Origin of the sequence: Bacillus sp. FJAT-22090, from assembly GCF_007676755.1 — a bacterium.
Taxonomy (GTDB): Bacteria; Bacillota; Bacilli; order Bacillales_A; family Planococcaceae; genus Psychrobacillus.
In genome coordinates this window covers 115,343-346,028 of sequence record NZ_VEBK01000003.1, presented here as the reverse complement: position 1 = coordinate 346,028, position 230,686 = coordinate 115,343, and the positions used below count along the sequence as shown (strand labels likewise).

At 37.0% G+C, this 230,686-nt stretch carries 218 protein-coding genes, 5 tRNA genes, 1 other RNA gene, 3 pseudogenes and 3 riboswitches (1 of these 230 only partly in view); of the genes and pseudogenes, 128 read left to right on the top strand and 99 right to left on the bottom strand.

The annotated features are described in order from the left end of the window. Nucleotides 1–1,027: 1,027 nt before the first annotated feature. The gene (locus FS486_RS06575) at nt 1,028–2,044 is read right to left on the bottom strand and encodes an alpha/beta fold hydrolase (protein ID WP_144510518.1); all 1,017 of its coding nucleotides are present in this window, start codon (nt 2,042–2,044) and stop codon (nt 1,028–1,030) included. A 134-nt stretch (nt 2,045–2,178) separates the two neighbouring features. Here FS486_RS06575 and FS486_RS06570 point away from each other — a divergent pair, with 134 nt between their 5' ends. The 3 genes and pseudogenes from FS486_RS06570 to FS486_RS06560 form a co-directional block, all read left to right on the top strand. Further along, complete coding sequence (locus FS486_RS06570; protein WP_144510517.1) at nt 2,179–3,075, top strand: LysR family transcriptional regulator; 897 nt, start codon at nt 2,179–2,181, stop codon at nt 3,073–3,075. Nucleotides 3,076–3,631: 556 nt separating this feature from the next. Beyond that, entirely contained in the window at nt 3,632–4,072 is a 441-nt protein-coding gene (locus FS486_RS06565) for a dihydrofolate reductase family protein (protein ID WP_395940836.1), read from the top strand. 179 nt (nt 4,073–4,251) lie between these two features. Then, nucleotides 4,252–4,486, top strand: a pseudogene (locus tag FS486_RS06560) (alpha/beta hydrolase family protein); the annotation flags it as partial. A 208-nt stretch (nt 4,487–4,694) separates the two neighbouring features. Here FS486_RS06560 and FS486_RS06555 read toward each other — a convergent pair. After that, complete coding sequence (locus tag FS486_RS06555) at nt 4,695–5,126, bottom strand: Lrp/AsnC family transcriptional regulator (protein WP_144510516.1); 432 nt, start codon at nt 5,124–5,126, stop codon at nt 4,695–4,697. A gap of 165 nt (nt 5,127–5,291) precedes the next feature. Between FS486_RS06555 and FS486_RS06550 the strand changes: the two genes are divergently transcribed. The 4 genes from FS486_RS06550 (at nt 5,292) to FS486_RS06535 (ending at nt 8,941) form a co-directional block, all read left to right on the top strand. Beyond that, complete coding sequence (locus tag FS486_RS06550) at nt 5,292–5,873, top strand: beta-class carbonic anhydrase (protein WP_144510515.1); 582 nt, start codon at nt 5,292–5,294, stop codon at nt 5,871–5,873. A gap of 27 nt (nt 5,874–5,900) precedes the next feature. Continuing rightward, a complete protein-coding gene (gene cynS, locus FS486_RS06545; protein WP_144510514.1) occupies nt 5,901–6,350 on the top strand; it encodes a cyanase in 450 nt (149 codons plus the stop codon). A gap of 111 nt (nt 6,351–6,461) precedes the next feature. Then, a complete protein-coding gene (locus FS486_RS06540) occupies nt 6,462–7,742 on the top strand; it encodes a purine/pyrimidine permease (RefSeq protein WP_144510513.1) in 1,281 nt (426 codons plus the stop codon). Between the two features lie 335 nt (nt 7,743–8,077). Continuing rightward, on the top strand, nt 8,078–8,941 hold the full coding sequence (locus FS486_RS06535; RefSeq protein WP_144510512.1) for a DMT family transporter: 864 nt from the start codon (nt 8,078–8,080) through the stop codon (nt 8,939–8,941). Nucleotides 8,942–9,077: 136 nt separating this feature from the next. On the opposite strand, the gene FS486_RS06530 is transcribed toward FS486_RS06535, so the two are convergent. Next, on the bottom strand, nt 9,078–9,764 hold the full coding sequence (locus tag FS486_RS06530) for an ArsR/SmtB family transcription factor (RefSeq protein WP_144510511.1): 687 nt from the start codon (nt 9,762–9,764) through the stop codon (nt 9,078–9,080). Between the two features lie 448 nt (nt 9,765–10,212). Here FS486_RS06530 and FS486_RS06525 point away from each other — a divergent pair, with 448 nt between their 5' ends. The 3 genes from FS486_RS06525 (at nt 10,213) to FS486_RS06515 (ending at nt 11,862) form a co-directional block, all read left to right on the top strand. Next, nucleotides 10,213–10,713: a hypothetical protein gene (locus FS486_RS06525; RefSeq protein WP_144510510.1), complete on the top strand. Its 501-nt coding sequence runs from the start codon at nt 10,213–10,215 to the stop codon at nt 10,711–10,713. A 64-nt stretch (nt 10,714–10,777) separates the two neighbouring features. Further along, entirely contained in the window at nt 10,778–11,344 is a 567-nt protein-coding gene (lepB, locus tag FS486_RS06520; RefSeq protein ID WP_144510509.1) for a signal peptidase I, read from the top strand. Between the two features lie 179 nt (nt 11,345–11,523). Beyond that, nucleotides 11,524–11,862 carry a DUF6054 family protein gene (locus FS486_RS06515; protein WP_144510508.1) on the top strand — a complete coding sequence of 113 codons (339 nt, stop codon included), beginning with the start codon at nt 11,524–11,526 and terminating at the stop codon, nt 11,860–11,862. A gap of 48 nt (nt 11,863–11,910) precedes the next feature. On the opposite strand, the gene FS486_RS06510 is transcribed toward FS486_RS06515, so the two are convergent. The 6 genes from FS486_RS06510 to FS486_RS06485 form a co-directional block, all read right to left on the bottom strand. Beyond that, the gene (locus FS486_RS06510) at nt 11,911–12,864 is read right to left on the bottom strand and encodes a DMT family transporter (protein WP_144510507.1); all 954 of its coding nucleotides are present in this window, start codon (nt 12,862–12,864) and stop codon (nt 11,911–11,913) included. A gap of 12 nt (nt 12,865–12,876) precedes the next feature. Further along, the gene (pepT, locus tag FS486_RS06505) at nt 12,877–14,103 is read right to left on the bottom strand and encodes a peptidase T (protein ID WP_144510506.1); all 1,227 of its coding nucleotides are present in this window, start codon (nt 14,101–14,103) and stop codon (nt 12,877–12,879) included. 36 nt (nt 14,104–14,139) lie between these two features. Beyond that, the gene (locus FS486_RS06500; protein ID WP_144510505.1) at nt 14,140–14,793 is read right to left on the bottom strand and encodes a lysoplasmalogenase; all 654 of its coding nucleotides are present in this window, start codon (nt 14,791–14,793) and stop codon (nt 14,140–14,142) included. Nucleotides 14,794–15,208: 415 nt separating this feature from the next. Next, nucleotides 15,209–15,418: a DUF6440 family protein gene (locus FS486_RS06495; protein ID WP_144510504.1), complete on the bottom strand. Its 210-nt coding sequence runs from the start codon at nt 15,416–15,418 to the stop codon at nt 15,209–15,211. Between the two features lie 249 nt (nt 15,419–15,667). Next, nucleotides 15,668–16,078, bottom strand: coding sequence for an RDD family protein (locus tag FS486_RS06490; RefSeq protein WP_144510503.1), 411 nt, complete (start codon nt 16,076–16,078; stop codon nt 15,668–15,670). 22 nt (nt 16,079–16,100) lie between these two features. Further along, nucleotides 16,101–17,798 (bottom strand): M3 family oligoendopeptidase, encoded by a 1,698-nt coding sequence (locus tag FS486_RS06485; protein ID WP_144510502.1) that lies wholly within the window; start codon nt 17,796–17,798, stop codon nt 16,101–16,103. Between the two features lie 164 nt (nt 17,799–17,962). Between FS486_RS06485 and FS486_RS06480 the strand changes: the two genes are divergently transcribed. The 4 genes from FS486_RS06480 to FS486_RS06465 all read left to right on the top strand — a co-directional run bounded on the left by FS486_RS06480 (nt 17,963) and on the right by FS486_RS06465 (nt 21,062). Further along, a complete protein-coding gene (locus tag FS486_RS06480; protein WP_144510501.1) occupies nt 17,963–18,718 on the top strand; it encodes a DUF2087 domain-containing protein in 756 nt (251 codons plus the stop codon). Nucleotides 18,719–18,736: 18 nt separating this feature from the next. Then, nucleotides 18,737–19,090: a GIY-YIG nuclease family protein gene (locus FS486_RS06475; protein ID WP_144510500.1), complete on the top strand. Its 354-nt coding sequence runs from the start codon at nt 18,737–18,739 to the stop codon at nt 19,088–19,090. Between the two features lie 188 nt (nt 19,091–19,278). Beyond that, the gene (locus FS486_RS06470; RefSeq protein WP_144510499.1) at nt 19,279–20,472 is read left to right on the top strand and encodes a YhgE/Pip domain-containing protein; all 1,194 of its coding nucleotides are present in this window, start codon (nt 19,279–19,281) and stop codon (nt 20,470–20,472) included. A 50-nt stretch (nt 20,473–20,522) separates the two neighbouring features. Continuing rightward, the gene (locus FS486_RS06465; protein ID WP_144510498.1) at nt 20,523–21,062 is read left to right on the top strand and encodes a PadR family transcriptional regulator; all 540 of its coding nucleotides are present in this window, start codon (nt 20,523–20,525) and stop codon (nt 21,060–21,062) included. A 74-nt stretch (nt 21,063–21,136) separates the two neighbouring features. Here FS486_RS06465 and FS486_RS06460 read toward each other — a convergent pair whose 3' ends face one another. Together FS486_RS06460 and FS486_RS06455 are read right to left on the bottom strand one after the other, a co-directional pair. Then, on the bottom strand, nt 21,137–21,724 hold the full coding sequence (locus FS486_RS06460) for a YdcF family protein (RefSeq protein ID WP_395940835.1): 588 nt from the start codon (nt 21,722–21,724) through the stop codon (nt 21,137–21,139). A 9-nt stretch (nt 21,725–21,733) separates the two neighbouring features. After that, entirely contained in the window at nt 21,734–22,375 is a 642-nt protein-coding gene (locus tag FS486_RS06455) for a glycerol-3-phosphate acyltransferase (RefSeq protein WP_144510497.1), read from the bottom strand. Nucleotides 22,376–22,506: 131 nt separating this feature from the next. Then, nucleotides 22,507–22,621, top strand: a riboswitch (SAM riboswitch). Between the two features lie 117 nt (nt 22,622–22,738). Here FS486_RS06455 and FS486_RS06450 point away from each other — a divergent pair. Next, entirely contained in the window at nt 22,739–24,031 is a 1,293-nt protein-coding gene (locus tag FS486_RS06450) for an O-acetylhomoserine aminocarboxypropyltransferase/cysteine synthase family protein (protein WP_144510496.1), read from the top strand. 102 nt (nt 24,032–24,133) lie between these two features. After that, nucleotides 24,134–25,120, top strand: a complete 987-nt coding sequence (locus FS486_RS06445) for a homoserine dehydrogenase (RefSeq protein ID WP_144510495.1) — start codon at nt 24,134–24,136, stop codon at nt 25,118–25,120. Nucleotides 25,121–25,175: 55 nt separating this feature from the next. Here FS486_RS06445 and FS486_RS06440 read toward each other — a convergent pair whose 3' ends face one another. Next, nucleotides 25,176–25,406 (bottom strand): excisionase family DNA-binding protein, encoded by a 231-nt coding sequence (locus FS486_RS06440; protein WP_144510494.1) that lies wholly within the window; start codon nt 25,404–25,406, stop codon nt 25,176–25,178. 100 nt (nt 25,407–25,506) lie between these two features. Here FS486_RS06440 and FS486_RS06435 point away from each other — a divergent pair, with 100 nt between their 5' ends. After that, nucleotides 25,507–26,385 (top strand): DMT family transporter, encoded by an 879-nt coding sequence (locus tag FS486_RS06435; RefSeq protein ID WP_144510493.1) that lies wholly within the window; start codon nt 25,507–25,509, stop codon nt 26,383–26,385. A 158-nt stretch (nt 26,386–26,543) separates the two neighbouring features. Here FS486_RS06435 and FS486_RS06430 read toward each other — a convergent pair whose 3' ends face one another. Next, entirely contained in the window at nt 26,544–27,200 is a 657-nt protein-coding gene (locus FS486_RS06430) for a LytR/AlgR family response regulator transcription factor (protein WP_144510492.1), read from the bottom strand. Nucleotides 27,201–27,406: 206 nt separating this feature from the next. Between FS486_RS06430 and aceA the strand changes: the two genes are divergently transcribed. From aceA to FS486_RS20285, 3 genes are read left to right on the top strand one after another with little or no spacing between them, the layout of a single operon-like run. After that, on the top strand, nt 27,407–28,690 hold the full coding sequence (gene aceA, locus FS486_RS06425) for an isocitrate lyase (protein WP_144510491.1): 1,284 nt from the start codon (nt 27,407–27,409) through the stop codon (nt 28,688–28,690). Between the two features lie 17 nt (nt 28,691–28,707). After that, the gene (aceB, locus tag FS486_RS06420) at nt 28,708–30,300 is read left to right on the top strand and encodes a malate synthase A (protein ID WP_144510490.1); all 1,593 of its coding nucleotides are present in this window, start codon (nt 28,708–28,710) and stop codon (nt 30,298–30,300) included. Nucleotides 30,301–30,312: 12 nt separating this feature from the next. Then, entirely contained in the window at nt 30,313–30,435 is a 123-nt protein-coding gene (locus FS486_RS20285; protein ID WP_222122579.1) for a YhfH family protein, read from the top strand. 60 nt (nt 30,436–30,495) lie between these two features. Here the strand turns inward: FS486_RS20285 and FS486_RS06415 are convergent, their stop codons facing one another. Continuing rightward, nucleotides 30,496–31,164, bottom strand: coding sequence for a BsuPI-related putative proteinase inhibitor (locus FS486_RS06415; protein WP_186321379.1), 669 nt, complete (start codon nt 31,162–31,164; stop codon nt 30,496–30,498). Between the two features lie 158 nt (nt 31,165–31,322). Here FS486_RS06415 and FS486_RS06410 point away from each other — a divergent pair, with 158 nt between their 5' ends. Further along, the gene (locus tag FS486_RS06410) at nt 31,323–32,015 is read left to right on the top strand and encodes a response regulator transcription factor (protein WP_144510488.1); all 693 of its coding nucleotides are present in this window, start codon (nt 31,323–31,325) and stop codon (nt 32,013–32,015) included. Between the two features lie 141 nt (nt 32,016–32,156). Then, nucleotides 32,157–34,346, top strand: a complete 2,190-nt coding sequence (locus tag FS486_RS06405; protein WP_144510487.1) for a histidine kinase dimerization/phospho-acceptor domain-containing protein — start codon at nt 32,157–32,159, stop codon at nt 34,344–34,346. Between the two features lie 578 nt (nt 34,347–34,924). On the opposite strand, the gene FS486_RS06400 is transcribed toward FS486_RS06405, so the two are convergent. After that, a complete protein-coding gene (locus tag FS486_RS06400) occupies nt 34,925–35,944 on the bottom strand; it encodes a nuclease-related domain-containing protein (RefSeq protein WP_144510486.1) in 1,020 nt (339 codons plus the stop codon). Between the two features lie 55 nt (nt 35,945–35,999). On the opposite strand from FS486_RS06400, the gene FS486_RS06395 reads away from it, so the two are divergent. Continuing rightward, a complete protein-coding gene (locus FS486_RS06395) occupies nt 36,000–36,518 on the top strand; it encodes an AAA family ATPase (protein ID WP_144510485.1) in 519 nt (172 codons plus the stop codon). A 4-nt stretch (nt 36,519–36,522) separates the two neighbouring features. Here FS486_RS06395 and FS486_RS06390 read toward each other — a convergent pair whose 3' ends face one another. From FS486_RS06390 to FS486_RS06365, 6 genes are all read right to left on the bottom strand, one after another. Further along, on the bottom strand, nt 36,523–36,774 hold the full coding sequence (locus FS486_RS06390) for a hypothetical protein (protein WP_144510484.1): 252 nt from the start codon (nt 36,772–36,774) through the stop codon (nt 36,523–36,525). Nucleotides 36,775–36,834: 60 nt separating this feature from the next. Beyond that, nucleotides 36,835–37,476: a response regulator transcription factor gene (locus FS486_RS06385; protein ID WP_144510483.1), complete on the bottom strand. Its 642-nt coding sequence runs from the start codon at nt 37,474–37,476 to the stop codon at nt 36,835–36,837. After that, on the bottom strand, nt 37,451–38,539 hold the full coding sequence (locus FS486_RS06380; RefSeq protein ID WP_144510482.1) for a sensor histidine kinase: 1,089 nt from the start codon (nt 38,537–38,539) through the stop codon (nt 37,451–37,453). Before FS486_RS06380 ends, FS486_RS06385 begins: the two co-directional genes overlap by 26 nt. Then, nucleotides 38,536–39,237: a cell wall-active antibiotics response protein LiaF gene (gene liaF / locus FS486_RS06375; RefSeq protein WP_144510481.1), complete on the bottom strand. Its 702-nt coding sequence runs from the start codon at nt 39,235–39,237 to the stop codon at nt 38,536–38,538. Before liaF ends, FS486_RS06380 begins: the two co-directional genes overlap by 4 nt. Nucleotides 39,238–39,311: 74 nt before the next feature. After that, the gene (locus FS486_RS06370; RefSeq protein ID WP_144510480.1) at nt 39,312–39,950 is read right to left on the bottom strand and encodes a PspA/IM30 family protein; all 639 of its coding nucleotides are present in this window, start codon (nt 39,948–39,950) and stop codon (nt 39,312–39,314) included. Between the two features lie 13 nt (nt 39,951–39,963). After that, nucleotides 39,964–40,317, bottom strand: coding sequence for a lmo0954 family membrane protein (locus FS486_RS06365; RefSeq protein ID WP_144510479.1), 354 nt, complete (start codon nt 40,315–40,317; stop codon nt 39,964–39,966). A 156-nt stretch (nt 40,318–40,473) separates the two neighbouring features. Between FS486_RS06365 and FS486_RS06360 the strand changes: the two genes are divergently transcribed. The 6 genes from FS486_RS06360 to FS486_RS06335 all read left to right on the top strand — a co-directional run bounded on the left by FS486_RS06360 (nt 40,474) and on the right by FS486_RS06335 (nt 47,149). Continuing rightward, a complete protein-coding gene (locus FS486_RS06360) occupies nt 40,474–41,562 on the top strand; it encodes a metallophosphoesterase (RefSeq protein ID WP_144510478.1) in 1,089 nt (362 codons plus the stop codon). Then, a complete protein-coding gene (locus tag FS486_RS06355) occupies nt 41,562–42,164 on the top strand; it encodes a DedA family protein (RefSeq protein WP_144510477.1) in 603 nt (200 codons plus the stop codon). The genes FS486_RS06360 and FS486_RS06355 overlap by 1 nt, the downstream gene beginning before the upstream one ends. A gap of 9 nt (nt 42,165–42,173) precedes the next feature. Further along, nucleotides 42,174–43,001: an undecaprenyl-diphosphate phosphatase gene (locus tag FS486_RS06350; RefSeq protein ID WP_144510476.1), complete on the top strand. Its 828-nt coding sequence runs from the start codon at nt 42,174–42,176 to the stop codon at nt 42,999–43,001. Nucleotides 43,002–43,136: 135 nt separating this feature from the next. After that, nucleotides 43,137–43,315, top strand: a riboswitch (cobalamin riboswitch). 162 nt (nt 43,316–43,477) lie between these two features. After that, entirely contained in the window at nt 43,478–45,703 is a 2,226-nt protein-coding gene (locus FS486_RS06345; RefSeq protein ID WP_144510475.1) for a ribonucleoside-diphosphate reductase subunit alpha, read from the top strand. Beyond that, the gene (locus FS486_RS06340) at nt 45,691–46,155 is read left to right on the top strand and encodes a flavodoxin (RefSeq protein ID WP_313956977.1); all 465 of its coding nucleotides are present in this window, start codon (nt 45,691–45,693) and stop codon (nt 46,153–46,155) included. The genes FS486_RS06345 and FS486_RS06340 overlap by 13 nt, the downstream gene beginning before the upstream one ends. Beyond that, nucleotides 46,118–47,149, top strand: coding sequence for a ribonucleotide-diphosphate reductase subunit beta (locus FS486_RS06335; protein ID WP_144510474.1), 1,032 nt, complete (start codon nt 46,118–46,120; stop codon nt 47,147–47,149). The genes FS486_RS06340 and FS486_RS06335 overlap by 38 nt, the downstream gene beginning before the upstream one ends. Before the next feature lie 113 nt (nt 47,150–47,262). On the opposite strand, the gene FS486_RS06330 is transcribed toward FS486_RS06335, so the two are convergent. Continuing rightward, nucleotides 47,263–47,997 (bottom strand): YqcI/YcgG family protein, encoded by a 735-nt coding sequence (locus FS486_RS06330; protein ID WP_144510473.1) that lies wholly within the window; start codon nt 47,995–47,997, stop codon nt 47,263–47,265. A gap of 171 nt (nt 47,998–48,168) precedes the next feature. On the opposite strand from FS486_RS06330, the gene FS486_RS06325 reads away from it, so the two are divergent. After that, nucleotides 48,169–49,011: a dimethylarginine dimethylaminohydrolase family protein gene (locus FS486_RS06325; RefSeq protein WP_186321386.1), complete on the top strand. Its 843-nt coding sequence runs from the start codon at nt 48,169–48,171 to the stop codon at nt 49,009–49,011. 54 nt (nt 49,012–49,065) lie between these two features. Here the strand turns inward: FS486_RS06325 and FS486_RS06320 are convergent, their stop codons facing one another. From FS486_RS06320 to FS486_RS06295, 6 genes are all read right to left on the bottom strand, one after another. Further along, entirely contained in the window at nt 49,066–49,437 is a 372-nt protein-coding gene (locus FS486_RS06320; protein WP_144510471.1) for a VOC family protein, read from the bottom strand. A 193-nt stretch (nt 49,438–49,630) separates the two neighbouring features. Continuing rightward, a complete protein-coding gene (locus tag FS486_RS06315; protein WP_186321378.1) occupies nt 49,631–50,137 on the bottom strand; it encodes a DUF1697 domain-containing protein in 507 nt (168 codons plus the stop codon). A 62-nt stretch (nt 50,138–50,199) separates the two neighbouring features. Further along, on the bottom strand, nt 50,200–50,955 hold the full coding sequence (locus FS486_RS06310; RefSeq protein WP_144510469.1) for an energy-coupling factor transporter transmembrane component T family protein: 756 nt from the start codon (nt 50,953–50,955) through the stop codon (nt 50,200–50,202). Continuing rightward, nucleotides 50,936–52,306: an ABC transporter ATP-binding protein gene (locus FS486_RS06305; protein WP_260858035.1), complete on the bottom strand. Its 1,371-nt coding sequence runs from the start codon at nt 52,304–52,306 to the stop codon at nt 50,936–50,938. Before FS486_RS06305 ends, FS486_RS06310 begins: the two co-directional genes overlap by 20 nt. After that, the gene (locus tag FS486_RS06300) at nt 52,299–52,877 is read right to left on the bottom strand and encodes an ECF transporter S component (RefSeq protein ID WP_260858051.1); all 579 of its coding nucleotides are present in this window, start codon (nt 52,875–52,877) and stop codon (nt 52,299–52,301) included. Before FS486_RS06300 ends, FS486_RS06305 begins: the two co-directional genes overlap by 8 nt. Nucleotides 52,878–52,881: 4 nt before the next feature. Beyond that, on the bottom strand, nt 52,882–53,463 hold the full coding sequence (locus FS486_RS06295; RefSeq protein ID WP_144510466.1) for a YkoF family thiamine/hydroxymethylpyrimidine-binding protein: 582 nt from the start codon (nt 53,461–53,463) through the stop codon (nt 52,882–52,884). Between the two features lie 79 nt (nt 53,464–53,542). Continuing rightward, nucleotides 53,543–53,650, bottom strand: a riboswitch (TPP riboswitch). Between the two features lie 87 nt (nt 53,651–53,737). Here FS486_RS06295 and FS486_RS06290 point away from each other — a divergent pair. The 4 genes from FS486_RS06290 (at nt 53,738) to FS486_RS06275 (ending at nt 58,051) form a co-directional block, all read left to right on the top strand. Continuing rightward, nucleotides 53,738–54,733 (top strand): 2-hydroxyacid dehydrogenase, encoded by a 996-nt coding sequence (locus FS486_RS06290; protein ID WP_144510612.1) that lies wholly within the window; start codon nt 53,738–53,740, stop codon nt 54,731–54,733. Between the two features lie 199 nt (nt 54,734–54,932). Then, nucleotides 54,933–55,928, top strand: coding sequence for an ABC transporter substrate-binding protein (locus FS486_RS06285; RefSeq protein WP_144510465.1), 996 nt, complete (start codon nt 54,933–54,935; stop codon nt 55,926–55,928). A gap of 75 nt (nt 55,929–56,003) precedes the next feature. After that, nucleotides 56,004–56,864, top strand: coding sequence for an ABC transporter permease (locus FS486_RS06280; protein WP_144510464.1), 861 nt, complete (start codon nt 56,004–56,006; stop codon nt 56,862–56,864). Then, entirely contained in the window at nt 56,861–58,051 is a 1,191-nt protein-coding gene (locus FS486_RS06275) for a quaternary amine ABC transporter ATP-binding protein (RefSeq protein WP_144510463.1), read from the top strand. The genes FS486_RS06280 and FS486_RS06275 overlap by 4 nt, the downstream gene beginning before the upstream one ends. 50 nt (nt 58,052–58,101) lie before the next feature. On the opposite strand, the gene FS486_RS06270 is transcribed toward FS486_RS06275, so the two are convergent. Beyond that, nucleotides 58,102–58,701: a TetR/AcrR family transcriptional regulator gene (locus FS486_RS06270; protein WP_144510462.1), complete on the bottom strand. Its 600-nt coding sequence runs from the start codon at nt 58,699–58,701 to the stop codon at nt 58,102–58,104. Between the two features lie 159 nt (nt 58,702–58,860). Here FS486_RS06270 and FS486_RS06265 point away from each other — a divergent pair, with 159 nt between their 5' ends. Beyond that, the gene (locus tag FS486_RS06265) at nt 58,861–59,619 is read left to right on the top strand and encodes an SDR family oxidoreductase (protein WP_144510461.1); all 759 of its coding nucleotides are present in this window, start codon (nt 58,861–58,863) and stop codon (nt 59,617–59,619) included. Nucleotides 59,620–59,741: 122 nt separating this feature from the next. Here the strand turns inward: FS486_RS06265 and FS486_RS20085 are convergent, their stop codons facing one another. After that, nucleotides 59,742–59,915 (bottom strand): hypothetical protein, encoded by a 174-nt coding sequence (locus tag FS486_RS20085; protein ID WP_186321377.1) that lies wholly within the window; start codon nt 59,913–59,915, stop codon nt 59,742–59,744. A gap of 188 nt (nt 59,916–60,103) precedes the next feature. Here FS486_RS20085 and FS486_RS06260 point away from each other — a divergent pair, with 188 nt between their 5' ends. Next, complete coding sequence (locus FS486_RS06260; RefSeq protein WP_144510611.1) at nt 60,104–60,988, top strand: SDR family oxidoreductase; 885 nt, start codon at nt 60,104–60,106, stop codon at nt 60,986–60,988. 149 nt (nt 60,989–61,137) lie between these two features. Next, nucleotides 61,138–63,198 (top strand): bifunctional diguanylate cyclase/phosphodiesterase, encoded by a 2,061-nt coding sequence (locus FS486_RS06255; protein ID WP_144510460.1) that lies wholly within the window; start codon nt 61,138–61,140, stop codon nt 63,196–63,198. 453 nt (nt 63,199–63,651) lie between these two features. Here FS486_RS06255 and FS486_RS06250 read toward each other — a convergent pair whose 3' ends face one another. Genes FS486_RS06250 through FS486_RS06240 form a run of 3 tightly spaced genes read right to left on the bottom strand, consistent with a single transcriptional unit; the run spans nt 63,652 to nt 65,482 of the window. Beyond that, nucleotides 63,652–64,128 carry a methylated-DNA--[protein]-cysteine S-methyltransferase gene (locus tag FS486_RS06250; RefSeq protein ID WP_144510459.1) on the bottom strand — a complete coding sequence of 159 codons (477 nt, stop codon included), beginning with the start codon at nt 64,126–64,128 and terminating at the stop codon, nt 63,652–63,654. Beyond that, nucleotides 64,125–64,685 (bottom strand): bifunctional transcriptional activator/DNA repair enzyme AdaA, encoded by a 561-nt coding sequence (locus tag FS486_RS06245; RefSeq protein ID WP_260858034.1) that lies wholly within the window; start codon nt 64,683–64,685, stop codon nt 64,125–64,127. The genes FS486_RS06250 and FS486_RS06245 overlap by 4 nt, the downstream gene beginning before the upstream one ends. Before the next feature lie 29 nt (nt 64,686–64,714). Next, nucleotides 64,715–65,482, bottom strand: a complete 768-nt coding sequence (locus tag FS486_RS06240) for an isocitrate lyase/PEP mutase family protein (protein WP_144510458.1) — start codon at nt 65,480–65,482, stop codon at nt 64,715–64,717. Between the two features lie 152 nt (nt 65,483–65,634). Between FS486_RS06240 and FS486_RS06235 the strand changes: the two genes are divergently transcribed. The 4 genes from FS486_RS06235 (at nt 65,635) to FS486_RS06220 (ending at nt 68,983) form a co-directional block, all read left to right on the top strand. Continuing rightward, nucleotides 65,635–66,324, top strand: a complete 690-nt coding sequence (locus FS486_RS06235; protein ID WP_144510457.1) for a response regulator transcription factor — start codon at nt 65,635–65,637, stop codon at nt 66,322–66,324. A gap of 80 nt (nt 66,325–66,404) precedes the next feature. Continuing rightward, the gene (locus FS486_RS06230) at nt 66,405–67,328 is read left to right on the top strand and encodes an ABC transporter ATP-binding protein (RefSeq protein WP_144510456.1); all 924 of its coding nucleotides are present in this window, start codon (nt 66,405–66,407) and stop codon (nt 67,326–67,328) included. Then, entirely contained in the window at nt 67,321–68,076 is a 756-nt protein-coding gene (locus tag FS486_RS06225; protein WP_144510455.1) for an ABC transporter permease, read from the top strand. The genes FS486_RS06230 and FS486_RS06225 overlap by 8 nt, the downstream gene beginning before the upstream one ends. Before the next feature lie 22 nt (nt 68,077–68,098). Then, the gene (locus FS486_RS06220) at nt 68,099–68,983 is read left to right on the top strand and encodes a sensor histidine kinase (RefSeq protein ID WP_144510454.1); all 885 of its coding nucleotides are present in this window, start codon (nt 68,099–68,101) and stop codon (nt 68,981–68,983) included. Nucleotides 68,984–69,068: 85 nt separating this feature from the next. Here FS486_RS06220 and FS486_RS06215 read toward each other — a convergent pair whose 3' ends face one another. Next, entirely contained in the window at nt 69,069–69,728 is a 660-nt protein-coding gene (locus FS486_RS06215) for a Dph6-related ATP pyrophosphatase (protein ID WP_144510453.1), read from the bottom strand. Between the two features lie 171 nt (nt 69,729–69,899). Between FS486_RS06215 and hpaB the strand changes: the two genes are divergently transcribed. Beyond that, nucleotides 69,900–71,333, top strand: coding sequence for a 4-hydroxyphenylacetate 3-monooxygenase, oxygenase component (gene hpaB / locus FS486_RS06210; RefSeq protein WP_144510452.1), 1,434 nt, complete (start codon nt 69,900–69,902; stop codon nt 71,331–71,333). Between the two features lie 354 nt (nt 71,334–71,687). Here hpaB and FS486_RS06205 read toward each other — a convergent pair whose 3' ends face one another. Continuing rightward, nucleotides 71,688–72,575 (bottom strand): DUF2382 domain-containing protein, encoded by an 888-nt coding sequence (locus FS486_RS06205; protein ID WP_144510451.1) that lies wholly within the window; start codon nt 72,573–72,575, stop codon nt 71,688–71,690. A gap of 563 nt (nt 72,576–73,138) precedes the next feature. Continuing rightward, nucleotides 73,139–74,371, bottom strand: a complete 1,233-nt coding sequence (locus FS486_RS06200) for a mechanosensitive ion channel family protein (RefSeq protein ID WP_144510450.1) — start codon at nt 74,369–74,371, stop codon at nt 73,139–73,141. A gap of 214 nt (nt 74,372–74,585) precedes the next feature. Here FS486_RS06200 and FS486_RS06195 point away from each other — a divergent pair, with 214 nt between their 5' ends. The 3 genes from FS486_RS06195 to FS486_RS06185 all read left to right on the top strand — a co-directional run bounded on the left by FS486_RS06195 (nt 74,586) and on the right by FS486_RS06185 (nt 79,314). Further along, nucleotides 74,586–77,735 (top strand): DEAD/DEAH box helicase, encoded by a 3,150-nt coding sequence (locus FS486_RS06195; RefSeq protein WP_483861228.1) that lies wholly within the window; start codon nt 74,586–74,588, stop codon nt 77,733–77,735. Nucleotides 77,736–78,238: 503 nt separating this feature from the next. Continuing rightward, nucleotides 78,239–78,706, top strand: a complete 468-nt coding sequence (locus FS486_RS06190) for an Imm30 family immunity protein (RefSeq protein ID WP_144510448.1) — start codon at nt 78,239–78,241, stop codon at nt 78,704–78,706. A 215-nt stretch (nt 78,707–78,921) separates the two neighbouring features. Continuing rightward, a complete protein-coding gene (locus FS486_RS06185; RefSeq protein ID WP_144510609.1) occupies nt 78,922–79,314 on the top strand; it encodes a (deoxy)nucleoside triphosphate pyrophosphohydrolase in 393 nt (130 codons plus the stop codon). Here FS486_RS06185 and FS486_RS06180 read toward each other — a convergent pair. Further along, complete coding sequence (locus tag FS486_RS06180; protein WP_144510447.1) at nt 79,303–82,458, bottom strand: DUF3427 domain-containing protein; 3,156 nt, start codon at nt 82,456–82,458, stop codon at nt 79,303–79,305. The two genes, FS486_RS06185 and FS486_RS06180, sit on opposite strands and share 12 nt — an antisense overlap. Nucleotides 82,459–83,175: 717 nt before the next feature. On the opposite strand from FS486_RS06180, the gene FS486_RS06175 reads away from it, so the two are divergent. The 5 genes from FS486_RS06175 (at nt 83,176) to FS486_RS06155 (ending at nt 87,690) form a co-directional block, all read left to right on the top strand. Next, a complete protein-coding gene (locus FS486_RS06175) occupies nt 83,176–83,886 on the top strand; it encodes an alpha/beta fold hydrolase (protein WP_144510446.1) in 711 nt (236 codons plus the stop codon). Between the two features lie 74 nt (nt 83,887–83,960). Next, complete coding sequence (locus tag FS486_RS06170) at nt 83,961–84,986, top strand: hypothetical protein (RefSeq protein ID WP_144510445.1); 1,026 nt, start codon at nt 83,961–83,963, stop codon at nt 84,984–84,986. After that, nucleotides 84,973–85,254 carry a hypothetical protein gene (locus tag FS486_RS06165; protein WP_144510444.1) on the top strand — a complete coding sequence of 94 codons (282 nt, stop codon included), beginning with the start codon at nt 84,973–84,975 and terminating at the stop codon, nt 85,252–85,254. Before FS486_RS06170 ends, FS486_RS06165 begins: the two co-directional genes overlap by 14 nt. Nucleotides 85,255–85,477: 223 nt before the next feature. Further along, nucleotides 85,478–86,800, top strand: a complete 1,323-nt coding sequence (locus tag FS486_RS06160; protein ID WP_144510443.1) for a trypsin-like peptidase domain-containing protein — start codon at nt 85,478–85,480, stop codon at nt 86,798–86,800. A gap of 26 nt (nt 86,801–86,826) precedes the next feature. After that, nucleotides 86,827–87,690: an HD domain-containing protein gene (locus FS486_RS06155; protein WP_144510442.1), complete on the top strand. Its 864-nt coding sequence runs from the start codon at nt 86,827–86,829 to the stop codon at nt 87,688–87,690. 60 nt (nt 87,691–87,750) lie between these two features. On the opposite strand, the gene FS486_RS06150 is transcribed toward FS486_RS06155, so the two are convergent. Next, entirely contained in the window at nt 87,751–88,569 is an 819-nt protein-coding gene (locus FS486_RS06150; RefSeq protein ID WP_144510441.1) for a purine-nucleoside phosphorylase, read from the bottom strand. A gap of 184 nt (nt 88,570–88,753) precedes the next feature. Here FS486_RS06150 and FS486_RS06145 point away from each other — a divergent pair, with 184 nt between their 5' ends. From FS486_RS06145 to FS486_RS06100, 10 genes are all read left to right on the top strand, one after another. Then, nucleotides 88,754–89,014, top strand: coding sequence for a metal-sensitive transcriptional regulator (locus tag FS486_RS06145; protein WP_144510440.1), 261 nt, complete (start codon nt 88,754–88,756; stop codon nt 89,012–89,014). An 80-nt stretch (nt 89,015–89,094) separates the two neighbouring features. Next, nucleotides 89,095–89,322, top strand: coding sequence for a sulfurtransferase TusA family protein (locus tag FS486_RS06140; RefSeq protein WP_144510439.1), 228 nt, complete (start codon nt 89,095–89,097; stop codon nt 89,320–89,322). A gap of 4 nt (nt 89,323–89,326) precedes the next feature. Next, nucleotides 89,327–89,686 (top strand): rhodanese-like domain-containing protein, encoded by a 360-nt coding sequence (locus FS486_RS06135; RefSeq protein ID WP_144510438.1) that lies wholly within the window; start codon nt 89,327–89,329, stop codon nt 89,684–89,686. Between the two features lie 22 nt (nt 89,687–89,708). Continuing rightward, nucleotides 89,709–90,005: a rhodanese-like domain-containing protein gene (locus tag FS486_RS06130; RefSeq protein WP_144510608.1), complete on the top strand. Its 297-nt coding sequence runs from the start codon at nt 89,709–89,711 to the stop codon at nt 90,003–90,005. A 45-nt stretch (nt 90,006–90,050) separates the two neighbouring features. Beyond that, the gene (locus FS486_RS06125; protein ID WP_144510437.1) at nt 90,051–90,629 is read left to right on the top strand and encodes a sulfurtransferase TusA family protein; all 579 of its coding nucleotides are present in this window, start codon (nt 90,051–90,053) and stop codon (nt 90,627–90,629) included. A gap of 24 nt (nt 90,630–90,653) precedes the next feature. After that, complete coding sequence (locus FS486_RS06120) at nt 90,654–91,049, top strand: DsrE/DsrF/DrsH-like family protein (protein WP_144510436.1); 396 nt, start codon at nt 90,654–90,656, stop codon at nt 91,047–91,049. Nucleotides 91,050–91,077: 28 nt separating this feature from the next. Beyond that, nucleotides 91,078–92,205 (top strand): MBL fold metallo-hydrolase, encoded by a 1,128-nt coding sequence (locus FS486_RS06115; RefSeq protein ID WP_144510435.1) that lies wholly within the window; start codon nt 91,078–91,080, stop codon nt 92,203–92,205. Nucleotides 92,206–92,235: 30 nt separating this feature from the next. After that, nucleotides 92,236–93,012, top strand: a complete 777-nt coding sequence (locus FS486_RS06110; protein WP_144510434.1) for a sulfite exporter TauE/SafE family protein — start codon at nt 92,236–92,238, stop codon at nt 93,010–93,012. Between the two features lie 219 nt (nt 93,013–93,231). Then, nucleotides 93,232–94,275 (top strand): threonine aldolase family protein, encoded by a 1,044-nt coding sequence (locus FS486_RS06105; RefSeq protein ID WP_144510433.1) that lies wholly within the window; start codon nt 93,232–93,234, stop codon nt 94,273–94,275. A gap of 241 nt (nt 94,276–94,516) precedes the next feature. Next, complete coding sequence (locus tag FS486_RS06100) at nt 94,517–96,964, top strand: sensor domain-containing protein (RefSeq protein ID WP_186321376.1); 2,448 nt, start codon at nt 94,517–94,519, stop codon at nt 96,962–96,964. 141 nt (nt 96,965–97,105) lie between these two features. Here FS486_RS06100 and FS486_RS06095 read toward each other — a convergent pair whose 3' ends face one another. The 9 genes from FS486_RS06095 to FS486_RS06055 all read right to left on the bottom strand — a co-directional run bounded on the left by FS486_RS06095 (nt 97,106) and on the right by FS486_RS06055 (nt 102,457). Beyond that, on the bottom strand, nt 97,106–97,981 hold the full coding sequence (locus tag FS486_RS06095) for a radical SAM/SPASM domain-containing protein (RefSeq protein WP_144510431.1): 876 nt from the start codon (nt 97,979–97,981) through the stop codon (nt 97,106–97,108). 158 nt (nt 97,982–98,139) lie between these two features. Beyond that, a complete protein-coding gene (locus FS486_RS06090; RefSeq protein ID WP_144510430.1) occupies nt 98,140–98,952 on the bottom strand; it encodes an aldo/keto reductase in 813 nt (270 codons plus the stop codon). A 74-nt stretch (nt 98,953–99,026) separates the two neighbouring features. Continuing rightward, nucleotides 99,027–100,448: an aldehyde dehydrogenase family protein gene (locus FS486_RS06085; RefSeq protein ID WP_144510429.1), complete on the bottom strand. Its 1,422-nt coding sequence runs from the start codon at nt 100,446–100,448 to the stop codon at nt 99,027–99,029. A gap of 156 nt (nt 100,449–100,604) precedes the next feature. Beyond that, complete coding sequence (locus tag FS486_RS06080) at nt 100,605–101,564, bottom strand: TDT family transporter (RefSeq protein ID WP_144510428.1); 960 nt, start codon at nt 101,562–101,564, stop codon at nt 100,605–100,607. 219 nt (nt 101,565–101,783) lie between these two features. After that, nucleotides 101,784–101,857, bottom strand: a tRNA-Gly gene (locus tag FS486_RS06075). A gap of 7 nt (nt 101,858–101,864) precedes the next feature. Continuing rightward, nucleotides 101,865–101,940, bottom strand: a tRNA-Phe gene (locus FS486_RS06070). 191 nt (nt 101,941–102,131) lie between these two features. Beyond that, nucleotides 102,132–102,207, bottom strand: a tRNA-Asp gene (locus FS486_RS06065). Nucleotides 102,208–102,210: 3 nt separating this feature from the next. Then, nucleotides 102,211–102,287 (bottom strand) — tRNA-Met (locus FS486_RS06060). Between the two features lie 77 nt (nt 102,288–102,364). Next, a tRNA-Ser gene (locus FS486_RS06055) sits at nt 102,365–102,457 on the bottom strand. A 341-nt stretch (nt 102,458–102,798) separates the two neighbouring features. Here FS486_RS06055 and FS486_RS06050 point away from each other — a divergent pair. The 17 genes from FS486_RS06050 (at nt 102,799) to FS486_RS05970 (ending at nt 121,149) form a co-directional block, all read left to right on the top strand. Next, nucleotides 102,799–104,331, top strand: coding sequence for a DEAD/DEAH box helicase (locus FS486_RS06050; protein ID WP_144510427.1), 1,533 nt, complete (start codon nt 102,799–102,801; stop codon nt 104,329–104,331). Between the two features lie 31 nt (nt 104,332–104,362). Next, the gene (locus FS486_RS06045) at nt 104,363–105,145 is read left to right on the top strand and encodes a YqhG family protein (protein WP_144510426.1); all 783 of its coding nucleotides are present in this window, start codon (nt 104,363–104,365) and stop codon (nt 105,143–105,145) included. Nucleotides 105,146–105,625: 480 nt separating this feature from the next. Next, a complete protein-coding gene (locus tag FS486_RS06040; RefSeq protein ID WP_144510425.1) occupies nt 105,626–107,008 on the top strand; it encodes an amino acid permease in 1,383 nt (460 codons plus the stop codon). A 375-nt stretch (nt 107,009–107,383) separates the two neighbouring features. Then, nucleotides 107,384–108,544 carry an N-acetylglucosamine-6-phosphate deacetylase gene (nagA, locus tag FS486_RS06035; protein WP_144510424.1) on the top strand — a complete coding sequence of 387 codons (1,161 nt, stop codon included), beginning with the start codon at nt 107,384–107,386 and terminating at the stop codon, nt 108,542–108,544. A 53-nt stretch (nt 108,545–108,597) separates the two neighbouring features. Further along, a complete protein-coding gene (locus FS486_RS06030; RefSeq protein ID WP_144510423.1) occupies nt 108,598–109,320 on the top strand; it encodes a GntR family transcriptional regulator in 723 nt (240 codons plus the stop codon). A gap of 4 nt (nt 109,321–109,324) precedes the next feature. Then, a complete protein-coding gene (locus FS486_RS06025; RefSeq protein WP_144510422.1) occupies nt 109,325–110,044 on the top strand; it encodes a sugar isomerase domain-containing protein in 720 nt (239 codons plus the stop codon). A 17-nt stretch (nt 110,045–110,061) separates the two neighbouring features. After that, on the top strand, nt 110,062–110,334 hold the full coding sequence (locus FS486_RS06020) for a phosphocarrier protein HPr (protein ID WP_313956976.1): 273 nt from the start codon (nt 110,062–110,064) through the stop codon (nt 110,332–110,334). Continuing rightward, nucleotides 110,328–112,040, top strand: a complete 1,713-nt coding sequence (ptsP, locus tag FS486_RS06015) for a phosphoenolpyruvate--protein phosphotransferase (RefSeq protein ID WP_144510420.1) — start codon at nt 110,328–110,330, stop codon at nt 112,038–112,040. The genes FS486_RS06020 and ptsP overlap by 7 nt, the downstream gene beginning before the upstream one ends. A gap of 31 nt (nt 112,041–112,071) precedes the next feature. Beyond that, entirely contained in the window at nt 112,072–113,247 is a 1,176-nt protein-coding gene (locus FS486_RS06010) for a GNAT family N-acetyltransferase (protein WP_144510419.1), read from the top strand. Between the two features lie 211 nt (nt 113,248–113,458). Continuing rightward, complete coding sequence (locus FS486_RS06005; protein WP_144510418.1) at nt 113,459–113,770, top strand: PTS sugar transporter subunit IIB; 312 nt, start codon at nt 113,459–113,461, stop codon at nt 113,768–113,770. 12 nt (nt 113,771–113,782) lie between these two features. Then, entirely contained in the window at nt 113,783–114,100 is a 318-nt protein-coding gene (locus tag FS486_RS06000) for a PTS sugar transporter subunit IIA (protein WP_144510417.1), read from the top strand. 46 nt (nt 114,101–114,146) lie between these two features. Continuing rightward, the gene (locus FS486_RS05995; RefSeq protein WP_144510416.1) at nt 114,147–115,424 is read left to right on the top strand and encodes a PTS sugar transporter subunit IIC; all 1,278 of its coding nucleotides are present in this window, start codon (nt 114,147–114,149) and stop codon (nt 115,422–115,424) included. Nucleotides 115,425–115,458: 34 nt separating this feature from the next. Next, nucleotides 115,459–116,550, top strand: a complete 1,092-nt coding sequence (locus FS486_RS05990; protein WP_144510415.1) for a DUF871 domain-containing protein — start codon at nt 115,459–115,461, stop codon at nt 116,548–116,550. A gap of 643 nt (nt 116,551–117,193) precedes the next feature. After that, complete coding sequence (locus tag FS486_RS05985) at nt 117,194–118,174, top strand: N-acetylglucosamine kinase (RefSeq protein ID WP_260858033.1); 981 nt, start codon at nt 117,194–117,196, stop codon at nt 118,172–118,174. 1 nt (nt 118,175) lies between these two features. After that, nucleotides 118,176–118,871, top strand: a complete 696-nt coding sequence (locus FS486_RS05980) for a glucosamine-6-phosphate deaminase (protein WP_144510414.1) — start codon at nt 118,176–118,178, stop codon at nt 118,869–118,871. Nucleotides 118,872–119,027: 156 nt separating this feature from the next. Then, complete coding sequence (locus FS486_RS05975; RefSeq protein ID WP_144510413.1) at nt 119,028–119,765, top strand: LysM peptidoglycan-binding and 3D domain-containing protein; 738 nt, start codon at nt 119,028–119,030, stop codon at nt 119,763–119,765. Between the two features lie 178 nt (nt 119,766–119,943). Next, nucleotides 119,944–121,149 (top strand): EAL domain-containing protein, encoded by a 1,206-nt coding sequence (locus FS486_RS05970; RefSeq protein WP_144510412.1) that lies wholly within the window; start codon nt 119,944–119,946, stop codon nt 121,147–121,149. A gap of 56 nt (nt 121,150–121,205) precedes the next feature. Here the strand turns inward: FS486_RS05970 and FS486_RS05965 are convergent, their stop codons facing one another. Continuing rightward, nucleotides 121,206–121,766 carry a GbsR/MarR family transcriptional regulator gene (locus FS486_RS05965; protein WP_144510411.1) on the bottom strand — a complete coding sequence of 187 codons (561 nt, stop codon included), beginning with the start codon at nt 121,764–121,766 and terminating at the stop codon, nt 121,206–121,208. Nucleotides 121,767–122,002: 236 nt separating this feature from the next. Here FS486_RS05965 and FS486_RS05960 point away from each other — a divergent pair, with 236 nt between their 5' ends. From FS486_RS05960 to FS486_RS05950, 3 genes are read left to right on the top strand one after another with little or no spacing between them, the layout of a single operon-like run. Further along, nucleotides 122,003–123,256 (top strand): quaternary amine ABC transporter ATP-binding protein, encoded by a 1,254-nt coding sequence (locus tag FS486_RS05960; RefSeq protein ID WP_144510410.1) that lies wholly within the window; start codon nt 122,003–122,005, stop codon nt 123,254–123,256. A gap of 1 nt (nt 123,257) precedes the next feature. Further along, entirely contained in the window at nt 123,258–124,115 is an 858-nt protein-coding gene (locus tag FS486_RS05955; protein ID WP_144510409.1) for an ABC transporter permease, read from the top strand. After that, on the top strand, nt 124,112–125,011 hold the full coding sequence (locus FS486_RS05950; protein ID WP_144510408.1) for a glycine betaine ABC transporter substrate-binding protein: 900 nt from the start codon (nt 124,112–124,114) through the stop codon (nt 125,009–125,011). The genes FS486_RS05955 and FS486_RS05950 overlap by 4 nt, the downstream gene beginning before the upstream one ends. Nucleotides 125,012–125,077: 66 nt before the next feature. Here FS486_RS05950 and FS486_RS05945 read toward each other — a convergent pair whose 3' ends face one another. From FS486_RS05945 to FS486_RS05935, 3 genes are all read right to left on the bottom strand, one after another. Beyond that, the gene (locus FS486_RS05945) at nt 125,078–126,442 is read right to left on the bottom strand and encodes a uracil-xanthine permease family protein (RefSeq protein ID WP_144510407.1); all 1,365 of its coding nucleotides are present in this window, start codon (nt 126,440–126,442) and stop codon (nt 125,078–125,080) included. Between the two features lie 33 nt (nt 126,443–126,475). Continuing rightward, complete coding sequence (gene guaD / locus FS486_RS05940; protein WP_144510406.1) at nt 126,476–127,843, bottom strand: guanine deaminase; 1,368 nt, start codon at nt 127,841–127,843, stop codon at nt 126,476–126,478. A 239-nt stretch (nt 127,844–128,082) separates the two neighbouring features. Beyond that, entirely contained in the window at nt 128,083–128,451 is a 369-nt protein-coding gene (locus tag FS486_RS05935) for a DUF2188 domain-containing protein (protein WP_144510405.1), read from the bottom strand. A 129-nt stretch (nt 128,452–128,580) separates the two neighbouring features. Here FS486_RS05935 and FS486_RS05930 point away from each other — a divergent pair, with 129 nt between their 5' ends. The 4 genes from FS486_RS05930 (at nt 128,581) to FS486_RS05915 (ending at nt 131,666) form a co-directional block, all read left to right on the top strand. Next, the gene (locus tag FS486_RS05930) at nt 128,581–129,006 is read left to right on the top strand and encodes a DMT family transporter (RefSeq protein WP_144510404.1); all 426 of its coding nucleotides are present in this window, start codon (nt 128,581–128,583) and stop codon (nt 129,004–129,006) included. A gap of 28 nt (nt 129,007–129,034) precedes the next feature. Beyond that, entirely contained in the window at nt 129,035–129,733 is a 699-nt protein-coding gene (locus tag FS486_RS05925) for a Crp/Fnr family transcriptional regulator (RefSeq protein ID WP_144510403.1), read from the top strand. A 35-nt stretch (nt 129,734–129,768) separates the two neighbouring features. After that, nucleotides 129,769–130,248: a DMT family transporter gene (locus FS486_RS05920; RefSeq protein ID WP_144510402.1), complete on the top strand. Its 480-nt coding sequence runs from the start codon at nt 129,769–129,771 to the stop codon at nt 130,246–130,248. Nucleotides 130,249–131,021: 773 nt separating this feature from the next. Then, complete coding sequence (locus FS486_RS05915) at nt 131,022–131,666, top strand: SIMPL domain-containing protein (protein WP_144510401.1); 645 nt, start codon at nt 131,022–131,024, stop codon at nt 131,664–131,666. A 104-nt stretch (nt 131,667–131,770) separates the two neighbouring features. Here the strand turns inward: FS486_RS05915 and FS486_RS05910 are convergent, their stop codons facing one another. After that, nucleotides 131,771–133,084 (bottom strand): helix-turn-helix domain-containing protein, encoded by a 1,314-nt coding sequence (locus FS486_RS05910; RefSeq protein WP_144510400.1) that lies wholly within the window; start codon nt 133,082–133,084, stop codon nt 131,771–131,773. 118 nt (nt 133,085–133,202) lie between these two features. Here FS486_RS05910 and FS486_RS05905 point away from each other — a divergent pair, with 118 nt between their 5' ends. The 7 genes from FS486_RS05905 to FS486_RS05875 all read left to right on the top strand — a co-directional run bounded on the left by FS486_RS05905 (nt 133,203) and on the right by FS486_RS05875 (nt 141,239). Next, nucleotides 133,203–134,735 (top strand): AbgT family transporter, encoded by a 1,533-nt coding sequence (locus FS486_RS05905; RefSeq protein WP_144510399.1) that lies wholly within the window; start codon nt 133,203–133,205, stop codon nt 134,733–134,735. A 56-nt stretch (nt 134,736–134,791) separates the two neighbouring features. Beyond that, on the top strand, nt 134,792–136,099 hold the full coding sequence (locus tag FS486_RS05900; RefSeq protein WP_313956975.1) for an amidohydrolase: 1,308 nt from the start codon (nt 134,792–134,794) through the stop codon (nt 136,097–136,099). Between the two features lie 6 nt (nt 136,100–136,105). Further along, nucleotides 136,106–137,539, top strand: coding sequence for a M20 family metallopeptidase (locus FS486_RS05895; protein ID WP_144510398.1), 1,434 nt, complete (start codon nt 136,106–136,108; stop codon nt 137,537–137,539). Nucleotides 137,540–138,104: 565 nt separating this feature from the next. Continuing rightward, nucleotides 138,105–138,764, top strand: coding sequence for a YIP1 family protein (locus FS486_RS05890; RefSeq protein WP_144510397.1), 660 nt, complete (start codon nt 138,105–138,107; stop codon nt 138,762–138,764). A 209-nt stretch (nt 138,765–138,973) separates the two neighbouring features. After that, on the top strand, nt 138,974–139,663 hold the full coding sequence (locus FS486_RS05885; protein WP_144510396.1) for a Type 1 glutamine amidotransferase-like domain-containing protein: 690 nt from the start codon (nt 138,974–138,976) through the stop codon (nt 139,661–139,663). A gap of 16 nt (nt 139,664–139,679) precedes the next feature. Next, a complete protein-coding gene (locus tag FS486_RS05880; protein WP_144510395.1) occupies nt 139,680–140,873 on the top strand; it encodes an MFS transporter in 1,194 nt (397 codons plus the stop codon). 171 nt (nt 140,874–141,044) lie between these two features. Then, nucleotides 141,045–141,239 (top strand): hypothetical protein, encoded by a 195-nt coding sequence (locus tag FS486_RS05875; RefSeq protein WP_144510394.1) that lies wholly within the window; start codon nt 141,045–141,047, stop codon nt 141,237–141,239. Nucleotides 141,240–141,380: 141 nt separating this feature from the next. Here the strand turns inward: FS486_RS05875 and FS486_RS05870 are convergent, their stop codons facing one another. The 10 genes from FS486_RS05870 to FS486_RS05825 all read right to left on the bottom strand — a co-directional run bounded on the left by FS486_RS05870 (nt 141,381) and on the right by FS486_RS05825 (nt 151,195). Continuing rightward, nucleotides 141,381–142,136 (bottom strand): TerC family protein, encoded by a 756-nt coding sequence (locus FS486_RS05870; protein ID WP_144510393.1) that lies wholly within the window; start codon nt 142,134–142,136, stop codon nt 141,381–141,383. Between the two features lie 32 nt (nt 142,137–142,168). Continuing rightward, nucleotides 142,169–142,747, bottom strand: coding sequence for a TerD family protein (locus FS486_RS05865; RefSeq protein WP_144510392.1), 579 nt, complete (start codon nt 142,745–142,747; stop codon nt 142,169–142,171). Between the two features lie 32 nt (nt 142,748–142,779). Continuing rightward, nucleotides 142,780–143,856: a toxic anion resistance protein gene (locus FS486_RS05860; protein ID WP_144510391.1), complete on the bottom strand. Its 1,077-nt coding sequence runs from the start codon at nt 143,854–143,856 to the stop codon at nt 142,780–142,782. A 17-nt stretch (nt 143,857–143,873) separates the two neighbouring features. After that, nucleotides 143,874–145,487, bottom strand: a complete 1,614-nt coding sequence (locus FS486_RS05855) for a YceG family protein (RefSeq protein ID WP_144510390.1) — start codon at nt 145,485–145,487, stop codon at nt 143,874–143,876. Between the two features lie 24 nt (nt 145,488–145,511). After that, nucleotides 145,512–146,318, bottom strand: a complete 807-nt coding sequence (locus FS486_RS05850; RefSeq protein WP_186321374.1) for an HAD family hydrolase — start codon at nt 146,316–146,318, stop codon at nt 145,512–145,514. Then, the gene (locus FS486_RS05845) at nt 146,315–147,430 is read right to left on the bottom strand and encodes a cysteine protease StiP family protein (RefSeq protein WP_260858032.1); all 1,116 of its coding nucleotides are present in this window, start codon (nt 147,428–147,430) and stop codon (nt 146,315–146,317) included. The genes FS486_RS05850 and FS486_RS05845 overlap by 4 nt, the downstream gene beginning before the upstream one ends. Continuing rightward, nucleotides 147,420–148,727: a phosphoribosyltransferase domain-containing protein gene (locus FS486_RS05840; RefSeq protein WP_260858031.1), complete on the bottom strand. Its 1,308-nt coding sequence runs from the start codon at nt 148,725–148,727 to the stop codon at nt 147,420–147,422. Before FS486_RS05840 ends, FS486_RS05845 begins: the two co-directional genes overlap by 11 nt. 13 nt (nt 148,728–148,740) lie before the next feature. Next, nucleotides 148,741–149,871, bottom strand: coding sequence for an HpcH/HpaI aldolase/citrate lyase family protein (locus FS486_RS05835; protein WP_144510386.1), 1,131 nt, complete (start codon nt 149,869–149,871; stop codon nt 148,741–148,743). 119 nt (nt 149,872–149,990) lie between these two features. After that, the gene (locus FS486_RS05830; RefSeq protein ID WP_144510385.1) at nt 149,991–150,566 is read right to left on the bottom strand and encodes a TerD family protein; all 576 of its coding nucleotides are present in this window, start codon (nt 150,564–150,566) and stop codon (nt 149,991–149,993) included. A gap of 14 nt (nt 150,567–150,580) precedes the next feature. Further along, the gene (locus tag FS486_RS05825) at nt 150,581–151,195 is read right to left on the bottom strand and encodes a TerD family protein (protein WP_144510384.1); all 615 of its coding nucleotides are present in this window, start codon (nt 151,193–151,195) and stop codon (nt 150,581–150,583) included. A gap of 263 nt (nt 151,196–151,458) precedes the next feature. On the opposite strand from FS486_RS05825, the gene FS486_RS05820 reads away from it, so the two are divergent. After that, the gene (locus FS486_RS05820) at nt 151,459–151,836 is read left to right on the top strand and encodes a PH domain-containing protein (protein WP_144510383.1); all 378 of its coding nucleotides are present in this window, start codon (nt 151,459–151,461) and stop codon (nt 151,834–151,836) included. Between the two features lie 185 nt (nt 151,837–152,021). On the opposite strand, the gene FS486_RS05815 is transcribed toward FS486_RS05820, so the two are convergent. Then, nucleotides 152,022–152,651, bottom strand: coding sequence for an alpha/beta hydrolase (locus FS486_RS05815; RefSeq protein ID WP_144510382.1), 630 nt, complete (start codon nt 152,649–152,651; stop codon nt 152,022–152,024). Between the two features lie 138 nt (nt 152,652–152,789). Between FS486_RS05815 and cypC the strand changes: the two genes are divergently transcribed. Further along, nucleotides 152,790–154,043 carry a CYP152 family fatty-acid peroxygenase CypC gene (gene cypC / locus FS486_RS05810; protein ID WP_144510381.1) on the top strand — a complete coding sequence of 418 codons (1,254 nt, stop codon included), beginning with the start codon at nt 152,790–152,792 and terminating at the stop codon, nt 154,041–154,043. An 18-nt stretch (nt 154,044–154,061) separates the two neighbouring features. Continuing rightward, a complete protein-coding gene (locus FS486_RS05805) occupies nt 154,062–154,304 on the top strand; it encodes a hypothetical protein (RefSeq protein ID WP_144510380.1) in 243 nt (80 codons plus the stop codon). Between the two features lie 48 nt (nt 154,305–154,352). Here the strand turns inward: FS486_RS05805 and FS486_RS05800 are convergent, their stop codons facing one another. Then, complete coding sequence (locus tag FS486_RS05800; protein ID WP_144510379.1) at nt 154,353–155,243, bottom strand: LysR family transcriptional regulator; 891 nt, start codon at nt 155,241–155,243, stop codon at nt 154,353–154,355. Nucleotides 155,244–155,362: 119 nt separating this feature from the next. On the opposite strand from FS486_RS05800, the gene hutG reads away from it, so the two are divergent. The 6 genes from hutG to ssrS all read left to right on the top strand — a co-directional run bounded on the left by hutG (nt 155,363) and on the right by ssrS (nt 160,899). Then, a complete protein-coding gene (hutG, locus tag FS486_RS05795; RefSeq protein ID WP_144510378.1) occupies nt 155,363–156,346 on the top strand; it encodes a formimidoylglutamase in 984 nt (327 codons plus the stop codon). After that, nucleotides 156,330–157,520 carry a sodium/glutamate symporter gene (gene gltS, locus FS486_RS05790; RefSeq protein ID WP_144510377.1) on the top strand — a complete coding sequence of 397 codons (1,191 nt, stop codon included), beginning with the start codon at nt 156,330–156,332 and terminating at the stop codon, nt 157,518–157,520. The genes hutG and gltS overlap by 17 nt, the downstream gene beginning before the upstream one ends. Nucleotides 157,521–158,132: 612 nt before the next feature. Next, nucleotides 158,133–159,095, top strand: a complete 963-nt coding sequence (locus FS486_RS05785; RefSeq protein WP_395940840.1) for a VCBS repeat-containing protein — start codon at nt 158,133–158,135, stop codon at nt 159,093–159,095. A gap of 233 nt (nt 159,096–159,328) precedes the next feature. Beyond that, entirely contained in the window at nt 159,329–160,021 is a 693-nt protein-coding gene (locus tag FS486_RS05780; protein WP_144510376.1) for a YqjF family protein, read from the top strand. A 66-nt stretch (nt 160,022–160,087) separates the two neighbouring features. Next, nucleotides 160,088–160,639, top strand: coding sequence for a YhcN/YlaJ family sporulation lipoprotein (locus FS486_RS05775; RefSeq protein ID WP_144510375.1), 552 nt, complete (start codon nt 160,088–160,090; stop codon nt 160,637–160,639). A gap of 66 nt (nt 160,640–160,705) precedes the next feature. Continuing rightward, nucleotides 160,706–160,899: non-coding RNA, 6S RNA (gene ssrS / locus FS486_RS05770), on the top strand. A 136-nt stretch (nt 160,900–161,035) separates the two neighbouring features. On the opposite strand, the gene FS486_RS05765 is transcribed toward ssrS, so the two are convergent. Next, nucleotides 161,036–161,329: a tyrosine-type recombinase/integrase gene (locus FS486_RS05765; protein ID WP_222122578.1), complete on the bottom strand. Its 294-nt coding sequence runs from the start codon at nt 161,327–161,329 to the stop codon at nt 161,036–161,038. 49 nt (nt 161,330–161,378) lie between these two features. On the opposite strand from FS486_RS05765, the pseudogene FS486_RS05760 reads away from it, so the two are divergent. Both FS486_RS05760 and FS486_RS20080 read left to right on the top strand, forming a co-directional pair. Beyond that, nucleotides 161,379–161,585, top strand: a pseudogene (locus FS486_RS05760) (DNA adenine methylase); the annotation flags it as partial. A gap of 549 nt (nt 161,586–162,134) precedes the next feature. Then, nucleotides 162,135–162,326: a hypothetical protein gene (locus FS486_RS20080; RefSeq protein ID WP_186321373.1), complete on the top strand. Its 192-nt coding sequence runs from the start codon at nt 162,135–162,137 to the stop codon at nt 162,324–162,326. 88 nt (nt 162,327–162,414) lie between these two features. On the opposite strand, the gene FS486_RS05755 is transcribed toward FS486_RS20080, so the two are convergent. Further along, nucleotides 162,415–163,032, bottom strand: a complete 618-nt coding sequence (locus tag FS486_RS05755; protein WP_144510373.1) for a hypothetical protein — start codon at nt 163,030–163,032, stop codon at nt 162,415–162,417. 129 nt (nt 163,033–163,161) lie between these two features. Beyond that, nucleotides 163,162–163,710 carry a hypothetical protein gene (locus FS486_RS05750; protein WP_144510372.1) on the bottom strand — a complete coding sequence of 183 codons (549 nt, stop codon included), beginning with the start codon at nt 163,708–163,710 and terminating at the stop codon, nt 163,162–163,164. A gap of 356 nt (nt 163,711–164,066) precedes the next feature. Between FS486_RS05750 and FS486_RS05745 the strand changes: the two genes are divergently transcribed. Both FS486_RS05745 and FS486_RS05740 read left to right on the top strand, forming a co-directional pair. Next, nucleotides 164,067–164,264, top strand: a complete 198-nt coding sequence (locus FS486_RS05745; RefSeq protein WP_144510371.1) for a hypothetical protein — start codon at nt 164,067–164,069, stop codon at nt 164,262–164,264. A 302-nt stretch (nt 164,265–164,566) separates the two neighbouring features. Beyond that, nucleotides 164,567–165,031 carry a DUF4279 domain-containing protein gene (locus FS486_RS05740; RefSeq protein ID WP_144510370.1) on the top strand — a complete coding sequence of 155 codons (465 nt, stop codon included), beginning with the start codon at nt 164,567–164,569 and terminating at the stop codon, nt 165,029–165,031. Between the two features lie 398 nt (nt 165,032–165,429). Here the strand turns inward: FS486_RS05740 and FS486_RS05735 are convergent, their stop codons facing one another. Both FS486_RS05735 and FS486_RS05730 read right to left on the bottom strand, forming a co-directional pair. Further along, on the bottom strand, nt 165,430–166,953 hold the full coding sequence (locus FS486_RS05735) for a solute symporter family protein (RefSeq protein ID WP_144510369.1): 1,524 nt from the start codon (nt 166,951–166,953) through the stop codon (nt 165,430–165,432). Further along, nucleotides 166,950–167,357, bottom strand: coding sequence for a DUF485 domain-containing protein (locus FS486_RS05730; protein WP_144510368.1), 408 nt, complete (start codon nt 167,355–167,357; stop codon nt 166,950–166,952). Before FS486_RS05730 ends, FS486_RS05735 begins: the two co-directional genes overlap by 4 nt. Nucleotides 167,358–167,667: 310 nt before the next feature. Between FS486_RS05730 and FS486_RS05725 the strand changes: the two genes are divergently transcribed. After that, nucleotides 167,668–171,486, top strand: a complete 3,819-nt coding sequence (locus FS486_RS05725; RefSeq protein WP_186321372.1) for an AAA domain-containing protein — start codon at nt 167,668–167,670, stop codon at nt 171,484–171,486. Nucleotides 171,487–171,490: 4 nt separating this feature from the next. Then, complete coding sequence (locus tag FS486_RS05720) at nt 171,491–172,252, top strand: hypothetical protein (RefSeq protein ID WP_144510366.1); 762 nt, start codon at nt 171,491–171,493, stop codon at nt 172,250–172,252. Nucleotides 172,253–172,319: 67 nt separating this feature from the next. On the opposite strand, the gene FS486_RS05715 is transcribed toward FS486_RS05720, so the two are convergent. Then, nucleotides 172,320–173,138 (bottom strand): S1C family serine protease, encoded by an 819-nt coding sequence (locus FS486_RS05715; protein ID WP_144510365.1) that lies wholly within the window; start codon nt 173,136–173,138, stop codon nt 172,320–172,322. 736 nt (nt 173,139–173,874) lie between these two features. Between FS486_RS05715 and FS486_RS05710 the strand changes: the two genes are divergently transcribed. The 3 genes from FS486_RS05710 to FS486_RS05700 all read left to right on the top strand — a co-directional run bounded on the left by FS486_RS05710 (nt 173,875) and on the right by FS486_RS05700 (nt 181,246). Continuing rightward, nucleotides 173,875–178,311 (top strand): S8 family peptidase, encoded by a 4,437-nt coding sequence (locus tag FS486_RS05710; protein ID WP_144510364.1) that lies wholly within the window; start codon nt 173,875–173,877, stop codon nt 178,309–178,311. A gap of 222 nt (nt 178,312–178,533) precedes the next feature. Then, nucleotides 178,534–180,003 carry a hypothetical protein gene (locus FS486_RS05705; RefSeq protein WP_144510363.1) on the top strand — a complete coding sequence of 490 codons (1,470 nt, stop codon included), beginning with the start codon at nt 178,534–178,536 and terminating at the stop codon, nt 180,001–180,003. Nucleotides 180,004–181,012: 1,009 nt separating this feature from the next. Beyond that, on the top strand, nt 181,013–181,246 hold the full coding sequence (locus tag FS486_RS05700; RefSeq protein ID WP_144510362.1) for a hypothetical protein: 234 nt from the start codon (nt 181,013–181,015) through the stop codon (nt 181,244–181,246). Between the two features lie 20 nt (nt 181,247–181,266). Here the strand turns inward: FS486_RS05700 and qoxD are convergent, their stop codons facing one another. From qoxD to FS486_RS05665, 7 genes are all read right to left on the bottom strand, one after another. Next, entirely contained in the window at nt 181,267–181,548 is a 282-nt protein-coding gene (qoxD, locus tag FS486_RS05695) for a cytochrome aa3 quinol oxidase subunit IV (RefSeq protein ID WP_144510361.1), read from the bottom strand. 1 nt (nt 181,549) lies between these two features. After that, nucleotides 181,550–182,146 carry a cytochrome aa3 quinol oxidase subunit III gene (gene qoxC / locus FS486_RS05690; RefSeq protein ID WP_144510360.1) on the bottom strand — a complete coding sequence of 199 codons (597 nt, stop codon included), beginning with the start codon at nt 182,144–182,146 and terminating at the stop codon, nt 181,550–181,552. Then, nucleotides 182,143–184,092 (bottom strand): cytochrome aa3 quinol oxidase subunit I, encoded by a 1,950-nt coding sequence (gene qoxB, locus FS486_RS05685; protein WP_144510359.1) that lies wholly within the window; start codon nt 184,090–184,092, stop codon nt 182,143–182,145. The genes qoxC and qoxB overlap by 4 nt, the downstream gene beginning before the upstream one ends. 77 nt (nt 184,093–184,169) lie before the next feature. Beyond that, nucleotides 184,170–185,093 (bottom strand): cytochrome aa3 quinol oxidase subunit II, encoded by a 924-nt coding sequence (gene qoxA, locus FS486_RS05680; protein ID WP_144510358.1) that lies wholly within the window; start codon nt 185,091–185,093, stop codon nt 184,170–184,172. 341 nt (nt 185,094–185,434) lie between these two features. Further along, nucleotides 185,435–186,085: a hypothetical protein gene (locus FS486_RS05675; protein ID WP_144510357.1), complete on the bottom strand. Its 651-nt coding sequence runs from the start codon at nt 186,083–186,085 to the stop codon at nt 185,435–185,437. A 62-nt stretch (nt 186,086–186,147) separates the two neighbouring features. Continuing rightward, nucleotides 186,148–188,340 (bottom strand): YhgE/Pip domain-containing protein, encoded by a 2,193-nt coding sequence (locus tag FS486_RS05670; RefSeq protein ID WP_144510356.1) that lies wholly within the window; start codon nt 188,338–188,340, stop codon nt 186,148–186,150. A gap of 126 nt (nt 188,341–188,466) precedes the next feature. Beyond that, the gene (locus FS486_RS05665; RefSeq protein ID WP_144510355.1) at nt 188,467–188,670 is read right to left on the bottom strand and encodes a small, acid-soluble spore protein tlp; all 204 of its coding nucleotides are present in this window, start codon (nt 188,668–188,670) and stop codon (nt 188,467–188,469) included. Nucleotides 188,671–188,809: 139 nt separating this feature from the next. On the opposite strand from FS486_RS05665, the gene FS486_RS05660 reads away from it, so the two are divergent. Further along, nucleotides 188,810–189,070, top strand: coding sequence for a hypothetical protein (locus FS486_RS05660; RefSeq protein ID WP_144510354.1), 261 nt, complete (start codon nt 188,810–188,812; stop codon nt 189,068–189,070). Nucleotides 189,071–189,156: 86 nt separating this feature from the next. Here FS486_RS05660 and FS486_RS05655 read toward each other — a convergent pair whose 3' ends face one another. The 5 genes from FS486_RS05655 to FS486_RS05635 form a co-directional block, all read right to left on the bottom strand. After that, nucleotides 189,157–189,525 carry a hypothetical protein gene (locus tag FS486_RS05655; RefSeq protein WP_144510353.1) on the bottom strand — a complete coding sequence of 123 codons (369 nt, stop codon included), beginning with the start codon at nt 189,523–189,525 and terminating at the stop codon, nt 189,157–189,159. Between the two features lie 116 nt (nt 189,526–189,641). After that, nucleotides 189,642–191,504, bottom strand: coding sequence for an ABC transporter ATP-binding protein (locus FS486_RS05650; RefSeq protein ID WP_144510352.1), 1,863 nt, complete (start codon nt 191,502–191,504; stop codon nt 189,642–189,644). Next, nucleotides 191,501–193,225 (bottom strand): ABC transporter ATP-binding protein, encoded by a 1,725-nt coding sequence (locus FS486_RS05645; RefSeq protein WP_144510351.1) that lies wholly within the window; start codon nt 193,223–193,225, stop codon nt 191,501–191,503. Before FS486_RS05645 ends, FS486_RS05650 begins: the two co-directional genes overlap by 4 nt. Next, on the bottom strand, nt 193,218–193,700 hold the full coding sequence (locus FS486_RS05640) for a MarR family winged helix-turn-helix transcriptional regulator (RefSeq protein ID WP_144510350.1): 483 nt from the start codon (nt 193,698–193,700) through the stop codon (nt 193,218–193,220). Before FS486_RS05640 ends, FS486_RS05645 begins: the two co-directional genes overlap by 8 nt. Nucleotides 193,701–193,866: 166 nt before the next feature. Continuing rightward, nucleotides 193,867–194,169 (bottom strand): YunC family protein, encoded by a 303-nt coding sequence (locus FS486_RS05635; RefSeq protein WP_144510349.1) that lies wholly within the window; start codon nt 194,167–194,169, stop codon nt 193,867–193,869. 152 nt (nt 194,170–194,321) lie between these two features. On the opposite strand from FS486_RS05635, the gene cax reads away from it, so the two are divergent. The 7 genes from cax to FS486_RS05600 all read left to right on the top strand — a co-directional run bounded on the left by cax (nt 194,322) and on the right by FS486_RS05600 (nt 202,515). Continuing rightward, nucleotides 194,322–195,374, top strand: coding sequence for a calcium/proton exchanger (cax, locus tag FS486_RS05630; RefSeq protein ID WP_144510348.1), 1,053 nt, complete (start codon nt 194,322–194,324; stop codon nt 195,372–195,374). A 105-nt stretch (nt 195,375–195,479) separates the two neighbouring features. After that, nucleotides 195,480–196,418: an MBL fold metallo-hydrolase gene (locus FS486_RS05625; protein ID WP_144510347.1), complete on the top strand. Its 939-nt coding sequence runs from the start codon at nt 195,480–195,482 to the stop codon at nt 196,416–196,418. Nucleotides 196,419–196,668: 250 nt separating this feature from the next. Further along, nucleotides 196,669–198,708 carry a Na+/H+ antiporter gene (locus tag FS486_RS05620; protein WP_144510346.1) on the top strand — a complete coding sequence of 680 codons (2,040 nt, stop codon included), beginning with the start codon at nt 196,669–196,671 and terminating at the stop codon, nt 198,706–198,708. A 199-nt stretch (nt 198,709–198,907) separates the two neighbouring features. Further along, complete coding sequence (locus FS486_RS05615) at nt 198,908–200,005, top strand: hypothetical protein (protein WP_260858030.1); 1,098 nt, start codon at nt 198,908–198,910, stop codon at nt 200,003–200,005. Nucleotides 200,006–200,008: 3 nt separating this feature from the next. Next, entirely contained in the window at nt 200,009–201,226 is a 1,218-nt protein-coding gene (locus tag FS486_RS05610; protein ID WP_144510345.1) for an amidohydrolase family protein, read from the top strand. A gap of 151 nt (nt 201,227–201,377) precedes the next feature. Next, nucleotides 201,378–202,172, top strand: a complete 795-nt coding sequence (locus FS486_RS05605; RefSeq protein WP_144510344.1) for a VLRF1 family aeRF1-type release factor — start codon at nt 201,378–201,380, stop codon at nt 202,170–202,172. Nucleotides 202,173–202,305: 133 nt separating this feature from the next. Continuing rightward, entirely contained in the window at nt 202,306–202,515 is a 210-nt protein-coding gene (locus FS486_RS05600) for an alpha/beta-type small acid-soluble spore protein (RefSeq protein WP_144510343.1), read from the top strand. A 49-nt stretch (nt 202,516–202,564) separates the two neighbouring features. On the opposite strand, the gene FS486_RS05595 is transcribed toward FS486_RS05600, so the two are convergent. The 8 genes from FS486_RS05595 to hutU all read right to left on the bottom strand — a co-directional run bounded on the left by FS486_RS05595 (nt 202,565) and on the right by hutU (nt 209,431). Continuing rightward, a complete protein-coding gene (locus tag FS486_RS05595) occupies nt 202,565–202,855 on the bottom strand; it encodes a YxcD family protein (protein ID WP_144510342.1) in 291 nt (96 codons plus the stop codon). After that, nucleotides 202,843–203,283, bottom strand: a complete 441-nt coding sequence (locus FS486_RS05590) for a hypothetical protein (RefSeq protein WP_144510341.1) — start codon at nt 203,281–203,283, stop codon at nt 202,843–202,845. Before FS486_RS05590 ends, FS486_RS05595 begins: the two co-directional genes overlap by 13 nt. 418 nt (nt 203,284–203,701) lie before the next feature. After that, nucleotides 203,702–203,830, bottom strand: coding sequence for a sporulation histidine kinase inhibitor Sda (gene sda, locus FS486_RS05585; protein ID WP_144510340.1), 129 nt, complete (start codon nt 203,828–203,830; stop codon nt 203,702–203,704). Nucleotides 203,831–204,264: 434 nt separating this feature from the next. Continuing rightward, nucleotides 204,265–204,432, bottom strand: coding sequence for a hypothetical protein (locus tag FS486_RS20075; RefSeq protein WP_186321371.1), 168 nt, complete (start codon nt 204,430–204,432; stop codon nt 204,265–204,267). A 227-nt stretch (nt 204,433–204,659) separates the two neighbouring features. Next, complete coding sequence (locus FS486_RS20070) at nt 204,660–204,833, bottom strand: hypothetical protein (protein WP_186321370.1); 174 nt, start codon at nt 204,831–204,833, stop codon at nt 204,660–204,662. Between the two features lie 143 nt (nt 204,834–204,976). Next, a complete protein-coding gene (gene hutH / locus FS486_RS05580; RefSeq protein ID WP_144510339.1) occupies nt 204,977–206,470 on the bottom strand; it encodes a histidine ammonia-lyase in 1,494 nt (497 codons plus the stop codon). Nucleotides 206,471–206,497: 27 nt separating this feature from the next. After that, nucleotides 206,498–207,757 carry an imidazolonepropionase gene (hutI, locus tag FS486_RS05575; RefSeq protein WP_144510338.1) on the bottom strand — a complete coding sequence of 420 codons (1,260 nt, stop codon included), beginning with the start codon at nt 207,755–207,757 and terminating at the stop codon, nt 206,498–206,500. A gap of 6 nt (nt 207,758–207,763) precedes the next feature. After that, nucleotides 207,764–209,431, bottom strand: a complete 1,668-nt coding sequence (gene hutU, locus FS486_RS05570; protein ID WP_144510337.1) for a urocanate hydratase — start codon at nt 209,429–209,431, stop codon at nt 207,764–207,766. Between the two features lie 205 nt (nt 209,432–209,636). Between hutU and FS486_RS05565 the strand changes: the two genes are divergently transcribed. After that, nucleotides 209,637–210,518 (top strand): DUF4349 domain-containing protein, encoded by an 882-nt coding sequence (locus tag FS486_RS05565; RefSeq protein ID WP_144510336.1) that lies wholly within the window; start codon nt 209,637–209,639, stop codon nt 210,516–210,518. A gap of 67 nt (nt 210,519–210,585) precedes the next feature. Here the strand turns inward: FS486_RS05565 and FS486_RS05560 are convergent, their stop codons facing one another. From FS486_RS05560 to FS486_RS05540, 5 genes are all read right to left on the bottom strand, one after another. Continuing rightward, nucleotides 210,586–210,909, bottom strand: a complete 324-nt coding sequence (locus FS486_RS05560) for a hypothetical protein (protein ID WP_144510335.1) — start codon at nt 210,907–210,909, stop codon at nt 210,586–210,588. Nucleotides 210,910–211,333: 424 nt separating this feature from the next. Then, on the bottom strand, nt 211,334–212,572 hold the full coding sequence (locus FS486_RS05555; RefSeq protein WP_260858029.1) for a right-handed parallel beta-helix repeat-containing protein: 1,239 nt from the start codon (nt 212,570–212,572) through the stop codon (nt 211,334–211,336). Nucleotides 212,573–212,771: 199 nt separating this feature from the next. Further along, nucleotides 212,772–213,107: a L,D-transpeptidase gene (locus FS486_RS05550; RefSeq protein WP_144510334.1), complete on the bottom strand. Its 336-nt coding sequence runs from the start codon at nt 213,105–213,107 to the stop codon at nt 212,772–212,774. Nucleotides 213,108–213,372: 265 nt separating this feature from the next. Then, nucleotides 213,373–214,431 (bottom strand): sensor histidine kinase, encoded by a 1,059-nt coding sequence (locus FS486_RS05545; protein WP_144510333.1) that lies wholly within the window; start codon nt 214,429–214,431, stop codon nt 213,373–213,375. Further along, entirely contained in the window at nt 214,428–215,099 is a 672-nt protein-coding gene (locus tag FS486_RS05540) for a response regulator transcription factor (protein ID WP_144510332.1), read from the bottom strand. Before FS486_RS05540 ends, FS486_RS05545 begins: the two co-directional genes overlap by 4 nt. A gap of 184 nt (nt 215,100–215,283) precedes the next feature. On the opposite strand from FS486_RS05540, the gene FS486_RS05535 reads away from it, so the two are divergent. From FS486_RS05535 to FS486_RS05515, 5 genes are all read left to right on the top strand, one after another. Then, nucleotides 215,284–216,051, top strand: a complete 768-nt coding sequence (locus tag FS486_RS05535; protein WP_144510331.1) for an ABC transporter ATP-binding protein — start codon at nt 215,284–215,286, stop codon at nt 216,049–216,051. Beyond that, nucleotides 216,038–217,957, top strand: coding sequence for an ABC transporter permease (locus FS486_RS05530; protein ID WP_144510330.1), 1,920 nt, complete (start codon nt 216,038–216,040; stop codon nt 217,955–217,957). Before FS486_RS05535 ends, FS486_RS05530 begins: the two co-directional genes overlap by 14 nt. A 244-nt stretch (nt 217,958–218,201) precedes the next feature. Continuing rightward, a complete protein-coding gene (locus tag FS486_RS05525; protein WP_144510329.1) occupies nt 218,202–220,097 on the top strand; it encodes a PrkA family serine protein kinase in 1,896 nt (631 codons plus the stop codon). 108 nt (nt 220,098–220,205) lie between these two features. Further along, the gene (yhbH, locus tag FS486_RS05520) at nt 220,206–221,369 is read left to right on the top strand and encodes a sporulation protein YhbH (RefSeq protein ID WP_144510328.1); all 1,164 of its coding nucleotides are present in this window, start codon (nt 220,206–220,208) and stop codon (nt 221,367–221,369) included. A gap of 19 nt (nt 221,370–221,388) precedes the next feature. Then, nucleotides 221,389–222,789 carry a SpoVR family protein gene (locus FS486_RS05515; RefSeq protein ID WP_144510327.1) on the top strand — a complete coding sequence of 467 codons (1,401 nt, stop codon included), beginning with the start codon at nt 221,389–221,391 and terminating at the stop codon, nt 222,787–222,789. A 962-nt stretch (nt 222,790–223,751) separates the two neighbouring features. Here FS486_RS05515 and FS486_RS05510 read toward each other — a convergent pair. Beyond that, nucleotides 223,752–224,126 carry a winged helix-turn-helix transcriptional regulator gene (locus FS486_RS05510; protein ID WP_144510326.1) on the bottom strand — a complete coding sequence of 125 codons (375 nt, stop codon included), beginning with the start codon at nt 224,124–224,126 and terminating at the stop codon, nt 223,752–223,754. Nucleotides 224,127–224,276: 150 nt separating this feature from the next. Between FS486_RS05510 and FS486_RS05505 the strand changes: the two genes are divergently transcribed. Then, the gene (locus tag FS486_RS05505) at nt 224,277–225,479 is read left to right on the top strand and encodes an MFS transporter (protein WP_144510325.1); all 1,203 of its coding nucleotides are present in this window, start codon (nt 224,277–224,279) and stop codon (nt 225,477–225,479) included. Then, on the top strand, nt 225,479–226,318 hold the full coding sequence (locus FS486_RS05500) for an aldo/keto reductase (RefSeq protein WP_144510324.1): 840 nt from the start codon (nt 225,479–225,481) through the stop codon (nt 226,316–226,318). Before FS486_RS05505 ends, FS486_RS05500 begins: the two co-directional genes overlap by 1 nt. 63 nt (nt 226,319–226,381) lie before the next feature. Here the strand turns inward: FS486_RS05500 and FS486_RS05495 are convergent, their stop codons facing one another. After that, entirely contained in the window at nt 226,382–227,263 is an 882-nt protein-coding gene (locus tag FS486_RS05495; RefSeq protein WP_144510323.1) for an SDR family oxidoreductase, read from the bottom strand. Between the two features lie 159 nt (nt 227,264–227,422). On the opposite strand from FS486_RS05495, the gene FS486_RS05490 reads away from it, so the two are divergent. The 3 genes from FS486_RS05490 (at nt 227,423) to FS486_RS05480 (ending at nt 229,584) form a co-directional block, all read left to right on the top strand. Continuing rightward, on the top strand, nt 227,423–228,139 hold the full coding sequence (locus FS486_RS05490; RefSeq protein ID WP_144510322.1) for a gamma-glutamyl-gamma-aminobutyrate hydrolase family protein: 717 nt from the start codon (nt 227,423–227,425) through the stop codon (nt 228,137–228,139). An 81-nt stretch (nt 228,140–228,220) separates the two neighbouring features. After that, nucleotides 228,221–229,309, top strand: a complete 1,089-nt coding sequence (locus tag FS486_RS05485; RefSeq protein ID WP_144510321.1) for a threonine aldolase family protein — start codon at nt 228,221–228,223, stop codon at nt 229,307–229,309. Between the two features lie 95 nt (nt 229,310–229,404). Further along, a complete protein-coding gene (locus tag FS486_RS05480) occupies nt 229,405–229,584 on the top strand; it encodes a hypothetical protein (RefSeq protein WP_144510320.1) in 180 nt (59 codons plus the stop codon). Between the two features lie 96 nt (nt 229,585–229,680). Here the strand turns inward: FS486_RS05480 and FS486_RS20665 are convergent, their stop codons facing one another. Together FS486_RS20665 and FS486_RS20660 are read right to left on the bottom strand one after the other, a co-directional pair. Next, nucleotides 229,681–230,472, bottom strand: a complete 792-nt coding sequence (locus FS486_RS20665) for a methyl-accepting chemotaxis protein (protein WP_395940839.1) — start codon at nt 230,470–230,472, stop codon at nt 229,681–229,683. Between the two features lie 150 nt (nt 230,473–230,622). After that, nucleotides 230,623–230,686, bottom strand: a pseudogene (locus tag FS486_RS20660) (HAMP domain-containing protein) (its annotated part continues 968 nt past the right edge of the window); the annotation flags it as partial.

The window sequence follows — 230,686 nt, the reverse complement described above, 5'->3', positions numbered from 1 at the left end:
TTTTCTAAAAAGAATTTGGTTAGATATTGGTAGGCGGGTTGCTATAAGAAAATGAAAATAGTAGACGGAATGTCGGGGTGAAAGAATGATTAAAAACAAAATACCAAGCTATTTTTTCTGTTTAATTTTTAGTATAACCTTGGGCTTAATTGCCAAATATTAAGATACTATCCCAGTTATCGATGAAGGTTCTAAGATATTTTGAAGATTTATTTACTAGGTTAGGTAGTTGGGTTTTAATCGCATCATTTATAGCTGCATATAGTAAAACACTAACTAGAGCTACGATTAATACATTCATATTTTTTTTTAGGGATGCTAGTAAGCTATTATATATACAGCTTATTTATTTGGCGTTTTTCCAAGTAGATATTTTATATTATGGGGCAGTATAGCGCTAGCTTCTCCTTTGTTAGCGATTATAGTGTGGAATGCTAAAAACAATGTAAGACTGTCTTTTATCTTACCATCGTTACCTATGGGGTTAATGTTAAGTCTCTCTTTAGGAATTGGTTTATTTTATATGTATTAAATTATATTGAAGAATTAATTATGTATGTAGTTTTATGCATAGTCTTTTACAAAGGCCCAAAGCAATTGGCAATGATAGTTGTTTTTTCTTTTATTATAGCGTTATTTGCTAAACAAATAAGTCCATTCCATTTTTAATACTCCATTTAAATAAAGTATTTAGTGAGCTCTCTAATTACGAAATGATTTCTTCTTTTTGTATCGAGCTAACAGGTGTTTGTTAAACAAGATCATCATATATCGATGGTCTATTTTTTTATCCAAAATATCAAATTGATCTCAGTAATTTGAGTTATTTTAGAAGTTGCAGAAATATAAAAGGAGAGAATAGGCTATTTATAGCACTTCTTCTCTCCTTTTGTCCTGTAACAGTACCTTTTGTGAACATTATCATTTTAGAATTGTCTTAATTAGCTCTAAGTCTTTTTAAGAAAAGTACAGATTCCTCAATAGAGGAAGAATATGAGTTCCTGGAAGTATACAAACTTATTGGACCTTATTGTACTGATTGTGCAAGTAAGTGTTTTAGGTTGTCATCAATAAATTGATTGTCGACACTATTTATTCCACGACCGGAAAAATGGCCCCAGATCGACTCAATAGGATTAAAAGCAGCATTGGATATAAGGCTAGCCTCGTATTGGTTATCTTCAGCAGTGCAGAATAGATCAGTACTTCCAGGCATGATACAAGCAAGTGCTTTAATATTATTAAGTGCCTCATCGAACTTTCCGTTATATGTTGGGTTTTTACTGATATCTGCATGTTTGCCTGTCCACAACATAGCAAGGACATTGTGCGGATCCATCTTCATAAAGCTTTCTTCCCAGACACCAGCCACAAAATCTTCCAATGAGTCAAATCCCATTTCGCGATAAAGTTCCTTTCTGTAATACGCCTGTGATAGACCCCATCCCGCATACACTCGGCCAACCGTACGCATATCATCAGAAGTCAGCTTGTTTAATTTACTTGAATCGAAAGAGACTGCAGCCATTAACGCAGCTTTCATGCTATCCAAGACTACAAACGTATGTGGCCAAGTCTTTGCGCTTCCGCAGAAAGGTGCAATCCGTTCCACCATGTCCGGATAACTTGCTCCCCATTGGTAGGATTGAATCCCTCCCATTGACCATCCGACTACAAGTGTTATTTTCTGGATGTCAAATTTTTCAGTCACTAGACGATGCTGGAATTGAACGTTGTCATAAATGGTGACCTCCGGAAAATTAGCTTTATCAAATGGGGGTGGAGTGTTACTAGGAGACGAAGATAGCCCGTTCCCCAATAAGTTTGGGATGATAATAAAATATTTCTGAGGATCTAATGCCATAGCGTCTCCTATTAGCCATTCATTCTGCACATGTTGGTCCCCAAAAGCAGTTGGATAAATGATAACATTATCCCTCTTTTCATTTAATTTCCCATAAGTTTTATAAGCAAGAAAAGCTTTCGGCAAAATTACACCTGATTGTAAGGTAACGTCTCCTAAGTCAAAAATTTCGTAATCCATTGTATAATTACTCCCTTCAAATTGAATTTCAAAAACTTACTTCTTGTTGTTAGTATAGAACTGTAGTAATTTCAAATAAAGTGAATAAAAATCAAAATAGTCTTCAATGATATTGAAAAGAAAGGAAGAATAGCATGGAATTGCGTCAATTGCATATGTTTCGCACAGTTGCTTCTACATTAAATTTTAGTCGGGCTGCAGAAGTTTTAAATTACGTTCCCTCAAACGTCACTATGCAAATAAAAGCATTAGAGAGTGAACTTGGCGTTCGCCTTTTTGATCGGTTAGGCAAGCAGCTTGCACTTACGACTGAAGGGAAGCGCTTTTTAGTGCATGTACAAAGCGTTTTCACTAAATTGGACGAAGCACGCAGTGCCATACATAATGATGAAGATTTAAGAGGCACCATCACGGTAAGTGCCAACGAGGTACTTTGCGCATATAGGCTCCCAGCTGTCTTTCAGCTATTTCGATCGCGTTACCCAGGAGTTCGCCTTATCTTCCGTTCTGTTCCAAATCAAGAGCTCAAACAAACTCTTTTTGATGGAGCTTCAGACGTCGTTTTTCTGCTGGATGAAAGTGTTCTTTCAACACAACTTGCAGTGGAGCCGTTGCAAAAAGAAAATTTCCGTTTTTTTGTAGCGCCAGACCATCCACTGACGAAATTACCTGAATTGCAGTTGGAAGATTTTCGTGGAGAAGTGTTTTTGGTCAATGAAAAAGGATGTCCCTATCGAACCATGTTTGATCGGTCCTTTGAGAAAAAGGGAATTGACGACATTACGTATTTAGAGTTCCAAAATGCTGAAGCCATTAAACAATGTGCCATTTCAGCAATCGGTATTGCCTTTCTCCCAGAAGTAACGTCAAAAGCTGAAATTGAGCGGGGAGATCTTGTTGCACTTCCTTGGGAAATCCCTGACTTGCACGTGTACACACATATGGCATGGCATAAAAATAAGTGGCTTTCACCTATCGTATTAGCCTTTATTGAAGTAGCGAGAGAAGTTATAGAAATAGAGGAAGGTTAGACGAAGAATATAAGAACATTATTATGTATTAAATTTATCAAATTCATTAGCTTACATAAGAGAAGAGACTATTAAAAGCATATCTTCTCTCCCTTCTAGTATGTAAAATTGTACTTTTGCGAAAAAGTTCACTAAAAATAATGGGTGCTTTACTTCAAATAAGAAGTAAAGCATTTTTCTTATTGAACAAACGAAGCAAGTTAGTTATCAAATTAAGTTTGAAAAGTTTTTCATTCATTACCAAAGTACCAGAGGAAGTTTATGAATATTTAATTTCAAGAGAAATGTAATTATCGCAATGGGGCATAATTGTTGGATTAGCTTCACTTTTCTTTTCAACTAGCACGGCAGTTTAGTTCAATAAGAGGAATACACAAAAAGATGTAGAATATATATTAGGTGAAGAAATATGAGTTTATCATTTAGCGGTCCAGAAGAGATTATGGGGTGTTATGGTTGCTAAACTTAACTCTTCCAATATCGTTAATAATTCCATCGATGTGAATCGAACTGCAAAGGATCATATGACATCGCTCAAAATAAAGGAGAACTGAAAATGAGAAAACTCGTTCTATTTCTGCACGCATCGCTTGACGGTTTTGTAGAAGGGCCAAACGGTGAAATGGACATTGGTTGGGTTTCCTACGATTCTGATTTGGAGAAACACGCAAAAGAAATTCTAAGTACTGCTGATACTGTCATTTGGGGACGTGGAACTTATCAGATGATGCACAGTTACTGGCCATCTGTGCCTTCGAACCCATCAGCTTCGCAGCATGAACGGGATCATGCCGAGTGGATCGAAAAGACTGCCAAAATCGTTTTTTCTACGACGTTGGAGAAAGTTGAATGGAACACTTCCAGACTTGTGACTGAAAATGTCGAGGAAGAGATCAAGAACCTCAAACAGAAACCAGGCAAGGATATGGTCATCCTCGGCAGCCCTAGATTGGCGCACCAATTATTGAAAACAAGACATTTGATTCAGGTGCCATAGGTCTCGTTTACCAAACGGTTAGATGACCTTGTCACCTTAAAGTAGATTACGCTAACTGGATTTCGTTAGCAAAATAAAAGCAGCGGCAGTCTAGGACTTTCGAGTTCCTATTCCGTCACTGCTTTTTTTATGATTCATTCATTTTGTCGGGTGATCGACAAACCTTTTTTAAAGCAACAGAAATAATCTCTTGGAAAAATAGTGATAGTCTTGAAATAGAGGGAGTTTTAACAACTCCAGTAGAATTTGATGCCGACAAAAATATCCCTTGTTATTGGTGATTCATGGTGGTTAGCTTGGGCATCGTTTCCAATATTTTTGAATTGCTTTAATGAGAAATATTCTATTGAACAGTTTATCGAAAAAGACTTTATAGTTTTAGAACCGAACTACAGAGGAAGTTCGAGTCATGGAACTTCCTAATTCAAACAACTAGTACTCTAGTTAAACAAGGCCATCATTTATGATGACCTATTTTTATGTCCAAGACATGATATGACTTAAAATAAATATTTTAGAATGATTGATATAACAACATTAAAGAGCCTTACTACACAAATTGTAGTAAGGCTGTAAATTGTGGTTTACAAATATTGTTATCAAATTCTCGGATGAAAGAACCTTATTTTATCTTTCCTATTGAAAGGTTAACACGATAATTACCGTACTTTAATAGTTGTTCTAGAAAGTTATCCAATTCTTTATTGGAAGCAAAATGAGTTTTTAATAAGTAACATCCATCACCACTTGTACGATGTACTTCAGAAATAGCTTCTACTTCTTGACAGAAACTTTTAAACTCTTGATGATTAACTGTTTTGACGAACACAGTAACAAATGCAGTCACTATTTGTCCTAATTTTATTCGGTTTATTGCGATTGTATATTGTTCTATAATTCCTAAATCCTCTAATCTTCGAATTCGATTTCCTACAGCTTGCCCCGTCATGTGTATTTTTTGACCAAGTTCTTTCCATTGTATTCTTGAGTTTTCATCTAATAATTTCAGTATCTCAAAATCTGTTTGATCAATGATATATATCAATCCTTTCATCGTGAAAGTAGAACGTCAGAAAGTGTTTCGTCAACTTATTCTGCTTATCGATACAATTCACTATACTTAGTCTATCCTCTTACACCACATTATTTATCAGTTATATCTACTTATAACACAGAGGACGAAACAAAAAAACATCTAGAATTGAAGGAGGTTTCAAATATGTTATTACAAGAAATTTTATCGTTCAATGAACAATTTGTGGAAAATAAAGAATACGCTCCTAGTGAAGCGACTAAAATGCCCAAGAAACGTATGGTTGTTGTTTCTTGCATGGATGCCCGTTTAATCGAGCTACTTCCAAAAGCTTTAGATATTCATGATGGTGATGCAAAAGTTATCAGAAATGCAGGTGGTAAGATTGCTGCTCCTTTCGATAGTGTAATGCAAAGTGTTGTAGCATCAGTATATGACCTAAATGCAGATGAAATATTTCTTATCGGACACCATAGATGTGGTGCGAGTCAAACTAACCCAAAAGGAACACTTCAAAAAATATTAGACCGCGGAGTAGCTTCACCAGAAATTTTATCAGCGATTGAATATGCTGGTGTCGATCTTGAAAAATGGCTATTTGGATTCGATGATGTCTGCGATTCAACACAATCTAATGTTGATTTAGTAAGAAATCATCCACTTATTCCAAAAGATGTTCCTGTACACGGTTTAGTTATTGATCCTCATACAGGTAAATTAGATTTAGTAGTGGATGGATATAAAGCATTAAATAGTGAAACAAAATAATTATTAAATGAAGGGAAGTTATTAGATATGAATAGACTAGAAGCTACACAAAAAATTATAGAAGCAAAAATTGCAAAAGGTTTAACATGGGAAGAAATTTCAAAAGTAAGTGAAAACTCTGAGACGTGGGTTGTAACAGCGCTATTAGGACAGGCTACAATGACACTTTCAGAAGCAGAAAAAATCGGTAAACTATTAGAGTTAGATGAAGAAGTGGTAAAAGCTTTAGCAGTAGTTCCACTTCGAGGTCAAGTAATGCAAATGCCTCCTACTGACCCAATCTTATATCGTTTATATGAAATGATGTTGCAATATGCACCAACTATTAGAGAATTAATCTTAGAAAAAGTTGGCGAAGGTGTTATGAGTGCAATTAATTTCCAACTAGACGTGGACACACAAGAAGATCCAAAAGGCGGAGACCCTCGTATCGTTATCACACTTAACGGGAAATTCTTACCATTCCGCGCGTGGTAATTTAAAAATAATAAAAAAACCTCATCATATATAATTTTAAACAAGAAATCCATCCTTTTATCGAACTGGATGGATTTTTTTCCATAGTTCTTTTCTAGAAGGGTGAATAATATGAACAAAAAATACTTAGATACCAGTTTTAGTATTCTTCAATGGTTTGTATTTCTATTAGCAAACGCAATCGCATTGCCTATCATTATCGGAGGTATATTCCATTTACCAATTGAAGAGATCTCAACATTAATGCAGCGAACTTTTTTAATTGTGGGAGTAAGTTCTTTTATACAAGCACGATTTGGACATCGCTATCCCATTGCGGATGGACCAGCAGGTTCATGGGTAAGTATATTTGTCATATTAGGACAAGTAGCTATACAACAGGGACAAAGTGCAGAAGATGCATTACAACTTTTAGAAGGTGGATTAATTATTGCAGGTATATTGCTCTTCGTTCTTGGTACAACAGGTTTCATGCATCGAGTTCTACGGTTATTTACACCTATAGTTACAGGAACCTTTCTTTTAATCTTAGCTCTACAACTAAGTGGTGTATTACTAAATGGAATGATGGGATTACAAGGAGCTGTAGCTCGTCCTGATTATATAACAGCTACTATTGCACTCTTCGTTTTTGCAATCATTACTTACTTATCAATTAAAGGGAAGGGATGGATGAAAAGGTACGCTGTGTTACTTGGAATCTCATCTGGTTGGCTTTTGTATGCTGTATTAGGAAAATCTACTCCTACGCCTTCCCATGCATCGTTAATTAAAATACCAGAAATCTTTGCTTGGGGCACACCTAAATTGGATATTGGAATGACACTAACTGCAGCATTATTTACATTTCTCTTAGTTGGAAACACGATTGCGGCTATTTCAGCTGTAAAACAAGTGGTTCCTTTATCTAAAGAAAATGAAAAACAAACACTGAACCGTGGTGTATCGGTCGGTGGTATATCACATGTTCTCTCGTCGTTGTTCTCTACAATTGGAATTGTGCCATTGCCTGCATCAGCAGGATTTATTCAACTAACAGGACAAAAGAAAGTGAAGCCATTCCTTATAGCATGCCTCATACTAGCTGGTATTTCTTTTATTCCCTCAATTGTAGGGTTTTTATCCTTGCTGCCAGGTCCTATTGCAAATGCCGCACTTTTAGCAACGTTTGTCCAAATGATAGGAATTTCATTTCAATCAATTTTACGTGAAGAATTAAATCAACGCCGATTAACTATATTAGGAATTGCATTATTGATCAGTTTGGGAATAATGTTTCTTCCAGAAACCGCATTTAGCGGAATTCCTTCTTCCTTACAATATGTTTTAAGTAACGGATTACTCGTAGGTACTATGATTGTTATTCTACTGGAACAATTTTGGAAAGAGTGACTAATGGTTATTTGGCGGAATGAGGGTATATAAAAATCAAATTTTATTCAGAAGCAAAATGAAAGGCATTCAACGATGAAGGCATAAAAGTGAAATCCACTAAAAAGAACTCGATCCATTAGCCATAGGCTGAATTTCCATTAAAGAAATCTTTATTTATTTTTATATATGCTGAATCAGTGTTTTCCTTTAGCTCTTCTAAGGCTTTTCAACCAACTTGGATTTTACCATTTTTAATATATCTCCATTTGCATTCCATATTTCGACTGTTGCTGAAATGTTTAGAAGTTATAATAGACTCAGATAGCTCAGTATAATATGTAGGGAGATAAAAAATGAAAACTTTCAAATTTACATTGTTAATACTCTTAACGACATTTCTAATGGGTTCTTCTTTTGCTGTAGGTAAAATAGGTTTGTCTTATTCATCTCCGTTGTTATTAGCAGGATTACGCTTTACAATTGCAGGATTCATAATGGCGGTAATCGTCACCGTTTTAAGAAAACCGCACCCAGTATCTAAAGGAAACTGGATAAAGATGCTTATTATTGGTACTTTCCAAACAGCCGGTGTTATGGGGTGTATTTTCTTGAGTTTAAGAACCATTACAGCTAGTGAATCCTCAATTCTTACATTCACTAACCCTTTATTCGTTGTTGTATTCGGTACCATATCTTTAAAAATACGCTATAAATTTTATCAATGGATTGGTGTTTTTTTAGGGTTAGTAGGGGTAAGTATTGCAGTAGGTGCACAAATTGAATTAAAGATTGGCGTTCTTTTTGGCATTCTTTCTGCTATTTTTTGGGCAATTTCAACATTACTAGTTAAAAAATGGGGATCGCATTTTAATACGTGGGTTCTATCCGCTTACCAGATGCTTTTTGGTGGATTACTACTTTTACTTGGCAGCCTTTTTCTTGAAAAACCAGTCTTTATTTTGAACGGTTATTCATTGTTCATTTTATTATGGTTAAGTATTATGTCTTCTATTGTTCAATTTGCCGTCTGGTATTATCTTTTACAAAAGGGGGACCCAGGAAAAACGAGTGCCTACTTATTTTTGGCACCTTTCTTCGGTGTATTATCTGGTTGGTTACTATTAGGGGAGGCGTTATACCCTTCTATCATAGTTGGTGGCTTGTTTATTATAATTGGTATCTATCTTGTAAATAGAACTTTTCAGGAGAAAAAATAAACTAATTCCAAAGAACTTTATAAATAAATAGTTTGTTCGAAGCGTTCAAGCGCTTATATTGCCCCTCATAGTGTACAGGTAAGAGAAAGTAATCGTAATATCTGTCTTCTTAGGAGGGGTTTTTCTCTGCGCTATATTATATATTAATATTAAAGTCTTGTTTAAACCCTACTTTTCCTTTGTCTGTGACTTTCACAGCGCGAATAGATGGAACTCGAACTATCCAACCTAAATCAAAAAGGTGTGTAATAAGTCCGTGCCCTAAAGCGCCGCCAAGATGATGGTGACGTTCACTCCAGTCTAAACATACGTGAGAAAATGAGCGTCTTTTTCTTTTTAATTCACCTAAATCAATGCCGAAATCAGTAAAAAACTGTTCTCCTTTAGGTGTAACTACAAATTCTCTCTCTTCTTTTTCCAAATGACCAGCGTTCAACAACGATACTGTTAAATCGACTCCTAATTTTCCTGCTAAATGGTCATAGCAAGTTCTGGCTTCCCGAAGTAATTTTACTTGGCTAGATTGCTTTAACGAATGCACTTCAGGAGGTGGAGAAATTGAAAGAAACGACTCTAAAATGCGTGCGATTTCTCCATTAGCTAGCTGATAATAGCGATGACGTCCGTTTTTTTCAGCGTTAACAAGGTTACCTTCTACCAGTTTAGAGAGGTGAAAGCTGGCTGTTTGAGGTGTTATCGCAGCCATAAAAGCTAATTCACTGGCTGTATGAAAACGCCCGTCCATTAAACTCATTAGAATTGTTGCCCGCGACTTTTCACCAAGGAGAGAGGCAACTTCCGCCACATTTGGATTTATACTCATTTTTACCAACCTTTCTGCATTCCATACTTCGATTATAGTTGAAGTGTGAATTGTTTACAATGACTTATAACAATTCAATGAGGCGACATGATGAACTACTATTATGTAACGATTCTTGTCCACTATGCCTCTAACAATCGCCGATTGAGTGGACCAATTAATGGGATTCTTATCTAACGTAACTATTTCTTTAATTGACAATTTTACCAAGAAAGCAATCTTTGATGAGACCAACGAGGAAATCATTTTTTAAGGCGGATATGTAAAACTCGCTTATTTAAATGCTTACTCACTATTCACTTATACGACTTAAACATCCCACAATTTTTTACAGTAATTAATCCTTGCCACTTAAAACAGTAATATTAGAGGGATTATTGCCAACTTAATAGAATAATAGACATAAGGAGTTTTAACAAGCATTGAATAAAAAATTGGAGGATAAAGATTGAAAAAGAAGTCATTTAAGTATATCACAATGGGGATTGCTTCTTTTTTTCTCATTTTATTTGGATTTTACTACTTAATAATAAGAATCGGCCAAGGAGAGTTTTATAAGTACGATAGTGGTGTCACAATTTTAGTTAATAATTCAAGCAAACAAGAACTGACAAATTTAAACTTCTTTTTTTCATTTTATAGCACTTATGATGTGCATCAGGATTTAGGAAACATCGATAGACTAGAGCCGGGAAAATCCACTAGTTTATATAGTCGTCACATAAATGGTGTTGGTAATGATCGTAGTTTATATTTACAATATCCAATTAATAATAACGAGAGACAAGTTGATAGTCTTGCTTATTTAGCGTCCTATAAACCAGGTAAAGTAATAATTATTTTAGAAATAACTGGTGTTGATAATAATGGTAAGCTATTGGCCAAAGTAAGAGGGTATGAAGATGTTTTTGGTCCATTTGAATTTGAAATGATTTCCGGTAGGGATTAATTTCCTATTTCCCACCGATGGAAAGACTCTGTGAGAAAATAGCGCTTCAGAAGGGATGTTGAGCATGGGGAAAACGAAAAAGAAAAGTGAATTACTGGAATGGGTGAAGGTGATCGGAATCGCCGTCTTGTTTGCATGGGGAATCCGGTTTTATATTCTAACTCCTATTGTGGTTGATGGTGCTTCTATGATGCCTACATTTGAAGACGGTGACAAAGTAGTAGTGAATAAAATTGGTCCCAGATTGACGGAGTATAAGCGCTTCGATGTAATTGTATTTGAAGCAAAAGAAGATACAAATTATATTAAGCGTGTTATAGGTATTCCTGGAGATCGAATCGTTTATGAAAACGATGAACTTTTTATTAATGGTAAAAAATACGATGAACCCTACTTAGAGGAATATAAAAAAGCTCTCATAGACAATGGTACACTTACTGGAGACTTTACATTAGACGAAAATTTAGGAGAATCAACTGTGCCAGATGGATACTTTTTTGTACTAGGAGATAATCGTCGCTACAGCACAGATAGTAGAGATCCTAGGGTTGGATTTGTTTCGAAAGATAAAATATTGGGCACTGCAAAAATGGTAGTCTTTCCTCTTGATAACCTCAAAATAATAAAATGATCTTTTAAGTTTCCACTTTTATCCTAGCGATAGATACTGTCAATTGGGGCACCGTCTTGTAAGGCGTTGCCCCTTTCTGTATAGCCCAAGCAGTCGGCATAGGAAAGAACCCTGCTTTACTTAGAAACTATTCCCTTATACATCCGTAGAATAGATATAAGAGGAAATGGGGGATACTAATGGATATAAGAGAGTTTTATGTATCGTTATCACCTAAAGCTGCGCTGGATATACTGCAACATCATATCGTACAAGGGAGTATTTCGGGAACAATTGTAGATGTATATGAGCGTGTTGTAGGGGAGCGACAAGTAGTTGTGTGCGTGTTGGAGAAATATTATATGCGTACGAGTAATCGGGCTTCATTGACAATTACACTTGATAATTTGGAAAACAACACGAAAGTACATGCCGCTGCATCTGGAGGAGGATCGGGAGCATTTCTCCGCTTCGATTGGGGAGCTGGGGAAAGCTTCGTAAGTAGCGTGGAAAATGCGCTTGGTGGATTCATCGTATAAATAAAACGTGCAAGGTTATGAAGAAAAGTCATTCATACCTTGCACGTTTTATGTTTTTTTAAAAGCCAATTTTGTATTTACTATTTTCGTATAGTAGCTATGCAAAAACATACCTAAAATAATAATGGAAAGACCGATTAAAGCAATCGGTTCTGGTAAAGGAATATGTAAGATAAGCATTTCACCGAGAATAACAAAAAGTATTTCGGTCGATTGTGTTGCTTCTACAGCAGCAAGCTTTCCTTGGTGATTGCGTACACGATCGGTTGCCATAAAAAATAGAGTAGTAGCTATAACCCCAGAGCTAACTGCAACGATTAAAGATTGTATGACTTGGCTCATAGAAGGATGGCCAACCGTGAAAATCGCGACTACTGCAAGTATTATCCAAGTTGGAAGCGAAGCAATCGTCATACCAAGCACGCGCTGAAATGTATCAAGCTTGCCATCCAAATGATCCATCATTTTACGATTACCTAATGGATATGCGAATGCAGCCACAATTACTGGTAATATTCCAAGAAAAACGGTACTTAAATTAAGTGTTTTAGTGTTCGGGATCTGAATAAGAATAATACCGATTAAAATGACGAGAGAGATGAAAAGGGAAACAATAGGTATCTTTTGCTTGATGAGTCGACCTTTCATCTTCACTGAAAATAATGGAGCGAGTAACACACCTGCAACTATAGTGAATTGCCACATCCCAGAGATCAACCAACCAGGACCATATGCTGCTGCAAATGTAAGAGGTCCGTAAAATAATACAAAACCGACAAAGCTCCAGACAAACCAAGGCATTGGAGCAGACTTTAGCTCGCGAAATGTATTGGTTAACCCTTTTCGATAGGAAACAATAATAACTAAAAAAGGAAGCATGAAGAAGAAACGGAGGGAAGAGCTCCAAAGCCAGCTTCCTCCCGATACCTCCATCGAACGATTAAGAATGAATGTTACGGCAAAAAATAATGAGGCAAGAACCCCAAGTAATATTTCTCGCACAAAACCACCTACTTATACTTGTTTTTCAAAAGCTTGAATAATGCCTTTTACTACTTCCGTAGATTTTTCCATTACGTCTACTGAGATGTATTCGTATTTACCATGATAGTTTTCTCCACCTGTAAATACGTTAGGTGTAGGCATGCCCATATAAGAAAGTTGAGAACCATCTGTACCGCCGCGAACAGGGATGATAAGTGGATCAATACCCAATGAAACCATTACATCTTGCGCTGCATCTACAATTTCCATAACAGGCGTAATTTTTTCGCCCATATTATAGTATTGATCATTTAATTCAACTGAAATAGCGCCTTCTCCGTATTCTGCCTGAATCTTCTCCGCAGTATCTAAGAATAATTGTTTCTTCGCTTCGAACTTCTCTCGATCATGATCACGAATGATATAGCTAAGCTCTGTTTTTTCCACGTCTCCGTTGATATTCATCAAGTGGATGAATCCTTCGTAATCTTCTGTTTTCTCAGGAACAGCATCCACTGGCATATGAGATTGAAATTTTGTCGCGATAGTAATAGAGTTCACCATTTTTCCTTTTGCAGAACCAGGATGCACGCTTGTCCCATTAGTTACAACTTTTGCGCCGGCAGCATTAAAGCTCTCGTATTGCAATTCTCCAAGTGGACCTCCGTCCATTGTATATGCAAATTTCGCACCGAATTTTTCCACGTCGAATTTATGTGGCCCACGTCCAATTTCTTCATCAGGATTAAATGCCACACGAATTTTTCCGTGTTTCACTTCTGGGTTTTGAACGAAGTATTCCATTGCTGTCATAATGATAGCGATTCCCGCTTTGTCATCTGCACCTAACAGGGTTGTGCCATCTGTCGTAAGAAGTGTATGCCCAATATAGTTTTTTAGCTCCGGAAAGTCTTTTACAGTCATCACGGTAGTTGCATTTAACGTGATATCTTGCCCATCATAATTGTCGATGCGCTGAGGTTTGACGTTCTTACCTGTGTAATCTGTAGCAGTATCAACATGTGCTAGAAAACCGATTGTCGGAAGATCTTTATCTGTATTGGAAGGTAATGTGGCAAATAAATATCCATTTTCATCTAATGTAATTTCCTCCAACCCGATTTCGGACAACTCTTTTTCTAAAACATGAAGCAAATCCCACTGCCCCTCTGTCGAAGGACAAGTATTACTTGCTGCATCCGATTGTGTGTCTATTTTTGCATAGCGAGTTAAACGCTCGATTAATGTTTCTTTCATGAGATTAAATCCCCTTTCAAATTAAAAAGCATACACTTATTTTAACAGATTCTTTCGAGTCGCGGAATAATGAGCATAAATACTAAAAGCAAATAAAAACTGTGCTCCGTAATAAGTAATCATGATAAGAGCATCAGAGTAGGGGATATCAACGATAAATCGATTAATTGCCAAGATAGAGTCCGAAAAAATAAATAAAATAGCACCAATAATAGCGAATTTGTTGGCTGTTTGAAAAGCACTCCAACCCATTAACAAAATCACAACAATATAAATGACAACAGCAATAGCTAGTATAAATTCCTCTTGAGTCCAAAGCGTTCCGGCTATCCAAATAACCATTGATATTCCATAAGCAATAAGAAGAAATGCTCCCCATTTGGGAATAGCAGCTGCTTTCGTATGGCGGAAGGCAAAAATATACCAGACGTGTCCAATTAAAAATGTGATCAGTCCAATAATAAACCAATAGATTAACCCATCCGCAAGCATACAAATAAACAATCCAGTCATGATGAGTATTTTGTATTTTCTTAGCCCTACTGAAGGCTGTATAAATGCAAAAACTAGTATCAACAGCATCGGGATAAGTTTAAAGCTTATCTTTGTTAATACTGGATCTGCAGGGATGAAAAAGATATAAATAATACTCATAATCGCTATAAAAACTGCAATAATTTTACTCCACATATAAATGTCAGCACCTTTCTATCATTACATTCGTTACTTACAAAAATTATCCTGCAATATAGTATGCAAAAGGAAAATAAAAAAAGAACAAGTGCCTGTCCAAAATGAAAAAGTTGATTTTTCATAAAGTGATGTGACGACATCTGCTCCCTATCGGTTAATTCAATTCGGAAATGGTAAATTAGAATAGGACATCAGTAGATTAATCGGTTAAAAGGATGTGGGTGGGAGTAAATAAGGCTCTTTACTTGTGGGGACTCAAGTAAAGAGCAAACGGAAGGAGACACTACTTAAATTATAGTATCCCCTCTTAAAGTTCTTTAAAAAGTTTAAGTTCAGGTTTACCTCTGAAACTATAATCTTTTATTTTCTTGTGGATTTAAAAATACCATAGAGTTGAACAAGATAGAATGTGTTATTCATTAATTGGTTTTATCATTGGCTTTCCATCTCTATCCAATAACGGGGTAATCCCCCCTGAATATCCACTCCAACTAAATAAATAATGAATTCCTGTTTCGTTATCTACTATTATTTTGTTTCCAGTAGCCACGCCATTTTCTGTAAAGAGTTCTTCAAATCTCTTCTTTGAACCTATATTCTTCTCTGAGTCTTTATTAAACATTTTTTACGCCTCCTTATTCATTTAAATATTTACAGTATTACTAATACTTCAAATTACACTTTTTATATTACGACCTTTGAGGGAAATTATTTAAAGAGCTTCATATATTCGTCAGCATATTGAAGTCAAAGTCAATCAATAACTTTAACAATGCCTCCTTTAAAAAAGAACAAGCAAATTAATGCTTGTTCTTACAAACGAAGAAGACTTAAGCACCTTATACAGATACTCCACATACCTCTTGCAAATTTATTTATACTCTGGTGGATCATATGTTACATAAGTTCCGGCTATGAAATCATGAATTGCGCGCTTATCTTGGCGGATGCCTACCATAAAGGCACTGACTATAACGCCAATTCCCAATGTGAGAGCATATACAAGCCCTGCTACAAGTACGCGTAAAAGCATCGTTCCAAAACCGACTTTAGATCCATCCATTTTTGCGATTCGAATACCTAATATTTTCTTTCCTACAGTAAACCCATACCATAAAACAGGAACAATCAACGAATATAACAAGTTGCCGATGCTTGTAATCGGGGTTTCCTCCCAATCTCCGAAAAGAAGGTAGCTAATAATAGATAATGGAACACCAATGATTAAGCTGTCTAGTATATTTGCAGCGAGACGTGCCCAAAAACCACCTGGATTCAATATTTACAACTCCCTTATTTAAACATTATAGAGCGGAATCATCCACACTATTTAAATACTCTTCAATTGTACCAACGACAGACTCAACACAACCATCTTCAAATGGCGAGATTAAATTTGCTTCGGCTACTAATTTCGTGAAAGACTTAGAACCTCCTAATTGGCATAAGTGTAAATAGTCTTTCCAAGCAGCTTCATGATCTTCTCTTGAACGCTTCCAAAATTGGAATGCACAAATTTGTGCCAAAGTGTAGTCTATATAGTAAAACGGACTAGCATAAATATGACCTTGACGTTGCCAGAAAGCGCCTGCTTCTAAATAGCTATTGCCATCATAATTACGATGCGGCAAATAAATTTCCTCGATTTTTTTCCAAGCCGCTTTTCTTTCTGCTGGCGTCATTTCTGGATTTTCATACACAACATGTTGGAATTCATCTACGGCAACTCCATAAGGCAAGAACAGAAGCCCACTGCTCAAATGCGCGAATTTATATTTGTCAGTTTGCTCCTTAAAGAACAACTCCATCCAAGGCCAAGTAAAGAATTCCATACTCATTGAGTGAATTTCACATGATTCAAATGTAGGCCAAATGTATTCAGGGATTCCAATATTCCGGCTCGTGTATACTTGGAAAGCGTGACCTGCTTCATGGGTTAATACATCGATGTCACCAGATGTTCCATTAAAATTAGAAAAGATAAACGGAGACTCATAATCATCGATAAAAGTACAGTATCCACCAGATTCTTTCCCTTTCTTCGCTACTAAATCCATCAAATCACGATCAATCATAAACTGGAAGAATTCTGCGGTTTCAGGTGAAAGCTCTTCATACATTTTCTTGCCACCATCAACAATCCACTCAGGTGAACCTTGTGGTGTTGCATTTCCTGTTAAAAAGTTTAGGGATTCATCATAAAACTTTAGTTGATCTACCCCAATTCGTCCTGCTTGGCGCTCATATAGTTTAGTAGCAAGAGGAACGATATAATCACGTACTTGGTCGCGGAATTTTTTCACCATTTCCGCGTTATAGTCGATACGATTCATACGAACATAACCAAGTTCAACAAAGTTTTTATAGCCAAGCGTTGTTGCAATTTCATGACGTACCTTCACCAGTTGATCGTATATATCATCAAACTTTGCTTCGTGCTCTTGGAAAAAACCGAACCGTGCTTCTGTAGCTTTCTTACGTACTTCTCGGTCCGTCGATTCTGAATATGGTCCAAGTTGTGCAAGTGTTAATATTTCACCATTAAACTCTACTTGCGCGGAGGCAACTAATTTAGAGTAGTCGGATGCCAATTTATTTTCCTTTTGCATAAGTGCAATCACTTCAGAAGAAAATGCTTTTATTTGAAAATCGGCAAGATCAAATAACTGGCTTCCCCATTTTTCTTCTAGTTCTTTGCGGTAGGGAGAGGCTACAAGTGCCTTATAGTATTCCGTAACCAGTTCCTCTACTTCTGGACCAATTTCATCAAAATAATCACGCTCTTTTTGATAATACTCATCGTTTGTATCAATTGAAGCACGGATATACACTAGATTTGATTGGGTAGAAAAGTCGCTACGCAATTTGTTCAGTTCTTCAATTACCGCACTTTGTTCTTCCACAGAAGAAGCTTGCTTAAAATTGGTTAATGCAGCATGAAATTTTGCCTTATCTTTTTCTAAATTTGGGCGTTTGTACTCGTAATCTTTAAATGTAACCAAATAAATTCTCCTCCTGGTCGTCTCTCCGATTTCCGAAACGTTTTCCTTCTTATTGTTCATTATTTTCAGATATATTGCAATAGGATATTTATAATTTGAAGTTTTATAGATAATATTGTACTATGTTTATAAAATAACAAACATAAAAAGGTTGTGTTTATGCGATGGGGATTTCAGAATTATTTTGGAACGCTGATTTAGAACAATTGAAAGCGGGATACGTAGAGGAAGCAGAAATTTTTACTTGTTTAGTTTGTGGTGAAAAAGTGGAGAAAGGTATTATTTATCCACAAGAAGGGGTTTTATGGGAAGCCGAGCGATTTATGAAGCGGCATATTGAACAGGAACATGGATCCATGTTTTATTACTTAATCGGTTTAAATAAAAAGTTAACTGGTCTAACAGATCACCAAAACAGTTTGCTTCGATTATTTTATGAAGGGAAAAGTGATGCAGAAATTCAAGCAGCGTTAAATATCGGAAGCAGCTCGACGATTAGAAACCACCGCTTTGTGTTAAAAGAAAAAGAACGTCAGGCAAAAATCTTCTTAACGATGATGGAATTATTAAAGGAAAAAGACAATCATGCTCCATCATTTTTGCCTCTTCATAAACATGCAACAATGGTAGATGACCGATACAATATAACAAAAGAAGAACAAGATGATGTAGAAAAGAAGTTTTTTCCAAATGGAATTGATGGTCCACTCCTAAAGTTTCCGAAAAAGGAAAAGCAAAAATTAGCAACACTTCGAGTTATTATTAAACGTTTCGATATAGAAAAAGTGTACAGCGAAAAAGGGATAAATGAGGTACTAAAAAATGTATATGCAGACTTCGTTACTTTAAGACGTTATTTAATCGAGTATGGATTTTTAGATCGTAAAGACGATGGTAGTGAATACTGGGTAAAAAAATAAAACAAAGGATTTGGTAAAATGGAACGCAAAAAAGAATTAAAACAAGAATATAAAGAGGTAAAAATTGAGGGGGGCATCTATGTTATTACGAATAGTCAAAATGGTAAAAAGTTCGTTGCATCTACGCGTAACTTCAAAACATTAAATGGAGCAAAGTTTACACTAGAAAATGGCATGCATACAAATCACCAACTCCAGGAAGAATGGAAAAGATTTGGTAAAGATGCATTTGAAATCGAAAAGGTCGAAGTATTAAAATTACCTGAAAATCAGTATATGAATGAAAAGAAAGAACTTGAAAAGCTGTTAGACAAATGGATGGACCAATTGCAACCATATGGGGCGAAAGGCTTCCATACGAAAAAAGAATAATATTTCACTCCAAAAACCTTCCGGAAGTTCGGAAGGTTTTTATTATTACCTGGTGTCTTATTGGATACTTTTCAATTGATTTTAGCAAAAGAAAAGAATATACTATCGAAGTAGTTTAATTAGAGTACTCTAATTAAAGTAGTTTAATTGGATTAAATAGATGTAATTTAAAAGGAGAACAACAGAAAATGAAATTTACACAGTTTTTAAAAACAAAAGGTGCGATTGCCTCTATATTCATGGGTATATTTTATGCGGTTGCCATGCTTGGAATTTTTCTTCCGGGCTATACAGCCATTCCGGGAAATATTGACGAACTACCAATTGCTATCGTAAACGATGATGCTGGGGAATACGGTTCAATGATTGCGGACCAGTTAAAAGAAAACTTGCCGTTTAAAGAGATTGAAACGGATTTATCGAATAATAAAGCTTTAAAACAACTAGAAAAAAATGAATTAACATTAGTCATACACATACCGAACACATTCTCTGAAAACATGCAAAATGGAGAAGTATCTTCCAGTATTGACTTTACTGTGAATGAAGCAACAGCAACGGTTGTTTCTTCGTCAATGACATCTATTGTTACGCAGATAAATGATCAATTAAGTGCTCAGTTTGCTCAACAAACCGCACAGGGTGTATTAATGAACTTTAATGTTCCTGAAGAACAAGCTTCAGAGCTAGCGAAAAAGATTGAAACCTCTTATGTTGGTAATCTAGTGACTATAAATGAAGTTCCAGATGGTATGCATAATAATATGTTGCCAATGTTCCTAACGATGGCGGGTTATGTAGGGGCGATGATTGCCGCAATGCAATTAGTAGGCGCATTTAAAGCGAGCCGGGGGAAAGCGAGTAAAACACGGTTATTCGTTTATGTACAATTAGCTGCATTATTAATAGCTGTCTTGTCTTCTTTAGCAGCAATGGGAATTACTTATTTAGTTAATGAGCCAAGCGGAAACTTATTCTTAAGTCTATTTGGACAGCAAATCCTAAATTATATGGTTGCATTCAACTTCACCGCAATGTTTATTTTCTTAGTTGGCGAAGGTGGCATGATTTTAAATATACCTGTGCTATTGGTACAAACAATTGCAAATGGGGCAACAATTCCACGTCATATGATGTATACACCATATGAATGGATAAGCTACATTTCCCCAATGTATTACTCGGTACAGTCATACTTTGCTAATTTATATGGAAGCGTTGGACAAGCACCTTTTGTTTGGGGAATGGTTGCAGTAGGCTTAGGAGCAATGTTAATAAACATTTTAATCGTTGCTATTTTGCATAAACCTCTACCAGTAGATAAACCAGTAACGGAGGTTGAAAAAAGGGGGACAAACAATACTGCTGAATTAACTGTATAGTTTTGCTACAATGAAAGAAAAGTAATATGTTTGCCAAAGGGGTGGAAATCATGGCAATTCAAATATATATACTGGGCAAGCTAATGGAAGATAATAATTATCCATATAAGTTAAAAAAACAGCTTTCAGAACCAATTCCTTTGGATCAACTTGGTGGATTAACTGAGAGTAAACTGTACTATCATTTTGAATCTTTAGCTAAACAAGGATTGATCGAGCCTGTAGAAATCATAAAAGAAGAACACCGACCTGATAAGCAAGTATTTGCTATTACATCAAAAGGTCGTGAAGAACTTCCGAAAAAAATATATAAGTTATTTGAACGTGCAGATTCGATTAGTGAAATGATAATAGCGTTAGCAAACATAGACTATGTCGAACGCAACGTGGTAGTAAGTATTTTGCAGAAAAAATTAAAAGAGTATGAGGATCGCTGGGAGCATATTAAGAATCTCGAGAAGCCGAACCAGTTGGAAGAAGAAAAACGTAATCTTACTGACTTTGTTGGTGACTATTTTTCAAGCAAGACAGAGCATACCACTTATTGGTTTGGTAAGTTAATTGAACGCATTCAACAAAGAGAGATATAAATACAACAAGCTAATAGAAAAGCCTTCCTACATTTTCGAATGTAGGAGGGCTTTTGTCTTTAACAGTTGTATTGTTATTTCCCAACTATATAAGTTTTCACTAATGCCAATCTTTCGCGCAACCTCAATTTCATCTCTACGACTTCGGGTGTTTTTGCTGCCACCACATCGGACTCCCATCCCAGTTTGCGTGCAAGCTTTTTAGCTCGATGTAAGTGGTAATCACTAGTTATAATTGTCACAGAATTCACTTCATCAGGTAATAGTTCCTTTGAAAACAGCAAGTTCTCATAAGTGGATGTGGAGCGTTCCTCCACAATTATCCTATCTTCTGCTATCCCGTTTTCTATAAGAAAGTTCTTCATGAAGACGGCCTCTTCTATCTCCTCATCAGGACCTTTTCCACCGGACAGTACAAATTGTACTTCAGGATTGTCAGAAGCGTAAGCGAGTGCTGCTTCTAACCGATAACGCAGTGCGAGCGAAGGGACATTTCCCTTTTTCACTTTTGCCCCTAGCACGATGGCATATTCATTGGAACCATCCGCTTTCGGCTCCAGCCCGTCATCTAACCATTTAGATGTAAGTATCCATGTGCCGCAAGCAAATACTACGAGAGAAATAAGCACAATCCACCTCATTTTTTTCTTCAATACAATCACTCACTTCGTTTAAACAGATGGTTTCTTTTTCTTTAAAAATGCAGAAATTCTTGGTTCTTCCTTGCGGGCCAATCGACGAAAGTTTTCGATATGCAAAACAAGCGCCATTACAAATAAACACAATGAAACGGCAATAGGTCCAACTCCTTCTGCAAACCAAATAGAGGCACCTAAAAATACAAAATAAAATACAAATACACCGATCAATAAAAAGTCCGTTAAAAAAGTCGTGCCGATTAATAGTAAAAGTCCAATAAGCCCAATAGGCCAATAAAATGCAAAAAGAATTCCGATAATAGAAGCAGTCCCTTTTCCGCCTTTAAAGCCAGTATAAACCGGAAAATTATGACCCAAAATAACAGCGGCACCAGCTAAATAAATGAATAAATCCTGTTGTCCATTAGAAAACATACCATACTGCTGAACAAAAAAGCGAACCCCGATAATAACAATTACTCCTTTTAAGATATCGATTAATGCTACTAATATTCCATACTTCATCCCAAGGACAATTGCAGCATTAGAGGCACCAGAGTTTTTAAGACCTTCCTTTTTAATGTTAACGCCACTAAAAAATTGGGCAACTTTTGAACCATGTATCGCCCCGATTAAATAGCTAATTATTAATATACTCATAATCCAAATGACCACCACAACACCTCCTACATAATACATTAAACGTTCGTTGTCGAAAGAAGTTTCAGAATCTTTATAAAAAGTACTTGACGAACAGATTAAGAGAATCTTATACTGTGTAACAAGATGGAAAACTAAATCTAATACTCTTATCAAGAGTGGCGGAGGGACTAGGCCCTACGATGCCCGGCAACCACCAAGTTCTAACTTGGAAAGGTGCTAATTCCTACAAATTCAGTTTGTGAATTTGGAAGATAAGAGGAGGAACATGCGAAACTGCACCCCTCTTCTTAATTGAAGCGGGGTTTTTGTTTGTCCATAAGTTCTCTCCCGTCCCCACTGCGTCCATCTAAACTACTTTTTTAGGAGGAATTCAACATGTCAAATCTTCAAAAAGAAACAGTTCTTTTACACGGTGGTCAACAGCCAGACCCAGTAACAGGTTCACGAGCGGTGCCTATTCATAAAACGACTTCCTACGTTTTCCGCGATACGGAGCATGCACAAAATCTTTTTGCTTTAAAGGAATCTGGTAATATCTATTCTCGTATTATGAATCCGACTGTTGATGTATTTGAACAACGAGTGGCCCTTCTTGAAGGTGGAACGGCAGCTGTTGCATTATCTTCGGGTATGGCGGCAATCGCTTTTTCCATTTTGAACATTGCGGGGGCAGGAGATGAAATTATTGCGGCAGAAAATTTATACGGAGGAACGTTTAATTTATTTGCCCATACATTGCCTCGCTATGGAATCACAGTAAAATTTGTGGATTCGACTGATCCGGAAAACTTCCGTGCAGCAGTGACGGAAAAAACAAAAGGCTTTTTTGCAGAGATTATTGGAAACCCAAGCTTAAATATATTGGACGTAGAAAAAGTAGCGGCGATCGCTAATGAGGAAGGCGTTCCGCTTTTAGTAGATAATACGTTTGCTACTCCATACGGTGTAAATCCTATTAAACATGGTGCTCATATCGTCATCCATTCCGCGACTAAATGGATAGGGGGACATGGAACCACTATCGGGGGAATCGTAGTAGATGGAGGAAACTTCAACTGGAACTCAGATAAATTTCCAGGATTTACAGAACCAGATATCACATACCACGGTTTGCGCTATGGAATTGATGTACCGAATGTAGCGTTTGCGATTAAATTACGTGTTCAATTGCTACGTGATTTCGGGCCTTCCTTGAGTCCAGAGGCCGCTTTTTCGTTCTTACAAGGATTAGAAACATTGCATCTCCGAGTTCCTAAACATAATGAAAATGCACAAATACTTGCGGAATATTTGGCAAACCATGAGGGAGTAGAGTGGGTAAATTACTTAGGGTTAGAAGATCATCCATCTCATGAGCTGGCGAAAAAGTATTTGCAAAACGGCTTCGGCTCTATATTGAACTTTGGAGTAAAAGGTGGTAAAGAAGCAGGCCAACACATTATTGATAATATAGAAATTTGGTCACATGTAGCAAATGTGGGAGATGCAAAATCTCTTATTATTCACCCTGCCTCTACAACACATCAACAATTGACTCCAGAGGACCTAGTAAAATCGGGTGTAACAGAGGATCTGATTCGCTTGTCTGTTGGGTTAGAGGCAGTAGAGGATTTACAAAATGCGTTAGATAAAGTGCTTCTGGGAAAAACAAATGTCCTCCCTGTATAGAATTTTGTTGTTAATTGGGCGAAATTAGTCTACAATATGTAAAATAGTTAATGTTAGATTTGAAAAAAGCTCAATTGTGCGGAATTAGTTGGAGGAGACAGCATGGCAAAAATAAAAGCAGCAATCTTAGGTTTCGGAACAGTCGGCCAAGGGATTTATCATATCGTCAATGAAAAAAAAGAAGACTTAAAAAAATCGCTAGGTTTAGATATCGAAGTTAGTGCTATTCTAGTCAATAATTTGGCAAAAGAAAGGATAGAAACACCTGGTGTACTAGTGACAGATGACTTTGAAGATATTATCAACATTCCTGGTCTTCAAGTAGTTTTTGAAGCAATTGTCAATGAAGAGCCTGCGTATGGTTATTTATGTAGAGCAATTGATAAGGGATGCCACGTCATTACGGCTAACAAGGTTATGTTTTCTAAATATAGCATCTCACTTCATGAACGCGCGAAATCACGTGGAGTATTTATCGGTTTTGAAGCTACTACAGCTGGCGGAGTCCCGGTTATTAAAACATTAAAAAATTTACTTCAAGTAAATTCAGTGAAGAAAATACAAGGGATTTTAAATGGAACTTCGAATTATATTTTAACGCAAATGCGTTTAGACGAATGCCAATTTGACGATGCATTAAAAGAAGCACAGACACTCGGCTACGCTGAAGCAGATCCATATAACGATATCTCAGGTCAAGATGCATTCCGTAAACTAATGATTTTAAGTGCGCTTGCTTTTGGAAAACAGCCAAACTGGAATGACGTGAAAATCGTGGGAATTAATGAAATTTCCCTAGAAGATGTTAGAAAAGCAAAACAAGAAGGACTTCGCTATCGCCATGTAGCAGAAATTGAACAAGATGAAAATGGAGAGCTTTTTGCATCGGTCGGACCGCAACTAGTAGGACCAGATCATCCTTTATATGCGATAGAAGGAGTAAATAACGCTGTATCACTAGATACAAATTACATCGGAACTCTAACATTAGTTGGACCTGGAGCAGGAATGTATCCGACCGCTAGTGTGATGGTTGAGGACTACGCAGAGATTATTGGGAAACGCGCAGGATTCATGATTACGATCTAGGATAGAAAAAAGGGCTTTCCCTCATTGGGAGAAAGCCCTTTTAATTGTTTAAATATTAGTCTTCGTCTTTCACATCAATATCATCAGGAATCGGTGTATTGCGCCATTCATCAATTTGGCGTTTTAACTCTTCCACTTGTTCCAAATGTGTTTGAAACTGAGCACTATTTACGTAGTAATCCTCTCCATCGAAGATTGCACGAATCTTTTTTTCTACAATATAACGTTTTACTTGTTCAATAGGCATTGATAAATAATTCGCAGTTTCTTCTACTGTCATATACATGGCGAATGCCTCCTATCCTTATAGTATAAGATACGATGGTGACTATCTCAATATGTGCTATATTGAAAGTGAAGCAAGAATTTCGAAAGGAGTGAACAGCTTGTCTATAATTCCATACATATTCGTATTGCTTGGCGCTATTTTATGGGGAACTACTGGTACAGCCCAAACATTTTTGCCAGATAATGCCCATCCGTTTATTATTAGTGCTGGTCGTTCTGCAGTAGGGGGTTTCTCTTTACTAATCGCCATGATTCTATTAAAAAAAATTAAGTTTAAAAGTTGGCCTTGGAAAGAAACGATATATGCTGCAGCTTGTATATCTCTTTTCCAACTCTTGTTTTTTTCTTCTGTTAAATTAACAGGAGTGGCGATAGCGAGTGTTGTAGCGATTGGAAGTGCTCCTGTATTTTCAGGACTGATCGAATGGGTGTTTATGAAATTAAGGCCATCAAAAATCTGGGGCATCTCGACAGCTTTCGCGTTGTTAGGATGTATTTTCTTATTTATGAACAAAGGGGAAATAACCATTAATCCAGTTGGGGTCATGTACTCGCTTATTGCAGGTCTTGGATTTGCAATATATACGATTTCTAGTAAATCCCTTTTACAAAAAGAGGAGGCGATTCCCGTTGTGGCAATGACTTTCTCCGTTAGTGCTGTGTTATTATCCCCGTTTTGGTTTATGTATGATGTCAGCTGGCTACAAAACGCAGGAAACGTAGGAATCATTTTTTACCTAGGACTGGCAACGACGAGTATCGCATACGTGTTATATGGAAGAGGACTTCACAAAATTCCATCTTCATCCGCTTTAACATTATCTCTTGCAGAGCCGACTACCGCAGCTTTGTTAGGGGTGTTTATCGTAGGAGAAATACTAAGCGTAACTTCGTGGATCGGTATTTTGTTATTGCTTGGAAGTATTGTTGTATTAACAGTTGGAAGTAGATTATCTAAGCAAGAACTAGTTGTTTAATTACCAGTAAGTGGGCAAGGGCAACCAATTGGCTTATGAGAGCAACTAAAAGAGACTCGAAAGTAATCAAAATCCATCTTAGAGCAACCAAGTTACTCGTGAAAGCAACAAGTTCTAAAAATAGAGCGCTATTTTGCCCTAAGATAGCGCTCTTCCCGTTAAAACCCTAAAGCATTTCGAACGTCGGCCATATATGTCTGGCTGACAGGAAGCTCGGTCCCATCATGAAGCAATACTAAAAGGCTGGATGAAAAATCTCGGATGATTCGATCAATAAAAGAAATATTTACTATATAGGAGCGATGAATGCGTAAAAAAGATTCTGGAAGTCGCTGTTGTAGTTCCTTCAGCGGAATATTTGTTTTAAAAGGTTCTTTATCGGCATAAAACCATGTTTTTTTCTGAAGGCTTTCCATGTATGCAATTTTCTCGATTGGTATCGGTCGCCATTCCTCTTCTTGCTTTCCAGTTAAAAAACGATATGGAATAGGACTTACGCTTGAATGCGTAGGAGGAAGTATAACAATAAGCGCTCCTGCCTCTCCTAAAATATTTATAGGGTAACCAATTCCATAATAAGATAGGCCGAGAATCGAATCTTCTATTATTCCCTCTGTTCTACAACAACATCGCATAACCATTTCTGCAATACTTCCTTCCTGCACATCTTGCCCTTTTTGTAGCTGCAAATCCTGCTTACCTGCTGCGTAATAAATGTATTCATCTCTTAGCGCGATAGCTATAGAAGCCTCTTTTGGAATCCAATCCTCTAATAATGCGGTGTACTGCCTCAATTGCTCTTTTGATATTTCCATCCATTTCCCTCCAGTATGAATAATTCTTCGTTCATCCATCTTATTTACATTTCATCCTCTTAAAACGGTTATTTGTCTAAAAGTCTATGCAAAATTCTGAAAGTTGTTATATATTAGATTACAAGAAAGATAGCTGTTATGGAACAGTATGAAAGTAATATTTTTATAGCAGTTTCATTAAATTTAAAAATGAGAGGAAGTTGAACATGTTAACAAGACAACAACAAGTTGAACAACTACGTATGGAGTGGGACAACGAAAATAGATGGAAGGGAATTCAGCGACCATACTCTCCTGAAGAAGTGACTAAGCTTCGGGGTACATTACAAATTGAACACACATTGGCTCGAAAAGGTGCCGAGCGTTTGTGGAACTCACTTCATAAAGAAGATTTTATTAATGCACTTGGAGCACTAACAGGCAATCAAGCAGTACAGCAAGTAAAAGCGGGGCTTCAAGCAATTTACTTAAGTGGTTGGCAAGTTGCAGCAGATGCGAACCTTTCTGGACAAATGTATCCAGACCAAAGTCTTTACCCGGCAAACAGCGTACCAGCAGTTGTAAAGCGTATAAACCAGGCCTTACAACGCGCCGATCAGATTGACCAAGCAGAAGGAAGAGAAGATCATTTTGACTGGTTTGCACCAATTATTGCTGATGCAGAAGCTGGATTTGGAGGTCCATTAAACGTATTCGAGCTAATGAAAGGCATGATTGAAGCGGGTGCAGCAGGAGTTCACTTAGAAGATCAACTTGCTTCTGAAAAGAAATGTGGTCATTTAGGAGGAAAAGTACTGCTTCCCACACAAAATGCAATCCGCAATTTAATAGCAGCACGTCTAGCGGCAGATGTTTCGGGAGTACCGACTGTGTTAATCGCACGCACAGATGCAGATGCAGCAGATATGGTAACGAGTGATATCGATCCGCGAGATGCTGCATTTATTACAGGGGAAAGAACACCAGAAGGGTTTTTCCGAACAAAGCCAGGCATTGAACAGGCCATTGCTCGCGGTTTAGCGTATGCTCCTTATGCGGATCTGATTTGGTGTGAAACATCCAATCCGAGTTTGGAAGAAGCAAAACAATTTGCAGATGCTATCCATGCACAATTTCCTGGGAAATTACTTGCATACAATTGTTCACCATCCTTTAACTGGCAAGCAAATTTAGATAACGAAACAATCGCAAAATACCAAGTAGAGTTAGGCAAAATGGGATACAAGTTCCAATTTGTTACACTTGCGGGCTTCCACTCATTAAATCACAGCATGTTTGAACTGGCACATGACTATAAGACGAACGGAATGGCTGCTTATTCGAAGCTTCAGCAAGCAGAATTTGCAAACGAGCCAAAAGGTTATACTGCTACGAAGCACCAACGTGAAGTGGGCACTGGATATTTTGATGAGGTTTCACAAGTAATTTCGGGAGGAACGTCATCTACAACTGCTATGAAAGGTTCTACCGAAGTTGCACAATTTGCTTAAATGGGGGGCTATGATAAATGGAACAGACAACTGTTAAAAAGATAGAAATTGTGGGGAACGAAACAGAAGCAAGCAAAGAGATACTTACACCAGCTGCATTAGACTTTCTGGCATCGATTCATCACTTGTTTAATGAAAGAAGAAATGAGTTACTAGCAACACGACAAGAACGACAAAAGCAATTAGACAATGGTGCAAAACTAGATTTTTTATTAGAAACAAAAGATATTCGAGAAGGGGATTGGACGATTTCACCTCTTCCACAAGATCTTCAAAATAGACGTGTAGAGATCACAGGACCTGTTAATCGCAAAATGGTTATTAATGCGTTGAACTCGGGTGCGAAAACTTTCATGGCATGTTTTGAGGATGCAACTTCTCCGACTTGGGAAAACATGATAGAAGGCCAAGTAAATATGCGAGATGCTGTCAGGAAAACGATTTCTTTCAAACAAGATAATGGAAAAGAGTATAGTTTAAAGGAAGAAACAGCTGTATTAATGATTCGCCCAAGAGGCTTACATTTAAATGAAAAAAATATGTTAATAGACGGGGAACAAATAGCAGGAGCATTCTTCGATTTTGGATTATATATGTTCCATAACGCAAAGGAACTGGTGTCTCAAGGTAGTGGACCTTATTTCTATTTGCCGAAGCTAGAGAGTTATTTAGAGGCAAGACTTTGGAACGATGTGTTTATTTTTGCAGAGCAGCAGCTTGGAATTCCAAGTGGGACGATTAAAGCCACTGTTTTAATAGAAACTATTATGGCTGCCTTTGAAATGGATGAAATTTTATATGAGCTACGCGAACATTCGGCAGGACTGAATTGTGGTCGCTGGGATTATATATTTAGCTATATTAAAAGGCTACGCAATCAGCCTGAAGTGATTTTACCTGATCGTAGTCAAGTGACGATGACCTCACCATTTATGCGAGCTTACACACAGCTATGTATTCAAACATGTCATCGTAGAAATGCACCCGCTATTGGCGGTATGGCAGCCCAGATTCCGATTAAAGGGGACGAAGCAGCAAATGAAGCAGCATTTGCAAAAGTACGAGAAGACAAAAGGAGAGAAGCCATGGATGGTCATGACGGAACATGGGTCGCACATCCAGATCTTGTAGCAGTGGCATTGGGCGAATTTAATGAGCATATGCCAATTCCCAATCAGATTCATCGTAAAAGAGAAGATGTCCAAGTATTTGCCGAGCATTTATTGGAAGTCCCGCAAGGTTCGATTACAGAAGAAGGGCTTCGCCTAAACTGTAACGTGGGAGTCCAATACATTGCTTCTTGGCTGCGTGGAAATGGAGCAGTACCCATCAATCATTTGATGGAAGATGCCGCAACTGCTGAGATTTCCCGAACTCAAGTATGGCAGTGGATACGTCATCCCGAAGGCAAGCTGGAAAGTGGTCTTAATATTACAGAGGAGTTAGTCCGGGATATACTGCAAGAAGAACTTGATAAATTAAAAATTGCATTTGGAAGCGAATACTATACAAATGGTCGTTTCGATGAAGCAGCCGAATTATTTCTTTCATTGATAAGTGAACAAGATTTTGTTGAATTTCTAACATTACCTGGCTACGAAAACTTATAGGAGGTGATTTACATGAAAACAACTACTCAAGAAACAAATACGAAATATTGTCGTGAATGTGGATGTGTGATTCATGAGCAAGTAGAATCATCCCTTTATGAATGCGAACGCTGTATTGGCGCCAATGAGGATTAAGTACACAAGAAATCCCCGTCTTTTTTAAGGAAAGATGGGGATTTCTAATAATGTAACGAGCTATTTTATTTGAGCAAACTGTACAACTTTATGTTCTTTTTCTATTACATAATCGACAAGGATTTTTGTGCCTGGCTCTATATCTTTAAAGATAGATTGGGCGACTTCAGATAAATACATTACTTCAGAAATGCCATCTTCGTTTTCCACTTTAATAGAATGGGAATCCAGTTGGTCGTTATAAATTACTTCCTCTGTTTTGACAACAAGCTTTCCAGTTGATTCCTTTGCCGTATTTCCATTCCAATCGTAAGCAGTCTCTACCTTAAGGTCATCTAGTCCTTCTGCTGTCGACCATACTATTAGTGTATAGGAACCAGCTGGAACTTCCGCAAGCTCAGATTGGAGATTTAGCGGAATTTTCCACTCCTCCCCAGCTTGAAGTTTTTTCTCCACTATCCCTTGCATGAACATCTTGTTTGCAGAATAGGTGTACATAATTTCCTTGTCTTCATTTATTAGCTGAAATTCAATTTGTTGTCCGCTAGAAGTAGTCAGTACCATTTCTTCTTTTGCTTCGTTTTTGATATTAAAAGTAGCTTCCCCGTCTGCAGAAATGACTAAGTTAGTAGAAATCTTTTCCTTCGTTTTTTCCTCCCCGCAGCCTGTTAAGATAAATATGGGAATCGCAAGTAGTAAAACCCAAAAACCTCTTTTTACTTTTTTCATATAAACACCTCCTATTAACACATTAGACCAGTATTTGGATGAAAAGTTACACGACATATCATCTTTTCTTAAGAATTTCTTCATAATTCTCCTGCTGGAATGTTAAGAAATGAAGGGTACAATAAGAAACAGAAGAACGATAGGATGGAGGTAAGCGCGTGACTCATTTTACAGTATTAGTGACAGATGACGATCAAGACATTCGGGATGGCATCGAAATTTATTTGAAAAATGAAGGATACAACGTATTAAAGGCTGCTGATGGATTAGAAGCGCTTCAATTAATAGAGGAAAACGAAGTACATGTGATTGTGTTAGATATAATGATGCCAAAGATGGACGGAATTGCTGCGACATTTAAAATAAGAGAGCAAAAAAATATCCCAATCATTATGCTAAGTGCGAAGGCAGAGGACTCTGATAAAATTCACGGTCTATCTGTAGGAGCGGATGATTATGTAACAAAACCATTTCATCCGATGGAGCTTGTAGCACGAGTGAAATCACAGCTGAGACGCTACACAAAACTAGGGACGTATCAAGGTCAGCAAACGGTTATTGAAATTGATGGACTTACATTGAATCAGGAAGCAAAAGAGCTCACGGTAGAAGGAGAAATAGTAAAACTCACTCCAATTGAGTACAAAATAACGGAACTCCTTATGTTGAACGCCGGGCGAGTTTTTTCTATCAATGAAATATACGAGCGGGTTTGGCATGAACCAGCATACAACGCTGAAAACATCGTAGCCGTCCATATTCGGAAAATACGCGAAAAAATAGAAGCAGATCCGAAAAACCCGAGATATTTGAAGGTGGTGTGGGGCGTTGGCTATAAAATCGACAAGTAAACTGAATTTATTTCTGTCCATTATTGCTATTTTATGTGGGGTATCTTGTTTATTTTATTGTGTGACCAATGTAGTTTTATTAATCGAAAATAACGAAAGCTTTATGCAAATTATACGGATTATGAAAGGGGGAGCCATAGATTGAAGCATTCCATAGGAAAAAACATATTAATTAGTGTTCTTGCTGTAATCACGATGTTCTCACTATTTACGCTAATAGATGAAGGGCGAAATTTTATCGGGGCAAATTATTTTGATAGTGAAAGTTTTAATGCGGAACTAAGCAGTTTTGAATCATCCATCGTGCCATTAGTCCTCGCTGTTCCAGATAAAGAAAAGGTAAAGAAAAATATTACCGTGACACCCGATGAAATCGAAGAGTATCGCTTCCGGTATGGAAACCTGGAAAGTCAACTAGAATCTATAAAAAATCAATACGCGGGAAATGAAGAAACAACAACTACCGTGGAATCAGCAGACGATGGTACTACTACGGAAAAGACAGAGACAGAGACAGATAAGGCATTCGAAGAAGCATCAAAGTTAGAAAGAGATAAAAAGATAGCAGACATCACGAAAAATTTTACGGATGATAGCTATGTGGAAAACAAAATTCGATTGGAAAAAGAAGCACAAGTCGATGCTTATTTTAAATCAATCGAACAGGCTAAAAATGATTTCATTAATGAGAACGAAGACTTCTCCTACAGCTTGAAAAATACGGAGACGGGTGAACGTTTTACTAATGGAGAAGTTACAGCTAAGAATGCTTATAAAAAAGAGTATTCCGGTAAATATGGTTATTTAAAGAAAAGTACCATTTACGATGGGGTAGATGACTATAGTAATATGAGAGAACTAATAGATAATGGATATGCTCGATTTGAAGGGGTAGTCACTATACCTGAAGCAAGTATCTTAAGCGGATACAGAGCTTCCGAGTATAAGCATTTTTTATCAAACCAACGTAAGTTTTATGGTGTGCTTCTAGTAGGGATATTAGCAGCGATCGCATTTACAATATTGTGGAGAAAAAATAGCGAGTCGTTCCGTTATGAAACTAACGAGCAAAAGTATCGTAAGCTACCAATCGATGTAAAGCTAGCGTTGATTTTTATTAGCGGTTTTATCGCAATAATATCGTCCAAAGAAATCATTTGGTCATTCTTTTATTATGGTGGATACGATATACCTATTATTTCGTTTCTTTTTGCAGTTCTTTTTACAGCATTAACATTGTACCAATGGAAGTGGATGCGAGCAGGCTTTGGTTCAATTGACTGGAAGCGTAGCTTAATTTATAGCTGGGGAAGATCATTAGAAGGATTTTTCTTGAAGCAATCTATTGGAGTCCAAACGCTTATAATGCTAATAGTTGTGTTCTTCTGGGGATTCGGGACAATGCTGTTATTTGTACAACCAGTAGTAATAGTTGTTTGGATTCCAGCAACCTTATTGATAGGCATTCCGGTATTACTTGTTTTATTGTCTAGAATGGCCTATTTAAACCATCTTTTTGTAAAAAGCGAACAAATGGCAAAAGGCGTTATTGGAAATGAAATAGAAGTAAAAGGGAAATCACCAGTTGCAGAACATGCGGCAAGTTTGAATGGCCTTCGTGATCGTATAAAGTCTTCTCACTCCGAACAAGCAAAAAGTGAACGACTAAAAACGGAGTTAATCACCAATGTGAGTCATGACTTGCGCACGCCACTAACTTCTATCATTACGTATACCGATTTGTTGAAAAATCCAAGCATAACAGATGAAGAGCGAGCATCTTATATTGCGATTTTGGATAAAAAATCAATGCGTTTGAAAACATTAATTGAAGATCTGTTTGAAGTATCAAAAATGGCTTCTGGTAACATGGAATTAGATAAACGCAAAGTTGATTTAACTCAACTATTGCAGCAAGCAGTCGCGGAACACCAAGAAGACATCGATAAATCAGGTTTAGAATATCGAGTAGCAATTGGTACAAAACCGATTATGGCATATGTCGATGGACAAAAGTGGTGGCGAGTGCTAGATAATCTGATCATCAACACGTTGAAATATGCGTTGCCGAATACTCGTGTATATATCAATTTAGATCAAGTCAACGGAGAAGCCGTTTTCGTTATTAAAAATATAGCGAAATATGAATTAGGCGACGACGTGAATGAATTAACCGAGCGATTCAAACGAGCCGACACATCCCGTCATACGGAAGGTTCCGGTCTCGGGCTTGCAATCGCCCAATCTATCGTGGATTTACACGACGGAAGCTTACGAATGGAAGTAGACGGAGATTTGTTTAAAGTAACTGTAAAAATAGCAGTGATCTAATAGAAGCGAGAAACCCTTGCCGGGTTTCTCGCTTTTTTGCTTGGGGGAATGATTGGTAGTTGTAATTTTGGGGCGTTTAGTTGTAAAAATGGAGGGTTTAGTTGTAATTTCGGAGCATTTAGTTGTAAAAACGATGCTCTTAGTTGTAAAAGGGAATTTCATCCAGTGAATTTACGTGGTTTTTCACTGTTTCCGGTTCTCAAGAGGGTTTAGTTGTAAAAATGGAGGGTTTAGTTGTAATTTCGGAGCATTTAGTTGTAAAAACGACGCTCTTAGTTGTAAAAGGGGATTTCATCCAGTGAATTCGAGTTATTTCTTCTCTTTTTCCAGTTCCTAAGAGGGTTAGTTGTAAAAATGATGGCTTTAGTTGTAATTTCGGAGCATTTAGTTGTAAAAACGACGCTCTTAGGTGTAAAAGGGAATTTCATCCAGTGAATTCACGTGGTTTTTCACTGTTTCCGGTTCTCAAGAGCATTTAGTTGTAAAAACGACGCCCTTAGTTGTAAAAGGGAATTACATCCAGTTAAAATAACTGGAGGGGTCGCTCGTCAAAAGAAATCAAAAAAAAACGACCATTTTTATAAATGGTCGTATGTACTGGAGACGCTTGATTTTTGTAAAATATAGTATCTGGATTTGAAGTGGTTCATGGGTAGGAGATTCAGGGTTTTAAATAGGTAGCTAGCGGCATACTTGTCCTTGAGTTCGAGAAAGTAGACACATTCATGATTCGAAATATTACCTTTGACAAGGTAAAACCAGTCTTCAAGTGCTTGTTTTTGCATGAGTGATTTAGAGGTTTTGCAATTAGGACATTTATTTCGATTCTTTACTTTTATTGCACAGTTTGGACAAAAAAGACCTGTTTTAATAAGAGAGAATGCTATTGAATAGGTTTGGGCTAATGGTTTTGGAATAAAATCCTGAGAGTGGGATATTAGGTAATTCAATAATTGTTGAAACTTGATGGTAGAAATGGAGTCGGGAAGTTGATTATAATCGTTTAATTTGTTGGAAATATCGCAACCCATCACGACTTTAGTATACTGAGGGGGGAGTACAACTTGAGTTTTAGAGTATGCTAGTACAATGAGACTCCTAATAGGGATATTTATTTTGGCTACTTGTAGAAGGACTTGCAAATTTCTAACATGTCGCTTCAGTTGTTGTTCGGGACATTTAAAAGGAGTAGTGACGCCATCCACTTCACGAATCAGTTGGTCGGGATTTTTTTGGAAATATATTTTGCCACGAATATTTTTGACTTCTAAAATGGTGATATACTTTTTGGTGAGAATAAGTGTGTCGATTTGGAGATAATTATTTTCAGCAATTTGGATGTGGATATCTTTCAAAATAGCGTAATGCTTTGGGAAGCTTACTTGTCTAATAAAGTTGTCCACATAACATTCGCCATTATACCCTGCTTCGGCGGATCTAATTTTGTTTTCAATTTCGAAATAGATACTTTGGTCTTTAGGTATTCGGTGAAGCAAACGTTTGTAGACTTGAACAGTTTTAGGCAATATTCGTTGATTATCGATGTAAATTCCTCCTTTTTGATATAATACTAGGTTATATAGTATTGAAAGTATCATTTTCTTACACAAGTAGCAAGACTAGAACGGTTTAGTTGGAGAAAGGGATATCAAGATGAAAATATATATAATTGGTTCCGTTGGTAGTGGGAAAACGACGCTTGCACGGAAGGTCTCCTCCAAACTTCAAATTCCACACTTTGAAACAGACAATTTTGTATGGACAAGGCATCCAACAGGCGATAAGCGAAATGAAATAGAAGTCCGCGACCGATTGTTGCATGAAGCAATTGGACAAGACAATTGGGTTATAGAAGGGGTTCATATAGAGTGGACAGATGCGGGGTTACGGGAAGCAAATCAGGTTATCTTTCTAGACATTCCTATGCAGCAAAGAACATGGCGCATTTTAAAACGATACAGCCGCCAGCTATTGAAAATAGAGCAAGCCAATTACAAACCAACGTTTTCAATATTTCGCCAAATGTTTAAGTGGAATAAATACTTCGAGGAGCAGATGAAACCGGTGTTTCTTAGAAAGTTTACTGCTTATGAGGAAAAAGTACATTGTTTGCAATCGAATAAGCAAATAGAAGATTGGCTTCTGCAAACAAAAAGAGGATACCTTCCTTAATAGGTCATCCTCTTTTCTTGAGTTCTTCAATTTCGTCTACTAAATAATTCAACTTACTCAGTATATCGGAGAGTTGTTGGTTCTGTTCGAGCGCGTCTTGTTTTGCAATTTCAAGCGCACGGTTTGCTTCGTATAGTGTAACACCTTCTCCAATTGTATCAATAATATACCCAATTGAAAGAATAACAGAACTTATGAAACCAATAGTCAAGCCCAAGTTAGGTGGTAGCTCATCATTTGGATCTTCAGGTCTCATGTATGCTAACATCCTTTACTACGTACTTTTCATTAGCATATGACAGAACTCTTCTATAGGTTATTTTTTGGGTTTCACTAAATGATGCTCAAATGCATAAATAACTGCTTGCGTCCGATCGCTTACTTCCAGCTTCGATAATATATTACTAACATGTGTTTTAGCGGTTTTTAAAGCAATAAAAAGAGTGTCCGCTATGTCCTGATTCGCCTTACCTTCTGCCATTAATAACAACACTTCTAACTCTCGATCAGTTAAGTCATCGTGAAGAGCAATGTCGGAACCTTGACGCATGCGTTTCATCATTTTATTTGTTACTTCTGGCTCTAAAACAGCATCTCCGCTTAATGTTTTACGAATAGATTCCGCGATATGGGAGGCCTTAGATGTTTTCAATAAATAACTGATTGCCCCTGCTTCAAGAGCGGGATATACTTTATCATCGTCTATAAAGCTCGTCACAATCATGACTTTTGCTTCTGGCCATTTTTGAACAATCTCACGGGTTGCCTCTGCACCGTTCATGATGGGCATTACCATATCCATTAAAATAACGTCTGGTTTATGCTTCAATGCTAATTCAACCGCTTCTTGACCATTCGCCGCTTCTGCAACTACATCCATATCGGGTTGGGCCTGTAAGTAAGCAGAAACTCCAATTCGCACCATTTCATGATCATCCGCTAATAATATTCGAATCATTTTCTAGCTCCCTTCCTTGTAATGTACCTAGAGGTATTTCACTTTTCTCAATTGGTAACTTCACTTCTACAATAGTACCTTGAGATGGAACCGAAACTACCTTGCAGGTCGCACCGATTTCGACTGCTCGTTCTTTTACATTATCCAAGCCGTAAGAGCCGGTTTTGGCATCTTTTACTTCAAAGCCAACCCCATTATCCTGCACTCGGAAAATAGCAAGATCATCACGTTCTACGAATAATATATCTACCTCTGTAGCTTTTGCATGTCTCAATGTATTGGACAAAGTTTCCTGTGCAATTCGGAATAAGTGATCTTCCGCACCTTTTGGCAAGGGTACTTCTTCTAATCGATAACGTATTGTAAAAAATACTTTTTGTTGCAACTCCATTAATAATTCTTCCATCCCTTGCTTGAGCGTTTTGTCATGTAAAGCAGCGGGACGAAGGTGAAGTAGTAACGCACGCATCTCAAGCTGAGCTTGCTGTACTATTTTTTCGGTTTGCATTAATGTTTTTGGGGCCTCGCCGTTTTGCGCTTCCTCTATTTCGACCATCGTAGAAAGAAGCATAGATGCTGCAAAAAGTTGCTGAGAAACCGAGTCGTGGAGTTCTCTTGCCAGACGTTGCCTTTCTTGTACGATTCGTTCTTGAATAAGCTTATCTTGTGCTTCCGCTTTTTCGTTGGTGATGCGCTGAAGCGTTTTTCGTTGTGTCATAATGAGTTGCTCTAATTGATTGGTTGTAACATGTAATCGTTTGGAATAAGACTGTTTTTTCTTACTCGGTACAAACGATTCTGCTTCTAATAATGGTCGTAGGTTTTTTTCTATTTTCTTTTCTTGATCACGTACTTTATGGAGTGTATTTAAAGAAAAACTAAAGCTCATGAATGCTAATATAATAATGATCCAGGCGCCAAAAGGAACTTGTGCATAAGTATTTTCTAGCAACGACCACCATGCGGGATCATTTGGCCAACCCCAGATTGTATATAAAAGGAGGGTAGCCAGTGCCAATAAAATGATAAAAATAGAGAATCCTTGCCCCAATAATATCTTCATTTACGAATCACCTCGATATCCCCAATCCATGTGGATACAGTGATCACTAACTCTGACGCATACGTCACTTCATCCAAGTAGCCATCCTTTAATATGACCGATTGATTCCATAAACGTTGACATCCACGCCCAAGAATATTTGCTTCTCCTATAATTGTCGCGTAATGAAGTCTTACTGGAATTTCATACGGCACATAAATTACTACTTTTCCGAGAGATTGACGAATGGAAATAAAGGAAGTGCCCTTTGGCAGCACGGTTTCCGTCACATCAATGACATGCTCCCCGTAAAAGCCTTGTACATGAACGTCTTGCCATTCATATGCTTGAAAAGGTGTCGTTTGTGATGAAAACAGTTTATTTTGAATAACACTATTGGGTGTTTCTTTATACACCGTATCGAAAGGACGAATAACCTGTCGGATGGGCTCGTTTTTCCAAAGTTTAAAAAGGATATAAATCATGATTCCAATTAATAGGAGACGCAAGCTCCACATAGAAAAAACGGCTATGAGTAGGAATATTAAACCCGACCAAAATAAAATGCGGGATTGCTTTCGTAAGCTAAAATACATCATCCCGATGCCAAGAAGGACTAATACAATGCTGCCATTTCCAAAAACTGTAGCCTCGATAAACATAAGAAAAACAAAACATATAAGTATAAAGGCAAGCTTGTTCGTTTGGTTTTCCTTCATAAAGTATCCCTCCTTCTTCGTATCAAGATGTAAAGAGGGAGAAGACAGGCGTCTTCTCCTCTTCTATCTATAGTTTACACAATTTCAGCTTTAGGTTGTGCATTTTTTTCTAACATTTCTAAACGTTGCTCCATAGATGTGATTTCATGTTCTTTTTCAATTTTTTGTCCTAGACGCTCAATGTAGTGTTCCATTTCCTGAAAGGTGCCAAAGTTTTTTTCTTTTTGTTCAGGTTGAAGGACACGATCCATTTGATAATGAGCACGCGTTACATTCTCTTTGCCCATTAATTGCAATTGACGAACTTTCATGTCTTTAATTTTATGTTTCATTTCTTCGTATTTACGTTCTAAACCGAATAATTCTTCTGTAGTTTGAAGAATACTTTTTTGTAAAACAGCAGTTCTTTCGTTGTATGCATTCACTTCAGCTTGTGCGAAAGCCATTAAATCTTCTTCTCCGCTAGCAGTTGCAAGTTCTACTTGATGCTGGCGTTTTTCAACCATTTTAGTCGTTTCTTCCAATTCTTTCTCTAGTTCTTGCTTCAATTGCCCTTGACGTTCTAACCATTTACCGGTTTGCTCCGTTTGCTTCTCAGCCTCACGAATGTATTGGTTTAACATTGCGATTGGATTTTTTTCTTCTTTTTTATCAAATACCTTGTGTAAATCCGCCTCTATTGAATATTTAAATCGTTTCCATAATGATGTCATATTGTTTTCCTCCTTATTTTGAAAGTTCATTCCATTGTTTTTCGAAATTAACAAAAGGGTCATCTGACTTTACTACTGGTGCTGAAAAGCTGATCGATTCGTTATTCCATTTTTTAACTACATACCAGACACCTACGATTGCTAAGATTCCGAAGAAACCAGGTACGTTAACAACTCCGGATATTAATCCTAGAATACCTACGCTTGCCCAAAAGATTTTCAAAAATGTAGATTCGCTTTTTAGGTAGAAGTGCATTCCAGCAAATACGATTAACGCGGAAACTCCTAATCCTATTAGGGAACCTAAGTTTGCAAGTGCAACGATTCCTGCAATAATACCAAGTACTAATAAACCAAATTTTTTCATGTGAGTGTTCCTCCTCTCGTTTGTAGTTATAGCTTATCAATTCCATTAGCTTATACAAACGGGCTTGAACACGATTTCTGTCTCGGTCTTGAGGCTTAGGAGCGCTAAGTTAAATCTGCTATACTAATGAAAAATACATAAATTGGAGAGAGAGAAATGAAGAAAATCTTAGCCATTACTCTAGCGATTATTGCTTATACTGCTATTGTATTTTATTTTGGATGGTGTGTAGTCACATGGTTGGATGCTTTTGTTCCAGTAAATAGGTGGGTTTTCGTCGTCGTTTGGGGGTTAATTGGATATGCATTGGTCATTGCAAGAATCGATCATCGATTTCGGCTATTTCATATTGTAGGCTCCTACTGGATGATTATTATGCAGTATGGAATTATTCTTTTCCCGATAGCAACGATTATGACGTGGTTTTTCCCGTCTCAGCTAAAGTGGATTGGGTTGATTGTTTTGTTTTTATTTATAGTAAGTATTGTCATTGGATCATACAATGCCTTTACGCCTGTCGTTCGAGAGCTATCCATTAGAATGCCGAAAAAGGAGTCAAAACTTGAGTCGTTAAAAGTAGTAGTTGCTTCCGATTTCCATCTTGGTTTACTATCCAATAAGGCACATTTACAACGATTTGTGAAAAAATCAAATGCACTGCAACCAGACATCGTATTATTAGTAGGTGATTTAGTCGATGATGATCCGATTTGGTTTGTGAAAAAAGGGATGTCCGAGGTGATGAAACAGCTCACTTCTACGTATGGTAAATATGGAGTGCTTGGCAACCATGAATACTATGGAAAGAAAATTCCTTTATTAGTAGAAGAAATGGAGGCATCTAATGTACACATGTTATTAGATGAAACTATTTTAGTGGCAGATTCGTTTTATTTAACTGGTAGAGAAGACTTGACGAATAAGGATAGGAAACAGCTTTCGGAGTTGGCTCCACCAAAACAGAACTTTCCTTGGTTTGTGATGGATCATACTCCTTCGAATTTAGTGATTCCAGAAAAGGAAGGGGTCGATTTTCATGTGTCTGGTCATACACACCGCGGGCAAATGTGGCCGAACCACCTTTTTACTCGCAAACTATTTGAACTGGATTATGGCTATAAGAAAAAGGGAAGCTTGCACGCAATAGTATCATCTGGTTTTGGTTTTTGGGGTCCACCGATTCGTTTAGGAAGTCAATCGGAACTTTGGTCAGTAAACATTAAGCTAGAGAATGGGGAAGTATAATGGAGGCATGGATTACAGACTGGATGAACCAGTTTGGATATCTTGGTGTATTTTTGTTGATATTGGTTGAAAATATTTTCCCGCCTATTCCATCAGAAGTTATATTAACGTTGGGTGGTTTTATGACGACCACAACTTTGATGACCAAGTTTGGTATAATTGTTGCATCGACTTTAGGGTCGGTTATTGGTGCTGCAATTTTATATTGGATCGGTTCATTATTAGATGTGAAACGTTTAGAGAAAATTGTCCAAAAGTATGGAAAGTTTTTACGATTGTCGATCAAAGATATCCACAAAGCTAATGCTTGGTTTGAAAAGTATGGTGTCTGGGCAGTGTTTTTCGGGAGATTAGTACCGCTCGTAAGAAGCTTAATATCCATTCCAGCTGGGATGTCGAAGATGAAGTTTTGGCTATTCCTTTGGTTCACTTTTCTAGGAACATTAATATGGAATACAGTATTGGTTTCAGTAGGAGCAGCTGTCGGAGAGAATTGGGATGAAATTGTCGGTTATATGGATATTTACTCGAATATCGTGTATGTTATTTTAGCAATAATCGGCGTTGCATTTATTGTTTGGTATTTAAAAAAACGTGACTAAGGAGATCTTATGGAATTTCTAGAATTAGTAAGAGCATTAATATTAGGTTTTGTTGAAGGGATGACAGAGTTTGCGCCTGTATCATCTACGGGACATATGATCATTGTGGATGATATGTGGTTAAAAACGGAGGAATTTTTGGGGATGTATTCCGCCAATACATTTAAAATTGTTGTTCAATTAGGCTCTATTTTAGCCGTAGTAGTTGTCATGTGGAAACGATTATTTAGTTTAGTCGGTTTATACAAACTAGATAATGAGCAATCAAGCAAACAGTTCAACCTGTTACATGTTATTGTTGGGATGCTTCCTGCTGTGATTTTAGGATTCGCTCTTAAAGACTTTATTGATGATAACTTATTTGGTGTAAAAACAGTTATATATAGCCTTGTAGCGGGTTCTATTCTAATGATTATTGCAGATAGATTTGGACCGAAAAAACCTTCAGTTGTTTCACTCGACCAAATTACATATGCAAAAGCTTTTAAAGTAGGTTTAGTTCAATGTTTATCATTATGGCCAGGTTTCTCTCGCTCAGGTGCAACGATTTCTGGTGGAGTATTATTCGGGATGAGTCATAAAACGGCCGCAGATTTCACGTTCATCATGGCGGTACCTATTATGGCTGGAGCAAGTCTAGTATCTGTTTTGAAAAATTGGGAACATATTAATATGGATGATATGGGCTTTTATGCTGTAGGTTTTATAAGTGCATTCATATTTGCACTAGTATCTATTAAATTCTTCTTAAAACTAGTTTCTCGTATTAAATTAGTCCCATTTGCAATATATAGACTCGTTTTAGCAGCAGTATTAGCGATCATTGTATTTACATGATAAATGTAGACAGACATGAAGACATGTCTGTCTAATTTTTTTGAAAAGTACAGTTAGTAGAGATATACTTTTTTCCTATGTACAGGTTTAAACACAATATGTTAGGCTATATAAGTAAAGAAAGCACAATATATAGTATGTGAACGATGATTTGGTACCTTTATGGTTTAAAAGGGAATTCGGTGAAATGCCGAAGCTGTCCCCGCAACTGTAAGTGTGGACGACTGTTGAAAAGACCACTGCGAGCAATCGCGGGAAGGACAACAGAAGAGTGAAGCACGAGCCAGTAGACCTGCCTCTTTGTCGTACGAAGCAACACTTTCTTCGGGGGTTGAGAGGTGGAGGCGAAGGACTCTCTTAATCATTTCGATGGATTTGTCCTATTGTTTCCTACTTTTACATTTTGAGCGATGACTCAGCCGAAGAGGCTTGAATCATCGCTTTTTTGTTTGTCTAAAATATAAGGAGGAATTTACATGACAACTATTTCAAATACGACAAAGCAGGAAATATTACATAGCCTAATAAGCGAATTTGGGGAAGAAAGTTTAGCTCCACTTTTGAAAGCACACGAACGTTGGACAGTGAAATTTCCGGAAGGAGAACTTTCCGACTGGTCTCAATCAATGTCTTTAGAAGCACTGAGTTACCTAAATGAGCAAGAAACATTTTGGACATTTGTCGCAGCGCGTATTCATTTAGCGAATGTGTATGAAAGAGTGGCAACACGTAGGGGAACCACTTCTGATACGGTATACGAGAAATTTGCAAGCAATGTACAATCACTGGTTGCTAAAGGCCTTTATGATAAACATATTACGGAAGCTTATTCAACAGAAGAGCTCCAAAAATTAGGCGAGCTAATAGTTCCAGAGCGTGATAATTTATTCACTTATATAGGTTTGAAAACATTGCTCGATCGATATGTTGCAAAGGATTATGACAAATCTACCGTTGAATTACCACAAGAACGTTGGCTTATCATTGCAATGACCTTAATGAAAGATGAAAAAGAAAATCGTCTCGAAAAAATTAGAGAATCCTATTGGGCAATGAGCAACTTATATATGACGGTTGCTACGCCAACTCTTTCGAACGCAGGGAAACCACATGGCCAACTTTCTAGCTGCTTCATCGATACAGTGGACGACAGCTTGCAAGGAATTTACGACAGCAATACAGATGTTGCGACATTATCCAAATTCGGTGGCGGAATTGGCGTATATATGGGGAAAGTACGGAGTCGTGGCTCGTCCATTCGAGGTTTTATCGGTGCATCCAGCGGTGTCCTTCCTTGGATTAAACAATTAAACAATACAGCAGTAAGTGTAGATCAGCTCGGCCAGCGTCAGGGAGCAGTTGCTGTTTACTTAGATGTTTGGCATAAAGATATTTTTACATTTTTAGATTTGCGCCTGAACAATGGAGATGATCGTCTTCGTGCACATGATATTTTTACGGGAGTTTGCTTACCGGATCTATTTATGGAGAAAGTAGATGCACGAGAGGAATGGCATTTGTTTGATCCGCATGAAGTTCGACAAATAAAGGGTTATTCGCTTGAAGATTTTTATGATGAAAAACGTGGAGAAGGTTCGTTCCGTGAAAAATACGAAGAATGTATAAACGACATCCGAATATCACGTGAAACGGTTTCTGCAATTGATTTAATGAAACGCATTATGCGTAGTCAGCTCGAAACAGGTGTACCGTTCATGTTTTACCGCGATGAGGTGAATCGAAGTAATCCGAACAAGCACGCAGGGATGGTGTACAGCAGCAATCTATGTACAGAAATTTTCCAAAACCAAAGTGCGACTTCGTTTGAATCAATTCAATTAGAAGACGATGTAATTGTAACTCGTCGAAAACCAGGAGATTTTGTCGTATGTAATTTATCTTCCATTAATCTAGGAAGAGCAGTTCCGGCTAATGTATTAGAACGACTCATTACAATCCAAGTGCGCATGCTCGATAATGTGATTGATATGAATATGATTCCAGTCCCACAAGCCGAGCGTACAAATGCGAGGTACCGAGGTATTGGCCTTGGGACGTTTGGGTGGCATCATTTACTAGCTTTAAATAGTATTCGTTGGGAATCGGATGAAGCAGTAGAATTGGCCGATAAGCTATATGAAAGAGTTGCATTCTTAACAATTCAGGCTTCAGCAGAGCTTGCGAAGGAAAAAGGGGCATATCCTTTATTTAAAGGATCGGATTGGCAAACGGGAGCTTACTTCGAAAAACGTCAGTACAAAAGCGAAGAGTGGAATGCTTTACGTCAGAAAGTTGCTGAACATGGTATTCGAAATGGATATTTAATGGCAGTCGCACCAAATTCATCGACATCGATTTTAGCTGGAAGCACGGCAAGTATTGATCCGATATTCCAAAAATCGTACTCTGAGGAGAAAAAGGACTATAAAATTCCAGTTACCGTACCGGATTTGAATTCGGAAACGACATGGTTTTACAAATCTGCCTATTTCATTGACCAGCATTGGACAGTAAAGCAAAATGCAGCACGCGGGCGACATATCGACCAAGGTGTTTCGTTGAATTTATATGTGCAAAACACAATTAAAGCAAAAGAATTGCTCGATTTACATTTGGATGCATGGAATAGTGGACTGAAAACAACGTATTATGTGCGCTCCACTTCAGTTGAATTAGTAGATTGTGACTCTTGTTCAAGCTAATGAAAGCAATCATATGCTATTTAAGCTATAGCGGGAATACAGAGGAAGTAGCGGAATTATTAAAGAGACAGCTTGAGGAGAATGACTATCAAGTGGATATGTATACGATAGGGTTTGGGACAATACCAGACCTATCGATATACGATAAACTATTTTTCGGTACATTCACATGGGATAGAGGAAGTACACCCGATGAGATGAAAGACTTTGTTCGAGAAATTGGCTATAAACCGAATAATGTGTATGTGTTTGGCTCAGGTGACACCCAATTTGGTGGGGACGAGCTTTTTTGCGGAGCGGTGGATAAATTAGTGAAATTTTATAGCTGCAGTTATAAAGGCTTGAAAGTAGAACAATCTCCAAGAGGGAGTCAAGAGAAAATCGTAACTAAATGGTTAGAAGGAGTTATAGAAAATGAAGAAAGCAAAAACATTAGAACCCAGAAATCCTAATAAATCTACCGGTATTTTTAACGGTAAATCAAGTGGTATATTAAATTGGAATGATATTGCGTATCCACATTGGTATAAAATATATAAACGATTATTAGGTAACTACTGGCAAGCAGACGAGATAAATATGTCGAGTGATGTAAAACACTTTCCGAATCTAACGAAATCAGAGCAGGATGCTTACTTGAAAGTGATTGGATTACTTGCAACACTTGATGCACCGCAGACAAGAACGGCATTATTACTGTCTTTGTATGCAACAGATCCATCTGTCCAATCCATTATGGCGGTAATAGCCCAACAAGAAGCAGTTCATAACGAAAGCTACTCCTATGTTTTATCATCTGTTGTATCGCTAGACCAGCAAAATAAAGCATTCGATTTTGGCAGAACAGATGCTATTTTGTTGAAAAGAAACGAAAATATTATAAAATACTACAATGAATTTGTGGAAAATCCTTCAACTGAAAATATAATCAAAACTTTAACGTATACTACATTATTAGAGGGATTATTTTTCTATTCCGGCTTTGCTTTTTTCTATAATTTAGCGCGTTACAACAAGATGGTAGGTACATCGACAATGATCAGCTATATTAATCGCGATGAACTAGAGCATGGTCGCTTTATCTCCGAGTTATTTAGAGCCACCTTGTCTGAAAACCCAGAGCTGAACAATGACGAATTAATAGGCTGGGTATACGAACAGTTCAAAGAATCGGTAGAGCATGAAATCGAATGGTCTAACTACGTTTTAGCGGATATTGAAGGAATAGAATTAGACGATATGCAAGGCTATATTAAATATCGTGCAAACAAAATGTTACGTCTTCTCGGGCTTACTGAAATCTACCCAGACTACGTAGAAAACCCGATGAAATGGATTCGTGCTTACGCGGACAATATAGACGGGACAAAAACCGACTTTTTTGAACAAAAGTCACGTCAATATGTAAAAGTAAACGCGATAGATAATGGATTTGATGATTTATAAACTATAAGAGTTAAAAGTAGGTAGAGAAGGCTAGTCTTCGTTCTGTTTTTTATAAGCATCTTCTCTACTTTATTTCCCACAAAAAAATCCCCTGTGAAAATGGGGACCTAATCCTATGCGTGCGATTTATGGCGAAATGGACATTTCCCTTGAATCGGTTCAATATCATCTCCGATAAAGGATTGCTTCCATTCATTATGAGTAGGATCACCGAAGTGGCCGATATCTGGATGCTTAGGCAGCTGATCCCAAGCTTCTACACGTTTACGAACTTTTTCACGAGACATAATACCGCCTTTTTCAGTACCTTCTAATCCCTCAAATATTTTTCGAGGCTGGAATCCAAGAACCATTGAATTTCCTAGATGGCGTGTCTTTCGCTTCTTATATGCAGGGGCATTACCGAAAACGAAGATTGGCTCTCCATTAAACCGGAAGTCCCATAAATAGTGCTCGGGGTCGCGAGGACTGTCTTCCGGCCATTCCACTTCATCGACCTCATGTAAATATTGAAGGATATCCCAAAATTGCTTTCGGTAATCTTCAATGGAACCTTCTTGCTCAAACGGCTCTACAAATACAAAAAGACCGTGCCTCTTGTATTTTGGTAATTTAAATAGTTCTAAAAAGCCTTCTACAGCAGACGGTAAATTACTCCAGTCATCCTGATTGATGTAAGCATAGCGGAGCTCACCTTTCAATTCGCCACTCATTCCAAAAAAACATGGGAACGTTTTATCCGTAACCGTGTTATGAAAAGTTTCATATTCTTTATATAGCCAACTCGGCAAATCTTTTCTAATATGAAAATCTTCTTTTGTTAATAACGCTTGTTCCTTTGTAAACATCTATTCCGCCTCCCATTCACACTATCATTCTATTCTTTACCCCAACCTAAATTTACTGAAACAGCACAGTCTAAAATGAAAATTAATTTTACAAAGAGGTTATAAATTGAAAATCAAGGGAATAGAGAAGGGACGAATAAAGTAACTGGAGGATGACTTATCGTGAAAATAATGCAAGATCAATCTCAAGTATATTGTCCAAGTGAATATGGAAAACTACAAAAAGTCGTCCTATGCGACCCTCAATATATGGAAATTAAAGAAGCGATTAATGATGTTCAAAAAAACTATATAAATGATAATATTGACCGTTCACTGGCCATGAAGCAGCATCAGCTATTTCAAGAAACGCTACGCGGTGCAGGAGTGGAAGTGATTAAACTACGACCAAATAAAGAATACCCTGAGCAAGTTTTCACCCGAGATATTGGCTTTACTATAGGGAAGCATTTATTTATTTCCGAAATGGCGAATCCGATTCGTCAAGGCGAAGAGAAGGTATTAGCCAATTGGATGGACGAACATGATCTTTCCTATAAGAAGCTCACAACACATTCAATTGAAGGTGGAGATGTAATCGTAGATGGCAACCGAGTGTTTATAGGGATTAGCGATCGTACATGTATGAATGCTATTCAAGCTTTGCAAAGCGAATTACCGGATTTCAAAATTCTACCTATTCCTTTTAACCCAAAATATTTGCATCTGGACTGTGTGTTCAATATTCTTTCTTCAAAAGATGCATTAATATTTCCAGACGCGCTCGACCCGAAAATTGTGGAACAGTTATCGAGCATGTATAACTTAATCGAAGTGAGCGAAAGGGAGCAGTTTTCAATGGGCACAAATGTACTGTCTATTGGTGATAATCGAGTGTTTAGTTTGCCAGTAAACGAAAAGGTCAATCATCAGATGAGACAACATGGATATCACGTATTGGAGGTCGATTTCTCAGAAATCATTAAATCAGGTGGATCTTTCCGGTGTTGTTCCATGCCAATTGTGCGCCAATAAAAAAAGAGAGATTGGTCGTAGTGTTAATCACGACTAATCTTTCTTTTATAATAATCAAGCAATCCACTCTAATATTTCGATACGGTTACCAAAGGGATCATGTACGTATATTCTATTGGCACCCGGTAAGTCGGTATCTACAGTATAGCTGACTTCATTTTGGGTTAAATGTATTTTCAGTGCCTCTAAGCTTTCTACTTGAAACGCGGGGTGAGCTTTTTTAGCAGGGGCAAATGGTTCTTCTATGCCGATATGAATCTGATATTTGCCGAATTCAAACCAAACACCGCCTTTTCTTTTCAGAAGTTCTGGTTTTTCTACTTCTTGAAAACCTAAAATTTCTCCAAAGAAACGTTTTGCTATTGCTTCTGAACCTTTCGGAGCGGCCAATTGAACATGATCGATTGATTTAAAAACAAATGTCATTATAAATCCCCCTTGTTTTGTTCTACCTTCATGATATCGAAAGAAAAGTCATTTGAAAAATTTATAATATTTATACATAAACATAAGATATGCTTATGGGAAGTGATTTATTTGTAGTATGTGAAAAGGACAATCAGATTTAATTCAAGAGCACTTAAAAAAGTTCCCACCTCTCAACAAGGGGGGAACTTTTCTACATTTTCAGTAATATTTTATTCACTGTATTCAGGTTACGAGCAGTAGAAGGCATACTAAGCTTCTTTTCAAAAAAAGTATTTGTAAATTTAGTTTGATGATAGTTTTTCGATAGACTGATAATGATATTGCGACGATTCCAAACGACAAATTCGTCATCCACTAGACTATTCAACATAGCAAGCTGATCATCCAAAACTTCCTTTGCTAAAAACATGACATACACCTGTTCTTTCGAGAAAATGGGATGCTGCTGAATTTCTTCCAGTTCTTCTTTTGAACGGATAATAACTGGTATATCAAATCCATATGTTTCTTGAAGAGCGCCCTCCAACTGCGACACATTATATGTTGCATTATCAAATATAACATTCCCAGTTTGTATATACGTCCTTACATTTTCATAGTTCATCTCTTCAAAAAGTGCCTTCAACGACTTCATATCCACTTTATTTTTCGCACCAAGATTAATACCACGTAGTAAAGCAACAAATGACAACTTCACCCACTCCTCCATGTTCACATATTATTATTTTATCGTAAAAGGAGGAGTGAAACAAAAAACTATTAATGAAGCCACCAAATATTTGTACAGCTCACAATTAACACTACTAAAAACAAGCTAACTAGCGCAAAGTCTGTTTTCCCAATGGTAATCACATGAAAATAACTACTTCTCCGTTCACCAGTAAAGCCTCGTGCCTCCATCGCAAAAGCAGCTCGTTCTGCTTTTCGCACGGCACCTGCAAGCATAGGAATCAAAACCCTTCGAATACCAAACAAGCGTTGTAACGCATTTTTTTCCTGACTGACGCCTCTTAATCGGTGGGCTTGCCCGATTTGAACAAATTCATCCTTCAAAACAGGCAAAAATTGATATCCCACCATCACACCATACGCAATTTTGGGTGATAGCTTTAATTGTTGCATAAGGCTTAAAATGAACTTTACTGGATTTGTCGTTAAAGCGAATAATAAAGATAAGCTAGAAAATGCCAGTACTCGAAAACTTAATGATAAGGCATGATTCAGCTGTGTTTCGGTAACGTTCACATTCCAGATAGACCATACAACTGGCCCAGTCTGATCTTCTGCAAACACAAGGGTCGTCCAAAAGTAACCGAAAGCAGTAATAAAAAAAGGAATCATAAATAGCATCCATTTCTTCCAGTTAATTTGGCTAAAGAGAACTTGTAGCACAAGTACACCGACCCAAAACACGAGTGGTGTCCAAGGGTCGAAGTAGAAAGCCATTGTGAACATACAAATTGTAATCACCAAAAACTTCACTGAAGGATTCATATTATGTAAAGCATTCTTCACGAAGTATCATTCCTTTCGGAGGAAGTAAGTGATGATCCTGTAACAACTGCTCATTTTGCCATACAGCTTCCGCATTAAACTTTCCTGTCAAATAACCATCTTTCATCAATATTATTGAGTCAGCTAAACAATGAGCGAACTCCATATCATGCGTGACGATCAAAAACGTAGTACCTTCACAGGCACGTTCATTGATTAATTGGAATAACTCAGACAAAGCAGCTGCATCCTGACCAGAAGTTGGCTCGTCCATGAGAATAATCTCTCGACCATCACAAAGCATGGCAGCAATAGCCACTCGCCTTTTTTGTCCGTGACTTACTGCAAAAGGGTGGGCATCCGCAATAGGTAGCAACTGTAATCTAGTCAACATTTCCTCCAAATTGTTCCCACCACCAAAACCAATCTCATCTCGCACATTTTTGGTAAGAAATAAAAACTCCGGAGATTGAGGAACATATCCTAAATAGTTTGGTTGTACATTCCCACTAGATGGAATGAGCTGACATAATGCTTTCAATAAAGTTGATTTTCCGCTGCCATTCGGTCCAGCTAGTACGGTTATTTCTCCACATCTTAAATGAAAAGTAGTCTCCCGCAAAAAGGTCGTTGTTTTCAATTTGTTAACGACTAATGACGTAGCTTCTTGCTTACTGCTTATACGTTTTTGTATGGAAGGGGCAGCTTCGTTTTTATTCAAGGAAATAGTTCTGTTAAAAAAGTCTCCCCATAAATCCAATCGATGCTCAATGGCGACGATTGTCATTTCCTGTTTTTGTTGTAAATCACTTAACCACTCTACATACTTTTTCGCGGTATAAGGGTCTAAATGCGAAAGTGGTTCGTCTAGGAGTAGTATTTCTGGCTCCATTATAAGTGCACAGGCAGTGGCGATACGTTGCTTTTGACCACCTGATAGTTTCTGGATGACTGCACGGCGAAATTCAGTTAGTTCGGTTAAAGAAAGCACATCGGAGATTCTTTTCTCCATATCGTCACGCTTGGTATGCAAATTTTCAAGCGTAAAAGCAAGTTCCTCTTCGACCGTTTGCATGCAAAACTGAGCATCTGGGTCTTGAAAGACGGTCGCAATTCGGTGATTTATTTCCCCGGGAATAAAGGAATGGCTCTCTTTCTCAAAAAGTATTACGGAACCAGACAAAATACCATCGCAATTATCCGGATACAATCGATTGCATAAATAAAGTAATGTCGTCTTCCCGCATCCACTTGGACCAGTGATAACTACACGCTCGCCTCGCTGTACAGCGAAAGAAAGGTCCTTCAGTATCCATTTTTCTTCATCTGGATAACGGAAACTTACTTTCTCAAATTGGATAACCTCATGCACGAACCTCACCCTTTTTCGAACGAGAAACAGCATAGCCTCTTAGAGAACCGGTAGCTAGCAAACCATCAGCTACTGCTTTCCCACCGACACCAGCAAGTAGAGCCCCGCTTAATATACGAATGCCGAGCATCAGTGCAACATAGCCGGTACTATATACTGTAAATCCACCAAGAAAGTATCCATAAGTAAAACTAAATAAAGAGGATCCGATACCGGCAAGCATTAGCACCCAAAGATCAAATCGTTTATATCGTGTAGCTGCAAAAACTGCCTCCGCACCTAAACCTTGAATAACCCCTGAAAGAATTAAGCGGGGACCAACCGCATTTCCCAATAATACCTCGATTGCAGCAGCAATTGTTTCCGAAACAACGGCAGCTCCAGGCTTCCGAATTATATACATACAAATAATCGATACGATAAACCAAATACCAAAAATCCACTCATATGCAATCGGACCTATAAATCCAGACCAAATATTGCCCACATGCAGGAACAATAAATAGACAATCCCGAATACGACTGCAAATAAGGACATAAGCACAATTTCTTTTAGCTTCCAAGACTTCAGCATATTAAAGACCTCCGTGCGAAGGACTATTAATACTCATCGAAACGGTCATCACTAGATGTTTATATTCCTCTGAGCGGGCATGTGTAAATGCCTCCTCGTAAAAAGCAAATACATCATGGATATCCCCGTGAATGCCACTTGCATAATGCATGGAATCATTGAAAACACCGCGTTCTTTTGCACGGTCAACCTCTCGATAAATAACATCCATATAATTGGGGTTATTCATTGGATAAAGGGCAAATTGGGAAGATACGTATTGCTTCGTTGTGTCATGATTTGCGATTTCATCTCCTTTATCTAAATACACGTCCCCTGCAGAGTCTCCAGGACAGCCGGCAGAAAAAGTACCCGATAAAGCAACATGCACACCGGTTTTAGCAGCGTGCAAAGTGAGTGCCTTTGCCACATTAAACACATGCACCTGCTTGCCGCGAATTACTGTCGATACGTCATCCGTATGCATCCATACATTCGATGTATCTGTTTCTTCAAGTGCTCCTTTAATCACCGAAATAAAATCATTGGTCATCGGATGTAACGAAAAACGAAATCCGACGATAGGGCTTAAACCGCATTGCATAATAAAAAACCTCCCGAAAAATTTTCATAAAAAAAGACTACATCCGTGAAGATGCAGCCACTTATCCATTACAAAAATTCGGAAAGTCACCGCACTTCCTCACGCAGGTATTATCCTGATCGAGTAATAAGGGATCGGAGCTAAAAAGCTCTCATCACAGCCAAAGTGGGCACCCCTAGTGCAGAAAACGGTATGTAGTTTTTTAAATGTGCCCCAAGTATAACCTAGCAATCTTAAGTTGTAAATGCAGTTGCAAAATTTCGTTCTTTCGTCCATGCTTAATCTATCAGAATATTTGGAGGTTATAGATTTGCAAACAGTTTTTATAACACGAAAGCTACCAGACGAAGTAGTAAAGCAACTTAAAGAGAAGTTCAATGTTAAAATGTGGCATAGTGAAGAAATTCCAATGACCTATGAAGAGTTAAAAAAAGAAGCAAAAGATGCACATGCACTTTGGACGGTTCTTTCCGACAAAATAGATAGAGAACTAATTGAAAGTTTACCAAACTTAAAAGTAATTAGTAATTTGGCGGTAGGCTACAATAACATAGATACTGGAGCGGCAAAAGAGCGAGGAATAATTGTAACAAATACACCTGGTGTGCTAACGGAAACAACTGCAGACCTTACATTTGCGTTATTATTAGCCACTGCCCGTCGTGTCACAGAATCAGAACGTGACCTCCGTGCAGGAAAGTGGAAATCATGGACACCGATGGGGCTGACTGGCATGGATGTTTTCGGTGCAACTCTTGGAATCATTGGCATGGGGCGAATCGGTGAAGCTGTAGCAAGAAGAGCAAAAGGTTTTAATATGAATGTTTTATATCATAATCGTACTCGTAAAAAAGAAGCGGAAGAGGAATTTGGATTTAGCTATGCAGAGCTAGACACCCTTCTCCAAGAATCGGACTTCATCGTGTTACTGACTCCTCTAACCGCAGAAACGAAGGGATTAATCGGTGAACGCGAGCTAGGTTTGATGAAAGAAACGGCTTCAATTATTAACGTTGCACGTGGTGGGATTATAGATGAACAGGCACTATACGAAGCGTTAACGACAAATAAAATATGGGCTGCCGGACTAGACGTATTTGAAGTTGAACCTGTCCCGATGGATCACCCACTTCTTACATTGCCAAATGTGACAGTGCTTCCTCATATAGGTAGTGCAAGTATTCGCACGCGCATGGCAATGATGCAAATGAATGCAGAGGCTATTGAAGCGGTTTTAGAAGAAAAGGAGCCCAAAAATAGAATAGTTTAATTTCTAATTAACAGATTCAAAGCTAATTTTTATTGCTTTGAGTCTGTTTTTCAATTTAAGAGATTAATTATTAATCTCTGGTATTCGACAGTCCGTTGGTTGATAATTTCGTAGGTTTGAAATTATCAAAATAGGGTATAAAAAGGAAGAATAGGACTATACGTCTAATTTAGAAAAAGAGAGAATGGGGTAGAAATTTATGAGGAAATTGATGTTGTTTATTTCACTATGCACCATTTTAGTATTAGCGGCATGTAGTGAGCCAGCAAGTACAGACAGTATTGAGACGATTAAATTTGCGGATGCGGGATGGGATAGTATTCGTGTCCATAATAGCATTGCTCAGTTGATCGTGGAAGAAGGATATGGCTATAAAACGGAGGTTACTACCGGAACTACCGCCACAACAATGCAAGCCCTTGAAAAGGGAGACATCAATGTCTATATGGAGGTATGGTCGGATAATATTAAAGAAGTCTATGAAAAAGCAATTGAAAGCGGGAATATTATTAAGGTGGCTACAAACTTCGATGATAACTCACAAGGATTATACGTTCCCACTTACGTGATAAAAGGAGACGCAGAACGAGGTATTGAAGCAGTTGCTCCTGATTTGAAAACTGTCCAAGACTTAGAGAAGTATCCAGAGGTTTTCCAAGATCCAGAAGACAAAAGCAAAGGACGAATTGTCGGTGCTCCGTCTAGTTGGATCATTAGTGAACACTTGGACACGAAACTTAAAACATATGGCCTTGATGAACAATATAACTATTTGGCACCAGGTTCCGATTCAGCTATTGTTGCAGATTTAGCCGGAGCATACAAAAAAGGGACGCCATGGGTAGGATATTATTGGTCACCGACATGGGTTACAGCTAGCTATGATTTAACTTTACTTGAGGATAATCCATACGATGAAGCTACTTGGAAAGAGTCGAAAGGAACCGAATTTCCTCCAAACGATGTAGTAATCGCAGTACATAAAGACTTACCCACTCAAGCAAAAGACGTGGTTGATTTTTTAAGTAAATACTCAACTAGTAATGCATTAACAGAGGAAGCACTCAATTATATGAATGAAAATGAAGCAGATGCAGAAGAAGCCGCACATTGGTGGATGAAAGAACATGAAGATATTTGGACATCATGGGTATCCGATGAAGTTGCAGAAAAAGTGAAAGCAGCTTTGAAATAATGGTTCGTGTTCGAAATAATCTAACCAAGAAAAGTGAGGTGAATGCGACTGTTCAACTGATACAGTCCACTATTTATGAAAGAATTTCCTAATGTCCGAATACCAATTGGAGATGGCGTAGAAAAGTTTATCGATTTCTTAGCATTACACTTTGATGCATTTTTTGATTTTATTTTTGTAATTTCATCCACCCTGATTAAGGGGCTGGAGGCAGGACTTCTAGCGATTCCTTGGTGGTTACTCATTATTATCCTATTTTTATTGGGATGGTATTTTACTAATCTGTACGGTGGACTTCTATTTTCCTTTTTCATTTTCCTTATAGGGACTTTCGATTTGTGGCCGGAAACGATGACTACTATTTCGATTGTATTAATCTCCGTGATATTATCGCTTGTAATCGGTATCCCATTAGGTATTGGAATGGCATTTAGCAAAGTGATGTCGACAATTATGCGCCCAATACTTGATGCTATGCAAACAATGCCAAGTTTTGTTTATCTAATTCCGGTAATTTTCTTCTTTCCATTGGGGAATGTACCAGCTGTGATTGCGACGATTATCTATGCATTGCCTCCTGTCATACGTTTGACAGAGTTAGGGATTCGTAATGTGGATGATGAAGTGGTAGAGTCTGCCCAGTCATTTGGTTCATCGACAGGACAGATGCTTATGAAAGTCCAGTTGCCTCAAGCTTTACCAACGATTATGGCGGGCATAAATCAAACAACGATGATGGCACTTGCTATGGCAGTTGTTGGATCGATGGTAGGAGCACAAGGACTAGGGGAACGAGTGCTTTATGCGATTAATCGAATTGATATTTCTTTAGGTTTTGAAGCGGGTATCAGTATCGTTTTCTTAGCTATTATTATTGATCGAATTACCGGAGGAATTGCGAAGCGCCTTCAGAAACATAGGAGGGATGCCGCATGACAGTGAAACTAAAAATTGAAAATGTATCGAAAATTTTTGGACCGAGACCTAAAAAAGTGATTCCAATGATTGAAAATGGTGTCGAAAAGGAAGAAATTTTAGCTAAAACAGGACATACTGTTGGTGTATATAATGCTTCGATGGAAATTATGGAAGGCGAAACATTTGTTATTATGGGACTCTCCGGTAGCGGGAAGTCTACGTTGATTCGTTGTTTAAATCTATTGAACCGCCCTACTTCTGGAGCCATTTACGTAGATGGGGAAAACGTTGTAGATTACAATAATACACAGCTTAAATTTTATCGTCAGAAAAAGATTGCGATGGTGTTTCAACATTTTGGTTTATTTAGTCATCGGACCGTTCTTGAAAACATTGAATATGGTCTTGAAGTACGTGGCATGTCCAAAGCCGAACGCCAAGCAATCGCTCAAAAGCATTTGGAGACGGTAGGACTTAAAGGATACGAAAACCAATATCCGGATGAATTGTCTGGAGGAATGAGACAGCGAGTAGGCATTGCTAGAGCTTTAGCAAACGATCCAGACATTCTCCTTATGGATGAACCTTTTAGTGCCCTTGATCCATTAATCCGACGCGAAATGCAGCTGGAGTTACTCGATATACAAAACCGTCTTCAAAAAACGATTATTTTTATTACTCACGATGTCAATGAGGCATTTAAAATTGGGGATCGTGTAGCCGTCATGAAAAATGGGAAGGTAGAGCAAATCGGCACACCAGAAGAAATATTAGACAAGCCAGCAAGCAATTATATTTCAGAGTTTATTCGAGATATTGATCGTTCTAAAATTTTGCAGGCTGAACATATTATGACGAAGCCCTATGGGTTAGTGTCGCTAAAAGATGGTCTAAATGTTGCAACTCAAGTAATGAGAGAAAATGGTATTTCAAGTGCTTTTGTAACGGATCGTAAACGCCAGTTACAAGGAATTGTCACAATTGACCAAGCAATCGATGGTATTAAACAAAAGAAGACATTACAAGAAGTGATGTCTACAGAAGTGAAAACAGTTCGACCAGATGAGTATGTGCAAGATATTATTCCATTTGTTCTTGACTCCAAATATCCGATTGTCGTCACGGACGAAGACTTAACGATAAAAGGAATAATCCTAAGAGTACATGTATTAGCCAGTTTGATAAGTGATAATATAGAAGAATAAAAGAAACTCCCGAATTGATCTATGTTATAGCATCTGATTCGGGAGTTTTTCTATGTAATTCTATTTGCGTTTTTAGAATGGATGGAATGGAGAATAGCTAATAATTGTTCGGCCATATAAGCTGAAGAGTATGTAAAGCCACTTTGAATCCATTCACTTATCATTCCCCATATGGCATGGGCTTGGTAGCTTGCAAGTAGATCTGCATTTATATTACTGTGCAATGGGTTATTAGCTAAATCCTGTAATACGAGCTTTTTTAATTCATTACATATTCTGTTTTGTAGTCCAAATAGCACATTCGATTTAACTAATAGGGAATAAAAATTTGTATACTTTGCAACATGATCAAATATTTTTATAGTAGATGAGGTTAATTTGCTGACAGAAAAAGCCTCTACTCCTTGATACGGTTCCCGATAAGAATCTATTAGATCCTTAATCACATCGTCAATAACTTCTTCTAGTAGCTCTTCTTTATATTGAAAATGTTTATAAAATGTTCCACGATTTAAATCAGCGGTTTGCACAATATCCGTAATGGAAACATCTTTGAAGTCTTTTTCTTTCATTAAGGAAATAAGAGATTCTTTCAAAGCTGCTTTCGATTTTCTAATTCTTCTATCCGGATGAAAAGACTTAGTAGACATATTGAACCCCCATTGTATATTAGGGAACAATAATTGATCCCTTTGCTGATTGAATGGCATTATGTAGATTGATTATACTATACATAGATAAAACTTATTGTACTTCTGTTTAATAAAACTGATAAGTATTTGTACAAAAATGAGAGGGTGGAGATGAACATGAAACTTCAAGACAAAGTAGCGGTCGTCACAGGTGCAGGATCAGGAATGGGGAAAGCAATTGCTGCCCTATATGGAAAAGAAGGAGCAAAAGTTGTAGTTTCCGATTTAAACGAAGCTTCTGCCAACTTAACTGTAGAAGAAATTATTGCAAATGGCGGAGAAGCAATTGCTGTTGTAGCAAATGTTGCAAAAGAAGAAGATATTCAAAATCTTATAGATACAACGGTTAGTACTTATGGTACTGTTGATATTCTTGTAAATAATGCTGGTATTATGGACAATTTTGAAGCTGCTGGAGATATAGAGGACGATAAATGGGAACTGGTCTTTGCGGTAAATACAACGAGTGTTATGCGTGCCACACGTAAAGTAATGCCGATTTTCTTAGAAAAACAACAGGGTGTTATTGTGAATGTCGCATCAGCTGGTGGATTATATGGTGCACGTGCAGGTGCAACGTACACTGCTTCTAAACATGCAGTAGTTGGATTTACGAAAAATACAGGATTTATGTATGCACCACAAGGCATCAGATGCAATGCGATTGCACCTGGTGGTGTAGAAACAAATATCGGTTCTTCGATGACAAATATCAATGCGTTTGGTATTGGACGTACACAAGCAGGACTTGCCCTTAATCCGCGCACAGGGAAAGCTGAAGAAATTGCAAAGGTTGCATTGTTCCTTGCTTCAGATGAATCTAGTTTTGTAAATGGAACGGTAATAACAGCTGACGCTGGCTGGACTGCCTATTAATAAAAAAACGATCTTTCTTCAAATCGGAGAAAGATCGTTTTTACTTTTAGCTTCATCGTTTAGTTGGAAATCGTTTTCTCTGTAAGGATTACTACATAGGGAAGTAGCTCGATTTTCGCCTTCTATATAATAGGATAGTACTTTTCATATCGAGGATGATAGTAAAAGGGTGGACGAACTCCAATTTTAGGAAGCAGAAATGGAGATGCATTCGAGTCGTACAATACTTTTACTTTTTCTTGGGAATGATTGATCAGTAATATTTCAGCTTGGTAATTTACTATTACATTTTGCAAATTGCAGATCCTCCTATTTAAGTTATTATTTAATTTAACCTATTCAACACCCACCGCAGGAGGAACGGTATTTAATGATAAGTTAAAATGAATCACCTTACTAGTAATCGTTACATAGAATAACCCGATAATTGATTTTTAGGAGGATAGCCGTGACGAACAAAAATAATCACAATCAAAACTATCCGATGTATCCGAATTACGGGAAGATCACAAGATATGAAGACGTTCCGATTACCGTGCCGGAACAACGCCAATTGCGACAGCCAGGTGTGGAAAGCTTGATGGATCCGCGTCCAATTATTGAAAATCCGCATTATCAAGGAAGTGGAAAGTTAAAAGGAAAAGTAGCGCTTATCACTGGTGGTGACAGCGGAATGGGAGCGGCAGCGGCAATTGCCTTTGCAAAAGAAGGGGCAGATATTGCTATATCCTATTTAGACGAACACGAGGATGCAAACCGCACGAAAAAGAGGATAGAAGAATTGGGTAAACGTTGCTTATTATTACCGGGTGACTTACGAGAAAAAAAGCAATGTATCGACATAGTGGAGGGGACCATCCGCATATTTGGACAGCTAGATGTTCTATGTAATCATGTGGAAATCCAATTTCAACAACTAAGCTTGCTTGATATCTCCGATGAGCAATTCGATGATACATTTAAAGTAAATATCTATTCTCACTTTTATACAACTCGAGCTGCATTACCATATTTAAAAGCAGGAAGTTCTATTATTAATACATCCTCCGTCGTAACGTTTGATGGCAATGAACAATTAATCGATTATACTGCAACAAAAGGTGCAATTATTGGGTTTACACGAGCACTAGCAAATAGTTTGGTTAGAAAAGGTATTAGAGTCAACGCTATTGCCCCGGGACGAATATGGACGCCTCTTATCCCTTCTAGCTTCTCAGCAGATGAAGTGACGCAAGCAGGTAACCCAATGGAACGCCAAGGTCAGCCGTTTGAAGTTGCTCCAACCTTTGTGTATCTTGCCTCGGATGACTCGCGTTTTGTAACAGGACAGACGCTTCATGTGAACGGTGGACAATTTACGGCTTCATAGGATCTTCTTATTGTAAAAGATCAATGTTTAAATAAACTACTAAAAGAGGATATTCTTTTAGTAGTTTGCTTTTTTTGTCACATACTATCACTATAAAAAGTGAATTACATGTTATAGTTTTACAGACAAAAATATATGGGGAGAAGAGTGTGAACGTGTTTAATAAACCTTCAAGTACCAATTTTACTGAGTTAGATGGAGAGTATTCCATTCCTATAGTATTACTGTCTATTATTATTGCAGTTGTTGCATCGTACACAGCTTTATCTATGAATGAGCGAGCAAATAAAAATAGTTTTTTCAACCGTAATTTTTGGCTTATGTTAGCCTCTTTAGCGATGGGCTTTGGAATATGGTCCATGCATTTTGTTGGAATGAGCGCATTTTCCTTACCGCTGGAAATGAGTTATAACAAGTTGTTAACTATATTTTCTATACTTCCGGCAATGCTTGCATCATTTCTTGCATTTTATTTAGCTAATCTTCCAAAGAGAACGTTCTGGTCATACTCAATTGCTGGTTTTGCAATGGGAATTGGCATTTCATCTATGCATTATATAGGTATGTACGCCATGAAAATGGATATAATTTACACTTACGATAAATTACTTTTTGCAACATCCATTGTTATTGCAGTTGTTGTCTCTTTAATAGCTATTTATATTTTTTCTGCCTTACAACGCTATATGGTAAATCGCTTTATTCAACTATTGACCTCCATGGTAATGGGACTAGCTATTTCTAGCATGCATTACACAGGGATGGCGGCATTAACATTTTACGTTCCGTTAGATTTCATCCCCGTTTCCCGACATATGCATATGACGGAGATGTATGGATTGGGGATTAGTGTGGCAATTGGCATGGCGATACTGCTAGGGTTCTTACTATTATCGAGTCTAGTAGATCGCTATGTAGAGTATCAGGTCAATTACTACGATGCTTTAACTAAATTACCAAATCGTCGGTTGTTTGAACAAAAGTTAAAACAACCGATTTTCCCTGAGTATTTAGCTATTTGGCATTTACATGATTTGGAGCATCTAAACAGAGAATATGATTATCAATTTGGCGATGAGGTTATTCAACAAATTGCTACTTTATTGAAATCGGTGACATCTCCCATGACAGAACTTTACCGAATTGAAGGAAATAGATTTGCATTTTTGACAAGAGACATGGGGGAAGCGAACCAATTTCATGAAGCAATGATGAGGGTAGAGGAAATACTGCGAAAGCCAATTGTTATTCGTGGTAAAGAAGTAACTATTTCGGCAGTGTGCGCAGTGTCTAATGCACTTAATCTAGATGAATCATCCAAGATTTATGCAAATGCACTAGCTGTTTTAAATTACCCATCCATTCATTTTAACTATGAGATAGTGTATTATGATCCATCGATCCATACGTATACTTTTGAACGAGAGATTGCAGATGATGTTTTACGAGCAATGAAGGAGGATGAACTCTTCCTTGTCTATCAACCTAAAGTTGATATGCGCACCAATGAAGTAATAGGATTTGAATCATTGCTAAGATGGAACCATCCTACATATGGCATGTTGTCACCTGGAGTATTTATTCCAATTTTAGAAGAGAACGAACGCATGATAGAGGTTACAGATTGGATTATTGAAAGAGTATGTCGACAAATTTCTGTTTGGAATCTAGAAGGAGTTCCGTTTCAACAAGTAGCAATCAATATTCCTGGTCAATATGTTACTTCAACTCGCTTAATGAAAGTATTAAAACGAACATTAAACAATCATAAACTAGAGCCTAAACATTTAGAACTTGAAATAACGGAGACTACTTTTGTAAAAAATATAGAGGAAGCAATGAGGGCGGTAAATAACTTCCGCCTAGAAGGTTTTTCTGTGGCACTAGACGACTTTGGGACAGGCGTTTCCTCCCTTTCCTATTTAAAACAAATGCCTATATCCACTTTAAAAATAGATAAGTCCTTTATTGATGGTATTCCAAAATCAGATAAAGACTCATCCATCGTTCAAGCAATTATTGCATTAGGACAATCTTTAGATTTGGCTATTGTTTTTGAAGGGGTTGAAACAAAGGAACAAGTAGACTTTTTAGCGACTGCTTGTGTGAATCCGATTATACAGGGTTATTATTTTGCAAAACCATTGAATGTGTTAGAGATTTCACTTTGGTTTAATGCTTTTAATAGTTCATTTAAAATAATCAACTAGCTTAAACTGTGGCTTGTAGCTAAGACAATTAGATTATTCTAAGTTAATGTAGGGATAATAATGTCCTGTATTAGTTGTTTAATGTTGGAAGCTATTATTAGTGGTAGAATTTCAAAGAAATAGTTAGCATTTTTTCAAATGAAGTAGCGAAATAGCGAACAAAATTGTATTTTCGAGAGCCCACTTTATGAATTAGTAAGTATCTTTTCATTCGTTTTACAAATATGTACTAAAGCAGGTTTTAAAGTTGTACAAGAAGCGACGGACAGCCGCCATAGGATTACCGAGAAAAGAGATGCTGCTCATGACGTTCATCATGAGCAGCATCTCTTTAAAAAAATCGGTTATAATATAGCAAAAGTCTATCCAAAGCTCTTTAAAAACGATAGATACAGGTTTTGATTTTAAAGGGTACTTCTTGCGCTTTTCTAGAGTTATCAAATATAATTCTTATTACTTAAAACTCTGCTCATGCTTTAACAGCCATTCTTTTCTCCATAATCCACCTGCATAACCGGTCAATTTTCCGTTTGAGCCGATGATGCGGTGACAAGGTATGACAATGCTGAGCTTATTTTTGCCATTTGCACTTCCGACAGCGCGAATGGCTTTTTCATTTCCAATCGTACTAGCGATATCTTTGTAAGATCCGGTTTTTGCATAAGAGATAGTGGTCAATGCATTCCATACACTTTTTTGAAACTCTGTACCTGTACTAGTGTAAGCAAAAGAAAACGTTTGACGCTCCCCTTTAAAATACTCATCCATTTGGAAATAACAATTTCTAAGTAGGGCAGGGGTTTCCTCGTTCAACTGATATGAAACAACATCCTGTTCGGCAAACATTATGGAAGTAATTGCCTCATTTGTACCGATAATCTCTAAAACCCCAATTGGAGTGGGATAATCTACTTGAAATAGTTTACTCATTTTTCAGCCTCCAGCTTTCGATAATTACTCGGTGTACAATTTTGCAAACGGGAAAATGCTTGATAAAAATTGGAGGTACTTTGAAAGCCAACTTCGTAACATATTTCCAGATTGGTTTTATTCGTATGCTTCAACAAATGAGCAGCTTTATCAATCCTGATCTTTTCTAAAAATTCACGGGGGGTTTGGGTAGTTTCTTGTTTAAAGAGCCTTTCTAAATAAAATGGGCTAATACCGATATGTTCAGCGATATTTTGCAATGCGAGTTTTTCACCAGAATGATTAACTAAAAAAGCAATGACATTTTGAACAAGCTCGGTATTTGGAGAATGCTTCTCTTCGGGTTTGCATCTTTTACATGCACGAAACCCAGCTCTTTCCACACTTTCTTTGTCGGGAAAGAACATGACATTTTGTTTTTTAGGTTTTCTAGAACGACAGGAAGGGCGACAATATATTTTCGTCGTTTTTACCGCAGTAAAAAATAATCCATCATACGTTTGATCACAAGCAATTATTTTTTGCCACATTTCTTCAAAAGAAAGACTGATTGTCATTGTAACACCCCTTCCTGTTTTTTAATTTATCACGTATACAAGTGAGCTGTATCTTTTAATAAAAACAATTGTTTCGCATCTTTTTCCATAAAATCAATGACTTTGTCTGATAAAGCATTTCCAAAACTAAATCTTTGTACGCCTAATGCTTTAAGCTTATTACAATTCGTCAAGCCAGGTAAAGATAAAACATTTAGCGGAGCTTTTACTTCATATGTAATTTCTCTAATATCATTATCCAAAGTTACACCAGGAACGAAAATTCCGCTTGCTCCACTTTCTACATAAGCTTTCCCTCGTTCTATTGTTTCCGAAAGAGGGTTGTCCTTTTGAAGAAAAGTATCGATTCGTGCATTAATGAAGAATTCCTTATAGCCAGCGTTGTCTAAAGCAATTCTTATTTCATATAAAAGTTTAGACTGAAATGAAAGCTCCCTCAAGCCAGCTTTCTGTTTGAATGAGTCTTCGATATTAATTCCCGCCACTCCAACGTCTGCAGTCCGTAAAACATTTTGCACAATCGTTTGGATGTTTTCTCCATAACCGGCTTCGATATCGGCGGATACGGGAATAGACAGGTGTCTAGCAATTGTTTCAATAATTTGCAAATGCCGTTCAAAATCGACAAGTTCTCCATCCTTTAAGCCGAGTGAATTGGCAATTCCCCAACTAGTTGTGCCTATTGCTTGAAAACCAGCTTTTTCTAACGTTAAAGCCGAAAGTAAATCCCAAGCATTTCCCAAAAATAATGGCTCAGATGAAAAGTGTAGTTCATGGAATCTTTTTAAGTTATTCATATTAATATCAACCTCCTTGAAATCATCTTAACAAGTTTCCCCAACTCATTTCGTCCTTTTTCTTGCGCTTATAGTCTGAAAATCACATCAATATGTTCGGTATCGCATGAAATGGTATGCTAAGTAAAAAGGTGATAAAAGGTGGCGGAAGTATGGTAAAGCCAATTCATATTTTAGTAGTGGAAGATGATAATGATATAAATGAATTATTATGTAATATTATTAGGAAAAGTGGCTATATTGCACAGCCGGCATATTCGGGAACGGAAGCAATGTTATATATCCAAGATAGAGTCTGGGATATGATGCTATTGGATTTAATGCTTCCAGGGATGACAGGAGAAGAAATTTTAGAAAAAATAAGTGAGCAAACATCCTGTCCAATCATCATTATTTCTGCAAAGTTAGAACAACAAACAAAAATTGATGCATTGCGAACAGGAGCGGATGATTATATAACAAAGCCTTTTGACATTGGAGAGGTGTCTGCAAGGATAGATTCGCATTTGAGGAGATATCAAAAGATGAAAACATTCGAGCGTAGAGAACTTCGTTATAAGGATTTAACAATCGATACAGAAGCGAAATTGGTCCAAGTGAACGGCCAAATACTGTCCTTGACAGCTCGGGAATATTCTATTTTAGAACTATTATTATCTTCTCCAAAAAAGGTTTTCACAAAAGCCAATGTATTTGAAAGTGTATGGAAAGAGGAGTTTCGAGGAGATGATAATACGATCAATGTACATATGAGCAATGTTCGAAACAAGTTGGCGAAGGCCAATTCGAACGAAGAATATATCGAAACGATTTGGGGTATGGGATACCGATTAAAAACTTAAGGTTTTCTTAAGAAACGTCTTAAGCCTTTCTTATGTTTTCCTTCCTATACTAAAAAGTATCAGATGAAGGAGGCGGAAATATGAGCGACTATGTTTTGCAAACAAATCAATTATCGAAACAATATAAGCATCAACTTGCTTTAAATAAAGTCAATTTATCTATTAAAAAAGGATCCATCTATGGATTTATCGGACAAAACGGAGCCGGTAAGTCAACACTTATTCGAATAGTCACTGGTTTAGCTATCCCAACAACAGGCACAACTGAATTATTTGGGGAAAGCAATGAACAGCAGTTAATAGAAGCTAGAAAACGAATTGGAACTATTATCGAAGGTCCTGCACTATACCCACAAATGACGGCAGCAGAAAATTTAGAAGCTCACAGATTGTTAAAGGGAATTCCGGGTAAAGAATGTATCCAAAAAACACTTGCTTTAGTTGGTCTAAAAGATACCGGAAAAAAGAAAGCAAAGAACTTTTCATTAGGCATGAAACAACGGCTTGGACTTGGTATAGCATTACTAGGAGACCCCGAGTTTTTAATTTTGGATGAACCAATTAACGGGTTAGACCCAATGGGTGTAATAGAAATACGAGAGCTATTAAAAAAGTTAAACCAAGAGTACGGCATTACTATTTTGATTTCAAGCCATATCTTAAGTGAACTTCACTTATTGGCGACCCATTATGGAATTATTCATCAAGGTGAGTTACTGGAGCAACTAACGGTAGAAGAACTCAATAAAAAATGTCAGCAATATTTGCATATTAAAGTGGATAACATAGAAAAAGCTGCTGCTCTGCTAGAAAACAAACTAGCGACGACTAAATTTGAAGTGATGCCAGATGAAACGATTAAACTCTTTGATTATTTAGATACTCCTGGAAAAGTTTCCACCTGCCTTGCAAGTGAAGGATTGATAATTGAGCAATTCATGCCGATGGGGGAGGATTTGGAAACATATTTTATGAACCGAATCGGGGGTAACCAATATGAATAATCTAGTGAAATCCGAGTTATTTAAGTTAAGTAAAGATCGTTCTTTTTGGACATTGGTCATTGGCCTAGCTGTGGTAGCGGCTTTATATCCACTGCTTATCTTTTATAATGACAGTGCAGCTATTACAGAATTAGTTTCAGTGAAAGAACTATTCGCCTACACAGGTCTTGGAGGAAATAATTACATTGTAAAGCTTGTTCCCTGTATTCTAGCGGGTTTCTTCATTTCCAGTGAGTATTCAATGGGTACGATGAAAATAATGGGCTCCTCTGGTAATAGCAGAATCCGTATTTATTTTGCGAAGTTACTTATATTCACACTTGGAGCTGTAATTATTTCATTAATATTCCCTATTGTTTTAACCGGAGTTGGAGCAGTCTTTGCTGGATTTTATGATATGCCTGGATTAAGTTATCTTCTTCGAGCAATTGGTTTAACTGTTCTGTATACAGCTGCGTTTGCTTCAATTATGGCTTTCATTTCCATTATTTTCACGGATAGTGGTAAGACAATTGGATTTCTTATCTTATTTTTCATCCTGTTTGACAGTGTTTTATATGCATTAAGTCAAAAATTTTCTTTCATTGAACTGATCTTTAACCATTCGGTATTCAAGCTTTTTATAGACATCGGCGCGTTTAACCTGTCAAATGGAGAACTATTCAAATTAACGATAGTTCCAATCATAACCTATTTGGTACTTGCGATATTGGGTAGTCTTGTGTTTCATAGGAAAGAAATAAAATAATTTAGAAAAGCGGGTGGGTAGCTTGTTATATATAACGATTCTTTCTATAGTAATTGTGCTACTTTTATTTACCCGTCTTTTTTTCGTAAAAAAAGAAATTAAGAAAATGACGAATCAGCTAAAGCAAAAAAATAGGAAAATTAATCTTTCATTTTTCGATAAAGATATAGAAAAGTTAGCAAAGGAGATTAATGAACAAATCGATTTAACAAATACGGCAAATGCAGAAAAAAAGCGAACTGAAAACGAGTTAAAACAAGCAGTTTCTAATATTTCACATGATATACGTACACCGATGACATCCATTTTAGGGTATGTTCAATTTTTGGAATTGGAAGATATCACATCTAAGGAGAGAGCAAGCTATACAGCAATCGTGAAAAATGGAGCATTAAGGCTTAAAGTGCTACTCGAGGATTTTTTTGAGCTCTCTATTGTGGAATCTACAGAATATCCATTAAAAATAGAACGGGTAACATTAAACAACTTAGTTTTAGAAGTATTAGTCGGGTTTTACGAAGAATTTCGTCAAAAAGGGATAGAACCAATTATTGAGCTGCCTCAACAGGATATTAAAATAAAAGCGGATGTTTCAGCTGTAAAACGAGTCATTGAAAATTTACTCATCAATACGATTCATCATTCAGAAGGAAATGTAGTGTTGCGTATAGAACAACTAGCTAATTTTGTTCAGCTAACTATCAGTAACCCTGCACCACAGTTATTAGAAATCGACGTCGCCCACCTGTTTGATCGGTTTTACAAGGCTGATCAAACGAGAACGGGAAAAGGTACAGGGTTAGGACTTTCTATTGCTAAAAGCTTGATGTTAAAAATGAATGGCAGTCTATCAGGAGAACTTAAAGAGCACCAATTGGTCATGATATGTAAATGGAAATCTGAATGAAATAACAAAGATAGATACTTGGATAAACTAAAGTATCTATCTTTGTTGTTTAGTCTATAATTGTATACACACGGGATTACGTGAATTAACCCTCCAAAGTCACGCGTGTAAACACATAATCCCCTTTTTCCACTGGCTTTTCCAATGTAATCGGAAGACGTGAAGAAAAAAGCGGTCCATCCACTACAATTGTATGAAACTCCCCATTCTCTCCACAGGCATCAATACCTGCGAGATCAAGCTCCTCGACAATTTCTTTCGACAATTTTTTGCCAACATACGATGCTGGCATCATCTTTGTATTAACAACCACAATCCACGCTTCAAATTCTTCCTCTAGAAGCTGGTCCACTACTTGTTTTCTAGGCATTTGCCAAAGCGGATGAACAGCGGTAATATCTGACTTTGCACATGTCTTTAGAACCCACTCCAAATGGCCTTCCAAATCTATATCGCCAAATACTCCATGGGTAATTCCTTCCGCTCTACAGGCATCCATTGCATAGGTAAACTGTTCTTCATATGTACCCCAGCTAGCTGCCATTGTTATTAACGGTACTCCAAGGCGCTCTACTTGAGCTTGTACAACCTCTAATGGAAGCGCATGTGACTTAGAGATCTCTCCCTCTTCTTCAAACATCGTTAGTACTTTTTTCGGTATCATTCCTAATTTCAATGCTCTGTAATAAGCTAAAGCCGAATCCTTACCACCACTCCAGGAAGCAACAAAATCTGTATTTTTCATGTAGGAATCCCCCTCTTACTTATAAGGTACCTTAGTAGGTGTAAACATTCTAGCTAAAAATGCATTATTTAGACCTCGCACATGAAGTTATTTTGTAACAATCAAACGGCAAATTTAATAAGCTACAACTAAAGAAGTAGGTAGACATTGGTACCATATGGGAGTGTGTATATGTCAGCAATAACTGGAAAACAATATATTGATCGAATAGATCGATTAAAAACAGCTGTATGGATAGATGGTAAACCTGTAATCGAAGAAATATCCAAACATCCTGCATTCAAGGGTATTATGAAAAGTCAAGCCGCGTTGTATGATCTGCAGCATAGTGCAACTTTGAAGGAATTTATGACTTATCAATCCCCATCTAGTGGGGAGCCAGTAGGTATGTCATTTTTACAACCGAAAACGAGAGATGATCTAGCTAAAAGACGTACGATGGTTCAACATTGGGCTCGATCCAATCATGGGTTGATGGGAAGAAGTCCTGATTATATGAATACAACACTCATGGCATTAGCATCATCTGCCCAATTTTTAGAAGGAAAAGAGAATTGCTTCCCAAACAATCTACTTTCGTACTATGGATATGCGCGAGAAAATGATTTATCGATGACGCATACATTTATCGATCCTCAAGTAAATAGAGAACAAATCTATTTTGAGGATACAGAGGAACCTATTGCTGCAAAGATAATTGAAAGGAATGATAAGGGAATCATTGTGAAAGGGGCAAGATTACTTGCTACTCAAGGTGGCATAACTGATGAGATATTAGTTATATCAGCAGGAGGGATTATGGAGGAAGAAAAGGCATTTGCTTTTTCAATCCCAAGCAATGCTAAAGGACTGAAATTTATATGCAGGGAGTCTTTTGTAGGTGGAGATTCTACGTTTAATTATCCTTTAAGTTCAAGGTATGAGGAAATGGATAGTATTGTTGTATTTGATCATGTATTGGTTCCATGGGAACGAGTATTTTATTATGACAATATAGAGGTCTCTAATAGTTTCATGGTGAACAGTTCCTTTCAAGCATTCACCCTGCATCAGGTTCTTTCCAGACAAATTGTGAAAATAGAATTTGTCTTAGGCATTGTCGAATCCATCATTGAAACGATTAATATTGGACAGTACCAGCATGTTCAGGAAAAGGCGACGGAAGTCATTATCGCGTTAGAAACAATGAAAGCATTACTCTTAAAATCAGAAGCAGAAGCAGAAACTGATAGATGGGGAGCTATGCGACCCGACTGTCAGACACTGCAAGTTGCCATTAATATATTTCCTCGTGTGTACCCAAGATTCGCAGAAATCATTCAACTATTAGGTGCAAGTGGATTAATGTCCATTCCAACTGAAAATGCCTTCCATTCACCAATTAGAAAAGACTTAGACCAATATTTACAGTCTAAAGCAGACAATGCAGAAGATCGCGTTAAACTATTTCGCTTAGCATGGGATTTAACGATGAGTTCTTTCGGCACACGACAAACATTATATGAACGATTTTTCTTCGGGGATCCAGTGAGGATTGCAAGCCAATTGTATCGTGCCTATGATAAGAAGCCTTTTGTTGAGCGGGTGAAGCGGATATTGGAATGAGAGTAGACGCTTCTCTAGTAGAAACGTCTACTTTTCCATTGTTATGTGAAATATTATTAATCTAGAATCTCTCCTATGCAATAACTTTGTTTAATAGCAATACCAATAACTCTTCATATGTTTCTGGCAACTGTTCTGGTAAACTTACTGAATTTTTCATCTCTCTTCCTCCCTCATTCTCTTATTCTATTAACAATATAAGCAATCTATTTATCTTTTATACCTAAAAAGAGAAGAAAATTTTTAAAAAGTGAGATTAACAAGTTTTAAGAGATTCAGAATTCTATTCATGCAAAAATCCCAACCATTGAAAATGGTTGGGACAATTATCATCGGTTTATCTATGGATATTCCTTAAAATTTATTGCGTTTATCTAATCGGTCCTGGCCTAATGTATTTTCCTCTAAAGGGTCATTATCCAAAGCGCTATTCTCTAGAGTCGCATCAGAAACATTTGAAATTCCATCTGTACGGTGAATATCTGCTTGTTCACGACGAACAGTCTCACTAACCGTTTCCGTATCTTTCACTTTTTTCTTGCCTACAACGATTTCCTCGCTTACGACAGGTCGTTTTGTTACCTCTACACGTTCTTCCATAACGGGAATATGAATATTCTCTCCATCATCAAACACTTCTCCAGCTGCGGTCTCTGCATCGACAGCACGTCTTTCGATATATACTTCTTCCCGTTCAACAGGGACTTCCACAATTTCTTCCTCTTCTACAACATATTTATCGACGTTCACTTCCCCTGCTTGTTGGCGTTCTTTATCAATGGATAATCGCTCCTCATGAAGACGTAAACTTTCTTCCTGTGTTTTATCCCCAACGAAAGCGGTATCGGATGTCTCAATATTTGCACCCGTGTAACCAGTACCTAAATCAATCTGTTTGTTATCGTAAATAGTTCCATAATCTTTATCTACATAAAGGAGGATGGAGCCGTCTTTTACCTCATTGTAGTAGCGCTGGGATTCTACGTCATTGAAACCCATGTCGTGAAATGCCGCACGTACAGGTTCATCCCCACTCATAAAAGCAATGAACTTGTCTAACCAATTTCCATCAGCTGCAACAAGATCCACATCTGTCTGACCTCGAACAATCGATAAGGAATCCTTGTCATTAGTAACTACGTAAATATCATTTTCAACATAACCTTCACTTTTCAACTCTTTAATCTTGTTCAATACTTCCTGTTCCGTTCTGAATGATCCAACATATTTTTTATCTGCCATTATGTTCTTCCTCCTATTATTTTAGATTTACTATCTTGCTTGATTAATAAAATACCCAATCACTTTTAGGATGAAACAAAAAATGAAAGAGGGATGGCAAGACTTTAGGTGAAGAATAGAGAATGGCTAATTGGTGAAAACGTTTGAGAATGGGGGGTTAAGGGGGAAATCTAACTTGATTGAATATAGATATGTAATAAGATAAATAAGTAGATACTCCTACTACTAGAAGTATCTACTTTTCTATGTTCCAAAGTAATGTTTATAATCTAAAATCTCTCCTATGCGGTAACTGTTTGTAATAGTAACATTAACATTTCTTCTAATGTTTCTGGTAATTGCTCAGGTAACTCAAATGGACTCATCATTTTCGTTCCTCCTTTTGTGGCTAGTAATCTATTAACAATATAGTCAATCTATTTAACTTTTATACTTCAATTTTGAAAAAAATTATAAAAAGTTTCTAATCTCATTAAAAAGAGTCTTTTTGTAATCTGTAGCAAAAAATACCGATGAAGTTTAAAAGACAAGCTAGTACTAACTGTTTCAGTACTAGCTCGTCTTCATGTATCTGCAAATATTTTTAAATCATTTCCAGATGGGCTTTGGAATAATTGTATGCCAAACTTAGGAGCCACAGCGAAAAGATGGTCAAAGATATCGGATTGAACTGATTCGTATATGTCCCATGTTATATCATTTGTAAATGCATATATTTCCATTGGTAACCCATGTTCACTAGGTGCTAACTGTCTAACCATTAGAGCCATTTTTTGATTGACCCCCGGATGATTCTGAAGGTAATTGCTGATGTAAGCCCTAAATACACCGATATTCGTAAGAGCCCTTCCATTCACTGGATTGCTACTATTAATGTTGTTTTTGGTATTGTACGCTGCAATTTCCCGTTCTTTTGAGATAATATAGTCCGATAGATAATGGATATTTTTAAAATCTCTAATCATCTCTTCCGTACAAAATGAAATACTATTTGTATCAATAAATAACGACCGCTTTATCCGTCGCCCTCCAGAAGCTTGCATTCCTCGCCAATTAATAAAAGAATCGGATATTAGAGCATAGCTTGGAATCATCGTAATCGTTTTATCGAAGTTTTGGACCTTTACCGTATTTAGTGAGATATCAATAATGTCTCCGTTTGCACCATATTTAGGCATTTCAATCCAGTCGCCAACTTTCACCATATCATTTGTCGACAACTGAATCCCTGCAACAAGGCCTAATAAAGAATCCCTAAAAACCAACATGAATACGGCGGATAGAGCACCAATTCCGCTTAGAAGAATCAGGGGGCTTTTCCCTATTAGATTCGCGATGGTCATGATGACTCCAAATGTTATCACCATAATTTTAACTACTTGAATATATCCTTTTACAGGTTTAGTCTTAGATATTTCATAGGTTTGATAAATATCGTTCATTGCATTTAGGGAGCCATTAATAATGATTAACCCCATAATTATTAAATAGGCGCCAGCCCCTTTTTCAATCAAATATTGAAAGGATGGAAAAGTAGGAGCAAAGTAGTAAATTATAATTGGTGGAACTATATGTGAGAGTTTATGAAAAACTTTCCGTTCCAACAGCATATTATCCCATTGGAATTTGGAGTTATTCACAATTTTAGTGATTATCCTGATTACTACCTTTTTCGTGATAAAATTAGCTACAATACAGATAATCACTATTAAAAGAACCATTAAAAGAATGGACAGATATCGGGCTAAGGTAGAATCTACGCCAAATTTTAAAAGCAGGCTACTAATATAACCCATATTTTTCACCTCATTGTATGCATTATTTTTGGGTTTATCGTATGCAACTCATATATGGAGCATGTGTAATGAGATAATTGCTATTATATCAGAAAAAATGGACCTTCACTTTCTACAATACTTCCCGACGAAGCATGCTAAGATATAACTAATTAGAACGATAAAAAAAGATACCTTGCAGTAATCGAGAAAGGACTAAAAGATGAACTTTTCGATGAATGAAAAAGAAATCAAAAAAATATGTGGCGTTACCGCTTTTAAAAAGGGCAAAGCCTATCATCAAGCAGGAAAAGTAAATCTTCACTCCTTTCAACCAGGTAATTCGGTTATCGAAGCCAATGTGAAAGCTGGCGATGATTTTCATGTCATAATAAAAACTAATATGGACGGAAAAATCGATGCAAGCTGCACCTGTCCACCGATAGAATTTATAAAAACATACTGCCAGCATATCGCTGCAGTGCTTCTAGCCATCGAAGAGAAACAGCGTATAGATGAACATTTGGCAGATAGAATGCTCGATTTATTTGAAAATAGATCTTTACATCCTACTGGCAAGCAACTACATTTTGACGAAAGACAGACACTTTATGTCGAATTTATATGCCGTCCTATTTTCCAAGGAGATGGGGAATATGCATTTGGAATTCAGATGGAAATAGGTCTTCATTCGCTTAAGCCAATCTTACATATTGCAAAGTTTCTAAGTGCGATAGAAAGAAGGGAAAACTTTGAATATGCTCGCAGTATGTGGTATTCGCCAGAGCTTTTTAGTTTTTCAAGAGAAACAGATGAGGTGCTTCAGTTTCTTATAAAGAGTCAGCAAGTAAAAAGTAAAGTAGCCTTACAAGAAGGTTTATTGCTCATTTCTGCTTCTGATTGGGAACAGCTCTTACCTTTGCTAACAAAAGCACCGGCAGTAAAGTTTATGCAAAATGGATTGCTTTACGATGGAATCAGTTTTGGTCAAGCATTGCCTATAAGCTTTGAATTTGAGGAAGGAAACACTGCAAACTATCTCTTGAATGTGAATGGATTAGAGCAAGTGATTGTCTTAACAGCTTATAACTATGCACTACTGGAAGGGAAACTGTTTAAACTACCCCCTAAGGATTGCAAACGTTTAGCGGATTTGAAAGAAATGTTGGATCAGTCGGGATCACATCGGTTAGTTATTTCAGAAAACCAAATCGACCACTTTATGGAGAAGGTCATACCTGGCTTGATGAAGCTAGGACATGTAAATATGGCAGACTCGGTTTTGAAGAGAATGGGAGAAACTCCACTTCGGGTCAAGTTGTTTCTTGACCGAGTGAAACATCGGCTACTTGCTGGTGTAGAGTTCCACTATGGACATCTCATTATTAATCCTTGTGAAGAAACGGAACAAACCTTTTCTCATTTCCCAGGGGTGCGACGTCAGCGCAATAAGGAGCTTCAAATTCTAAGTACCCTAAAGGAAAATGGATTTACACAAACGGATGGTGGATTTTTCTTATACGATGAGGAAGCGGAGTATCATTTTTTGTACCATGTTCTGGCAGGGTTAGATAAATGGATTCAAGTTTATGCTTCCACGGCTGTGAAGATACGGGTACATAAAGGATATACTGGTCCTAAGATAAGGGTAGAAGTGAAAGAAAGGATGGAGTGGTTAGAATTCCGTTTCGATCTTAAAGGAATTCCAGAAAAAGAAATCCAAAATCTAATGACCTCCATAGAGGAAAAAAGAAAATTTTACCGAATTCCAAATGGCAATTTAGTGTCACTAGAGACACCGGAATTTTTAGCACTATCCGATTTCATCCAGGACATGGGACTCTCAAGCGATAATATAGGAGAAGAAATACGAGTTCCTTTAATTCGTGGAATGCAATTAATCGATTCTCTGGATCAAGGTGATTTAGTAGAACCAGGTGAAAATTTTGCGAAGCTCATGAAAAACTTAAACAATCCTAAAAGCATGGATTTAGATGCTCCTATCCCACTAGCGTCTGTACTTCGTGATTATCAAAAGGTAGGTTTCAGATGGTTCAAGCTACTGGCCAAATATAAATTCGGTGGAATTCTGGCGGATGATATGGGTCTAGGTAAAACGTTGCAGAGTATCGCTTTTATCGATTCGGTACTCCCAGATGTTCGAGAACGAAATTTGCCAGTATTGATCGTATCTCCAGCCTCTCTTATCTACAATTGGAAGAATGAGATGGAGAAATTCACTCCGCATATAAACGCTCAAATCATTGATGGGAACAAAGCGGATAGAAGTCTTCTATGGAAGACAAACTCGGGGGCGGATGTACTCATCACTTCTTATCCGTCACTCCGAATGGATACGGACCTATATCGTAATCAATCTTTTCATACACTGTTCTTGGATGAAGCGCAAGCATTTAAAAACCCCATGACGAAGACCGCAAAATCAGTGAAAATGATCCAAGCGGAATACCGATTTGCTCTTACTGGGACTCCGATAGAGAACTCATTGGACGAACTTTGGTCTATTTTCTACGTTGTTTTTCCTGGGCTCTTGCCAGATAGGAGGGCATTTAGTGAGTTAAGGCGGGAAAACATTGCAAAACGTGTACGCCCATTTATTTTACGGCGCATGAAAAAAGATGTTTTGAAAGAGTTGCCAAATAAAGTTGAAACGATTCAATTCTCAGAGTTACAAGTGGAGCAGAAAAAATTATATGCCGCTTATTTAGCAGAACTAAAGCATGATACATTAAAACATTTAACGAAAAACACCTTTCAAAAAAATCGTATTAGAATTTTATCTGGTCTAACTCGACTCCGACAACTATGCTGCCATCCCGGTCTATTCGTGGATGGATATAAAGGGAGCTCCGCTAAGTACGAGCAATTGATGGAAATTCTAGAAGAATGTCGAATATCGGGAAGACGAGTACTTGTTTTTTCGCAATTCACCCAAATGCTTGGCATCATTAGAAGGCAACTTACTCGTCAAGGTACACCATATTTCTACTTAGATGGGCAAACCCCACCTGCTGATCGTGTCACTTTATGTAATCGTTTTAATGATGGGGAAGGTGATCTATTTCTCATATCGTTAAAAGCTGGTGGTACCGGTTTGAATCTAACGGGAGCGGACACAGTCATACTATATGATCTTTGGTGGAATCCAGCTGTCGAGCAGCAAGCAGCAGACCGTGCCCACCGAATGGGCCAGCAAAACGAAGTACACGTCATTCGTTTGGTGGCAAAAGGAACAATTGAAGAAAAGATCAATGAACTTCAGCAGAAGAAGCAGAGTTTGATAGATGAGGTCATTCATGCTGGGCAGGATGTGCTGACAGGTATGAGTGAGGAAGATATTCTAGAGATATTGATGATTGAGTGAGTGGAGATAACCCCTGGTCCTTAATATAAAGGTGCGAGTAGCAAATCATACATTATAAACGCATAAAAGCAGATGGAGAATTTTTATTCGCAATCTGCTTTTAAGCAATTCCAAAAAGAATTCTAATTTTGTAGTTAAAGGGCTATATAACCACCTTTTAATTTTGGGTTAGTATAAGAGTCATGAACCATTTGTTGAATATTATTTCCTAACTATCATTTTAGTGAATATTACATCTTCTTTCTTTACTTCTATATATAAGAATGGAATATTATAACTATTGATAGGTTACTAGAGGGAGAGAAGCATGTTCACCTATGGAGTATTATTGTTTAATCAAACAAAAGTAGCTATTACTAAAATTTCATTGAGGCAGTGCTAATGAAAGTGTTGGATATAGATTTATTTCAACATGGGCTACAGCGCAACATCGCTATGCTGTACAGGTTGCGAAAAACAAAGTACCCAAATATTTTTGATAGGCAATAAGGAGGCGGGGAAAGTTGGACATTTTGGTCGAACTTACCAAATTAAAAAATAATCGTTTATTAAGAGATGAGAGTGAAGTAGAAAAATTTGAAAAATCTATAGAAAATATTTTAGACATGGAGGATGTCAATAATATAGAATTATTGTGTCAAGGCTTTGATGATTTAACCGAAAATGATGAAGTAATGTTTGGATTAATTCATGCTATAGAGTCTTATGATAAGATTGTTAGTTCTGAAATCTCTTTGAAAGTGTTAGCTAATTCTATTCCTAAAATGCTTCCTCATGCTAAGGAATGGTTAAAAATACTTCACAAAAGGATATTAAATCATGAACCCTTAAGGAATATTTATAAAGAAATCATTCCCACATTAAACAATGATATTCAGAAATATATTGTGTCTCAATTAAATAGTATTAAAGAAAGGAACCCAAGTCGTTTTGAAGAAAGTGTAAATTCAATATTAGATTTTATAAAGTAATGTAAAACCTTGATTGGCAAAGTGCCTTTCAAGGTTTCTTTTTTGAGGGGGTACCTAGTACATTGGTTGGGGTTATCATGATGCATTATATGAGGTATATGATTCAATTGAGTGGATATGGGAAGAAAAGTTAATTTAAATTACTTTTCTAACAAGCAAGTTTAATATAGGGTTATCATAGAAGTAATCTATTTATTAGAGAAAAGGTGATTAAAATTAAAAAAAAAGTACACGTTGTTGGAGCAATTATTAATAATGCGCATGATGAAATTTTATGTGCTTTACGTGGCCCAGAGATGACGCTACCGAATTATTGGGAGTTTCCTGGTGGTAAAATTGAAGCTGGGGAGTCAAGGCAAGAAGCTCTAAAAAGAGAAATACTTGAAGAGCTAAAGTGCACTATTGAGGTTTCCAGTCATGTAGAAGACACTTTGTATGAATATGAAGAAGTTATTGTTCGACTTGAAACATTTATGTGCAAAATCGTATCTGGAACTCCTGCAGTGACAGAACATGCTGAACTAAAATGGGTGCCTAGAAAAGAGTTAAACACTCTTAATTGGGCACCCGCAGATATACCAGCAATACAAAAGTTATTATCTAATTAAATCATGATATAAGTCTTCGGGTACAGGTTGATGTAATTTCCAAATAATATTCATTGGCTTGTCCCCATGACTGTTCACATAATCAATTTCTCCTAAATACATAAATGGAAGGGTCATACCATACATCTTTGAAAACTTTCTTATAAATAAATGAATATGAATATTCTTTTCTTGGTGATAAATATATTCCTGACCTTGGGAAGAATGATGGGCAGTTTTATTTTGACTCTGCCAGTGAAAAGTCGAAGGATCTTGAAAGAAGTCTTTATATAGCAAATGATCTTCAACATCCTCGGATTTATTAAGATTGATGAATAGTAAATAATGATTATCTACTTTGCTTACGCCCTCGCGCCAGGTACCCTCAGGGACTTTTGCTTCAAAAATAAACATTAATTCATTCCTCGTATAGTTTCGATAGAGTGCAAGTTTTTTCTCTGAGCCTAATACGAGTTCTGTACGGAAAGTTCTTCTAAAGTCGATCAATCCATATTCTAATCGTTCCTTGATATAGTTAAAGTAGATATCGTTATTAAACAATTCTGTGATTTGGGTATTCATATAAAATGATTCTTCTATTATTTCTCCAAAAATCCAAGTTTGTTTTTTATATCTATTGGACAAACGATCCATGGCTCTCAAAATAAGTGTTTTATGTTCATTGGGTTTTATTTCAAAATCAAATCTTTTTGCTAACCAAATCACAATATCATCTACAGATATTTCAGTTTTAAACTTGGATAAATAAATTATCGCATATTCATATGGCCACTTAATTGGTAACATACTCTCGATTCGTTCCACAACTTCATATCTAAAATGGTTTGATAAAATCCACTCATCGAAAAGGTTTAGATCTTTCATATATTTTTTAGTGCTAACCCATGACTTATGATTGTATAAAAAGAACGTCAAACTTGGTGCTTCTTCAGTATATAAAAAGTCGGATAATTCAGGAGACCTGCCGAGTTCGTGTTTAAACTGTAAATACATTTCTTTAAGTACTTCTTTTGGGTTTAGTCGAATATTCTCAAGTCTTTCTAAAATTTCTCGTTGTGCAATAGGATCTAACTGTACTACTGACCCTCCAGGAACATCGGCGAACTCGTGAGAGACGGCTACACGTAATGAGTCTGCATCAAAAGCTTTTGCATTATATTGACCGGAAAGAGCTAATGGGATAATAAAAGACTTTTTATAGTTACCAATAAAATCAAGTATCGTGACATATTCTTTAGTTTTCACCTTTCGTAAGCCACGCCCTAATTGTTGAATAAAAACTGTTGATGATTCTGTTGGTCTTAAAAATAGCATAAGATTTATTTTTGGAATGTCTATTCCTTCATTGAAAATATTTACAGTGAATATTATAGATAATCTGTCCTTTGGATCTTCTAATCTTTTTATAATATCAGTTCGGTATTCTACTGAATCGTCACCAGTTAAGCATTCTGTAACATATCCTCGTCTGTTAAATTCTTCATGCATAAATTTGGCGTGTTCGATGTTCACACAAAAACCTAATCCGTGCAGTGAGGGACCATCAAACCCATACGTCTCGATTTTATTAATAATCAAATCAACTCTAGTAAAAGTAGATAGAGCTTTAACAAGAGACTGTTCTTCATATTGTCCATTTATAACACTAACTTGATTATAATCAAGTGTATGGTCAGAGACTCCAAAGTAATGAAATGGAGCCAGCAGATTTGCCTCAAGAGCATCACGTAATCGTATTTCATAGATAACATTGTTTTCGCATAAATCCAATATATTTCTCCCGTCCATTCTCTCTGGTGTTGCGGTTAGACCCAAAAGAAACTTTGGATTAAAATAGTCTATTATTTTTTTATATGACGGTGACTCTGCATGATGAAACTCATCAATAATAATGTAGTCGAATTCATCTTCTGAGAATTTCGTTAGAGTCTTATCTTTTGTTAAAGACTGTATTGTGCTGAAAATAAAACGTTTATCGAATTCTTTTGATGTTCCGGTAATTTTTCCGCAAAGAAATTCATCTTGAAACAGATTGCTAAATGTTTTTATTGCACTATCTAAAAGCTCTTCTCGATGTGCAATAAAAAGTAGTCTTCTCGGCAGGAATTGTTGGACATCAAATGCTGATAAATAAGTTTTTCCTGTACCAGTAGCTGCTATTATAATACCCTTTGTATGTCCATTTTTCCTTGTAAATACCAAGTTTTTCAATGCTTCCTTTTGCATTTCGTTAGGTTGTACACCATTATCTGTTAGATAAGGTGCGTTAGTTTCATATGTAAAAGAAGGTGTTAAAGCTGTTTCTGCTTTTTGATGTTGTTCATATTTAGTTAGAAATTCTTCGGTTGGAGATACAGCTTTTTCATGAACCCACATTTTGTCGAAAAAATCCATCGTTTGCTCATATGCAGGCATATGCTGTGTATGTGGGATTTTTACATTAAGTTCATGACCATTAATAAGAGCAGAATGAGATATATTTGAAGATCCAATAATTACTGTATTTTGTTTTGAATTTCTTTTAAACAAATATGCTTTTGTATGAAACGATTCATTTTTTAGAGGTAGAATTTTTACTTCTACATTCTTAAATTTTAATAAATGACGAATAGCTTTTGTTTCGGTAATGTTTAGATATGTAGTAGTTAAAACTTTAATTGGTACATTTCTTTTTTCTAACTCTACTAATTCTCGTGTTAATAACTGAGCACCAGACATTCGCACAAAACTTACAAGAAAGAAAATTTCGTCTGCAGTCTTCATTTCATAAGAGAGCGTTTTAAAGAAGTTTTTAATTTTATGTGAGTCGTTATATAATACATCGACTCTTGTCAAAAATAAATCTTCTTTTATAGGAATGCTGCTGCTATGCCCTTCACTATAAGTAATCATTGATAATGGTTGACTAAACTCCTTTACTTCTTGTCCTGCAATATCATGAACTTGATCAATCAGATTAAAAATTTCGTTAAATTTATCTTCATCAGCTAAATTCCTTAATCGATTACCAATAATATTTGCTGCGTGCATCGTTAAAGTTTCTACGTATTCATCTATAGACAATTTTTGCACTAATTTAGCGTCCGGATATTTCTTTTCTGTTTGATAAATTTCTTCAATAATTCCTTTTGAATTAGTATCCACATTCCCCTACCCCTTGCTGTCAATTAAATACTAACGATATATTAATTAGTTGTAATTAAATTTGGAAAATCCTATAAAGTGATTATAACAAACTTCATAATTGTTGATAGAATAGTTGGTAAAATGCATATTATATGGTTTAGGCAAAAAATATAACTAATTCTATAATTGAATGAAAAAGTATACACCAGATATGCAGAGATTGCGGATAGATGGATTTAAATTAATCAAATGAATTAGAGGAGACTTTAAAATGACGTATATTGCTTAAAAAAGAAAACAATTCAATTGTTAGATATGAAAGAGATGTTGTTTTTTAAAATGGAACTTTAGTGGAAGGCAATGGTTTTTGTGCAATTTATGATACGACCGAAGAGTACTTTAAGTTTGTTTGTACAAGGAGATTAGAGCTCGAGACTATACTCGCTACCCGTTTTCTTCAGATGAAAGTATTAGAGGAAAACGAGCGTCGCTTTTGTTCACAATTTGGAAATGCAATGCAGGAAGGGTACTATTTTGAATCTATTTTATTTTTTGTTAAGTGGTTTTTAAAAACAGGTATCTATTTCTAGGTTAAATGCAAAATTATATACCAATTAAAACTCAGTATTAACAAGTATTGGATACCGGAAAAGAATGTCGTATAATTAAATAGATTATTGAAAATATTGAAACCTTTAGTTTCTGGAATATATTTAAGTAGAAAGGGCTGACAATTTGATCTTACATACAAACGTTACAGGTAATGGAGAGCCGATAGTTTTTTTACATACTGGTTTACAAACAGGATTAACAGACTTTATATTTCAAAGAGAGTATTTCGGCAATACTTATCAAGTAATCTCTCCCGATTTAAGAGGGCATGGGCAATCGAAAACAAATAATATACAAAACTTCTTTGAGGATTCTGCCAAAGATTTATCCGAAACCTTAGCTCATTTAAATATAAAAAATGTACATTTAGTAGGATGTTCATTAGGGGCTCTTGTTGCGATTAAATTTGCTCTGATGTTCCCTGAGATAATCAGTACCTTATCTATTTCAGGAATTACACCATTGAAACCCGAAAATTGGTTAGAACTTCATGAGCAAGATGTGAAAGGACAAGCGGAGGTGTTGAATAGTAAAGAGATAGCGGGCTATTTCGACCAATTACATACCTCTGATTGGAGACAATTCATTTATTCTGGGAAAGATGAAAACTGGTACCCATTCGAAGATGTTGCAAAAATATCAGGCTTTACTTTTCCTACACTTTTTATGGTAGGGGAGGATAAGGCTCATGAAACAATTGGTGCGACTATTCTCTCTAATAGGAATAAAAATATCCATATTGCAATTGTTCCATTTGCCGGGCACTTAGTGCATACTGATCAACCACAGGTTTATACCAATATTTTGGAGACGTTCATTAATAAAGGACATTGAGTGTCATATCGATATAGCATGTACAGTTATAGTAGCATCTGATAAAACATTCTATTAAACTAGGGGGAAGCTTAATGATTAAAGAGGTTTTATATGCATTTCATACTGATTCAGCTCAAATAGAAAATCATCGTTTTCGCTCTTGGGAGCATTGCATTACCTTTTTCAGGAATAATAAAAATCAATTGCAAAATGCTACAGTAGCCGACCATGCATGTTTACATTTGGCTTTTTATTTGGCAAGTTGGGGTATGCTGCGGAACTCTTTTTTACTTCAAAGAGATTATAAAGTTCATCAGAAGTTCTTGCAAGATGTAGTTGTAAAACCAGAGTATACTGATTTATTGGCTGGACGGGTTCTTCTTCCTACAAATGTTAACGATATGGAATTGTTAGAATCGTTAATAGAAGATACTTGTACAGTATATTTACCAATTTTAAGGGAAGTAAATAGAAATGATCAGTTACAAGTTAGTGACACCTTAATATCTAAAATACTACTTGGTGTATTTGGGGTGGTTCCCGCCTATGATCGGTTTTTTAAAGAGGCAGCGGGATTTCATGGTATTAATAAGCAATTCAACATAACTTCTTTTAAGCAATTGCATCTTTTTTATAATAGATTCAGTGAAGAGTTTAATTCATTTATAGAAGAAACGGCAAAAGATTCAATACGATATACTCCAATGAAAGTGTTAGATATGTATTTTTGGAAGATTGGAGACATATTTTCAAATGGAAAAGATGTCGAACAAAAAGAGCGTTTAGTTGCTTTTATTTCGCACGTAAAAGAAAAACCTATGCAAACACCTGCCGATTCATATCTGAAAACGGGAAATAGAACGGAAGATATAAGACGCCACATAGCGATGATCTTACAATCAGAAAAAACGTTGGGACAGAATTCAGCTATCATTTGTGCTCGTGACATACACAATGATTTGAACTTGAGTCATAGTTACCCTTCTGTTTGTAATGCTATGGGAAGTGTGCCGGGATATAAAGAGTACGATATTGTATATGCCCCTCCCAGTGGGAAGAGTAGTACGGTAACCTACCGCTATAAGTTTGAAGGAGAAAATGACGATGCTGACGCGTGATCAAAAAAAGAAAGTATTTAGATCTTATCAATTGGAAGAATACAATATTAAAGGTGATAGAGTAAACTACAAATATAAAAACAAAGTCGTTATAACCCAACTCACACATACTGGTAATGGGTATGTATGGGGCAGGGATATCGCCGAATATAGTGAGAAGTATGATGTGGACGAAAGAGGATGGATTAAAATTAAAGCTTTTAGTGAAGATGAAATAAGACTGCTTTTAGACGAGGTTTTAAAATATCGAGATAAGTTGTGCAGATAATCTTACATATTGTAGGGTTGATCGATCAGTGTGCAAACAATATTTGTCGCTATAGTGAAAGGTGTGAGGTTCTTTATATTGGAATCTGACGCCTTTTTTGCTCTACTGTTTGTATTCTTTACATAGAATGGATATGTCGATATTTTACTAGTATAATTGAATCAATACATAAGGTTTATATTAATAGTGATTAGTGGGTATAAAGATACGTGGAGGTGGAATTGTGTATTGTTCCAAATGTGGAGTGAAAAATGAAGGAAAAGCAAACTTTTGTGCGGGGTGTGGTGAAAGCTTAAAGGCGAACAAAAACGGTGTTAAAGGTATATTGATTGCCGGAATTGTCTTCTTTTTGCTAGTGCTTGCTGGTGTAGGTTATGGATTCAAGGAGTTAGTTTTTACACAGGAAGAAAAAGCAGTGGAAGTTGAAAAAGTTAGCACTAAAAACGAAACTGCAACAGCACCAGCTAAGGCAAAAATAAAGGTGAAAGAAAAAGACAAAACACAAGTTATACAAGAAACAATGCCCAAAGTATTTACGATTCTTACGGAGGAAGGTTTAGGTTCTGGTTTTCTTTATGGGCAAGGTGGATATATTGTCACTAATGCGCATGTTGTTGCAGGTTATACAGATGTAATTGTACGGAACTCGGCTGGGAAGGAATCCAATGCAAAAGTAATCGGTATATCTGATCACTCGGATGTTGCACTTCTCTTGTCAAAAGATTATGCACAAGTAAAGCCCCTTCCTATTGAAACTGAGGACTCAATTATAGGTACCGAAGTCATTGCGCTTGGAAGCCCACAAGGATTTGAAAATTCCGCGTCCATTGGCTATTTGACAGGTATCAATCGGGATATGGAACTAGGTTTTATCTATGAACATTTGTACCAAATTGATGCTCAAATTGACAAAGGAAGTAGTGGTGGTCCATTATTGGATGCCAAGACCGGCAAAGTAATAGGGATTAACTCGCTTATTTATACAAAAAATAATCTGTTCGGTTTTTCTATTCCTATGAATAGCATGGCGGGTCTCGTGGATAGTTGGATTTCTAATCCTATGAGTGATCATCAGGTCGCTTCTTTATTTGGTATTTATGATGAGTACACATATAGTGATGAGAGTGTTTCGGAAGATACAACATATGAGGAAGATTACTCGGAAGATGAATGGAATTATTATTCTTTTGATGAGGAGTCAGTGGCAAGTTTCATTATTACGTTTAGGGAGTATTACGAGATGGCGCTCGATGCCGAAGATTTTTATTGGATTGAAGATATGCTAGAACCGAATAGTATTGCCTACGATGACTTAGATGTTTATATTCAGGACATTGCTGGGCAAGGTATGACATTTGATTTCACTAATAATACGGTTACTAACGTGGAGATATACGATGATTATGCACTTGTTTCAACTAATGAGGAATTCGATTTCATCAATGCAGCCGGTGAATACACGTATTATAACCGGGATAAAGTGTACACTGTCGTAATCAACGAATCTGGATATTACCAAATCACCGATATAGAGATATATGAATGAAAAGACCAAATGGAGGAGATAAACTAATGAGTATTATTGAAAAGGCAATTAATTTTGCTGCTAAAGCACATGATGGACAGAATCGAAAATCAACAAATATTCCGTACATCTCCCATCCCTTTGCAGTAGGAATGATTTTGCAACAATCGAAATGCTCGGATGAAGTTATTGCTGCTGGTATTTTGCATGACACCTTAGAGGATACTTATGTCACAGCCGATGAATTATCGAAACAGTTTGGAGATAAAATTGCTAAATTAGTAGAAGCTGCATCAGAACCTGATAAAAGTCTGCCATGGAAAGAGAGAAAGCGGCATACTATAAATGTACTATCAGATGCGACGACGGAAGAAATACAAGTCATAATTGCAGACAAATTACATAACTTGAGATCGATCCGAGCGGACATTGAGTTGCAGGGAGAAATAGTTTGGAGCAGATTTAATCGCGGAAAACGTGACCAACATTGGTACTATAGTAGTGTAGTTAAAGCATTATCATCTCGAAAGAAAGAATTTAAACTTATTGGGAAACTAGAAAAAGAGGTAAAAGCGGTATTTGGATCAATCGAATTTATTTCTAGTAAAGAAATTTCGATACTATTTTCCTGTGCATATGGAATCCATGATTCAATGTGGACAACCTTAGAGAATAATAGTCTGGCAGAGCTGGGACGGGAAATTTCCGAAGAAGCGGAAAGGCTGTATAGGAATGATTATGATGCTACAAGATTGAAACTTGAAGATTTATCTTTACGAGGTATTGAATTTCAAAGTAACTCAGATGGTCCCTTTATACTTGCGGGGTTTTGTATTGCATTACAAAGAAATATGGGATGGACGGATGATGAGCTATTCCAATATTTTAAAAGGAATCAAAGGAAGCTTTGAAAAGTGAAAAATAAGTGCCAGGATCAAATTGTATGAGAACCTGGCACCATATTGATCATATTAAATAGCTTCCAAAACACCTTTAACCAATTCCACAAATTTAACTCGTACTTTACCTGCAATGTCAATTACCTCATCATGGTTAAGTGGTTGATCTAATATCCCACATGCCATATTTGTTAAGCAAGAAATACCAAGTACTTTCATCCCACCATGAGTGGCCACAATTGCTTCTGGAACAGTTGACATGCCTACAGCGTCAGCTCCTAACGTGCGGATCATACGAATTTCTGCAGGAGTTTCATAAGTAGGTCCACTCCACCAAGCATATACACCTTGCTGTAATGGTATATTTTGTTCGTTCGCTACTTTGCTAGCAATAGCTCGAAGATCTTTGTTATACACTTGGGATAAATCTGGGAAACGGGTCCCTAATTCATCATTATTTGGACCAATTAATGGATTCGTCCCTACTAAATTAATATGATCCGTAATTAGCATTAAATCTCCAGGGCTAAAGCTTGTATTTACTGCGCCACATGCGTTTGTAATAATCACATTATCGATACCTAATGCTTTCATCACGCGTACTGGAAAAGTGACTTCATCCAATGTATACCCCTCATAATAATGAAAACGGCCTTTCATCGCTGCTACAATCTTGCCATTTAATTCTCCTATAACTAATTCGTTTGCATGTCCAATTGCTTCGGACTTCGCAAAGTGAGGAATTTCGCTGTAAGGAATTTTGATAGCGTCCTTAATGTCATCGGCTAAGCTACCTAAGCCCGAGCCTAAAATCATCCAAATGACAGGGCGGTGATCCGTTTTACTCATAATGAAATCTCTAGTTTCTTTAATATCTTGCATGTTATGCATCTATAATTCCTCCTTAAAACATTACTTTAAGTATACACCCTTAGTAAAAAAAATAGCATCGATAAAAGTTATATAAAAATCAAAGGTGTTGACATTATACCTACAGGGGTATAATATGAACCTTGTAAATGAAAGCTGAATATTTGCAAGTACACATAAAAGAAGAGAAGAAAGGAGCGTTTAAATGAAGTATGATGACCAAGTCAAAAATAGAATCAAAAGAATGGAAGGCCAACTTAGAGGGATTCTGAAGATGATGGAAGAACAGAAAGACTGTAAAGAAGTTATTACGCAATTGTCAGCTGTTCGCTCCGCTGTGGATCGGACTGTAGGAGTGGTTGTAAGCACCAATTTAGTGGATTGTGTACTAGAGGCAGAGAAAAATGGCGAACAAACTGATGCACTTATAAAGGAAGCTGTCAACTTGCTAGTTAAAAGTAGATAAAAGTCTGATGGCTTTTCTTTTTTTAATTAATTAGATACCTATAGGGGTATGGGTAAATATGTGATAGGAGAGATAATTAAATGGATGCAGATAAAGTATTAGATGCTAAAGGATTGGCTTGTCCAATGCCGATTGTAAAAACAAGGAAAGCGATGGATGAACTGGAGTCAGGTAATGTATTAGAGATTCACGCAACAGATAAAGGAGCAAAGAAAGACCTCGCCGCTTGGGCAAAATCGGGTGGTCATGAAATGCTACAGCAAGAAGACGAACAAGATGTATTAAAGTTTTGGATAAGAAAGGGGTGATATGATGGAATATCTCAATTATCTACTGCTTTTGCTGATTATTTTCTTTTTTGTCCAACGCCTTATGCCAACAAAAGGAGTAAGACAAATCTCTGTAACGAATCTAAAAATGGAATTAAATGATCCAAATAAGCAATATATCGACGTACGAACAACGGGAGAGTTTAAGGCAAATAGCATAAGAGGGTTTAAAAATATCCCACTTCATCAATTAGCACAAAAAATCGGAGAGCTTTCGAAGGAAAGAGAAGTAATCATCATTTGCCAAAGTGGCATGAGAAGTAACAAAGCAACTAAATTATTAAAAAAGCAGGGTTTTAACAAAGTGACAAATGTAAAAGGTGGCATGAGTGCCTGGACCTAATAGAAGATAGGAGGAATTTATGATGAAGGAAACGACTGCAAAGGAAATAGAATTGTTGTTAATAGAAGGAAATGCATTAAACATAATAGATGTACGGGAAGTAGAGGAAGTAGCTGCAGGGAAAATCCCCGGTGCTATAAACATACCGCTAGGATTAGTAGAGTTCCGTATGCATGAATTAGATAAAACACAAGAGTACATCATTGTTTGCCGTTCTGGTGCCAGAAGTGGTCGTGCCACGGAGTTCCTTACGGGACAAGGATTTAATGCTATTAATATGACTGGTGGCATGCTTGCATGGGAAGGGGAAGTAGAATAATTTTTTAAGTTTAAAAGTACCCATATGGGTATAGGGGGATATAAGATGGAAGAGTTGAAAGCGAATGAGGTATTAGACGCTAAGGGGCTTGCGTGCCCGATGCCGATTGTAAAAACCAAGAAGGCGATGAATGGATTAGCTGCTGGGTTTGTATTGGAAGTTCAGGCAACAGATAAAGGTTCTAAAGCTGACATGAAAGCTTGGGCAGCAAGTACCGGAAATCAGTACTTGGGTATGGTGGAAGATGGAGATGTCCTCAAACATTTTATTAGAAAAGCAACTGCCGATAACATAATCGAAAACAAGCATCCGTTCATTGTGGACAATGAGGAGTTAGAAAAAAGATTAAAGGAAGAAAAGAGACTGATTGTTCTAGATGTAAGAGAAGCTGCGGAGTATGCATTTAATCATATTCCAACTGCTATTTCTATTCCATTGGGGGAATTAGATGAGCGATTCGATGAATTAAACAGTACGGTCGATATTTTTGTTATTTGTCGAACAGGCAGTCGTAGTGATCTAGCTGCACAAAAGTTAGCAGAAATAGGCTTTACTAAAGTATTCAATGTTGTTCCAGGGATGAGTCAGTGGACCGGTGCAACATCAGGTGTAAATTCAAACTAATATTAAAACATGGAGGAATAAAAAATGAATAGAAAAGTAGCAATTATAGCAAGTAATGGTGGATTATTTGATGCATACAAAGTATTTAATATCGCAACGGCGGCAGCAGCAACAGACCAGGAGGTAAGCATTTTCTTTACATTCGAAGGACTAAATTTAATTCATAAAGAGGCGAGTCATATGCTTCCTCTACCAGAAGGAAAAGAGCATTTTGCTGAAGGTTTTGCAAATGCCAATGTTCCAGCTATTCCAGAATTAATTGCAATGGCTCAAGAGATGGGCGTTCAATTTATTGGCTGTCAAATGACGATGGATGTAATGGGCCTTGAAAAGGAATCCTTCATTGACGGAATTGAAGTTGGAGGAGCGGTGACATTTTTAGATTTTGCAAAAGATGCAGATGTTACATTGACATTCTAATTAATTTAAATACTTGGGGAGGTAAAAAATGAGTATTCATATGATGACTTCAAAAGAAGTAACGAAAAAAGTAATAGACAAAGAAGCGTTATTTATTTTAGATGTCCGTAATAAAGATGACTTTAACGATTGGAAAATTGAAGGAGAAAACATTACACAGTTAAATGTACCGTACTTTGACTTACTGGATGGTGTAGAGGGAATTTTAGATGAGATTCCTGCACACCGAGACATACTAGTTGTATGTGCGAAAGAGGGTTCTTCTATCATGGTCGCCGAAATGCTTTCAGAAGCTGGCTTAGACGTTTCTTATTTAAAAGGTGGAATGAAAGCTTGGAGCGAGTACTTGGAACCTGTAAAGGTAGGTGATTTAAAAGCGGGAGGAGAGATCTTTCAATTTGTTCGGATTGGCAAAGGTTGCTTATCTTATATGATTGCTTCGGGTGGAGAAGCCGTAATTATTGATGCTACTAGAATGACAGATATCTATGTAGAGTTTGCGGAACGTATGGGTGTAAAAATTATGCATGTATTCGATACCCACCTCCATGCTGATCATATATCCGGCGGGTGCGCTCTAGCCGCAAAAACGAACGCCAAATACTGGCTTCCATCAAAGGATGCTCAGGAAGTTACATTTGACTTTAATCCTTTAGATGATGGAAATGAAGTAACAGTAGGGAATACTGCTATCCGTATTCAAGCACTATACTCTCCTGGTCATACAATTGGATCTACTTCTTTTGTTGTTGACTCAGCGTACTTACTAACTGGTGATATTTTATTTATCGATTCGATTGGAAGACCAGATCTCGCTGGTATGGCAGAGGACTGGGTGAAAGATTTAAGAGACAGTCTTTATACTCGATATAGAGAATTATCAAATGAACTAATTGTACTTCCAGCCCACTTTATGCGAATCGAAGAATTAAATGAGGACGGTAGCGTATGGAAGAAGTTAGGGGAGTTATTTGAAAAAAATCATGGTTTGCAGATAGAGGAAGAAGGCGTATTTAGAAAATTAGTGACAGAAGATCTGCCTCCACAACCAAATGCCTATCAGGAAATCCGCCAGACAAATATGGGGCAAATAAATCCTGATGAAGAAGAACAGCGTGAAATGGAAATTGGTCCAAACCGTTGTGCTGTTAGGTAGTATGACTCCTCAAGGAAAGGAGAAGATAGCGTGGATATAGGATTTGTGATTACTCTTTTCCTTATAGGATTTTTAGGATCATATATATCCGGATTATTGGGTATTGGTGGAGCAATTATCAACTTTCCCATGTTGTTATATATACCAGCTGCTCTAGGAGTAGCACATTTTAGCTCTCATGAAGTTGCCGGAATAACTGCAATACAAGTGTTCTTTGCGACTATTGGGGGCGTCTGGGTTTACCGAAAAGGTGGATATTTAAATAAGAGGTTAATTGCTTATATGGGGAGTAGCGTTTTAGTCGGTAGTTTTATAGGAGGATTTGCATCCAGCTATTTACAAGAAGATGCCATTAATTTTGTATATGGCATGCTTGCTGTTATCGCAGCGATTATGATGTTTGTTCCGAGAAAGGGAATTGATGATAAAAACTTAGGCGAAATTACGTTCAATAAGTGGCTTTCATCTATTCTTGCCCTAATTGTAGGACTTGGAGCAGGAATAGTAGGTGCTGGGGGAGCATTTTTATTAGTACCAATTATGCTCGTAGTTTTAAAAATCCCAACAAGAATGACGATTGCCTCGTCACTTGCAATAACGTTTATCTCCTCTATTGGTTCCATTGGAGGCAAGATATTCACAGGACAAGTGGATATAATTCCTTCGCTTATTATAGTGATATCAAGTTTAATAGCAGCCCCTCTAGGAGCTACTACTAGTAAAAAAGTAAATCCTAAAATCTTACAAATGATTATGGCTGTTTTGATTGTTGTGACGGCAGTAAAGATTTGGATTGATATATTATAAAAGTTTAGGGCAATTTCTCCGGTGTTACATGTAAATGTAAAGTCGAGAGAGATTGCCCTATTATTTATTTAATTAATTAGGTCGGTTTGAAAATAATGAAATCATACTTACAATCAAAATTAAAGCAATAATCCAATCGTTTTAGCTTCTTAGTTAATGTCAGAATTCATGACGAATTATGATAAAATATCAAATAAGTAATAGAATGGAGGAAATTATATGTATAGCTTCAAAAATGATTACGCAGAAGGGGCACACCCGAGAATAATTCAGGCTTTAGTGGAGTCTAATAATGTACAAGAAGAAGGATATGGCGTTGATCAATTTACGAAAAAAGCTATAAGTGTTTTAAAAGAGCAAATGGGACATCATGAGGTGGACATCCATTTGTTATCAGGAGGAACTCAAACGAATTTAATAGCCATTTCTGCGTTTTTGAGACTGCATGAAGCAGTTATCGCTACCAATATAGGTCATATTTCTACGCATGAGACTGGAGCAATCGAGGCAACGGGACACAAGGTAATTTCGGTAGAATCGGAAGATGGAAAATTGAATCCTGCTCATATTGCAAAAGTGTTGGAATTACACACAGATGAGCATATGGTGAAACCGAAGCTAGTGTATATATCAAATACTACAGAAGTAGGCTCTATCTACAACAAGTGTGAGCTAATAGATTTAAAAAACTTTTGTAAGGAACATAATCTACTATTGTATATGGATGGAGCGCGACTTGGGTCAGCGCTTTGTTCCGATGACAACGATTTGAAGCTAAGTGATATCCCTACATTGGTAGACGCATTTTATATAGGTGGGACTAAAAATGGGGCATTTTTAGGAGAAGCGTTAGTTATTTCAAGAAATTCTTTAAAAGAAGAGTTTCGATTTCATCTGAAGCAAAAAGGGGCACTCTTGGCAAAAGGAAGATTATTGGGAATCCAGTTTTATGAGCTTTTCCGAGATGGCCTGTATTTTGAATTGGCTCAGCATGCAAATGATATGGCAGCCATTCTTAGAGAAGGGTGTAACACTGCTCAGTTTACATTTTTGAGTCATTCCCCGTCCAATCAGATTTTTCCTGTACTGCCTGACTTACTTATCGCAGAACTACAAAAGGATTATTCATTTCTAATTTGGGAAAGAGTTGATCCGGCCCATTCAGCAATTCGATTAGTTACCTCATGGGCAACGAAGGAAGAAGAGGTTAAAGCTTTCGTTGAGGCTGTGTTAAATATAGGGAAAATAGAAAGCTCTAGATGAAATAGAATCTTTAAATTGCCTTGCCATTAAAAATCCGAGAAAAGAATATATCAAAAACACATTAAATGGAACGAACAATTGGTTGATAGAATAAAAACTGGGTAAATACTTAGTAAGTCGAAATGCTTACGTATGTTATTGAAAAGTATACCCTTGGTTGTTATACTCATTTTACGAATGCACAACAATAGACTTATTCTTGAGATAGTTTGACTTGTTAATGTTGAAAAGTGAGGTGAGTATGATGGAAATTTATTTTAATGATAGTCCAACATTACATTCAAAGTTTAATAAAAGTGACTTCATCCGTTTTATTGAAAATTTCCCCGAACCTATATGTATATTGACCTTGAAAGAGGGACAATATCCAGATCGTTTTATATATGCTAACGGGGCAGCTGTGAAATTGACCGGTATGAATATGGAAGATATATGTTCATATAGTTGGGAGGACATGTTCGAGGTTCCTAGTGATTCAGACTTTGAAGCTTTGGAAAAAGAACAATTGTCCAAGACTCACAAGGCGGATTCCACACCATTGAAGAGAAACTTAGAAGGTAAAGTGTTAAAGGTGACAGGGCATGCAATTGAGCTTGAAAATGAGGAACGATATTTAATATTAACAATTATCGACATAACTGAGCATCAGGATACACGAAATAAGTTAAAAAAATCGAAAAAAGAGTATGAATCATTGTTCTATTATAATCCTAATCTAGTTTTTGCGATTAATCCTGAGGGTAATCTTACAAACTTCAATGCAGCAGGATTAAAGATATTAAAATATTCGTTTGAAGAAATTATTGGAATGAGCTTTCAAAAGTTGATTGTTCCCAAAGATCTACAGCTTGCAAAGGATAACTTTTATGAGGTATTAAAAGGAAATACAGCAGAATTCCAAATTTCCGTTTTAAATAGTGAAGGTACCGTTTTAAACATTGATATTACAGCAGTCCCTACTATATTAGATGGTGAAGTGATGGAGGTTATAGGTATCGCTCGCGATATCACTGAACAGATACGAATGGAACACCTCTTGAAGGAAAGTGAACAAAGGTATAGGGCATTATTTGATCATAACATCGATCCTGTTATTACTTTTGATTTGAAAGGGAGATTTTTAGTAGTAAATGAAGCAACGGAGAAAATTCTAGGTGTTCCTGCAGAAGAATTAATCGGTAACCCCTTTCTTCCTTTCATAGATAAACACAAACAGGAAGAGACAATAGCTAATTTTCAAAAGGTACATAGTGGACATCCACATCAATATGAGACCTCTTTGCATAACCAAAATGGTGAACAGGTATTGCTGCACATTACAGTAATTCCTATATTCACCGACAGAAAACTCTCTGCAGTTCATTGTATCGGAAAAGATATCACGAATATGAAGCGTAATGAAGAAAAGGCGAACTTTATGGCATATCATGATATGCTGACTGGATTAGGGAATCAGCGCTTATTCCAAGAGGATCTTCGTAGAATAATTGAAACCCAAACTTCAGAAAAACTTAACTCTGCAATCTTATTGGTCGACCTTGATCGCTTTAAGTTTATCAATGATTATCTTGGACATGAAATGGGCGATGCATTATTAAAACAAGTCTCAGAGCGTTTAGTGAAAATAACGGGGCTTGATGGTAAGGTTTACAGATATGCTGGAGACGAATTTACTATTATTATGCAAAACATTGATGAAAGTAAAGTCCTATTGAAAGTTAAAACGTTGGTTTCGGAAATAGGAGAACCGTTCGATGTAGACGGTTTTGAAACTATTCTGACCGCGAGCATTGGGATAAGTCTGTTTCCAAAACATGCAACAGATATCAAAGGTTTGATGAGAGCATCTGATCATGCCATGTACTTCGCTAAACGACAGGGGCGCAACAATTATCAAATTTATAATACCCAAATTGAAGGTCTTTCAAAAAATGATCTTCGCATGGAGACACTGCTTCATAAAGCGTTAAATAAACAAGAATTTGTACTTCATTACCAGCCACAATACGATGCAATCACACAAAAAGTCTCAGGCATTGAAGCATTGTTACGTTGGAACAGCAAAGATTTAGGGATGGTTTCACCTGTTGACTTTATACCACTTGCTGAGGAAACGGGTATGATTGTACCAATTGGTGAATGGGTCATACGTGAGGCATGCAGTCAAAACAAAGAATGGCAGAGACAAGGTTTGCCGCCAGTACCTATATCGGTTAACCTTTCTTTAAGACAGTTTTATCAAACGGATTTAGTAGAAAAGATTGAATTGATTTTAAAGGAAACCAAACTTAACCCGAAGTACTTGGAACTAGAAATCACAGAAACAATTGCGATGCAGCCGGACATTGCGATACGAGTGCTAAATGAACTCAAATCAATCGGAGTCCTCATTGCAATGGATGATTTTGGTACAGGATATAGCTCATTGAACTACCTTCGTCGCTTTCCAATCGATCACCTCAAAATTGATAAAGCGTTCGTGCAAGGTATCCAACAGGACGAAGAAGACCGTAGTATTATCGCAACGATTATCGCACTTGGTCATAACTTAGGGATGCCAGTTATTGCCGAGGGAGTAGAAACAGAAGAGCAAGCAAATCTATTAAAGAATTATAACTGCGATATGTTTCAAGGCTATTTATTTAGTCGCCCACTGCCTGCAGAAATGATTCCAGGTAAATTCAAATAACCTGTTAACCCATCATGACTTCATGAAATGAGCTAACAGGTGTACAACATAATGAATGGTATTTGAAACTTAATTTTTTTATTTGTATATCCCTATGTCGAAAACTGCTGTATAGCGTTTTTAACATGGGGATACCTCTTTTTAAGCCCCAAATCGCTGGCGATATCCACATTTCCTGCACATTTCTTCTACCGCTTCTCTTCTAGAAAATCCATCATAAAGATTATTTGCTCTTTCTCCTTCGATAATTTCTGAGAAAGGTTTGTCATTAATATTTCCGAGATCAATCACACCTTCCCCATCAAGACAGCAAGGTACAACCGTGCCATCGACGAGAATGGCTGCTTGACTGCGAAGGGCATGGCAAAAACCTTTGCCGTCATCTTCTGGGGCAAGTAAGCTAGGCCATTGGAATTCATGGTCTTGGTTTATATAGATACGATCTGCAATTTTTACTCCACTGCCAGGCACTACTTTTTCCTCGATTTTGTAATCTAAGTTGAATTCCTTTTCTAAAATTTCTAATGTTTCTTGGTTTTTTCTTTTTTGTTCGCTTGTCGCATGAACGGGATCTAAATTCCATAAACGGAAGGAGATGAGGACTCCTTGTGACGCTGCTTCTTTTGCAAACGATAGAATTTCTGCTAAGTATCCCTCACGGTCGGTAGAGCCTTCATGTCCATCGAAACTATGAAGAGAAAAGTTCATTTGGCGCAGTGCCGATTTTCCTAAAAGTTTATGTCTATTCTTTTTAAGAAGCGTGCCGTTTGTTGTAATATTCACTTTGAATCCCTTCGCATGTGCAGCATCTAGCAATTGGTCAACTCTAGGGTGCAGTAGGGGTTCCCCTTTGACATGTAGGTAAATATATTTCGTATGTGGTTTAATCTGATCAAGTATTTCATTAAATTTATCCACTTTAAGAATATTTGCCTTTCTTTCAGTAGGGGGACAGAAGCTACAAGCAAGATTACACACACTTGTAATTTCGATATACATTTTTTTAAAAGTTTTCAATGTTTACTCACCATTCCAGTTCTTATTTAATAACATGACTAACCTCATTTTAGCAGAAATATATGCTTCTTAAAGCTATTTTAAAAAGTTTGGAAAAACCTATATCTGTATTAAAAAAGACCTGATTTCCTAAGAAGTCAGGTCCGTCTTCATACTAATTAAAATTCAATTTTATCTGGATCTGGACCAATGCGCTCGTTAGTCGCAATTGAATCGATTTTTGCCATGTCTTCAGAAGAAAGCTCAAAGTCGAAAACGTTTAAATTTTCTTGAATTCGGCTTGGTGTAACCGATTTTGGTAACGCAACATGTCCAGTATGCAAATGCCAGCGAAGTACGATTTGAGATGGCGTTTTGTCATATGTCTTCGCCAAGTCATGGAACAAATCAATTTCCATAAATTTACCTTGCATTAGAGGGCTCCACGCTTCTACATGAATACCTTCTTCTTTTAAATAAGCTACAAATTCTTTCTGAGGATTCTGTGGATGTAATTCAATTTGGTTTACCATTGGCTTCATCAAACCAGCTGCATTCAATTGTTCAAGGTGATGTTGTTTAAAATTAGACACACCAATTGCCTTTACTTTACCTTCTTCATATAATTCCACAAGTGCACGCCAAGCTTCAACAATACCGTCAACTGGCCAGTGGATTAAACAAAGGTCCAAGTAATCCGTTTTCAATCTTTCGAGTGATTCTTGAAATGCCTCCTTCGTACGACCGGCACGAATGTCGTCATTCCAAATTTTAGACGTTAAGAAAATGTCCTCACGAGCTACACCAGAAGCAGTGATACCTCTTGCAACACCTTCCTCATTTTTGTAAACAGCAGCAGTATCGATGTGACGATAGCCGACGCGAAGAGCCTCTTCAACTGCATCAGGTGCTTCCGTATCATTATCTACTCTCCACACACCAAATCCAATCTGTGGAATCTTCGTACCATTGCTTAGTGTTATAAAATCCATTTATATCTCTCCCTTCAATGAACTTATTTTATCATTAGGAGGTGAGATTCACCAAAAAAACGGCTGCACACTTTTTATGATTGATTCCACACTACTAATTTCGTGTCTGTCATCTCATGAATTGCGTATTTTAACCCTTCTTTTCCAGTACCACTTTCCTTTACTCCACCATAAGGCATTTGGTCAACACGGTAAGTCGGAATGTCATTAATCATGACACCACCAACCTCTAATTGTTTAGAAGCATGGAAGGCAGTTTGAATGTCGTTCGTAAAGATTCCAGCTTGAAGACCGTAATTTGAATCATTTATTGCGGTAATTCCTTCTTCAACTGAAGAAATGCGATTTACTACTACAATAGGTGCGAAAACTTCCTGGCAAGAGACTTTTAAATTGTGAGATACATCGGTTAAAATAGTTGGCAAGAAGACCCCGTTTTCTATTGTTCCTCCTGTTACAATTTTAGCCCCGTTTTGGACCGCTTCTTTTACCCAGTCTACTGCACGATCTTGCTCGTTTGGATGAATCATGGCAGCAATATCTGTTGTGTCTTCGAGTGGGTTCCCGACGACCAGTTGTTTTGTTGCAATCGTAAATTGTTCCAAGAAGTCCTCGAATAATTCCTCCATAACATATGTGCGCTGAAGGGAAATGCATACTTGGCCTTGATTGGAGAAGGCGCCCATTACACATTTAGGTACGATTTGTGACAAATCAACCCCTTTATCGATAATTAGTCCAGCGTTCGATCCTAACTCAAGCGCAACTTTCTTCAAACCAGCCTTATTGCGAATGCCGATTCCAACAGCTGGGCTACCGGTAAACGTGATCATTTTCACTTTATCGCTTTCTACTAAAGCATCGCCAACTGTTTTGCCACTACCGGTGATAACATTGAAAGCCCCTTTAGGTAAAGAAGTTTGGTCGATCAGTTCGGCTAAAAATAGTGCTGAAAGGGGAGTCTGTGATGCTGGTTTAAGAACAATTGTGTTTCCAGCAGCGATTGCAGGGCCTACTTTATGGGCAACCAGGTTTTGTGGAAAATTGAAAGGTGTAATAGCACCAATTACTCCAAGTGGTTGTTCAATTGTATAGCCAAATCGATTCGCTCCATTTTTTGCTGCATCCATTGGAATCATTTCGCCGGTTATACGCTTTGCTTCCTCAGCAGCAAATTTATACGTTTCAATTGTACGGTCGATTTCTCCTAATGCGTACTTTATAGGTTTTGCAGCCTCTAATGAGATAATTTCAGCAGCTTGTTGACGATTTTCTATAAATAATTGGGCGATATGCTCTAAAATAGCGGCGCGCTCATACGCTGTAAGCTTGGACATTTGTTTTCTTGCATCATCTGCAATCGCTATTGCTTGCTCCACTTCTTCACGAGTAGCCTGTGGAATATGTGCAATAACTTCTTTTGTATGGGGAGAGTGGAGGCTTGCAAACTCTTCAGAAGACTTCCATTCACCATTTACGTAATATTGCTTGTTCATCGAATCATCCTTTCCAATTAAATAATCTTTACTCCTACAAATCATGATAGTGCATAGATACAAGAAAAAGAAGAATTTGCTACCATAAATAAACACGTTTTTATAGAAAAAAATAAAAACCATTGCTTATTAGCTATAAAAGCTGCAAACAATGGTTCAAGATTTGTTCTTTTTCATAAAAAGATTTGCACATAGAAACAGATAGAACTGTATGATTAACAAAAATAGTACAAGCCATCCCAAAACTTGAAGAAAGTGATTTTGAAAAGACAAAGCTTCAGTTGAATAAGTATGAAGTAAATTTGTAGTAAAAAAATAAAACATGCCAAATGTGAAATTTCGTGCCCACTGGGTAATATTATAAGTAAAAATACCTTTTCTCCATCCAAATTCCTTAACTCGCTTAATCCCTCTGATTACTTCAATGATCTCAACCAATGTAAATAACACGAAAACTATATACCATACAAAAATAATTGTATGGTAAGTAAAAATTCCTGACTGAACCATGGCCAAACCAGTGATAGAAATGGCCCCATGGATAATGCAATCGGTGTTTTTCCATTCGTGAATATTATCCAATTTAGATGAAAATCGTATAAATAATAAAGTAAAGGAAAAAAGATAAAATAAAGCTCCTATTGAAATTAATATAAACATTAGAGTTGGTGCAAAATTGTTTCCGTAGACATTTATGAGTAAGCTGACAATTGACTGCGTACTAACCGTAGAAAGTAGGATAACCCCATGAGTGTTTTCTATCTCCTGTTTATTAATAATCATTTTAAGCTGTCTTACACAAAAAATAATGAAAAACACCCACATAATAATATTTACGCTAGCTAAAACTTTAACAAGTGGTAGAAAATTAGGGGCTCTTTGTATGATTAAATCACCAATAACAGAAGATGCTGCAATCCATGTCCCAGCCCCGAAACTTTTTATTGGAAATGTAACTAAATTATTTCTATAGTCCCTGTTAATTAAAGAACGAAAAAAAGAAAAAAGCATAAGTAGCCAAGTAACTCCTAGAAGTCCTGACAATGGTAGGCCAAAACGGTTATTTAAGATGGGAAACTGATGAATAGCACCAAGTAGAAAAATACCTAATGCCATAATAAGAGAACCTGCCGAAACATCGATTTCTTTGCAAGTACTTTCTCCTTTATTTATCTTATTAAGAATTCTCATATAGAATTTTACACCTCTTAGCAAAGGTAACTTGAATCTTTTAAAAGCAAAAAAAATAATCCATTCTTGAGTTATACCTCAGAAGGATTAATTCCATCAAATAGCCAATTCGTTTAAAGAAAAGTACTATAGTATTTAAATTAATGGAGCGGGTGAAGAGAATCGAACTCTCATCATCAGCTTGGAAGGCTGAGGTTTTACCACTAAACTACACCCGCATTACTATGGTGGCTCAGGACGGAATCGAACCGCCGACACAAGGATTTTCAGTCCTTTGCTCTACCGACTGAGCTACTGAGCCATGTCAGTTTGCACTAAGCTGTGCATCTCTTCGTAAACTTCACTCGTTCGGTCAGTCATGTACTTAAGTACACTCCTTCTTCACTCGATTGTTTCCTTGATCCGCTTACTTATTTCAAACTTTTCTTCGATTTATGCTAAGTGGTGCATCGCTTTTAGCTGCAAGCTTATCCTAAATCTTAAATAAAAAAATGGCGGTCCCGACCGGGATCGAACCGGCGATCTCCTGCGTGACAGGCAGGCATGTTAACCGCTACACCACGGGACCATTTGGTTGCGGGGACAGGATTTGAACCTGTGACCTTCGGGTTATGAGCCCGACGAGCTACCGAGCTGCTCCACCCCGCGACAATAATATAGTTACAAACAAAATACTTCTACACCCTAGAAAAATAGGACACCTGCGATACTAATATAAGTAAAAATGGAGGAGGAAGAGGGATTCGAACCCCCGCGCGGTATGACCCGCCTGTCGGTTTTCAAGACCGATCCCTTCAGCCAGACTTGGGTATTCCTCCGATGTATTACTGACGACAAAATATAGTATACACCACTTTTCATAAAAAAGGAAACACTTTTTTGAAAAAAATTTAGTAAAAAATAATACGTTTAATCTTCCCGGAAAATCTACTGGGTTACTTCCATGTTTAAAATAGTTACTCTCCAAGAAAAAATGCTTGCTTTACGATAGATTCGTTTCACTCAAGGTAAAAATTGATGTCCTTATCATATCATTTCCAAATTTCTTTATTTTCACCGTAATATTAACGCTTTTATTAATTGCATTTCGTATAAATAAACATATGTGTCTCTTTTTTGGACAATCTAAGAAGATAAAAAGTTGTATGAGGTGATATTCATGATAATTGAAAGGTCAACCGAGTGGAAAGAAGGCTTTTTAAAAAGAATAGAAAATCTGGAACCATGGGATAATTGGACATTATACAATATGAATTTCGAAGTAGTGAAAGCAAATCTAATTCCGGAATTCTCAGGTCTTCAATCCCCTAAGTACTTGCCTAATTTAACACCTCTGGCTCACCAGTTAGAGGTGGCTGAAACGGTCATAGAAAGAATGAATGGAAAAGCAATTCTTGCGGATGAGGTGGGTCTCGGTAAAACAATTGAGGCAGGTTTAATATTAAAAGAATATCTTATTCGTGGGCTTGTGAAAAAAGCGTTAATTTTAGCTCCAGCTTCTCTTATCAATCAGTGGGTCGAAGAATTGAACTATAAGTTTTATATTCCAGCTATTCCCTATAAGAAAAATACCCCGATTGAATACTACGATGTAATTGTAATGAGTATGGATACCGCCAAAAAAAGCCCCCATCGAGAACTCATTTATGCCCAAAATTTTGACATGATTATCATTGACGAGGCACATAAACTAAAAAATCATAAAACCAAAATCTACGAGTTCGTACAAAGCTTAAAGAAAAAGTTTTGTCTATTGTTAACCGCCACTCCCATTCAAAATGATGTATTTGAATTATTCTACCTTGTTTCCTTATTAAAACCAGGACATCTAGGCAATTACGAAAACTTTCAATCCTCCTTTTCGGCAAGTAAGCACAGCGTAGAACACGATGATTATTTAAAAGAATTGGTTAACCAAGTAATGGTACGAAATAGGAGAGATGACACCGGCATTGAATGGACCAATCGTCGTGTTCAAATAATTCCAATCGAATTTACGAAGGAAGAAAGAGAAGTCTACGATTTTATTTTGGAACTTAAAAATGTATCGTCTATTTTTTCGGGAGCCTTTTCTATGATTACTCTTCAAAAAGAAATGTGTAGCAGCAAGGAAGCAACATATTTAACGTTAAATAAAATGAGACAAAATTGTACTGAACAAGAAGAGATTGATTTTGTAGAAGGGATTATTCAAAAACTAATGATGTTGGAGATAAATTCAAAAGCAGAAAAGGTATATGAGATTATTTCCCAAGCAAACGATAAAGTCATTGTGTTTACAGAATATAAAGCTAGTCAAGTTTACTTGCAGTGGTATTTAAATACAAAAGGAATCACTAGTGTTCCTTTTAATGGGCAATTTAATAAGAGTAAAAGGGAATACATGAAGCATTTATTTAAAGAAAAGTGCCAAGTCCTGATTGCGACGGAATCAGGGGGAGAAGGTATTAACCTTCAATTTTGTCATCACGTCATCAACTATGATTTACCGTGGAACCCCATGAAGTTAGAACAAAGAATTGGACGTGTTCACAGGTTGGGACAAGAACATGATGTTCACATTTATAATCTTGCAATCGATGGCACAATTGAAAAAGACATATTGGACTTACTCTACGTTAAGCTAGATGTCTTTGAAAAGGTTGTAGGGGAGTTGGACGATATTTTATCTGAATACAAAAAAACTATTTAAAAATGGATGGGGAATTTAAAGGAGGATGTACATGTACCCAAAACAGGTTCACGAGTATTTACTGAAGTTTTTTCAAGAAAATAATTGCCGCATTTTGAATAGGAATGATCATTATATGACTGTTCAATTAACGGTGGATATAGATAAAAAAATTATGAACCGTCCTTTTCATTGGCAATACTTAGAAAGTATTAATGGTGTGCCCGACCCTGCTCAATTAACGCTAATCACGGATCAAAATAATTTAAATGAAGGCATTAAAGGGGAGGTTGTGCACTTTGGTTCTCCCCGTCTTAGTCAGATGTTTCAAGTTACCAAAGAGCTAGGAGCATTTGTTCAAATGTACGAGAAGGTCGAAAGTGTTGGACCGAGACCCATTTTAACTCCTTGGTTAGGTGTAAATTATAAGGTGTCGTATTACAGTGATCAAACGAAAGAAATGCTTCATTCCTTAGGCATTAATTTGATGAAGGGGAGTATTGTTAATAATTTTCATGATTTATTAGGCAAAGTGAATTTGGTTTCAGTCTCATCTGGTGATGCTTTTCATTTGCCTTATATTATAAAACCCCTTCGCGGACTCGAGAGATTAGATTTGGCTATTGAAAATATCATACAAAAAGATGATCATACATGGGCTGAAGAAGCTAAACAGAGGTGCCTAAAGGCTCAAAAAGTGTTAGAACACTTTTATGAAGAGGTAGAAGATAAGCCGGAATGCTATGAGATGGAGAAAACAGCAATAGATGAACAATATAAGACGAGGATTAAAATTGAAATTATAAATGGTGGATTATTTTATTTAAAGGGTTAAGAGGTGCATGACCGATTAGCAAGCAGCAAAAGGGAGCCGACTCATTGTGAGTAGGCTTCTCTACTTCCAAAGAGCAGTACTAAATCAGTGCTTGAAGTTTGAGAAGGGCGACGGATAGATAAATGCCATAGGATTACCGAGAAAAGAGCTATTGATCATGATGTCAGTCATGATCAATAGCTCTTAAAAAATCGGCTATCATATAGCATAGGCCTTCCCAAAGGACTTCAAGAACGATAAATACAGTTTTGTTCTTAAAGAAAAAGCTTTTTGTAAAACTATTCTGAAATATAAAAAGTAGTTTAATAAACAGATGGGTTTCCGATTAAAATACTGTGTTTGGTTGTTTTTCCTAAAAATACATTTGTATTAATTCTGAAATATTATTATTATAATAAAAGTAATATCATAAGGGTTTTAGATTTAATAATCTACATTATAAATTTTAGAATAATAGATTGTTGATGAGGAGGGTTTAATATGTCAGATAAAAACTTAAAAAGAGGACTAGAGTCGCGCCATATTCAGATGATTGCTTTAGGCGGTACCATTGGGGTAGGTTTGTTTATGGGTTCTGCAAGTACGATAAAATGGACCGGTCCCTCTGTCATGTTGGCATACGCGATTGCAGGGATTTTTATATTTTTTATCATGCGTTCTATGGGAGAAATGCTTTACTTAGAGCCAACTACCGGTTCGTTTGCGACATTTGCCCATAAATACATGCATCCTTTGGCTGGATATATGACGGCATGGAGCAACTGGTTTCAATGGGTTATTGTAGGGATGTCCGAAATTATTGCAGTCGGAGTATATATGCAATATTGGTTTCCTAACCTCCCCGCTTGGGTACCGGGGATTGTAGCGATGGCGGTTCTTGGAGCGGCAAATTTAGTTTCTGTTAAATCTTTCGGAGAGTTTGAGTTTTGGTTCGCATTGATCAAAATTGTTACGATTGTGCTAATGATTATTGCAGGGTTAGGTCTTATTCTATTTGGAATAGGAAATGGAGGACATGCAATTGGATTGTCGAATCTTTGGACACATGGCGGTTTCTTCACGGGTGGCTGGAAAGGGTTTTTCTTTGCATTATCCCTAGTAGTTGCCTCTTATCAAGGGGTTGAACTTATTGGTATTACAGCGGGTGAAGCCAAGGATCCCACTAGGACATTAACAAAGGCCATTCAAACGATTATTTGGCGTATTTTAATATTTTATATTGGCGCTATTTTCATTATTGTTACTGTATATCCTTGGGATCAACTTGATACGATAGGTAGTCCTTTTGTATCTACTTTTGCAAAAGTAGGTATTACTGCAGCGGCTGGACTAATTAATTTTGTCGTTATCACAGCAGCTATGTCTGGTTGTAATAGTGGTATCTTCAGTGCAGGACGTATGCTTTATACACTGGCTTTGAATGGACAAGCACCGAAAGTCTTCACGAAAGTATCAAGAAATGGTGTTCCTTTATACTGTACAATTGCCGTACTTATTGGATTGGCAATTGGTGTGGTTTTAAATTTTCTCGCTCCACCAAAGTTATTTTTATACGTTTATAGTGCCAGCGTTTTACCTGGAATGATTCCATGGTTTGCTTTGCTTATTAGTGAGTTGAAATTCAGAAAGGTAAGGGCAGTAGAAATGGATAAGCATCCTTTTAAAATGCCATTAGCACCTTTTAGTAACTATGCCACCATGCTATTTCTCCTGTTGGTGCTAGTAGGCATGTGGTTTAATTCAGATACACGTATATCACTTGTTGTAGGAATAGTTTTCTTATGTATTGTTGCAGCAAGTTATTATATTTTAAATATAAATAAACGTGTTCCTTTAGATAATGATGAGAACATATCTAGATAAACAAATAAATATAGTAATATGAACGCTTGGTGAAAGATATCAGGCGTTCTTTTTTCTTATGAAAACATTTTCATTGATAGTAAGGGGAAACATCAGGTCTTTATGCTATTTAATAAAATTCATTTTCTATTCGTCAGAATAATAATTGAAAAGGTACATAATATATAGAATAACGAAGGGACTACTACTAAGTTAGTAGCAACGGACAAGAGCAATATTTATGTCGTATTTTTGTTCAAAAATCAGAACATTGTAAATTAATTCTTTTCTTTTTAATATAAACGCTCTATAATTGGTATAGACAACTATACCAAAATTGATAAATTACTTTGTCTATATCCGCCTCTTGACCAAAAAAATTCTTAGGAGGTATTAATGGTGGAAAAAACAATACTCATTTCAAACGTGACGATTGTTAATCCGGATCATCAATTTGTAGGTGACCTGTTCCTAAGAAATGGGAAAATCGAGAGGGTAGGTAAAAACTTACGATATGATGCTGATGAAAAAATAAATGGACTATCTAGTGAATGGATTGTTTTCCCTGGATATATCGATATGCATATTCATGGATCAGCGGGGTTTGATGTAATGGATGCAGACGAGAAATCGCTTAGAGGGTTGGCTCGTTCTTTAGTCAAAGAAGGAACAACTAGTTTTTTAGCTACTACAATAACGCAAACTGTCGAAGCTATAGAGAATGCCTTAGAAAATATAAGTAGTTTTGAAACTGCAATAGATGAAGCAGAGATATTGGGCATACATTTGGAAGGTCCGTTTCTCTCAACTAGACAGGCCGGTGCACAGCCGATCGAGCATATTATTGATCCATCGATTGAACTTTTCAATCATTGGCAAGATATAAGTGGTAACCGTATTAAACAAATAACTATTGCACCAGAAGTTACAAATGGATTGGAACTTGTTAAATCGTTAAGTGAACGAGGAGTTATTGTTTCAATTGGCCATTCAGATGCAACGTCAGAAGAACTAGGGCAAGCAGTGAAGCTAGGTGCAACACAAGCTACCCATCTATTCAATCAAATGCGTTCTTTTCATCACCGAGAACCGGGCGTTGTTGGAAGCGTGCTCGTTGAAGAACAGATAAAAACGGAGATTATTGCTGATTTTATACATAGTCATCCTATGGCGGTAAAAATAGCATATCTGTTGAAAAAGGCAAGCGGCGTTATTTTAATTACAGATGCTATGCGTGCAAAAGGGCTACCATACGGAGATTATGATTTAGGCGGACAAACGGTGCACGTCACAAGAGAAGGGGCACATCTTCCCACTGGTGCTTTAGCAGGAAGTGTACTAACAATGGATGAGGCTGTACGGAATATTCGTAAATGCACTAATTCTTCCTTGCAAGAGCTTGTTGCGATGTCTTCTACCAATGCCGCAAAGCAACTAAAGTTATCTACTAAAGGTTATATTGCGGAAGGCTTGGATGCAGATTTAGTCATCTTGAATAAAGATTTACACATAGAAAAAACAATATGTCGCGGAAACATAGTATTCGAAAAAAGATAGTTTACTTTAATTGAGTAAATGGCGGATTTCTGCAATAGAAGGAGTTGAGAAGCTTGATAGATAAAAGCTCCCATGTACCAATATACGTGCAAATAGAGGAGTTGTTAAAGCAACGTATTTATATGGAAGAATATAAAATTGGAGAGAATATACCTTCTGAACGGGAATTATCCGAACAATTAGGTGTTAGTCGCATGACAGTAAGACAGTCTATTACAAATTTAGTGAATAGTGGTTTGCTCTATAGAGAAAAAGGGAGAGGTACATATGTGGCCAATCCAAAACTAGAGCAGCCTTTAAATGGACTAACTAGTTTTACGGAAGATATGAGAGCAAGAGGTATGCAGCCAAGCAGTAAGCTTATACATTTTGAAAAAATCGTTCCTTCTGTAGATATTGCAAGAGATTTACAATTAGACCTACAAGAAATGGTTTTTTATGTTGTGCGTATTCGATTTGCTGATAGGAAACCTATGGCAATTGAAAGAACGTATATACCTGTGAAAGTCTTTCCCGAGCTTGATGAAAAGAAAATTATGGGTTCGCTATATGCTTTAATTGAAGCGAAACACCATCAGAAAATTGGTAATGCGATTCAACAAATGGAGGCTGCGATTACCACAAAAGAAGATAGTAAATATCTTCAAATAAACACTACCTCAGCAGTACTCATTATAAAAAGAACTAGCTTCTTGTCAGATGGTGTTCCATTCGAATTAGTTCGAAGTACATATCGTGCGGATCGATACAAATTCATTAGTGAAATTCAGAGGTGACGATATGCAATCTTATTTTCAAAATATACAACAGCTTTTAAACACTGTAATTGAGAAAGAACAAGCGCATATTGAAAAGGCAGCATCCATCATTATGGAAAAGCTTCGGGAAGGTGGAATCGTTCAATTATTTGGGTGCGGTCATTCACATTTATTGGCTCAGGATGCACATTATCGGGCTGGCGGTCTTGTACCTGTGAAGCCAATAACAATTGAACCATTGATGCTTCATAAAGGAGCTTTAACTTCTTCGAGAAATGAAAAAGATCCAAATTTTATAAAAAGATATACTGCAAGTTTCGAATTTAAGAAGAATGATGTACTAATCGTAATTTCTACTTCTGGACGTAATGCAGCGCCAATCGACGTTGCACTGCTAGCAAAGGAGGCTGGTATTGTTGTGCTGTCTCTCCAGTCTTTAGAATACAGCGAACAATTATCACGACATAGCAGCGGAAAGCGTTTGGAGGAAGTGGTTGATTTTGTATTGAATACACATATCCCTGTGGGCGACGGGCTATTAAGTCACCAAGGTATGCAATATGGGCCGGCATCTACAGTAGTTGGTTCTACGATACTTAATACTCTGTTTTGTTCAGTTATTGAAACATTAAGTGGTGAACTTGATATATTACCCGTTTTTGAAAGCGCAAACGTGTCGAGTGATCAATCTCATAACGATGAGATGATAGCTATATATAAAAGCCGCATTGAATTTGGATAACTATACTGGAGGTTTTATTGATGGAAAAAACTTTTAAAATTACTACCCCTGAAGGATTGCATGCTAGACCTTCTACATTACTAGTTACAACAGCCACTTCATTCACTTCTGATGTACAACTTTCTTATAATGATAAATCGGTCAATTTAAAATCGATAATGGGTGTAATGGCGCAAGGGATTGCACCCGGAGCGATTGTAAAGATTTCTGCCGAAGGGGCGGATGCCAATGAAGCAATTAGTAGAATAACAGAAGTAATAATTGCTAAAGGTATTGGCGAAGAATGTTAGAGCTTAGTGGAATTCCAGTTTCCGATGGTGTCGCTATAGCAAAGGCCTATTGTCTAGTAGAGCCTGATTTATCTGTAGAAAAACTAGAAATTAGGGATGTAGAAAAGGAGAAAGAGAGATTAAAAGATGCTATCCAAAAGGCAAAGCTTGAGCTAGAAGAAATTCGTGAGACAGCGAAAGCTAAATTTGGTGAAGAAAAAGCAACTATCTTTTCCGCACAAATTTTAGTGCTGCAAGATCCCGATATGCTTTTCGCAATTGAAAATAATATTAATGATGGAGTGAACGCAGAGTTTGCGGTACATGAAGTTGTTTCTGAATATGTCAGCATGTTTAAGGCAATGGAAAGTGAATATATGCAGGAACGAGCTATTGATATTCAAGACGTTGCAAAAAGACTATTAGCTCATTTATTAGGAAGAGAGATTCTAGACTATAGTCGATTATCAACAGAAGTTATTATCGTTGCAGAGGATTTGACTCCTTCGATGACAACCCAATTGGATAAGAAGTATGTGAAGGGCTTTATAACAAATATCGGTGGAAGAACCTCCCACTCGGCTATTTTAGCCCGTACAATGGGGATTCCTGCTATTGTAGGTGCAAAGACAGCTACGAAGGATATTACGCATGGGTCATCCGTTATTATGGACGGTACGAGCGGAAAGATAATCTTAGATGCTAGTGAAGAGTTGAAAAAGTATTATGTCTCTTCTCAAAGAGCTTTAGAAAAAGAAAATGAATTACTTGCACAGTATATTTCACTTCCAAGTGTAAGTTTCGACGGTCATCCTGTTGAAATAGCTGGTAATATCGGTAAACCAGGGGATGTTGCTGCAATTATTGCAAATGGGGGAGATGGTATCGGTCTATTCCGTACAGAGTTTCTGTATATGGACCGAAAAGAGTTACCGGATGAAGAAGAGCAATTTCTAGCCTATAAAACAGTTCTAGAGAAAATGGAAAACAAACCAACTATCGTTCGCACCTTAGATATTGGGGGAGACAAAGAACTACCTTATTTAAACTTAGAAAAAGAAATGAACCCATTTTTGGGCTATCGTGCAATTCGATTATGTCTAGATCAACAACATCTTTTTCGAACTCAATTACGCGCTTTGTTAAGAGCAAGTGTGCACGGTAACTTGAAAATTATGTTCCCGATGATTGCAACGCTAGATGAATTTAGGGCAGCAAAGGAATTGCTAGGGGAGGAAAAAGAGTGGCTTATTAATAATGGCTTCCCGGTTTCTGAGCAAATTGAAGTAGGAATGATGGTTGAAATTCCTTCTGCAGCAGTTATTGCGGATTTGTTTGCGAAAGAGGCAGATTTCTTATCTATTGGTACAAATGATTTAATCCAGTATACATTTGCTGCTGATCGTATGAATGAAAAGGTTTCATACTTATATCAACCATATCATCCTGCTATTTTAAGACTCGTTAAAATGGTGATAGATGCTGCTCATAGTAACGGCAAATGGGTAGGTATGTGCGGAGAAATGGCTGGAGACGAAATAGCTATCCCAATACTTTTAGCTCTTGGACTAGATGAGTTTTCTATGAATGCATCTTCTATTTTAAAAACTCGTGCACTTATTGCCAGATTGCCAAAAGAGCAATTGGCTGTTCATGTAGAGAACTTATTAATATTCACAGAGGGATCAGAAGTAAAGCAATATGTAGAACAGAATCTTCTACTATAAAACAAACAGTTCGTAAGGAGTGAAAACTCATATGAAAATTCAATTGATACCTGCAACGGATCATGAACAAGTACATCGGTTAAGAGATTATAGCTTTCCGAATAAATATGAGGGAGCACGACGCGATGATTTTCAATATTGGATAGAAACTAGTACGACGATAGGTGCTTATGATCAACAAAAATTAGTAGGACAATTACTCGTCCTTCCCTTAAATATGACCGTGCACGGGGTAAATTATAAAATGGGTGGAATCGGGTTTGTAGCCACATACCCTGAATACAGAAATCAAGGAATTATGAAGGAACTGATGACTAGATCACTAGAGGAGATGCGTAAAAATCAACAATATATATCTGTGTTAGCACCATTCTCTGTATCATTCTATCGTCACTTCGGTTGGGAGTTGTTTTTTGATAAGCTACATTATTCTATTCCGACAGAATCATTCCCACAGTTCGGTAATAGAATAGATCAAATGAAACGTTTTAGCTTCGAGTGGATGGATGAAAAAACCTTCCAAGAAGTTCAACAATTTCATAATGAACAAGCTCGCAAAAAAAATGGAGGTATGATAAGAGACGTCGCTTGGTGGAAACGAATTGCTAGTAGAGCACCGAACTGTCATATTGCAGCTTATTGTAGGGACGATACGGTAGCGGGATATATACGCTATGAAATAAAAGATTTACTATTTGTGATACAAGACTTTGTGGCAAAGGATGCGCTTGCTGAACAGGCAATTTGGCGTTTTATAACATCCCATAAGGCTAGTGTGCAGGCAATTGTGGGAGACACCTCCACTTTTAGCCATTTTGGTTTTCATTTTGATCAACCACAATTTAAAAAAGAAGTTTTACAGGATGTCATGATAAGGATTGTTGATGTATTTGCTTTTCTAAAAGAATATTCATGGAAAAATTTACAACAATCTTTGTATCTATCCATTCAAGATACCTTTGCACCGTGGAATGAAAACCTATATCGTATAAATAAATTTGGAGAAATCGACGTAATAGAGGAAAGTTTAGTAGATAAGAATCATATCTTATCAATACCAATCACTATTTTTTCATCCATGATAGTAGGATATTTATCGATAAGAGAAACGTTATATTATGCAAAATATGTAGTAGATAAAGAAACGGAAGAGAATTGGAAAAACGCTATTGCAAGTGACCCACCGACATTTTATGAGTATTTCTAACAAAAAAGAAGGATAAATGAATTTTTTTTGATTTTTTTTGTGGACTATACCAGTCTAATAATAATCAGAAATTTCAAGTATTTGCGGGTTAGTCCAATTATTTTTTATGAATTATATGGAATTAAAACGCATAAAAAGTAGTTGTGGTATATACCAATCAATGATATTCTCGGTTTAAGAAAGCGATTACATTCACAGGGGAGAGCGAAAGATGAAAAATATTATGTTAGTTTGTGTAGCAGGTATGAGTACTAGTTTATTAGTTTCAAAAATGCAAAAAGCGGCGAATGAACAAAGCTTGGAAGCAGACATTTTTGCTATAGCGGAAAGTGAAGTGGATAAAGTTTTAGCGAATAAAAGTGTAGATGTAATGCTGCTTGGTCCCCAGGTACGGTATTTAAAAGGAACTTACGAAGAAAAGTATAAAGAAAAAAATATTCCAATTGAAGTTATTAACATGATGGACTACGGAATGATGAATGGTGCAAATGTTTTAAAGCAGGCACTAGAGTTGATTGGATAAGGGGTGTGGAATATGGAAGAAGTTTTAATGCAATCTATTATGGGGTTAATACTGCATAGCGGAAATACAAAAAGTGATTGTATGGAAGCTATACAGCTAGCGAAAAAAGGGGAAATAAAAGCAGCAAGAGAAAAAATCGAAATCGCCAATCAGTCGCTAGTAGAAGCGCATCATTCACAAACAGCCATGCTCACTCAAGAAGCTAGAGGAGAGAAAGTGGAAGTAACGATGATGCTTATCCATGCGCAAGATCATTTGATGAATTCGATTACTTTTCGTGACTTGGCAATAGAAGTAATTGATTTATATGAAAGAGTATCGGGGAAATAACGTCAGAAATGATGTTAAGTATAAAAAACAAAGGGGAGTGTGTTAAATGTTCAGTTTTTTAGAGAAACATTTTGTACCAGTAGCATCACGAATTGGTAGTCAGCGTCATTTAGTTGCCATTCGCGATGGCTTCATTGCAATTATGCCACTTACTATTATTGGTTCTTTTGCGGTATTGATCAATAACTTGCCTGTTAAATTGTATCAAAATGCGCTAGATTCGATTTGGGATCATGGTACATGGACGCAATGGGGAGGCAATATGTGGGGAGCGACATTTGGTATAATCTCTCTGTTATTGGCCTTCTGTGTTGCTTATCAATTGGCAAAAAGCTATGGCAAAGACGGCCTGTCAGCAGGAGTTATTGGTTTGTCGAGTTACATGACTTTCGGTACTTTTGGAGAAGGTGGTTTATCAGGATTATCAACTGGAACTGGCGGTTTGTTTGTAGCCATCATAATAGCCTTGTTATCGTCTGAATTATTTTCTCGCTTATCAGGTAATAGCAAACTATTGATCAAAATGCCGGACACTGTGCCGCCAGCGGTATCCCGTTCATTTGCGGCGTTACTTCCAGCTATTATCACTGTATCTTTATTTGCTTTAATCCGTACGATTATTTCTGCAGGATTTGATATTCCAGACATTATTGGTTCATTCTATACAGCAATCCAAGAGCCATTTATGGGCTTGACCAATACATGGGCTGCAGCATTAATCTTAGCGTTTATTCCCGTATTTTTATGGACATTGGGTGTTCATGGTGCAAATATCATTGAACCATTTATGCAGTCTATTAATTTACCAGCAATTGAAGCAAACGTAGCAGCAATTACAGCAGGAGAAACAGCGCCGTATATTATCAACAAGCCGTTTTTCGATGCGTTTGTTAATATGGGAGGATCAGGTACGACTATAGCGCTAGTTATCGCAATTTTCATCATTGCCAGAAAGAATAAGCAATATAATACGGTAGGAAAAATCTCAGCAGGACCAGGTCTCTTCAATATCAATGAGCCATTATTATTCGGGTTACCGATTGTATTAAACCCTGTATTGTTTATCCCATTTATATTAACACCAATGATAAACGCATCTATTGCCTACTTTGCAACCAAGTGGGGAATGGTTCCAGCAGCGACAATTGCAGCACCTTGGACAACACCACCTGTCATTAATGGATTTTTAGTTACACAATCTTGGGCAGGAGCAGTACTAAGTTTACTTCTAATCGTTATTTCGGTTTGTATCTATTTACCTTTTGTTGCGATGGCAAATCGTACTGCAAAAGCGCAGCAAGAAAAAGCAGCAGCATCAAAATAAGTATATGTAAGAGCGGTAAACGGAGGTAATTATAATGAGAAGGCTAGGAATTTCAATTTATCCTCAACATAGCACATTGGAAGAAATGCAGAAATACATTCAACTAGCACATGAAAATGGTTTTAATCGCATTTTTACTTGTCTAATGTCCATAACAAACCATGAGGAAAGAGAAAAACTACAACAAATCAATCAATTTGCACAAAAACTTGGCTTTGAGATTTCGGCGGACATCGCACCGCAAGTGTTTGAAGAATTAGGTTTGACGTATCGGGATATTGCATCTCTAAAAGAACATTATTATTTAGATGCCTTACGTTTAGATATGGGGTTCTCAGGACAAGAGGAGGCGTTCATGTCATTGGACGCTTCCAATTTAAAAGTAGAGTTAAATATTAGTAATGGCACGAAATATGTAGAAAATATTTTATCCTATAAACCGAATAGAGAAAATATTATCGGGTGTCATAATTTCTATCCAAGGCAGTATACAGGTCTTTCGCGAAAGCATTTTTTAGATTCTTCTAAGCTATTTAAAGATAATCATATTCGGACAGCTGCTATGATTTCTTCTGGATATGCAAAGTTTGGCCCTTGGGAAGAGACTTTATATGGATTGCCAACATTGGAGGAACATCGTCATCTACCCATCACTGTTCAAGCAAAAGACTTATGGCATACAGGCTTAATTGATGATTTAATCATAGGCAATATGTATGCTTCGGGGGAAGAGCTAAAAGCGTTAGGGAGATTGAATCGCAGTAAGCTAGAGTTGACGGTGGTAACATCTCCAGAGACAACTAGTTTGGAGGAAAAAGTGATCTTCGATGAATCCCATTTTAATCGTGGTGATGTCTCTGAATATGTAATTCGTAGTACGCAATCTCGTGTAAAATATAAAAATGAATCCTTTCCAGCACATGATACAGACGATATTATGCAAGGGGATATAACGATTGATAACGAGTTGGATGTTCGTTATAAGGGAGAGTTACAAGTAGCCTTAAAAGCTATGCCGAATTCGGGTTATTCAAATATTGTCGGCAAAGTAGTTTCGGAGGAACGTTTTCTACTAGAGCGAATTGAACCTTGGGAGTCATTTGGTTTTATCAAATCACTTAATTGATCATAGTGAAGGATTGAGCCAACGGTCATTCGCCCAATCTTTAAAAAAACGAAGAAAGTATATAACTTTTCGTTTCATAAATCTAGTGTTTCTGCGGTTAAAAAAACGATTCTATCATACGGTTGATTTCCGTTACAGGCGAACGCTTTCCGCGGGGTGAGCGATGAACCATCACTGCCCCTGCGGGTACGCTGTGATGGTTCATCTGTCTCATTCAGCCCGAAGGAGTCGTCGCCTTTCACTTCAATCATTTATATATGTGTTGATTAGTACTATCTGTTGTATTTGGTGGAATGATAGCGAATAGTAAGTGTTCCCTAATAGAGAAGGTGGGGTGCGACCGAAATTGTATCTTCGGTCGCTTCTTCAAAGAGTAGGGAAGTGTCGCTTCTCTTCTTCCAAAAAGCAGTACGAAACCTGTTCCTAAAGTTGTAGAAGGGCGACGGACAGACAAACGCCATAGGATTACCGAAAAAAGAGCTGTTGATCATGACTTCAGTCATGATCAACAGCTCTTAAAAAAATTGGTTATCTTTATAGCATGAGTCTTCCCAAAACACTTCGAAAACGCTAAATACAGGTTTTGATTTTAAAGGGAGCTTACGTTTTTCTTATACAAAAAGTAGCAATAGGAAGGGGAGAGATGATGAATGTTTTAGCAATTGATGGCGGTGGTACGTCAACTGTAGCAGTTATTAGTGATGAATTTGGTAATGTGTATGCGAAAGTAGTAGCTCCTCGTAGTAATCCTACAGCTATTGAAAGACACGAGTTTGAAAAAACAATGTATGGGTTATTGCAAAACTTACGATCACAAAATGAAGAAGCTTTAGCTTCAGTTCAAATTTGCTTTGCTGGCATGGCGGGGGTAAAAGAAAAAAACTATGAATCAATTGTAGAAGCTATCGTTCAAGATTATATAAAAAAAGGAATTCCGATTGTCATTGAGAATGATGCTTTAATCGCATTGTATGCGGGGACATTAGGGCAAGAAGGTATCGTACAAATAGCCGGGACTGGTGCCATAACAATGGGCTATGACCAACATCATTCATATGTTCGAGTAGGTGGTTGGGGATATTTATTCGATGATGAAGGAAGCGGTTATGATTTAGGTGTTCGAGCACTGCAAGCGGTATTCCAGGCATATGATGGCAGGGCAGCCAACACATTGCTTACAAACTACTTGTTACAACATTTTAAAGTAGAAAATGTGCCGCAAATCATTGACAATATATATTCCAATGAACATCCGAGAGTAATTATATCGCCTTTAAGTGTTTACGTTATTCGTGCCGTTGAAAAAGGTGACAAAGTGGCAAAGGATATTTTAAATGATGTATGTCATAAATTTTTTTATTCCATCAAAGCGTGTTATAGAAGGATGTTCTGGGAACGAGGGACTATACCAGTTGTGTTAGCTGGAGGTGTATTGTCAAATGTGTCCCTATTTACTCAAGAGCTTAAGCAATTAGTAAAAGATGAGGGGCTACCATTTGAAGTGAAATCAGTAAGATTGGAGCCTATTGGTGGAGCTGTAATAGGTGGGTTAAACGCATTAGGCGTTTTGTTGCACGAAGATTTTGTAGATTCATTTGTTCAAAACTATCTAATAGAGGTGTAGAATGGCTATAAAATTGGAAGTAATTAAAAATCTAGACACATTATACAATCACGCAGTTGATATTATGGCTGATCATTTAAAAAAAGGCTCTAATACGTTTGGGCTTGCGACGGGTGGGACCATGATCCCGCTCTATAAAAAGCTAAGGGAAAGCGAGTTAGATTTTACTAATTGTCGAAGCTTTAATTTAGATGAATATGTTGGTATACCTCAAGATCATCAGGAAAGTTATCAGTCATTTATGAAAAAACACCTTTTCGACTCTAAGCCTTTCCGAAAAACAAGTTTACCAAATGGGGAAGCGGAAGATATTCAAAAAGAGGCGTATCGTTATGAAGAGTTATTAAACTCATGCATAGTAGACTTCCAGCTATTGGGGGTTGGAGAGAACGGCCATATTGGCTTTAATGAACCAGGAACTGCATTTTCTAGTAAAACTCATGTAGTAGAGTTAACTTCCTCCACTAGGGAAGCTAATGCACGTTTTTTTAATACTCTAGATGAAGTGCCCAAAAAAGCAATAACAATGGGTATTTCCTCTATATTGCGTGCCAATTGTATTTTATTAATAGCGGTTGGTGAGAAAAAGAGAGCTCCGATTGAAGCAATACTAAAAGGGGAGATAACAGAGGAAATTCCAGTAACAAGCCTTTGTGACCATCCAAATGTAATCGTACTGACGGACTTGAGTTTCTGATAAATACAATCCTCTTTTTCAAAATGATGTTAACTTATTGCAGTAATTAGGTGTAGATGTAATATATTTGATACCTCCTTTTCATCGTTTTGAAACGCTACTGACATCTTGAGATGTTAAACTAGGTGTCGTTAGTGAAAGGGAGGAACACATCTTATGAAGAAACATATTATTGCATTAACAGCAATTGCTACATTTTCAGTAGGAGCAACAAGCCACGCATTTGCTTCCACTATACATACGGTAGAAAAAGGAGATTCACTTTGGTCCATTGCAAATGAGATGAAAGTGAGTGTGCAAGATTTGCAAGAATGGAATAACTTGGACTCGACTGTCATATACCCATCACAACAGTTAAAGATAGAGGAATTACTTGAAACATATAAAGTTGTTACAGGAGACACGCTTTTTGAGATCGCCCAAGAAAATAACTTATCTGTAGATGAATTAATGAAAAATAATCAACTTACTAGTGACCTAATTTTTCCTGGAGATGAATTAGTACTTAAAGGGAAGAAGACTGTGCAACCTAAAGTGAGCGCAGCTACAACAACTTCTGTGCAACAATCGAAATCGCCTGTTACACAGCCCACCTCAGTAGCTAATAAGGAATTTACTGTTTCTTCAACTGCGTATACCGCAAGCTGCGAAGGATGCTCTGGAATAACATCGACAGGAATCGATTTACGTGCAAACCCAACTAAAAAAGTCATTTCAGTAGATCCATCTATCATTCCACTTGGCTCACGTGTTTGGGTAGAAGGTTATGGGGAAGCGATTGCAGGAGATACTGGCGGATCAATTAAAGGAAAAAAAATTGATATCTTCATGGCTACAAAGCAAGAAGCAGTCAACTGGGGACAAAAAAACGTTCATATAAAAATTTTAGATTAAGAGTTTGGAAAGATGAGTCAGCCTTGGGACTCATCTTTTTTAGATTCCCCTAGTTTGTATTCCCTTTAACAAGTACGTTTGCATATTCATCTTTGTCAGCATATCATGTAGAGAGAATAATATATTTTAAATAGAATATGGTTACTGTTATGGTCAATCGTTTTAGGGGGTTTCAAGGATGGATGCAATTGAAGTACTAACAAATTTAGAGCGACTAAAGGTGTACTTTCAACCAATTTTTAGTGCAGACGAGCATGTGGTCGTTGCGTATGAAGTCTCTGGTAAGCTTGTCTATAATGAAGAACTTGTAAACTTATGTTCATTTGTTTATGATGAGGAGATTCCTGAAGAGTATCGAGTAGATATAGAACATAAAATTTGGCGCGCAGCACTCTCTCAGCTAGTGATGGAAAAGGGAAAATTTGATATTTATTTACCATGCAATGCCGAGTTATTAGTAATCGATCGTGGTGAAAGCTATTTTGATATATTAAAAGAATATATTGCTGAAAAAGAGCTGACAAGAATCGTCCTTATGATTTCTGAGCATGATTTTAAAGGAGGATTTGATCAGCTGAGTAAAACTATTCGTTATTTCCAAACATATGGTATGAAAATAGCCATCAATCAAGTAGGTTCCGAAAGTCATTTTGATCATATTAAAATGCTTGAACCCAATATTTTGAAATTAAATATTGAGCAACTAAGCTATGAATCTTGGGGTGTGCAAAACGATCTATTTACATCACTTAGTACATTAGCAAGGAAAATCGGTGCCAATATGCTATTTGAAGGAATTAATAGTGTCCATCAACTTCAATTTGCTTGGAAAAATGGTGGTCGTTTTTATCAAGGTAAATATTTGGCCGATGCTCACACTGAAACTATTGCATATGATCTGTTGAAAAAAAGTTTCAAGGAAAGATGTCAGCAATTTATTACTGCGGAAATACGATTACTTGAAGAAAACTACAATGCATTAAAAGTGTTGCGGAATATATTGGAAAAGTCTGTGCAGAGTGTAAAGCCTGCGAGTGATAATATAGTGCAGTTACTTGCACTTGCGAATGAACTTGATGGCTATACTTTCCGTCTTTATATTTGTGATGAGGAAGGCTTTCAAAAATCTCCTAATATTATGCGTATCAATGGGAAATGGCAAGTTCAGGAAGATGCAATTAATAAAAATTGGAGCTGGCGTCCATACTTTTTAAAAACAATCATTACAATGCGTAATGATCAAAATGGCGTTTTTTCGGACGTATATAGCGATATTGATACCGGAGAAATGACACGTACATTTTCTATACCAGTAAATGTGAATGAATATTTATTTATTGATATTTCGTATGATTATTTATACAAACATAATATATTCAAATGAAAAGGTACTGCTTAGGAGAACCCTCCGAACGCAGTACCTTTTATTATTTGACCTAATCAATCAGTAGGATCACTGTTTTCTGATTCGTTTACAATTGGAACAAGTTCAAAAATCTTTTGGTCTTCAAATGCATCAACTAAACGATCAAGCCATTCGTAATAGTTTTTAATATACTTCAATTTCTCGATGTCTACCTGAACTTCTTCTAATAATTCTCCACTTACTGCTGGATCTTTTGATAGTTCTTCTAGCTCAGCTAGTGACTTTTTTATCGCAACTTGATGAAGTGTTACAGATCTTCGCCATTTGATTGAAAACAGATCAATGAAACTTTGATACCAATCATCCGTAACTTTATATAAATCTTTTCGAACTCCTCTTTTCCAGGCACGTTCGACTAATTTTAAATCGGACAAAGCTCGGACAGATGTGCTCATACTTGTCTTACTCATGCCAAGCTTTTCTGTCATATCGTCCAATGTTAGTGGTTCATTTTGAAAAAACATCATTCCATACTGTCTACCTGCAGAAGGTACCAAACCGTATAGGTGTATATTTTGTGCAATTGTCTCGATGACTCGCTCTCGAGCTTTTTCGAGTTTTTCGTTACCTTCCATTACGTCTTCCCTCCACTGAAACCAGCTTCTATCAGATAATTTAAATCAGAGGGAGTGTACTTCCTCTGATTTAAATTAAATGTATTATATCCTTCGACAAAAAGCAATTTTTTTATACAATTTTTGTACAGTTTTTACTGTACAAACTATAGAAAAAGTTTTTACGGTTGTATTACAAAATGATTACATATATAATGATTAGGTGTTCATTTATTTGGACGGTTAGGAGTGAGTGTATGAGCGAACAAAATATCAAGAAAAAAATCGTGGTAAAAGATACTACGAAAGTATTTGGAAAAAATATGAAGCGAGCAGTACAGCTTCTAAAAGAAGGAAAATCGAAAAATGATATTTTGAAAGCAACTGGAGCAACTGTAGGTGTTAAAAATGTAACTTTCGATGTAAACGATGGTGAAATCTTTGTCATTATGGGCCTTTCAGGAAGCGGTAAATCTACTTTGGTTAGGATGTTAAACAGATTGATCGATCCGACAGTAGGGCAAATCTTACTGGACGGGGAAGACATTGTGCAGATGAACAAAGAGCAGTTACGAAATGTGAGAAGAAAAAAAATAGGAATGGTTTTTCAAAATTTTGCTCTTTTTCCACATAAGACTATTGTTGAAAATACCGAGTATGGTTTGGAAATTCAAGGTGTATCAAAAGACCAGCGCCGAATGAAAGCTATAGAATCATTAAAGCTTGTTGGTCTTGGAGGATATGAAGATCAATACCCAAACCAACTGAGCGGCGGAATGCAACAACGCGTGGGACTTGCAAGAGCATTAGCTAATGATCCAGATATACTGTTGATGGATGAAGCTTTTAGTGCACTCGATCCCCTTATTCGGAAAGATATGCAAAATGAACTCCTCCAGCTTCATAGTGATATGGGGAAAACATTTATTTTTATCACCCATGATTTAGATGAGGCCCTTCGAATAGGGGACCGCATCGCATTGATGAAGGACGGAGAAATCGTTCAAATTGGAACACCTGAAGAAATATTAATGAGTCCTTCCAATGAGTACGTAGAACGCTTTGTTGAGGATGTGGACTTAGCCAAAGTATTGACAGCAGGACATATTATGAAACAAGCGGATACGGTACAAATTGACAGAGGACCTCGAGTCGCACTTCGATTAATGAAACAACTAGGGATTTCTTCTATATACGTGGTAGATAAAAGTAACCGTTTAATGGGAGCGGTAACTGCACAAGATGCTGCAACAGCGTCGGAAACAGAAAAGACATTGAAAGATGTACTAATCAAAGACCTCCCAATGATTTCCCCAGATACTCTACTGAATGAATTATTTGATATAGTCTCAACTGCATCTATTCCAGTTGCAGTCATAAATGACGATAAAAAGCTATTAGGAATAATTATTCGAGGCGCACTAATTGGTGCACTATCTGGTGACAACGAGTTTATCAATAGTGATGGAACAATCGAAGATACTGACAAAACGAATATGGAGGTGGTCTAAGATGGATGAATTTTTACCAAGACTTCCTTTTGCAGATTGGATTGATAGTGGTGTCGATTGGCTCGTCTCTACTTTTGGTTCCTTGTTGGATGGAATTGCAAGTGTATTAGGAGGAGTGGTAGAAGGAGCAGTAAACGTTCTTGATATGGTTCCCTCTATCTTACTTGCAATCATTTTTGCAGCGATTGCTTACTTTATTTCTACTAGAAAAATTGCTTTCTTTACGTTAATTGGACTATTATTCATCGATTATCTAGGTTACTGGTATCCGATGCTTCAAATGTTAGCCCTCGTATTGACTTCCGTCTTTTTTGCCGTCGTAATCGGTATTCCAATAGGCATTTGGGGATCGCAAAAAGCGAGTGTTCGTAAGGTGGTAAATCCTATATTGGATTTAATGCAAACGATGCCTGCGTTTGTTTACTTAATACCTGCGATTTTCTTCTTTAATATTGGGGTTGTGCCGGGAGTAGTGGCATCTGTAATCTTTGCGATGCCTCCCACCATTCGATTAACTATGTTAGGAATCGAACAGGTTCCAAAGGACTTAATAGAAGCGACCGAAGCATTCGGCTCTACAACTGGGCAACGGTTGATGAAGATACAAATTCCGCTTGCCAAACCAACTATTATGGCAGGTGTCAATCAAAGTATTATGCTTGCCTTATCAATGGTTGTAATCGCATCAATGGTTGGTGCACCAGGACTCGGTGAAGAAGTTTATCGATCTGTCACACAGTTGAAGACTGGTGTAGGTGTTGAAACTGGTGTTTCGATCGTTATTGTAGCGATTATTTTAGATAGAATTACACAACAAGCAGGAACTAGAAAGAAAAAACTAGGGGGAAAATTATTATGAATTTAGCTAAAAAGATTACCGGTCTAGGTGCAATTGCACTACTTTCAATAGGACTCGCTGCATGTGGGTCAGATGAGGATAAAGGATCTACTTCAGACAATAAAACAGTTGGAGAATCAGTCAACTATAAAATAACTGGAATCGATCCAGGTGCCGGAATTATGGAAGCAACAGAACGTGCAATCTCAGATTATGAATTAGATAAATGGGATTTAGTTTCTGGCTCTGGAGCTGCAATGACGGCTGCTTTGAAAAAAGCGTATGATGCAGAGAAGCCGATCATCATAACAGGTTGGACGCCACACTGGAAATTTGCTAAGTATGATTTGAAATATCTTGAAGATCCAAAAGGTTCATATGGTGGGGAAGAGGAAATCCATACGATTGGTCGTACGGGGTTACAAGAAGACTTACCTGAAGCTTATCAAATCCTTTCAAGTTTCAATTGGACTGAAGAGGACATGGGTGAAATTATGATTGCGATCCAAGAAGGTGAAAAACCAGAAGTTGCTGCACAAAACTGGGTGGATGCAAATGCAGACAAAATTGCTGAATGGACAAATGGTGTCCAAAATGTAGACGGTGATAAAATTAAGCTTGCATATGTTGCTTGGGATAGTGAAATTGCTAGTACGAATGTGATGAAAATTGTCCTAGAAGACATTGGTTATGATGTGACAACTGTACAAGTAGAGGCTGGCCCAATGTGGACTGCTGTTGCAGATGGTAGTGCAGATGCGTCTCTTGCAGCTTGGTTACCTTTAACTCACGCAACATACTCAGAGAAATTCGATGGTAAATTTGAAGATCTTGGTACAAGTATGACTGGTGTGAAAATTGGTTTAGTTGTACCTGCTTATATGGATATTACCTCAATTGAAGATTTACAAGAATAAAAGACTTATAGAAAAACTCATCATTCAATTGAATGATGAGTTTTTTTAGAGGAAGTATTTATAGAATTAAAGTGTTTCTAATTTCGCGCCTGGTAATAACTTATTCAATAAGATTGCTACTATGGCAGCGGTTGCGACCGGTGAATTGAATAAATATTGTAATGTAGTAGGTAAAGAATACAAGAAATCCTCGGGAATGAATGTTAAAGCTAATGTTAAGATCATAGGCACTGCAATCACATACATTTCCTTTTCGCCGATGCTCACATTTTTCATTACTTTCATCCCGCTAATAGCAATTACTCCACAAACGATTACAAAAACACCACCGATAACTGCAGATGGTATAGAAGAAATCAAGGCAGATAATTTACTAGAAAAGCCAAATAACACAAACCATGCACCCGCCACAATAAAAACAATTCGGCTGGCAACACCAGTAATGGAAATAATTCCAGCATTAGTAGAGTAACCAGTAACAGGAGTTGTCCCTAATAATGAGGCAACTAAGCAACCAAAACCCTCGCCTATCACGCCACGGTTAATATTTTTATCCGTTAATGGTTTGTCTATTACATTACTAACGGCAAACCAAGTACCAGTTGTTTCAGCCATTAGCACAATATAAATAATAACCATCGTAATGATCGCCGAAGAGTTAAAAGAAAAACTAAAATCGACAAAAGGGATCTGCGGCAGACTAAACCATTTTGCTTCTGCAACTGATGACAAACTCAGTACACCCATAAAGCTAGCTGCAATGGAACCTGCAATCAAAGCGATAATAACAGAAGCGACACGAAACACACGCCCTTTCTTTTGGAACAGGGAACCTAACATGACGCATAAGATCAACGTTGCCCCTGAGATAAGCGCTAAATATACATTTTGGGAAACAGTGGCACCAGCAGCATTATAAATATTATCGTTAATAGCTACAGGCATTAAAGAAAGACCCACTACGAAAATAATCGTTCCCCCAACAATCGGTGGAACAAATGATTTAACTAATTTATTGAAAATCCCCGTAAATCCTAAAACAATTACTAAAATAGCAGCTATTAAACTCGCACCTAAAACAGTGCTCCATCCATTAACACCGCCACCACTAGCCGCATATATACCGACAATAGCACCAATCGGTATAAAAGAAGGACCTTGAGCAACAGGGAGTTTCATACAAAAGTAAGTCTGTACAATCGTTGCGATACCAGCAGCGATAAAAGTAGATTGTATTAGAGCCGTTGATTGGTCAGCCTGTAGAGAAATTAACATGGCAATAATGAAAGGGACAACATAGACGTCCATTGCCAACACATGTTGTAGACCTAGTAAAATGGCCTTGCCTGGTGAAACTTTATCATCCGGTCCAACCATTAAACTTTGCCCGTTATTCTTTGCTTCTGCATCTTTATCTATTGGTATTTCCATTATAAATGAACACCTCAACCTTTTTTAATTTACTTAATAACGTTCATGAACCTTTTCACCTTGTATCCAGACTTCGCGAATATTTTCTGGTCGGACAAGGTACATTATTTTTTGAAATGTATCATTTAAATCTTCGTTGGTATTAAAGATTGGCAATTTCGCAGTCGCCAACTGAGTATCAATAATTTGTATATCCCAAGAATAATTTTCGGCTAAACGACCAATTGGAAGGCTTAAACTTTCTCCACCACCTGCAGTTGCAAAATAAAATGCTTCATTAATCGTAATTCTAGAATTTGAAACTCCCCGTGTTTCTGCTGGAATTGCCGCATTCACACCATCTTCAAGCATTCGGGAGGATATAACGGCTTGTCTAACGTTGTCGAATAGACTAGGAGAGAAGCCTCCGGAAATATCGGAGCCTAGTCCAATTTCCACACCTTTTGAATGCAAATGTGCGATTGGGATGACACTGTTAGCGAAATAGGCATTGGAAATTGGGCAATGGCTAACAGCAGTTCCCGTTTCCGCAAATAATTCTGCATCATTGTCATCTAAGAAATTACAATGTGCCATCACCGATTTATCGCTTAATAGTCCGAATTCGTGCAAGGCAAATGCATCGTTTTTTTGAAAACGATCTTGTACATAACCATGCTCCCAATCACTTTCACTGCAATGCGACTGAATATGCGTATTGTACTTAGCTGCCAGCTCTCCTAAACCTTTTAAAGCTTCATCTGTACAACTTGGGATAAAACGGGGAGTTACGACAGGATACACTCCTTGTTTAGTGGATTTGGCTAATTCTTTGACAGCTAGGATAAATTCCTCTGTATCAGCTAATGCAGTATTCGTATCATTGTCACGATAGAATGTAGGATTTTGATCGGGATTATCCATCACAACTTTCCCGACTAAACCACGTTGTCCTTTGTTTGCACATATTTCTGCCAGCAATAAACTAGCTTCTTTATGAACCGTTGCAAAATAAAGTGCTGTCGTTGTGCCATTCGCAATTAATGTTTTGACGACATCCTCGTATACATCTTTTGCAAAATCTAGATCAGAGAATTTAGATTCAATTGGGAAAGTGTATGTATTGAGCCAATCATAGAGGGGGATATCTAAAGCGGTTCCAGCTTGTGCCCATTGTGGGGCATGTACATGCAAATCGATAAATCCAGGTAAGAAATATTGACCTTCAGCTAAACGATGAAAATTTTCTTTCTCTTGATAATCATTGAGTAAAGTTTGATAATCGGCATCTTTCGGAGCAACGACTTTTTCAATCATTCCGCTATCGTTTATGCAGAAAAGATGGTTTTTTAGAATTTCTACATCTTTTGCTGACTTACTAGTAAAAGCTGTCCCCTGGAAAACTTGAGCAAAGTTATTCATGTAATACACCTCAATGTTCGTATTTTAAAAATATATCCGTTATTATAGAGTAAAAAATATGTATAGTCTACATAAAAAACGAATATATATATGAAAATTAGTGACAATGTTAGTGTTTTGGGGGTTGTGGAGAAATTCATTTTGTTAGACGAAAAAACTCAACACCTCTTATTTGATAAAAGAGGTGTTGAGTTTTTTAGTTAACTGCAGTTGAGTTTCTTTAACATAGGTGTGACTTACTATTTGTATAATGTATCTTCAAGATCTCCATTTTCCTGATAGATAGCGAGTATGCCATTATGCTCGTTCACATATGGTTTTGCTTTTTTGAGAAGACTTTCTTTTGTATCTTCTGAAAAAATCGCGCGTTCCCCATCAGATTTTTTCAACGCCCAGTCTTTTTCTCTTGCGATAACCTTATACATTTGACGATTATCTTCATCATTCTCGTGAACTGTTCTACGTGCCTGTGCAGTAGCTATTGAAATAGCACGGCCTTCATCATAATCATCCCGCAATAAGGCATTGGCAATTTCTATCGCTTTTTCCCTTACATGTGGCTCTAAGTTTTTCATTGAGTCAGGGTAATCATTTTTACTCCATGGCATGCTTATCGCCTCCTTCGTCTTAGTTTTCCCGTTTCCATTAAGTTGAAACATCAGTTTGGGACATATGTCCTTCCCAAAAGAGATGGAACTATCTTTTAATAGAGAGAACAATTTAAATGGGGGATGGAAATGAAGGGAATCTTATTTGCAATATTGGGCGGGGCTTTTATAACGTTACAGGGAGTTGCTAATGCACGAATTAGTCAAGATATTGGCACTTGGCAGGCTACAAGTATTACACAATTCACTGGATTTGTATTAGCATTGATAATAGTTATATGTGTTAGGGATGGCAATTGGAAAGCGTTTAAGAAAGTGAAGCCATTGTATTTGACAGGTGGAGCATTTGCGGCAGTAATTATTTTTGGTAATATTACAGCTATTCACCAAATCGGTGTCACACTGACGATATCAGCTATTTTGATTGCTCAACTTGGTCTTACATTTATTATCGATACGAAGGGATGGTTTGGAGTAGCCAAGCAGCAAATGAAACTTCCGCAATTTATCGGAATGGGAATGATGGTAGCTGGAGTTGTGATTTTAGGAATTTGATAACTCAAAGGTAAGGAGGTAAAGATGCATGAAGCAAATAGAGGATCAGGCACAACTTAATAATTACTTGCGTGTTCATGAAATTGAATCTGTATTCAATGAGGCATTGCTTCCCCATTTATCGCTTTGCAAATTTGAGGAAGGGGAAACTATTTGTGAACAAGGAGATCCTCGGAGTCATCTTTACATACTTGTAGAGGGGAAAATAAAAATCTTTACGACTTCTTCAGAAGGGAATAAGCTTATCCTTTCTTTTAAATCCCCACTTGAAATAGTAGGGGATATTGAATTTATACAAGATATTGATATGATCAACACGGTGGAAGCTGTCACTCCTGTTACGACCATCCGTATTCACTATGATTGGTTAAATAAATATGGAAGTGACTATCCCCCGCTTTTGCAATTTTTACTCAACATTATTACAAGAAAATTTCGCATAAAGAATAACTACTTTATATTTAATTTAATGTATCCGGTTGAAGTTCGTCTTGCAAGTTATTTATTGTCCATTTCTTTTGACGAATCGAATGCTGATTTCAAAGGGCGTCTTAGTATTAACAACTTAAAAGATGCAGCCGATCTGATTGGAACAAGTTATAGGCATTTAAATCGTGTTATTAATCAGTTATGTGAAGAGGGCGTTATTGAGAGGACAAAAGAATTTATCGTAGTAAAGGATTCTAAGCGTTTAAGCATTCTTGCTAATCACAATATTTATGAATAGATATGAGGAAAAAACTCGAAAAAGGAGTGAGAATTATGTTATTAGGTTTATCGATGGGACTTATTGCAGGTTCTTTTTTAAGCTTACAAAACATATTTAATACGAAAGTAAACGAACATACCGGCTCTTGGGCCACTACAACCCTTGTGTTAGGAATGGGATTTTTTGCTTCTTTCATCATTGGTCTCATCATTGAAGGAGGACAGATGTTTAATCTGGAAAATATGAAGTTATGGTACTGGTTCAGCGGTATTATTGGAGTAGGTGTCGTTACCTGTTTAATGAAGAGTATTAGGCTACTTGGTCCAACCTACGCTATTTCCATCGTGTTGACTTCACAGCTTTGCTTTGCATTATTATGGGATTCCTTAGGGTGGCTCGGCTTAGTACAAGTGCCTTTTACGCTTAAACAGTTAGTAGGCGTCCTAATTATTATAAGTGGAATTATCGTTTTTAAGATTGGTGGCAAAGGAACTGTAGCAATGACTGGCAAGTTTTCCAGACAAAGAGCATAGAATAATTAGATATATACTTACATTATTGTTGATTGTCAGATATTTTCTAAAAGTAAAAGATATTTAGATTAATGGATGACGCTTTACTATAAGGAAAGTGTGTCGTAAATTAGTTGATCCCTGCTCCGAGCAAAGGGTGCTGTTATGCGAGCATAAATAGGAGCTATCCGAGCATAACGAGTCAGCATCCAAGCATAAAGTTCAGTCCATTCATAATGTTGCGCATATGGTCTATAAAGTTGCGAGTAACGACTGATATGTTGCACAAATTTAATGGAAGATCTAATCCATGTAGATTAAGCGGAGACTTCAAGTAAAATACATGGCAATCAGTGTCCGCAAGCCTTTGCATAGAGAATTGGTTGCGCTCGTTGCCAATTTGGTTGCTCTAAAGCTCTAACTGGTTGCGTGGCCTATTGAACTGGTTGCTTTCAAGTGTCAATTGGTCTCGCTAAGCCATTTCCTAACTTTTAATGGCTAATATATACAGATAAAAGAGTCTATTTGGAGGGATTGGAGCTGAAGGACAGCAACTCCAGTGGGATCAAGTGAGTAAGATGAGACTTCACACCGACCGCCAAAGCGGACGGTGAAGGCTCATCACTCACCCCACGGAAAGCGTCCGTCCTGCAGCGTAAATCCAAGCGGACACTTCCTTAAGTCACATTATGCCTATTAAATGAAACAAAATATAAAATGCACTTCTCAATTCTACTTAATGGAATATGATGGATAGTCAAACAATGTCATGTACTATAGGAAGGGGCCATTCGATGTATTTTCCAAATTTTAATCAATTGTCTTCGCCGCGGGTTATAACAGTGACGGGAAACGGAGAGATAGCTGCTCAACCGAGCTATGTACAATTTCAAGTGGAAGTGAGTACCGAAGGAAAAGACTTGAGTGAAGTTCAGCAGGAAAATGCGAATATCATGAACCAGGTTATTCAGTCCATCTTAGCTCAAGGTATACCAAGAGAAGATATACAAACTGCGGCTTATAATATAGTTCCGAACTATGACTATGTGGAAGGAAAACAACTTTTTAGAGGTTATGAGGTTACAAATGCTATAACCGTAAAAGTAAGGGAAATTGATAAAGTAGGAACTATAATTGATCATGCGGTTCAAAACGGTGCAAATCGTATTTCCTCCGTTCAATTTAAATTGGAAGATGCCGATCCGTATTATCAGCAAGCTCTTCGCATCGCCCTCCAAAATGCCCAGACAAAAGCAAAGACAATTGCAGATAAAATGAAGCTACCACTGCAACCTCAACCGATTGAAATTGTAGAAGAGAGTAATGCAGCACCTATACTGTTTAAATCAGTTACTATGGCAGAACAAAGCTATTCAACTCCCATCGAACAAGGGCAAATTACGATTAGTGCTGCTGTTAGGGTTAAGTTTCAATACTAATAATATGAACGGTTAGTGATAGGCATTTTAATAAATTCTAACTACGTAAAAACTCAGACTATGTAAAGTCTGAGTTTTTTGCAGGTAACTTATTCAATCATTCTCTATAATTCATCAAAATGGATTTGATACACTTTTTTAGGGCGACCTCTTAATTTTTTTTGTATTTGAGTGGATACAGTAGCTGCGCCGTGCTCTTCTAACTTTTTTAGTATCCGGTTTGCAGCTCTTGGTGTGATGCCTAAATGTACACTTAAATCTTCCGATGCTATCATATTAGATTGCAGCCTATCCATTACGGCAATAATCTTTTGTATTTGTAAGGGAGAGGTGTTAAGTTTTACACTTAATTTTTCAATACCCAAATCATATTGGGTGTTAACTTTTATCCAATCTTTGTCACCTAACGGACCGATTAATGTTTCTTCTTCGGATAAAATGTAAGACTCTGTTTCTAGAGCTGCACACATTTGAGAAGCTTTTTCAGCATTGAGCTGTGCTTCTTGGATAGAGTTTCCGACACCCCAACCAATGTGTACAGGAAATTGTAATTCTTCTGTTAGGAATGATGCTAATTGGCAGCTTTTCATCTCGTTCGTGATTATTTTAAAATCACTATAATTAGTAATAACTTCATAATAAAAAACATTTCGATGAATAATAAAAGACATGTGATTGTTCTTACCAAAATCGAGAATAGCCTTATTAATAGACAACTGTCTATATTCTAAGTCTGCGACGTTATCTCTATTAATGGACATCTTTAAATGGGCAATTACAACCTGATTTTCAATCAGTTGAATAAGCTGTATTTCCTTTAATAGGGTCTCAATGATCATTATCATACTTCGTTCGGAAGGAACAACTAATAATGGTTTAATACCGTAGGGCTCTAACAGTTCATGAAGGTTGCCTAATCGGGTCATACTAACGTCCACTTTGTTTTGTTCCCACATTTTCACATGAAAATCGCGCATTTTCTCATATACGTTAATATCCGCATATGCTTGAATACTAGCATCGAAAAAGTAGGGAATATCATCCTTTGTCGTCCATTCATGGATATCTAAATAATTATTTTCCTCGTATAAAAAGTCAACTAAGCACCGCTTCATTTGAAAGTCTTTATGCTTATAAATGTACTCAGAAAGTGTCCTATAAAAATCCTCTTGAGTAACATCGAAATGTAACATTGGGATATTTATATCCTTAAAATGATGCTGAATGTAAAAGTAAGGAATCTGTCCGCTGAATAGTATTCCATCCACCTGCTGAATTTTTTCAGAGAATATTTCATGTAAATGTGATAAGGAATCATAAATAGTAAACTCAAAATTACACTTTTCTATATTCAGTATTTCTACGTTTTTAACCCATTTTAATGAGTTTTTCGTAGTAAAAATTCGAATTCTCGGCATTTTTTTAATTTTTCTCCTTTTTCTAAAAATATATTGATAATCTTTTTGAATTAGTTTACCCTGTTATTTAAAGACATATGAAAAAGGGGTCTTTTAATATTGAAAAGGGGTGGTTTTAATGCAACAGGTATTTACAAAAGCTGATAAGAACGATGAAAATAGATTTTCAAAATTCTTATCTATTATTGAGAAAGTGGGAAACAAGCTACCACATCCATTTATCTTGTTTTTCTATTTAACAGTTCTTCTCGTCATTCTATCATGGATTTTAAGTTTATTTAAAGCAGCCGTTGTTCATCCAAATACACAAGAAATGGTTGCTGTAAAAAGTATTTTATCAAGTGAAGGTATTCAATTTATATTATCGGATACATTAAAAAACTTTACTGGTTTTGCTCCATTAGGATTAGTGCTCACTGTTATGTTAGGAATAGGTTTAGCTGAAAAAGTCGGACTTTTAGAAATGCTTATGAAAAGAGCCATTCTAAGTACACCTAAGAAAATAATTACATTCGCAGTATTTTTCATCGGGATTTTAGGAAATATTGCATCTGATGCAGCTTTTGTGGTAATCCCACCTTTAGCAGCTCTAGTATTCTTATCTGTCGGTCGCCATCCTATAGCTGGTTTAGCGGTTGGTTTAGCAAGTACTGGAATTGGATTTACTGCGAATGTATTAATCGCAGGTACAGATGCTCTTTTATCTGGTATTTCTACTGAAATCTCTCAAGCTATCAACCCTGATGTTATCGTGACTCCACTTGATAACTGGTTCTTCATGAGTGTATCAACCTTTGTATTGGCTGCTCTCGGTACGCTAATTACCGAAAAGTATGTAGAACCTCGATTAGGAGTCTATAAGGGAGAACAACAATCAATCTCCAATGAAATAAGTTCGTTAGAAAAAAGAGGCTTACGTAATTCTCTTATTTCGGCTTTAATTTTCATCGCTATAGTTGTGGGTGCAATGTTAGTTCCTAACTCACCATTGTTAAATGAAGATGGTACTCTATTACGATCCCCATTTCTATCTGGTATAGTTCCCGTTCTATTTTTGTTCTTTTTAGTTGTTGGAATTACCTATGGTGTGAGCACGAAAAAAATTCAATCCTCAGCGGATATTCCAAAATTGATGACCGAAGCGATTGGAAGTTTGTCGGGATACATTGTATTGATTTTTATGATTGCTCAGTTTGTAGCATATTTTAATTGGAGTAATATTGCAATTTGGTTGGCGGTTCATAGTGCTGAGTTATTGACAACTTTGAATATGACAAATGTGTTTGTTATTGTGTTGTTTGTCTTATTAACTGCATTTCTAAGCTTATTTATTATTAGTGGTTCTGCATTATGGTCACTAGTTGGACCGGTATTTATTCCACTGTTTATGGTGTTAGGTTATCATCCGGCATTTATCCAGTTGGCTTATCGTATAGGGGAGTCTTCTACTAATATGGTGACACCTTTAAATCCTTACTTTGCTATTATTCTATCATTCATGCATGTGTATGATAAAAAAGCAGGTATAGGTACGCTTATGTCACTTATGATTCCTTATACAATTGGTTTTCTGATTATTTGGATAATATTAATGCTAGTGTTTGCGTTATTTGGAATTCCGATTGGGCCAGGAGTTTCATTACATCTTTAATTTAGTAACCAAATTATTATGTGGTCCGAAGAATAAGTACTGAAGGAGTGAACAGAGTGGACTCGTTTACGATTAATCCGAATTTACGTGATCAAATGGTTGCCTGGAGAAGGGACTTTCATCAGTTTCCGGAAACAGGATGGACTGAATTTCGAACAGCTTCACTAATTGCTAGTGAATTGGAGAAATTAGGATTTCAAGTACAAGTAGGGAAAGAGGTTGTATCCAAAGAAGGGAGGATGGGTGTTCCTTCCGATGAACAATTAGAGTTTTACTATGACCAAGCCCAAAAGAATGGGGGCAAGCTCTTATACATGGAAAAGATGGTCGGAGGATATACGGGGGTTGTAGGTACATTAAAAGGAAATAAACCTGGGCCAACCATAGCATTTCGCTTTGACATGGATGCGTTAGAAATAAGAGAATCCTTTGAGTCTTCCCACATTCCAAAGCAATTTGGTTTTCGTTCACAATATGAAGGTAATATGCATGCCTGTGGTCATGATGCTCATTGTGCAATTGGTTTAGGTTTAGCAACGGTGCTTACGAATAACTTGGATCAAATTGAGGGAACTATAAAAATTATTTTTCAGCCTGCAGAAGAAGGGGTGCGGGGAGCAAAGTCTATGGTAGAAGCAGGTGTAGTAGATGATGTGGATTATTTCTTAGGTATGCATGTTGGCGCAGGCTCACCCCTCGGAACACTGATTGCAGGTACAAATGGATTTTTGGCCACCACTAAAATAAATGCAAAATTTACTGGAAAAGCTGCACATGCAGGAGCAGAGCCTGAACAAGGGAGAAATGCTTTGCTTGCTGCATCCTCAGCAATCCTAGGACTACATTCAATTCCACGTCATAGTATGGGGGCATCTCGTGTAAACGTCGGAACTTGTATAGCGGGGGATGGACGTAATATTGTGCCTGCGCATGCTACGCTACAATTGGAAACACGTGGTGAAAATAGTGAGGTTCATACATATGTCCATAAACAAGCGTTATCTGTATTAGAAGGAGCGTCAAATATGTATGGAATCGAACTATCCTATGAAATAGTTGGAGCGGCCAAAACTTGTTCTTCTTCTGAAAAATTAGTGGAAGTAGTTGCTCAAGCAGCTAGAAACGTCCAGGGAGTAGAAGAAATTATACCAAATTCTAAATTTGCAGCCGGATCAGAGGATGCAACTTATATGATGGACCAAGTGCAACAGCAGGGGGGGCAAGCTACATATGCAATCTTCGGAACTACATTGGCGGCTGGTCATCATCATGAAAAATTTGATATCGACGAAGCAGTACTCCCAATCGCTTTGAACACTTGGCTACAGACAATTGAACAAGTTTATAAAAATGAAAGTAGGTAATGCACAATGAATGCAACAGATTTAATTGGTTCGTTGATAGATGAGCAAAGTCAAGAGATCATAGATTTGAGTAATCGTATTTGGGAAACACCTGAGACACGTTTTCAAGAATATCAATCTAGTAGATTACTATGTGATTATTTAGAGGAAAAAGGTTTTTCTGTAGAACGAGGTGTTGGGGGAATCGAAACAGCCTTTACTGCATCATTCGGACAGGACCAACCGATTATAGGAATCCTTGGTGAATTTGATGCGCTTTCGGGCCTTAGTCAAAAAGAAGGTTCTGATATACGGGAACCTTTGGTGGAAAACGGAAATGGACATGGCTGTGGTCATAATTTATTAGGAACTGCAGGAGTTGCAGCAGTTGTTGCTTTAAAAAAACTTATAGAGGATAAGAAAATTACTGGCTCTATCAAATATTTCGGATGTCCTGGGGAGGAAGGTGGCTCAGGAAAAACGTATATGGTTAGGGAGGATGTCTTTAAAGATATTGACGTGGCACTTACCTGGCATCCGAATTCGTATACTGGTGTTTTCTCATTTTCATCACTTGCAAATTATCAAGTATATTTTTCTTTTGAGGGAAAGGCATCGCATGCTGCCAATTCCCCTCATTTAGGAAGAAGTGCATTAGATGCAGTAGAGTTAATGAATGTTGGCGTCAATTATTTACGTGAACATATGATTTCTGAAGCAAAAGTCCATTATGCCGTTACAAATACAGGAGGGACTTCCCCAAACGTCGTACAATCAGACGCGGAGGTGCTCTATCTAATACGGGCTCCGCATATCACTGAAGTAGAAGATATCTATCAGCGTGTTATTAATATTGCAAAAGGAGCAGCTTTGATGACGGAGACAAAGGTTACAGTACGCTTTGATAAGGCATGCTCTAATTACATTCCAAATGATACGTTAAATAGAGTACTACAGGATAAACTTGAAGAGTTTGGATTGCCGCATTACGATGATACAGAACTAAATTATGCACAAAAAATGGCTAAAACTATTACGCCTGAAGAATTGAATGCCGCTATTATCGATGCGGAAAAACTATCAAATTATCAAATAAACAACCATTTCTACACATCAGATTTTCCGTTTTTCAAAGAGATCATTCCTTATGCTAAAACCCGAGAAGTAATGCAAGGCTCAACAGATGTAGGGGACGTTAGTTGGACTGTACCTACAGCTCAATTTTTTACCACTTGCTTTGTAGCGGGGACACCTCTTCACACATGGCAACTTGTTTCACAAGGTAAAACATCCATAGCACATAAGGGTCTGTTATATGCAGGCAAAGTTCTTGCAGCTGGTGCAATAGAGCTTTTTGGAAATCCAAAGATAATTGAAAAAGCAAAGCAAGAACTAGCCGAACAAACTAAAAATACTTATCGAAATCCTTTGCCGAAAGATTTACAACCAAGCATCCAGTAAACTTCCTAGTTTATGGAGATGAATCAAATAAAAAGGTGCTAGGATCTTATTTTCTAATAGCCTAGTACCTTTTTGGGCGTTATTAACTTTCTACCATTTTTAGTTGCAACAAGCATGAAATCAAGCACTTTACCGGTAGTTGCAACAATCGTTATGTCAGCTTCCTTTTTTTGTTCGAGACTTTATTCCGTATACCTATTTTCCATCCTCATAGTTTTCTTTAACATTACCACTTTTGTTGTGTAAGCATCTACTTTTACTTCAATTTCTTTCGAACTATCTACTCTCTTTATCCCACATGACTTATATGATTATTAGAAAGTGGACTTGTATTTAATACTTTCCCATATCTTCAAATAAGAAATCTAGATCAAAATGGATAATTGAAGGAAAAGGAAGATTCATGTCGAATAACACTTATATACCAATCAATTACAGCTCCACTCAATTTAAGAATCCAACTTGTCATTTAATAGCGGAAAAATTCAAAAACATATCTAAAATCGGCTTCTTCTACATACTTTAGTAAGGTCATTGTAGTTTAGAATAAACAAGGAGGGATTAGGTGACAGAGGAAATAGAATATAAAGAAATGGAAAAGTTAAATCCTTTTTTTTCGATTTGGCTTTCAACGAGAAGAACGATTCGATATGTACTGGAAAACAAAGATTTAAAGTATTCGCTTATGATTGCTGCGATCGCGGGAGCGGCAAGCGGGATAAGTGCGTTCGGAGAGTTAAATAAGTCATTAGAAATCCAATGGTGGTTAATGTTAGTCCTAATTGTTTTGATAGGTCCGGTTTTTTCTCTAGTTGGTTTATACATCTGCGCCGCTATTTATACCTGGGTTGGAAAATGGTTTGGGGGAACTGGAAGATATAAAGAAATGCTTCAAGCTATTGGTGCTGCTATGATCACTAATATTTGGATGATTCCTTTTTGGATATTATCTGTTATTTTCGTTCGAAATGGTCTCTTTACTATGGATATAATTGCAGGGATATCGATAGGTACCGTGGTTTGGTTTCTAGTTTCAAGTTTGATTACCATAACATTTTCGATTTGGATGATTGTTATCCAAAGTAAAGCGATTGGGGAAGTTCACCAGTTTTCAAGTGGGAAAGGTTTTGCAACTCTCATTATTCCTTCGATCATTATTGGAATTATAGTATTTGTTATTACACTTATTGTGATATTTTCTATTATTGGAATGAACTCATATTAGAAAAATCTATATTCGCCGCCTTAAAACTAGCACCATGGTTTAGGGCGTTTTTTTATAGCTTAATTAAAGAAAACCTACAAGTTCGTTAAATGGTCATCCTCATAACATTTGTGTTTTAGGATCTTTGAAAGACACTTCAATCTTTTACAGTGTTAATATAGAGAAAACTGCATAATGTATGTTTATTTAGGAGAAAAGGTGGGAGAAGAATGAGACAAATTATTGCAATGGGAGGCGGGGGCTTTTCTATGGAGCCAGAAAACCCATTATTAGATCGATATATTTTGGGACAGTCTTCGAAAAAACAGCCGAAAATTTGTTTTATAGGAACTGCAAGCGGCGATGCCGATAGTTATATTGAACGTTTCTACAACTTTTTTAAAAAAGAAGAGTGTGAGCCTGCGCATCTGTCTTTGTTCAAACCACATACACGTGACATTCAGGATTTTGTCATGGAACAAGATATTTTATATGTAGGTGGAGGAAACACGAAAAATTTGATGGCTCTTTGGAAAGAATGGGAGCTAGATATAGCTATACGACAAGCTTATAATAACGGAACCATCTTGTCAGGTCTTAGTGCGGGATCGCTTTGTTGGTTTGAAGAAGGAGTGACCGATTCATATGGAAGTGAGTTGGAGCCGATTTCATGTCTTGGATTGATCCAAGGAAGCCATTGCCCACATTATGATGGAGAAGAGGAGAGGAGACCTGCGTATCAGAAGCTGATCCAAGATAAAATCATTGGCCCAGGTTATGCGGCTGATGATGGAGTAGCGTTGCATTTTATAGAGGAAAAATTGCAAAGCATAGTTAGTTCTCGTCCACAAGCCAGTGGATATTATGTGGACAAAGAACAAGAAACTAAGTTATCCACAAAATATTTAGGAGATAGTTAAAGAGGCGATTGTAAAGATGAATTATATACAAAAAGGCACGCCTGTTTTTAGAAAAACAAATTTAGCATTGTTTGCAGCAGGTTTTATAACATTTGCAAATTTATATATTACTCAACCAATACTTCCCGAGTTTTCGAGGGAATATCAAGTTCTTCCAGCTGTAGCGAGTTTATCGCTATCTCTAACTACACTTTCTTTAGCCATTTGTCTTGTTATATTTGGGTCTTTATCGGAAGCTTGGGGTCGTAAACGATTGATGACAATTTCTATTTTTTCAGCATCTATTTTAACGTTAGCAATTGCTTTTTCTCCGAGTTTTGAAGTATTGCTTGTGTTAAGAGTGGTTCAAGGTATCACTTTTGCTGGTCTTCCGGCTATTGCTATGGCATATTTAGGGGAAGAAGTGGAAGCTGCCAGTCTTGGGGTTGCTATGGGGCTTTATATTAGTGGGAATTCAGTTGGAGGACTAGCTGGACGGATCATTATGGGAACGATGACAGATTTGTTTAGCTGGAAAGTTGGAATGATCTTTCTAGGTCTGTTAAGTATTGCGATCAGTATTTATTTTGTTGCTGCTTTACCTAATTCCAAACACTTTGAGCCTCGTAAACTTCAGTTGAAAGAGCTAACCGGCTCACTTATTGCCCATTTAAAAGAACCTAGTATGGTTATACTTTTTGGGGTTGGTTTCACATTAATGGCGAGTTTCGTTTCGTTGTACAACTATATAAGCTTTAAGCTGCTTGGTCCTCCATATTCAATGAGTACGACTATTGTTGGTTGGATTTTTATAATATATTTGGTGGGTACATTTAGCTCAACTTGGTTTGGAAGTCTTGCGGATCAATATGGAAGGCCAAGAGTCTTGTTTGCTGGTATTGGTCTTATGTTTGCAAGTAGCCTTCTAACACTTAATGTTGTTTTGATAGTAAAAATTATTGGAATTACAGTTTTTACTTTTGGCTTTTTTGGAGCACATTCTATTGCAAGTGGATGGGTGAGCCAGCGAGCAAAACACGACAAAGCACAAGCCTCTTCGCTCTATTTATTTTTTTATTATTTTGGTTCGAGTATAGGAGGGACTGTGGGCGGTATTTTTTGGTCTAAGTTTGGTTGGGGAGGCGTTGTTGGCTTAATCTCAATTTTCCTTATGGGTGCAATTATACTTTCTTATTGTCTGCATAGCCTCTTAAAGAAAGAAACCAGATGAATTCCGGTTAGAAATGAGGAAACAAGTATGGAGATAGTAGAGCTTCAATATTAGTTTATCCCAATATAGATCTTATAATAATCTTTTACATCCATTTTGTGGCCTGAATGAAAATGGTTTGACCAAACCATATTAAGGAGGAATAAATTTGGAGAAAAGGTGGTATTAGTTATGCCAAGTGATAATTTTAAAAAAGCTAGTAAATACACGAATTCGTTACATCCAGATTCTAAAAATAAAAACTTGAAAGAAGAAATTTCTGTTGACCTAGCTGAATTTGATACGTTATTACCAAAGCATGAGCCAATGACTCCAAATCAGCGCAAAGAGGGTATGGCTGATAGGATGTACAAAGATAAAGGATAAATACAGCCAATTCCTTTTTAGGAAAAATTAAAGAGGGACGAGAGAGGGATTTGCTATTTCTCGTCCCTCTTTACATTTGGAAGATCAACGCAAAATAAAAATCCCGAGTAAGTGAGGTTACCCGGGACGAAACTGTGTAATTTATACAGCGTTGTTACCTTTTCGTGAAAAATGGATCACGAAAGTTGCTACGAACGTAATGACCAAGATTGCAAAAAAGACATAATGACTAATGTGGATGCCAAATACTCCGAGCAGCATCTTAGTTGCAATAATTAAGATCAAGATATAAGCACTTGTTTCTAATTCTGGAATGCGATCGATGAGTTTAATAAACACACCTGCAATTCCGCGCATCATAAGTACCCCTAGCATCCCACCAAGTAATAATATCCATACTTGATCGCTAATACCAAAAGCTGCAAGAACGCTGTCTACTGAAAAAGCAATGTCCATCATCTCTACTGCTACAACCGTACCCCAAAAAGTTCCGAATAGACGAATAAGTAAACCAGATTTATTCATTCCTTCTACTGATTCTTCCTCGTTTCCAGCACGTTTATCTATAAAGTACTTGATTGCTAACCATGCAAGATAAAGGGCACCAATTACTTTTACCCACCAAAGTTTAATTAAGAATACACCGATACCAATTGCTATAAATCTAAAAGCATATGCTCCTAGTAATCCATAAAACAAAGCTTTTCTACGCTGTTTTTCTGGTAAATGTTTAACCATAACAGCTAACACTAACGCATTGTCAGCGGATAAGAGACCTTCTAACACGACAAGCGTACCAATTAGGCCCCAGCTGACAGGATCAGTTAATACCTCGCCCCACATTTCCCAATCAAAAAACATAGCATATGTTTTGATAAAGCCATTAATTAATTCCATAAGTATTATTTTTCCCCTTATTTAAGAACCGATTAGTTTAAGCCAAATTCAGTGATTAGCGAAGCTAAACCGCCTTGAAAACCGCTACCGATTGCATTAAACTTCCATTCATTATTATGTCTATAAATTTCTCCAACGACTAAAGCTGTTTCTATTGAAAAATCTTCCCCTAAATCATATCGAACTATTTCTTCGTTTGTGTCTTCATTGACGATCCTAATAAAAGCATTTGAAACTTGACCGAAGTTTTGCTTACGCTGATCTGCCTCGTGAATAGTTACAGTAAATACAATTTTTTGAACAATGCTAGGAACTAGTGGCAATTTAACTTGTAGTTGTTCGTCATCTCCGTCCCCATCACCTGTACGGTTATCCCCAGTGTGGATAACAGATCCTTCTTCACTTTGTAGATTATTATAAAAAATAAAGCTTTTTTCATTAAATGCTTTACCATTTCCATCAACTATGAAGGCAGATGCATCTAAGTCAAAATCATCTCCGCCACTATATCTATTAGTATCCCAGCCTAATCCGACTAAGACGTTTTTTAAACCCGGATTCGTTTTCGTTAGATCAATTTTTTGTCCTTTTGAAAGGTTAATAACTGACATATTGTTTCCTCCTCAACGGTTATTGAATTTATTTATTTTCTTTGACCATCCTCATATTTCTTTTGTAATTCTTCTAATCGAAGTCGACCTTGTTCTCTCATTTTGCGGTTTTCTTCTTCTATAGCTTTTGTTTCATTCATCCCACGCATAATAGTATCCCATGTTTGTTCAATCGTTTCGATCTTTATGCTAGGTTGGCCAGACATTTTAGCTATATCTACACTTTGTTTTGAAATATCATTTGCGTTTCGTAGCAGCATTTCGTTCGTTCTACGATCTAACTCACTCATCGATTGTGCAACAAGATTTTGTCGTTTAGCTGAAATAGCATTGATTAGACCCGTTTTAAAAATAGGAATAGTTGTTACAAATGCTGAATTTATTTTTCCGATTAACTTCGTGTTCCCTCTTTGCAACATTCGAATTTGGGGAGCAGATTGGTAAGAAACCTGTTTTGCCATTTCTAAATCATAAATTCGCTGATCAAGTAGTTCTATCGCATTCTGTAAGCTATTCAATTCCATCAATACAAGCTGATCGCCAGTTTCTGCTTTTTGTTGCAAATTAGGGACAAGTTGTCTTAACTGATTTACTTTTAGCTCACCAGCTACAATATATTTTTCTAACTCCATAAAGTAGTTAAAGTTTTTATCGTAAAGTTCTTCTAATGTTGCTGTTGAATTTTTCATTTCTTTTTCATACTTTGTTATTTCAACATATACTTTATCGATTTCACTACCCATAGTTTGATATTTGTTAAAAAGCTTTTCAATTAGTTTCTCACCTTGTTTAAATATCTTGCCAAAGAGAGAGGGCTTTTCAACAAAATCCTTTTTATCGAATTTATCCATAATTTTACCAAGCTGTTTTAAAAGTTCGCTGGATTCTTCCATGCTACTTGATTTGATCGTATTTAAAATTTTACCAGTAAATGTAGAGATTTCATTCGCTGGTTCACGCCCGAATTCTAGAAGCTCTATTTGGTTTTTAGGATCAATTTTTGCAACAATTTGTAATACTTGCGGATCTCTTTTCAATTGTGCTTTTAAATCAGTACTTTCCTCTAGAAGCTTTTCTTGTTGATCAATTTCTAATTTTTGCAGTTCCAATTCTTTTCCCCCTTATACTAACGAAATTTTTTAAAGATTTTTTGTACGACACTCGGTTCTTTAAAAGGTTCATTAAAGCTTCGGTCATCCATCCAGTGCAAGTCAAATGTGCCTTCTTGTATCCATTTTTCTATATCCAAATGTCCTTTGGGATTGATAATGATAATGTCTAGACCTAGTAGATGCATCATGCATAATGCATTTGCATCGGATCTACTCAATTCTGGTCCCTTTTCTTCATTGTAAAGAAATATAGTAGGAACAAACTGTGGATAATCAAAAGTTTGTAATAGACGAACAACAAAATCTGGCAAAATCATCGATTGTGCAAAAGCGTATAATTGTAAATCTTCCATTGTTTCACTACCTTGACGGAGTAAGATTGGATTTTCAACATGTTTTGCAATAGCTTCTCCAATTACCATTTGGGTTCCTACTGGAAGTTTGTCGTAGGTCCACCAATTTGCAGTTCTCATTTTTTCGGGATCTAGTATTCCATCTGCTCCCAATGCATCTCGGTAATGAAATAGCTGATTAGTTTTTTGCTCTTTCGTAAATGGATATTGTCGAATTAACTGGGTATCCTCGCGCTCAGTTAAAGAGTGGACATTATTCCAAAAGCGTTTTCTATTTTTGTCAATACCCATCAGCTTGGCAAACACTACAGGGATTGTGACTTCCTTATTGCTAACCTCGAAATGAGGACGAATCATTGCTCTTTCTTTCGCGATTAAAAATGCTTCATCTTCTGTAGTTTTTAGTCTAATCGAATTAGTAGAATACGATTTAAACTGAAAGGGTTTATATAATCCTGAGTTTTCATGATGTAATAGTTCATTAATTTCTTGAGTTGCTTTAAACGCAACAGTTCCGGCAATTTTAGGCATTTCCTCTGGTAAAGGCTTTGGTTCGCTCTCGGTTTTTGGGAAACGATAGCTATGATCTTCATCAACCGCTAGCATCTGTTTAGGCCAAGACTCTCCACTAGGATTAAAAAGAACTATATGGAAACCGAAGTTAGCTAGATATGTAAGGAACCATTTTTCACTTGGAGTAGCAGGACCGTACCATAGATAACCTGGAAGACCAGTTTTTAAATTTAAGTTATTTAATGCCGGTTCTACATGATTGAAGATCCATTTCACAAGGTCTGTCGTGATACGTCGATACTCATGATGAAGCGTTCCTTCAACATAGGTGGCCTGTAGTTCTTTTAATAGGTCTATCAATGTAGTTCTTATTCTTCTATTCAGACTTGTATCTTCTAGTTTAGGTAGTAACGAATAACCATCGAGAAAAGCTACCATGCGATTAGGGGATAATCCCTTTTCTTTTCGATGCATATCAAAAAGTTGATTGATAGCACGTAACTTATCAGCTGAAATTTCCTTATTTAGTGCATCCGATAGAATAATTAACTTGCCTGAGGAATCATTTACTTGTGTATGCAGGAATGAGAAATATTCATCTTCATCTAAAGACACTCCAACGTATTGGCAGACTAATTGAGGATATGTTAGTCGCTCCTCATCAATAGAAACCAGCGTTGGATCTCCTAAAGAGTCTTTTAACCAATTCCCAATATTGGATGAATCCCACGAGTTCATCCGGATTGGATTTAAATTCACCATGGGTTCTCCTCCTATCCATACATATTATAACAAAAAATCATTCACTTTTTTTAAAATCTCTTCTCCAGCAAGTACACCTGTACTATTGGTAATATTGATGTGAGAAGGGAGCAGATCTCTCTTCAGAACTGCCTCTCCATGACAAGGAATAAAACCATGATCGGCATTCATCACCATGTCAAAGTCTAACAGTGAATCCCCCGCAGCGATTACAGTCTTAGCTCCAATGCGTTCTTTCACAAATTGCAGAGCAGTTGACTTATTGATGCAATTTGGCATGATGTATAGCTTTCTGCCTTGATGGGAAATTGTGAAACCTTGCTGATAAAAGATTTGGGAAAGATTTTCAAATTCCTCCACTGAAAAGGTTTCTTCATCAATAATCATATAGACGAACCAGGACTCAGCTTCCAGAACTTTGAGAACAAATTCTTTTGTTGCATATGCCTCTAGTTGCGGCATTACATGTTCAACCGAAGTACATTCTTGTTGTAGTTGCTTTTTCACTTTATCCGACCACTCATGAAGAGGCTTTCCATCCTCTAAAATAACCGCTCCGTTGGAAACGATCGCATAATTTGGTTTTTCACGTTTATGAAATAAGCCAGTTAATCGGTTATATTGAGTTGCGGTTCTTGTTGTAACAGGTACAAAGTTTATATCAGAAGGAAGCCGATTAAAATAATCAATTCCTGTATTGGTCATAAAGGCAACAGGCTTTTCATCGATCCATTCAACAGTAGAAAGCTCCTGCTCGTTGACTTCCTGTCCTCTAGATTTTTTACTGTAAATAAGTGTTCTATCTAAGTCGCTTGCAAATAGAATAGTCATAGTAAATCCTCGGTTTCTATAAGTCCGATTGCTTGATAAAAAAGTTCTGGAACAACTTCTATAGGAATACTTTTTTCTTTGCATAAATGCACGATATGCCTTGTCGACTCATGATGGGCGTCACGGAGCAAGATTTTAAAAGGCTTCCTTCTTAATAATACTCTTGTGGTTTCCCCAACGCTTGGTTTTACTTTGCTTATATCACCCGATTTATAGAACTGTTTCGCAATAATTTCAACTTCGTGCATGCCTCTCCAAGTTCTCTCATGGACGATGGGTAAGTCTGCAGCTAGTTTGTTAATAATTATTTCTTGGTTTTGAAAACGTGAGGCTATATGGTCAATGAAGTCATTGGAAACATCTTCTTTTTCAAGTTCCGCATAATATTTGGCACCGTGAAAGTCACCAGGTTCTTGGAATTGTTCATTTAAAATAGTGCGACTTACTAGTCCCGAAACGGTGGAATTTAAACAAGCATTTGGAATGAGAAAATCTTCTCTAGTTCCAAAAAGCGTTGCACACTCTCCAGGATCAGATAAAACAGCCAAATCGTCGTTCAACTGGAGTTCATACAGTTCATTTAACTGTTGAACCGATTTTGTCAGTTCCTTTTGAATGGCACCTTTTCCTGTCCATCCATCGACAAATTGTAGATGACTATTCGGATACAGTGCTCTTATAGTCTTTACAGCTTCTTCATCAATACCCTTCCCTCTTAATATAGATATACTAAAATGGGGCCAATTAAGTTTCAAAAAGTTTTGAGCGTATCTTCTCATTAATACACCAATTGGACTTCCTGCACGCGCTAGAGAAATGAGTACTACATCATTCGTATTAGCATACTTTTTAACGCGTCTAGTTAAAACGCCAACAAGCCGTGCCACATAGTCGGAAGAATCCCTGAGTGCCTGATGATAGAGGTGAGTATACTCAGTGGAAGGGCGATATTCAATAGGTAGAGACTCGGCATAGTGATTGCCCTGCTGAAATGACTTTTCCCTATTTTCGACAGACGATTCGATTTTTACATCCGATAAATCCTTCAGTAAAAAAGTAATATCCTCAGGTGGGTAACTTGTTTTTACCAAATCAGTTGTATTAAGCTTCAACAGTTTCACCTCTTTCATATGGCATCGCAAGAGATACCCATATTACAGGTGCGACTGTTTCAAGATGTGTAAGAAGTGGAAACCAAGTTGTATGATCTTTTACGGATTCAGCGATTACAACTATTTGCTCAGTCTCCATATCGGATAGATTATAAAGGTATTGGTCAATTCCAAGTGAATCTGGTAAAGCGAATTTACATTTTTGTTTGATAGGATATGCTTCTTCATCTTTAGCGAAAATGGGACTTCTAGTCGTTGTTTGTACTTTTGTATGTTCGCCTAAAGCTAAAGCAAATCTTTGTGGAAGATAAATATTTTCTCCCATACCAATAACGAGAGTAGGTTTGTTTCTATCAATGTGAGAGAGCTTGTTTATAAGCTTTTGAATCCACTCTTCCATTTCGTCGTGATGATCACTTGTTAAACCAAATCTCCCGGTGAAAGTGCAATAGGTAGCGTACTCGCTATAATGTTTAGAAGTAATATCCTTGGATGCTTCTTCATCTATAAATAAGTCAAATTCATTATTCCCAACTAAGTAATTTATCTCATTTTCTTCTATCATAGCATCGTTTACCAATGAAAATTGTCCAGAAAGAATTGCAATAACCTCAGCAGCAATGTCATGGGCTTTCATCAATTGATCAAAATCATTTTGTTGTTCATCATTTCGCCAATCTAATATAGATAAGATTTTATATCGTTTACCAGGAAATGATTTATTTAATGCCATGATTAGATTGGATGCAGTGAGTCCCGAGGTAATTTCATCATCCACCAAGACAATCGTATCTGCCTCAGTTAGTACCTTTTCAGAAGCATAGACTCGATGGGAAGTAGCGTGTGAATGCTCCTCCTCAAAATAAAAAGAAGGCTTCATATCTATTATTTCTTCTCTTGTTGTATGGATATAAGTTGTGTCATGAAAATGGTTGAACACCGCATGACCTAAACCAGTTGCTGTTTCTGCGAAGCCGATAAATACTGTTTTTGTTGGTAATTTAGCCTTATGTGTTAAGGTTTTCTTACTTAAGCTCCTATTTGGAACACCTGAATTTACCATATGCACAATCTCGTTTAAATGAGGATGCGGCTGTTGTCCTTCGCTTTCTGAGAGCATAGATGCCAAAATAGAACCAGTTCCAAGCGAAATAGCAGGATCTACAGCTAAATGCTTTCCAAGTAAGCGGCTTACGAATAAAAACGTTCTTTTTTTATTAATTCTAACACCCATTCCAAAAAGGACGTCTAGTGAAAAACCATGAGGATTATCTTTTACTTCAATAGTTAGGTTCAAATCTCCATGTAAGTTATATTTCTTTAAGGTATTGAAGGAAGTCGAGTGATGTAACATTTTCTTTTAGCACCCCATATATTTCTGCTTGAGTAAGTATTTTTAAAGCCCAACTATAATGAGGCTTTACTTCATTCATTTTGTTCCGAGCGGGACTTCTTAGAACTCCGTTAGTCTCTGCTCTTTTTCCGGCGATTAAGAGTGCGTCGTCGTATAATTCTTTTGGTACAATATATGCAGCATTTACAATATCAATTTGTGAAGGATGAATGCAGGTTTTTCCATGAAAACCGTTTATCATATCTAGTTGCACTTCATCCCACAGTACCCCTTCAAAGCTACTGATAATTTGGGAGTTTTTGATTTTACTCTGAATTTCAAAATATTCATAGACAGGGCCAGAAATTACAAAGTTATCTTCCTGACGGGTAAACTTATTTAAAATCGAGGTTAAACAATCGGTAACAACCTTTAAATCATATACTGTTCGATTGCCAGGACGTCTTAAACTGAATAGGCTCGTAAAATCAGTCGCACCTACGCGAATTGTTAAAATGAGGTCTTCAAATTGTTTAAAGAGCTTGTACAAGCGAGTAAGTTCTTGCTCTCGGGATTCCATATATATTATTTCTTTTGTTTCTATAATAGGAAGGGCATACAAATCTATTAAATGTTGACGATTAATATCCTGTACAGTAAGTAAAAAACTTTCTGCATTAGAAGATGTACACTTTGGAAAAACGATTCCAGTAAGGAGTTGCAGCGTGTTTCCTAATAGTTTCGCCAATCTTTGAAGATGCTCTACATTTCGAATTCGAAGGAATAAAAGGGGAAGCTCATCTTCCAATATTCTTCCTCTTTCATAATTTTGTTCTATCTGTCGAAGTTCATCTATAACGTTGTTTTCAGCCTCCGTGAGTTCTGAATCCGAAATGGAATCTTCTAAGCAAATAATTGCGTTTGTTAAGTTTTTGAAATTGTTATTAGCTAATTTCGATGAAAAGTTACGCATAGAACCAGGTATGTACAAGGTTGCTCCTAGCGCAATGCCTAATTTTTTTCTTTCTATATCTCTTGAAAATTCTTTAGGTGGTGTATGAAAAAAATGGGACATTTCTTCCTCACGCACTCCTCTAAAATGCTTCATGACTTTCACTCCCAAAAATGAAGAATGCGCTGTTAGGCTAACCTAGATCCACCTACCAACTTTCTGATAGTAAAACAAAAAGCAAGGAAGAATACCCTTGCTTTTTGTTAGAGCCGTTTCTAGTTCAAGCCATAGTCTGAAACTAAAGCACCTAGGCCGCCTTGGTATCCACTACCGATTGCATTGAATTTCCATTCGTTGTTATGGCGGTAAAGTTCACCGACAACGACAGCAGTTTCAATAGAGAAATCTTCTCCTAAATCGTAGCGAATTAACTCTTCACCAGAATCAGCATTTAAAATGCGCACATACGAATTATTTACTTGACCAAAGTTTTGTCCTCTTTGCTCAGCTTCGTGAATAGTAATACTAAATGCAATCTTTTCGATAGAAGCTGGTACTGTCGATAAGTTAATATTTACTTGCTCATCATCACCATCACCGTCTCCAGTTCGATTGTCTCCGGTATGGACGACAGCGCCATTCCCGCCTGTTGTATTATTGTAAAATACGAAGTCACTTTCAGATGAACATTTTCCATTGCTCCCAAGTAGGAATACAGAAGAGTCTAAATCGAAATCATTACCGCCATCATACTTGTTTGTGTCCCATCCTAACCCAACTGTTACATTCACTAAGCCAGGATTTGTTTTAGTTAAATCTACCTTTTGTCCTTTTGATAAGTTAATGCCCATTCATAAACAGCTCCCTATAAGTATTTGTTTGCAATTGAACCAATGTCTAAATCTAGCGTTCCTTCACCGACTGCAGAGAACTTCCACTCGGAACCGTGACGATATAATTCGCCTGGGAAAAGAGAAGTCTTCCCTGCATAATTTTCAGTTAAGTTATAATGAACCAACTCTTCTTTCGTTCCATTATCTACAAGACGGATGAAGGCATTTTGAATTAGACCAAAATCTTGCTTTCTTTGTTTTGCTTGATAAATATTTACGACGAATACCAACCTATGTACGGAAGGTGAAATAGCATTTAGGTTAACATTTATTACCTCATCATCGCCGTCGCCATCACCAGTTAAGTTATCACCTGAATGAACGACACTACCATCTTGACTTGTCTTGTTCCCAAAATACACTAAGTTTTTCTTTGCTTGTAATTTGCCGTTCCCATCTAGTAGTAGTACAGAAGCGTCGCAATCTATTTCAGCTCCACTACCGCTACCACCAAGTAAGCCGCCTAAAAATCCGCCGCTTTTTTTCTTTTCTACGGGATCCCATCCTAAACCGACCATTACGCTAGTTAATGAAGATCTACCTTTAGTCAAATCGATTTTTTGACCTTTTACTAAATTAATTCCCATGCATATCCCTCCATTTATACTGTCTTCTAATTCATACGTTTATATGCGCAAAAAGTTTCAAAAAATAGAAGTAATGATACATCATGTTATCTAACTAAAAGCTTATCAGAATTTTTCACCTATTACTATTATTATTGCGTACGAAAAGTTATTTCAGCTCATATATACTGCATAATTAATTTGAATATTTAGTATTCATTATATACAATTGATAGAGTATGAAAATCATGATAAAAAAAGAACGATGAAAAGGGGGATAAACAATGGGCTTTTTAGATGGATTAATGGGAAATGCATCAGAAATAGAGTTAGATAAGGTAGAGAATGAACTTAAGGATTTGCTTGCTTCCACTGAGAAGGTTGAGCATGCATACAAGCTTATTCGTGATCTTATTGTCTTTACAGACAAACGGTTGTTACTAATAGACAAACAAGGAGTGACAGGTAAAAAGGTCGAGTATCACTCCATCCCGTATAAAAGTGTTGTACACTTCTCTATCGAAACAGCTGGAACATTCGATTTAGATGCAGAGCTTAAAATTTGGCTTTCAGGTAGTGCAGCACCACTTCAAAAAAAGTTCAATAAATCTTTGAATATATACAAAGTGCAGAGTGTGTTGGCTGACTATGTACTGAAATAAATGGAAGTGAGACGTCTCACGAAAGTAATCGAGGAGAATTTGCCTATTATGCAGAAGGATATTCTGTAGGGTTAGTAGTAGGCAACAATAAAAAATAGTATCAGAAAAAACCGATTCCCTATAATGATGGGGAATCGGTTTTTTGAGGAATAGAACGGGAAGAGGCAAGCCATTCCGAAACAAATTCATTCATTTACCTTCAAAAACTGTATTAAATCTTGTAGATTTTCCGGTGTTACCCCATGTCCCTCATTATAAGTTTTAAAAGTCACATGTGATCCAAGCGATTCGAAATAATTTTTGCTTTCCGCTCCCCACTGGGATGGGATAACATAATCATAGTCACCATGTGAAATAAAAATATTCAAATGATCAACAGGTAATTTCGCATATTCTACTTTTACAAAATCAGGTATATATCCACTTAAGGCAACAACGCCACTAATGATATTACCCATTGTTAGTGCTAACGTTTGTGCAATTACTGCCCCTTGGCTAAAGCCGACTACAAAAACTTTATCTCTAACTAAATCGTATTCCTCAATTGCTTCACGAATAAATGCTTGAATAAACGTTATTACTTTGTCAAATACTTCTCGGTCTGGTTGACCTTCCTCTTCATTTGTAAAAAAAGCATATCCTGGTTTGAAAACAATCGGTCCTCGCAGACTAAAAATATGGTGGGTTTCCTCAAAGTCTTTCACCAGCTGTAGTAAATCCTCTTCGTTGCTTCCCATCCCATGTATTAAAAAAATGGCTGGTTGTTTTCCGGATAAGGATGGAGCAGTATGTTTATACGTAAAAGGTGAGTTCATTTCATTTCTTCCTTTCTATCTACAAGTATTCTCATTTTATCATAGTTGAAATTATTCACGCTCTCTTGCTTTGTAAGTTTTAACGGAAACAAAAAGGGAACAATAATGATAGAAGAAAGACAAAAGGAGTCGGATTTTATGACAAGCCAAATACCACGTGAAGATGGAATGGATAATAGTTTACGTTTTTTAAGGGAAGGATATATGTACATTCCGAATAGGAGAACTAGTTTTGCATCTAATATTTTTGAAACACGTTTGTTAGGGCAAAAGACAATCTGCATGGGCGGGATAGAAGCAGCAGAGGTTTTTTATGATGATGAAAAGTTTATAAGGAATGGAGCAGCACCAAAAAGGATGCAGAAAACTTTATTTGGAGAAAAGGGAGTTCAAACTTTAGATGGTGCTGAACATACGCATCGTAAGAAAATGTTTATGTCTTTAATGACGAGGGAAAAGCTGGAATCATTAAGAGCTATAACTGAAAAGCAATGGGATGAAGCAGTCCAAAAGTGGGAGCTTCTAGACGAGGTAGTACTTTATGAGGAAAGCAAACAGCTATTATGCCGTACTGCTTGCCATTGGGCAGGAGTTCCGTTGGATGAGAAAGATGTGGTTGAGCGAACGGAACAGCTAGGGGATTTATTTGAATCTCCTGCTGCTATCGGTCCCGAGCATTGGAAGGGACGACATTCACGTAAAAAGGTAGAGAAATGGGTAGAGGAGATGGTAACACAAGTTAGAGAAGGAAAGTTAACAGCTCCAGAAGGTTCCGCTTTACATACCATTTCTTTACATCGTGACTTAGAAGGAAATTTGTTGGACGTAGAAATAGCTGCTGTGGAAATTATCAACATATTAAGACCGATTGTGGCAATCGCTATATACATTAATTTCACAGCACTCGCTATTCATCATTATCCACAGGAAGCGGAAAAATTAAAATTAGAAAACGGTGAATATGCCCAAATGTTTGTTCAAGAGATCCGACGTTTCTATCCATTTTTTCCATTAGCAGCAGCGAGAGTAAAGAAAGAATTTGTCTGGAAAGATTACACATTTGAAGAAGGGACATTAACGTTACTTGATCTATACGGAACTAATCATGATGCCATGCTTTGGGAAAACCCTGATATATTCTCTCCGGAAAGGTTTGCTGATTGGTCAGGAAGCCCATTTAGTTTTATTCCCCAAGGTGGAGGTGATTATTTGATGGGTCATCGTTGTGCAGGAGAATTTGTTACGATTGAAGTAATGAAGGTCAGTCTAGACTGCTTGGCAAACCGACTTTCTTATCAAATTCCAGCGCAGGATTTGAGCTATAGTATGGTGAATATGCCAAGTATCCCGCATAGCAAACTAATTCTTACGGATGTATCACGATCATATTAAGGACAGGAGATTCAAGTAGTGAAAGAATTTAAAGTAACTTACTTTTTTGATGAAGAGCATTATATTAGAAGGTTCATCCATATAGAGTCACAACAAAAAGCAGAAGAGCTAATTCAAAAAGAGCGCGATCAATACATTTCGTTTACAGATAGCCGAGGGATTTATCATGAATTGAATACGAGAGACGTTCGGGTGATTCAAATATCGGAATATCATCGAATCGATAAAACCAAAAAAGTATCAGGGTATAATGAAACCTGATACTTTTTTTATTCCTTGGCAATTGAAGGGAATTGCCGGTAACTTGTGTTACAAAACATCGACGAAATATTGCTTCGTTTTATTGATAAATGTATGAATGGCTGGTGATACATAGCGGTTCTTTAAAAAAGTTAAATAGACAGTTCTAACAAGTGCTGATGAATCTATTGATCTTTTCACAAGCATTTTATCTGGGAGTGCTAATAAATAATTTTCTGGAATTAGTGTAATACCGATACCTTCACGTACTAAACTTAAAGCTGTTTCAAAACGCTCAATCTCATACTTTATTGTCGGCATCACATTTTCTATTTCAAAAGCATTCAATACATCATCTCTTGTCTGAAATCCCTCCCTGCTTATAATGAACGGCTCTCCTGCTAAATCTGTTAAGGTTACGGTTGAATAATCAGCCAATGGGTTACTTTCGTGGAATACTAGAACGAGTTTTTCATTGTATAAGGGAATTGCTTCGATGTCTTCCTCCTGTATAAATTGGTTAGTAATGATTGCATGTGTGTGATAATTTCGTAACGAATTTTTTACGTCATTTCCGCTGAGCACTTCAGTTAGTTTGATCCGCATATTTGGAAACTCCTCATTGTATTGAACAATCACCTTAGGAATCCAATGCTTTACTGATTCAATCATGCCAAGCTGTATTTCTCCATTGCCGGTGTTCTTTACTTCCTCCATTTCCTTTTTCATACTATCCATCTCTAGTAAAAGGCGAAATGCTTTTTTATATAAAATAGTACCAGCTTCCGTTAATTCTATATTTCTTGTATTACGGTCAAGAATTTGGAAACCTAATTCACTTTCTAAGCTTTTTACGGCATTACTTAAAGAGGGCTGAGAAATATGTAACTTTTGTGCGGCTTTTGAAAAGCTCTTATGGTCAACAATTGCTACGAAATACGTAAGTTGTTTTAAATCCATCTATATTACTCCTATCATTTATAGTTTCAAGTTATATATTTATAGTAATTATATATTAGAATTAATAAATAAGTTAATTTATAATTGATAAAAATGTAAAATCTTCAGTTTACGAAAGGATGAAAGACTTGCTAAAAAAAGTAATGGAAAATATTTGGTCGGGTCGTACTGATCATCTTGAAAATAGAACAAGTTTCCGATATCACCAAATTGTTGAGTTAGAACAAATGGAAGCGCTTAAATCTGAAGAGGAGAGTTGTGTAATTATCGGCTTTGCAAGTGAGGAAGGTGTACGTAGAAATAAAGGTCAGCTTGGAGCTGCAAATGCACCTGATGCACTACGATCCGAATTGGCAAAGCTACCATGGAAATTGGCTGATGATAAACACCTTGCAGATATAGGAACAATTGAGTGTGCTGGAAATGACCTAGAAACAGCTCAACAACAGTTAGGTGAAGCAGTAAACACCGTACTAAGTAAAAAAATGTTCCCAATTATTCTTGGCGGCGGACATGAAACCGCTTACGGTCATTATCTCGGAGTTCGAAATCATATTGGGGAAGAAGCGAAGCTAGGGATTATCAATATTGATGCGCACTTTGACTTGCGCCCTTATGATGAACAGCCATCTTCAGGGACGATGTTTAGGCAAATATTAGAACAAGATAAAAACAGTAGCTATTTTGTTCTTGGCATTCAGCGGTATGGGAATACACAAGAGTTATTCGACAAGGCGGATGAACTAAACGTTACTTATATTTACGAAGAGGATATGCATGATGGACAATCTACTTCAGTAAATAAAGCAATCGAGGAATTTATCCAAAAACATGACTGTATTATGCTGACGTTATGTACAGACGTACTCAATGCTGCATTTGCACCAGGTGTAAGTGCTCCCTCCCCATTTGGCTTAAATCCAATGGTTGTTCGTTCCATTATTAAAACTGTAACTTCTCATAAAAAAACATTATCTTTTGATATTTCGGAAGTTAATCCAATATTGGACGAAAATAATCGCACGGTGAAATTGGGAGCATATTTAACGAACGAAGCAATTACATCATTTTTAGGAGGAAGAAAGAATGACACTATCACTTGATCAAATTACAACAATCTTTCTTTCCGTTGCACTATTGGTATTAGGAACATTCTTAGTAAAGAAGGTTGGATTCTTAAATAAGTTTTGTATTCCGGCTCCAGTAGTCGGAGGATTACTATTTGCCGTACTCGCGACGATAGCAAAATCATTTGGATGGTTTGAAATTACATTAGATACCTCGTTACAAGGTTTGTTCATGCTTACCTTTTTTACGACAGTCGGATTGGGAGCAAGTTTTAAACTTGTAAAATTAGGTGGCAAGTTACTCGTTATTTATTGGCTGGCTTGTGGATTTTTAGCGCTTGCACAAAACACAATAGGCGTGTCTATGGCTTATTTATTTGACCTTCATCCGTTAATCGGAATGATGGCAGGTGCCGTTTCAATGGAAGGTGGGCATGGTGCAGCGACTGCGTTCGGACAAACTGTAGAAGACCTCGGTATTAACTCGGCGCTTTCTATTGGGGTAGCAGCTGCAACGTTTGGTCTTGTTGCCGGTGGTCTCATTGGTGGTCCAGTTGTTAAATATCTTGTTACAAAGTATGATTTGAAATCAACTGAGACAGAAGAAGAGACAGAGATAACTCTTGAAGAAAGTGATAAAGCAATCAAATCAAATACATTTTTTACGCAACTACTCCTAATCACTTTTTGTATGGCACTTGGAACCTACTTAGGTAGTTTGTTCTCTTCCGCAACAGGATTTGTTCTTCCTGGATACGTTGGTGCTATGTTTGTTGCAGTTATCGTGAGAAATATAGTAGACAAATTCAATCCGAAGATTGTGGATATGCAAAGTATTGGCTTAGTCAGTGACATTTCTCTAGGTATCTTCTTATCTATGGCATTGATGAGTATAAAACTTTGGGAAATAGCAGATTTGGCGCTTCCGTTAATCGCTATCGTCATTGTCCAAGTTATTTTCATTATCCTTTTTGGTATCTTTGTTCTGTTCCGTCTTTTGGGAAAAGATTACGATGCTGCTGTAATGGTTGCCGGATTTACTGGTCATGGGTTAGGTGCAACACCTAACGCAATGGCGAATATGGCTGCTGTAACAGAGAGGTTCGGACCATCTAAAAAAGCATACCTTGTAGTGCCGATTGTTGGGGCATTCCTCATTGATGTGTTTGCAATGCCGATTATCATTACAACAATTAACTTATTCCAATAATTGATAAACAAATCCCCTGGTTCATGCGAGGGGATTTGTTTATTATACCTCCGTACGTAGAAGCGTCACCTCTTCATTTACCTGCATATGATGTGGAGGAAGGGGTGTATGATGAACGATTACGTAAATATATTCAAAAGTTTCTTGCCGCAAAGAGCAACGGTTTTGGAATTGCAACAACCTGAAAAGAAAGAAGCGGTAGTAGTAGCGGATATTGATGGAGATCAAGTGGATGAAATAATCGGAGCATTTAAATATGAAGGAAAAAATTATATTTTGATACTCAAAAACGTAGGCGGTCATTGGCAACCGTTAATAATGATAAGAGGAAGTGGGTACGGTATAAATGATCTATTGGTCGTTCCACTCACTGATACTGGTGTAAATACGATAGTGATTGGTTGGCAACAAGGTAGTATATGGTCCCAATTAAATCTCTTGCAATGGACGCCTCACGGGTTTGTGTGGCTACCTACGAATGATATCGTGTACAGCAAGCTAGAAGCGGAAGATATGCCAGGATCTCAGGGAAAAGACGGTTTGTATGAACTAGCTATTTGGACTCATGACACGGGAGAAGCTTATAAAGTGAATATTTACCGTCTAGACAAAATGGGTCTTGTAGAGGCAAAGGATGTCTATCCATATTATTTTAGAAAAGTGGCTTCTTATTATGAAAAGTTATTGAAGACAAATGACTATGCTTACTACTGGTACTATTTGGCCGATGCTCAAATGAAAGCACAGGAATTAGAGCAAGCATTACTTTCTATAGATAAGGCATTGTCTTTTTCTTCTCCTTATCCATCGGAAAAAGAGTTATTAGAAAAGAAACAAGAAATTTTAGATCAAATAGAGGGAGGAAAACAAAACAATCAAGTTGTAATAGATTGGAAAAAGGGAGACGTTACTGGAGATGGCTACGAGGATACAGTCTATTTAACGGGAGAAAAGACAGAGGGAAGCCCTTATTGGAAAAATATCACCCTAGTTATTTTGGATGGAAAAACGAACACATATGAAAGAATTCCTTTAAAAGAAAATGCGGGTTATAACCCAACGATATTTCTAGGCGACTTCACAGGAAATCATATTAAGGATATACAAATCGTTATAGATACAGGTGGGAGCGGTGGAATAATCTATGCATATATATTTGCATATGTAGAAAAGAAAATACAACAAATCTTTGATGCGGACGCATACAATGAGCGATCCAAATATGAAGTCAATTATCAAAATCAGTATAAAGCAACCGTGCTAAGCTCAAGCCCGAAGATAAAGTACACATTGGATTTAATGTATAAAGGTGAAGAATATCTGTCGGAAATTTATAACAAAGATGGCATGTTAAAAGAGCCAATTGAAGGATGGGTAGATCCGGTAAGTGGCTTATATCCGGTTGATTATGCAAGAGATGGCACATTTGAGCTGCTCGCTTATCAAGAAATTGCAGGTAGGTATCATGCTGATGGCTTAGGATATGTGCAAAACATTTTAAAATGGAATGGTCACGAATTTGTTAATGATCGACAAAATGTAGCGATTTTCGGTGAAGATTTAAGTAATAGCTGAATAAGTGTAAGAAGGAAGCTCCTTTTCTCATGAAAAGGGGCTTATTGTGTTTAGTTACTCTTATACGGGAATTGATTTCCAATATAACGGATTCCGTTTAAATTGTGACATATTTAGTAAAACTCCCATTTACTTCAAGGCAAATTAGGAAAGAAGTAAATAATTTCTTAGTTTGATGACAAACCTATTAGGAAACAATAAACGTACATTCTTAAAGTGAAAGGAGCAACTATATGTGGAAAAGACCATGGATTATGACCCAAGAATGGCATCATGTATTATTTCTCCATTGGCCTGTTTCTCCTGAAGAAGTTCGTGAACTTATACCTTCTGAGTTGGAATTAGACTTATACGATAACAGGGCATGGATTGGTTTAGTATTTTTTCAAGTAAAGAGGAACAGGGGAAGGCTTATGCCTCCTGTACCTGGACTACAATCTTATTTAGAGCTAAATGTTCGTACGTATGTTACCTATAAAGGAAAATCGGGTGTCCATTTCTTTAGTTTAGATGCGAGTCATCCTATTATTGTAAAATTAACGACTCTTGGTAACTTCTTACCGTATCGTTATGCCGATATTAGCTTTTCACATTATAAAATATTCTCTATTAAGAGTATTTATATGCACAAACATGCGCTTGCTGAAAACTTAATCACCACATTTAAGCCAATCGCTCGGCCCGTTAAAAGCACCTTCTTTAATCACTGGCTTACGGAGCGTTATTGTTTATGGACGAAAACAAAAGGAAAGTTATACCGTATAGACATTAGTCATTCACCTTGGGTTTTGCAAGATGTCATCGGCCAAACTTATGAAAATACAATGGCATCTTATATAAAAAACGACTTTCAATTGAAATCTCCTGTAGCTCACTATTCCAAAATGAAAAAAGCACGTTTTTTTCCACCCATTTTAGAAAAATAATATGAATAAATCTTTATATGCAACACATCCTATCATCAGCGTCAGATTTAAAGGAGGAATAGAAAGATGAATAAGTTACTAAAAATATCCATGACAATGCTTCTGGTGGGATCATTAGCAGCCTGCGGTACAAATAAGAAAGACAACGATGTGGCAGATAATAATACCACAACGACCACAGACAACACAGCAGATACAAACACAGGAACAGGCACGGATACAACGACTAACGGGACTACTGGTAACGGAACAACTGATAATGGAACGACTGCAGGTGATACACATGCTCAGAAAGTCGAGTTGGCTGATGATGTTGCAGATAAAATCAAAGGAATGGAAGAAGTAAAGGGTGCAAATGTATTCGTAACAGACAACAATGCATATGTTGCTGTCGATTTAAAAGATGGAGTAAATGCATCTGAAGAATTGGAAAATAAAATTGGTGATGAGGCTAGATCAACAAACGCAAACTTCAACAATGTATATGTCACGACGAACCCGGACTTCACAAAACAATTTAACGATTACGGTGAAAAAATCAGAGCAAATGAGCCAGTTGAAGGATTTTTTGATGAGTTTTCGGATACTGTAAAAAGAGTATTCCCAGATGCACACTAATTAAGTGTGTCTAAAGGTGGCAAACATTTCCGTTGATTTATAAGCAAAAAAGGATTATTATATGAATACAAGCTGCATTGTACGTATGGATATTAAGTTTTAACCTTTATGCTGTAACAGGGAGTTTTATATAGAAGCTGGAATGACAAGCCTTATTCTCTTTTGACAATAAGGACATGCAAGATAGCTTTTGCGAACACCCACTTTGAGGAGTGGTGGTTTAAAACTTTCTTATAAAATACGGCAAAGGCGGCTTACTTAAAAAGCTTATTATAGCAACATTTATAGAGCACTCCTTCCAGAAATGGTTGGGGTGTTTTTTTATGTCTTTTTATCATTGGTGCAAAATTGGTGCAAAAATTCACACTGAAATATTTTGAAGTATGATAATTCATGTTAACTTTGACTGCTTTTCGTTTGAAAAAGACTTTCTAATTTATCCGCTGCTGATTGGTCTGCAGATCGTAGAGCATGTCCATAAGTGTCCATTGTGATACGTATATCGGAATGCCCTAATAGCTCAGCAATAATTTTAGCGTGAACTCCCTGAGCTATTAAAAGGCTTGCAGAGGTGTGTCGTAAATCATGTAAACGGATGTATCTAATTTCTGCTCTCTCACAAACTTGCTCCACCAATTGGAAGGAGATGATGGATATAGATGCGTGCCGTCTTTTTGGCAGAATAACCACTCTCTTTCTTCCTCCTTCTATGTTTTCAGCTTCATATACATTCACTTCCATGACAATTGAGGATTATATCGAATTGTTAGATATATTAGAAGCCCATCCAGGACCTGTTCTTTTATCTGGGTATGCACATCAAGTATATGACTATAGGTTAAAGCATTGGCGAAGAGAAACTTTAAATGTTGCTGCGGAAGCTGGGGCAAAAAGGCAAGAGGTATTTTGGATTAATCCTGTAGCCGCAGAGTTTGGTACTAAGTAGCAGGCGTTGTTTTGAAGGGAACGAGATACCTTAGGTCACCAGAGCAACCGTTACTAAAGCTGAGCCGCATATAGCGGCAAAATGACTAACAACATCTGCTAAAGACTCATACAAGAAATTATTTTTCATATTAACCACCACCCGATTCATTTTTGCTTTAAGAAGTATTTGTAATGTTATCAACAAAACAAGTAACGTTGCTAAGGCTCCTAACCCAACTGGGCACCTAAGGTATCTCAAAAGAATTATATATCACTTACGGGTGAATTCATAGTACGAAAGGAGAATGAACATGTTTAAAAAGGGCGACGTAGTCGTAATGCACACTTGTGGTGAAGCTAAACATTATCATGGTCAGTTATGGACTGGTAGAAGTGATGAATTTACTTCTACCAGTTTATCGCAAGTAGTTTTTTTGAAGGTTTTAGCGGTTATTTTTCTACAGAATATTTGCAAAAAGTTAATTTGGCTAGCGAAGCACTGATAAGTGAAGTCAAGGCAGAAAAATTATTTGTACATTGCATGAACTGCGATTATGAAACAGAGTCGATGAGTGAAAAAGACTTGATTTATAAAATTAGCAGGATGGCGGCTACATTAAAAGTGATAAAGACGGTGGATACTATAGCGAATGCCCGAATTGCGAAAGCGAAAGTTTGTCACTCCAAACTACTTAAGTCGCTTTCCGTCCCTTCTGTGCAGCAACTAGAGATCATCCTTTCTTGCGGTAATCCTTTATGAAAATAAAATAAATGAAAGTGAAATTTTAGATTTCATACCCAGTCAAAATAAAAAAGGACCACTTAATCGAAGTCCTTAGTACAGTTTATTATTGGGTTTCATCAATATGTTCAGAATCTGAAATTCCGGGTTTATAACCAACAGAAAGCAAGATATCATTAAACATAGCTATTACGTCTTTATCTTTATCGATTAAGTAGAGATTGTAATTCTCTAGATTTTTAGTTATATTTTCTATGTCTTTTTTGCTAAAATCAACAATTATTTTTTGTCTAAAATCAACGGCATAAATCAATTCATTATTAGAGGGCTGAATTGATTCAACAACTGGAGAAGAGTGAGTTTCAAAATATTTTTGTATGCTTTCTGGATATATTAATGAAAAGTATAATTTTTGGTTTCCTATTGTTAAACTTTCATAAATATCTGAATCCATTTGGTACTCAATTTGATAAATTATCTCTTTTGTTGTTTCATCAAAGCTAGCATTAAAATTTTTAATAAAGAACTTAGGAGGCATTAACTTTTTTTCTAAACTATACTTGCCATTGTTTATTTGTTCTTGCGGAATTGAGTCAGTTTTGGTTTCTTCAACCGCATTCTCAGATTTGGTTTCTGTAGATTCTTTCGGTAATTTTTCTGTACACCCAAATAAAAGAATTATAAAAATAAGTATTAAAGTGTAGACTATTTTTTTTTGGTGCATTTTTATTCCTCCATATCGATAAATAGAATCTGGAAATCCCTGAATTATACCAAACAAATACATTTCGCCAGTCATGGAAAACTAAAGCAAATCTCAATGAAACTCATTGAGATTTGCGTAAAATCAAAGTTAATTTAGTGGAATCTTGTCACTCCAAGTCTGATGAGTATAAGTTGCTGAAATTGCTCTTGGTTCAGTTAAGCTACAATTTGTTGCAGCTATTTTGTAACGAGTACCTGTCGCTTTTACATATTGATTTCCAGCTACTAAATTCCACCGTCCTTTTCCAAAGTTCCATGTTGTTGTAACCGATTTTGTACTATTAAATCCATATCCGACGTTTGCTGTAATTTTTGCTCCAACCATTAATGTTTTAAATTCATATTCTCCACCAACATCCACAGTGGCTTGATGACTAATTGAAACACTCCTAGAAACTGAATCGACATCGGGACCAGGATTATTTGCTTCATGTGTAAAGTCTGTAGACTTCCATTGAGTTTTATTACTATAAACTGTAGTATATGTCCCGGCTTCTGGACAAGCTAATGGTGTAATTTCAAAGTCTACAGGCTCTAAATTACTTTCTGCAAGCACTGAGCTCTGAGATAAAGATAAAAATAGCGAAGAACTTAATGCCAATGTTAATAAAGTTTTAGATGCTTTTGATAAAGTCATAATATCACAACTCCTTAATGTTTCATCTTACAAGCGACTACTTAAAAAATATACAAACTCTCTAGAAAAGTTAATACTTTTTGAGCGAACCACAAAATGGAAGATGTTAAAGTTTATGTTATCAAGATATCCAAATATAAACAATTACATATGCATAAATGGATATTTTATTAATATAATTTTATTTTATATTTAGCTGGCTTTTAAAGACTTTAAGTTTAATATATCTTTATTTTTTTGAATTATTAGCATGACAAAGGATGATACGAATGTATAAAAATGTTTGAGAAATGTAAAATTTAGTAACTCATAAGAAAAAAACTACTACTATAAGAATAAGCTAAGGGGTGATTCGTGTGGAAATTATAAAAAACTACGTTGTTGTTCTTTGCAGAAAAATCGATATTATTGAAACCCAGCTGTTGCAAGTGGATATAGACTTAAAGTATTGGTTTGGCAAAGGAGAATTACCGTTCACTGGCACCGGTACAGACGATTTCGGGGTAATTGCGACTATGGATAACATTCAAGTTTATCATGATAAAAAACATTGATTGCAAAAGATGTTGGATTTTTATTTGGATATTAAGAAAGAGACAGAAGATAAGATCAATCAGTTGGAGGGATTGGATTATCAAATTGCCCGTATGAAGTATATGGAGAATAAGTCTTATAAGGTAATTGCGAGTGATTTGGGTAAGTCTTATGGCTATATTAGGAATATAAGTTCGAAAAATAATAAAATGATAAATTTCAAAAGAATTTAATTAAAATGTTTAAAGAAGGTTTTTTTATTATTTTATAGAATATTAGTATTAATAGTAAATATATTCCAGTATACTAAGGCGGTGGGAAAATGGAAACAAAAAGTTTAGGTAAAATAAGTTTTTCTATAGCTCCTATTGAAAATGATGATTTTCCTGTGGATGATTTTACTAAAGCTACGGGGATTACTCCTTCTGAATCCTACAAAGTGGGCGAAGAGTATATTCGAGGGAACAGGCTACAAAGAAGAATTGAAAGTGCTTGGATTTTAGATTCGGGCTATCAAAAAGAAGATGCTTGGTACGAATACAGTCACTTATTTGATTTAGTGATTGAACCTTTAAGGAAATGTGAGGAAATCATTAATGATTTCAAAAAGCGATATTCATTAGATATAAAGATTAGGATTTATTTTCATTATGTTAATGCACAATCACCAGGGGTTCATTTGGATAAAAAAATAATTCAGTTTGCAAATAGTATTGGGGCGGAAATTGAAATTTTTATAGACAATGATATTGATAATAAAACTAATTTTACCAGGTTATTAGAGTGAAAAATAATCAACTTCTAATAAGAAGTTAACTATATTTAATTTAAAAGTAAATAGTTACTTATTTACTTAATAAGGAACTTCAAGATAAGCCCCGAAAGAAGTTCCTTTTTTCAAAAGATAAACACCATTAGTTACTTTTGAACATCCCATTGCTTTGATTGTAAGTTGTATTAAAGAACATCTAGCAGGGATAGAACGACTATTCGAGTGCCTGTATTATAAGTATTTAGGGATTTTCCCAACCACTTTGAGGAGTGGTGGTTTAAAACTTTCTTATAAAATACGGCAAAGGCGGCTTACTTACTTTAAAATGTTAAACCGGTTTCCAGTGGAAACCGGTTTTTTTTTATAGAAAAACCACTAACAATTGACTCATCGATTGTTAGTGGCGATTTTATTTATTTCAATCCAATATTTGCTTTGACATCCACTTCCGCATATTTTTTCTGATCTGCACGTGCTCCAACTAATGTACCTATCCATCCTGCCACAAAACCTGCTGGAACTGAAATTATCGCTGGGTTTGTTAATGGGAAGATTGCTTCTCCAGTGAAGAAAAGGGATCCGTCTGCAGCCCATACGTTTGGACTTAATAATACGAGAACTAAGGCTGTCACTAAGCCCGTGACTATTGCCGATAATGCGCCTGTTGTATTAAAGTTTTTCCAATAAATCGTATAAATGATTACCGGTAAATTGGCACTTGCTGCAATACAGAAGGCAAGTGAAACTAAGAATGCGACGTTCATCGTTTGTGCACCTAATGCAAGAAGGATAGAAATCACGGAGACTCCCACTGATGCTAGACGAGCGGCATTCATTTGTTCTTTTTCTGTAACTTTTCCTTTTTTGAAAATTTGTCCATAAAGGTCATGCGCGAAAGCCGATGCTCCCGATAATACTAGTCCCGCAACTACTGCTAGAATTGTTGCAAATGCAACTGCTGAGACGAACGACATAAGAATATCGCCACCTAGTGCTTGTGCAAGAAGGGGAGCTGCCATGTTTCCGGCAGGATTCGCTGCTATAATTGTTTCTGACTTTACAAATGCAGCTGCACCAAAGCCCAAGAAAATTGTCAAGACATAGAAAATCCCTACAATCCATGTGGCATAAACTACGGAGCTACGTGCTGTTTTTGCATCTTTTACCGTAAAGAAACGCATTAAAATATGTGGTAGACCAGCAGTACCTAATACTAGGGCGATCATTATCGATAGAGTATCTAAACCATTCGTATATTTAACTCCCGGATGTAGATAAGCTTCACCGTGTGCTGTTGCACCCTTCATTTCTGTAAACATCCCTAATATATTAAAATTGAATTTCCATAAAACTAAGAAAGAGATAATGACAGTACCGACCATGAGTAATACTGCTTTAATAATTTGCACCCAACTTGTTGCAGCCATACCACCCCATAAAACATAGATGGTCATCATTACACCTACGATTAATACAGCGATCCAATAATCAATGCCTAATAATAATTGAATAAGTGCACCTGCACCGACAAGCTGTGCAATCATATAGAATAAGACGATAGTTAATGTACTGACAGCCGCCGCAGCACGAATTTTCTTTTGGTTGAAACGAGCTGTAATCATATCTGCTAACGTATAACGACCTAAGTTTCTTAATGGTTCCGCGACAATATACAATACAACCAAGTAAGCTACTAAATAACCAATACTATAGAAGAAACCATCGAAACCAAAGAGCGCAATGGCACCCGCAATCCCTAAGAAAGAAGCGGCGGATAGATAATCTCCTGCAATAGCAATCCCATTTTGCCAACCGGATAGGCCGCCTCCAGCCGTATAGAACTCACTTGCCGAGTTTGTACGTTTTGAAGCGATATATGTTACAAATAGTGTTAGTGCTACAATTCCTACAAAAAAAGATATACCTATTGGACTCATTCATAGCCACCAGCCTTTTCCTTTTCAAAAATCTCGTCTGCATCACGATCATACCCATTAGCTTTACTAACATAAATCATACATAACACCCATGTCATAATAAATAAGGCGATTGCATATATCCACACCCATGCCACATCACCAAAAGCATTCGTATTTAACACGGTTGTATAAGAAGTTAGGGCTGGCAACGTAATATAGCATAATAAGAAAAAGATAGAGACAGGTAAAATAAACTTTCTCTTTTTAGATTTTAAAGATTGAAATTCTTGACTTGCTGAAATTCTCTCGTAATTTGGCGTTCCAGATACTTTTGGGTGATCTTGTACAGTTTCATCCTTCGAAAGAGTCTTTTTTTCTCGGGGGTTTTCCGGAGTAAAAACACTTTCTATTTTTTTTGCCATTTAACATTCCTCCTAGTAAAATATTTTCTTATTTTTGGAATATTCTGTTCTTAGATGTAAATTAATAATATTAAAAGATTTATAAGATAGCAACAAAAAATTCACGAAATGTTTAAAATTATGAGTATTGAATTAATGGTATTTATTGTATATAATTTCTCTCCACCTTAGTTTTCATGATTTTGTAAGTTCTTTATTTGTTAATTTAGAGGTATAATAAAGTTAATGCAGAGTACCCGATTTGTTGAAAATCGAGATGGGTGCTCTTTTGTTTTTGAACCGTTTATACAATTAGAAAGGAGGCATGTGCATGAGACATGCTTCAATCCCAGTCGATATGATGCGGTGTAACCTAATGATAACGAATAAAGCACGCGGAGGAATTCAGGAATGGGCAACTGATGAACATGCCTTTTTTAATATGCAAGCATTTTTTGAGGTTCATATTGAAAAACGTCCGGTAAATGCCCATGGGAATACTCCACTTTCACTTTATTTTGACAATGTAAAGAACGAAACTTTAGTAGAGAAACTAGAGGGACGAGTTGGAGTGATGGAATGTATACTTCAAAACGATGGGCTTCTTGCCACAGCATTTCATGTACGAAGCTCCAAAGTTCCTGTAAAGACCAATCGACGACTTCCAGTCAGTTTAAACTTTGTTACTGCTCGTAATAATGGAGCAGGGATGCCTATTCAATTACATACACAAATTCGGGAGTTGCCTGTCGCGGAAGAAAGGTCAGAGTACGTAAAAAAAAGAATTTCCAGTTGGGAAGGATACTTGAAGATACAAGAACGTAATGCAGATATTGCGGATATTACGACCGTTTATTCAAACCTTATTTTCAATGAAGACTTCAGCAGAATGACACTTGTTGGGAGTAATGTAAACGGAAATGAGTGGAACAAGTTAAAAGGTCTGAGTGTTTCTTTAAAAGGATTTCAACATGATATCGGGGATGTATTAAAGGTAGATCGTTCCAAAAAAAACATTGAGATTGAGATGAAACCGAGATTTCGTGAGATGGCTAGAAAAAATCAGTGGCACCCCAAATTGAAAGAAGCAACGTTTAGCAACTTTGCCACACTAAGTCAGATTCGAAGATTTCGTAAAGGATTTGAAGATTTACAAAATGGTCTAGCCGCAAATGCAAATTTAGAAAATATTTTATTTGAAAATCGTCCAACTATCCGTATATCGAATAAGAAAAAGGAATTAGAATTTCATAACCAGTTAAATGAGTTTCAACAAGAAGCGGTTGTTGGAGCGATGTCTGCGGAAGATTTATACGTCATTCAAGGACCTCCAGGAACGGGAAAAACTACTGTTATATCTGAAATTTGTCAGCAAAATGCAAAGGCGGGACTTCGAACTTTAGTTGCTTCTCAGTCAAATTTGGCCGTTGATAATGCGCTTAGTAGACTGCTTTCTAATAAGGACATTCGAATTTTACGTTTTGGCAGAACAGAGAGCATTGAAGAAGAAGGTAAAAGATTTATAGAAGAAAATGTTGGTCAGTATTGGAAAGATCAAACGTTAAGCGCTTTGTTATATGAAATAGATACCCACCCCACAAAAGAAGGACAACTGAATGGAAATTTGTCTGATTACAAAAAGCAAGTAGAATTGCTCCAACAGGAAGTCGTCGTATTAGAACAAAAAATAAAGCGAAAACAAGAGGCACAAGTCGAATTTTTTGAACGTGGCCAGCAAATTAAGGAGCTTAAAAAACGATTAGTACTCTTGAAAAAAGAACGAGAAAAGCTTGAAGAAGAGTGTGCACATTTAAAAAGCACGGTGGAAGAGCTTCTAAAAGAAATAAAAAAGATGGAACATTTCATTGAGTCTCATGCGAAATATGAAGAATTGGGACTAAGTAGAGAACGCTTGCAGATGGAAATTGAGCAAACCAAAAAACAGATTCTCTATAGACAGTCGGTAGTAGAAAGCAGAAATGTCGAAGCATTATTAATAGGGACAAGACATGAATATCAAACTGTACAAGTGAAAATAGACCACTTAGAGGGGTTTTTGACCGAAATACAGATCATTAATAAATTTGAATTATTAAAAGAGCAGATGCGTCAATTTGAAATCATCCCTGCTTCCACTTTAGAAAAACAGATAGCAGAGTTGGACAGTCTTATAGAAATGATTATGTCTTTTGCCGATTGGGAGGAACTAAATAAACGATTGCTTCCAGCTATCGATTACATAGAGGGTTTATTGACAAAGAATAATATTTCGTTAGAATCTGTAAAAAACCACGTAACGAGTAGCGGAGTTGTATTTGATACTTCTTATTCGGTAAAAGAAATACATCAATTTATCGACAGCATGAAGCGTTTGTTGACATCAGGAACAGTTACTGTTGAGAAGTTGGAAGTGTATTTGGAAGGCTTGAATGTACGTAAGAAGTTTGTATGGGAACAAGGGAAAACCTTGCAAAGAGCAAAGGCTGATTCAGCGAATAGGTTTCAAACGATAAAAGTAGAATTGGCTGAACAAGTAAGAAGAAATATTTTTACGATCAAACAGACCACTGATGAATTAAAAAGCAAAGGGACTGTGCAAAGCGAAGAGCTACGACAATTGCAAGAAAAAGTCACTCTGTTACACGGTCAAATAGGATCTACGGAAAATACCCCTGAACTACCATCGTTGCAAGAACAATTACGAGAAAAAGAAAATACTTATAGCAACATGGAAAAAACAATAGAAACACTTACGCGATACACTAATCAGCTTCAACAAAAAAACGACGAGCTTGCTATTTTTACTAAACAATTAGATATAAACTCAGCTTCACTTCAAGAAAAAGAACAGGAAAGTAAGCAAGTGAATTCGGAAGGTTTAGAGCAAGAACGGCAATGGAAAGCGCTAGAAGAGTTACTAAAACAAAAACCAGAAGATGAGCGGGAAAAAGTCTTGATAGATATAGCGGTTCTGGAAAAAAATATCTTAGAAACTCAGCTGGAGATAGACCGGCTACCAATCACGCAGGCTTTACAAAATGAATGGAGTGGCATGCTAAAAGAAGCTAATAATCATGACTTGGATGAAATTCGGAAATTATATGTACGACATGCCAATGTAATTGGGACAACATGTGTAGCATCTGCACGCAAAGAGTTTATGGACAATTATCCAACGTTTGACGTTGTTATTATCGATGAAGTTTCAAAAGCAACTCCCCCCGAACTATTACTTCCTATGTTAAAGGGGAAAAAAATCATTTTAGTTGGAGATCATCATCAGTTGCCTCCACTTGTAGGAGAAGACACACTGGATGAAACACTTAAAGCGATATTGGAGGAAAGCGAAAATCTAGAGGAAAAAGATGAGTTGAAGAAGCTTTTAAAAGAGTCTCTTTTCGAACGCTTATTTAAAAATTTGCCGAAAACGAACAAAACGATGCTTGCTATCCAATATCGTATGCACGAGAATATTATGGAAACAATTACCCCTTTTTATGAGGAAGAAAATTATCGCTTACAGTGTGGGTTAACAAATTCAGATGTTATGCGAGATCATTTGTTGGAATCACGTTTTGTCAATCGAAAAGACCATCTACTGTGGCTAGATATGCCGAATGAGAAGCCATATTTTGAGGAACGAATGAAAGATGGAAAAAGTCGATTTAATCAAGCGGAATTAGACACCATTCGAGAAGTATTAAAGGATTTAGACAAGGCTGCCGCAACTGCTAAAAGCGAAGGAAGAATGCAGGGAGATGAAAGAAAAAGTATTGGAGTCATAAGTTTTTATGGAGAACAAGTGAAGCGAATAGATCGTTTAATACAACAGGAAACCAATCTAAAGCATTTGAGTTTTCGAACAGGAACTGTCGATAAATTTCAAGGGATGGAAATGGATGTCATCATTTTAAGTATGGTTCGTAACACTCAGGACAAGAACGGTGATATAGGATTTGCGAATGATTATAGACGTTTAAACGTAGCATTATCCCGTGCGAGAGAATTACTCGTTTTAGTTGGCAGCACCGAGATGTTCACTAAACGAGCTAAACAGAGGAATTCAAGAGAAATGTACAGCCGTTTGCTTAGCACCGTAAAAAAACAAAATGGATATCGAAATCATACAAAAAGCAAGTTAGAGGTCTAATGAAATGCATAATGTAGAAAAACGTTTAAGAAACCAGCTGCAACAAAATAGCAAAGTGAAAATTATTGATTCTACTAGATGGAGTATCCCTATCCATTCTGTGGAAGTCGAATACAAGCCGGTGAAGCGCTCAAAAATGGATATTCTCATGAAAATGATGCTCATTTCTTTTCAAAAAGCTGAAATTGAAAGAGCGGAGCAGCTTAGTGAGCTTTTACTCGTTGAGCAACTTTTTGTTGAAGACCTAATCAATATTATGAAGAGAACAGGATTAATAGAAAAAAAAGGGAAGCTGTTTGTTTTAACTGATAAAGGATTCCAGCAGTTAGAAAATGGAGTTTTTGAGGAAGAACAAGAACAGGAAAAACAAGTCGTCCTATATAGTATATGTCATCATGCATTTTTAAACGGGGAAATAAAACCTGCCATGGATGGAGAGGCAGAGCTTGCAACCTACCGTTTTGTAGAGGAAGGTTATTTGGATAAAGAACTTTCTTTTGAAGAAGGGAAGATCATCGATGCTTTACATAACGATGCCCCGGACACTACTGAAGGGGATGTTCAAATTGTTATTTCAGAAATTCAATCTACTACTGATTTGTATATAGATGATATTCCTTGCTTCGAATTTATTGTCTATAACAAAGAAGAAGATGTTCTATATGCGCGTGTTTGGAATACATTAATAGAAAAATGGGATGAAAAACTGGAACATGAACTAGAAGAAAAAGAGCGTATGGCTTGGCGTGAAAAATATTTATCATAGTAAATAGAACGCGAGAAGAAAAAGATTTACTTTTCTTCTCGCGTTTTTTAGCTCGTTGCTCATGAGGTCACAGTTTCTTATAATATTCTTCAATTGGCACAAACAGGCCAACCTTGCCATATTCCTTGAGATCTAATGTAGCAAAGACTACTCCAATTACTTGACCGTCTTTATTCAATACAGGGCTACCACTATTGCCGCGATAAACCGGAGCTTTCATCATCACTACAGGTACATCCCAATCACTTAATAGATATTCGTCTAGAATTGTTCCCTCGTTTGCGATGCCGGTAAAGTTTAGGGGATTTCCGATAAAGGTAACGGGATCATCTTTTATAAAAGATTTTTTTGAGGCAAGATCTAGGTGAGGTAAATCTTCCCCTTCCACTTCTAAAACAGCTAGGTCTACATCTGGATATGTATGTATTACGTTTGCTTTAAAACGACCGTCTTCTGGAAAACCAACAATCACTGTATCATTTCCTTCGATGACGTGATAGTTTGTTAAAATTGTTCCGCTACTAGAAATAGAAAAACCGGTTCCTTTGCTATCTTCGGATAAAACCACGACAACGGACTCTTTATAGAGGGCAATATCTTCTTGCACGGATAATCTAGCGGACGTTTTTAAAAATTCAATTGCAGGAATTGAATATATTTGAAAGATAACTGCAAATGTATTGATGAATAAAACAGTAGCCATTATCCAGAATATCCATCTAGGAAATGGACGCTTCGTTTTAGGATTTGTCCTTTCTTGTGCCTCCTCAAGGAGTGCCTCTCTTTGAGCTTCTAACACAAACTCTAGGAATTCTTCATCTGCAACTGTTTCATCCATATCTTCCTCATCCCATTTATACTTATCCTTTTTATCTTTTTGGTCCATGCTTTCACCCCTAGCTTTAATGCATATTGTTAGATGTATTATACACAATTGTATGAGCATTTCCCGATAACCTCTTTTTCTAAAACGTAGCTCTTAGTTTATTTTAAAAAAGTTTTGTCTTATCCTGTAGGATTTTAACAATGTTTTCTTCATCACATTAGCAACAGAATGATGATTTGTATGAAGCTCAACATGTGATAGTAGTCAATTATTCATATAATTAATTCGAATATTAGTAATTATGACTAATTAAAAGTATTTAAATTGCAAAATGTTATTTAGAAAGGTATGTTCCATGAAAATAAAATTGATAGTCAAATTACCCTTTTCTAGTTTATGGGCTTAATTAATTATTTTTCAAAAAAGGGACAAAATTGAAATCTCTTAATATAACTATGTATTTTTAATAAACCCTTCAAAATAGTGATTTTAAACCTTTCATACTTATTCCGTTATTCTTTTAGAAAGTGCTTTATACCTATTGAAATACTGAAACAAACTAGTAATTAACTATTAACTTTAAAGAAATGGATAAAACGTGACAAAAATCGACAAAGTTTTCAATTCATTTGCTTTATAGTGGTAATTACAACTAGAGACTCACGATTGACACCATTGATTCTGTATACCTAAATTACGGTTTGGGAAAGGAGGCGAAGGTGTTTTTGTTTGGTCTTTTTTAAAGGCCATCAGCTTCTCGCTAGGTATTAATATCGATGTAAAATTCAAAGGAGGAATGAAGTTGAGGAAGAAAAGTAGTCAAATCAAAGCACTGAGTGTTGCTGCATCCCTACTAATGACATTTTCGCTAATCGCACCAAATGTAGTTAGTGCCGAAACGACGAGTAAGCTTCATCAATCTTTCAGAGATTCGAGCACAAATTCAATTTCTGTACAAGATAAGGTGAGCAGTCGTTTACTAGAAAACTTTAAAGCGGATGAAAAAGTAACATTTCTAGTCAAATTCAAAGAAAAAACGGATTCAGAAGCAGTAGCTGCAGAAGCGCGAAAAAATGCAAATGCCTCAAACCTATCAGCACATAATACGAAGCTGATCCAACGCTCTGCTGTTGTATCTGAATTGAAGGCAACTTCTCTCGAGTCGCAACAAACAGTAAAGGAATTTCTTGAACAGGAAGCAGCCAAGGGGAATGCTGAAAATATTACATCGTATTACATTGTAAATGGTATGGCTGTAACGGCGACGAAAGAAGTTGCTCAAAAAATTGCGATGTTCCCAGAAGTTGAAAAGGTACTACCAAATGAAACCCGTCAATTATTTACGACAAAAACAGAAAAAGCTATTGCACCTAAAGCGGAGGTTGCAAACGTTGAGTGGAACATCGAGCGTGTGAAAGCTCCAAATGTTTGGGCAATGGGTATAGATGGTGCAGGAACAGTTGTAGCGAGTATCGATACCGGTGTTCAATGGGACCATCCAGCTTTAAAGGAAAAATACCGTGGCTATAATAAAGCAACTGGACAAGTTTCCCATGATTTCAACTGGTTTGATGCGACTGCGGGACGTGCTACACCCTATGATGATATTGAACATGGTACGCATGTAACAGGAACAATGGTAGGAAGTGAACCAAATGGTGCTAACCAAATTGGTGTTGCCCCAGGAGCGAAATATATTGCTGTTAAAGCTTTTACATCAGCCGGTGGTACAGATGCTGACTTACTAGAAGCGGCACAGTGGATTTTAGCGCCGACCGATGCGAATGGAAATGCGCGTGTGGACATGGCTCCAGACATTGTCAATAACTCTTGGGGTGGTGGTCCTGGTTTAGACGAGTGGTACCGAGAGGTCGTTGTCAACTGGCGTGCTGCAGAAATTTTCCCTGAATTCTCTGCAGGAAACACTACGCTTACAAATCCAGGGGGAGCGGGGTCGGTCGCAGCACCAGCAAATTACCCTGAGTCATTTGCAACGGGTGCAACAGACATCAATAACAAAGTGGGAAGCTTCTCTCTTCGTGGACCTTCTCCATACGCTGAGATTAAACCAGATATCTCGGCACCGGGTGTAAACATTCGTTCTTCTATACCAGGTGGTGGTTATGAAGGAGGCTGGAATGGAACTTCGATGGCAGGACCAGCAGTATCTGGTGTAGCTGCGCTTCTTCGCCAAGTGAACGCTAACTTGACGGTTGATGAAATGGAAGAAATTCTTCTTGAAACAGCGAATCCATTGACGGATTCCCAATACCCGGCAACACCTAACCATGGATATGGTTATGGTTTAGTCGACGCTTATGAAGCTGTATCTTCCGTTGTAACCGGTCTTGGAACACTAAAAGGTCAAGTAACACAGCAAGGAGACGATAATGAGGCCCCAGTATTTGAACATTCGTCTCCTCGTGAAACGTATGCTGGTATGGATTTAGATTTAACGATTGCAGTTAGCGATAACATTAGTGTTGCTTCTGTCTTATTGAACTACAAAGATGCAAATGGGACTTGGAAAGCAATCGAAGCTGGTCATAAGTCCGGTGATTACAAATCAGGTGAGTTCAATGTAGTAATCCCTGGAACCCTTATAACAGGTAATTCATTCACATACAAATGGACAATCAATGATTTCGGCAACAACGAAGTGAGCAGTGAAGAATACGTTGTACAGGTGAAGCCAGGAATTACGGTTGGGTATTCAGAAGACTTTGAAGCGCAACCGATTGGCTGGAATTCGTTTGGTGAAGCAAATAGCTGGGAATGGGGCAAACCAACATCAGGCCCAGGAAATGCTGCATCTGGTGAAAAGGTATACGCAACAAACTTAGCTGGTAATTATGATAGTAGAATGAACGCTACTCTAGTAATGCCTCCAATTGATTTGCCAGAAGGGAACTCCTATTTACAGTTCAAACAATGGCATAACTTTGAGGAATCTTCGACTGGAAGAGCTTGGGATTATGGTCATGTATTTGTTTCTACAGATCAAGTAGAGTGGACACAATTGCTAATGGTCCAAGGCGCATCAAATGGTTGGATAGATGCTGAAGTGGATCTATCAGCTTATGCGGGACAACGTATCTATATCGGATTTAACGCTTTTTCTGACGGAAGCGTTGTAAGAGAAGGATGGTATATTGATGATGTAGGACTTGCGGAAGTCTCACAGACTGGCAAAGTAGCAAAAGGAAAAGATGCCAATGTAAATAAAGTAACTAGCGGGAATAATAATAACGAAAATAGCAAAGTGAATATTGGAAATGGACAAGACAAATTTGCTAAAAAAGAATTTATTGATCCAACAACAATCCGTCCTGTATTACCTGTTAAAGAGGCACCACCGATTGTTGATAAAATTTCAAACCCTACACTTTTGCCATTAGGTGCTCAAGTAAGTGTGCTTGAATCAGGACGTTCGGTTTATACAAACCCAGCTGACGGTTCTTATTCAATGACTCATGGCGCTGGAACGTTCACCGTAAAAGCGGAAGCGTATGGATTTACTTCTGAAAAACAATCAGTTTCTATTGAAGCGGATGGTACTGCAACTGCGAATTTCACATTAGAAGAAGTTGCACAAAACACGGTAAATGGTACAATTACTGATCAATCGACAGGGGAAGGAATACCTGGGGCAACTCTGTTACTAGTGGAAGATGCGAATATCACACCTGTTGAAACGGATACAGCGGGTAATTATTCACTTACAGCATATGAAGGTGATTACACATTAAAAGTAGTTGCTCGCGGCTATCACAGCCAAGAAGTAAGTATTACAATTGGTTCGGAAACAATCACACAGAACATCGCACTTGAGCCGTTTTACACTTATCCAGGTGGAGAAATCGGTTACGACGATGGTACTGCGGAAAATGCACGTGCTTTCAATGCAGCGGGCAATGCTTGGGCTGTCAAAATGTCACTTCCAGAAGGTAAAGAAAGCGGTATTGTAACAGACGGTGTATTCCGATTCTGGGATACAGAATGGCCGGTACCTGGTGGAACTGCATTCGCAGTCGAAGTATGGGATGCGACCGGTTCTGACGGTACGCCTGGTAAAAAACTTGCTGGTCCTATCGATGCAACAGCGTTGCGTAACGGTGAATGGACTGTCGTAGATTTAAATGAACACAATATTGTTGTTAATGGCGACTTCTTCATGGTATATCGCCAAACGTTTGCAAATCCAAATACTCCAGGACTTGCAACAGATGAGAATGGAACAAATGCAGGTAGAAGTTACCAAGGAGTTTCCGGTGCTTGGTCACCATCACCAGCTGAGGAAGGAAACTATATGATTCGTGCACGTGTGAGCTATGAAGTGCATGGTCCGGTTATTACTTCACCAGTAGCTGATTCAGTTACAAATGAAGCTTCAATTTCAATAGAAGGAACTGCATCACCAACAACTACAATAGAGTTGAAACAAAACGGTGAAGACGCGGGCTCTGTTATCGTAGCTGAAGATGGTAAATTTACAATTCCTACCGAGCTAACAGAAGGTACAAATGAATTTAAAGCAGTTTCTGTTCTTGATGGAAGAGTAACAGGTGAATCAGCACCTATCACAGTCATTTTGGACACGTTGAAACCTGAACTCACAATTGACAGCCCGAAAGATGGCGATAAAACAAATCGTGAATCAGTAACGATAGAGGGAACTGTTAAAGATGCTAACCTTGACTCAGTAAAGATTAATGGTCAAAATGCAACGGTCGTAGAGGGTAAGTACTCTAAACGAATCCTACTAGAGAATGGTGAAAACGAGATTAAAGTTGTCGCTAAAGATAAAGCGAATAATAGTGTATCGAAAAAAGTAACAGTTACAGCACAGTACGATGCACCTGTCATCGAAAACGTAACACCAACTGAAGATTTATATTTGACTACAGGTAAAAGCGTTAAAATTGAATTTGACAGTACTCCTGGATTGAAAGCAACATTTGTTATCCATATGCCACTAACTAATGTGGGTAATGTTCAAAATGCGACCGAATTACCAATGATGGAACAAGCAAACGGTCATTACGTTGGATATTGGACAGTTCCTGCTGAAACTGTAGCAAATGGAGCAGTTTTGGAAGTTAAAGTTGTAGACAGCTTTAATAATGAGACACGCCAAAAAGCTGCAGGTAAACTGTACATCAACGTACCAGTACCATCTGCACAACCCACAGAAGAATTGGTAGAAATACCAGCAGAATTGTCTGCAGAATAACTATAAAAATAGTATTAGAGACTGTCTCAAAGGATTTAACTTTGAGACAGTCTTTTTTTGCTTTATTGGAGTTTTTAATACATATTTTATTTTAATCTTTAGAACTAAATTAGTTTGAAAGTAAAGCTTTTGAATGACTGTGATTTAATCTTTGTAAAAGATGATTAAAACCCCTGTTAACGCGCATATGATAGATAATAATGAAGACAAATGAGGTGTACAATGGACGTTTATGAAGATATAATGATGAGTTTTTTACCACATGGTGCAACTGTCTTGGAATTGGAAAATCCTCAAAAAAAGAAAGCGATTATGTTCGCGGATATCGATGGTGACCATGGGGATGAAATGATTGGGGCGTATAGGTATGAAGAACAGAATTATGTCTTAATACTAAAAAACAATGATGGTCATTGGTTACCTTTGATTCATATAAAAGGAGCTGGATATGACATCTCAAATTTAATGGCGCTACCGGTTACAAGTAATTGGATTAATACATTGATCGTTGGATGGAAAATAGATAAAATGCGCTCACAATTAGATTTACTACAATGGACAAATGGTGGTTTTGTAAGATTGCCTACTAATAACACAACTTACAGTAAATTAGAAGTAGAAGATATGCCAGATCAGTTTGGACAGGATGGTCAATATGAACTTGCTATATGGATACATGATACGGGGGACGCTTATAAAATAGAAGTCTATCGCTTTAGTGAAGGAGAATTAGTCCAAGCGAAAGATGTTTATCCGTATTATTTTAAAAAAGTAGAAGCGTATTATGAAAGATTGCTTCAAACAAATGACTATTCTTACTATTGGTATTACTTAGCGGATGCACAGAAGAAAGCGGGAAACTTAGAGCAGAATCTAACTTCCATCGATAAGGCACTATCATTTCGTTCGCCATACCCATCAAAAGAAAAACTATTAGATAAAAAACAACAGGTTTTGAGTCGTTTAACACATGTAAAGTCTAACGGACAGGTAGTAATAGATAAAAAAAGAGGATATGTAAGTGGAGATAGTTTCAAAGATACAGTCTATTTAACTGGTAATATAACAGAAGAAAGCTCTTTTTGGGACAATATTACGTTAAACGTTTTAAATAAAAAATTGGATTTATACGAAGGAGTTTCTTTGAAAGAAAACGTTGGTTATAATCCGAGGATATTCCTTGGAGATTTTACTGGAAATCACCTTGATGACATATTAATCGTTTTAGACAATGTAGCAAAAAGGGGTCCGATTAATGCATATTTGTACACTTTTTTAGCGGGAGAAATGGTGCAAGTTTTTGATTCTGAAAAATATAATGGTAACACGGAATATAACGTAATTTATCAAAACGAACATAAAGTAACCGTAATTAGCACTGTTCCAAAAAAGAAGTATACATTAGACATACCAATTCAAGGACAGCAAGTATTATCAGAACTTTATAATGAGGATGGAACGTTGAAAGAACCAATCGAAGGCTGGGTAAATCCAATTAGTGGTCTTTATCCTGTTGATTTTATAAGAAATGGTACCTATGAAATTGTTGCTTCACAAGAAATTGTAGGTCCACACTTGTTAGAACCACTAGGTTATATACACACTATATTGAAGTGGGATGGCAAAGAATTTAAAGTGGATCGTCAAAGTATATCCTTCTTGGGAGAGGATTTAGTTTCGGAACAAGATTGATAGTTTTCATAATTAAAGAAAGATACTTAGATCAATATGCAACGCCTTACTATAGGGAAAGTGTGTCTTAAGGAAAGGTCCGCTTGGATTTCCGCTGCAGGACGGACGCTTTCCGTAGGGTGAGTGATGAGCCTTCACCGTCCGCTTGCGCGTTCGTTGTGAAGACTCATCTTACTCAATTGATTCTAATGGAGTCGCCGTCTGAAGCTCCAATCCATCAAAATATACGCTTTTAACTGTATTTATTAGCCATTAAAAGTTAGGAAATAGCTTAGCGAGACCAATTGTCACTTGAAAGCAACCAATTCAATGGGAAACGCAACCAGTTTGAGCTTGAAAGCAACCAGATCGACAACGAGCGCAACCAATTCTTCACGCAAAGGCTTGTGGACATGCACTTACCCTATAGTATCCTCTAAATCAATATGGATAACATGTTCCAATCAATATTGCGCAACATCTCAGTCGTTACTCGCACCATTTGAGGCAGATCAAACTTTTATGCTCATATGCTACCTCGTTATGCTCGCATAGCAACATTCTTTGCTCAAAGCGGAAGTAATTTTCTTTGATTTTCTCTGCTGGAGGCGACTCCTGCCGAGGCCAACAAGACGTTGGTCACGAAGGCGTTGCCACACGATGTGGCGATCTTAGCCTTTGTTCCGCTGTGGGCAAATGAGACAGCCCAACGACGCCTAAGCGGCGGGGGTGGCTCATCGCTCACCCGGCGGAAAGCGTCCGCAAGCTGAGAAAATCATAGCGGTCACTCTAAGTCACATTATGCCTAAAAAACGAACCAGAAATTATATTAGTAAACCTTACTCAATAGAGTAAGAATAATAATAAACAGAATTGGTCTCTGAATAATTATTATATTGAAAAGTTGCTAGAGGACTGAGGTTTAATAGCGATTCCTTTGGTTGTCAATATTTAAGCTGGAAAATAATAAATAACATTTGACAATTTTGTGAACGGGGTGAATAATATATAGAAAGGGAGGATGGTCGAAATGGAATCATATTCAAAAATGTTACACGTGACAAGATATGTAGGCGCGATAGTACTCACTATCGGAATTTCCCTATTTTTATATGGAGTTTTTGTGAGTGAGTTAAGTACAATGACGGGAATAGGAATTGGAACGGTTATGGGAGCTGTGTTTATCTTTTTAATTGGTTTGTTTTTAGTTGCTTCTGAGGAAATGCTAGCAAACACTAGACAATACAAAAAAGAGAGCGCCTAAAAAGACGCTCTCCAGTAATTTTACATATCCCAAACCATAGCTAACAATGTACCAAAAATAGTAACTAATGCGATAAGTAATGCGTAATAGATATTCGCATAAATTGACTTTTTGTCGTTCGTTTCACCAGCGTGCATAAATACAACCAGCTGAAGACCGGCCTGTATAAATGCGGTTAGGAGTAGAACGGTCATACCTACTGAGAAAGTCATATCTGTAAAATATACTAAAAGGGCAACAGCCGTAAGGATTAACGAGAACATAAAGCCCATCACTTGTTTGCGGGGGAATAATTCTTTCATATTACATCATTCCTTTCAAGTAGATGAAGCTGAAGATGAAAATCCACACGACGTCTAAGAAATGCCAATAAAGTGAGAATATGAATGATTTATTGGCTGTTTCAGGAGTCAGCCCACGTTTTCTAATTTGCAGGAGGATAAATAACCCCCAGAAAAAACCAAACGTAACATGCAATCCATGTGTGCCTAACGTTGTTAACAAGATTGCTGTGAATGCACTAGTCTGTAATGTTGCCCCTACATGAACATAGTGAATAAACTCAAATACTTCAAAGCTTAAAAACCCAGCACCCAATAAGAGAGTGATTAAAAAGAATCCCATAGTTGCTTTTTTGTTACCTATACGCATTGCATGTATCGCAAGACCAATTGTAAAACTACTAGTTAATAGTAAAATCGTTTCAACTAATACCGGTGTAATTTCAAAGATTTCAGCTCCGGAAGGTCCGTTGCCAGTACGATTAGCTAATGTGAAATAGGATGCAAACAGGGTTGCGAAAAGCATGATTTCGGCACCTAGGAAAATCCAAAAACCTACTATTTTCAAACTGTTTTCTTCCGTACTATATTCCAGTGGAAGCGAGTTATCTACCTTCATTTTTTAACACCTCGCAGTTTATTCTCTGTTTCTTCAATTTCCTCAACAGTAATATATCTTCCATGATCTTTTTCAAATGAACGATAAGCCAAGCATCCTAAAATTCCGATCAAAGAAATTATGACAACTGGCCATATACTGAATACCAAACTAAATCCAAACCCAAAGAAGAGACAACCCATAATAAATGGTAGACCGCTATTATTTGGCATATGAATTTTTTCAACTTTTTCATTGAATAATTTATGCCCGTTTTTCTTCGAATCCCAGAATGCTTGTGTCGAATTAACCTGTGGTGTAATTGCGAAATTGTATTCTGGCACTGGAGTATGCGTAGCCCATTCAAGAGAGCGTGCATCCCATGGATCGCTGCTAATATCTCTTGAAGCATAACGAGTACTATAGTAAATATTGTATACAAGTAGTATAAAACTAATCGCCATAATACCTGCGCCTACAAATGACACCATATTCAATGGTCCAAATCCAGTAGATTCAGAGTAAGTGTACATGCGGCGGGCTTGACCGTCTAAGCCAGTGATATACATTGGGATAAAGGCCAATACGAAGCCGATTGAAAGCAACCATGCTGTCCATTTACCAAGTTTCTCATTTAACATAAAACCAAATAGTTTTGGCCAATAATAAGTGAGACCGGCAAGCATTGCGTAAACGACACCAGGGATAATGACGTTATGGAAGTGAGCGACTAAGAACATCGTATTGTGATATTGATAGTCAGCAGCTGACATTGCCAGCATAACTCCTGTAACACCACCTAATGTAAACAGTGGTATAAACAGCATCGAATATAACATCGGTGTCGTAAATTCGATTTTTCCTTTCCATAAGGTGAATAGCCAGTTAAACATTTTCACACCGGTTGGTACAGCGATAGCCATCGTTGTAATAGAGAAAATACTATTCGTTAATGCTCCTTGACCCATTGTAAAGAAATGGTGGGCCCACACGAAGAACGAAAGTAGGGAGATGACTACCATAGAAGCAACCATTGATTTATAACCGTAAAGATTGCGTCTCGCAAAGGTAGAGATTATTTCACTATATAAGCCGAACGCCGGTAGTATTAAGATGTATACTTCAGGATGTCCCCAAACCCAGAACAAGTTAGCCCAAAGCATATCCATACCGCCACTATCAGTTGAAAAGAAGTTTGTTCCAAACAGTCTGTCCATAGTCCCCATTGCAAGTGCTACTGTTAATACAGGGAAAGCAAAAACAATAATAACGTTTGCGATAAACGCTGACCATGTGAACATTGGCATTTTCATTAAAGTCATACCTGGAGCTCTCATTTTCAGAATGGTTGTTATAAAGTTAATACCAGTCATCAATGTTCCAAGACCCGCAATTTGAATGGCAATCATATAATAATTCGTACCTACAGAGGAACTGAATTCATTGCCTGCAAGAGGGAAGTAAGAAGTCCATCCTGCATCGGGTGATCCCCCTATTATGAAGGACAGGTTAAATAAACCCATACCCATAAAGAATAACCAAAAGCTTAATGCATTTAATCGTGGAAATGCAACATCACGAGCCCCAATTTGTAATGGTACAACGAAATTAAAGAAGAACATGATGAATGGCATAGCCATAAAGAGGATCATGACGACCCCGTGTGTTGTAAAAACCTCATTATAATGTTGAGATTCTAAGAATGTATTATCTGGCATGGAAAGTTGATAACGCATCATAATGGCATCTACGCCACCACGGAATAGCATTAGTAAAGCTGAAAGTAAATACATAATGCCGATTCGTTTGTGGTCTACAGTAGTTAGCCACTCTCTCCAAAGGTATCCCCATTTCTTGAAATAAGTAATACCTACAAATACTGCTACCATCGATAGACTTATGCTAACCATTGCTACATATATTAAAAAGCTAGGATGTGGCACGGCAAATCTTTCAAAGAAATCCATACTATTGTAACTCCTTTCGGGAATATATTGCTTTTTCATTGTAAGTCTTCTTGTATTTAAGGCTTACAAACTATTCATCAATGATGCATATGCTCTGTTTCATTTTCAGAGTGGCTAGCCTCATGATGTTGGTGCTCGGATTCTTCTGATTCCGAATCGGAAGAACCATGGTTATGTTCAGGAGCCGGAGAGAATTCTAAATGTGTTCCATTATACGTGGAACGACCAAGATGTCCAGGCTCCAATAATTCGTTAAATTTCTTCTCTGTTAAAGGTGCTGCTGTTTCGTGTACTTCCTTTACCCAATCATCGAAGTCGGCTTGAGACATCGATGTAACTTCAAATGTATTTTCTGCAAAGCCTTCTCCACTAAAGTTTGCATTTCTTCCAAGGAACTCACCTCTTACATCTGCAGCTAGATGTAAAGTGGTAACCATATCTGACATTGCATACTTTTGTCCTCCAAGTTGAGGAATCCAAAAACTTGTAATTGGTCCATAAGAATATAGTTTAAATTCAATAGGACGATTAGCTGGAATGTACAAATAGTTAACTGTCTCAATATTTTCCTCTGGATAGCTAAAGTGCCATTTCCAGTTGGAAGATGAAGCATAAATAACTATAGGTTCTTGGTCTTCGTAACCTGCAGGTGTTGATTCTACTTCATAGTTACTTTTAACAGAAACTATGGAAAGAAAAATAACTATTATAATTGGCACTCCCACACAAATTGCTTCTATAATCGGATTACCTTCAATATGTGGTGGCTCATAATCTTTACTTTGTTTGGAAGCACGATATTTTAATAATACAAAGATTAAAATGCCGAAAACAACAATGACTATAAAGGACATAAGCCAAATGGATAGCATAATATCATCCGCTTGAGATTTAGCCTGTGGTCCTTTTGGATCCAAGACCAATAATCGATCACAACCGGTTAGCACCGTGGTAATAGTGATAATCATTGTGAGTAAAGCCCATTTCGTTTTCAGTTTCATAGTTGTACCCCTTTCAAATGTTTATTTTTTTGTTGTATTAACGAGTACAAGGATTTTTTACATTCCATTGCCTCTATCATATTCCTATCTTCTCTAAAAACAATGGCAGAAAGATGGCTTCACAAAATGTTCAATTAGATTTCTATATAATTTCAACATTTGTTAACTAAATTGTAACCAATGTCAATAATATGACACCTTTATGGATGGATATGGATATATACTGTGTTTTAATTCGTTTATATAAAGAAGAAATAAAAAAATCCAGAACAATAGAAAATTGTTCTGGAATCTATAGTTTTATTGAGCCTAGAATGCTCGGGATGTGACCGGGCAAGGTGCTAGAACATACTGGGAAATTGCATAACAATTGCTTTAGAAATCATATCGGCCATCTCCAAAGCCTCGGCTTCTATCTGGTCAAACACTTTAATATCTTCTTTATAATTCTTCTTAATCATACATATGGCTTCATATTTCGTTAAAGACAAATGCATATAGAACATTTGTTGTACTCCCGCTTTCGTTAAATATGGATTAATGCTACTTAAAAAGGTAGCTATATCATCTGCATTGCGGTACCATTCTTTTTCTTTCAAATCGGCTTCTTTTGTGTCTCCTTTAACGGCAGCAGTTACCAGTTCGGCCGCTAATACAAGATGTTCTTTGATAAGTTGTGCATATCTACTTGCAATTTGATACCCATAAAAAGGTAGAATACAGTTTCCTAAATCGGTTGCATTTTGTAAAAGTCGTTCTTGAACAGATTGTATATCTGGTAGGTGAAATACGATACTAGTTATTGTCATTCTAGTCCAATTAACATGCTCTAACCAAAGCAGTCGATTCATACTTTCGAAATCGACGGTCGCTTTACTTATATATATTTGCTGTGAAAAATTAGTGATTTTATTTAAAAAATATCTAACCGGTGCAGTGTATTGTGAATAGGGAACCTCATAAGAAGAGGAAAACTCATTTGTAGGTTGCATGCTAAATCGCTCCTTTTATCTCTAATTTACGTTTAGCAGATCCTTAATATGATAAATTGATTTCAATGAAATAATCCTGATTCCCGAGACTTTTTCAACATCCGTTTTGTCTGTCGATTTATTTTTTCTTTTAAGAAGGTGCCGAATAGTAAAAATGCCAGACTGAAGAGGAGAAGGAAGGAAGCATCTCTTATTACTCGTTGCCAGACGATACCTCCTACTGCTTCTCGCATAATATCTACTGCATACGTAAAAGGAAGCGCAGGGTTTATTGTTTGAAAAAACTCTGGCAATAATACAACTGGATACGTTCCTCCAGCTCCTGCAATTTGTAAGACGAGCATAATAATCGCAAGCGCTTTTCCTATATCACCGAATACAGAAACAAGCGTATAGACAATGCTCATGAAAACGAAACTAATAAGAAATCCAAATAATATAAACCAAATGGAATCTTTTACATCTACTCCTAATAGAAGAATGTCACCAACAGTTACAATCAATGCTTGGAGAAGCCCGATCGCAGAAAATGTAAATAGCCTACCGAAATATACTGCGCGTTCACTTATATTATTTTCTTGGTTAGTGGTATCTGTAGCTAGCAATGAGATAAGAAGCAAACAACCTACCCATATGGCAAGAACCGTATAAAAAGGGGTCATCCCAGTTCCATAGTTTGCAATTGGGAAAAGTTTATTTTCATTTAAGGTAATAGGCTCTTCGAAAAAGCTTCGCTCCGCTTGAGGATCATTGCGCAGTAATTGAATTATTTCATTGATATCCGTTTCACCTTGAATTTTTCGTATTCTTTCTGCTAACTGGATCACTTTGTCGTTTATATATGGATATTGGGCCAATGCTTGATCCAATGTTGTTTTTCCTTCTTTGATATGAGTATCTGTGCTATTAAGAGTACGAGACACTTCTGGTAAAGTGGATTGTATACTGGTCAGCATTTCTTTGGCATTTCCTAGAGTTTTTTTGGCTTTTGCTACTTCAGAAAGAACAGTTGGTTCAATCGTGTTTTTGTATTCGTTAATAAAAGTATCCAATCTGACGGATGTATTCTGCGCTATTTTTTGCAAATCACTCAAGGTTTTTTGCATTTGTTGTTCTTTATCTTTTACTAATGTATCGATTGTTCTTGCATTTGTTTGAGCTTCTTGTAAAAAGGATTTCAGTTTATTTGTTTTATCAATTGCATCTGCTAGTTTTGTTTGTTGTTCCGCATTGTTTTCTTCCGTATTGGAGTTATTTGTGCTACTGGTCACGTCTTTTAACCAATTCAGATCCTTCTCAATCGAGTCAACAGTTTGGATATTAGAGGTTATCTTATTGTCTAGATCCTCTTTTACTCTATCCAGCTCTGTAAAATCCAACTGGATGCTTTGCACGTTTTGAAGAAATTCATTTGTACTTTTTGAAATTTTGGAGACTGTTTCTAAATCATTTTCAACTATAGGGGCCAGTTCATTCAAACGATTTTGTGCTTTCGTTAAGAAATCGATTGTTTTCTCAATGGAGCCCAAACCTTCAGTCGTTATTTGTTCCGCACGTGGCATTATGGATTGGGCCTGCGTGATAATTTTCTGAGCGGAGGAAGCATCTTTTTGAGCGCCAGTCATTAATTTATATATTGCCGGCAAATCTTGTTCCAATTTGAACACATAGTTTTCGAAGTTTTGTATATCCGGTAGATCACTTTCTATTTCAATTCCTAAATCATTGAAAAGATCAAAAATGACTCCATTCACACTGGAGATGAATTGACTGCTAACTTTTTGCACGACAACCGTTGCACCTTTCTCTGTTATTTTAGGTGCAATCGAGTTAATTTTTTCATTTACATAGTATTCAATATCTGCTTTTTCGGGATGATCCGAAACGACGGAGGCTAACTTCTCGGAAAAGTTCGGAGGAATAATAATAACTGCAAAATAATCACCATATCTCACTTTTTCCATAGCGGTCTTGCGTGAAGTAAAAGACCATTTCATGTCATGGTTGGTTTTTAAAGTATCGATCAATTCATTGCCTACATTTAGTTGCTCTCCGCGAACTTCCGCTCCTATATCCTCATTTACAACGGCCACCGGAAGCTGATCGGTTTTTGCGTAAGGGTCCCAAGAGGCATAAATATTAAGCCATGCATATAAAGAGGGTAAAAAAACTAAACCAGCTATAAGAATAGCGGCTACCCAATTCTTGCTTATATTTTGAATGTCTGTCTTGAAAATGTTCCAACTATTTTTCATAACTAGTCCACCCTGCTAAATTGAAGTTGATAGTCCTTGATAGCTTTAGTATACCCCGTGTAAATAGGGGTTAACCTAAACAAACTGAAAAAGCCAGCCTAGTATTATCTACTGGGCTGGCTACTGTTAAATGTATTTGTTCACGCGGGATTTAGCTTCTGCAAGTATTTCAGCTCTCAAACCGCCAAGGCTATCTTCACGACGAGTATTTTTTTCTTTATTTGAAGCTAGTTCATCTTCTGCCGTGAACTCTATTGCTGCTTCATTATTACAGATTTCTTTCTTTAATCTTTCTTCATTATCAGCTGAATCTATTGGTAGTGGGGACATATCATTTCCTCCTTCATTGTTCCATTCAAGAGGTAGTATTCCCTCATTTATAAAAACTATTTAATATAGTTCTTACTTTGAATAAAAAGGCCATGGTTTTGCCATAGTAAAGCTAAGTAACGTGAAAGGAGGTCTTTTTATGGAAGATCATACACAAATGAGCTGGAAAGAAGATAATGTAATTGCTCGATTGTATAATTCTGTGGATGATGTCACGTTAGCCGTAGGGCAAGCTTTAACACATCCAACAGATGAAGCAATTCAAAATGCACATAATGCCATTGAACAGGCTGATAGATCAGTGGCTATGGCGCTTCAAAGTAGAGGGAACTTAGAGCCGATTAGTTCACTGCAGGAGCAGTTGAACCAGAACAAAGAGCAACTGAACAGAATTCACTAGCTAAAAACGTATATTCCATTATTTTTTCGACGGAAGATCGGATAAGTTCATATAAGCCTATAGCAGCCAGAGTTGCTTGTAAACGATTAAATTACTTCCATTTCTTTGAGGACCGTATTTAAATCTGTCTCTTGTATTTTTTCAGTTGCTTCATCGATTAAATGTTGAATAAAAGCCTCTTCATCAAAGTCGCCAGGGTCAATCTCAAATTTATCTAATTCAATATAAACAGTAGCGCTAACATTTTCTTCGATTTCCACTAACTCGGTGAAAAAAAGCCACCATCTATTTTCATCAAACCGTTTTCCGTTAATATGGACAATGGCGGAGGTGACCATGGAAGATGGGACAGAATAATAACTTTTTATACGAATGAACGTTTCATCATTATTTGCGGCAAATATCATTTCTTCATATCCAATATCAAAGAATTGTTTAAATTCTACTTTGTTCAAAATAATCCCCCCAAAACAAAATCTATGTGATAAGTATATAGATAGAGAAGAAAGATTATGACTAAATGTAAGTAAGAAGAAAAAAGAGAGTCAGGTGAATGACTCTCTTTCATAATTTATATCGCTTTTTTAGTTGCAAATTGGCTGTTATAAAGATCTGCATAGAAGCCATTTTTTTCTATGAGTTCTGAGTGAGTTCCTTGTTCGATTACTTTGCCTTGGTTCATTACTAATATCAAATCGGCATCTCTAATGGTAGAAAGTCTATGAGCGATAACGAAACTAGTTCGGTTTTTCATTAAACGGTTCATCGCTTGTTGTATTAGCAATTCTGTCCGCGTATCTACACTAGAAGTAGCCTCATCTAAAATCATGATTGGTGGATTTGCAAGAACCGCACGAGCAATTGTTAACAATTGCTTTTGACCTTGCGAAATATTGGATGCTTCTTCATTTAAAATTGTCTCGTAACCATCTGGTAAAGTACGGATGAAATGATCGGCACGTGCTGTTTTAGCAGCTGCAACTATTTCTTCGTCTGTTGCTCCATCTTTCCCAAAGGCAATATTGTCTTTAATTGTGCCATTAAAGAGCCAAGTATCTTGAAGAACCATTCCAAAAGTTGTGCGTAAGTCTGATCGTGACATCATTCGAGTATTATGCCCATCGATTGTTATTTTACCGCCATTTAACTCATAAAACCTCATTAATAAATTGATCAAGGTTGTTTTTCCGGCACCAGTTGGACCTACAATTGCAACTGTCTGACCGGGAAGCACATTAATATTCATGTTTTCTATTAATAATTCTTCTCCATAGCCAAAGTCTACTTGATCAAACGTTACAGATCCTTCCGCCCTTGACAGCGTTTCAGAAGTTACTTCTTTTTCTTCCTCTTCTTCATCCAGTAATTCAAATACACGTTCAGCCGCAGCAACGGTAGATTGAACGATATTTGCAATATTAGCTGTTTGCATAACTGGTTGTGTAAATTGCTTAGAATACGTGATAAACGCTTGTATATCACCAATTGAAATGGCACGTTGGGTCACTAATATTCCTCCGACAACACTTATCACGACATAGCTTAAGTTCCCGATTAAAGACATCATCGGCATAATAATCCCGGAAATAAATTGAGCCTTGCGACCAGCGTCATACAATTGCTCATTCACTTCGTCAAACTCGGCGATTGCTTTCTTCTCATGACCAAATACTTTAACGACTTGGTGCCCCGTATACATTTCTTCAATATGTCCATTCAGCTGACCCAATGTACGTTGTTGGTCAGCAAAATGCTTTTGTGATCTTTTCAAAATCGGTTGAATGACAAACATTGATAACGGTAAGCTGATAACAGTGATCAAAGTTAATATTGGACTAATTGTAAGCATCATCACGATGATACCGACTATTGTAACAATAGAAGTAATAAACTGTGTCAAACTTTGTTGGAGTGTACTTCCAATTGTATCAATATCATTCGTCACACGGCTTAGTGTCTCGCCATTTGGTCGTCCATCATAATATTTAAGTGGAAGTTTTTCAAGTTTATGATTTACATCTTCACGTAAATCATAAACTGTTTTTTGCGCAACGCTCGACATAATGTATTGCTGAATATACGTGAACAGACTGCTTATGACATACAGACCCGCAAGCAGCAAAAGAAGCTTACCAATTGCATCAAAATCGATTCCCGCTCCAGGTACTCCTGAAAGTTTTCCATATGCGCCTTCAAATAATGTTGTAATTGCGTTCCCCATAATTTTAGGGCCGACAATTGCAAAGACAGTACTTAAAATAGCAGCGACAAACACTGCAATTAGTTGATTGCGGCGAGGTTTTAAGTATTTTAGAAGGCGTCGTAATGTTCCTTTAAAATTCTTTGCCTTCTGCCCGCCCATCATCATTGCGTTTCCGCCGCCAGGTCCCATTGGACGCCCGCCTTGAGATTGCGATTTTTTTTGCTTGCTCATGCGATTTCCTCCTCTGAGAGCTGTGATTCGACTATTTCCCGATATACACTATTATTTTCAAGAAGATCCTGATGTGTACCAATTCCTACAATTTCACCTTTATCTAATACGATAATTTGGTCCGCATCAGCCACAGTGCTAACTCTTTGTGCAACAATAACGACGGTAGAATTTGCTGTTTCATCTTTGAGTGCTTCTCTAAGTTTTGCGTCTGTTTTGAAATCGAGCGCTGAGAAACTATCATCGAAAACGTAAATGTCAGGTTTACGAACGAGGGCCCTTGCAATCGATAGTCGTTGTTTTTGTCCTCCAGATACATTTGATCCGCCTTGTGTAATAACGGCATCGTATCCGTCCTCCATTTTACTAATAAAATCTTCGGCTTGTGCAATATGGGCTGCATGCTCAATTTCCTGCTGTGTGGCATCTTGTTTTCCGAACTGAATATTTTCCTTAATAGTACCGGAGAAGAGAAGTGCCTTTTGAGGGACGAACCCAATTTTCGAACGTACCTCATCTTGGGAAGCTTCGCGAATATCGACGCCGTTTACACGGATGGTTCCACTTGTTACATCATAAAAACGTGGGATCAGGTTAACAAGCGTCGATTTGCCAGCACCTGTACCTCCGATAATTGCGGTAATTTCTCCTGACCTTGCTTGAAAAGTAATATTCGATAATGCAGATTCTTCTGCTCCTGGATAACTAAAAGATACATGATCAAATTCAAGTGTTCCACGTTCTTTATCCACAGGTTTTGTACCTTCAACTAAAGATAATGGTTTTTTATTAAGTACTTCGTTGATCCGATTTGCTGAAACTGCAGCCCTAGGTACCATGATGAACATCATAGATGCCATAACAAGGGCGAACATAATTTGCATTACATACTGTATGAAAGCCATTAAATCACCAATTAACATGGAGCCCCCATCAATACGAATTCCACCAAACCAAATGATTAGTACAACAGTGATGTTCATCACGAGCATCATGACTGGCATCAGGAATGCCATTACTTTATTCACTTTTATAGAAACATCCGTCAAATCTTTATTTGCTTTTTGAAGACGCACTTTTTCCTGCTTTTCATGGTTAAAGGCACGAATAACACGAATTCCAGTTAAATTTTCGCGTAATACAAGGTTTAACCGGTCTAGCCTCTTTTGAACCGTTTTGAAAAGCGGTACACCTCTATACAATATTAGTAATACAGATCCTACTAACACAGGCATTGTAAGAACAATTACAAGGGATAATTTTGCATCTTTAGATACAGCCATTATGATTCCCCCAACAAACATAATTGGAGCGCTAACAACCATGCGAAGCATCATAATTACCACTTGCTGAACTTGAGTAATATCATTTGTCGTTCTTGTAATAAGGGATGCTGTGCCAAACCCGTCAAATTCCTGAAGCGAAAATTGCTCTACATGTTTAAACACTTTCCGACGGATATCTCTTCCTAGTCCTATCGCTGCTTTGGAGGAGTAGTAGCTTGCGGCGATTGAAGCAATGGCTCCAAAGGCAGCTACCAAAAGCATTAGCCCACCAATCTTCCAAATATAAGTTGTATTACCAATCACCACACCTTTATCAATAATATCTGCCATAAGCGTTGGTAAATATAGGTCGGACATAGATTGGATAAAAACAAAGCCGAGCACAGAAAGAACAATCCACTTATACACAGATAAATTTTTTAAAAGTTTAATCATTCTGGATGCTCTCCTCTATAATAGAATCACTTTCTAATAAATTTGCGATATGATGAAGCGTGTTTTGAAGCTCTTCAAATTGATTACTATCGATGGTGCTTATAACAGATTCGATTGCTTGATGGATGCTTCCTTTTTGAATGCTTATTTTTTCAAACAATGTTTCTCCTTTTTCACTAAGTATTAATTGCATTTCTCTTCTATTATCCTGAACGGGCTGTCTATGAATCCATTCTGTTTGAACAAGCCCATCAACGGCTTGACTTAAAGTGCTTTTCGGAATTTGTAGTATTTCACCTAATTGTTTTTGAGTCATTTCTTTGCGTGGCGCAATAATCATTAATACAGAATACTGTGGAATCGATAGATCATTTTCTTGCGCAGTATTATGTACGAAACGCATCAGGTTTCTATTCACACGCCAAAATGAATGTAAAAAATCCGATGATTTATTGCCAGATACATTAAAGTCCATTGCTTATCTCTCCGTTCTAATTAGAATAGTTCATTTGCGAACAGTCCTTAAATAGCTACTCTAATTTACTCTTACTTTATAAGAGAGTCAACTATAAAGGCTAACACTTTTATAAAAAGTTTTAAACAAAAAAAGCTAGCCGAAAATGGCTAGCTCTTCAATATGCTCATATCATTTTTAAAAGTGCTTCTCTTCCTATAGTGCCTTTTGTGATACCCAGTTCTTCAGCTTCATAAGTGACAGATTCTAGTGGTGCATCAAGAAGTTGATCAATTGTTTTCACACCTACTGCTCTTCCTGCAATTACTTTTCGATCCTTTAATTTCTCATTCAGCAGTGCAACATCAAGTGCCCCACACATGATATATCCTTTATCGCTCGTTACGACAAGTAAGTTTGTTTTGGGCAGTTCAACAGAAATAGTCAAAAATGTATGACCTTCAATAATAACTGGTTGTAAGTTAATTATAATGCCTCACTCCTTTCTATTCACTACCCATGATATGAAAGATGTAGAGAAAGCGTGTTTAATTTTTTCGGGAGGAGTAATTGGGATAGGGTTTCTAATTATTAGAAAAGGGAAAGATAGAGTAGAACTCATTTAATGGAGAGGTGTTATTAGTGGATAAGTTTTTTGCCGTTCTTGTTTTTGGAGGAGTACCATTAGTCATGATAGGGGCATTTTTTAATTGGTCGGATATGGTTATGTTCATTCTTTGCTGTGCAAGTATTATTGGGCTTTCCGGATACATAGGCCGTGCTACGGAAAGTCTGGCAATTGTGAGCGGTCCAAGGATTGGAGGATTATTAAATGCTACCTTTGGAAATGCGGTTGAACTTATTATTTCTATTTTTACATTGAAGGCAGGTATGGTTGGAATTGTTTTGGCTTCACTGACTGGATCTGTTCTTGGAAATTTGCTACTTGTACTAGGTCTTTCATTTTTTGCTGGCGGCATTAAGTTTAAACGTCAAAAATTCAGTGTTCATGATTCTAGATATAATGCAGGATTGCTTATTTTTGCTGTTATTATCGCGTTTGTAATTCCCGAAGTATTTTCGATGGGGATGGATTCGCAAAAAACGTTGAACTTGAGCATTGGAATTGCCATTATTCTAATTGCGCTCTATCTTGCGGGATTATTTTTCAAACTTGTCACGCATCGAGGTGTATTTGCTTCCTCAGACCAACCGGAAAAGGAGGAGGAAGTACCAGAATGGACGAAAGGTAAGTCTATTTTAATACTTCTATTGGCAACGGTAGTAGTGGCTTTTGTGTCGGAACAACTAGTCCACACTTTTGAAATGCTAGGGGAGAAGTTTGGTTGGACAGAGTTGTTTATTGGTGTCATTATTGTAGCGATTGTTGGAAATGCGGCGGAGCATGTTTCGGCCATTACAATGGCTGTGAAAAACAAAATGGATGTATCGGTGGAAATTGCAGTTGGTTCCACACTACAAGTGGCAATGTTCGTAGCACCGATACTAGTTATTGTTTCTTTGTTTATGCCAGAACCTATGTCACTCGTTTTCACATGGCCCGAACTTGTTGCGATGGTTACTGCTGCACTTCTAGTTATTAACCTTTCAAATGATGGAGAATCGAACTGGTTTGAAGGATTGACCCTTTTTGCAGCATACTTAATTATGGGAATTGGTTTTTATCTATTGTAGATATGAAAAATTAAAAAGTCAGTGTCCGAGGTATGGTCACTGACTTTATTATGTATGTTAAGATAGTTATTAGAATCTTCCATAAAATAAAAGGGGGAATATGGAATGAAGCAAACAAAACCTATTCAAATAAATGAAAGAATTTATTTGATTGATGGTCATGATCTTGGTGTGGAGGAACGGACAGGGATATATGTCATTCAAGAAGAAGAATTGACGATTGTAGAAACAAGTGCAAGCCCGTCCATAAAATATGTAATCGAAGGATTAAAGTCATTAGGCTTTTCACTGGAGGAAGTGAAATACATAATCGTAACGCATATCCACTTAGATCACGCGGGAGGGGCTGGGCTTTTAATAAAGGAATGCCCGAATGCCAAATTGGTAGTCCATCCAAAAGGAGCAAGACATTTAGCAAATCCAGAAAGATTAATTGCTGGTGCCAAGGCTGTGTATGGAGAAAAGTTTTCACAGTTATTTGAGCCAATTATTCCTATAGACGAGGAGCGCTTGCTTATCAAAGGTGAAGGGGATACGTTGAAGATTGGATCAAATTGTGTGTTGGAATTTTTAGATACACCGGGGCATGCGAAACATCACTTTAGTATTTATGATCCGATCACGAACGGAATGTTTACGGGAGATACGGTTGGAGTACGCTATGAACAATTGATACCAGACGGTGTTCATCTATTTCTACCTTCTACATCTCCAAATCAATTTGATCCTATTGAGATGCAAAGGGCGATAGATCGTATGCAAGAGATGAAACTTGATTTTATTTACTTTGGACATTATGGCATGACCAATCTTCCTAACGAGGCATTTCTACAAGTATCTAGCTGGTTAGAGATCTTTTTAAATGAAGCAAAATCTATTTATGCAGAACAACAGGGATATGAAAAGCTTGCAGAGTGTTTAGTGAGTTTAGTCAGAGAACATTTAAGAAAATATAGTATTCCAGATAACCATGAAGTATATAAATTAATCCAACTAGATATGGAAGTTAGCGCTATGGGATTAATAGACTATTTGTCTAAATAAAACAATAAAACTATTCAATTTAAGATATACCTATAAATAATCGTGAATGATGGATCAGTCATGATTATTTAAAAGGCATATCTCTTTTTGTGCTGTTTGTTTATTGATTGTTACAGAATGATTACTGGTGCCTGGTGCCTGGTGCATCGTACAAGAAAATTAGAGCATCTGCATCCCCGTCATTTGTAATTTGTTAAAAACCCATTTACACTTATAAAATACAACTGAACGTTCGAAGGGAGATGCGCAATTGGAGTTTTTTCTGATTATACTTTTATTGTTAGCTATTATTGGGCTGTCTAATTTTATAAATCATTTTATGCCATACATACCAGTTCCACTTATTCAAATTGCGCTTGGCGTATTACTTGCCGCTTTACCACTAGGAATACATGTACCAATGGAGCCGGAATTGTTTTTCATCTTGTTTATCGCTCCTTTATTGTTTTATGATGGAAAGAATGTTTCCAGGCAGGATCTTTGGAAATTACGAAAGCCTATTTTATTGTTAGCACTAGGTCTTGTATTTTTAACAGTTCTAGTTATTGGATACTTAATCCATTGGTTAATTCCTTCGATTCCACTACCAGCCTCATTTGCATTAGCAGCGATTTTATCCCCTACAGATGTTGTTGCGGTAGGTGCTATTTCTAGCAGGGTAAAGATGCCAAAAACAATTATGCATGTACTTGAAGGCGAGGGGCTTATGAATGATGCCTCTGGTTTAGTTGCATTTAAGTTTGCAGTAGCTGCAACTGTAACAGGTGTATTTTCACTTGCCGAAGCAAGTTGGAGTTTTGTATATATAGCAATTGGAGGATTTCTTGGTGGAGCAGTACTTGCTTTCCTCATTATTCGATTAAAGGTATTCATCCGCAGATTGGGCATGGAAGATGTAACGCTTCATATGCTCATCCAGTTACTTACACCATTTATCATTTTTTATGTAGTTGAACATTTTCATCTATCGGGAATTTTATCTGTTGTAGCAGCTGGTATTGTCCATGCGGTTTATCGGGATCGTGAGCAATCTCCAGCCGTACAACTTCAAGTCGTCTCAAAAAGTACATGGACCATTGTTATTTATATTTTAAATGGACTTGTTTTCGTATTGTTAGGATTACAAATCCCTAGTGTTTCACGAGAAATTTTCAATAGTCCATTGTTTAATAACTTTGAAGTGATTACCTATATTTTGATTATCACTGCGTCTCTTTTAGTATTACGTTTCTTATGGATTTTTGTAGGATGGTGGGGAGGATGGCTGACAAAGGCGGAGCAGCTTCCAAAACCATCGATGAGATATATTAGCATTACGACCATTTCAGGAGTACGAGGTGCCGTAACACTCGCGGGTGCTTTTACAATTCCTTACTTTTTGGCAAATGGGGATGTGTTTCCTGAGCGATCTTTAATTATTTTCATTGCAGCAGGTGTTATTTTAGTGACGCTTGTTTTAGCGAGTATTTTCTTACCTATTTTGGCGAAAACGGAAAAAGGTGAGTCGGAAGGGTTGAAAGAAGAACTAGAGAGAAAGGCGATTCTTCGTTCAATAGATGCAGCAATTCATACGATGCGTGATCTAACTACCGATGAAAATCGAGGGGCAGCCGTTTCGATTATTTCTCATTATAACCAAATTCGAAATAATTTAATTTATGTGAGCGAGGAAGACACAGCCCGCATGAAGATAATGGAAAACGAAGCCCGGATGAAAGCTTTAGACGCAGAGATTAAATATATCGAGAAACTAAAGGAAAATGAACAAATTGACCGTGAGTCCCTTTATTTAATCGAAGAACATATCCATCGGATGCGCATTGCTGTAACAAATCGTCTTCAATATAGAGGTTTGTTTATTTGGATAATTGTGAAGCGGGGAATTTATAACATATTAAAGGTTTTCAAATCCAAAAAACACAATACGTTTAAGGAGCGAATTGAAAAAAATAAAAAAGTAGTGCGTCTTAAAATTGAAATGGCCAGAGCTGCAATCGATTATTTAAAGGAAAATATGACACCTGAAAATGAAGGAGTCAATGTACTTATTATAGGGGAATACAATGAAATGCTTATGAAGTTTAAGTTAGCTCGTAAGGGGGCGGATTCTAAAGTCTACATACGTCAGCAACGTGAACTGAGAGACAAAGCATTTCAATCGGAGCGAGATGAAGTCCAGAACCTATATGAAACAGGTGAAGTATCGATGGATGTCATGAGGAAAATACGACGCCAGATTAATATTCGTGAAGCTTACTGGATGGAAGAAAGTAGTGTGCAAACACATTGAATAACACACCGCCTTACCTAAATGGTTTGGTGGTGTGTTTTTTGTGTTGTAAGGAATATCATACATTGAGCATCTATTGTCTTGGTTCAAAGAATGTAGATTCCAAGTTATTATCTGCTCCACAGGTTTGTAGAACCAAGACAAACACACATATTTCGAAGCGTACATAAAGTATAAAAAGAATAAGGAGGTTGTTCGAGTGGAGAAAAACCAAACATCTAGCTTTAAGACTAAGGCTTCACGATCAAGATGGCATCCTTTTGAAGTCATAGGTATCGTTTTAGTAATTGTTTCGTTATTAATTCTATTATTTAGCCCTCATTCACTGTCTAATTTTTTTAATACTATAATTGCAGAAGTAAAACCGATCGTAGTAGATGTTTTTTTGACGAGTGAAATTGGGATTGCAATTATTATTAGTGTTATTTTCGGTCGTTTGATTGAACGATTAGGATTCACAGACGGTTTAATACGAATTTTCGTTCCGATTATGAAATGGCTAAAAATAAATCCGTCCGTTATCATACCGAGTGTTTATAATATTCTTGGGGATATTAACGCTGCCGGAAAAATAGCGGGACCTGTTTTAGTAAAAGCAAAAGCAACAAAAGCAGAGCAAAAAATAGCAGTGACGACAATGATTCAATCACCGCAATCTTTTGCGACATTAGTGTTAGGACTCATTGCACTGTCAGCTTTTAATATTAATGCATTTCCACTCATCATTCTCTCCATTTTTCTCCCAATTATCGTCGTTCCCTGGATATTGTCAGTAACCATTTATCGGGATACAAAGAAGGTCGATTTAGAAAATTTACCTCGGTTTACGCCGAAAACAAGGTTTCTTGAAACCATCTTTTCCTCCGCAAGAGAAGGTGCAGAGCTCCTATTTCTAATCATTATCCCTGCGGTCGCGGCTGTATTTTTCTTTATCGGTGCTTTGAGATTCTTTGGAATTTGGGAAGTAATTGAATCTAGCCTATCTTCTATTTTGACAGTTTTGAGCATTGAACCAGCTACAGGTATTGTATCCATTCTTGCCGCTCCTACACTTGCAGTTGCACAACTTGCTGAACTATCTAGCTCTGTTGACCCCCGATTAATAGTTGGCTCCTTTGTATTAGCTAATTCTGGTTTACCTCTATCTGTTATTTTTGGACAAATTCCAGCCACTTGGAAAGAAGTATCTGGTCTAAATGAACGTGAAGCTTTAGTGGCATCGATTATTGGAATGATTATTAGAATTGCGACAGCTTGTATACTTGCATATTTTTTAACGCCTTTTTTGGTAGGATAATCAATGAGTAGATACATGATTCATGCTAAAAAAATTGTTACAGTGAGTAACAAAGGAACGCTAGAAGATGGCGCGATGGTAATCGAAAATGAAAAAATAATAGAAGTAGATACATGGAAAAAGATAAGTAAAGCGTATATCTCGGTCCTTGTTATAGACTATTCTCAATATGTCATCACACCTTCTTTAGTAGACTGCCATACCCACTTACTCGAATTTGCACCTACTTCTCTTTATCCTGTGACCCCTGCAACTCATTTTGTAGTCGGTAACGCGATTCTATTTGATGCACTTTCGTCTGGAATAACAGCATTAGGAGAACAAATTTGTGGTCATCCACTATGTGATTTTTCAATAGAAGATTATCGTGAAGCTGCAAGGAATATGCCAATGGATATTTCCTTTGCCACAACAAGTATTTCCATCGGTTTTGAGGAACTGGCACATTTTAGTGCTATCACGCAATCTAATGGGATTAAGAAGGAAGACTTAATCGACTTATCTTTAGTTAAAAAAATTGCCTTTGAAAGTAACTATCCTGGGGAAAATATCTTTATAAATGCTACACCTGCAAACTTCAAACCTAATGAAGTACCAAAAGCGGGAACAATAATTTATTCCTATGAGGAACTGGAACAAGTGGTGAACGTGTACCACCAATTAGGGAAGCAAATCGGAGCTCATGTGGCTGGTGAAGAAGGAATAGAGATGGCATTGGAAGCAGGAATAGACGTTTTGCATCATGCACATGGAATCACGGATGAGTTAATAGAAAAAGCTTCTAAACGTGGAGTAAGAATTGTTGCTACCCCAATGGGAGGAACTCATTTGAAGCCAAATTCACCAGAAGAAATACTTAAACTTGTACGTAATAATATACCTGTTTCCATTTCTACGGATGCTTATTTACCTCCGTATTTGGGGGTTTCTTGGCTTCCCTATCAGGAGCAATCATTAAAAGGACCTGACCAATTGATGTTAATTGCTCAACCATCCATGCAGCTATTAAAAAAACATCATTACGATGAAAATGAAGTTTTAGCATTGATTACTAATAATCCAGCAGCTATATTGGGCAAAGAAAATCAATTTGGACGTTTAGAAAAAGGATTGGACGCAAATTTTTTAGTTACAGATGGTATTCCGGGGTTGGAAATTACAAATAATGAACAAATAAAAAACGTTTTTTATCGGGGTGAAAAGGTAATAGACAGAAATTAAAAAGTTAAAATCAGCCAACTAACGTTTGGTTGATTTTTTTTGTTTCTAAAATTAATAAGAACTATCCAAAACATAACACTTCAATTTCGGAGTATCTACTCGCTTAAGGGAAATGCTAAGCATGTACGAAAAAAAGGAGGTTTTAGGATAGATGACGATAAATAAAGAACTTCAGGCCTTAAAAGCGTATAGCTGTACTGATCGTTGTGTGTTAAGTGTTTATTTAAACACCAATCCTGCAGACCCAGATACACTAAAAGGTGCTTGGAAAATTCATTTGAAAAGCGGTTTAAAACGAATAGGTGAATATTTAGAAGCATCGGATGATAAACAAGAAATAAAGGCATTCGATGAAGTAAAGAAAAAAATAATCAATGAAATAGAAGAAAATGCGCATGATTTGCGCAAAGGAATTGTTATTTTTGCTACTGCAAACGAAGACTTATGGTCCGTTTATTATGTGCAAGTCCCGGTCAAAACAAACTTTTACTGGGAGAATCATGCGATGACTGAGCAATTAGAGTATATGTATAAAGCATATCCAGAAGCGGGGATTATCATGCCAAGCTTTGGAGAAGTCCGTATATTGGATACTGCTATGGGATTAGTTAGAGATGATTTGACGTTTAAATATGACCCGGTTTCCGAAGTGTGGGGAGAAAAGAAAAAACTCGACGCAAAAGGTCGACGAGCCGTTGCGGAAAGTAAAAGTGCAGTATTGGATCCAAAGTATAAAGTAAATGCTTCCAGTTTTTTTAAGGGAATGAGCACAACTATTGAACAATTAAAGAAAAAACGTGGCTGGAAAGAATTCCATGTAGCTGGGGAAGCAGAAATGGCAAATGCATTTGCGGAAAGTATGAGAGACCTACCAGCTAGTCGCATATATAAGAACTTAAATAACAGTAAAACCAACGAAGTAATTCATCAAGTTTTTGAAAAGTAAAAAAAGTGGTGCTAAGTATATCTTATACTTAGCACCAACACTGTAAATAATCTTTTAGCATAATTATCCTGTTACTTTTTTTGCATAAATGATTCATATCGGCACAATCTAATCTCACAAGGAGGTGAACAACATGTCAAATCGTAATTCAAATCAACTTCTAGTACCTGGCGTACAACAAGCCCTTGATCAAATGAAATATGAAATTGCACAAGAATTCGGTGTGAACCTTGGTGGAGATTCTACAGCGCGTGCGAACGGTTCCGTTGGCGGAGAAATTACTAAGCGTTTAGTAGCTCAAGCCCAAGCACAAATGAGCGGTCAACCAAATAACCAACAATAATAAAAGAAACCGGTGGCATATTGCCACCGGTTTTTCAATCTACACAGGTTTAATGAACTGCTGCAATTATGCCTTCTTCGTCATCTAGAATCAATTCGATACCTGTAGAATTAGGGTCAAGATTCAAGAACTCTTTAATTGTTTGACGGAGTGCTTCTATTAAATTTAACGTACTAAGAACCTCTTGTTGCCCATTTACATAAGCTTCTGCAGTGAAACCAGAATCATCATCGTATAAAAGCTCAACTTCCACTTCCTCTGGTATCGTATTCTTTTGGCGTGCAACATATACACAAACAGCGTTTATAATGTTTTGTTCTGGAATTATTAACTTCTCCATGAGGTAGCATCCTCTTTTTTCTTTTCTTTAAACAGGTTAAAGATTTTACGAATGATTACGACTATAAAAATGATCGCTGCAGCGTTAATTGCAAAACCTAAAAGGGACCCTAGAATCCCCATATTTGCAAACAGGCTACCGAAAAGCATTCCGGCTAGACCTCCTATAAATAAGCCTTTCATAAGACCTCCAGATGTAAATCCACCTTTTTTATGCGTATTCGATTTGCTTGTAGCTTTCGTTGTATCTTCTTTTTTCTTTTGGATATTCGAGTTATTGTTTGTTGTATTATTATTTGTATTGAAACTTTTCTTGCCTGATTTATATTTTTTGGCTTCGGCTGTAATTGTATTATCATTAAATACAAAATTTCCTACCGATGAAAATACGAGTGTTGCAGTAAGTAAAAATACTACTAATTTTTTCAATTTCATTACCCTCCAATAAATTTATGCTAGCTACCGAGATGTATTTTGTTTTACTCTATACTATTTACGAGGCAAAGAAAAGAAAGTTTCACTTTCCTTAAAACGTTACGATACCGATTACAGGAAATAAATATAAAGTTATGCACATTTTTGTGGATAATCTGTTATTAACTTTATTAGTATTAATGATAATGTCTTTTAGTACTGATAATCGTCTGTGTATAACTTTATCCACAGATAATTAATAGAAGAAAAATGTCGAAATATTTTTAAAGGGTATCGATGGATATTATTGTTGTTCCGTAAAAGCCTATATAAAAAAAGACACCTTCAATGAGCCTGTAGCTGAGTGGGTGTCTTGTGGAAAAGTTTATAGAGTTATTCTTCTCAATAGATTCGTCAAAACTATTTGAAGAGATTAGGAATAAACAATCAGTGAGCGTCGGCGAATTTCACTTTCCAAGAGGGATATAAAATCAATAGAGAGTTTCAACTCTTTTGCTCGTATATAGGACTCTAATAACAATTCATCTGACATTTTACCCATTCCAAAAACACCTCCTGATTATTTTGCGTTCACTTAAATCTTTTGAGAAAAATAAAAAAAGAATAGTTTCTTTCTATACTCTAAATCTAACAAAAAGCTGCGCTAAGAACAATCGTTCCCTTATCCACAGGGTTAAGTGGATAAACTGTTATTAACTATTACTTAGGACATCTAAATGGTTATACGGCACTCTAGATGTTGTTAATAACTTTATCCACAGAAACAGAAATGTCGAAATTTGTCGAAAAATTTTTATAGAAATGTCTTAAAATTAGATGCTAATTTTCTTTTCGCGTACATAAATTATATTTGAGTATAAGTAATTTACTATTTTATATAAGTCTATCTTATATTAGTAAACTAGCTCTTAATGTTTTGAATCTTATCCACAAGTAAAATTATAAAGTTTGATTTTTATTCTCGGTTTTTATTCATTATTTCTTTTCTGTGTCTTCCACTTCTTCTTTATCGATGTCATTACCTTTTACTCCATCATCGTTATCGTCCTGATTATTTCCGCAAGTTGCTAGTATATCTACTGAAAGGAATGCTGCAGCTCCAATGTTCCACCATTTATGTCTTGCTATTGGATTCGTTATCATATTAAAAACCTTCTATTATGTAAGGTCATTGAGTATCTAGTACCCCAATTGCTAATGTATTAAACCTTTTTTATGTTTGTGAAAACAACAAATAAGTGGACGGATGGAAATGGTATTCTCCACTTTCATCCATCCAAAACTTCTAATTAATATGACTAGCAACTATACAATTCATAGTTTTCATAAAATGGTGGAGATAATATACATTGTGATTGATATATCATCATTTAATCTGCATTTGTATCTTCATCCTGAAGGTCATGGTCCATATCTTCGTGTATATTGTCATCTACATCTGAATCGTCATTATCATCACCACATGCTGCCAATAAGCCAACAGAAAGAAATGTAGCTGCTCCGATTTTCCACCATTTTTGTTCTGCGAATGAATTCGTTTTCATATTAATTTCCTCCTTTAAGTAGTGTTTTGCAATTCGTTATATTAATTACCCTTTCTTTATATAACATCAAACCTACTTCCCTTTGCAGAACAAAATAGCAAAATAAAAAAACCATCAATTGATGGTTTTTTAAATAATACTAATTAGTTTTGAGCTGTTTCATCCTTCAAGTAATTATTCAACTTTTCCACATCCACACTAAAGATGCGATCTTCCGTGATAGAAGGAGTGAATGCGCGCATATTATGCCATTTCTCTGAAAGGGAAGGGGACATCAAATCCACTCCACGATATTCGACCCCTTGCATTGCACAAAATACTTCAATTGCAAGTACTCGGCGTGCGTTTTGAATAATTTGAGAGGCGTGTCGTGCGCCGATTGTTCCCATGCTTACATGATCCTCTTGATTTGCAGAGGAAGGAATCGAGTCGACAGATGCTGGATGTGCTAGTGTTTTATTCTCAGATACTAAGCTTGCTGCTGCATATTGTAAAATCATTGCACCAGATTGAAGTCCAGGCTGCGGGCTTAAAAAGGCAGGCAAGCCCTCGTTTAGTTGTGGGTTCACAAGTCGTTCGATTCTTCGCTCGGAAACGTTGGCAAGTTCTGCAATGCCGATTTTCAAAAAGTCCATTGCAAAGGCAATTGGTTGGCCGTGAAAGTTTCCTCCTGATATAACAGTTTCCCCATCTTCTACGATTAAAGGATTATCGGTTGCAGCATTCATCTCAATTTCTAGTTTTTCTTTTACATAAGAAAGTACTTGCCAGCTTGCTCCATGTATTTGGGGAATACAACGTAAGGAATATGCATCTTGGACACGTTTCTCTCCTTGTTTAGTAACTAGTTGACTTCCTTTTAACCATTCAAGTATGCGTTTAGCCACCGCGGTTTGCTCCGGATAGCCCCTTGCTTCATGAATAGCTGGGTGAAAAGCATCTGTGATTCCGTGTAATGCTTCCATTGTCATAGCGGCAATCCATTCACTTTGATAGGCAAGTGTTTCTGATTCCAACCAGTTCACAACACCTTGAGCCGTCATAGCTTGAGTTCCGTTTATAAGAGCGAGACCTTCTTTTGCTTCTAGTACAATTGGTTGTAAGTTATGTTTTGCCCATATTTCATTGGCAGGAATATGTTTGTCATTTTCCCACACAAATCCTTCCCCTATAAGCACTAATGCAAGATGGGAAAGGGGAGCCAAGTCACCTGAGGCACCTAATGATCCCTGTTGCGGGATTACTGGATAAATACGATTGTTCACCATATATGCAAGTCGATCCAATACTTCTAGACGTATACCTGAAAACCCTTTTAATAACGCATTCAATCGTAATACAACCATTGCGCGTGAAACTATCTCATCAAAAGGTTGACCGATACCACAAGCGTGGGAGCGAATGAGGTGAAGCTGGAGTGCATGAACATCTTCTTGTTCAATGTTTACGTCACTAAACTTCCCAAAACCAGTGTTGATCCCGTAAACGGTGCGATGTTCTTCAACTATTTTTTCGACCGCTTTTCTACTTTTTACAACGGCTTCAATGGCCTCGTTCTCAAGTTGTACTTTCTCGTTTTGATATAAAATAGCACGCATCTCTTCAAGCGTTAGTCCATGTCCTTTTAAACTAATCATTTCTATTCACGTTCTTTCTATATTAAATTAACCAACAACTTTCACGCCATTTTTCCAAACGGCTTTTACATGGTTTACTCCGAACAAATATTGCAGCTCTTGATAATTCTTTACATTCCAAAGAACTATATCGGCTTGCTTTCCAATCTCTAATGAACCGACTTTATCCTCCATCTGAATAGCACAAGCAGCATTGTATGTTGCAGCGCATAAGCTTTCTGCGGGAGTGAGGCGCATAGAAATACATGCTAAATTCATCACAAGCGGCATAGAGGTAGTAGGGGAGGAGCCAGGATTGCAATCGGTAGAAATTGCAACGGGCACTCCTGCATCGATCATAGCCCTTCCTTGAGCAGCATTTTCCCGTAAGTACAAAGCGGTGGCCGGTAACAAGCAGGCGATAACTCCTTGTTCTGCCATTGCTCGAATTCCTTCGTCCGAGGCTTTCAATAAATGCTCTGCAGAAATCGCACCAACTTTTGCAGCAAGCTCTGCTCCTTGGTAAGGTTCAATTTCATCGGCATGAATTTTTGGGATAAGTCCATACGATTTACCAGCTTCTAAAATGCGTTCAGACTGCTCTGGCGTGAAAACACCTACTTCACAAAAAACATCGTTAAACTTCGCAAGCTTTTCTTTCGCGACGACCGGCAGCATTTCGTCAATAATAAGATCTACGTATTCATCCTCTTTACCTTTATATGTTGTGGGAACAGCATGCGCACCCATAAATGTCGGAACGATATCAATCGGGTGTTCCTCTTGCAATCGTTTCATAGCACGAAGTTGTTTTATCTCCGTTTCTAAATCCAAGCCGTAACCACTTTTTCCTTCAATCGTAGTAACGCCATGTGCTAAAAAAGAATCCAGTCTTTTAGTAGTTTGTCGAACAAGCTCATCCTCTGAAATTGTACGGGTCATTTTAGTTGTCGCATGAATCCCGCCACCGGCATTCATGATATCCATATATGTGGCACCTTCTAGACGCATTTCAAATTCCCGTTCTCGACTGCCGCCAAATGCTACATGTGTATGTGGGTCTACAAGGCCGGGAGTCACAAGATGACCAATTGCATCAACCACTTCTACTTCTAATGTATGACTTGAATACTTCGTTTCTAATTCTTCTGTAGTTCCTATTGCTTGAATTATCCCATCTTCGACCCAGACACTTCCATCTTCTATAATGGATAATTCGCTCATTTGTTCTTTTACACGAGGGCCTTCTGATTTATTTGCTAAAGTGACTAGTTGCGAGGCATGTTTGATCCAAACTACTTTTGCCATTGTTTCTCAGTCCTCCTGATCCATCATTGGAATGTTAACTCCCTTTTCATGAGCAGTTTTTTCTGCCAATTCGTATCCAGCATCAACATGGCGTACAATTCCCATGCCAGGGTCTGTCGTAAGTACTCTTTCTAGTCTTGCTTCTGCTTCTTTTGTTCCATCTGCGACGATGACCATTCCAGCATGTATAGAGTATCCCATTCCAACTCCACCACCATGGTGAACGGAAACCCAAGTTGCACCCCCAACAGCATTTATCATTGCGTTTAATATTGGCCAATCGGCTACTGCATCAGAACCGTCTTTCATTGCTTCCGTTTCTCTGTTAGGGGACGCTACTGATCCTGAGTCAAGATGATCTCGACCAATTACAATTGGAGCTTTTAATTCACCAGAAGCTACCATATCATTTATAATTTTTCCGAAACGTGCACGTTCACCATAGCCAAGCCAACAAATACGAGAAGGAAGTCCTTGGAATTGAATTTTTTCGCGTGCCATCTTAATCCAATTGCATAAATGGGTGTTATAGCTAAACTCACGTAAAATTACTTCATCTGTTTTATAAATATCCTCGGGATCACCGGACAAAGCCACCCAACGGAAAGGTCCTTTTCCTTCACAAAACTGAGGTCGGATATATGCTGGAACAAAACCAGGGAAGTCAAATGCTCGTTCAAAGCCAGCATCTTTTGCTACCTGACGAATATTATTTCCATAGTCAAATGTCACGGCACCCTTATCCATCATGTCAACCATAGCTCGAACATGTTTTTCCATAGAAGCTTTCGCTAGTTTGACGTATTCCTCTGGTTTTTCTACTCGCCATTTCATCGCGTCTTCTAAACTCATTTGCGAAGGGATATACCCATTTAAAGGATCATGAGCGGATGTTTGGTCTGTTAATACATCAGGGATAAAACCACGAGCAATCATTTCTGGTAACATATCAGAAGCATTCCCTACGAGGCCGATGGACAGAGCTTTCCCGTCTTGTTTCGCTTCCGTTGCCAATCGAATCGCTTCGTCTAATGAATGCGTTTTCACATCTGTATAGCGTGTTTCAATTCTACGGTCAATACGTGTCTCGTCGACATCAATACCGATACAAACGCCTCCATTCATCGTCACTGCAAGTGGCTGTGCTCCTCCCATTCCACCTAGACCAGCTGTGAGCGTGATTGTATTTTTTAAGGTTCCACCAAAATGCTGTTTTGCAAGCTCTGCAAATGTTTCATACGTGCCTTGAACAATTCCTTGAGAACCAATGTAAATCCAACTTCCAGCAGTCATTTGTCCATACATCATGAGTCCTTTTTTATCAAGCTCATGAAAATGCTCCCATGTAGCATAAGCGGGGACTAAGTTGGAATTTGCTATTAGCACGCGAGGTGCATCCGTATGTGATTTAAATATTGCAACTGGCTTTCCTGATTGCACTAACAATGTCTCGTCATTTTCTAATTCTTTTAATGAGCGTACAATAGCATCAAACGATTTCCAACTACGCGCTGCTTTACCGATTCCCCCGTATACGACTAAGTCATCAGGATGTTCCGCAACTTCTGCATCTAAATTGTTCATCAGCATACGAAGTGCTGCTTCTTGAAGCCAACCTTTCGTATTTAACTCTGTTCCACGATAACGAATCACTTTTTCACTTGCCTTACCCATTGTAAAAACCCTCCTTTATTCTTATATTCATTCTATCGAAATTTTTCAATAATTTAAGTGTTTTTGAGAAAAAAGTAAAAATTTCTCATATGCTAATTAGGTATTTCATTAGCATAGTAGAGTACTGAAAACGAAATTTTCTGATAAAATGTAACTATTTTTTCGGCAAATCGTCTATTTACATATAGACAGGGGGCAATTGGATATGAAAAAAATGTTGTTCTATTTACTGCTAGCTACTATCGGGGGATTGCTTATAGCTTGTAGTGCTGTTGAAGAAAAGTCGAGTAGTTTTGAAATGGATAGCGCAAGTGATTCTGCTGGCTATGTGGAAGAAGAAAAAAGTAGTAAGGACAAAACAGAGAAAGAAAGTAGTACAGAGTCTTCTACTGAGGAGACTGCTGAACGCATGATTATTCATAATGCCGTAATTAGGACACAAGTAAAAGAACTTGCTAAAGCACAAAGTAATATTGAACTTAAAGTGAAAAAATATGGCGGCTATATTGTGGAGTCGAATGTGTACCAAGAAGACAATCAGACAACTAGTGGCAATATGATTGTGCGTATACCAGAGAAACATTTTGAGACATTTTTATTCGATGCGGAAGAGGAAGCATCGAAAGTGTTAGAGCGGAATGTAACTGGTCAAGATGTGACGGAGCAATATGTGGATTTGAACTCTCGCCTTACATCCAAACGGGCAGTGGAAGAACGTTTGCTGGTCTTTATGAAAGGGGCAGAAAAAACGGAGGATTTACTGAAAATATCTTCAGATTTAGCAAGTGTCCAAGAAGAAATTGAAGTTATAGTAGGCAAGATGAAGTATCTTGAAAATCAGAGTTCCTATTCCACAATAGAACTCACAATGCAGGAAAACCGAGTAATTGTTCCTGAAATTGATGGTAAAGAGTTAAATACATGGGAAAAGACGAAAAAACAGTTTATATCAAGTACGAATGGGTTACTTTCTGCGGCTTCTGCTATTATCGTGTTTTTCATCGGTAACTTACCGATTTTGCTTATTTTCGGCATAGTTGCGTATGTAGTATTTTGGATAATTAAACGAAAGAGAAAAAATAACTAGAAGGATTTCGAAAAAATATGGAGAGAAGTGACTAAGCACTTCTCTCCATATTGGTTTTTCATAATGATTAATTACTTCCGGAAATAACATATTCAGTTTGTACTTTTGTAATAGTTATTACGCTATTTGTATTAAGCAGGTCGTCAAGCTCACTCGATTGCACAGTTACGAATTGAACACTACTAAAAAGATCTCCTTCCGAAATTGTGAAGATTATTATCCCGTTTAAAAAGATATTTATATCATCCCCGTAAGGAACTACTAAAGTTTGCCCAGGATTTAGGCTAAATGATACCGTCCCATCTTGGTTAAATGGAAGTTCTCCCTCTCGAACAAAGATAGTGATTTGTAAAGTAGCTTCGGTGTTGTTGATAAAAGTTTTTTCTGCCATGTTTCTTCTCCTTTTTCTCTGGTAGATGTGGTACCAGACATAGTAGAAAGAGGTTGTCTCTTTCTCTATTGCATACTATGAAGAAAAATAGATTAGGAATAGGTCACCTAATCTATCTTGGGAGAAATAAAAAAAGACCCTAAGCTAAATCTGTAGGAAATCATCCATAACTGTTTCACGTTAAGGTAGCTGTGGCAAATTAAAATATGTTTCAAAGAAAACTAAGCTTCTAACTATTAAGATGTGGATTCCCTACAATTAGCCAAAGACTCTAGTGAAAGTGGAAGACATTAGAAAAATAAAAAGATACCTTTTTTGAATGTGTGGTTTTAATTACAGTTCACTAAAGGTATCTCTATTATAGTAGAGGCTAAATAATTTATAGGCATTCTCTAAAATTTATTAAAGAAACAAGGATCACTCTCTATCTTTGATCCGAAATAGTTGCATTGTTATTTTCTGCACTGAGGAGAGCCAGATTATCATATGGAGGTCCCATTGTTGTACCGGCAAATAGCGCAATATCTACCTCGTTTGCAGGAGTGCCCCAAGAGTTTCCAAAGAAGGTAGTGAACGCTTGGTCAACCAAGAAAGCACCTTTTGTGTTGTATACCACATTATTATTAATTTCTCCTGTTACATTTGGATTGATATAAATACCTGTTCGTAGGGAATAGAACGTATTTCCGTTTACAGTAAAGTTAATGCCACCTTGCGGAACGACTGCTCGATTCACTATCCAGTTTGCCATTGGGAGAGCTTGTGGGGGTCCATATATAGTGTTATTTAATATACTAGTATTTGTCGCTCCAACTTGTATGAATTCTTTTGCGTATGGAATATCACTAGTGATTGTTAAACCTTCGATAGTTGTATCCGGTGCTGTTATTAACATTGCAATAATATCTGCTTGAAGTATTAGTAGTGTTCCAGGTTCTCCTAGTAATTTTATACCCGTTTTATTAACTAAAATTTGAGAGGTGATTGGGTATGTTCCGCTTAGTATATGCACAGTTCCTCCTGGGTTCACAGCTGCAATACCCTCTGCTATCGTGCTTAAAGGACTTGCTAAACTTCCATCTCCTCCCACAGCACCTGCTTTGACATAAATATTATTAGGGTCGACAATTTGGTTAATTGCAGCATTTAAAGCCATTTGAATACTGATTGTGGTAGGGTAGCCACCTACTGGTCTGTTAGTTAACAACTCAGAAGCGACCTGATCTTTTTGTAATTCTGTGAGAGCATTATAAGCAGTTAAGTCTAAACCTAAACCTGGATTTTCAATTGCTGTGCGCATTTCTGGTACAGTTTGGGCTGCATTTACTGCATCTAGGAATTCATCGCTTCCGGAAATAACATAATCCGTTTGTACCTTTGTGATAGTTATTGTGTCATTTGTATTAAGCAGGTCGTCCAGCTCACTCGATTGCATAGTTATAAATTGAACACTACTAAATAGGTCACCTTCGAAAATTGTGAAGATTATTATCCCATTTAAAAAGATATTCATCTCATTTCCATAAGGAACGATTAGAGTTTGTCCTGGATCTAGACTAAATGAAACGGTCCCGTCCTGATTAAATGGAAGTTCTCCTTCACGAACAAAGATAGTGATTTGTAAAGTAGCTTCGGTGTTGTTGATAAAAGTTTTTTCTGCCATGTTTCTTCTCCTTTTTCCCTAGTAGACGTCAAACTAGAAATAGTAGAAAGAGGTTGTCTCTTTCTCTATTTGCATACTATGTAGAAAAATAGATTAGGAATAGGTCACCTAATCTATTTTGGGAGAATTAAATTATTTAATAGAATGAGTTAATAGACAAAACAGAATATGATTCCTCGACTTCCTTTTACCAATCTTCTTATTTGTGAATGTATACATTTGTACTAGTAGGTACCATGGAAGATAACTCTAATACGTCTTCATTATGCATCCTAATACAGCCATGCGAAACTTCTTTACCGATGGAGGATGGATCATTTGTACCATGTATGCCGTAATGGGCTTTAGATAAACCCATCCATAATGCTCCAAAAGGTCCGCCTGGGTTCACCTCTTTGTTGATAATAATATAATTTCCTGTAGGAGTAGGGGTCAATATTTTCCCAACTGCAATAGGATAAGTCTTTAATAATACACTAGCATCGTATAATTTTAATTGCCGCTTACGAACTGATACATCAATCCAAAGGGTCACTGAATCATCTCCCAAGAAGTATTACCCTATTATATATGGAATGCCAGATGCACGTGACAGATATTCGAGGTAGATGACACGGGATGCCTTCTTTCCAGATATAATTTTTTCCGATGTTTATGCATTGGACATGCATCTCCACACATATCCTGTATTAATCAGCTAAAGGGGTGATTTTAATAGCGGCGAAGAAATGCAAGAAGTGCGATAAAAAAACATGCAAATGCGGTAAGTAAAAACCCCAGCACCTGTATGCTTACAGGTGTTATTTGTTTTGCAAATAGGATTTATATTGGTTTTCTAGTTGAAAATAACTTCTTATTTTAGGAAAATGAACGGTAACCTTTGTATATTTACCTTCCTCTGAATCGATAGATATGTCATGACCAAGTTTTAGGGCTAACTGTTTTGCTAGGTATAGACCTATTCCGGTTGATTTGGCATCACTTCTGCCAGTAGTCCCCGTAAAACCTTTTTCAAATAAGCGATGTATATCCTCAGATTTAATACCAATGCCATCATCTAATATAACTATCCTTTTTTCTTTGCTATTCTCTTCGAACAAAACGGACAAGTTACCACCATTATTTGTATATTTTAAAGCGTTTGCTATAATCTGATCAAAGACAAAGTCAAGCCATTTACTATCACTTTGGACTAATTGATCTTTATCTTCCATATGAAATTTTATTTCCTTATTTATAAAGAGCTTAGAGTACTTTTTTATGCTATTTTTAATTACTTGATTTACATTAATTTCATTAATGAAATAGTCCTTTGAAAACGTATCAATGCGGGAATAATAAAGTGCTTGCTCTACATAATTGTCAATTTTGTTGAGTTCATCTTCAAATTTATCGATAAGAAAATCTGTTGTTTTGTTTTCGCTATTTTCCATTAATAGGCGACTTGCGGCAATTGGAAGCTTTACTTCATGAATCCAGGAAAGGATAAATTCCTGCTGATCTCGTTTATCATCGTGCAATACTTGTAACTGTTTTCTGTTATCATGATGAATTTTTTTCAATAGCTGGAGGAAAATACGATGCTGATGATTCTGTGATAATGGCATCAAAACTGCGAAATCTTCTTGACCACTCTCAATTGTATCAATTAGTTCGCGGTAAAATTTTCTTCTGTAGAAATAACCAATTGTAATGTATAAGCTAGCGAAAACAAAACAAGTGATATTTAAATATAAAATATTATTCAACATATTTTGCCCGTTCACACCTACCATTATGATAGTGGATACAAAAAGCATAATTGCTATATAAATGAAAATGAAAAAACGTTTATCTGATACATACTTTAAAAAGTTCATTGAATCATATAACCTTCCCCTTTTTTTGTAGTAATAAAGTTCTCTTTTCCGAGCTCCGTAAGTTTTTTACGTAGACGATTGACATTAACGGTTAACGTATTGTCATCTACAAAACTTTCATCTTTCCAAAGACTACGCATTATTTTGTTTCTACTAACAATTGTCCCTTTTTGCTGCATGAGAATTTTTAGAATCGTAAATTCTGTCTTTGTTAGATTTATTTTATCTTTTTCATAAAAAACATCCCAATCATCTAAGTCTAATACTACTCCACTATGCTCCAATATATTTTGTTGGATATCGACATAGGAATAAGTTCGACGTAAAAGGGCATTGATCTTCGCTAAAAGTACATCTGTATCAAACGGTTTTTGTATAAAGTCGTCTCCACCCATATTCATCGCCATCACCATATCCATCGGTGTATTTCGGGAAGATATAAAAATAATCGGCACTTTTGAAACTTCTCTAATTTTACTGCACCAGTAAAATCCATCAAAAGAGGGTAAATTAATATCTAATAAGATCAAGTGAGGATTTTCTGCCACGAAAACATGCAATATGTCATGGAAGTTTTCGACTTTCACAACAGAATGCCCCCATTTTTCAATTGTTTCTCCAAGCAGTTCCCGTATAATTGCTTCGTCTTCAATAATCATTAGCTTCATAGTGGATCCCTCCAATTGATATAGATATGCTTTGTTATTATATTAACGAAAATATGGTTTGGTTTGTATTGTAGTGACGATATTGTAAGATTGACTCCCTATACTGTTAGTTTGCACTATTAATACTTATTATAAAATGAAACCAGCGAGAAGAGAAAATGCTTGTAATGGAGGAAACACTTACATGAAAAATATCGTGGAAGCAAAAAGGATTAAAAAAGTATTTGGAGCAAGGGGCAATGTATTTACAGCATTGGAAGAAATAGATTTAATCGTTAAAGAAGGTGAATTTGTAGGTATTATGGGTCCGTCAGGAGCTGGTAAATCAACGCTATTAAATGTGTTGGCAACAATTGACGAGCCGACTTCAGGTGATATCTTTATTGATGGAACGAGCATTATCAATATGAATGAGGAACAATTGTCCAACTTCCGTAGAGATAAATTAGGATTTGTTTTTCAAGATTATAACCTATTAGATACATTAACAGTGAAAGAAAATATATTGCTGCCTTTAGCTTTAGCAAAAATGAATGTGACAGAACTAGAACGTAAGGTGGAAGAGGTAGCTGAAAAATTTGGAATAAGTCCCATCTTAGATAAATACCCTTACCAAATTTCTGGAGGACAAAAACAACGTACTGCTGCATCACGTGCAATTGTTACGAATCCGAGCCTACTTTTGGCGGATGAACCGACTGGTGCACTAGATTCTAAATCTGCAACTGATTTGTTGGAAAGTTTAACTAATCTAAGTGAACAAGATAAAGTGACTATTTTAATGGTTACGCATGATGCATTTGCTGCAAGTTACTGTAGGCGTGTGATATTTATTAAGGATGGCAAGTTATTTACAGAACTCGTGAAAGGTAAGACACCACGGAAAGAATTTTTTCAAAAGGTGTTAGATGTGCTTTCCGCACTCGGAGGTGGTGCAAATGACATTATTTGATTTGGCAAAGAAAAATATTCAGGGCAATTTTGGTAAATACTTCGTCTATTTTGTCTCAATGGTTTTCAGTATTATTATCTATTTTACATTTGTGTCACTGCAGTACTCCACAGATATTCAAGAAAGTATCATGCTTTCTGACATGATGGGTTTCTTATTTTTGGCTTCCTCGGTACTTTTATTGTTATTCGTTGCAACCTTTATTTTATATTCGAATGCTTTCTTTACGAGAAATCGAAAAAAAGAAGTTGGATTATATTCAATCCTTGGGTTACGAAAGAAAACAATCGGAAAAATGCTGTTTTATGAGAACCTTATAATGGGTGTTGCTGCACTCATAGTGGGAATCAGTTTAGGGACTTTATTTTCTAAACTATTTGCCATGGTACTAGTGAACCTAATGGGCTCTACCATAGAGATAAACTTCGGTTTATCCATTGGTGCAACTTTCCAGACAATTATTGTATTTTTACTTATTATTTTGTTCACATCTATTCAAGGATATCGTTTGATCTACCGTTTTAAACTAATTGAATTATTTCAAGCAGAGAAAAAAGGAGAGAAGCAACCAAAGATTTCACCCCTTTCAACTAGCATAGGAGTGGTTTTACTAATCTTGAGTTATTCACTTATATTGAAACCTTTTCCAGATGAGTTGACGAATCATTATATACTAGCGAATTATGGTATTGCTTTCACTGCACTTGTTATTGGAACACATTTATTTTTCCGTTCTGTTGTTGTGTTTTTATTGACACTATTAAAAAAGAATCGATCGCGCTATTACAAAGGTACAAACCTAATTGGTACGTCCCAATTACTGTATCGTATAAGAGGAAATGCAAGGACGTTTTCGATGATTGCCTTATTAAGTGCAGTAACAATCAGTCTTTTCGGTACCACCTATAGTGGCTATTATGGGAATGAAAAGGCTTCACTTGAAATGGTTCCTTTTAGTTATTCACATCTGTCCAAATCCGAAGAATTTGATGAAAAAATAGAAAGCATACTGAAGAATGATAAAGAACATCCAATTACAGCGCAACTTGAAATTCCCGTGATAGAAGTAGGAGGGGAGCTTTCTTTCACATTTAGTTATGAAGCTAACCCGATGAAACTAATCCCGGTAAATGCCTACAACGAAGCAGCAAAAGCTTTAGGAATAGAAGAACTAAGGGCTCTGACTGATGTGGAAGCAGCGGTTATTAAACCAAGATTAACAGAATACAAGGAGTCACTTTTTCAAAGAGAAAAATTACATCTATCGTCAGTTGACCGGAATGTAACATTCGTTAAAATGTTGAATGGAAGTGTTTTACCATTCGACTATCCAGATTTCTATATTGTTGTAAGTGACGAACTATTTGCCGATATTTCTAAACAAATAAAACCAAAAACGTATAAAGTGTATGAAGTGGAAAAAGAGAAAACAACGGATATTTCTTCGGAAAAGGTTAGTCAATTGATTGATGGGAATTTTCAAGTACATTCCTCATTTTATATGGAATACAAGGAAGGTAAGGAAGGAAATGCTTTGTATCTGTTTATATTTGGATTTTTAGGACTAGTATTTTTGGCTGCAACAGGAAGTATTATTTACTTTAAACAATTAACAGAAGCAAATGAAACGAAAATAAATTATGAAATATTGCATAAAATTGGTGTAAATAAAAAGGACATCCGTCAAACCATTAATAAGCAGACGTTATTTGTGTTTGGATTACCATTAATAGTTGGAATTGTGCATAGTAGCGTTATATTGAAATTTGTTAGTAATTTCATATCCGACTTAATAGGAACTAACATGATGATTCCAATAATTACTGCCATGGGAGCATTTATTATGATCTATGTAGGTTATTATGTGCTGACAGTTAATACGTATAATAAGATTGTGAATAAATAAAAAAGAGCAAGCATTCTTTAAGGCAAAACCTATTCTTAAAAATTTCCGGGGGGACTGATCATGACTAACGTCATAACCAGCCTCTTTTTTTCAGTGTAAGAATAGGGTAACAATCTTTTGATCAAGGCATATTGCCCAGCCAGAGTAATATTGCAAGATGAATTGGATTCTTAAAAGTATTATGTATCAGAAACTCTATTCTTTCATACTATGTATAAAACAATGCCCTGAATGGAGGGAATAGATGGATATTTTGAATAAGGTGAAGAGCTACCGTGAAGAAGAAAATCAGTTGAAGTGGGAAGGCACGTTCGAGGAATACTTAGAGTTAGTGAAGGAAAGACCAGAAGTTGCACAAACTGCTCATTCACGAGTTTATAGCATGATTAAGAGCTCTGGTTTGACAGAAAGAGACGGGCAAAGAATGTACCACTTCTTTGGAAAAGAAATATTTGGATTGGAAACGGCTATTGAAAGGCTTGTGGAAGAATATTTTCATCCTGCTGCCAAAAGACTAGATGTACGGAAACGAATTCTTTTACTTATGGGACCAGTAAGTGGAGGGAAGTCCTCTATTGTGACTTTGTTAAAGCGAGGACTTGAACAGTTTTCCAGAACAGATGAGGGTGCTGTATATGCTATAAAAGGTTGTCCGATGCATGAAGATCCCCTACACCTAATACCCCAACATTTACGTGCAGATTTTTCAGAAGAGTATGGGATTCGAATTGAAGGAAGTTTATCGCCACTTAATACCATGCGACTTGAAAAGGAATATAACGGACATATTGAAAACGTGATGATTGAGCGAATTTTTTTCTCAGAAGACAAGCGAGTAGGAATCGGTACGTTTACGCCATCGGACCCGAAATCACAGGATATTGCGGATTTAACTGGAAGCATCGATTTTTCAACAATTGCCGAATTTGGTTCGGAATCAGACCCTCGTGCTTATCGTTTTGATGGAGAATTGAATAAAGCAAACCGTGGAATAATGGAATTTCAGGAAATGCTAAAGTTAGATGAAAAGTTCTTGTGGCATTTACTGTCCCTAACACAGGAAGGTAATTTTAAAGCAGGAAGATTTGCTTTGATCAGTGCAGATGAATTGATTGTGGCACATACAAACGAAACGGAATACCGATCATTCATTTCTAACAAAAAAAATGAGGCGCTTCACTCTAGAATTATTGTCATGCCGATTCCATATAATTTGAAGGTAAGCCAAGAAGAACGGATCTATGAAAAAATGATTAAAGAAAGTGATATGACTCACGTTCATATCGCTCCGCATGCACTAAGAGCAGCTGCTATTTTCTCTATATTAACGAGACTGGAAGTGCCTAAAAAACAAGGTATCGATATTGTAAAGAAAATGCGCCTTTACGATGGTGAAAACGTCGAAGGATTTAACGAAATTGATCTGGAAGAATTAAAGAAAGAGTCGTTGAACGAAGGAATGAATGGAATTGATCCGCGTTATGTGATCAATAGAATTTCTTCCGCAATCATTCGAAAAGAAATCCCATCGATAAACGCCTTAGACGTATTACGCGCACTAAAAGAAGGTTTGGATCAGCATGCCTCTATTTCACAAGAAGATCGGGAAAAATACATGAATTATATTGCGATTGCTAGAAAAGAATACGACGAAATTGCGAAAAAAGAAGTGCAAAAGGCTTTCGTATACTCGTACGAAGAGTCTGCAATTACATTGATGAATAATTATTTGGATAACGTAGAGGCGTTTTGCAATAAGAACAAAATGAGAGATCCATTAACTGGAGAAGAAATGAATCCAGATGAAAAATTAATGCGCTCTATAGAGGAACAAATCGGTATTTCGGAGAATGCTAAAAAAGCCTTTAGAGAAGAAATTTTGATCCGCTTATCGGCATACGCTCGAAAAGGAAAACGATTTGAGTATAATTCCCATGAGCGTTTACGAGAAGCGATTCAAAAGAAACTGTTTGCAGACTTAAAAGATGTTGTGAAAATCACAACTTCTTCTCAAACACCTGATGAAACGCATCTCAAGAAAGTAAATGAAGTGATTGCAAGACTAGTAGATGAACATGGGTACAATTCTACTTCAGCAAATGAATTACTTCGTTACGTAGGCAGTCTCCTTAATAGATAAATAAAAAAACAAGACTGATTGCTTCTATTAGTCTTGTTTTTTTTATACACATTGGCAATAACTTTGTCATCCCGGCATAAGATAAAACATAGGTAGGTGTTGATGAGAGTGAGTGAAAAAGAGGAAAAACAATTTGTTATCTCCCAGGAAAATTGGTCTCTCCACCGAAAAGGGTACCAAGATCAGCAACGTCATATGGAGAAAGTAAAAGAAGCGATTAAGGATAATTTACCCGATTTAATAAGTGAAGAAAGTATTATTATGTCAAATGGACGAGATGTGATTAAAATACCCATACGCTCCTTGGATGAATATAAAATTCGTTACAACTATGACAAAACCAAACATGTAGGTCAAGGAGATGGCGATAGTCAAGTAGGCGATGTAATTGCTAAAGGCTCAGATGAAGGGGAAAGTGGGCAAGGACAAGGAAAACAGGCAGGGGATCAAGCGGGAAAAGATTATTATGAAGCCGAAGTTACGATAGGTGAATTAGAAAATGTTTTATTTAAAGAAATGGAACTACCCAATTTGCAACGAAAAGAACAGATGGATATTACAACAGATAAAGTGGAGTTTAACGATATTCGCAAAAAAGGGCTTATGGGAAATATTGATAAGAAACGGACAATTATAACTGCTATTAAACGAAACGCTATGAAAGGAAAGGCCGTCATTTCACCAATCCATAACGATGATTTGCGTTTTAAAACATGGGATGAAGTAACGAAACCAGAGTCCAAGGCGGTAGTTCTTGCGATGATGGATACGAGTGGGTCAATGGGAGCGTTCGAAAAATATTGTGCAAGAAGTTTCTTTTTCTGGATGGCAAGATTTTTACGCTCCAAATATGAAACCGTGGAAATTGAATTTATCGCCCATCATACGGAAGCAAAAGTGGTAACAGAAGAGGCTTTCTTTTCAAAGGGTGAAAGCGGTGGAACGATTTGTTCATCCGCATATCAAAAGGCATTAGATCTTATACAACTAAAATATAATCCAGCTCGTTATAACATTTACCCTGTTCACTTTTCAGATGGAGAAAATATGACAAGTGATAATGAAAAGTGTATAAAGCTTGTAAATGAGCTAATGGACGTTTCAAGTATGTTTGGATATGGAGAAGTAAATGCCCATAGTCGGTATTCCACGCTAATGAATACGTACAAAAAAATTGATAATCCGAAGTTTCGTCATTATGTATTGAAAGAAAACCGGGATGTATATAAAGCACTGAAGAGTTTATTTCGTAAATACGAAGCTTTAAATTGAACGAGAAAGGAGTTATGGAATGGAGAGGAAGCTTCACCATGCAATCGCTGAAATAACTGAAATAGCCTCTAGATTTGGACTAGATTATTTTCCAATGCGTTATGAAATTTGCCCTGCTGATATAATTTATACATTTGGTGCATATGGAATGCCGACACGTTTCACCCATTGGAGTTTTGGGAAACAATTCCACAAAATGAAGTTGCAGTATGACTTTGGGCTGAGTCAAATATATGAACTCGTTATTAACTCGAATCCATGTTATGCCTTTTTACTGGATACGAACAGCCTGATACAAAATAAACTCATCATTGCCCATGTCCTTGCCCATTGTGATTTCTTTAAAAATAATGTACGTTTTTCCAATACGAGACGAGATATGGTAGAGAGTATGACTGCCACGGCCGAACGGATTGCAGACTATGAAATGTTATACGGCAAAGAAGAGGTAGAGAGCTTTTTAGATGCTATTCTTGCTATACAGGAACATATTGATCCTTCCATTATTAGACCTAAATTACCTGACTATAATTTAGATGTGGAGGAAGAAGTAGAGGCTTTAAGAAAAACACCTTATGATGACTTATGGAATATGGATCAACCAAAGAACGACAAGCTAGTAGTCGTTCCAAAAAGAAAAAAGTTCCCTCCGCATCCCGAAAAAGATCTGTTACTCTTCATCCAAGAATATAGTCGTGAATTGGAAGATTGGCAACGTGATATTTTAACGATGATGAGAGAGGAAATGCTATACTTTTGGCCACAACTAGAGACAAAAATTATGAACGAAGGTTGGGCATCCTACTGGCATCAACGAATTCTTAGAGAAATGGATTTAACTACAGATGAGACAATCGAATTTGCAAAGTTGAACGCAAATGTCGTCCAGCCATCTCCTACAAGTATTAACCCATACTATTTAGGATTAAAAATCTTTGAGGATATCGAAAACAGATACGATCACCCAACTGAAGAAATGAAAAGATTAGGGGTAAAACCCAACTCTGGTAGGGAAAAAATATTTGAAGTAAGAGAAATTGAATCGGACATTTCCTTTATTCGAAACTATTTAACAAAAGAGCTAGTAAAGCAAGAAGATCTATATTTATTTGAAAAAAAGAGAGGGAATTATGAAATAACCGATAAGGACTATGAACATGTACGCGACCAACTTGTTTCCATGAGAACTAATGGAAGCTTTCCGTATATCGTCGTAGAAGATGGCGATTACTCACGAAATGGAGAATTGTATTTAAAACACGGGTATGAAGGAACAGAACTCGATCCCCACTATTTAGAAAATGTGCTTCCCTATATTTATCGACTGTGGGGTAAAAATGTCTATATGGAAACTTACGTGGACAATAAACCAACTCTATATTCTTATGATGGAAAAAAAGTATCACGTAAAGCTATTTAGAATAGAAATCTTCAAAAACGAGACCCCAATTTTATTGGGATCTCGTTTTTAATTTTGTTTGGTTGCTCTCATGGTAGAATTGGTTGCTTTGAACGCGAATTTAGTTGCTCTCTCCGAAGAACTAGTTGCTCTCATGGCTCAATTGGTTGCTCTCGCCCAACAATTGGTTGCGTTGAGCCATTTAATTCCAAATAGGTAATCCAAAGTCGCGCTGACTAAGAGATTAATTAGGTTGGTTGCTCTCAAGGCAGAATTGGTTGCTTGCAACGCGGATTTAGTTGCTCTCTCCGAAGAACTGGTTGCTCTCGCCCAACAATTGGTTGCGTTAAGCCATTTAATTCCAAACAGGCAACCCCAAAAGCGCGCTGACTAAGAGATTATTTATGTTGGTTGCTCTCATGGCAGAATTGGTTGCTTGCAACGCGGGTTTAGTTGCTCTCTCCGAAGAACTAGTTGCTCAGGAAGTAGAATTGGTTGCTTTCACCCAACAATTGGTTGCGTTAAGCCATTTAATTCCAAATAGGTAACCCCAAAAGCGCGCTGACTAAGAGATTATTTAGGTTGGTTGCTCTCATGGTAGAATTGGTTGCTTTGAATGCGAATTTAGTTGCTCTCCCCGAAGAACTAGTTGCTCTCATGGCTCAATTGGTTGCTTTCACCCAACAATTGGTTGCGTTAAGCCATTTAATTCCAAACAGGCAACCCCAAAAGCGCGCTGACTAAGAGATTATTTATGTTGGTTGCTCTCAAGGCAGAATTGGTTGCTTGCAACGCGGGTTTAGTTGCTCTCTCCGAAGAACTAGTTGCTCAGAAAGCAAAATTGGTTGCTCTCGCCCCACAATTGGTTGCGTTAAGCCATTTAGTTCCAAATAGGTAACCCCAAAAAGCGTGCTGATGAATAGATGTTTGTGTTTGTTGCTTCACTCGACACTTGACCGCTCTAAACAACTTCATTCTATTTATTAGCTTTTTAGCTTGTCATTTAATATGCTGTCCTCTAACACGGAAAACTTATCTCCATAAACTTTTGTAATATGTACCTCTCCCCAGGCACATAGTGCATCTAATATGCTTCCCAAACTTAACCCGTATTCACTGAGCTCGTATTCTACTTTTGGGGGGACTTGATTGTACGCAATACGGTTAATAACTCCATCTGCTTCTAGTTCTCTTAACTGCTGCGTTAGCATTTTTTGTGTAATATCGGGCATAAGACGCTTTAATTCACTCGTTCTTTTTTTGCCATGTGTTAAATGACACAAAATGACACACTTCCATTTGCCTCCGATTACTTCTAAGGTTGCTTCAACAGATATGTTATATTTCTTTTTTTTCATTTTATATTCTCCTTTTTATAGGTACTTATTAGTGCCTATATAACCTTTTAGTACCTATATTACTTTGAAGTGCGTACTTTTCTTTTGTAACTCTAAGGATCATAATAACATTTGTCGAAGGACTTACACAAACAGAAAGGGTGAGAATAAATGTCTTTAGACAAAAAGCGAAGTACGTTTGCGCTACTTGCATTAGCGGTAAGTGCATTCGCGATTGGTACGACTGAATTTATCAGCGTGGGACTTTTGCCATTAATTTCTCACGATTTAGATATATCGCTTACAACAGCAGGGCTCACTGTTTCTCTATATGCATTGGGTGTGATGTTTGGAGCTCCCGTTTTAACATCGCTTACCGCGAGGATGCCACGTAAGACGTTGCTTCTATGGATAATGGTAGTCTTTATAGTTGGGAACGGTATTGCTGCAAGTGCAACGAACGTGGGGATTTTATTAGTTGCGCGTGTTATTTCTGCATTTTCCCATGGGGTATTTATGTCGATTGGCTCGACTATTGCTGCTGATTTAGTTCCCGAAAATCGGAGAGCAAGTGCGATTTCCATTATGTTTACAGGCTTAACTGTCGCTACCATCACTGGTGTGCCAATTGGAACATTTATTGGGCAACAATTTGGTTGGCGTTTTGCTTTTGTGGCAATTGTAATAATAGGGATAGTTGGATTTATCGCTAATAGTATTCTTGTTCCATCAGATTTGAGAAAAGGTACTCCAACAACCATTCGGGATCAAGTGAAGCTTGTTACAAATAGTAGGATATTATTAGTCTTAGCTATTACAGCATTTGGTTATGGGGGTACATTTGTCGTATTCACCTATTTATCTCCTTTGCTACAGAAGATAACAGGATTTGGGCAAGGATCAATTGCTATTATTTTATTAATTTACGGCATTGCAATTGCAATTGGCAATATGATAGGCGGAAAACTTTCAAACAAAAATCCGATTGGATCGTTATTCTACATGTTCATTGCTCAAGCAATTGTGTTATCTATTTTGGTGTTTACAGCACCATTTAAAATTGCTGGGTTAATAACTATAATTTTTATGGGTTTGTTTGCTTTTATGAATGTACCGGGACTTCAAGTGTATGTCGTAATGCTGGCGGAACGTTTTGTTCCAAGTGCAGTGGATGTCGCTTCCGCTATGAACATTGCTGCTTTTAACGCAGGAATTGCAATTGGCTCCTATTTAGGTGGAGTTGTAGCAGAATCCCTCGGCCTTATTCATACAACATGGATAGGGGCATTGATGGTCGTACTTGCAATAATTCTAACGGGTATTAGTAGAACTTTAGAAAAAAAGGATAAACAAAAATTGGAGGAATTACGATAATGAAAAACTTACAATCTACAACAACATTACAAAATGGTGTGAAAATGCCTTGGTTAGGTCTAGGAGTGTTTCAAGTAGAAGAAGGACAAGAACTAGTAGATGCAGTGAAAACTGCTATTAAACATGGCTATCGCAGCATTGATACAGCTGCAATATACGGAAATGAAAGTGGAGTTGGACAGGGAATCCGTGAAGCAATAGAAGAAACGGGAATTACAAGAGAGGAATTATTTATCACATCCAAAGTATGGAACTCTGACTTGGGGTATGAACAGACGATTGCTGCTTACGAAGAAAGTCTATCTAAACTCGGCTTAGATTACTTGGATATGTATTTAATCCATTGGCCGGTAGAAGGTAAATACAAAGATGCATGGAGAGCACTAGAAACACTTTATAAAGAAGGTCGTGTTAAAGCGATTGGTGTTAGTAACTTTCATATTAGCCATCTAGAGGAACTGATGAAGGATGCTGAGATCAAACCGATGATAAATCAAGTGGAAACACATCCACGTCTGACGCAAAAAGAATTATTGGCATTTTGCAAGCAACATCATATTCAAATGGAAGCTTGGTCTCCACTTATGCAGGGACAATTGCTCGACAACGCGGATCTTCAACAAATTGCAAATAAACATGGAAAGTCTGTGGCCCAAATTATTTTGAGATGGGATTTACAAAATGGCATCATTACTATTCCTAAATCGACGAAAGCGCATCGAATTGCAGAAAATGCAAATGTATTCGACTTCGAATTATCTATAGAAGAGATGGAACAGATTGATAATTTAAATCAGCATCACCGAGTGGGTCCAGATCCGGATAACTTTGATTTTTAACTTAAGAATTCAATAACAAAAGAACAAAACAGCACCCGAGATTTAATTCGGGTGCTGCTTTTGTTAAGAATTTACAAAGTCTCCCCCATCTACATGGATCGTTTGACCGGTCATGTAACTTGAATCGGTAGAGGCTAAAAATACATAAGCGGGTGCTAGTTCAGCGGGTTGCCCACGTCTTCCTATCGGTGTATCAGCACCATGTTCTTCTACCTTTTTTTCATCGAAAGTTGCAGGAATGAGTGGAGTCCAAATTGGTCCGGGTGCCACAGCATTTACACGTATTCCTTTTTCTATTAGATTAAGTGCAAGGGATCGAGTAAACGCAGTAATAGCACCTTTTGTAGAAGAATAGTCGATCAGCTCTGGAGATCCATTATAAGCGGTAATAGAGGAGGTATTCACAATACAATCTCCTTTCGACATGTTCGCCAATGCAGCCTGGGTCAAATAAAACATGGAATAAATATTAGTGGAAAAGGTTTCTTGTAGCTGATCGGGTGTAATTTGTAAAAAGTCTTTTTGAGGGAACTGTTTCCCAGCATTATTAACAAGTATATTTATTTGTCCAAATTCTTTTATTACTTGGTCAACAACCTTTTGGCAGTTTTCATCATCGCTTAAATCAGTTTCAATCTTTAATGCTTTAACTCCGTGTTGCTCTATAGCTTGTATAGTTTTTTCTGCATCTTCCTGTTCATTTGGATCTAAATAGACGATGGCGACATTCGCACCTTCTTTTGCAAAAGCCACGGAAACTGCTCGTCCGATTCCACTGTCGCCTCCTGTAATAAGCGCTACTTTATCTTTCAACTTTCCAGATCCTTTATAGTTTGTGTCCTCATAAATCGGTTTTGGGGTCATTTCTTCCTCAACACCAGGTTGTTGGTTTTGTGTTTGTCCAGTAACTTCCTTATCTACTTTTGTATATTTATCTGTTGTCATGTAAATCCTCCTTTTAATAATGGTTAGTTTTAATATTCCCTTGTATGAAAAAAACAAACTTATGAAAGTAATTTATCGGAATTGTCGGTTTCGTTTCTGCTATAGCAAAAAAGGGTATATAAAAACGAATATACATACATAAAGAACGGAGATTTTTATATGAAACCAATCGTTGGAATTACGGCAGAAGTAAAAGAGGATGGCAGTTATTTTATGGCTTCCGTATATACTAAGGCAATTCTACAAGCGGGAGGGGTTCCTCTTATCATCCCGCTTGTGCCAAAGGGAGATATAGCTGAATTATGCGAGGGAATAGATGCTCTTTTTGTAACTGGAGGAGAAGATATTGATCCTTCTTATTATAATGAGGATCCGCATGTACATTTAGGCAGGATTACACCCAAACTGGATGAAATGGAGTTTGCGCTTGTACAAAAAATGCTTGAGTTAGATAAGCCTTATATAGGTGTTTGTCGAGGGTTGCATATGTTAAACGTCGTATGCGGAGGGTCTCTTTATCAATCCATTCATTCCCAGCGAAAAGAGCCGGTTATGCAACATTTGCAAAAAGCAGATCGTACACATAGATCACATTCTGTAAAAGTAGATAAAGACAGCTTATTATATAAATTACTTAAAGAAGATGAGTTCAAGGTCAACTCCTATCATCATCAGGCAGTAAATGAAGTGGGAGATAATCTGAAGGTAGCAGCTAAAGCTAAGGATGGAATTATCGAATGTGTAGAAAGTACAAAGCATTCTTTTGTCTTTGGTTTTCAATGGCATCCAGAGGAGTTTGCATTAGACGGTGATGAAGCTTCAAAACGATTATTTAAAGCTTACGTACAAGCCGCCGTAAAGAGGAAAAACAATTAAACATTTTGGATTGTATTGATTTAAAAATTGATGTAGATTGTATATATTATGATTATTCGAAAAACGAATAGGGGACAAAAAATGAGTGAAACAAAATCACTGCTAGAAGCATTTAAGAAAACTAAATACCAAGTATCAGGACATGGAAAGAGAAATATACAAGTGTTAAAAAATGCTTTTGACAAAGTGAATGGCCAACAGGAAAGTGATATTTATGGGAATGGTAATATTATCGATGATTTTCAAACAAAAATGGCGGCATATCTAGGAAAAGAAAAAGCGGTTTTCTTTCCAAGTGGAACCATGGCTCAGCAAATTGCATTACGTATATGGTGTGATGATAAAGGATTGAAAAAGGTTGCATATCATCCTTTATGCCATTTAGAAATACATGAGGAAGATGGGTTGAAAGAATTACATCATATCGAACCTATTTTGCTTGCAAACAAAGATAGATTAATTGAGTTGGCAGATGTGTTGGAGATGGATGAGGAAGTTGCATGTATATTACTTGAATTACCTCAACGGGAAATCGGGGGGCAACTGCCAGATTATCAAACATTAGAAAGTATTTCGACTTATTGCCGTGAGAAAGGGATTAAACTCCATTTAGATGGAGCAAGATTATTTGAAATTTTACCTTACTATGAAAAAACAGCGGCTGAACTTTGTAGCCTTTTTGATAGTGTATATGTCTCGTTTTACAAAGGGATTGGTGGAATCGCAGGTGCCATCCTAGCAGGTGATAAAACATTCACGGAAAAATCAAAAATATGGAAAAGACGTCATGGTGGAGATTTGATCAGCCTATATCCTTATATTGTCTGTGCAAACTACTATTTTGATGAAAACGAAAAGAAAATGAATCAGTACTATGAGGATGCTAAAGAACTAGCTGGCTTTTTCAATTCATGTAATGCTGTTTCCACTATCCCATTAATACCTGTCTCCAATATGTTTCATGTCCATTTTCAAGCACCAAAAGAACAAGTAGAACCGTTATTAGAAGAAATATATGAGGAGACTGAAATTGGGTTATCAAGCTATTTAAAAGAAGTAACGGAGAAATCCTGTGCTTTTGAGGTGAATATGGGAAATCAGTATGCCATTATATCAAAAGAAAAAGTGAAGCAGGTATTTCAATTGCTTGAAGAAAAATTAAAATCCTAATTCATTTTAGAAATTTCATACTTTTAAAGTGAATGCAAACTTATGAATAAAAGTCGACCATTTGCACAAATTACTTGTCATGGAGGTGAAAATTCATGACAAAAGGTAAAAATCCAAGGAAATCTTTAGATCGTGAAGAATATGGGTACGGTTATGATGTAAGTCCAGATGATTTAGATGTAAGAGGACAAAATAAAGAAGCAAAGACAAACAATGATAACGAGAACAAAGGAAAGCCTGCCAATAAAAATAGCCCTTCTAGATTAAATATTTAAGATACAGCTTCCAAACTAAGATATGAAAAAAACGACTCCATTTCAAAAGAAATAGAGTCGTTTTTTTTGGTTGATTAAAAATATCCTTTACTTTCCTCAATATTTAAATTGAGAAATTATATCCTTGAGTTCTTGGGCCATAGAAGAAAGGGATTGCGCAGAAGCTGAAATCTCTTCCATGGAAGCAAGTTGCTCTTCTGCAGAGGCAGCTACTTCTTCTGAAGTTGCAGCATTTCCTTGAGCAAGGATAGCTATATCATTGGCGATATGAGAAGTTTCCTGTACAGAGGCAGATACCTGTTGTGCCGTTGCAGAAACGTCTTCCATCTGTGGTGTTATTTCTTTCATGCTTTGAACGATCAGTTGGAACTTTTTAATAGCATCATTAGAAACTTCCACTCCTGCTAACACATCTTCCGTGACACGTGCCATAATTTGAACGGAGTTTTCCGTATCCTCTTGAATACCTAAAATAATTTGGTGTATATCTTTTGCTGATTGTTGTGACTGCTCAGCAAGCTTTCTAACTTCATCTGCAACCACAGCAAATCCTTTACCAGATTCTCCAGCTCTGGCAGCCTCTATTGCCGCGTTTAGTGCTAGAAGATTTGTTTGATCAGCAATTCCGGTTATCACATTTAATATAGAACGGACTTCTTGTGATCGAATGGATAATGAATTGATCTTTGTATTCGATTCAATGACGGAAGTATGAATGGAACTCATTTGATTGACCGTATTAGTAATTGCCTGACCACCCAGCTCTGCTTGTGTTGTTGCTTCATAAGATAGCTCGGAAACTTTTGTGGCATAATCCGAAATTCTAGTCACTCCTACTGAAATCTCAGCTAGCGATTGAGCGTTTGAATCCACACTGTTTGTTTGCATTTCTGCATTTTGAGAAACTTCTTGAATTGAAGTGGCTACCATTTCTGTCGTGTCACTAGTTTGCTGTGCATTTGCTGACAATTCTTCTGAAGAAGAAGCTACAATTTCAGCAGTTTGCTCCACTTTATTAATAAGTGATCGAAGGCTTTCCTGCATAGTGTTGAATGCTTCACCCAAATGTCCGATCTCATCAGTGGATTTTACAGTAATGTTT

Bases quoted from the DNA above. Each gene is read 5' to 3' on its own strand.
- FS486_RS06415 (WP_186321379.1), bottom strand. From the start codon at position 31,164: ATGAAAAAAGTAAAAAGAGGTTTTTGGGTTTTACTACTTGCGATTCCC.
- FS486_RS06200 (WP_144510450.1), bottom strand. From the start codon at position 74,371: ATGGGTTATATTAGTAGCCTGCTTTTAAAATTTGGCGTAGATTCTACC.
- FS486_RS05865 (WP_144510392.1), bottom strand. From the start codon at position 142,747: ATGTCAGTTATTAACCTTTCAAAAGGACAAAAAATTGATCTAACGAAA.
- FS486_RS05545 (WP_144510333.1), bottom strand. From the start codon at position 214,431: ATGAACTTTTTAAAGTATGTATCAGATAAACGTTTTTTCATTTTCATT.
- FS486_RS05880 (WP_144510395.1), top strand. From the start codon at position 139,680: ATGAATTATATACAAAAAGGCACGCCTGTTTTTAGAAAAACAAATTTA.
- FS486_RS06195 (WP_483861228.1), top strand. From the start codon at position 74,586: ATGAATGAAAAAGAAATCAAAAAAATATGTGGCGTTACCGCTTTTAAA.
- FS486_RS05505 (WP_144510325.1), top strand. From the start codon at position 224,277: ATGTCTTTAGACAAAAAGCGAAGTACGTTTGCGCTACTTGCATTAGCG.
- FS486_RS06500 (WP_144510505.1), bottom strand. From the start codon at position 14,793: ATGTGGAGTAAAATTATTGCAGTTTTTATAGCGATTATGAGTATTATT.
- FS486_RS06370 (WP_144510480.1), bottom strand. From the start codon at position 39,950: ATGACATCATTATGGAAACGATTTAAATATTCAATAGAGGCGGATTTA.
- FS486_RS06380 (WP_144510482.1), bottom strand. From the start codon at position 38,539: ATGAAGATATTATTGGGGCAAGGATTCTCTATTTTTATCATTTTATTG.
- FS486_RS05650 (WP_144510352.1), bottom strand. From the start codon at position 191,504: ATGAGCAAGCAAAAAAAATCGCAATCTCAAGGCGGGCGTCCAATGGGA.
- FS486_RS20080 (WP_186321373.1), top strand. From the start codon at position 162,135: ATGAGTGAAAAAGACTTGATTTATAAAATTAGCAGGATGGCGGCTACA.
- FS486_RS06555 (WP_144510516.1), bottom strand. From the start codon at position 5,126: ATGAAAGGATTGATATATATCATTGATCAAACAGATTTTGAGATACTG.
- qoxC (WP_144510360.1), bottom strand. From the start codon at position 182,146: ATGAAGGTAGATAACTCGCTTCCACTGGAATATAGTACGGAAGAAAAC.
- FS486_RS05600 (WP_144510343.1), top strand. From the start codon at position 202,306: ATGTCAAATCGTAATTCAAATCAACTTCTAGTACCTGGCGTACAACAA.
- FS486_RS06450 (WP_144510496.1), top strand. From the start codon at position 22,739: ATGTCAAATCTTCAAAAAGAAACAGTTCTTTTACACGGTGGTCAACAG.
- FS486_RS05780 (WP_144510376.1), top strand. From the start codon at position 159,329: ATGTGGAAAAGACCATGGATTATGACCCAAGAATGGCATCATGTATTA.
- sda (WP_144510340.1), bottom strand. From the start codon at position 203,830: ATGGGTAAAATGTCAGATGAATTGTTATTAGAGTCCTATATACGAGCA.
- FS486_RS06400 (WP_144510486.1), bottom strand. From the start codon at position 35,944: ATGATACTTTCAATACTATATAACCTAGTATTATATCAAAAAGGAGGA.
- FS486_RS05715 (WP_144510365.1), bottom strand. From the start codon at position 173,138: ATGGACCAAAAAGATAAAAAGGATAAGTATAAATGGGATGAGGAAGAT.
- FS486_RS06090 (WP_144510430.1), bottom strand. From the start codon at position 98,952: ATGGATTTTATAACACTAAGCAATGGTACGAAGATTCCACAGATTGGA.
- FS486_RS05610 (WP_144510345.1), top strand. From the start codon at position 200,009: ATGAGTAGATACATGATTCATGCTAAAAAAATTGTTACAGTGAGTAAC.
- FS486_RS05565 (WP_144510336.1), top strand. From the start codon at position 209,637: ATGAAAAAAATGTTGTTCTATTTACTGCTAGCTACTATCGGGGGATTG.
- FS486_RS05490 (WP_144510322.1), top strand. From the start codon at position 227,423: ATGAAACCAATCGTTGGAATTACGGCAGAAGTAAAAGAGGATGGCAGT.
- FS486_RS06345 (WP_144510475.1), top strand. From the start codon at position 43,478: ATGACAACTATTTCAAATACGACAAAGCAGGAAATATTACATAGCCTA.
- FS486_RS06010 (WP_144510419.1), top strand. From the start codon at position 112,072: ATGAAAATTCAATTGATACCTGCAACGGATCATGAACAAGTACATCGG.
- FS486_RS05660 (WP_144510354.1), top strand. From the start codon at position 188,810: ATGGAAGATCATACACAAATGAGCTGGAAAGAAGATAATGTAATTGCT.
- FS486_RS06230 (WP_144510456.1), top strand. From the start codon at position 66,405: ATGAGCGACTATGTTTTGCAAACAAATCAATTATCGAAACAATATAAG.
- guaD (WP_144510406.1), bottom strand. From the start codon at position 127,843: ATGAATAACTTTGCTCAAGTTTTCCAGGGGACAGCTTTTACTAGTAAG.
- FS486_RS05735 (WP_144510369.1), bottom strand. From the start codon at position 166,953: ATGAGTCCAATAGGTATATCTTTTTTTGTAGGAATTGTAGCACTAACA.
- FS486_RS06005 (WP_144510418.1), top strand. From the start codon at position 113,459: ATGAAAAATATTATGTTAGTTTGTGTAGCAGGTATGAGTACTAGTTTA.
- FS486_RS05945 (WP_144510407.1), bottom strand. From the start codon at position 126,442: ATGGAAATACCAATAGATAAAGATGCAGAAGCAAAGAATAACGGGCAA.
- FS486_RS06325 (WP_186321386.1), top strand. From the start codon at position 48,169: ATGCAAGATCAATCTCAAGTATATTGTCCAAGTGAATATGGAAAACTA.
- FS486_RS06250 (WP_144510459.1), bottom strand. From the start codon at position 64,128: ATGAGTAAACTATTTCAAGTAGATTATCCCACTCCAATTGGGGTTTTA.
- FS486_RS05515 (WP_144510327.1), top strand. From the start codon at position 221,389: ATGGAGAGGAAGCTTCACCATGCAATCGCTGAAATAACTGAAATAGCC.
- FS486_RS05820 (WP_144510383.1), top strand. From the start codon at position 151,459: ATGGGCTTTTTAGATGGATTAATGGGAAATGCATCAGAAATAGAGTTA.
- FS486_RS05955 (WP_144510409.1), top strand. From the start codon at position 123,258: ATGGATGAATTTTTACCAAGACTTCCTTTTGCAGATTGGATTGATAGT.
- FS486_RS05850 (WP_186321374.1), bottom strand. From the start codon at position 146,318: ATGACTATTCTATTTGCAAGCGACTTAGATAGAACACTTATTTACAGT.
- FS486_RS06135 (WP_144510438.1), top strand. From the start codon at position 89,327: ATGGAATATCTCAATTATCTACTGCTTTTGCTGATTATTTTCTTTTTT.
- FS486_RS06355 (WP_144510477.1), top strand. From the start codon at position 41,562: ATGGAGGCATGGATTACAGACTGGATGAACCAGTTTGGATATCTTGGT.
- FS486_RS05540 (WP_144510332.1), bottom strand. From the start codon at position 215,099: ATGAAGCTAATGATTATTGAAGACGAAGCAATTATACGGGAACTGCTT.
- FS486_RS05835 (WP_144510386.1), bottom strand. From the start codon at position 149,871: ATGAAGCATTTTAGAGGAGTGCGTGAGGAAGAAATGTCCCATTTTTTT.
- cynS (WP_144510514.1), top strand. From the start codon at position 5,901: ATGAATAGACTAGAAGCTACACAAAAAATTATAGAAGCAAAAATTGCA.
- FS486_RS05720 (WP_144510366.1), top strand. From the start codon at position 171,491: ATGCATAATGTAGAAAAACGTTTAAGAAACCAGCTGCAACAAAATAGC.
- FS486_RS05950 (WP_144510408.1), top strand. From the start codon at position 124,112: ATGAATTTAGCTAAAAAGATTACCGGTCTAGGTGCAATTGCACTACTT.
- aceA (WP_144510491.1), top strand. From the start codon at position 27,407: ATGTTAACAAGACAACAACAAGTTGAACAACTACGTATGGAGTGGGAC.
- FS486_RS06165 (WP_144510444.1), top strand. From the start codon at position 84,973: ATGCTGACGCGTGATCAAAAAAAGAAAGTATTTAGATCTTATCAATTG.
- FS486_RS06385 (WP_144510483.1), bottom strand. From the start codon at position 37,476: ATGATTCGAATATTATTAGCGGATGATCATGAAATGGTGCGAATTGGA.
- aceB (WP_144510490.1), top strand. From the start codon at position 28,708: ATGGAACAGACAACTGTTAAAAAGATAGAAATTGTGGGGAACGAAACA.
- FS486_RS06045 (WP_144510426.1), top strand. From the start codon at position 104,363: ATGTACCCAAAACAGGTTCACGAGTATTTACTGAAGTTTTTTCAAGAA.
- FS486_RS06295 (WP_144510466.1), bottom strand. From the start codon at position 53,463: ATGCAATGCGGTTTAAGCCCTATCGTCGGATTTCGTTTTTCGTTACAT.
- FS486_RS06320 (WP_144510471.1), bottom strand. From the start codon at position 49,437: ATGACATTTGTTTTTAAATCAATCGATCATGTTCAATTGGCCGCTCCG.
- FS486_RS05985 (WP_260858033.1), top strand. From the start codon at position 117,194: ATGATGAATGTTTTAGCAATTGATGGCGGTGGTACGTCAACTGTAGCA.
- qoxD (WP_144510361.1), bottom strand. From the start codon at position 181,548: ATGAAAGAATTATTCCCCCGCAAACAAGTGATGGGCTTTATGTTCTCG.
- FS486_RS06025 (WP_144510422.1), top strand. From the start codon at position 109,325: ATGCAATCTTATTTTCAAAATATACAACAGCTTTTAAACACTGTAATT.
- hutG (WP_144510378.1), top strand. From the start codon at position 155,363: ATGAAAGACTTGCTAAAAAAAGTAATGGAAAATATTTGGTCGGGTCGT.
- FS486_RS06155 (WP_144510442.1), top strand. From the start codon at position 86,827: ATGAGTATTATTGAAAAGGCAATTAATTTTGCTGCTAAAGCACATGAT.
- FS486_RS06330 (WP_144510473.1), bottom strand. From the start codon at position 47,997: ATGTTTACAAAGGAACAAGCGTTATTAACAAAAGAAGATTTTCATATT.
- FS486_RS05605 (WP_144510344.1), top strand. From the start codon at position 201,378: ATGACGATAAATAAAGAACTTCAGGCCTTAAAAGCGTATAGCTGTACT.
- FS486_RS06465 (WP_144510498.1), top strand. From the start codon at position 20,523: ATGGCAATTCAAATATATATACTGGGCAAGCTAATGGAAGATAATAAT.
- FS486_RS05830 (WP_144510385.1), bottom strand. From the start codon at position 150,566: ATGGGCATTAACTTATCAAAAGGACAAAAGGTAGATTTAACTAAAACA.
- FS486_RS05910 (WP_144510400.1), bottom strand. From the start codon at position 133,084: ATGCCGAGAATTCGAATTTTTACTACGAAAAACTCATTAAAATGGGTT.
- cypC (WP_144510381.1), top strand. From the start codon at position 152,790: ATGACAAGCCAAATACCACGTGAAGATGGAATGGATAATAGTTTACGT.
- FS486_RS05710 (WP_144510364.1), top strand. From the start codon at position 173,875: ATGAAGTTGAGGAAGAAAAGTAGTCAAATCAAAGCACTGAGTGTTGCT.
- FS486_RS06365 (WP_144510479.1), bottom strand. From the start codon at position 40,317: ATGAAAAAATTTGGTTTATTAGTACTTGGTATTATTGCAGGAATCGTT.
- FS486_RS05510 (WP_144510326.1), bottom strand. From the start codon at position 224,126: ATGAAAAAAAAGAAATATAACATATCTGTTGAAGCAACCTTAGAAGTA.
- FS486_RS06205 (WP_144510451.1), bottom strand. From the start codon at position 72,575: ATGGCAGATAAAAAATATGTTGGATCATTCAGAACGGAACAGGAAGTA.
- FS486_RS06540 (WP_144510513.1), top strand. From the start codon at position 6,462: ATGAACAAAAAATACTTAGATACCAGTTTTAGTATTCTTCAATGGTTT.
- FS486_RS05665 (WP_144510355.1), bottom strand. From the start codon at position 188,670: ATGTCCCCACTACCAATAGATTCAGCTGATAATGAAGAAAGATTAAAG.
- FS486_RS05925 (WP_144510403.1), top strand. From the start codon at position 129,035: ATGAAGCAAATAGAGGATCAGGCACAACTTAATAATTACTTGCGTGTT.
- FS486_RS05525 (WP_144510329.1), top strand. From the start codon at position 218,202: ATGGATATTTTGAATAAGGTGAAGAGCTACCGTGAAGAAGAAAATCAG.
- FS486_RS06085 (WP_144510429.1), bottom strand. From the start codon at position 100,448: ATGAACAAGCAATATTACGTAAATGGTGAATGGAAGTCTTCTGAAGAG.
- FS486_RS06080 (WP_144510428.1), bottom strand. From the start codon at position 101,564: ATGGCATTAGGTATTTTTCTACTTGGTGCTATTCATCAGTTTCCCATC.
- FS486_RS05725 (WP_186321372.1), top strand. From the start codon at position 167,668: ATGAGACATGCTTCAATCCCAGTCGATATGATGCGGTGTAACCTAATG.
- FS486_RS05965 (WP_144510411.1), bottom strand. From the start codon at position 121,766: ATGGAAGGTAACGAAAAACTCGAAAAAGCTCGAGAGCGAGTCATCGAG.
- FS486_RS05895 (WP_144510398.1), top strand. From the start codon at position 136,106: ATGAATGCAACAGATTTAATTGGTTCGTTGATAGATGAGCAAAGTCAA.
- FS486_RS06240 (WP_144510458.1), bottom strand. From the start codon at position 65,482: ATGAATAACTTAAAAAGATTCCATGAACTACACTTTTCATCTGAGCCA.
- FS486_RS05775 (WP_144510375.1), top strand. From the start codon at position 160,088: ATGAATAAGTTACTAAAAATATCCATGACAATGCTTCTGGTGGGATCA.
- FS486_RS05825 (WP_144510384.1), bottom strand. From the start codon at position 151,195: ATGGGAATTAATTTAGTAAAAGGTCAAAAAATCGATTTGACTAAAGGT.
- nagA (WP_144510424.1), top strand. From the start codon at position 107,384: ATGGTGGAAAAAACAATACTCATTTCAAACGTGACGATTGTTAATCCG.
- FS486_RS05670 (WP_144510356.1), bottom strand. From the start codon at position 188,340: ATGAAAAATAGTTGGAACATTTTCAAGACAGACATTCAAAATATAAGC.
- FS486_RS06130 (WP_144510608.1), top strand. From the start codon at position 89,709: ATGAAGGAAACGACTGCAAAGGAAATAGAATTGTTGTTAATAGAAGGA.
- FS486_RS06575 (WP_144510518.1), bottom strand. From the start codon at position 2,044: ATGGATTACGAAATTTTTGACTTAGGAGACGTTACCTTACAATCAGGT.
- FS486_RS06350 (WP_144510476.1), top strand. From the start codon at position 42,174: ATGGAATTTCTAGAATTAGTAAGAGCATTAATATTAGGTTTTGTTGAA.
- FS486_RS06100 (WP_186321376.1), top strand. From the start codon at position 94,517: ATGATGGAAATTTATTTTAATGATAGTCCAACATTACATTCAAAGTTT.
- FS486_RS06440 (WP_144510494.1), bottom strand. From the start codon at position 25,406: ATGTATATGACAGTAGAAGAAACTGCGAATTATTTATCAATGCCTATT.
- FS486_RS06050 (WP_144510427.1), top strand. From the start codon at position 102,799: ATGATAATTGAAAGGTCAACCGAGTGGAAAGAAGGCTTTTTAAAAAGA.
- FS486_RS05495 (WP_144510323.1), bottom strand. From the start codon at position 227,263: ATGACAACAGATAAATATACAAAAGTAGATAAGGAAGTTACTGGACAA.
- FS486_RS05485 (WP_144510321.1), top strand. From the start codon at position 228,221: ATGAGTGAAACAAAATCACTGCTAGAAGCATTTAAGAAAACTAAATAC.
- FS486_RS06390 (WP_144510484.1), bottom strand. From the start codon at position 36,774: ATGAGACCTGAAGATCCAAATGATGAGCTACCACCTAACTTGGGCTTG.
- FS486_RS20075 (WP_186321371.1), bottom strand. From the start codon at position 204,432: ATGATAACGAATCCAATAGCAAGACATAAATGGTGGAACATTGGAGCT.
- FS486_RS05935 (WP_144510405.1), bottom strand. From the start codon at position 128,451: ATGCCATGGAGTAAAAATGATTACCCTGACTCAATGAAAAACTTAGAG.
- FS486_RS05905 (WP_144510399.1), top strand. From the start codon at position 133,203: ATGCAACAGGTATTTACAAAAGCTGATAAGAACGATGAAAATAGATTT.
- FS486_RS05740 (WP_144510370.1), top strand. From the start codon at position 164,567: ATGGAAACAAAAAGTTTAGGTAAAATAAGTTTTTCTATAGCTCCTATT.
- FS486_RS06115 (WP_144510435.1), top strand. From the start codon at position 91,078: ATGAGTATTCATATGATGACTTCAAAAGAAGTAACGAAAAAAGTAATA.
- FS486_RS05755 (WP_144510373.1), bottom strand. From the start codon at position 163,032: ATGCACCAAAAAAAAATAGTCTACACTTTAATACTTATTTTTATAATT.
- FS486_RS05535 (WP_144510331.1), top strand. From the start codon at position 215,284: ATGAAAAATATCGTGGAAGCAAAAAGGATTAAAAAAGTATTTGGAGCA.
- qoxB (WP_144510359.1), bottom strand. From the start codon at position 184,092: ATGGATTTCTTTGAAAGATTTGCCGTGCCACATCCTAGCTTTTTAATA.
- FS486_RS06215 (WP_144510453.1), bottom strand. From the start codon at position 69,728: ATGAAAAATACAGATTTTGTTGCTTCCTGGAGTGGTGGTAAGGATTCG.
- FS486_RS06470 (WP_144510499.1), top strand. From the start codon at position 19,279: ATGAAATTTACACAGTTTTTAAAAACAAAAGGTGCGATTGCCTCTATA.
- FS486_RS06395 (WP_144510485.1), top strand. From the start codon at position 36,000: ATGAAAATATATATAATTGGTTCCGTTGGTAGTGGGAAAACGACGCTT.
- qoxA (WP_144510358.1), bottom strand. From the start codon at position 185,093: ATGAAACTGAAAACGAAATGGGCTTTACTCACAATGATTATCACTATT.
- FS486_RS20285 (WP_222122579.1), top strand. From the start codon at position 30,313: ATGAAAACAACTACTCAAGAAACAAATACGAAATATTGTCGTGAATGT.
- FS486_RS06120 (WP_144510436.1), top strand. From the start codon at position 90,654: ATGAATAGAAAAGTAGCAATTATAGCAAGTAATGGTGGATTATTTGAT.
- FS486_RS20665 (WP_395940839.1), bottom strand. From the start codon at position 230,472: ATGCAAACAAACAGTGTGGATTCAAACGCTCAATCGCTAGCTGAGATT.
- FS486_RS06570 (WP_144510517.1), top strand. From the start codon at position 2,179: ATGGAATTGCGTCAATTGCATATGTTTCGCACAGTTGCTTCTACATTA.
- FS486_RS06480 (WP_144510501.1), top strand. From the start codon at position 17,963: ATGGGGATTTCAGAATTATTTTGGAACGCTGATTTAGAACAATTGAAA.
- FS486_RS05970 (WP_144510412.1), top strand. From the start codon at position 119,944: ATGGATGCAATTGAAGTACTAACAAATTTAGAGCGACTAAAGGTGTAC.
- FS486_RS06430 (WP_144510492.1), bottom strand. From the start codon at position 27,200: ATGGAAATATCAAAAGAGCAATTGAGGCAGTACACCGCATTATTAGAG.
- FS486_RS05975 (WP_144510413.1), top strand. From the start codon at position 119,028: ATGAAGAAACATATTATTGCATTAACAGCAATTGCTACATTTTCAGTA.
- FS486_RS20070 (WP_186321370.1), bottom strand. From the start codon at position 204,833: ATGAAAACGAATTCATTCGCAGAACAAAAATGGTGGAAAATCGGAGCA.
- FS486_RS06000 (WP_144510417.1), top strand. From the start codon at position 113,783: ATGGAAGAAGTTTTAATGCAATCTATTATGGGGTTAATACTGCATAGC.
- FS486_RS05640 (WP_144510350.1), bottom strand. From the start codon at position 193,700: ATGGACTTTAATGTATCTGGCAATAAATCATCGGATTTTTTACATTCA.
- FS486_RS06265 (WP_144510461.1), top strand. From the start codon at position 58,861: ATGAAACTTCAAGACAAAGTAGCGGTCGTCACAGGTGCAGGATCAGGA.
- FS486_RS06170 (WP_144510445.1), top strand. From the start codon at position 83,961: ATGATTAAAGAGGTTTTATATGCATTTCATACTGATTCAGCTCAAATA.
- FS486_RS05645 (WP_144510351.1), bottom strand. From the start codon at position 193,225: ATGATTAAACTTTTAAAAAATTTATCTGTGTATAAGTGGATTGTTCTT.
- FS486_RS05875 (WP_144510394.1), top strand. From the start codon at position 141,045: ATGCCAAGTGATAATTTTAAAAAAGCTAGTAAATACACGAATTCGTTA.
- FS486_RS05500 (WP_144510324.1), top strand. From the start codon at position 225,479: ATGAAAAACTTACAATCTACAACAACATTACAAAATGGTGTGAAAATG.
- FS486_RS05885 (WP_144510396.1), top strand. From the start codon at position 138,974: ATGAGACAAATTATTGCAATGGGAGGCGGGGGCTTTTCTATGGAGCCA.
- hutI (WP_144510338.1), bottom strand. From the start codon at position 207,757: ATGGCAAAAGTAGTTTGGATCAAACATGCCTCGCAACTAGTCACTTTA.
- FS486_RS05750 (WP_144510372.1), bottom strand. From the start codon at position 163,710: ATGACTTTATCAAAAGCATCTAAAACTTTATTAACATTGGCATTAAGT.
- FS486_RS05930 (WP_144510404.1), top strand. From the start codon at position 128,581: ATGAAGGGAATCTTATTTGCAATATTGGGCGGGGCTTTTATAACGTTA.
- FS486_RS06245 (WP_260858034.1), bottom strand. From the start codon at position 64,685: ATGACAATCAGTCTTTCTTTTGAAGAAATGTGGCAAAAAATAATTGCT.
- FS486_RS05990 (WP_144510415.1), top strand. From the start codon at position 115,459: ATGAGAAGGCTAGGAATTTCAATTTATCCTCAACATAGCACATTGGAA.
- FS486_RS06530 (WP_144510511.1), bottom strand. From the start codon at position 9,764: ATGAGTATAAATCCAAATGTGGCGGAAGTTGCCTCTCTCCTTGGTGAA.
- FS486_RS05920 (WP_144510402.1), top strand. From the start codon at position 129,769: ATGTTATTAGGTTTATCGATGGGACTTATTGCAGGTTCTTTTTTAAGC.
- FS486_RS05870 (WP_144510393.1), bottom strand. From the start codon at position 142,136: ATGGAATTAATTAATGGCTTTATCAAAACATATGCTATGTTTTTTGAT.
- gltS (WP_144510377.1), top strand. From the start codon at position 156,330: ATGACACTATCACTTGATCAAATTACAACAATCTTTCTTTCCGTTGCA.
- FS486_RS06270 (WP_144510462.1), bottom strand. From the start codon at position 58,701: ATGTCTACTAAGTCTTTTCATCCGGATAGAAGAATTAGAAAATCGAAA.
- FS486_RS05625 (WP_144510347.1), top strand. From the start codon at position 195,480: ATGAAGCAAACAAAACCTATTCAAATAAATGAAAGAATTTATTTGATT.
- FS486_RS05560 (WP_144510335.1), bottom strand. From the start codon at position 210,909: ATGGCAGAAAAAACTTTTATCAACAACACCGAAGCTACTTTACAAATC.
- FS486_RS06145 (WP_144510440.1), top strand. From the start codon at position 88,754: ATGAAGTATGATGACCAAGTCAAAAATAGAATCAAAAGAATGGAAGGC.
- FS486_RS06225 (WP_144510455.1), top strand. From the start codon at position 67,321: ATGAATAATCTAGTGAAATCCGAGTTATTTAAGTTAAGTAAAGATCGT.
- FS486_RS05785 (WP_395940840.1), top strand. From the start codon at position 158,133: ATGGGTCTTGTAGAGGCAAAGGATGTCTATCCATATTATTTTAGAAAA.
- FS486_RS05530 (WP_144510330.1), top strand. From the start codon at position 216,038: ATGACATTATTTGATTTGGCAAAGAAAAATATTCAGGGCAATTTTGGT.
- FS486_RS06335 (WP_144510474.1), top strand. From the start codon at position 46,118: ATGAAGAAAGCAAAAACATTAGAACCCAGAAATCCTAATAAATCTACC.
- FS486_RS05700 (WP_144510362.1), top strand. From the start codon at position 181,013: ATGGAATCATATTCAAAAATGTTACACGTGACAAGATATGTAGGCGCG.
- FS486_RS06235 (WP_144510457.1), top strand. From the start codon at position 65,635: ATGGTAAAGCCAATTCATATTTTAGTAGTGGAAGATGATAATGATATA.
- hutH (WP_144510339.1), bottom strand. From the start codon at position 206,470: ATGATTAGTTTAAAAGGACATGGACTAACGCTTGAAGAGATGCGTGCT.
- FS486_RS06445 (WP_144510495.1), top strand. From the start codon at position 24,134: ATGGCAAAAATAAAAGCAGCAATCTTAGGTTTCGGAACAGTCGGCCAA.
- FS486_RS05855 (WP_144510390.1), bottom strand. From the start codon at position 145,487: ATGGTGAATTTAAATCCAATCCGGATGAACTCGTGGGATTCATCCAAT.
- FS486_RS05705 (WP_144510363.1), top strand. From the start codon at position 178,534: ATGGACGTTTATGAAGATATAATGATGAGTTTTTTACCACATGGTGCA.
- hutU (WP_144510337.1), bottom strand. From the start codon at position 209,431: ATGGGTAAGGCAAGTGAAAAAGTGATTCGTTATCGTGGAACAGAGTTA.
- FS486_RS06285 (WP_144510465.1), top strand. From the start codon at position 54,933: ATGAGGAAATTGATGTTGTTTATTTCACTATGCACCATTTTAGTATTA.
- FS486_RS05800 (WP_144510379.1), bottom strand. From the start codon at position 155,243: ATGGATTTAAAACAACTTACGTATTTCGTAGCAATTGTTGACCATAAG.
- FS486_RS06290 (WP_144510612.1), top strand. From the start codon at position 53,738: ATGCTTAATCTATCAGAATATTTGGAGGTTATAGATTTGCAAACAGTT.
- FS486_RS06280 (WP_144510464.1), top strand. From the start codon at position 56,004: ATGAAAGAATTTCCTAATGTCCGAATACCAATTGGAGATGGCGTAGAA.
- FS486_RS06565 (WP_395940836.1), top strand. From the start codon at position 3,632: ATGAGAAAACTCGTTCTATTTCTGCACGCATCGCTTGACGGTTTTGTA.
- FS486_RS05595 (WP_144510342.1), bottom strand. From the start codon at position 202,855: ATGGAGAAGTTAATAATTCCAGAACAAAACATTATAAACGCTGTTTGT.
- liaF (WP_144510481.1), bottom strand. From the start codon at position 39,237: ATGAAGGAAAACCAAACGAACAAGCTTGCCTTTATACTTATATGTTTT.
- lepB (WP_144510509.1), top strand. From the start codon at position 10,778: ATGGGGAAAACGAAAAAGAAAAGTGAATTACTGGAATGGGTGAAGGTG.
- pepT (WP_144510506.1), bottom strand. From the start codon at position 14,103: ATGAAAGAAACATTAATCGAGCGTTTAACTCGCTATGCAAAAATAGAC.
- hpaB (WP_144510452.1), top strand. From the start codon at position 69,900: ATGTCAGCAATAACTGGAAAACAATATATTGATCGAATAGATCGATTA.
- FS486_RS05480 (WP_144510320.1), top strand. From the start codon at position 229,405: ATGACAAAAGGTAAAAATCCAAGGAAATCTTTAGATCGTGAAGAATAT.
- FS486_RS06125 (WP_144510437.1), top strand. From the start codon at position 90,051: ATGGAAGAGTTGAAAGCGAATGAGGTATTAGACGCTAAGGGGCTTGCG.
- FS486_RS06360 (WP_144510478.1), top strand. From the start codon at position 40,474: ATGAAGAAAATCTTAGCCATTACTCTAGCGATTATTGCTTATACTGCT.
- FS486_RS05815 (WP_144510382.1), bottom strand. From the start codon at position 152,651: ATGAACTCACCTTTTACGTATAAACATACTGCTCCATCCTTATCCGGA.
- FS486_RS05555 (WP_260858029.1), bottom strand. From the start codon at position 212,572: ATGGCAGAAAAAACTTTTATCAACAACACCGAAGCTACTTTACAAATC.
- FS486_RS06515 (WP_144510508.1), top strand. From the start codon at position 11,524: ATGGATATAAGAGAGTTTTATGTATCGTTATCACCTAAAGCTGCGCTG.
- FS486_RS06550 (WP_144510515.1), top strand. From the start codon at position 5,292: ATGTTATTACAAGAAATTTTATCGTTCAATGAACAATTTGTGGAAAAT.
- FS486_RS06495 (WP_144510504.1), bottom strand. From the start codon at position 15,418: ATGTTTAATAAAGACTCAGAGAAGAATATAGGTTCAAAGAAGAGATTT.
- FS486_RS06140 (WP_144510439.1), top strand. From the start codon at position 89,095: ATGGATGCAGATAAAGTATTAGATGCTAAAGGATTGGCTTGTCCAATG.
- FS486_RS06475 (WP_144510500.1), top strand. From the start codon at position 18,737: ATGGAACGCAAAAAAGAATTAAAACAAGAATATAAAGAGGTAAAAATT.
- FS486_RS06260 (WP_144510611.1), top strand. From the start codon at position 60,104: ATGTATCCGAATTACGGGAAGATCACAAGATATGAAGACGTTCCGATT.
- FS486_RS06040 (WP_144510425.1), top strand. From the start codon at position 105,626: ATGTCAGATAAAAACTTAAAAAGAGGACTAGAGTCGCGCCATATTCAG.
- FS486_RS06105 (WP_144510433.1), top strand. From the start codon at position 93,232: ATGTATAGCTTCAAAAATGATTACGCAGAAGGGGCACACCCGAGAATA.
- FS486_RS06535 (WP_144510512.1), top strand. From the start codon at position 8,078: ATGAAAACTTTCAAATTTACATTGTTAATACTCTTAACGACATTTCTA.
- FS486_RS05995 (WP_144510416.1), top strand. From the start codon at position 114,147: ATGTTCAGTTTTTTAGAGAAACATTTTGTACCAGTAGCATCACGAATT.
- FS486_RS05675 (WP_144510357.1), bottom strand. From the start codon at position 186,085: ATGCAACCTACAAATGAGTTTTCCTCTTCTTATGAGGTTCCCTATTCA.
- FS486_RS05980 (WP_144510414.1), top strand. From the start codon at position 118,176: ATGGCTATAAAATTGGAAGTAATTAAAAATCTAGACACATTATACAAT.
- ptsP (WP_144510420.1), top strand. From the start codon at position 110,328: ATGTTAGAGCTTAGTGGAATTCCAGTTTCCGATGGTGTCGCTATAGCA.
- FS486_RS05915 (WP_144510401.1), top strand. From the start codon at position 131,022: ATGTATTTTCCAAATTTTAATCAATTGTCTTCGCCGCGGGTTATAACA.
- FS486_RS06275 (WP_144510463.1), top strand. From the start codon at position 56,861: ATGACAGTGAAACTAAAAATTGAAAATGTATCGAAAATTTTTGGACCG.
- FS486_RS05960 (WP_144510410.1), top strand. From the start codon at position 122,003: ATGAGCGAACAAAATATCAAGAAAAAAATCGTGGTAAAAGATACTACG.
- FS486_RS05730 (WP_144510368.1), bottom strand. From the start codon at position 167,357: ATGGCAAAAAAAATAGAAAGTGTTTTTACTCCGGAAAACCCCCGAGAA.
- FS486_RS06150 (WP_144510441.1), bottom strand. From the start codon at position 88,569: ATGCATAACATGCAAGATATTAAAGAAACTAGAGATTTCATTATGAGT.